General features: G+C 31.9%; 192 protein-coding genes, 2 tRNA genes and 1 riboswitch (2 of these 195 cut by a window edge). Of the genes, 87 read left to right on the top strand and 107 right to left on the bottom strand.

The genetic code is table 11. The features are described 5' to 3' along the window. From N456_RS10095 to cyoE, 14 genes are all read right to left on the bottom strand, one after another. Nucleotides 1–340, bottom strand: the start of a protein-coding gene (locus tag N456_RS10095) for an efflux RND transporter periplasmic adaptor subunit (protein WP_062056504.1). It extends 929 nt beyond the left edge of the window; the window shows 340 of its 1,269 coding nt (coding positions 1–340); it begins with the start codon at nt 338–340; its stop codon lies off the left edge, out of view. Nucleotides 341–424: 84 nt separating this feature from the next. Continuing rightward, entirely contained in the window at nt 425–1,876 is a 1,452-nt protein-coding gene (locus tag N456_RS10100; RefSeq protein ID WP_062057455.1) for a TolC family protein, read from the bottom strand. A 118-nt stretch (nt 1,877–1,994) separates the two neighbouring features. Beyond that, complete coding sequence (locus tag N456_RS10105) at nt 1,995–3,107, bottom strand: efflux RND transporter periplasmic adaptor subunit (RefSeq protein ID WP_062056506.1); 1,113 nt, start codon at nt 3,105–3,107, stop codon at nt 1,995–1,997. Nucleotides 3,108–3,172: 65 nt separating this feature from the next. Then, nucleotides 3,173–4,435 (bottom strand): ABC transporter permease, encoded by a 1,263-nt coding sequence (locus N456_RS10110; RefSeq protein ID WP_062056508.1) that lies wholly within the window; start codon nt 4,433–4,435, stop codon nt 3,173–3,175. 1 nt (nt 4,436) lies between these two features. Beyond that, entirely contained in the window at nt 4,437–5,684 is a 1,248-nt protein-coding gene (locus N456_RS10115) for an ABC transporter permease (protein ID WP_062056510.1), read from the bottom strand. Continuing rightward, nucleotides 5,677–6,381, bottom strand: coding sequence for an ABC transporter ATP-binding protein (locus N456_RS10120; protein ID WP_062056512.1), 705 nt, complete (start codon nt 6,379–6,381; stop codon nt 5,677–5,679). The genes N456_RS10115 and N456_RS10120 overlap by 8 nt, the downstream gene beginning before the upstream one ends. Before the next feature lie 209 nt (nt 6,382–6,590). After that, complete coding sequence (locus N456_RS10125) at nt 6,591–6,815, bottom strand: hypothetical protein (protein WP_062056514.1); 225 nt, start codon at nt 6,813–6,815, stop codon at nt 6,591–6,593. A 42-nt stretch (nt 6,816–6,857) separates the two neighbouring features. After that, entirely contained in the window at nt 6,858–7,403 is a 546-nt protein-coding gene (locus tag N456_RS10130; protein WP_062056516.1) for a DUF420 domain-containing protein, read from the bottom strand. Then, entirely contained in the window at nt 7,393–8,130 is a 738-nt protein-coding gene (locus tag N456_RS10135; RefSeq protein WP_062056518.1) for an SCO family protein, read from the bottom strand. Before N456_RS10135 ends, N456_RS10130 begins: the two co-directional genes overlap by 11 nt. A 36-nt stretch (nt 8,131–8,166) precedes the next feature. After that, nucleotides 8,167–8,820 carry a hypothetical protein gene (locus N456_RS10140; protein ID WP_062056520.1) on the bottom strand — a complete coding sequence of 218 codons (654 nt, stop codon included), beginning with the start codon at nt 8,818–8,820 and terminating at the stop codon, nt 8,167–8,169. 164 nt (nt 8,821–8,984) lie between these two features. Further along, nucleotides 8,985–9,344: a cytochrome C oxidase subunit IV family protein gene (locus N456_RS10145; protein WP_062056522.1), complete on the bottom strand. Its 360-nt coding sequence runs from the start codon at nt 9,342–9,344 to the stop codon at nt 8,985–8,987. Between the two features lie 21 nt (nt 9,345–9,365). Further along, nucleotides 9,366–10,457 carry a cytochrome c oxidase subunit 3 gene (locus N456_RS10150; RefSeq protein ID WP_062056524.1) on the bottom strand — a complete coding sequence of 364 codons (1,092 nt, stop codon included), beginning with the start codon at nt 10,455–10,457 and terminating at the stop codon, nt 9,366–9,368. Nucleotides 10,458–10,596: 139 nt separating this feature from the next. Continuing rightward, nucleotides 10,597–11,178, bottom strand: a complete 582-nt coding sequence (locus N456_RS10155; RefSeq protein WP_062056526.1) for a cytochrome c oxidase subunit 3 — start codon at nt 11,176–11,178, stop codon at nt 10,597–10,599. Continuing rightward, nucleotides 11,169–12,071, bottom strand: coding sequence for a heme o synthase (gene cyoE, locus N456_RS10160; RefSeq protein WP_062057458.1), 903 nt, complete (start codon nt 12,069–12,071; stop codon nt 11,169–11,171). Before cyoE ends, N456_RS10155 begins: the two co-directional genes overlap by 10 nt. Nucleotides 12,072–12,307: 236 nt before the next feature. On the opposite strand from cyoE, the gene N456_RS10165 reads away from it, so the two are divergent. Then, the gene (locus tag N456_RS10165) at nt 12,308–13,189 is read left to right on the top strand and encodes an MBL fold metallo-hydrolase (protein WP_062056528.1); all 882 of its coding nucleotides are present in this window, start codon (nt 12,308–12,310) and stop codon (nt 13,187–13,189) included. 51 nt (nt 13,190–13,240) lie between these two features. Here N456_RS10165 and N456_RS10170 read toward each other — a convergent pair whose 3' ends face one another. The 6 genes from N456_RS10170 to ruvA all read right to left on the bottom strand — a co-directional run bounded on the left by N456_RS10170 (nt 13,241) and on the right by ruvA (nt 23,673). Beyond that, nucleotides 13,241–13,984, bottom strand: a complete 744-nt coding sequence (locus tag N456_RS10170) for an energy transducer TonB (RefSeq protein WP_062056530.1) — start codon at nt 13,982–13,984, stop codon at nt 13,241–13,243. Between the two features lie 108 nt (nt 13,985–14,092). Continuing rightward, nucleotides 14,093–14,818 (bottom strand): energy transducer TonB, encoded by a 726-nt coding sequence (locus N456_RS10175; RefSeq protein ID WP_062056532.1) that lies wholly within the window; start codon nt 14,816–14,818, stop codon nt 14,093–14,095. 135 nt (nt 14,819–14,953) lie between these two features. Continuing rightward, nucleotides 14,954–15,376, bottom strand: coding sequence for a VanZ family protein (locus N456_RS10180; RefSeq protein WP_082422498.1), 423 nt, complete (start codon nt 15,374–15,376; stop codon nt 14,954–14,956). Further along, nucleotides 15,348–15,728, bottom strand: a complete 381-nt coding sequence (gene gcvH / locus N456_RS10185; protein ID WP_062056536.1) for a glycine cleavage system protein GcvH — start codon at nt 15,726–15,728, stop codon at nt 15,348–15,350. Before gcvH ends, N456_RS10180 begins: the two co-directional genes overlap by 29 nt. Nucleotides 15,729–15,868: 140 nt before the next feature. Then, a complete protein-coding gene (gene sov / locus N456_RS10190; RefSeq protein WP_062056538.1) occupies nt 15,869–23,086 on the bottom strand; it encodes a T9SS outer membrane translocon Sov/SprA in 7,218 nt (2,405 codons plus the stop codon). Nucleotides 23,087–23,091: 5 nt separating this feature from the next. Next, nucleotides 23,092–23,673 (bottom strand): Holliday junction branch migration protein RuvA, encoded by a 582-nt coding sequence (gene ruvA / locus N456_RS10195; RefSeq protein WP_062056540.1) that lies wholly within the window; start codon nt 23,671–23,673, stop codon nt 23,092–23,094. Between the two features lie 1,535 nt (nt 23,674–25,208). On the opposite strand from ruvA, the gene N456_RS10200 reads away from it, so the two are divergent. The 9 genes from N456_RS10200 to N456_RS10240 all read left to right on the top strand — a co-directional run bounded on the left by N456_RS10200 (nt 25,209) and on the right by N456_RS10240 (nt 33,560). After that, a complete protein-coding gene (locus N456_RS10200; protein WP_062056542.1) occupies nt 25,209–25,670 on the top strand; it encodes a PAAR domain-containing protein in 462 nt (153 codons plus the stop codon). A gap of 30 nt (nt 25,671–25,700) precedes the next feature. Next, nucleotides 25,701–29,288, top strand: coding sequence for a M23 family metallopeptidase (locus N456_RS10205; protein WP_062056544.1), 3,588 nt, complete (start codon nt 25,701–25,703; stop codon nt 29,286–29,288). 8 nt (nt 29,289–29,296) lie between these two features. Continuing rightward, nucleotides 29,297–29,884, top strand: coding sequence for a hypothetical protein (locus N456_RS10210; RefSeq protein ID WP_148639282.1), 588 nt, complete (start codon nt 29,297–29,299; stop codon nt 29,882–29,884). Nucleotides 29,885–29,982: 98 nt separating this feature from the next. Further along, nucleotides 29,983–30,396 (top strand): C40 family peptidase, encoded by a 414-nt coding sequence (locus N456_RS10215; RefSeq protein ID WP_148639283.1) that lies wholly within the window; start codon nt 29,983–29,985, stop codon nt 30,394–30,396. Further along, entirely contained in the window at nt 30,380–30,862 is a 483-nt protein-coding gene (locus N456_RS10220; protein WP_062056551.1) for a hypothetical protein, read from the top strand. The genes N456_RS10215 and N456_RS10220 overlap by 17 nt, the downstream gene beginning before the upstream one ends. Before the next feature lie 64 nt (nt 30,863–30,926). Further along, nucleotides 30,927–31,580: a M23 family metallopeptidase gene (locus tag N456_RS10225; protein WP_062056553.1), complete on the top strand. Its 654-nt coding sequence runs from the start codon at nt 30,927–30,929 to the stop codon at nt 31,578–31,580. 11 nt (nt 31,581–31,591) lie between these two features. Then, the gene (locus N456_RS10230) at nt 31,592–32,218 is read left to right on the top strand and encodes a hypothetical protein (protein ID WP_148639284.1); all 627 of its coding nucleotides are present in this window, start codon (nt 31,592–31,594) and stop codon (nt 32,216–32,218) included. 66 nt (nt 32,219–32,284) lie between these two features. Continuing rightward, nucleotides 32,285–32,836 (top strand): DUF5675 family protein, encoded by a 552-nt coding sequence (locus tag N456_RS10235; RefSeq protein WP_062056557.1) that lies wholly within the window; start codon nt 32,285–32,287, stop codon nt 32,834–32,836. Next, nucleotides 32,823–33,560 carry a hypothetical protein gene (locus N456_RS10240; protein ID WP_062056559.1) on the top strand — a complete coding sequence of 246 codons (738 nt, stop codon included), beginning with the start codon at nt 32,823–32,825 and terminating at the stop codon, nt 33,558–33,560. The genes N456_RS10235 and N456_RS10240 overlap by 14 nt, the downstream gene beginning before the upstream one ends. Before the next feature lie 308 nt (nt 33,561–33,868). Here N456_RS10240 and N456_RS10245 read toward each other — a convergent pair whose 3' ends face one another. From N456_RS10245 to ruvB, 5 genes are all read right to left on the bottom strand, one after another. Next, complete coding sequence (locus N456_RS10245; protein WP_062056561.1) at nt 33,869–36,178, bottom strand: NADP-dependent malic enzyme; 2,310 nt, start codon at nt 36,176–36,178, stop codon at nt 33,869–33,871. A 429-nt stretch (nt 36,179–36,607) separates the two neighbouring features. Then, complete coding sequence (locus N456_RS10250; RefSeq protein ID WP_062056563.1) at nt 36,608–38,656, bottom strand: PKD domain-containing protein; 2,049 nt, start codon at nt 38,654–38,656, stop codon at nt 36,608–36,610. 376 nt (nt 38,657–39,032) lie between these two features. Beyond that, nucleotides 39,033–39,959, bottom strand: coding sequence for a tRNA epoxyqueuosine(34) reductase QueG (queG, locus tag N456_RS10255; protein WP_062056565.1), 927 nt, complete (start codon nt 39,957–39,959; stop codon nt 39,033–39,035). Nucleotides 39,960–40,112: 153 nt separating this feature from the next. Then, nucleotides 40,113–41,438 carry a cytochrome P450 gene (locus N456_RS10260; protein WP_062056567.1) on the bottom strand — a complete coding sequence of 442 codons (1,326 nt, stop codon included), beginning with the start codon at nt 41,436–41,438 and terminating at the stop codon, nt 40,113–40,115. Nucleotides 41,439–41,487: 49 nt separating this feature from the next. After that, nucleotides 41,488–42,510: a Holliday junction branch migration DNA helicase RuvB gene (gene ruvB / locus N456_RS10265; RefSeq protein ID WP_062056569.1), complete on the bottom strand. Its 1,023-nt coding sequence runs from the start codon at nt 42,508–42,510 to the stop codon at nt 41,488–41,490. Nucleotides 42,511–42,715: 205 nt separating this feature from the next. On the opposite strand from ruvB, the gene N456_RS10270 reads away from it, so the two are divergent. After that, nucleotides 42,716–43,813, top strand: coding sequence for a leucine-rich repeat domain-containing protein (locus N456_RS10270; protein WP_062056571.1), 1,098 nt, complete (start codon nt 42,716–42,718; stop codon nt 43,811–43,813). Nucleotides 43,814–44,021: 208 nt separating this feature from the next. Here N456_RS10270 and N456_RS10275 read toward each other — a convergent pair whose 3' ends face one another. From N456_RS10275 to N456_RS10315, 9 genes are all read right to left on the bottom strand, one after another. After that, nucleotides 44,022–44,816, bottom strand: a complete 795-nt coding sequence (locus N456_RS10275; protein ID WP_062056572.1) for a hypothetical protein — start codon at nt 44,814–44,816, stop codon at nt 44,022–44,024. A gap of 112 nt (nt 44,817–44,928) precedes the next feature. Further along, complete coding sequence (locus tag N456_RS10280) at nt 44,929–46,755, bottom strand: cytochrome c oxidase subunit I (protein WP_062056573.1); 1,827 nt, start codon at nt 46,753–46,755, stop codon at nt 44,929–44,931. 39 nt (nt 46,756–46,794) lie between these two features. Then, a complete protein-coding gene (locus N456_RS10285) occupies nt 46,795–47,871 on the bottom strand; it encodes a cytochrome c oxidase subunit II (RefSeq protein WP_062056574.1) in 1,077 nt (358 codons plus the stop codon). Nucleotides 47,872–47,903: 32 nt separating this feature from the next. Then, entirely contained in the window at nt 47,904–49,244 is a 1,341-nt protein-coding gene (locus N456_RS10290; RefSeq protein ID WP_062056575.1) for a hypothetical protein, read from the bottom strand. Nucleotides 49,245–49,283: 39 nt separating this feature from the next. Continuing rightward, entirely contained in the window at nt 49,284–49,934 is a 651-nt protein-coding gene (locus tag N456_RS10295; protein WP_082422499.1) for a c-type cytochrome, read from the bottom strand. A 5-nt stretch (nt 49,935–49,939) separates the two neighbouring features. Then, complete coding sequence (locus N456_RS10300) at nt 49,940–50,479, bottom strand: DUF3341 domain-containing protein (RefSeq protein ID WP_062056576.1); 540 nt, start codon at nt 50,477–50,479, stop codon at nt 49,940–49,942. A gap of 4 nt (nt 50,480–50,483) precedes the next feature. Next, a complete protein-coding gene (nrfD, locus tag N456_RS10305) occupies nt 50,484–51,947 on the bottom strand; it encodes an NrfD/PsrC family molybdoenzyme membrane anchor subunit (protein ID WP_062056577.1) in 1,464 nt (487 codons plus the stop codon). Nucleotides 51,948–51,984: 37 nt separating this feature from the next. Continuing rightward, nucleotides 51,985–55,098 (bottom strand): TAT-variant-translocated molybdopterin oxidoreductase, encoded by a 3,114-nt coding sequence (locus N456_RS10310; protein ID WP_062056578.1) that lies wholly within the window; start codon nt 55,096–55,098, stop codon nt 51,985–51,987. Nucleotides 55,099–55,162: 64 nt separating this feature from the next. After that, the gene (locus N456_RS10315) at nt 55,163–56,488 is read right to left on the bottom strand and encodes a c-type cytochrome (protein WP_062056580.1); all 1,326 of its coding nucleotides are present in this window, start codon (nt 56,486–56,488) and stop codon (nt 55,163–55,165) included. A 231-nt stretch (nt 56,489–56,719) separates the two neighbouring features. Between N456_RS10315 and N456_RS10320 the strand changes: the two genes are divergently transcribed. After that, nucleotides 56,720–57,178 (top strand): SPOR domain-containing protein, encoded by a 459-nt coding sequence (locus N456_RS10320; protein ID WP_082422500.1) that lies wholly within the window; start codon nt 56,720–56,722, stop codon nt 57,176–57,178. A gap of 997 nt (nt 57,179–58,175) precedes the next feature. On the opposite strand, the gene infB is transcribed toward N456_RS10320, so the two are convergent. From infB to rimP, 3 genes are read right to left on the bottom strand one after another with little or no spacing between them, the layout of a single operon-like run. Beyond that, nucleotides 58,176–61,025, bottom strand: coding sequence for a translation initiation factor IF-2 (infB, locus tag N456_RS10325; protein WP_062056582.1), 2,850 nt, complete (start codon nt 61,023–61,025; stop codon nt 58,176–58,178). 43 nt (nt 61,026–61,068) lie between these two features. Beyond that, complete coding sequence (nusA, locus tag N456_RS10330; protein ID WP_062056584.1) at nt 61,069–62,301, bottom strand: transcription termination factor NusA; 1,233 nt, start codon at nt 62,299–62,301, stop codon at nt 61,069–61,071. A 15-nt stretch (nt 62,302–62,316) separates the two neighbouring features. Next, a complete protein-coding gene (gene rimP, locus N456_RS10335) occupies nt 62,317–62,781 on the bottom strand; it encodes a ribosome assembly cofactor RimP (RefSeq protein WP_062056586.1) in 465 nt (154 codons plus the stop codon). A 234-nt stretch (nt 62,782–63,015) separates the two neighbouring features. On the opposite strand from rimP, the gene N456_RS10340 reads away from it, so the two are divergent. From N456_RS10340 to N456_RS10365, 6 genes are all read left to right on the top strand, one after another. Next, the gene (locus N456_RS10340; protein ID WP_338021418.1) at nt 63,016–63,849 is read left to right on the top strand and encodes a universal stress protein; all 834 of its coding nucleotides are present in this window, start codon (nt 63,016–63,018) and stop codon (nt 63,847–63,849) included. Between the two features lie 939 nt (nt 63,850–64,788). Then, nucleotides 64,789–65,412: a hypothetical protein gene (locus N456_RS10345; RefSeq protein WP_148639285.1), complete on the top strand. Its 624-nt coding sequence runs from the start codon at nt 64,789–64,791 to the stop codon at nt 65,410–65,412. A gap of 68 nt (nt 65,413–65,480) precedes the next feature. Continuing rightward, on the top strand, nt 65,481–67,895 hold the full coding sequence (locus N456_RS10350) for a hypothetical protein (protein WP_062056590.1): 2,415 nt from the start codon (nt 65,481–65,483) through the stop codon (nt 67,893–67,895). 9 nt (nt 67,896–67,904) lie between these two features. After that, complete coding sequence (locus tag N456_RS10355; protein WP_062056592.1) at nt 67,905–69,068, top strand: hypothetical protein; 1,164 nt, start codon at nt 67,905–67,907, stop codon at nt 69,066–69,068. Between the two features lie 43 nt (nt 69,069–69,111). Next, nucleotides 69,112–69,813: an AidA/PixA family protein gene (locus tag N456_RS10360; protein WP_062056594.1), complete on the top strand. Its 702-nt coding sequence runs from the start codon at nt 69,112–69,114 to the stop codon at nt 69,811–69,813. A gap of 130 nt (nt 69,814–69,943) precedes the next feature. Beyond that, entirely contained in the window at nt 69,944–70,195 is a 252-nt protein-coding gene (locus N456_RS10365) for a hypothetical protein (protein ID WP_062056596.1), read from the top strand. 257 nt (nt 70,196–70,452) lie between these two features. On the opposite strand, the gene N456_RS10370 is transcribed toward N456_RS10365, so the two are convergent. Then, nucleotides 70,453–70,525: transfer RNA gene (locus tag N456_RS10370), tRNA-Gln, on the bottom strand. A gap of 200 nt (nt 70,526–70,725) precedes the next feature. Between N456_RS10370 and N456_RS10375 the strand changes: the two genes are divergently transcribed. Together N456_RS10375 and N456_RS10380 are read left to right on the top strand one after the other, a co-directional pair. Beyond that, nucleotides 70,726–74,178 carry a glycosyltransferase family 117 protein gene (locus N456_RS10375; protein WP_062056598.1) on the top strand — a complete coding sequence of 1,151 codons (3,453 nt, stop codon included), beginning with the start codon at nt 70,726–70,728 and terminating at the stop codon, nt 74,176–74,178. Between the two features lie 50 nt (nt 74,179–74,228). Next, nucleotides 74,229–74,888 carry a polysaccharide deacetylase family protein gene (locus N456_RS10380; RefSeq protein WP_062057467.1) on the top strand — a complete coding sequence of 220 codons (660 nt, stop codon included), beginning with the start codon at nt 74,229–74,231 and terminating at the stop codon, nt 74,886–74,888. Here N456_RS10380 and N456_RS10385 read toward each other — a convergent pair. Together N456_RS10385 and N456_RS10390 are read right to left on the bottom strand one after the other, a co-directional pair. Beyond that, nucleotides 74,885–75,181, bottom strand: coding sequence for a thioredoxin family protein (locus N456_RS10385; protein WP_062056600.1), 297 nt, complete (start codon nt 75,179–75,181; stop codon nt 74,885–74,887). The two genes, N456_RS10380 and N456_RS10385, sit on opposite strands and share 4 nt — an antisense overlap. Nucleotides 75,182–75,254: 73 nt before the next feature. Next, nucleotides 75,255–76,493, bottom strand: a complete 1,239-nt coding sequence (locus N456_RS10390; RefSeq protein ID WP_062056602.1) for a metallophosphoesterase — start codon at nt 76,491–76,493, stop codon at nt 75,255–75,257. 424 nt (nt 76,494–76,917) lie between these two features. Between N456_RS10390 and polA the strand changes: the two genes are divergently transcribed. Next, nucleotides 76,918–79,740: a DNA polymerase I gene (gene polA / locus N456_RS10395; protein WP_148639286.1), complete on the top strand. Its 2,823-nt coding sequence runs from the start codon at nt 76,918–76,920 to the stop codon at nt 79,738–79,740. 355 nt (nt 79,741–80,095) lie between these two features. On the opposite strand, the gene N456_RS10400 is transcribed toward polA, so the two are convergent. Together N456_RS10400 and N456_RS10405 are read right to left on the bottom strand one after the other, a co-directional pair. Next, the gene (locus N456_RS10400; RefSeq protein ID WP_062056606.1) at nt 80,096–81,292 is read right to left on the bottom strand and encodes a serine hydrolase domain-containing protein; all 1,197 of its coding nucleotides are present in this window, start codon (nt 81,290–81,292) and stop codon (nt 80,096–80,098) included. Between the two features lie 70 nt (nt 81,293–81,362). Then, entirely contained in the window at nt 81,363–84,056 is a 2,694-nt protein-coding gene (locus N456_RS10405; protein ID WP_062056608.1) for a DUF5916 domain-containing protein, read from the bottom strand. Nucleotides 84,057–84,496: 440 nt separating this feature from the next. Between N456_RS10405 and rplM the strand changes: the two genes are divergently transcribed. The 11 genes from rplM (at nt 84,497) to asnS (ending at nt 97,752) form a co-directional block, all read left to right on the top strand. Then, on the top strand, nt 84,497–84,952 hold the full coding sequence (gene rplM, locus N456_RS10410) for a 50S ribosomal protein L13 (protein WP_062056610.1): 456 nt from the start codon (nt 84,497–84,499) through the stop codon (nt 84,950–84,952). After that, nucleotides 84,952–85,338 carry a 30S ribosomal protein S9 gene (rpsI, locus tag N456_RS10415; protein ID WP_062056612.1) on the top strand — a complete coding sequence of 129 codons (387 nt, stop codon included), beginning with the start codon at nt 84,952–84,954 and terminating at the stop codon, nt 85,336–85,338. Before rplM ends, rpsI begins: the two co-directional genes overlap by 1 nt. 132 nt (nt 85,339–85,470) lie before the next feature. Continuing rightward, nucleotides 85,471–86,280 carry a 30S ribosomal protein S2 gene (gene rpsB / locus N456_RS10420; protein WP_062056614.1) on the top strand — a complete coding sequence of 270 codons (810 nt, stop codon included), beginning with the start codon at nt 85,471–85,473 and terminating at the stop codon, nt 86,278–86,280. A gap of 175 nt (nt 86,281–86,455) precedes the next feature. Continuing rightward, complete coding sequence (tsf, locus tag N456_RS10425; RefSeq protein WP_062056616.1) at nt 86,456–87,424, top strand: translation elongation factor Ts; 969 nt, start codon at nt 86,456–86,458, stop codon at nt 87,422–87,424. A 175-nt stretch (nt 87,425–87,599) separates the two neighbouring features. Next, the gene (locus tag N456_RS10430; protein ID WP_062056618.1) at nt 87,600–87,899 is read left to right on the top strand and encodes a hypothetical protein; all 300 of its coding nucleotides are present in this window, start codon (nt 87,600–87,602) and stop codon (nt 87,897–87,899) included. A 390-nt stretch (nt 87,900–88,289) separates the two neighbouring features. Further along, nucleotides 88,290–88,415, top strand: coding sequence for a hypothetical protein (locus tag N456_RS25150; RefSeq protein ID WP_262482828.1), 126 nt, complete (start codon nt 88,290–88,292; stop codon nt 88,413–88,415). Nucleotides 88,416–89,023: 608 nt separating this feature from the next. Further along, nucleotides 89,024–89,731, top strand: a complete 708-nt coding sequence (gene pyrH, locus N456_RS10435; RefSeq protein WP_062056620.1) for a UMP kinase — start codon at nt 89,024–89,026, stop codon at nt 89,729–89,731. 48 nt (nt 89,732–89,779) lie between these two features. Beyond that, nucleotides 89,780–90,343, top strand: coding sequence for a ribosome recycling factor (frr, locus tag N456_RS10440; RefSeq protein ID WP_062056622.1), 564 nt, complete (start codon nt 89,780–89,782; stop codon nt 90,341–90,343). 88 nt (nt 90,344–90,431) lie between these two features. Further along, nucleotides 90,432–92,882, top strand: coding sequence for a DUF5686 family protein (locus tag N456_RS10445; protein ID WP_062056624.1), 2,451 nt, complete (start codon nt 90,432–90,434; stop codon nt 92,880–92,882). Nucleotides 92,883–92,966: 84 nt separating this feature from the next. Next, entirely contained in the window at nt 92,967–95,372 is a 2,406-nt protein-coding gene (locus tag N456_RS10450) for an efflux RND transporter permease subunit (RefSeq protein ID WP_062056626.1), read from the top strand. A 937-nt stretch (nt 95,373–96,309) separates the two neighbouring features. Beyond that, on the top strand, nt 96,310–97,752 hold the full coding sequence (asnS, locus tag N456_RS10455; RefSeq protein ID WP_062056628.1) for an asparagine--tRNA ligase: 1,443 nt from the start codon (nt 96,310–96,312) through the stop codon (nt 97,750–97,752). A 121-nt stretch (nt 97,753–97,873) separates the two neighbouring features. On the opposite strand, the gene N456_RS10460 is transcribed toward asnS, so the two are convergent. From N456_RS10460 to N456_RS10480, 5 genes are all read right to left on the bottom strand, one after another. Then, nucleotides 97,874–98,644 carry a matrixin family metalloprotease gene (locus N456_RS10460; protein ID WP_148639287.1) on the bottom strand — a complete coding sequence of 257 codons (771 nt, stop codon included), beginning with the start codon at nt 98,642–98,644 and terminating at the stop codon, nt 97,874–97,876. Nucleotides 98,645–99,333: 689 nt separating this feature from the next. Next, nucleotides 99,334–99,843, bottom strand: a complete 510-nt coding sequence (locus tag N456_RS10465; RefSeq protein WP_148639288.1) for a hypothetical protein — start codon at nt 99,841–99,843, stop codon at nt 99,334–99,336. Between the two features lie 72 nt (nt 99,844–99,915). Continuing rightward, nucleotides 99,916–100,371, bottom strand: coding sequence for an ankyrin repeat domain-containing protein (locus N456_RS10470; protein ID WP_062056634.1), 456 nt, complete (start codon nt 100,369–100,371; stop codon nt 99,916–99,918). A 179-nt stretch (nt 100,372–100,550) separates the two neighbouring features. Beyond that, nucleotides 100,551–102,800: a catalase/peroxidase HPI gene (gene katG, locus N456_RS10475; protein WP_062056636.1), complete on the bottom strand. Its 2,250-nt coding sequence runs from the start codon at nt 102,798–102,800 to the stop codon at nt 100,551–100,553. 450 nt (nt 102,801–103,250) lie between these two features. Next, a complete protein-coding gene (locus tag N456_RS10480) occupies nt 103,251–104,009 on the bottom strand; it encodes a helix-turn-helix domain-containing protein (protein ID WP_062056638.1) in 759 nt (252 codons plus the stop codon). Between the two features lie 321 nt (nt 104,010–104,330). On the opposite strand from N456_RS10480, the gene N456_RS10485 reads away from it, so the two are divergent. The 15 genes from N456_RS10485 (at nt 104,331) to N456_RS10555 (ending at nt 122,239) form a co-directional block, all read left to right on the top strand. Beyond that, nucleotides 104,331–104,726, top strand: coding sequence for a type III secretion system chaperone family protein (locus N456_RS10485; RefSeq protein ID WP_062056640.1), 396 nt, complete (start codon nt 104,331–104,333; stop codon nt 104,724–104,726). Between the two features lie 5 nt (nt 104,727–104,731). Next, on the top strand, nt 104,732–105,448 hold the full coding sequence (locus tag N456_RS10490) for a PspA/IM30 family protein (protein ID WP_062056642.1): 717 nt from the start codon (nt 104,732–104,734) through the stop codon (nt 105,446–105,448). 179 nt (nt 105,449–105,627) lie between these two features. After that, complete coding sequence (locus N456_RS10495; protein WP_062056644.1) at nt 105,628–106,344, top strand: hypothetical protein; 717 nt, start codon at nt 105,628–105,630, stop codon at nt 106,342–106,344. Nucleotides 106,345–106,349: 5 nt separating this feature from the next. Further along, complete coding sequence (locus tag N456_RS10500; RefSeq protein WP_062056646.1) at nt 106,350–108,449, top strand: flotillin family protein; 2,100 nt, start codon at nt 106,350–106,352, stop codon at nt 108,447–108,449. A 146-nt stretch (nt 108,450–108,595) separates the two neighbouring features. After that, nucleotides 108,596–108,850 (top strand): hypothetical protein, encoded by a 255-nt coding sequence (locus N456_RS10505; RefSeq protein ID WP_062056648.1) that lies wholly within the window; start codon nt 108,596–108,598, stop codon nt 108,848–108,850. A gap of 80 nt (nt 108,851–108,930) precedes the next feature. Then, the gene (locus tag N456_RS10510) at nt 108,931–113,820 is read left to right on the top strand and encodes a DNA repair ATPase (RefSeq protein ID WP_062056650.1); all 4,890 of its coding nucleotides are present in this window, start codon (nt 108,931–108,933) and stop codon (nt 113,818–113,820) included. A gap of 136 nt (nt 113,821–113,956) precedes the next feature. Then, a complete protein-coding gene (locus N456_RS24410) occupies nt 113,957–114,097 on the top strand; it encodes a hypothetical protein (protein ID WP_158447869.1) in 141 nt (46 codons plus the stop codon). 1,028 nt (nt 114,098–115,125) lie between these two features. Beyond that, nucleotides 115,126–115,485 (top strand): hypothetical protein, encoded by a 360-nt coding sequence (locus N456_RS10515; RefSeq protein ID WP_062056652.1) that lies wholly within the window; start codon nt 115,126–115,128, stop codon nt 115,483–115,485. 59 nt (nt 115,486–115,544) lie between these two features. Then, complete coding sequence (locus N456_RS10520) at nt 115,545–116,027, top strand: winged helix DNA-binding protein (protein ID WP_062056654.1); 483 nt, start codon at nt 115,545–115,547, stop codon at nt 116,025–116,027. Between the two features lie 36 nt (nt 116,028–116,063). Further along, the gene (locus N456_RS10525) at nt 116,064–116,534 is read left to right on the top strand and encodes a GNAT family N-acetyltransferase (protein WP_062056656.1); all 471 of its coding nucleotides are present in this window, start codon (nt 116,064–116,066) and stop codon (nt 116,532–116,534) included. 411 nt (nt 116,535–116,945) lie between these two features. Next, nucleotides 116,946–117,617 carry a hypothetical protein gene (locus N456_RS10530; RefSeq protein WP_062056658.1) on the top strand — a complete coding sequence of 224 codons (672 nt, stop codon included), beginning with the start codon at nt 116,946–116,948 and terminating at the stop codon, nt 117,615–117,617. 699 nt (nt 117,618–118,316) lie between these two features. Next, entirely contained in the window at nt 118,317–119,111 is a 795-nt protein-coding gene (locus N456_RS10540) for a sensor histidine kinase (RefSeq protein ID WP_062056662.1), read from the top strand. A 164-nt stretch (nt 119,112–119,275) separates the two neighbouring features. Then, nucleotides 119,276–119,914 (top strand): response regulator transcription factor, encoded by a 639-nt coding sequence (locus N456_RS10545; RefSeq protein ID WP_062056665.1) that lies wholly within the window; start codon nt 119,276–119,278, stop codon nt 119,912–119,914. Nucleotides 119,915–120,173: 259 nt separating this feature from the next. Next, a complete protein-coding gene (gene rpoN, locus N456_RS10550) occupies nt 120,174–121,634 on the top strand; it encodes an RNA polymerase factor sigma-54 (RefSeq protein ID WP_062056667.1) in 1,461 nt (486 codons plus the stop codon). Then, a complete protein-coding gene (locus N456_RS10555; protein WP_062056670.1) occupies nt 121,634–122,239 on the top strand; it encodes a hypothetical protein in 606 nt (201 codons plus the stop codon). The genes rpoN and N456_RS10555 overlap by 1 nt, the downstream gene beginning before the upstream one ends. Here N456_RS10555 and N456_RS10560 read toward each other — a convergent pair. From N456_RS10560 to N456_RS10605, 10 genes are all read right to left on the bottom strand, one after another. After that, a complete protein-coding gene (locus N456_RS10560) occupies nt 122,234–122,941 on the bottom strand; it encodes a porin family protein (protein WP_062056672.1) in 708 nt (235 codons plus the stop codon). The two genes, N456_RS10555 and N456_RS10560, sit on opposite strands and share 6 nt — an antisense overlap. A gap of 134 nt (nt 122,942–123,075) precedes the next feature. Continuing rightward, nucleotides 123,076–123,558 carry an ExbD/TolR family protein gene (locus N456_RS10565; protein WP_062056674.1) on the bottom strand — a complete coding sequence of 161 codons (483 nt, stop codon included), beginning with the start codon at nt 123,556–123,558 and terminating at the stop codon, nt 123,076–123,078. A 24-nt stretch (nt 123,559–123,582) separates the two neighbouring features. Further along, on the bottom strand, nt 123,583–124,188 hold the full coding sequence (locus N456_RS10570) for an ExbD/TolR family protein (protein WP_062057470.1): 606 nt from the start codon (nt 124,186–124,188) through the stop codon (nt 123,583–123,585). Nucleotides 124,189–124,715: 527 nt separating this feature from the next. After that, the gene (locus tag N456_RS10575) at nt 124,716–125,198 is read right to left on the bottom strand and encodes an ExbD/TolR family protein (RefSeq protein WP_062056676.1); all 483 of its coding nucleotides are present in this window, start codon (nt 125,196–125,198) and stop codon (nt 124,716–124,718) included. Nucleotides 125,199–125,221: 23 nt separating this feature from the next. Further along, complete coding sequence (locus N456_RS10580) at nt 125,222–125,830, bottom strand: ExbD/TolR family protein (RefSeq protein WP_062056678.1); 609 nt, start codon at nt 125,828–125,830, stop codon at nt 125,222–125,224. 2 nt (nt 125,831–125,832) lie between these two features. Next, nucleotides 125,833–126,306 (bottom strand): hypothetical protein, encoded by a 474-nt coding sequence (locus tag N456_RS10585; protein WP_062056680.1) that lies wholly within the window; start codon nt 126,304–126,306, stop codon nt 125,833–125,835. A gap of 123 nt (nt 126,307–126,429) precedes the next feature. After that, complete coding sequence (locus N456_RS10590; RefSeq protein ID WP_062056681.1) at nt 126,430–127,245, bottom strand: MotA/TolQ/ExbB proton channel family protein; 816 nt, start codon at nt 127,243–127,245, stop codon at nt 126,430–126,432. A gap of 82 nt (nt 127,246–127,327) precedes the next feature. Next, nucleotides 127,328–127,415, bottom strand: a tRNA-Ser gene (locus tag N456_RS10595). Between the two features lie 72 nt (nt 127,416–127,487). Then, on the bottom strand, nt 127,488–128,522 hold the full coding sequence (locus N456_RS10600; RefSeq protein WP_062056683.1) for an asparaginase: 1,035 nt from the start codon (nt 128,520–128,522) through the stop codon (nt 127,488–127,490). A 106-nt stretch (nt 128,523–128,628) separates the two neighbouring features. After that, complete coding sequence (locus tag N456_RS10605) at nt 128,629–129,417, bottom strand: TatD family hydrolase (protein ID WP_062056685.1); 789 nt, start codon at nt 129,415–129,417, stop codon at nt 128,629–128,631. Nucleotides 129,418–129,547: 130 nt separating this feature from the next. Here N456_RS10605 and N456_RS10610 point away from each other — a divergent pair, with 130 nt between their 5' ends. Then, entirely contained in the window at nt 129,548–129,985 is a 438-nt protein-coding gene (locus N456_RS10610) for a retropepsin-like aspartic protease (RefSeq protein ID WP_062056687.1), read from the top strand. Nucleotides 129,986–130,026: 41 nt separating this feature from the next. Here the strand turns inward: N456_RS10610 and N456_RS10615 are convergent, their stop codons facing one another. After that, nucleotides 130,027–131,280 (bottom strand): ABC transporter permease, encoded by a 1,254-nt coding sequence (locus tag N456_RS10615; protein WP_062056689.1) that lies wholly within the window; start codon nt 131,278–131,280, stop codon nt 130,027–130,029. A 151-nt stretch (nt 131,281–131,431) separates the two neighbouring features. Between N456_RS10615 and purH the strand changes: the two genes are divergently transcribed. From purH to rodA, 6 genes are all read left to right on the top strand, one after another. Next, complete coding sequence (gene purH, locus N456_RS10620; RefSeq protein WP_062056691.1) at nt 131,432–132,964, top strand: bifunctional phosphoribosylaminoimidazolecarboxamide formyltransferase/IMP cyclohydrolase; 1,533 nt, start codon at nt 131,432–131,434, stop codon at nt 132,962–132,964. A 44-nt stretch (nt 132,965–133,008) separates the two neighbouring features. Next, nucleotides 133,009–134,037: a rod shape-determining protein gene (locus N456_RS10625; protein ID WP_062056693.1), complete on the top strand. Its 1,029-nt coding sequence runs from the start codon at nt 133,009–133,011 to the stop codon at nt 134,035–134,037. A 195-nt stretch (nt 134,038–134,232) separates the two neighbouring features. Continuing rightward, nucleotides 134,233–134,997 (top strand): rod shape-determining protein MreC, encoded by a 765-nt coding sequence (gene mreC, locus N456_RS10630; protein WP_420834726.1) that lies wholly within the window; start codon nt 134,233–134,235, stop codon nt 134,995–134,997. Next, on the top strand, nt 134,990–135,496 hold the full coding sequence (locus tag N456_RS10635) for a hypothetical protein (protein ID WP_062056696.1): 507 nt from the start codon (nt 134,990–134,992) through the stop codon (nt 135,494–135,496). The genes mreC and N456_RS10635 overlap by 8 nt, the downstream gene beginning before the upstream one ends. Then, on the top strand, nt 135,493–137,364 hold the full coding sequence (mrdA, locus tag N456_RS10640) for a penicillin-binding protein 2 (RefSeq protein ID WP_062056698.1): 1,872 nt from the start codon (nt 135,493–135,495) through the stop codon (nt 137,362–137,364). Before N456_RS10635 ends, mrdA begins: the two co-directional genes overlap by 4 nt. After that, complete coding sequence (gene rodA / locus N456_RS10645; protein ID WP_062056700.1) at nt 137,364–138,617, top strand: rod shape-determining protein RodA; 1,254 nt, start codon at nt 137,364–137,366, stop codon at nt 138,615–138,617. The genes mrdA and rodA overlap by 1 nt, the downstream gene beginning before the upstream one ends. Nucleotides 138,618–138,712: 95 nt before the next feature. Here the strand turns inward: rodA and N456_RS10650 are convergent, their stop codons facing one another. After that, nucleotides 138,713–139,519: a DNA/RNA non-specific endonuclease gene (locus tag N456_RS10650; RefSeq protein WP_062056702.1), complete on the bottom strand. Its 807-nt coding sequence runs from the start codon at nt 139,517–139,519 to the stop codon at nt 138,713–138,715. A 309-nt stretch (nt 139,520–139,828) separates the two neighbouring features. On the opposite strand from N456_RS10650, the gene N456_RS10655 reads away from it, so the two are divergent. Next, nucleotides 139,829–141,421, top strand: a complete 1,593-nt coding sequence (locus N456_RS10655) for a vitamin K epoxide reductase family protein (RefSeq protein ID WP_062056704.1) — start codon at nt 139,829–139,831, stop codon at nt 141,419–141,421. A 358-nt stretch (nt 141,422–141,779) separates the two neighbouring features. Here the strand turns inward: N456_RS10655 and N456_RS10660 are convergent, their stop codons facing one another. Then, entirely contained in the window at nt 141,780–142,892 is a 1,113-nt protein-coding gene (locus N456_RS10660; protein WP_062056706.1) for an ABC transporter permease, read from the bottom strand. A 9-nt stretch (nt 142,893–142,901) separates the two neighbouring features. Beyond that, nucleotides 142,902–145,043, bottom strand: coding sequence for a carboxy terminal-processing peptidase (locus tag N456_RS10665; RefSeq protein WP_062056708.1), 2,142 nt, complete (start codon nt 145,041–145,043; stop codon nt 142,902–142,904). 262 nt (nt 145,044–145,305) lie between these two features. On the opposite strand from N456_RS10665, the gene surE reads away from it, so the two are divergent. From surE to lpxB, 3 genes are all read left to right on the top strand, one after another. Further along, complete coding sequence (gene surE / locus N456_RS10670) at nt 145,306–146,088, top strand: 5'/3'-nucleotidase SurE (RefSeq protein WP_062056710.1); 783 nt, start codon at nt 145,306–145,308, stop codon at nt 146,086–146,088. Further along, the gene (locus tag N456_RS10675) at nt 146,081–146,374 is read left to right on the top strand and encodes a hypothetical protein (RefSeq protein ID WP_062056712.1); all 294 of its coding nucleotides are present in this window, start codon (nt 146,081–146,083) and stop codon (nt 146,372–146,374) included. Before surE ends, N456_RS10675 begins: the two co-directional genes overlap by 8 nt. 95 nt (nt 146,375–146,469) lie before the next feature. After that, nucleotides 146,470–147,591, top strand: coding sequence for a lipid-A-disaccharide synthase (lpxB, locus tag N456_RS10680; RefSeq protein WP_062056714.1), 1,122 nt, complete (start codon nt 146,470–146,472; stop codon nt 147,589–147,591). On the opposite strand, the gene N456_RS10685 is transcribed toward lpxB, so the two are convergent. Continuing rightward, nucleotides 147,572–149,806, bottom strand: a complete 2,235-nt coding sequence (locus N456_RS10685; protein WP_082422502.1) for a response regulator — start codon at nt 149,804–149,806, stop codon at nt 147,572–147,574. The genes lpxB and N456_RS10685 overlap by 20 nt on opposite strands. 266 nt (nt 149,807–150,072) lie before the next feature. Here N456_RS10685 and N456_RS10690 point away from each other — a divergent pair, with 266 nt between their 5' ends. Both N456_RS10690 and N456_RS10695 read left to right on the top strand, forming a co-directional pair. After that, entirely contained in the window at nt 150,073–150,588 is a 516-nt protein-coding gene (locus N456_RS10690) for a C40 family peptidase (RefSeq protein WP_062056718.1), read from the top strand. Between the two features lie 345 nt (nt 150,589–150,933). Beyond that, the gene (locus N456_RS10695; protein WP_240315521.1) at nt 150,934–152,886 is read left to right on the top strand and encodes a ComEC/Rec2 family competence protein; all 1,953 of its coding nucleotides are present in this window, start codon (nt 150,934–150,936) and stop codon (nt 152,884–152,886) included. Nucleotide 152,887: 1 nt separating this feature from the next. On the opposite strand, the gene N456_RS10700 is transcribed toward N456_RS10695, so the two are convergent. The 5 genes from N456_RS10700 to N456_RS10720 all read right to left on the bottom strand — a co-directional run bounded on the left by N456_RS10700 (nt 152,888) and on the right by N456_RS10720 (nt 160,428). Then, entirely contained in the window at nt 152,888–154,171 is a 1,284-nt protein-coding gene (locus N456_RS10700; protein WP_062056722.1) for a serine hydrolase domain-containing protein, read from the bottom strand. Between the two features lie 292 nt (nt 154,172–154,463). Then, nucleotides 154,464–155,003, bottom strand: coding sequence for a thioredoxin family protein (locus N456_RS10705; protein ID WP_062056724.1), 540 nt, complete (start codon nt 155,001–155,003; stop codon nt 154,464–154,466). A gap of 97 nt (nt 155,004–155,100) precedes the next feature. Then, entirely contained in the window at nt 155,101–156,672 is a 1,572-nt protein-coding gene (locus N456_RS10710) for a peptide MFS transporter (protein ID WP_062056726.1), read from the bottom strand. A 14-nt stretch (nt 156,673–156,686) separates the two neighbouring features. Further along, a complete protein-coding gene (locus N456_RS10715) occupies nt 156,687–158,240 on the bottom strand; it encodes a peptide MFS transporter (protein WP_062056728.1) in 1,554 nt (517 codons plus the stop codon). Nucleotides 158,241–158,256: 16 nt separating this feature from the next. After that, on the bottom strand, nt 158,257–160,428 hold the full coding sequence (locus N456_RS10720) for a S9 family peptidase (RefSeq protein WP_062056730.1): 2,172 nt from the start codon (nt 160,426–160,428) through the stop codon (nt 158,257–158,259). Nucleotides 160,429–160,802: 374 nt separating this feature from the next. On the opposite strand from N456_RS10720, the gene N456_RS10725 reads away from it, so the two are divergent. The 3 genes from N456_RS10725 (at nt 160,803) to N456_RS10735 (ending at nt 163,608) form a co-directional block, all read left to right on the top strand. Beyond that, on the top strand, nt 160,803–162,119 hold the full coding sequence (locus tag N456_RS10725) for a hydroxymethylglutaryl-CoA reductase, degradative (RefSeq protein WP_062056732.1): 1,317 nt from the start codon (nt 160,803–160,805) through the stop codon (nt 162,117–162,119). A 3-nt stretch (nt 162,120–162,122) separates the two neighbouring features. After that, the gene (locus tag N456_RS10730; protein WP_062056734.1) at nt 162,123–163,049 is read left to right on the top strand and encodes a GYDIA family GHMP kinase; all 927 of its coding nucleotides are present in this window, start codon (nt 162,123–162,125) and stop codon (nt 163,047–163,049) included. Nucleotides 163,050–163,191: 142 nt separating this feature from the next. After that, entirely contained in the window at nt 163,192–163,608 is a 417-nt protein-coding gene (locus N456_RS10735) for a hypothetical protein (RefSeq protein WP_062056736.1), read from the top strand. A 265-nt stretch (nt 163,609–163,873) separates the two neighbouring features. Here N456_RS10735 and odhB read toward each other — a convergent pair whose 3' ends face one another. Together odhB and N456_RS10745 are read right to left on the bottom strand one after the other, a co-directional pair. Further along, complete coding sequence (gene odhB / locus N456_RS10740) at nt 163,874–165,088, bottom strand: 2-oxoglutarate dehydrogenase complex dihydrolipoyllysine-residue succinyltransferase (protein ID WP_062056738.1); 1,215 nt, start codon at nt 165,086–165,088, stop codon at nt 163,874–163,876. Nucleotides 165,089–165,154: 66 nt separating this feature from the next. Next, a complete protein-coding gene (locus N456_RS10745; RefSeq protein WP_062056740.1) occupies nt 165,155–167,929 on the bottom strand; it encodes a 2-oxoglutarate dehydrogenase E1 component in 2,775 nt (924 codons plus the stop codon). A 115-nt stretch (nt 167,930–168,044) separates the two neighbouring features. Here N456_RS10745 and N456_RS10750 point away from each other — a divergent pair, with 115 nt between their 5' ends. Further along, complete coding sequence (locus N456_RS10750) at nt 168,045–168,584, top strand: hypothetical protein (RefSeq protein WP_062056742.1); 540 nt, start codon at nt 168,045–168,047, stop codon at nt 168,582–168,584. Nucleotides 168,585–168,617: 33 nt separating this feature from the next. Here the strand turns inward: N456_RS10750 and N456_RS10755 are convergent, their stop codons facing one another. Genes N456_RS10755 through N456_RS10765 form a run of 3 tightly spaced genes read right to left on the bottom strand, consistent with a single transcriptional unit; the run spans nt 168,618 to nt 170,568 of the window. Beyond that, entirely contained in the window at nt 168,618–169,238 is a 621-nt protein-coding gene (locus tag N456_RS10755; RefSeq protein ID WP_148639290.1) for a hypothetical protein, read from the bottom strand. A 12-nt stretch (nt 169,239–169,250) separates the two neighbouring features. Beyond that, complete coding sequence (locus N456_RS10760) at nt 169,251–169,601, bottom strand: hypothetical protein (RefSeq protein ID WP_148639291.1); 351 nt, start codon at nt 169,599–169,601, stop codon at nt 169,251–169,253. Continuing rightward, nucleotides 169,594–170,568 (bottom strand): polyprenyl synthetase family protein, encoded by a 975-nt coding sequence (locus N456_RS10765; RefSeq protein ID WP_062056750.1) that lies wholly within the window; start codon nt 170,566–170,568, stop codon nt 169,594–169,596. The genes N456_RS10760 and N456_RS10765 overlap by 8 nt, the downstream gene beginning before the upstream one ends. Nucleotides 170,569–170,758: 190 nt before the next feature. Here N456_RS10765 and N456_RS10770 point away from each other — a divergent pair, with 190 nt between their 5' ends. Genes N456_RS10770 through N456_RS10785 form a run of 4 tightly spaced genes read left to right on the top strand, consistent with a single transcriptional unit; the run spans nt 170,759 to nt 177,400 of the window. Then, entirely contained in the window at nt 170,759–171,364 is a 606-nt protein-coding gene (locus N456_RS10770; protein WP_062056752.1) for a TetR/AcrR family transcriptional regulator, read from the top strand. Then, on the top strand, nt 171,361–172,722 hold the full coding sequence (locus tag N456_RS10775) for a TolC family protein (protein ID WP_062056754.1): 1,362 nt from the start codon (nt 171,361–171,363) through the stop codon (nt 172,720–172,722). Before N456_RS10770 ends, N456_RS10775 begins: the two co-directional genes overlap by 4 nt. Before the next feature lie 7 nt (nt 172,723–172,729). Then, nucleotides 172,730–173,896: an efflux RND transporter periplasmic adaptor subunit gene (locus N456_RS10780; RefSeq protein WP_062056756.1), complete on the top strand. Its 1,167-nt coding sequence runs from the start codon at nt 172,730–172,732 to the stop codon at nt 173,894–173,896. Between the two features lie 6 nt (nt 173,897–173,902). Continuing rightward, nucleotides 173,903–177,400, top strand: a complete 3,498-nt coding sequence (locus tag N456_RS10785) for an efflux RND transporter permease subunit (protein WP_062056758.1) — start codon at nt 173,903–173,905, stop codon at nt 177,398–177,400. A 182-nt stretch (nt 177,401–177,582) separates the two neighbouring features. Here N456_RS10785 and tyrS read toward each other — a convergent pair whose 3' ends face one another. Next, nucleotides 177,583–178,878: a tyrosine--tRNA ligase gene (gene tyrS, locus N456_RS10790; protein ID WP_062056760.1), complete on the bottom strand. Its 1,296-nt coding sequence runs from the start codon at nt 178,876–178,878 to the stop codon at nt 177,583–177,585. Nucleotides 178,879–179,263: 385 nt separating this feature from the next. Between tyrS and N456_RS10795 the strand changes: the two genes are divergently transcribed. Next, entirely contained in the window at nt 179,264–180,283 is a 1,020-nt protein-coding gene (locus N456_RS10795; RefSeq protein WP_062056762.1) for an NAD-dependent epimerase/dehydratase family protein, read from the top strand. A gap of 40 nt (nt 180,284–180,323) precedes the next feature. Here N456_RS10795 and N456_RS10800 read toward each other — a convergent pair whose 3' ends face one another. From N456_RS10800 to N456_RS10810, 3 genes are read right to left on the bottom strand one after another with little or no spacing between them, the layout of a single operon-like run. After that, nucleotides 180,324–180,758 (bottom strand): DUF4296 domain-containing protein, encoded by a 435-nt coding sequence (locus tag N456_RS10800; protein WP_062056764.1) that lies wholly within the window; start codon nt 180,756–180,758, stop codon nt 180,324–180,326. Further along, nucleotides 180,755–182,095 (bottom strand): dihydroorotase, encoded by a 1,341-nt coding sequence (locus N456_RS10805; protein WP_062056766.1) that lies wholly within the window; start codon nt 182,093–182,095, stop codon nt 180,755–180,757. Before N456_RS10805 ends, N456_RS10800 begins: the two co-directional genes overlap by 4 nt. 2 nt (nt 182,096–182,097) lie before the next feature. Then, complete coding sequence (locus N456_RS10810) at nt 182,098–182,829, bottom strand: polyprenol monophosphomannose synthase (protein ID WP_062056768.1); 732 nt, start codon at nt 182,827–182,829, stop codon at nt 182,098–182,100. A gap of 94 nt (nt 182,830–182,923) precedes the next feature. On the opposite strand from N456_RS10810, the gene N456_RS10815 reads away from it, so the two are divergent. Then, entirely contained in the window at nt 182,924–183,577 is a 654-nt protein-coding gene (locus tag N456_RS10815) for a DUF4271 domain-containing protein (protein WP_062056771.1), read from the top strand. A gap of 33 nt (nt 183,578–183,610) precedes the next feature. Continuing rightward, a complete protein-coding gene (locus N456_RS10820) occupies nt 183,611–184,357 on the top strand; it encodes a uroporphyrinogen-III synthase (RefSeq protein ID WP_062056773.1) in 747 nt (248 codons plus the stop codon). Nucleotides 184,358–184,457: 100 nt separating this feature from the next. Here the strand turns inward: N456_RS10820 and pckA are convergent, their stop codons facing one another. Both pckA and N456_RS10830 read right to left on the bottom strand, forming a co-directional pair. Beyond that, entirely contained in the window at nt 184,458–186,074 is a 1,617-nt protein-coding gene (gene pckA, locus N456_RS10825) for a phosphoenolpyruvate carboxykinase (ATP) (protein WP_062056775.1), read from the bottom strand. 68 nt (nt 186,075–186,142) lie between these two features. After that, entirely contained in the window at nt 186,143–186,541 is a 399-nt protein-coding gene (locus N456_RS10830; protein ID WP_240315514.1) for a DUF423 domain-containing protein, read from the bottom strand. 139 nt (nt 186,542–186,680) lie between these two features. On the opposite strand from N456_RS10830, the gene N456_RS10835 reads away from it, so the two are divergent. Beyond that, nucleotides 186,681–188,051, top strand: a complete 1,371-nt coding sequence (locus N456_RS10835; protein WP_062056777.1) for a saccharopine dehydrogenase family protein — start codon at nt 186,681–186,683, stop codon at nt 188,049–188,051. A gap of 150 nt (nt 188,052–188,201) precedes the next feature. Beyond that, nucleotides 188,202–188,672, top strand: a complete 471-nt coding sequence (locus tag N456_RS10840; RefSeq protein WP_062056779.1) for an Lrp/AsnC ligand binding domain-containing protein — start codon at nt 188,202–188,204, stop codon at nt 188,670–188,672. A gap of 38 nt (nt 188,673–188,710) precedes the next feature. Here N456_RS10840 and N456_RS10845 read toward each other — a convergent pair whose 3' ends face one another. The 4 genes from N456_RS10845 to N456_RS10860 all read right to left on the bottom strand — a co-directional run bounded on the left by N456_RS10845 (nt 188,711) and on the right by N456_RS10860 (nt 194,824). Further along, nucleotides 188,711–189,406: a zinc metallopeptidase gene (locus N456_RS10845; protein WP_062056782.1), complete on the bottom strand. Its 696-nt coding sequence runs from the start codon at nt 189,404–189,406 to the stop codon at nt 188,711–188,713. Between the two features lie 149 nt (nt 189,407–189,555). After that, the gene (gene ald / locus N456_RS10850; RefSeq protein ID WP_062057480.1) at nt 189,556–190,671 is read right to left on the bottom strand and encodes an alanine dehydrogenase; all 1,116 of its coding nucleotides are present in this window, start codon (nt 190,669–190,671) and stop codon (nt 189,556–189,558) included. Between the two features lie 354 nt (nt 190,672–191,025). Further along, nucleotides 191,026–193,839 carry a leucine--tRNA ligase gene (gene leuS / locus N456_RS10855; protein ID WP_062056784.1) on the bottom strand — a complete coding sequence of 938 codons (2,814 nt, stop codon included), beginning with the start codon at nt 193,837–193,839 and terminating at the stop codon, nt 191,026–191,028. Nucleotides 193,840–193,900: 61 nt separating this feature from the next. Further along, nucleotides 193,901–194,824 (bottom strand): ketopantoate reductase family protein, encoded by a 924-nt coding sequence (locus tag N456_RS10860; protein ID WP_062056786.1) that lies wholly within the window; start codon nt 194,822–194,824, stop codon nt 193,901–193,903. 159 nt (nt 194,825–194,983) lie between these two features. On the opposite strand from N456_RS10860, the gene N456_RS10865 reads away from it, so the two are divergent. After that, on the top strand, nt 194,984–195,862 hold the full coding sequence (locus N456_RS10865; RefSeq protein WP_062056788.1) for a cell division protein FtsX: 879 nt from the start codon (nt 194,984–194,986) through the stop codon (nt 195,860–195,862). 241 nt (nt 195,863–196,103) lie between these two features. Further along, entirely contained in the window at nt 196,104–196,388 is a 285-nt protein-coding gene (locus tag N456_RS10870) for a hypothetical protein (protein ID WP_062056790.1), read from the top strand. A 303-nt stretch (nt 196,389–196,691) separates the two neighbouring features. On the opposite strand, the gene N456_RS10875 is transcribed toward N456_RS10870, so the two are convergent. Then, entirely contained in the window at nt 196,692–198,959 is a 2,268-nt protein-coding gene (locus tag N456_RS10875; protein ID WP_062056792.1) for a CAP domain-containing protein, read from the bottom strand. Between the two features lie 307 nt (nt 198,960–199,266). Between N456_RS10875 and N456_RS10880 the strand changes: the two genes are divergently transcribed. The 5 genes from N456_RS10880 to N456_RS10900 all read left to right on the top strand — a co-directional run bounded on the left by N456_RS10880 (nt 199,267) and on the right by N456_RS10900 (nt 202,398). Beyond that, nucleotides 199,267–199,659 carry a hypothetical protein gene (locus tag N456_RS10880; RefSeq protein WP_082422505.1) on the top strand — a complete coding sequence of 131 codons (393 nt, stop codon included), beginning with the start codon at nt 199,267–199,269 and terminating at the stop codon, nt 199,657–199,659. Between the two features lie 65 nt (nt 199,660–199,724). Next, a complete protein-coding gene (locus N456_RS10885; RefSeq protein ID WP_062056794.1) occupies nt 199,725–199,997 on the top strand; it encodes a DUF3098 domain-containing protein in 273 nt (90 codons plus the stop codon). A 57-nt stretch (nt 199,998–200,054) separates the two neighbouring features. Further along, nucleotides 200,055–200,849, top strand: coding sequence for an undecaprenyl-diphosphate phosphatase (locus tag N456_RS10890; protein ID WP_062056796.1), 795 nt, complete (start codon nt 200,055–200,057; stop codon nt 200,847–200,849). A 106-nt stretch (nt 200,850–200,955) separates the two neighbouring features. After that, nucleotides 200,956–201,663, top strand: coding sequence for a tRNA pseudouridine(55) synthase TruB (gene truB, locus N456_RS10895; protein WP_062056798.1), 708 nt, complete (start codon nt 200,956–200,958; stop codon nt 201,661–201,663). Between the two features lie 33 nt (nt 201,664–201,696). Next, complete coding sequence (locus N456_RS10900; protein WP_148639292.1) at nt 201,697–202,398, top strand: hypothetical protein; 702 nt, start codon at nt 201,697–201,699, stop codon at nt 202,396–202,398. A gap of 55 nt (nt 202,399–202,453) precedes the next feature. On the opposite strand, the gene N456_RS10905 is transcribed toward N456_RS10900, so the two are convergent. Beyond that, on the bottom strand, nt 202,454–203,065 hold the full coding sequence (locus N456_RS10905; RefSeq protein WP_082422506.1) for a thioredoxin family protein: 612 nt from the start codon (nt 203,063–203,065) through the stop codon (nt 202,454–202,456). Between the two features lie 498 nt (nt 203,066–203,563). On the opposite strand from N456_RS10905, the gene N456_RS10910 reads away from it, so the two are divergent. From N456_RS10910 to N456_RS10920, 3 genes are read left to right on the top strand one after another with little or no spacing between them, the layout of a single operon-like run. Beyond that, on the top strand, nt 203,564–204,871 hold the full coding sequence (locus N456_RS10910) for a leucine-rich repeat domain-containing protein (RefSeq protein ID WP_062056802.1): 1,308 nt from the start codon (nt 203,564–203,566) through the stop codon (nt 204,869–204,871). Nucleotides 204,872–204,912: 41 nt separating this feature from the next. After that, complete coding sequence (locus tag N456_RS10915; RefSeq protein WP_062056804.1) at nt 204,913–205,476, top strand: DNA-3-methyladenine glycosylase I; 564 nt, start codon at nt 204,913–204,915, stop codon at nt 205,474–205,476. Nucleotides 205,477–205,533: 57 nt separating this feature from the next. Continuing rightward, on the top strand, nt 205,534–205,938 hold the full coding sequence (locus N456_RS10920) for an ACT domain-containing protein (RefSeq protein WP_062056806.1): 405 nt from the start codon (nt 205,534–205,536) through the stop codon (nt 205,936–205,938). 8 nt (nt 205,939–205,946) lie between these two features. On the opposite strand, the gene upp is transcribed toward N456_RS10920, so the two are convergent. From upp to N456_RS10940, 4 genes are all read right to left on the bottom strand, one after another. Further along, a complete protein-coding gene (upp, locus tag N456_RS10925; RefSeq protein WP_062056808.1) occupies nt 205,947–206,600 on the bottom strand; it encodes a uracil phosphoribosyltransferase in 654 nt (217 codons plus the stop codon). 82 nt (nt 206,601–206,682) lie between these two features. Continuing rightward, nucleotides 206,683–207,321: a leucyl/phenylalanyl-tRNA--protein transferase gene (gene aat, locus N456_RS10930; RefSeq protein WP_062056810.1), complete on the bottom strand. Its 639-nt coding sequence runs from the start codon at nt 207,319–207,321 to the stop codon at nt 206,683–206,685. 212 nt (nt 207,322–207,533) lie between these two features. Beyond that, a complete protein-coding gene (locus N456_RS10935) occupies nt 207,534–207,905 on the bottom strand; it encodes a DUF3127 domain-containing protein (RefSeq protein ID WP_062056812.1) in 372 nt (123 codons plus the stop codon). Between the two features lie 12 nt (nt 207,906–207,917). Then, on the bottom strand, nt 207,918–208,790 hold the full coding sequence (locus tag N456_RS10940; protein ID WP_062056814.1) for a flavin reductase family protein: 873 nt from the start codon (nt 208,788–208,790) through the stop codon (nt 207,918–207,920). A 139-nt stretch (nt 208,791–208,929) separates the two neighbouring features. Here N456_RS10940 and N456_RS10945 point away from each other — a divergent pair, with 139 nt between their 5' ends. Beyond that, nucleotides 208,930–210,117 (top strand): sensor histidine kinase, encoded by a 1,188-nt coding sequence (locus tag N456_RS10945; RefSeq protein ID WP_062056816.1) that lies wholly within the window; start codon nt 208,930–208,932, stop codon nt 210,115–210,117. Nucleotides 210,118–210,347: 230 nt separating this feature from the next. After that, on the top strand, nt 210,348–210,716 hold the full coding sequence (locus N456_RS10950; protein ID WP_062056818.1) for a hypothetical protein: 369 nt from the start codon (nt 210,348–210,350) through the stop codon (nt 210,714–210,716). A gap of 3 nt (nt 210,717–210,719) precedes the next feature. On the opposite strand, the gene N456_RS10955 is transcribed toward N456_RS10950, so the two are convergent. The 3 genes from N456_RS10955 to greA all read right to left on the bottom strand — a co-directional run bounded on the left by N456_RS10955 (nt 210,720) and on the right by greA (nt 212,126). After that, nucleotides 210,720–211,130, bottom strand: a complete 411-nt coding sequence (locus N456_RS10955) for an acyl-CoA thioesterase (protein WP_062056820.1) — start codon at nt 211,128–211,130, stop codon at nt 210,720–210,722. A gap of 3 nt (nt 211,131–211,133) precedes the next feature. Then, nucleotides 211,134–211,523, bottom strand: coding sequence for an HIT family protein (locus N456_RS10960; RefSeq protein ID WP_062056822.1), 390 nt, complete (start codon nt 211,521–211,523; stop codon nt 211,134–211,136). 126 nt (nt 211,524–211,649) lie between these two features. Further along, nucleotides 211,650–212,126, bottom strand: coding sequence for a transcription elongation factor GreA (gene greA / locus N456_RS10965; RefSeq protein ID WP_062056824.1), 477 nt, complete (start codon nt 212,124–212,126; stop codon nt 211,650–211,652). A 119-nt stretch (nt 212,127–212,245) separates the two neighbouring features. On the opposite strand from greA, the gene N456_RS10970 reads away from it, so the two are divergent. After that, nucleotides 212,246–212,677 (top strand): Rieske (2Fe-2S) protein, encoded by a 432-nt coding sequence (locus N456_RS10970; protein WP_062056826.1) that lies wholly within the window; start codon nt 212,246–212,248, stop codon nt 212,675–212,677. 65 nt (nt 212,678–212,742) lie between these two features. On the opposite strand, the gene thiH is transcribed toward N456_RS10970, so the two are convergent. The 9 genes from thiH to N456_RS11015 form a co-directional block, all read right to left on the bottom strand. Then, the gene (gene thiH / locus N456_RS10975) at nt 212,743–213,855 is read right to left on the bottom strand and encodes a 2-iminoacetate synthase ThiH (protein WP_062056829.1); all 1,113 of its coding nucleotides are present in this window, start codon (nt 213,853–213,855) and stop codon (nt 212,743–212,745) included. 20 nt (nt 213,856–213,875) lie between these two features. Continuing rightward, nucleotides 213,876–214,652, bottom strand: a complete 777-nt coding sequence (locus N456_RS10980; RefSeq protein WP_148639293.1) for a thiazole synthase — start codon at nt 214,650–214,652, stop codon at nt 213,876–213,878. 16 nt (nt 214,653–214,668) lie between these two features. Next, nucleotides 214,669–215,298, bottom strand: a complete 630-nt coding sequence (locus N456_RS10985; RefSeq protein ID WP_062056833.1) for a thiamine phosphate synthase — start codon at nt 215,296–215,298, stop codon at nt 214,669–214,671. A 20-nt stretch (nt 215,299–215,318) separates the two neighbouring features. Next, nucleotides 215,319–216,071: a hydroxymethylpyrimidine/phosphomethylpyrimidine kinase gene (locus tag N456_RS10990; RefSeq protein WP_062056835.1), complete on the bottom strand. Its 753-nt coding sequence runs from the start codon at nt 216,069–216,071 to the stop codon at nt 215,319–215,321. A gap of 19 nt (nt 216,072–216,090) precedes the next feature. After that, entirely contained in the window at nt 216,091–216,696 is a 606-nt protein-coding gene (locus N456_RS10995) for a thiamine phosphate synthase (RefSeq protein ID WP_062056837.1), read from the bottom strand. Nucleotides 216,697–216,700: 4 nt separating this feature from the next. Next, entirely contained in the window at nt 216,701–217,132 is a 432-nt protein-coding gene (locus N456_RS11000; RefSeq protein ID WP_062056839.1) for a GNAT family N-acetyltransferase, read from the bottom strand. Between the two features lie 143 nt (nt 217,133–217,275). Then, entirely contained in the window at nt 217,276–219,135 is a 1,860-nt protein-coding gene (gene thiC / locus N456_RS11005) for a phosphomethylpyrimidine synthase ThiC (RefSeq protein WP_062056841.1), read from the bottom strand. 71 nt (nt 219,136–219,206) lie between these two features. After that, the gene (gene thiS / locus N456_RS11010; RefSeq protein WP_240315515.1) at nt 219,207–219,428 is read right to left on the bottom strand and encodes a sulfur carrier protein ThiS; all 222 of its coding nucleotides are present in this window, start codon (nt 219,426–219,428) and stop codon (nt 219,207–219,209) included. A gap of 52 nt (nt 219,429–219,480) precedes the next feature. Next, nucleotides 219,481–219,580, bottom strand: a riboswitch (TPP riboswitch). Between the two features lie 41 nt (nt 219,581–219,621). Further along, nucleotides 219,622–221,841 carry a TonB-dependent receptor gene (locus N456_RS11015; RefSeq protein ID WP_062056843.1) on the bottom strand — a complete coding sequence of 740 codons (2,220 nt, stop codon included), beginning with the start codon at nt 221,839–221,841 and terminating at the stop codon, nt 219,622–219,624. Nucleotides 221,842–222,141: 300 nt separating this feature from the next. On the opposite strand from N456_RS11015, the gene N456_RS11020 reads away from it, so the two are divergent. Next, nucleotides 222,142–224,571 carry an ATP-binding protein gene (locus N456_RS11020; protein WP_062056845.1) on the top strand — a complete coding sequence of 810 codons (2,430 nt, stop codon included), beginning with the start codon at nt 222,142–222,144 and terminating at the stop codon, nt 224,569–224,571. Here N456_RS11020 and N456_RS11025 read toward each other — a convergent pair. The 7 genes from N456_RS11025 to N456_RS11055 form a co-directional block, all read right to left on the bottom strand. Beyond that, nucleotides 224,568–225,932, bottom strand: coding sequence for a sigma-54-dependent transcriptional regulator (locus N456_RS11025; RefSeq protein ID WP_062056847.1), 1,365 nt, complete (start codon nt 225,930–225,932; stop codon nt 224,568–224,570). The two genes, N456_RS11020 and N456_RS11025, sit on opposite strands and share 4 nt — an antisense overlap. Nucleotides 225,933–226,107: 175 nt before the next feature. Then, nucleotides 226,108–226,461 (bottom strand): hypothetical protein, encoded by a 354-nt coding sequence (locus N456_RS11030; RefSeq protein ID WP_062056849.1) that lies wholly within the window; start codon nt 226,459–226,461, stop codon nt 226,108–226,110. Nucleotides 226,462–226,773: 312 nt separating this feature from the next. Continuing rightward, nucleotides 226,774–227,172: an alternative ribosome rescue aminoacyl-tRNA hydrolase ArfB gene (gene arfB, locus N456_RS11035; RefSeq protein WP_062056851.1), complete on the bottom strand. Its 399-nt coding sequence runs from the start codon at nt 227,170–227,172 to the stop codon at nt 226,774–226,776. Continuing rightward, a complete protein-coding gene (locus N456_RS11040; protein ID WP_062056853.1) occupies nt 227,169–228,734 on the bottom strand; it encodes a DUF4301 family protein in 1,566 nt (521 codons plus the stop codon). The genes arfB and N456_RS11040 overlap by 4 nt, the downstream gene beginning before the upstream one ends. 3 nt (nt 228,735–228,737) lie before the next feature. Further along, entirely contained in the window at nt 228,738–229,298 is a 561-nt protein-coding gene (locus N456_RS11045; protein ID WP_062056856.1) for an AAA family ATPase, read from the bottom strand. Next, a complete protein-coding gene (pnuC, locus tag N456_RS11050; protein WP_062056858.1) occupies nt 229,259–229,891 on the bottom strand; it encodes a nicotinamide riboside transporter PnuC in 633 nt (210 codons plus the stop codon). The genes N456_RS11045 and pnuC overlap by 40 nt, the downstream gene beginning before the upstream one ends. Nucleotides 229,892–230,231: 340 nt before the next feature. After that, nucleotides 230,232–230,686, bottom strand: partial view of a 4'-phosphopantetheinyl transferase family protein gene (locus N456_RS11055; RefSeq protein ID WP_062056859.1) — the 3' portion only. The gene runs 187 nt beyond the window's last position; the window shows 455 of its 642 coding nt (coding positions 188–642); its start codon lies beyond the right edge, outside the window; its stop codon occupies nt 230,232–230,234.

Consider the following 230,686-nt stretch of genomic DNA (forward strand, 5'->3'; position numbering starts at 1 on the left):
GGACATTTTCTAATGCTGCCTGCGACCTATTTAATCCAGATTGAATGATATCTGGGTTGATCCGAACCAAAAGATCCCCTTTTTGGACTTGTTGTCCTTCTTTAACAGGCAAGTCGATAATCTCACCAGATACTTCTGAGGAAAGTTTAACTTCTACTTCGGGTTGTATTTTACCTGTTGCAGAAACAGTTTCTTTAATGTCTATTGTTTCAATCCTATTAATCGAAACTTCTTTATAGTTTCCATTCTCACCAAACCAACCTGCTTTTTTACCATATATAAGCACAATTATCAAAATGACAACTATACTTAAACTGAAAACTATCTTTTTCTTACTCATTACTAACTTCTTATATCATTAATTTTGTTGTATAAGAAACAACCTTTTCTATCTAGCTATATACAAAAAATACATACTTTAATATTATAATTTTATATCTGCTACTTTTATTCCAAAATAAAGCTCTAATACTTTCAGTTTAAATATATAATCAAACTTATTTTGTACTTCTTTACTCTGTGCGTTTTCTAATTTAAATTTTGATTGATTAAAATCAAATGCATTTGTTAATCCTACATCATAACGATCTTTTGCATATTCATAGGCTCGTTCTTGGGCTTTTACTGACACTTGTGCTGCTTCATATGCTTCTGCCGCTCCTTTAGCATCTAAATATGCTTGATAGACATTACTTTCTAAATCCAAAGCTGCTTTTTCTAATTGATACTCTCTACGCTTTACATCAATCTTACTTCTTTTAACTGTATTTCTTGTTGAAAATCCATTAAATATAGGAACGTTTAATTGCAACCCATAACTGATTCCATCATTCAGAGATAATTGATCAAAAAACGAACTAGGTTTTCCTTTTACAGGAATAAAATTAGGTGATTGACTAATTACATTCTGTCCAGTCTCTTCTACAACACCTACACGATTAATTGATACTGGATTACTTTCATTTATAATTTGGTTAATTGTCGGAAGTCCTGATTCTCTGGTGTTATAACCAAAAGAACCTGTTAATAATGGGTAATATGCACTTCTAGCAATCTGAAGGTCTTTCTCTGCAATAAGCTTATTTTGTTCTGCAATTTGCACTTCATATCTTGATTCTCTAGCTCTAGCAATTACCTGATCTATAGGTTTATTTAACAATTCAGATCCTGGAACCAAATATTCTTGTTCGGCAACATCAAAGGTTTCATAATCTTTAATTAATAATGTCTGTGCCAGTCTAACCAAAGTAATCTTTACTGCATTTTCTGCATTCACGATTCTAGTTAATTCATCTGCAGAAGTGGCTTCAATCTCCAAAAGATCTCCCTGCGGTAAAACACCTGCGTCTACTAATTCTTTAGTTCTCTTTAACTGTTCTATAGTGATTTCGTGCTGCTTTTCGACAACCTTTAACGATTCTTTATTTAATAATATTTGCAAATAACTATTAGCTACAAGTAAAGCAATGTCATCTTTAGATTTACCAAGACTATATTGATTTAATAGTGCCGTTAATTTAGCTCTTTGATAACTTCTTACATTTTTTAATCCATTAAACAGTGTAACCACCATGTTTATTGAATAATTAGAACTCCGAAATGTTTGTGTACTATTAGCATTAGTAATAGGGTCTGTAACAAGACCAGAATTCCAAAAATTAGATATAGATCCATTTATTGTAGGTAAAAATCTCCCTATTGCATCACTTTTATCAATCTCCGATGATTCTACATCAAGAAGCGACTGTTGGATTGCAATACTATTTTCTAAAGCATATTCTACACACTCTCGCAATGTCCATTTTTTTTCTTGCGCCTGAGCAGAATTTAATATCCCCAGAAATACAATCAATATCATTAAGGTTTTTATTCTCATAAGTTTTAAATTTAAAGTGCCCCTTTGTAACGAGAACTTACCTAAATCTTTTAATACTAATTTCATACTATGTATAGGTATATTTTTGATTGATGTTGTTACAAATTATTTAAAAAAATTAATTACTTGGCTCTGGTTTCTTTATTTGATTCCAAACTTTTATATTGTCTTCTGTAGTAATCCCGCTTTTTACCTCTACATTAATTCCATCACTAACTCCTAGTACGACATCTCTATTTTCGAACTTCTGATCTCCTATTTCTATTTCTACAAATGGTTTTTTTGTTTCGTCATTATATTGGATCAATGCTTCTTTAACAGCCATAACATCATCAACTTTATCTAAAATAATAGATGCATTAGCACTTAATCCTGCTCTAATAAAAGTAGAGTCTTTTTTATTTAAAGTCCCTTTAATTTCGAATTGAATAGCTCCATTTTTTTCTTTTCCTTTTGGCGCAATATAATCAAGAACTGCATCAAATTTTTTATTTTCTATTGCTCCTACGGTAATTTCTAAAGGCAAATTTTCTTTAATTTTCCCTACTTCACTTTCATCAACTTTTCCTTCAAAAATCATTTTTCCTACATCTGCTACACTTGCAATTGTAGTTCCTTCATTAAAATCATTAGATTGTATTACTTGGTTTCCTTCTTTTACAGGGATTTCTAAAACCATTCCTGTTACTGTAGAACGAATAAGTGTATTTGCTACACTTCCTAATCCTCTTGCTGTTCCTGTTTTAATAATTTGATAGTTCTGCTGTGCTGATTCATATGACTGTTTTGCTTGCTTATATACTACATCAATTTTATCAAATTCATTAGCAGAAATTACACCTTTATCAAAAAGCTCTTTTTGTCTTTTATATATTTTCTGTTGATTATTCAATGCAATTTTTGTATTCTCTACTGAATTTTGTGCATTTTGCAAAGAAGATACATTTGGTACTACCCTAATCTTAGCAATAAGATCTCCTGATTTAACATGCTCTCCAGCTTCAATATAAATTTCTTCAATAATTCCTGAAATATTAGGTTTAATAAAAACCTCTTCTTTTGGCACTATACTTCCGGTAGCTACAGCTTTTCTGATTATTGTTTCTATTGTTGCTTGTTCAGTTTCATATGTAACTGGGGATTCTTGATTTTTTTGATATAAATAATACAATGAACCTCCAAATACAACTGCGATAAGAAGTAAAATAATAATAGTTACAGTTTTTTTCATTTTAGTGTATGTTGATTAATAACTATCCACAATATCAAGGATAGAAAAAAGTATGATTGATTTAGTTATTCTGTTCGTAAAGCGTCTATAGGTTTGGTTTTTATTGCTATCTGAGCTGGTATTAACCCTGCTAATAATCCACTTGTAATTAATATCAAGAATGCTATGAATATTACCATAAGGTCTACACTCGGGTCTGCAAACATTGTTTCTTCTCCATCTGGAGTTCCTTCCAAAATTTTATTTATTAAGAAGATGATTCCTGTAGAAACGGCTATCCCTACCATACCAGAAACAATTGTTAAAAAAATAGATTCTAATAACACTTGTCCTCTTACCGCCCAAGGAGAGGCTCCTAATGCTCTTCGGATACCTATTTCTTTGGTTCGCTCTTTCACTACAATAAGCATTATATTGCTAATACCGATGATTCCTGAAAGTAATATCAGTGTCCCCACAAAATAAGCTACGCCTTTAAGAGCTATGAATAATCCACTTATTTTACTAAACTCAGCATATAAATCAAAATTACCTACAGCACGATCATCATCCGGATGTATCATATGGTTTGTCTTTACAACATCTATGATATCTTTTTTTAGATTAGTAATCGGTTGATTATCCTGAGCAGTAATTGCCATCCACCCTACACGATCTCCATAATTAAAAGCTTGAGAAAAAGAAGTGAATGGAACATAAATTTCTTTTTGGACTTCACCATCTCCATTATTAGATTTTTTTGTGTAGGTCCCGATAACAAGAAAGCTTACTCCTTGTATCTTTATATAATCACCAATTGGGTTCTCTCCTTCCTCAAATAATTCTTTTTTTACTTTTTCTCCTATTACCGCTACTTTTCTTTTATCATCGATATCTCCATAATTAATAAACCGTCCCGAAGTAATCGTAATGGGATTTTGCCTAATTATCTCTGGATAGTCTCCATATACACTAAATGCTCCTGTTTTTAATCCTCTAACAACATTATTAGCCTCATTAAATCCTCCTAATTGATTTCGGGGAGATACATAAAGTAATCCAGGTATTTGATCTTTTATTGCAGGTACATCTTTGATTTTAAAATTATACCTTCTACCTTTAGGCAATCCTTTATATGGTTTAGAAGCTGTCTGAGTCCACATAAACATAGTATTGGTAGCAATATTTCCAAATCCTAGTTTTACTCCATTTTCTAATCCTTTTCCTGCTGCCAAAAGGATTACCAATATAAATATACCCCAAAACACTCCAAAAGCAGTTAGCAACGTTCTAAACCAATTAGCGGTTAGTGCTTCAAGTATTTCATTCCATTGATCTCTGTTAAACATCTTATTCGTCTCTTAGTGCAACAATAGGTTTGATTTTTACAGCTCTCCAAGCAGGTACAAAGCCCGCTATAGCACCTGCAAAAATGAGTATAATAACAGTAGCTATAGCTACGTTAAAATCTACTGAAGGGTTTGCTATAAAATCTGTTTGTATCATCGGTCCTGCTAGTTCTAATAACACTAACCCCAAAACCAATCCTGTAAAACCTGCAATTGCAGTAACAAAAATTGCTTCATGTAGGATCATACCAATAATAGACATTGGTTGAGCTCCTAATGCTTTTCGAATACCAATTTCTTTGGTTCGCTCTTTTACAATAATAAGCATGATATTACTAACTCCTACTACTCCTGCAATAATTGTACATATTCCCACCCACCAAAAAAAGGCTTTGATCATAAAAATAAGGCTATAGAATTGTTTTGCTCCTTCTAGGGAATTATTTATTTCTATTGCTGCATTATCTTCGGGCGCTATAATATATTTTGTTTTTATATATGCTGTTGCTTTTTCAGCAAACTCTTCAGATTTACGTACTGCTGTTTTAAAATCTTCTTCAGGCTTTAAAGTATATGATAATCCACTAATTTTTTGACCTTTATTAAATACTTGTTGCGCTATCGGAGATGATATAAAGACTCGATCTTCTTCTCGCTCTCCTGCTCTGTCTGAAAATACCCCAACAACTTTAAAAGAGATATCATTTAATTTTATATATTCTCCTACAGGGTTTATTTTTTTCTTAAAAAGATCTTTTTTTATTTTATTACCTATAACAGCAACTTTTGACCGGACATCAATATCATTTTGATTAATAAATCGTCCTGAAACCATATCTTGATTTTCTATCATTTGAAAATCAGCAAATATACCTTCAACTCCATAGCTACCAGATTCTTCTCCATAAGTAACAACAACTCCCCTTTGACGAGCTCTAGAAGATTTATATTCTAGATATTTCTCGTTCTTTTTATTTATAAAGTCATAATCTTCATTACTTAATTCTATTTCTCTTCCTGGATTTAAGCCTTTATACTCCACAGAAGTTACTCCTGTATATAACCAAATACTATTAGAAGCATCACTTTCAAATTCTTTAGAGATACCGTTTTGCATTCCTTGTCCTACTCCTAATAATAAAACAAGAATAAATATTCCTGAAGCTACAGAAATACCTGTAAGAAAAGTACGGAGTTTATTTTTACTAATAGTCTCAAATATTTCTTGCCAACGTTCTATATTAAACATTTGCTAGTGCTTTTATTTGATTTACAACAATAGTATCGTCAATGATTACTCCATCCTTTAGGTTCACTATTCGTTTGGTCATATCAGCAATATCTGGTTCATGAGTAACAATAAGAATAGTTTTTCCTTCATCATTAATTCCTTGTATTAGATCCATAACTTCATACGAGGTTTTTGTATCTAATGCTCCTGTAGGTTCATCAGCTAATAACACTTTTGGCTCTGAAGCTAAAGCTCTGGCAATAGCCACTCTTTGCTTTTGACCTCCGGACAATTCATTAGGAAGGTGTGTTGCCCAATCTGCTAATCCTACTTTCGAAAGATAGTGCATTGCTTTTTCAAGCCTTTCTTTACGTTTAACACCTTGATAATATAATGGCATTGCAACATTATCAACAGCATTTTTATAGGTAATCAAATTAAATGATTGAAAAATAAATCCTAGAAACTTATTACGGTATTGAGCTGCTATTTTCTCATTTAAATTTTTGATTGGAATTCCATCGAGAAAATAACTTCCGCTATCTGCCTCATCGAGCATTCCTAAAATATTTAATAATGTAGATTTCCCTGACCCTGAGGATCCCATAATAGATACTAACTCTCCTTCTTGAACATTAAAATCTATTCCTTTGAGCACATGAAGTGAGTTACTCCCTGTTTGGTAAGATTTATGCAAGTCTTTTATTTCAATCATAATACTGGATTAAGATTTGTAAGACACATTATTATGCCTCTATAAAATTCAGGCTCACTAATACTATTTTAGTATACTTTCTTTTTTCTAGAATGGATACTTAATAGGCATCTAGCATAGTCCTTCCCATAAGACCTATATTCTGTATTATTGTTACACCCTTTATTGTTATGAAAATGTTAAAAAAAACTGTTCTAAAACTATAATCTTCAAGAAGTTTTTGTCTTTTTTTTATTTCGATAAACAAAATATCCTACAACACCGATCAATACATACGGAATAATCATTAGGTATATTATTCCATTGTTAATTCCTTTTGCTGTCTTCTGTCCTTCCTCACTTTCTAAGACAGCTCTACACATAGCGCATTGTGCTTCCATTGGAATGGTAAACAACAAAAAAAGAACTGCTATATAAAAAAATTTTATTTGCATGAGCGAACTTAATATGCTAAATATATTGTCATTATTATTCGTTTAAATATAATATGGTGATATCATAAAATACACTACAACACCAGTAACTGCTACATAGAGCCAAATAGGGAATGTAATCCTTGCTATTTTCTTATGTCTATCAAATACTTGTGCTAATGCTCTTACATAGGTAACTAAAACAAAAGGAATTACTACAACTGATAAAACTATATGGGTAATTAAAATAAAATAATATATATATCGTATCACTCCTTCTCCACCAAATTTAGTAGAATCACTAGTCATATGATACGCTATATACATAAGTAAAAATAGTACTGAGCATAGAATTGCTATTTTCATTAGTTTCTCATGCAATACTACTTTTTTATTTTTTATTGCCCATACAGCAATCATCAAAATCACCGCAGTTATGCCATTAATAGTTGCATATATTGGAGGCAAAAAGGTAAGAGGTTGAACATCGAATCCTAACTTTCTTAAATTGACACCAAATAATAGTGCTACAGCAAGAGGAATAATAATTGACAATATTATAATCCACTTATTATATTTTCTTTCTACTTCTGATCGATTATTGTTCATTTTTATTTAATAGTTTCTTTATATCTTCTAATAAAATAGTTATCTGTTCTTCTTCTCCGTTTTCATCAATTTTTTCTTCTACCCCAATTGTTCCTCTATAATATATAATAGGGTTCCCTGAGGCATCATATCTAGAACGGATATAACCATCTTGGTCAATTAACGCAAAATATCCATTATGCTCGAATCCTCCAGGAACATTTGGGTTTTCTGCCGCATAAATACTAAATCCTGTATTTGCTAGTGTGTAGATATCTTCTCTATCACCTGTTAAAAAATGCCAATCAGAATTTGTAACATTATACTTCTCTGCATAATTCTTAAGCCTACGCGGGGTATCAAATTTAGGATTGATTGTAAAAGAAGCTATCCCAAAGTCTTCATAGTCTTTTAATTTATTTTGTAAATACACCAAATTCTTAGTCATCTTAGGGCAAATAGTAGGGCAACTAGTAAAGAAAAATTCTACTATATAAATTTTACCTTTATAATCATGATTAGTAATCTGCAAACTATCTTGATCTAGGAATGAAAACTCAGGAACCTTTTTAGGAGTACCATTAAGTTTTATATAACTCAATTTTTCATTAGCTATAGGGTTATCTGCACTCATTCTGTCGTTTTTAACAACTGAGGTATCCTTAATTCTATTTACAATTCTTGGAATAAAAATTATACCAAAAGCTAATATGATAAATGATATACCAACGTACGAGTATTTTTTCATGTGTTTATTCTATTATTTTAATAGTGTTGGTTTCTCTTATTTCTCTTTACGATCTGCTTTATATTTCTTTAATGCCAAACGGTATTCTGCTAAAATCACTTTTACATCATCATCCATTACATTTGATAAATCTGCAACAGAACTTGCATCGTATCCGTACACTACCGATTCATTTTCTTTTAAGCTACCATCTCTACCTCTTAAACTTCCGTTTTTATCAATAATATACACATAATGAGTAGCTAAATTATCATCTAGCTTATGAGGGGTTTTAAGGCTTTTAAACAATTTTTTTATATTTTCTGGTGTACTAAAAATAAATTTCCATCCAGATATGTCTGCTATATTATCTAGTTCATCCAAGAGCTCTTTAGCTGCATTTTCACTACCATAAGGAAGTGCCATTACAAACTGAAAATCTTGAAAACCATGATTTTTTTTATAAATCTTTTGATTTAAGTTAAAAGCATTCCCTTGTTTATTATAAATATCTTTCCCCAAAAAACCAAGTACTGTGATCTTATCAGTAAAATGAATCTCTTCTTTACTCAATGCTTCAAAATATGTAAGATCTCCTATTGAGTTATTAAGAATGGGAAGCTTAGCAAAGTTATGCACTCCTGAAGCAAAAAATAAATAAGCTACCAATGGTAATATAAATAATACTCCTAAAACCAGAATTTTTTTCATTTATTGAATATCTTAATTTCTCTTTCTAATAACTAGAAAGAACTTACTACATTTATCTCAAAAATCATATTAAACAATTATCCTAATTGCTAAATCACAAAAATAAAAAAGACGGTTTAAAAAACCGTCTTTTTACAATGCTTTTAACTACAATACATAAGGAATTAAAAGTCCCAGCTTTTATGCCCTGCTTTAAATACTTCATATATATAATCACCTTCTGTAAGTAGGATAAATATCAAATAACATATTAAGAAAATACCAGTCCATACTACTGATCTCCTTAATCCTTTAGTTTCACCCTCCATGTGCATGAATGACCATGTTATATAATATGCTTTGTAAATCGTTAGAATAATAAAAATCCAGTTTAGTAATTTCATACTAATTACTGTAGTCTCTACTAAAAATGCTGGTTTTATAATCCCTAGTATTACCTCTACTATCGTAACAACAGATAGTAGAATAAACACCTTCCATATTTTTGCTGTATTCGATCCGTGATGTGCTGTATCGTGTGCCATGTGTATAACTGCTATATTTTATTAAACAAGATAAAAGAATGTAAATACGAATACCCACACTAAATCTACAAAGTGCCAGTATAAACCAACTTTTTCTACCATCTCATAATTCTTTCTTTTTTCATAGGTCCCAAGAATCACATTAATAAAAATAATAATATTAATAATCACTCCAGAAAAAACGTGAAATCCATGAAATCCTGTAATAAAGAAAAAGAAATTCGCAAACAATGGTGCTCCATATTCATTATGTGTAAGGTTTGCTCCTTCTACTATCCCTATCGCTGTACCCATTCTTTTTAAAGAAAATTCTCTTTTATATATTGCTTTTTGTCCTTTATCATTAGGATTAACTAATTGTTTCTCTAAGCGAGCTGCTTCTGCTATTTTTCTAGGGTTTCCAGAAGCTTTTAGTTTTTCTATGTCAGGAACAAGTTCTTGTGTTCTTATAAGAACGTCTGAGTGTTTTGTAAAACCTGTTGCTATTTCAGAAATTGTATATGTAGGAAGTGTCTCTTCTTTTGTAAACCAAACACCGTTTTTCCTATCGTGCTGAACTCTATCCTTATGAGCATCAATCACTACAATATCTTTTAAACCTACTCTATGATACGCGACTGTACCGTCTCCCTCTGTAGTAGGGCTTACAAATTGTAATATATTACCACCTTGAGTTTCTACTGCTCCGTATTCTCCTTTTATAAAGTTTTTCCACTCCCATGCTTGTGAGCCTACAAAGATAGCCCCTCCAATTATGGTAAGGAACATATAGAAGATTACTTTTTTCTGTTTCATTTGATGACCTGCATCAACGGCTAACACCATTGTTACAGAGGAGAAAATTAATATAAAAGTCATCAAAGCTACATAATACATCGGAGCATCTACCCCATGTAAAAACGGAAAGTGATTAAAAACCTCATCAGCAATTGGCCAAGAATCAATAAACTTAAATCTTGAAAAACCATATGCAGCAAGAAAACCTGAGAATGTAAGTGCATCCGAAAGGATAAAAAACCACATCATCATCTTACCATAACTTACCTTGAGCGGTTGGTTTCCACCACCCCAGATTTTATCTTCAGTACCTGTTTTAGTAACAGCTGTTTCCATATAAAGAATTTGGTATTGTTAAATTTCCCACAAAAATAATCAATTTTATCATTTCATCTACTCAAATTTATTTTTTAATTATCACAAATGTTATTCTTAAAAACAATCTCTTTTATGGTGTTAAATCAATAATTATAAATCACTGCACAAAATATAAAAACAAAAAGAGATAAACCCATAGAAAATCAACAAAATGCCAGTACATAGCACCTAATTCTAAACCAAGAGTTTTACCTATTTTATATTTTTGTTTAAAATGATTATAAATTACAATTAGGAGCACTATAATCCCTCCTACTATGTGAGCTAAATGTGTTACCACTATTATAAACATAAATGTGCTAACAATATTAGATGTCGGTCCTGTAAAATGATAACCTTGCTTAATCATATCACTAAACCCTTCAAACTGTAAAAACACAAATATGCTTCCCAAAATGAGAGTAGAAAGTAACATTGCCGTAGCCAAGCTTCTATTATTTTTTTCAATTGCTTTTTTTACAAAATGAAATGTAATACTACTAGCTATAATTACTATTATACTATATATAAAAGCATTTGGAAAAACAAGGTCAGTTTCCCAATCTTTTCTACTCTTACTAACGACATAAGCACTTGTAAGTCCTGCAAAAACCATTGCCATACTAATCATAGCAAACCACATCATTGTTTTTTTAGACCTATCAATTTTTTCTTGTAATGTCCCTTGTGTTAAATCCATATTCTAATAAATTTATCTGCCACATAAATAATCTGTAACAATGTAATGTATAAGACACTCATCAGCATTAACTGTTTTGCTGTTTTAGCATCCCTTATCTTGTATAATCGTATCGCAGATCTAATCAAAACTAGCCCTAAACATAGGATTATAACTCCTGAGACTGGAGTAAGATAAAGTTTACCACTAACTCCAAATACTGGTACTAAAGAAGTAACCACAGTCCATATCGTATACACAACAACCTGAATTGCTGTACCTTGATCTCTTTTACCCGTAGGAAGCATAAAAAAACCTCCTTTTTTATAATCATCGTACAAAAACCACCCTATAGCCCAAAAATGAGGAAACTGCCAAAAAAATTGAACCATAAATAATGTTCCTGGCTCTATCCCAAAATTATTGGTGGCAGCTACCCATCCTAACATAAAAGGGATAGCCCCCGGAATAGCACCTACAAAAACAGATAATGGTGTTTTTGTTTTTAAAGGAGTATATAAGCTTACGTAAATAAATATTGAAATTGCTCCAAACATAGCTGTTTGAGGATTAATCGTGTATAAAACTGATATCCCTGCAATTGTAAAAAGTGTTGCTATTGCAAAAGCAGTATTTACTGACATTCTACCTGATGGGATTGGTCTATTCTTAGTTCGATCCATCAGTTTATCTAAATCTCTCTCTATAATTTGATTAAATGCATTTGAAGCACCTACCATAAAATAACCTCCTATAGCAAGAAGTACAAGGACACTCCATGAAATTGTTTCAACACCTAATAAATATCCTGCAACAGATGAAAAAACCACACTTAATGCTAAACGCATCTTTGTGATTTCTTTAAAATCCTGAATAATAGATGTTTTTACAGTATGTATTTGGGTCACGCTCAAATTTTGCACGTTTAATAAACAGCTTTTTTTAAAAGTGGTGCAAAGATATATCTTAAAAGCCTTTTAGACAACTTATAACTATTTATAATTCAACTTTTAACAACTCAAAACAATTTCCTGAAACAATTAAAATAAACTATTTTCAGAACATTTTGATAATCACCTCAATAGCAAAGCGTAATTTTTATTCTACAACAACGACTAAATAGTATAGAAAAATAGACGAATACGCAGTTATGAAGAAATTATTAATGGTTATCGGGATATTATCTATAGTACTTAATACTAATGCTCAAAAAAAAGAAATTAAGATTACTATAGAACAATTATCTCAAAATATCTACATGCTTACTGGACAAGGTGGTAATATTGGTGTTTTTAAAAATGAAAAAGGGATATTTATAATAGATAATCAGTTTGCTAGATTATCTGACAGAATTCTTAGCAAACTAAAAACAATAAGTGATAAAACTGTTACTATGGCTATTAACACACATTATCATGGAGATCATACTGGGGGAAATGAAAACATAGCCACTAAAGGTGCTACTATTTTTGCTCAAAAAAATGTAAGGTCCAGAATGGAGGGCATACAGAAAGAGAAAGGAAAAATAACTCCTTCATCATTACCCGTAATCACATTTAATGAAGGTCTTCAATTATATTTTAAAGATGAAAACATTAGCGCCTTCCATGTACATAACGCCCATACTGATGGAGATGCTATTATCTATTTTACCAAAGGAAATGTCCTACACATGGGAGATACATTTTTTAACAATCGTTATCCATATATAGATTTAAAATCAGGAGGAAGTATTAAAGGATATATAAAAGCAGTAGAAAAGGCATTACTTATTGCTAATGATGATACCAAAATTATTCCTGGTCATGGAAAACTAGCTTCTAAAAATGATCTTGATGAATTCTTAAAAATGCTAACAAAACTCACAAATGCTATTCAAAAAGAAATTAATTCTGGAAAATCCGAGAATGAAATTATCAAAAATACTGGATTAACAGCAGAATATGATGCAAAGGGATTTGGTAATGGTTTTATAAACCCTGAACGTATTCGAAAAACAATTTACACTAGCCTTACTAATTCAGAAAAATAAAAAAACTTGCTGATTTTAATTATATCAGCAAGTTTCCTCATTCAACATCGTTTAATTCTGTATTTTAAAAACAATCGGTAATTGATATTTTACGGTCACAGGATTACCTCTTTGTTTACCTGGTGTCATCTTTGGAAATAGATGTATAACTCTTTCGGCCTCTTTTTGCAGTTTAGGGTGCGCAGCTCTAACTTTAATATTTTTAATCATCCCATCAGTATCAACATCAAACTGAGTATATATTCGTTGTACTCCCGTCAACCCATACTGCTCTCCTAAACCAGTATTGAATTTTCTAGAGACTATCCTTCGGATTTTCTCAGAAAAACAAGTTGCCTTTTCTTTATTTGTTGACAGTTTTTCACACCCAGGAAACACAGGAACATCCTCTACTGCTAAAAAAGGAAGCGTTGTAGGTGTATCACTACCATCATCTGCATCTATAATAGTATTAACATCTATTGGATCTGATACTACTACAGTATTCTTAAACACCTTCTTTATATCCTTTACGACTACATCATCATTAATAATATCAAAATCCTGAGGATCTACTACCGGTTTAGTATACTTTGCAGCTACTTGTTTTGGTTTAGGCTCTTCAAAAATTTTATAAACCCCATCCCATTTTACAGGAGGTTCTTCTACAACAAACTGTGGATCTACAGAATAAGCAATCGGCTCTGAAGTATATACTTCGAACATTAAATAAGAAAATAAAAGACTTGCTATAAGTCCAATCTGAAAATTCACTAACGCACTTTTTCGTACATTAGCATCGTGCTTGTTACTCATAATATTTAGTTTTAACGTTACAATTAATCTAAATCAACAAGCATACCAAAAAAAGAATCCCGTTTACATTACTGTAACGGGATTCTTGATATTATAAGATATTTTTATTTAGTCTTGTACTTGAAAAACTATAGGTAAAGAGTACAATACCCCTACTGCTTTTCCTCTCTGTTTTCCTGGAGTCATTTTAGGTAATAAATTAATTACTCTTTGTGCTTCTTTCTGAAGTCTTGGGTGTGGAGCTCTAGCCTGTACACCTACTATATTACCACCTCTATCGATTTTAAATCTCACATAGATTCTATTAATCCCTGAAAGCCCTAACTCACTACCTATCTCTGTATTAAACTTACGGTTAACAAATTTCTTAACCTTTTCACTCATACATTTTTTCTTAGCTGCATTACCTCCTGCACCTTCGCATCCGGGAAAAACAGGAACATTCTCAATTACGGCAAATGGTACATCAGCAATTTCTTCATCTTCTTCTGCATCTTCGATTTCTTCTACCTCTACAATTTCTTCTTCCTGACTAGTTTCTGTAGACTCAATTATAGTTTCTTCTACTTCTTCTTCATCTTCTACTACATCAATAATCTCTGGAGCAGGTGGTGGTGGAGGTGGTGGTGGTGGAGTATTTAGATTTTGAGTAATTGGTACTTCTTCTTCTTCCAGTTCATCAAGATCAACCTGACCTATATCTATGTTACTTCTATCATAAGTTTTCCACTCTATTCCTTGCCATGTTATAAAAAGAACTAAAATAAGTCCTAATTGAAGGAACAATGCACTTCTTTTAGTTAAATCTGATTTTGGATTTTTCTTTGGTTCCATACGTTATACTAATTAATAGGATTGCTAAAATAGCTAATTTCTTTTATAATTTCCAAGTAAAGATAGAAATGTAAAGCAAAAAGTTAATTTTTTAACTTTTGCCTTAACTATCTTATGACAAGATAATATCATTACTTAGCTGATTATCTGATTATTCTGCTTGATTTTTATTAATTTATTCTTAAGTAATATAATAATAAATAAAGCAAAAACCGTTCCACTTGTATTTGCGATTACATCATACCATTCAGAGCTGCGATAAGTAGTTAAACTATATTGTAATACTTCCATCAAAATACCATATAAAACACATACAACAAAAGCTATATATATACTGGTTTTTAAGCTTTTATTTAGTTTTTCTGAAAAAAACAAAAACAGAAAAAACACAGTCGACAAGACAAAGTATGCTGTAAAATGACCTATTTTATCGCTCCCTTTTACCTTAATCCCAATAGGGTTTATAAATCTTGCTAATGACGCCCAAGTTATCACACTTATCAATACAATAAGTAAGCACAAAAGGAATTTATGCCCCAATAAGTTCTTTATATTCATCTGTAGACATTAGTTCATCTACTTGAGATGCATCAGATATTTTTACTTTTACCATCCAGCCCTCTCCATAAGGGTCACTATTTACAACTTCTGGATCACTCTCTAAAGCTTCATTAAATTCGATAATCTCTCCTGTTAATGGCAAAAACAAATCTGATACTGTTTTTACAGCCTCTACTGTTCCAAAAACCTCGTCTTGTTCTAGTTCTTCTCCAACCGTTTCTACTTCTACATATACAATGTCTCCTAATTCACTTTGAGCGAAATCTGTAATCCCTATAATGGCGATATCACCATCAACTTTGATCCATTCGTGATCTTTTGTATATTTTAAATCTGCAGGAATATTCATTTTGAAAAAAATTTATGAGTTGTTAAACATATTATAGGAGACGAAAATAAATCTATTTTATTTAATTTAAAGAAAACCTAGCAAAAAAATATCAAAAAACAATATTTAATCACCTTAATCATAACATAATTAACATAAATCTAATTTCCAAAGTTATACCTTACCGTAAACCCTCCTCTAATAGTGGTCTGAGGAAATGCTGTAGATATAGAATATTTAGAGAAGGTATGATCATAAAAGAATAGCGCTGTTAGGTTTTTACTCAACGAATAATCTGCTGTAAACTTTAGTCCATAAATATCTTGTCCTGCTGTTATCTGAGTGTTATCTAAGTCTAAATACCTGATTAATGTTTCATTTCTACGTAATGATAGATCCGCTCTTAGATTAAGATCACTTTTGATTACCTTTTTTCTTCCTGTAATTTTAGTAGCAAACGCAAGATCTTTTAATCTATATCCTAATCCAACAATATATTCATTTCCTTGAATTTCTGTAAGTAGATTATTATCAAAACTTAATGACAATGCCCGATCTTTTTTCCACTCTGCAAGGATTTTGATTGAGCTTTTTAATTCCAAATCTAATCGCATTAGCGGGCTAAACTGCTCAGTTAGATTAACATTAGAGTACAACTCTGGGTTTCTAAAATTACTAGCTTCATCTAATTCTCCCCCTCCTTTATATTCTAAATTAGTTCTAAACTGATTAATCGTATAATTGGCTCGATATCCATGTGCAAGAGAAAATCTTTTAAATCGTTTTTTAAACCATTTCAGTCTCATTAAACCGGTATATTTCACATCCCAGTTAGGTAATGGAATATCTCTAAAGGCTCCTTTTTTAACTTTTTCTGCATCTTGACCAGTATATGCTGCTAAAAAAGCAGGTAATAAAACGGCTTGATTTGTTCGTCCATAGCCATCAGGAAAACCATCATTATCTGTATCTACGATTGCTCCACCACTTCTTTGAGCTGCTAATCGCCTAGCGATAACTACTCTATTTTCTCTAAATTTATCAAATGCTTCTGATGAGAATTGATCACTCTTTTTAAATGATGTTTTAATCAGTACTGTTGAAATTGTAAAATTACCAAAAGTGTTACCTATTAACCCTTGATACGGATCATCTTGTCGAATATTCCTGTTATTATCGAGGTTGACTTTATAGTTTTCAGAAAATGTCTTAGAAGAATTTCTGGTAGCACTAATATCGATTTTTAAACCTTTTAACAAACCTATAGAAGCTTGTACATTAAGCTGTTTACCTTCTACTTTTTGGTACTGTTGATTGAATTCTTGATACAGCGTAAGCCATCCATTACGAGCTGCAATATCTCTAATATTAGATTGACTACCAAAAGTAAAACCTACTGTAGGCTTAAGGGTACCTACAAAACCAGGCTCTCTAATATATCCTGGAAGAAAGATCCCGCTATTCTGCTGATAATTTACGTTTACTTTTTTCACTGCTGTCACCAGACCAATAAGTGTATTATATCCTTTATCTCCTGCACTAAGCTTTCTTTTTCTGGTATTGCTATTTTTTGTATTCTGTTTAGGAGGCTCTATAGCTCCTTTTTTCTTATCTTTTGAAGCCTTCTTTTTTGCTTTTTTTCGACTAGACTTTCTTTTTGTTAATCCTACATACTTATAAAGCGTATTCATATCTAATGATCCATTTAATGTATGTACATTAGCATTCTGAACTGTATTTCCTAAATCCGGAATACCTTCTACAGTTTTTAGAGCTTCACTCCCTTTTACCCACTGAAAATCTGCATCATATGAATATGTTGCTCGTATAAATTTTAACACTGGTATTTTCTTAAAAGGAACCTCATAATTAACCTTAAGCTGCTGATTGTGTCTATTAGGATCTCCTATATCAAAAAAACCACTCCATAAATCGATTGAATTATCTACTACATTATTCTCATTAATATAGTTTCTAACAATACGATTGTTTCCTGATGTAAAGTTAAAATTCAATGACTTAGTTAAGTTATAATTTACTCCATACTGCCAGTCATAAAGAAAATTACGTTGATACAAGACTGGCAATTTTAGACTGTTATCATCTAAGGTAATATCTCTAAAAACTTGTTCATTATATTTTCTTGTAATATTAGAGCTTACAGAAACACTAGTAGGAAGAAGATTTAGATTAAAATCCTTAAGCAAATCAAAATATTTGCTTTTTCCTAAAAATTTAATGTTCTTAAGAGGTTCTATTTCTTTAGGCTGAAAACTAAAATCATAGGTTCCTCCTAATCTTACATTTTGATCTAAGGATTTTTCTATCTCAAAATCACGATGATCTGTTTGGTTATAGGTTCCCGAAAACGTAAAATTCTCTACGTCATATGGCATGGGCTTACTATCCCCTGTTCTTTCTTTACGCAATCCTATGACATTAAAACTCTGTCTTTTTGTATAATCTGTTGATTGTCTTTCTATTCGTTCTCTCTCATCAGGGTCTGCTATATTATCTAAGCGTTCCTGAAGTTCTAAATCCTGAGACTCCGGATCAAATTGTGGTGTAATCAATTGCTCTCCTCGACTATAATTAAATGGCACTTGAACCCCCCATTTTTTTGGTAGTAATTGCCCTAAATTAACATTAGTAGTTAAATCATATTGTCTAAGGTCTTCTCTGCTTCGTTCATTAGGTCCTTGTTCAATTCCTCCAAATCCGATAGTACTAATCTTTCCTGAAGCGCTAATATTAGCAAAATCTGCGATATTTGCATCTAAACTACCTACAGCAGCCCATCCACCTTTATTTTTAAGATCACTTAAACGCATCTCATTATACCAGACTACTCCAGATTGATCACTTCCACTTTCATTTTTAATCCCTACCATCATTACTCTTATGTTTCCAAAACTAGGATTCCCTTTGATCCCTAACCTTAAATCCCCCAAACGATTACTAGGAGCTGGTGTAGTTGTTGGGTTTTCTCCATTAGAGTCAAAAAACACCAATTTATTCGCATCAAGTTCTCCTCTTCCCATAACAGTAGACTTAATCTTTTGTAGCAAGCTTAGATTTAGATTTAGTCTATTTTCACTAGGCCACACTCCATTTTGCGATTTATCATTGATATCAGAAGTTTTTAAAGGCAATTCTATCTGATAAAAATTATTGGTAAAATCATTACCCATTCTAATAATAGCCTTTAAATTTCCATCTCCAACTGGGGTTTTTCCTTCGACAGATTGTGCATGTAAAAACATTTCGAGATTTTCGTATTGACGCATATCAACATTAAAGTTCTTATATACCCCTCTGGCATCTCCAGATCTTAAATCGCTTACCGTAAGCGCTAGTGACCGTTCATCTTCTCTAATAATATTATTATTATTATTTAATTGTTCTCTTACAACTCCTGGAGGAGTTACATAATTTGTAGTTTCTTCTTTACTTACAGAGGTTACAACAACGTCACTATCCCCAAATACATTAATCCCATTAGTAGGATCATTAGACTGATTACCTTCTACCACATACCTTCTATAGTCTCCTCGTACTAAATCCATACTACCAAATCGCAGCAATACGGGTTGCTCAAAATCGGTAAGATACATTCTCATAAATCGTATAGATCTAAAATCACTAATATTTATAGCCTGATCTGGTTTATAAATAGGGATTTTAAACCGTACCCATCTCGTCTCTATTTTTTGCCCAGACACATCTACTATTACATCTCTTACATCCGATATATAACCAGTACCTCTATCATTACCTATCCCCATGCCTTTAAAAACAGGAATTTTATATTCAAAATAACTATTAATAGTATTCATCGTATTATCCCTGTTTACATCTTCTGCTGTAGGAAAAGTAGTATTACCGCGATCATCATTAGATAAACCAGTAGGTGAATTGCCTTCTGTACCATTATACTTATCGTATCGCTCTAAAATACCACCACTTGCCTGAAGAAAGTATCTATAATTATCTCCTGAAGGGTCATCTAATGATTGAAATGTTCCATATTCGGTTTTTTGCTTTTCGTCTTGATCTCCTAAACCATCAAATCCTGTATCTTGATTTGTTCTATCTTGCCCTTCTGAATCAAATGCATATATGAGTGATTGATTTATAGGAACTCTAGCATACTCTGTATTTACGACATTCCCATCCTGACCTAGTTTAGGCAATCCATTCTCATATTGTTTCCTACCATCTTTAAGCACGTCTTCACTAATATTACCTAGATTGAACGCTATAGTTCCTCCTGGATTATTAATATCATCGTGCTCGAAAGGATCCATTAGCCAAAACTCTATAAACTCTACATTAGATTGCTCAAAGTTAGTAGAGGTTAGCTGTCTTGTTATTCCTGCAAAATTCTTTTTAGGGTCAGGTTTTGCCAATGAGCTTCCTGGTCCATATGCTGGATTAAAATTATAAGGTCCTCTCGTATTAGGGTCATAATTTAAATCTAACGTAAATAATGCTAATGTCTGGCCAGATGCGATATCCGTATCAGGAAAAACTTCGTTTATAAAGACTCTTCTTGTAGCATTAGTAGCTAACTCTTGTTCTGATATACCACTAGGTCTTGCTCTACTATAAAAAATTGGATCGATCGAATACCATGATAGTTTTGCTCTTTGATATCCTGATTTTATACCTGCAACTACATCAGTAGGAGGGCTGTCTGGACCTCCATATCCAATTGGCACACTAGATAGTTCCCAAGAGAGAGGTGATTTTACATCAATTCTGGTTTGTGCTCCTTCAAAATCATCTATATAGGTCGTTACCTTACCATCAAAATCTGCTCCTTTTGGTGCACCAGCAATAAGTTGGGCTGCTTCTGCTCTAATCGAAACATTGGATGGCACATCTGTATCAATATTTGGCAACTTATTTACCATTCTTGTTAAAAATGGAACTTCTGTAGAATAGGCTACATTAAATCCTAATATGGTATTATTAATAGGCTCATAGCTATAATTTGATTTTTGGGTGATTGGCTTTTCACTCAAATTTAAGAACGTTCCTCCTATTATAAAATCATCACTAAACTTATGCTCTATATTTAATCCTGTAAAAGTTCTTGTTTGCTGACCAAAAACTGCATTACTTTCTGTAGACACTTGGATAGGGGTATTAGAGGCTAATAATGCTTCATCTAGGATAACGACCTTACCTATCTGATAGTTTACTGAATAGTCTACCCCTTCTTGCAATACTCTTCCTCCTGCGGTAACTGATACAGAGCCCTGAGGTACATTAAATGCGCCTAAAGAAATTCCATCCTGACCAGATGACTTGTACCTTCCTTTTAATTGAAAATAATTCTTATTCGCTGACCTTTGCTCTGCTACAACTTTAGTTTGTTTATATAAATCTCTAAATACGTATTTCTTTTGATTATCATTATACTGTGCAAGATTAGCAGAAGGGTCATTATAATCTTCTGGATTTACAATATTATCATTATCTAGTTTATTAAATAGATATTGCCCAAATGGTTCTAGCGTAGTAAATATAATACGACCATTTTGTGGATCTATGGTAACCCCAGGCACATAATCAAAAAAACCATCTCCTCCTTGTACAGGATCATTATTAGGGTTCAATCTATCTAAATTAAACACTTTAAGAAGTGTTGTTTGTTCTACATCTTTTGGCAATGGAACTGATGATCCTTCTGCTGCAGTAATATAATTAACAGGAGAAGGGTTAGCGTATAATATATTTAATCTAAAATCATTTTGCTCTAATCTAAATGCTCCTGTACTGTAGATATTTTTCATCATTAAATCCCATATCGGAAGATTCACATTCGTTATAGGACTTTTAAGCATTTTCAATAATAAACTTCTACTCGAGCCTACTTCTACCGTAGTATCAGTACTATTGTTTCCTACAGTAGCATCAACTCCGTCATTTGCAAATTCTCCTACTTGAAAAACTTGCTCTCCTATAGTATATTGAAATGCAATAGCCAAAACCTCATCATTATTAAGCCTTTGGTTTAAAGAAATATACCCTAATTGCGAGTTTAAAGTATACTCTGAGGCATTTAGTTTTCTTGCATTTTCTAAAATAGCATAATCAAACCCTTCATTAAAGGTAGGTATCCCACTAAATCCTTGCTGAACTGTAGATATTTGCCGAACTGCCTCTGTAATAGCTCCTCCAGACCCAATAGCTGCTGGATCAAGGTCATTATTTGAATTACTAGGTAAAGCACCTGCACCTGTATTAAATAAATTTCCAGGAATTGTCGAATTTCCACTATCTGGAGCTTCTCCAATATCCTGAAGCGCTACAATATTACGTGCATTAGTTAATGTTTGTGCACTTGTAGCTCTATTGGTCACCCACACTTCTACTCTTGTAATCTGAACTCCTTTATTATTTATAAAAGGATAGTTTGCTAAAGATCTATCATAGGTATCTCTAAAATAATGTGATAAAAAGAAATGTCGATTCTCATCATAATTTAATGCAAACACCTCAAACTCTTCAACAGTACTTCCTCCTTCTACATTAACAGATTTTGTTTCAGAACGTTGCTGAGAATAGACTCCTGTAATAGTCGTTCGCCCGAACTGTAGTCCCATTTTTACTCCAAAAAGGCTTTGCGCTCCTTGTATCAAGGAACTATTTAATGGCATACTTACATTACCTACTTCTATACTTTGTATAATATCATCTTCTGTAGGGGTATATTCTAATTTAAATTGATTCTGAAAATCAAATGTCGATTGATTATCATAGTTAGCTGTAATTTTTAATCTGGTTCCTATTTTACCGATTAAACTTAAACTTATTCTTTGATCAAAATCAAGCGCACGATTACTTCGGTTACGAGGTGAAAAAGCAGGGTTATCTTGTTTTGTATACAACAATCCTAAGTCCATTTCTACAGATCCTTTAGGAATGATTTCTACCTCGCTACCTCCAAAGACTGATTCGAAAAACTTAGAGTTAACATAAAATATAGGAAGTAGATTCTTCCGCTTTTCTTCACTACCTTGTTTTTTACCACTAAAAGCTTCTATTTTTTCTTTAAAATAAGCTCTCCTTTGCTCTTCTTGTACCAAAGCTTCATATTCTGAAGGTGTTAAAAACAATGGGTACCGTACATTAAAATCCCCAAGCATTTCTCGATAGATATATCGATTCGTGATCGGGTCATATTCATATTTGGTTACAATACTATTAGGATCTGGCAACGATAGCTCTCCTAAAGAAAATGTGGTACTCGTAGAGTCCCGAACAGTCTGATTATCCTGTCCATATAACACCCCACTATAAATATAAAGTGTTATCAAACATACTAGTATTTTTAAAAAATCAAAGTGTGAATAGTTAGAAGAGCTCAATGTTTTTATAAATTTTTTAGTGCCTGTTTAATAATATTTTCAACTGTCTCTTTGGGGGTCTCTTTTAAAACTCTATCAATAACTTTCTCTGCAAGCTTTCTGTTAAATCCTAGAGTTTCTAATGCAGATAACGCTTCTTCTTTATTAGTATTGTTTTGTGACACTGAAACTTCATCGATATTATAGACTTTAAGTATTTTATCTTTTAAATCTAAGATAACACGCTGAGCTGTTTTTGCTCCTATTCCTTTAATAGACTGAATCGTAGGCACATCTCCAGAAGCTATTGCTTCCTTAATTTGATTAGGCTCTAATGATGATAACATCGTTCTTGCAATATTTGCTCCTATTCCCGAAACTGAAATCAAAAGTCTAAAAATTTCTCGTTCTGTTTTTTCTACAAAACCAAACAGAGTATGAGAATCTTCTTTAATCTGTAGATGTGTATACAATTGTAACTCTTCTCCTTCTGGAATCAAAGAAAAAGTATGTAACGAAATATGTAAAAAATACCCTACTCCATTACAATCTATAACTACGTCTGTTGGATTTTTTTCTACAAGCCTCCCTTTGATATGTGTGATCATATGCCGAATTAATGTTAAGCAACCAAATGTAGTAAAATTATACTATATAACTAACAGATAAAATTATAGGCTTTACTACAATTTCCCCATAAAACAAGATGTTTTACTTCTCTTTTTATCTCAAAATTCTTGGTATACCATCTAATTCTGGTTAGATAATATCAAAAAAAAGAGGTCCCCACAATATCATTAAGTTAAGTATATATTTTTGATTAATCGACAACCTCGGAGGAAACTTACGAGGTATGCTTCCGAAAAAAATAGTTTGATGTCAGGGCAAGTATCGGGGAATTAATCCCTCAATGAAGGAGTAAACACTGGTAAAAAATAAAACACTACTTTACTTCCATTGTGGATTCCGACCTATGCCGAAATGACAAGCACAGCATATTATTTTTTAGTCATTTTGTATTTCTGGCATATGCCAAAATCCATTAGTAACAGACTTTTATATCAATACCTTATATCTACACTCTAATGATAAGGGAGGTACCCCATCTCGATACCGGCTCCGAGCCAGTCAGAAGTAGTTAGAGCTGATAAATTGCCGCTTCGAAGTGATCAATTATCAAATCGAGCTGATCAGTTGACCCTTTTTTTTGATAAGTTAATGCCTCGAGCTCATCTCCTCACCCTTTTTTTTGATCCTATAAGGGCTGCTGACCCTAAAGAAGGTGGTTCGAAGTACCTTTGTATCACTTCGAACTACCTCAGCAACCCTTCGAACTATCTCAGTGACCCTTCGAAGTACCTCAGTGACCCTTCGAACTATCTCAGCAACCCTTCGAACTACCTCAGTGACCCTTCGAACCCTTCTTAGCAACCTTCGAACCCTCATAAACACTGGGTAGTATAGAAACTGTTCAGTAAAGTGTGTCACCAAGTATAAACATTTAACTTTGTGATATTATGGAAGAAAAAAAGAATGTTAGTGTTCATTAAAATATAATTTAGATCATTTTTGTTGTATTATTTTATACCGGGTAGTGTTCAGATAGTTCTCGATACAATTTTAATCCTGTTATTAATAATAATCAATGAACTGATATTATGCGAAACATCTATCTGTAAATCATATCAAAGAATAAACCACTATAGATTTAAAATCCATTCTTATAACGAGTATTATGGATTCTGCATCAGGTGCGGAAAGACAAACCTGTAAAGATGTGTATCGCAACTAAAGTAACTGTAATAAAATTGAAGGATTTTAACCTTTAACTAAATACGTAGCTTTTAATATCATGAAAAAGAAACAAAATTTTAAAAAAAAAGGGTCTTTTTCCTCTCATTAATATGTTGTTCCCTTGCTTATATAGCATTACTTTTGGGAATAATATATCGAATACACTAAATATACTAGTATACCAACAAAAAAACACATTCGATAAAAACTCATTAAACCGATACAATATGTCATTACAAACCACTACTACTGTTTACCTATCAGTAGCTAAAGTAGCCCCCTACCTTAGTAACCTCACTACCACACCACAGCACATCACTACACAAGTAACTGCAAAAATCAACTAACTATGCCAGGACCAGCAACCACAGTAGGCAGTATGCACCTATGTCCCATGTGTACAGGTACCGTACCCCATGTAGGAGGCCCCGTAATAGGCCCAGGAGTACCCACCGTATTAATCGGCAATAAACCCGCCGCCATTATAGGAGATCTATGTACCTGCGTAGGACCACCAGATACTATTGTTACAGGAGTATCCTCTGTACTAATCGGTGGTAAACCTGCCAGTACCCTAGGCGATACCACAGCACACGGCGGTAGTATTACAGAAGGCAACCCTACCGTACTAATCGGTACAGGATGTAGCCAACCAAGAGCAGTGATGCCCATTGCAGAAATACCGTTCCCCACCATCTCTATTGTTAATAGAATACTCGGCAATACCAGAGAAGCACAAGCCAATCAACAAGAGTTACGAGAACAGGCAAAAAAACATGGCTACTTACCAGATATTGATTTTAGCCTATAAAAAGATGAATTGATAAAAAATAGCACTACTATGCGATTCGAATATCCATTAAAAATTAAAGTTGATAAAAACAAAGACGACTCCCCAGAAGATATCAAAGCAGCAAAAGCCGTCTCTTATTATGGTCATAATAATAATTTTGGATTCTATCCCATAGGCAGGCTAAACAGCTGGCATGGAGGGATACATATAGAAAAAGACGCTCCTATAACCGCTATAGCAGGAGGACATGTTATAGCCTATAGAATGCCAGAACAATACCGTACAGAAAATCAAAATACTGCTAATAAATATTCTAATGGTTTTATGCTCATACAGCATACCTACACCAGTAAGAAGGGGCAAAACCTTAGATTTTACTCCCTATACAATCACCTAGCTCCACAAAAAGACTTAGAAGACAAACACTCAGCACATATCCCCGATTTCTTAGCGCGGTATGAAGCTGTTATAAAAACAAAAGGAGAAGCCTATGGTATTATCGCTAGATCAGGCACTGAACTAGAACCCTTACCTAATACTAAAGGAATAAAGAAACCCAAAACAAAACCTCAAAAAGGAAAAAATATACTCTTTATACCCTTCGGAGCTATTGTAACATTAGATGAATTGACCACTAATGATATTACACTAAAGAAATATGTAATTAATGACATATACTCTAATAAAACTAGCCAACAACATCATGGAACAGAACAACAACGAATAAACGAAGAAATAAAAGACGACCAAAAAAAACGGGCGATATTAGAATCGCACTGGAGTTATAACGAAGCCTTTTTGTATAAAAATAAAAGACAATATAAACGATATAAATATACCGACCCAATTACCAAGGTTACCCATACCAATATCTATATCCATAAGGTAGCACTAACCAGTATAGGCAATAAGCAATCAAAGGTTGGAGCCATCGATACCGAGGGAATGCTACGATCATCAGTAGACAAAGGAGTATGCCTATTCGATAAACCTAATGGAACTTTTAAAAAAGTACTAACCGACCAAACCACCATTAGCGTTATCCCTTCCAAGACTAAAGGATGGTATCAGATCCAAGGGCAAGAGCTATTTTTTCAGACCACGGCATATTATACACTAATAAAATCAAAAAAAAAGGTAAGCAATGCCATACAAGTAAAACGCTTACTACAGCCCGATAAAGTCGCTACAGACAATACCACCGTAACCAATGTTGCTATCCCTATTAAAGCAGGACAAACCATAGGGTACTCTGGCAACTATGGTTTCGAAAAAAACAACACCTACAGAGCCGTACATGTAGAGGTATTTACCGATGATACTGAGGTCTCTAATTTTTTTGATAATCTTAAAAAAGATGATGACCGCTCTCAGTATTTTGTAAAACCAAACCAAACTCTAAAAGTAGCTAAACCAGAATCTAGTCTAAAAAAAGGAACTAAAGTAAAAGTATACCAGCGTAAGGGGGCATATGTGCAGATAGGATTTGAGAATTTTGATGCTGTAATACCGCATAAAGATATTCTATGGATCAAAGACAGGGATGACGACAAATTAAACCAAAAAAAATACAGTGACAAAAACGGATACTCCATACTAGATCAAACCGCATTAAACAAACATATAAACAATGCATACCAAGAAGGTAAAGCTATATTAAAATATGCAGGGCATGCTACCTTACAAAAAAAGAATGATGCCAGAAAAATAAAGTTTATTCATAAACACGCTACCAAAAAATACTGGGTAGATGCACAAGCCCTACCACCACCATCTACAGGAGTAATCACCCCTGTATCTACGCTACAGGCACAACCCATAAAGCCCACCACAGCTACAATCAATACAGATGCCACAGCTACAGCCGTAACAGAAACCACTACAGCGCCATCATTAGTGACCACTACACCAGAAAAAATCTGGCTGGCACTAACACAAGATATTACACAGATATACGAGCAAGAACCCAATGCAGCCATTAAGAATTTTAAAACCCCTACCCAATTACGGGTCTCTAAAAAAATATCCCAAACCGATGATAAAAAATGGTGGAAAGTACGCGTAACTGGTAAGGATCAGAACGGAAAGCAAATTACTGGACAAGGATGGATACAATACTCCCCAGAGGCTTTTATAACCAAAAATCCATATAAGTGGAGCGATTTTGGGTGGCAATTAGAAAAAGATACCGGTGGTAACAAATATTTTTATAAATTTGAAAAAAACAATGCGCACCCATTTATAACCAAAATATGGGATATGATAGACCAACCTACTAAGACCACTAATGCACAGGGCAAAAAAACTAAAGACAATGTACTCTCCCTACGAGAGCTACAACGCGCTATGCAAGATGAGGGCAAAGTAGACATCCTATCTAAGCTGATCTGTAAGCATCGTAATGAGTGGGATTATAACCAATACTATACCGAGCTAGAAAACGAAGCTATAGAAATCTATCAAAAAGGAATCGACCAAGAAGATTATCCCGATGAAAAACAACACCTTATACAAGCCAGAGACCAGCGATTAGCAACTATAAAGGATAAGATAGAGCATCTCTGTTTTTGGCAGAAGATCACACCAGGAGCAATTACCACAACCACTACACCACAGCCTACCACTACTAATACCGGAGTATCTGCTGGGGCAAAAGCAAAATTTGGACATATCACACCAGCTGTACCTGTTAGCTCAGATACAGAAACTTTTAAAAGACAATTCCCTAAGGATAATAGTATGGTATGGCATTTTCATCCAATTGCTTTTGTAGAACATATGAAACTTATCTCTGCGCCGAAGTATGACCCTGATCATGGGGATTTTCATGACCCTCTTGTTAATCCACAAGTGAGAGGATGGTATGGTAGTACAGGACACAACCCTAATTCTGATATTGCCTATTGGAATCCCTATGGTTCTATGAAATCTCATGGTGATGTAGGCCATTTATTGAGTGAAGAAGTTAAAGTATATGGTAAAAATCAAAGGGGTGGTAATACACATAATGGACTAGATATGTATGCCCCTGTAGGAACTCCTATTTATGCATGCGTGGATGGAACTATTGAGATGCATCAAATAACAAAAGGCTCTTCTGGGTTTAAAATAAAATTAGTAGGTCAATATAAAGAAGAACGTATTCGATTTAATTATATCCATTTGATGCAGTTTGAGGAAACACGCTTTAGATTTTATAATAAAAAGAACAGGAAAGTAGTAGCGAATCATGGGTGGTTAAATTACAATGATTTTTTAACTCCTAAAGAATGGAAAGACCCAGATACCATTATAAAAGACCCAAAAACAGGTAAACAAGAGACTTTTACAATACATTATAGCAATGGTATCTTAAAAATTGATCAAAATGAGATTGATGTAGATGTGGCTTTGAATATTAAAAATTTAATTGACAAGAAAGACACTAAAGTCGAAAAAGGTCAAATTATAGGGTATACGGGGTCTACAGGGAATTCGTATCAAGGTAAACGAGCCAATCATTTACATTTTAATACCTATATCAAAGGGGAGGGAGTACAACCCTATGAACAGTTTAAAGAATATTTTACTTTAGATATAGAAGGTAATGAGACTAGTAAAAAACAAGATGGTGTAACCTCGAGTAGTAAATGGTAATTAGAAACATGAAACAGTATATTTTATATATAGTATTTGGATTTTCTTTATTAAGTTGTAAAACTGATAAAAAAACAACATCGGATAGTTTAGCAAGCACTGCAGTTATTGATTCTGTTAAAGTGCCATCACAAGAAAAACCTAAAAGTTTAAAAGAAAAACTTATAGGAAAAAAATATAATCAGCTATCAAATATTAAAGAATTAGAAAAATATAGTACAGGTTGGTTTTTATTGAGAGAAAGGAATAGTGATAGTGGAATTTACATTATTAAGTGTAATGAAAAAAATGGCAACTTAAAGGTTGTAATATCTAAAGGTTTTGATGAAAGTTCAGAACAAAATATAATATTAGATTTAATTGAAATAGAAGAATTTACTAAATCTATGTCGCAAGAAGAAATAAATAACCTTGATATATTTTCTGATATTTTAATTGTCAATGAAAGAGTATCGAATTTAATTGCTTTAGCGGTTTACGAAGAAGCAGAAGTGATTAATAAAGTGTATAAAATTTGGCGTGTTAACCTTAAAACAGGCAAGTTTGAAGAAGTTAAAGATATATCGGGTATTACAGTTGTTAATGAGGATTATTAAAAGCTACAGGAAAAACCTCATGGTGCGCAAGTTTTGCCAGTTGGTGTTTGGGATAATCTGAATTAGATAATCCTAAGTCTTGGTCATCTCAATATTTTTTGAATCATAAAACATTAAAAAAGTGCGATGTTACTTTTGGCGCAATAGCTGTGTTTACTGATTGTTACGAAGATGGAACTGTTATAGTAAAAAAAGGGAATACTTATGGGCATGTTACTTTTATTTATGGACATATAGAAGATGATTATTATGCTTGCTTAGGAGGAAATCAAGGAGATACTATTAAGTATTCTAGATATTATACAGATAAAGTTTGTAGTACATTTCTTCAATATCAAGCAAAAGAAGGAAAAAAAGTATGGGTAGAACAGAAATTTCAAGGATTCTTTTTACCAATCAATTATCCTGTCGGTAACAGTAAAGAATTAGAAACAGTCAATATGACTGAATTAAATAATAAACTGGCAGGCAAAGCCGTAAAATCTGATACAAAAAATGAAAGTACTACATAGACTTATAGTTTTATTATTAATTACAACAGTTGCATGTAAACAAGCAACTAAGACGGATATTGTAGCTGAAGAAGCAAATCAATCTGTAGTTGATAATCAGCCAGAAAAACAAGTCGAACTATTACAAGAAACTGTTCAAAAAGAAAAAGAACAGACCATCGAGGAGTTTTTAAAACAATTACAGACGGCAGTAAAAAATAATGATGTCGCTAAAATAGAACAGAGCTTAAAATTTCCTTTTGAGTTTAATAGCGGAGGAGAATCTATTTTCTATAATAACTACCAAGAACTTAAAGAAGGTACTCGTAAGTTTTTTCGTATTTTGAAAGCCAAATCCATTGAGAAAGAAGGGGAAATGTTCATAATTACGTATCAAGATCCAGAGGATATTGAATATTTTGTTGCTTTCATTGCAGTTAAAGACGGCGATAGTTTTAAGTTAACGACTTTTATGCAGCCACATTAAAAGATAAAGTTTTAAGAAATCATAGAGCCACAGCATTGATGTTGTGGTTTTTTGAAATTTTGCAATGCAAAATTTCAAAAATCAGAGAGATGGTAATACACACAATGGATTAGATATGTATGCCCCAGTAGGAACACCTATATATGCATCTATTGATGGTACTATTACTATGCATCAAATAACAAAAGGCTCTTCTGGGTTTAAAATAAAATTAGTAGGTCAATATAAAGAAGAACGTATTCGATTTAATTATATACATCTAATGCAGTTTGAGGAAACACGCTTTAGATTTTATAATAAAAAGAACAGGAAAGTAGTAGCGGATCATGGGTGGTTAAATTACAATGATTTCTTAACGCCTAAACAATGGAAAGACCCCGATACTATTATAAAAGATCCTAAGACGGGCAAACAAGAGACTTTTACTATACATTATAGTGATGGAATCTTAAAAATTGACCAAAATGAGATTGATGTTCAATTGGCTATGAGTATAGATAGAAATGATGAAGTAGAAAAAGGTCAAATCATAGGATATACAGGTTCTACAGGAAATTCATACCAAGGTAAACGAGCCAATCATTTACATTTCAACACTTATATCAAAGGGGAGGGAGTACAACCCTATGAACAGTTTAAAGAATATTTTGGTTTGGATATAGAAGGTACAGAAACAAGTAAAAAACAGGATGGAGTAACCTCGAGTAGTAAATGGTAATTAATAAAATTATGAAAAATTATATATTATACGTAGTATTAGGCTTTACTCTATTAAGCTGCAAAACTGATAAAAAGTCAACATCAAGTGATCTAGCAAATACTGTAGTGATTGATTCTATTAAAGCAGAATCAATAGAAGAGCAAGAAAAACCTAAAAGCTTAAAAGAAAAGCTTATTGGTAAAATTTACAGAAAAGCTTATGAAATTCCAGAATTTGAGAAGTATAGTAGTGGTGGTTTTTTAATCGGTAGCACTTTTAATAATGAACACATTGTAAATGGTAAAGAATATACTGTAAAAATAATTAATGGGATTAATGATGAATTATTGTATTTAGTTCTTAATGAAGTACATACTGTTAATAATGATGGCAAAGCTCGTTTTAAGATTATAGATTTAATTGAATTAGGTGAGTTTACTCAAAATTTAACTCAAGAGCAAATGGATAAGCTTGATATATTTTCTGATGTTTTGTTAAATAACGAGCGAGCTCCCGAACTAATTGCTTTAGCAGAATACGAAGAAGCAGAAGTATTAACAAAGGTTCACAAGGTTTGGCGTGCCAATCGTAAGACTGGTAAATTTGAAGAAGTTAAAGATATATCTGGTATTACTGTTGTTAATGAGGATTTTTAAAAACCAGCTCTACCTGTTAGCTCAGATACAGAAACTTTTAAAAGACAATTCCCTAAGGATAATAGTATGGTATGGCATTTTCATCCAATTGCATTTGTAGAACATATGAAACTGATTACTGGAGACCCTTACACTATACGCATAACAAGGAAATGGGAAGTTTGGACAGGTCAAAATAAGTATAGTTCTACTTTTGGCACTTTTACTCTTGGAGATATTGAAGGATATATTGGTGAACCTTATGGCGAAGAGACTACAGAAAGAGGCAAAGATAAGCGTATTCCAATAGGTACTTATAATCTAACTTGGCATACTTCGCCAAAATTCCCTAAAAACAAATATGTCTCAGATGGAAAACCTGAATTGAAAAATGGTTTCCCAAAATTATATAATGAAAAAGTTCCTAAAAGCAGAGGAATTCTTATTCATATGGGAACGGATGGTGGTTGGTCAGAAGGGTGTATTTTACCAGGAGAAGACTTAAAGAAAAAAAGCGATGGTACTATAGAAAAAATGAGTAAAGAAGGCTCTTATAAACGTTTTTATCAGATAATAGATCATCTAGAATCAATAGGTATAGAAAAAATTAAAATGATAATAACCGATGAAATTGATTAAAAACACATTAGCTACAATTTGCTTTTTATTTACCATTATTTCTTTTTCTCAAAAAAAATGTAGTTTAAAAGATTTAACTGATGATTTTATCTTATATAATACATCATATTTTAAGATTCAAAACTCAGATAATGATCTAATAAATTTAACTGATATTTTATTAGATAAGAAGTTCGAATTTATAGGGTTTATAGGTAATAACAAAAAAAGGTTAAATATTATTTTTAATTCAATTATAAGAGACTCAAATGATCCTACATGCTATATTATAAAAGGACAAAGTACTGTAAAATCAACCAATCTAAGGCTTTTCAAAGGCGATATAAATGTTGTGTCTAATTATTACTTTTCAAAATTAGATGAAGATCCTATGACATCAAAAGAATCAGAGCAAATAATCAAACAGGGCTTTTCAATTGCTGAGTTTAAATTAGATGAAGATAGCAAATTTACTGCTACTGGTGTTTTTAAAGGTTATGCTTTGATTAGATGGTTTGTAGATAAAGGAAATAATATTTTTTATGATAGAACCCAAGATGATTATGATTCATACTCTAATAATCAATTTTTAGGCACTTGGACAAGTTATAAAACAGGCAAATCATCTCCTGTGGCTTGGGGGCAATATCGTATACCTTGTTCTGGGGATTTAGATATAGGAGCAGCAGAGTTCTCCCCCAATGAGAAATATTATAAATATGGTTGGGCAGATTATAAACCGTAGCGGTATGAGTAAGTGATAAAGATATAAAGTAAGGCCACAGCAGTTTTGTTGTGGTTTTTTGAAATTTTACAATGTAAAATTTCAAAAAACAGATGTTTAAGAATAATACCTATAGAAACAAAGTATTCTATATATGAATACCGACCTATTAGCACATAAAGAATATATGACTTAAATCAGGATAGTATGATATCAAGTTTACACCAAGAATATTAAAAAGAAAAAATCACAACTTTTTTACAGTCATGATTTTTTGATTTTAGTATGTATAAAGCTTTTAAAATCTATTATAGATTAAAAGGTTTTTTTTATATTTCTTTAGTAATTAATTCTATATGTAGTTCTCTTTTTTCTTTTTCCTGAGCGTCAATTACTGCAACTGCTGCCATATTTATAATCTCTTCTACACTTGCTCCTAACTGAAGGATATGAACTGGCTTATCCATTCCCATCATAATTGGTCCTATAGATTCTGCATTATTTACTTCACTTAACAGTTTATAATTACTATTTGCTGAATCTAGATTAGGGAACACCAATGTATTCACTTTTTTACCATTAAGTTTAGAGAATGGAAATTTACTTTCTCGCATTTTTCTATTTAAAGCAAAGTTAGTTTGTAATCCTCCATCAACAACTAGATTGGGATAATATCTATGTAAATATGCCACTGCTTCTTTTACTTTAGTTGCTGCTGGATGTTTTGAAGAACCAAAATTAGCATAGGAAACCATTGCTATAACTGGTTTAACACCAAACATTTCTACTGTCTTAGCAGTCATCTGTGCTATCTTAGCTAATTCTTTAGAAGAGGGATTAATATTTATAGAGGTATCACTTATAAATAAAGGCCCTTTATCTGTCATCATTACATTCATGGTAGCAATCCTAGTCGCTCCTTTTGCTAATCCAATAAGATCTAACATTGGTTTTACTACAGTAGGATAACTTCTGGAATATCCAGAAAGCAATGCATCTGCATCTCCTCCATTAACCATCATCGCTGCAAAATAATTACGCTCTCGCATTAATTTTTCTGCATCATAGAGTGTAATCCCTTTGCGCTTATTGGCATCCCAATATTTTTTAGCATATCCATTTTTACGTTCACATTCTTCATCTGCCTTAGGATCAATAATATCAACACCTGTTGCATCAAAATCAATCTCTTGCATCAGTTCTAAAATAACATCTTTACGCCCTAGTAATATTGGAAAAGCAATTCCTTCTTCTTTTACTGTCTGTGCTGCTTTCAATACATCTAGATGATCTGCCTCAGCAAATACAACTCTCTTTGGGTTGGTTCTTGCTCTATCCAATAATAATCGTACTAACTTATTATCGTTCCCCATACGTTCCAACAGTTCATCTTCATATTTATCCCAATCCGTAATTGGAGCGGTAGCCACACCACTTTCTATCGCAGCTTTTGCTACTGCAGGAGGTACTTTAGCTATTAATCTTGGGTCAAAAGGCTTAGGTATTATATACTCTTTACCAAAATTAAGGCGTGTTTCGCCATAAGCGATATTTACCTGCTCTGGGACAGGTTCTTTAGCCAGTTCTGCTAATGCTTTTACAGCAGCCATTTTCATTTCTTCATTAATTGCTGTTGCTCTTACATCCAGAGCTCCTCTAAAAATAAAAGGAAATCCTAAGACATTATTTACCTGATTAGGATGATCGCTTCTTCCTGTGGCCATAATAATATCCTTTCGAGTTTTTATTGCAAGATCGTATTCTATTTCTGGATCTGGATTAGCCATGGCAAAAACAATAGGGTTATCAGACATCGATATCAACATATCTGGAGTTACTAAATTTGCCATTGATAAACCAACAAATACATCTGCATCTTTCATTGCATCTGTTAAATCATTTAGATCTCGATCTGTAGCAAATTCTGATTTTTCGGGGGTAAGATTACCTCTATCCTTACGAATCACTCCTTTACTATCAGTCATGACAATATTTTCTGCCTTAGCACCAAAAGCTTTATATAGTCGTGTACACGATACTGCCGCAGCGCCTGCTCCACTAACTACTATCTTTACGTCTTCGATTTTTTTATCTGCTATTTCTAATGCATTTAATAATGCTGCAGCAGAAATTATAGCAGTACCATGTTGATCATCATGCATTACTGGAATATCCAGTTCTTCTTTTAGTCGTCTTTCGATCTCAAAAGCTTCTGGAGCTTTAATATCTTCTAAATTTATTCCTCCAAATGTTGGTGCTATATTTTTTACCGTCTCTATAAAGGCATCAATATTTTTAGTATCAACCTCGATATCAAATACGTCAATATCAGCAAAAATTTTAAAAAGCAATCCTTTACCTTCCATAACGGGTTTGGAAGCTTCAGGACCGATATCTCCTAATCCTAATACTGCGGTTCCATTAGATATTACTGCAACTAGATTTCCTTTTGCAGTATACTTATATACATCTGATTTTTTCTTCTCTATTTCTAAACAAGGTTCTGCTACACCAGGAGAATATGCCAATGATAAATCTCTTTGGGTTGCATACTTTTTTGTGGGAACAACTTTAATTTTTCCTGGGGTAGGCTTTGCGTGATACACTAAAGCTTCTCTTCTTTTACTTTCGATACTCATATTGAATCAAGATACGTTATGAAATACAAAGGTACAAGTATGTATGAGATGCAAAAATTAAATGAAAATAATATTAAAAAAAGTAGGTTTTAGAACCTACTTTTTTAACACACCCTTCTAAACAAATTAAATTAACCCTAAATTGAGTATAAATTCTACTCCCCTCCTTATTAAACATATTCTCTATTGATTCACCCAATAACTACAAAAAATCCTCATAGGTTTTAAAACCTATGAGGATTATAACATTCCCTCATTAATACCTATGGTATTTAATTCATTATAAGTTATTAGTATAAAATTACTACAGATATACTGCCGTTCCTCTACAAATCACTTCTTTAAGCATTTATTTATGTATGCGAACAGAAGAATCTAAATATGATTATAATAACGCAGCATACTTTTTTTTAATTAAGTTATATCTATTTAATTTTCAAAAAATACTGTCCCTAATGTGTTATTAGTAAAAGTATTACTAGTTTCTATATCTGCATTAGTTTCTGCATTTTTTTCTACAAGAATACCATATCCTACTCCATTTTTTACTATTGTATTTGTAATCTTAACTTTATCAAATGCATTAACTCCAATATTTGCTTTTTTACTAAAGTTACTTATTAAATCACTCCCAGCATAAGATACCTCTACATAGTCTACTTCATTACGTACATTATTTGTCATAAATGCAATTCCTCGCCAAGGCAATGTTGTATCAAATGCTGTAAATATAATTCTACCTGCTGCAGAACCTCCTTTTATAGAAAGAAAACCTGAATTACTTACAGCAATCTCTACATCTGATTTTATTAAAAATTTTGCCTTTGGTGCAATAATAGCGCCTGATTGAAAATCTAAATCACCCGATAACATGTATGGTGTAGCATCATCAAAGGCATTCCAAGTGATATCTGTATCAAAATCGATATCATCTCCTAAAATTTCTACATAATCATTACCATTACTTGTTCCAAACTGTGATTTAGCATCTAATTTATGCATAGAATCTGCAGAAACAATAAGTGGAGTACTTGCATTGTTTTCAAAAATATTATTAGAGAACCCTTGTAATTCTACATTCTCTTCTATTAACATTCCATTACTTACACTATTTACTATTTTAGAATTGGTAAAACTTAATTTACTAAAAGAAGAAACTCCTAATGCTGATTTTTCATCCAAAACAGAAAATTTATCAAGACCTGCATATGCTATCTCTACATAGTCTAATGCGTTTCTAACACTTTTTGACAATATAATCCCTATACCTCGCCATGGTTTAGATTGATCCTTTGCTGTAAAACGTATTAGATTATCTGCCGCTCCCTTTGCTATCAATATTCCTAAATCATCTACTGTCAATGATTTATCTGCATCAAACATAAGAACCGCTCCAGGCATAATATTTAATTCTGAATCTACCTTAATATTATCTGTCACATAATATGGTGTCTTATCATTAAATGATTGCCAAGTAGTAGGCTCATCTAATTGAACAGAGCCATCATGAATCTCTATACTATTATCTCCATTAGAAAGGCTAAATTGTGATGCCGCATCTAATTTTCCTACTTCACTTGCAGGTAATACCAATGGCCTCTCAGTATTATTTTCGAAACGATTATTAGCAAACGCAATTAACTCTACATTGTTTTCTACAAACATTCCAATAGCACTACTATGTGTTACTGATGAGTTTGTAAAACTAAGTTTACTAAAGCTAGACAGCCCTAACCCTGCTTTTCTATCTACAATAGAAACTATATCACTCCCTGCATATGAAACATCGACATAGTCCATTACGTTTCTAACATCATCAGACAATACAAAACCAATACCCCTCCATGGTTTAGACTGATCCTTAGCTGTAAAGACAATATGCTTATCTTGTGTTCCTTTTGCAATCAGTACTCCTTTATCTCCTATTTCTAATAACACATCCGCAGCAAAATGAATTTCTACTCCTGGTTCTATAGTCATTACCGCTCTTAGATCTACATTACTATTAACACAATAATCTGCTACTCCTGGTGTATCGACTAGGTTCTTAAGAACTATATCTTCCTCTATAACTCCTTCTAGTTCCACTACTCCCGATTCTGTTACTTTTATTTTTACCGTGTCTATGCTTTTTGATACTGCATTAGAAATAGTAAGTTGTACTACGTATTCTCCTACCACATCAGGGGTAAAAGATGGTGATACTGTAGTTGCATTGGTTAATGTCGAGGTACTCGATGTTGGAACAGTGGAAAACTCCCATAGATATTTAAATGTCTGTCCACTACTATCTTTTGATCCAGTACCATCTAACTGCACTTTTTTAATTTGCTGAACAATCTGATCTGGTCCTGCATTTGCTGTTAATGTATTTCCTTCTGAATTACTATCATCGCTACTACATCCTGTCAGTACGAACACTCCCAATAATACTATTACGGAGAGTAATTGTGATAATTTATTACACGTTTTTTTCATTTATACTTACTTATTGTTTTATAAAAAATAAATTTTATTTGTGACACATTACATAATCAACAAATATCATGTCAATCCTAGAAGTAAATAGTTCGGTGTGGACTATATACAACATAATATGGACAAACAGCGTTTTTTTGAGGAGGTATGATTTTCTATATGAAACAACTCCATAAAATTGAATTATTCATCAATTTGAAAATGTCATTAAACAAAATCATTTGTAGAATATGATTTCAAGTAAAAAACTATGTATACCCCTTATATTCCGTGGTAAAAATAACCGATTATAGGGTATAAAATATAGGATATTAGAATTTGCCTATATAATATGAGAAAAACCTTCTGTTTTTTGTGAATTCAATAATATTACCGATTAATCTTCCAAGAATTTAATATTTCGTTTCAATCCAGAAAACTTAGTTCGCTTTACTGCTGATTTCTGAAAAACTCTCGAAAATACTTCTTGAGTAATCTCTTGCCATTCTTTTTTTGACATCGTCAATAATTCTGGCTTAGGATTAAATAAAGGTTCATTATGAGGTTTTGAAAAACGGTTCCAAGGGCATACATCTTGGCATACATCACAACCAAACATCCAATCATCAAATTGCCCACTATATGAATTAGGGATCTCTGCTTTAAGTTCTATTGTAAAATAGGATATACATTTACTCCCATCTACCACATAAGGTTCTACAATAGCTTGTGTAGGACATGCATCAATACATGCCGTACAGGTACCACAGTGATCTGTAACTGGCATATCATATGCTAAATCGAGATCTATAATCAATTCTGCTATAAAGTAAAAGGAACCTACCTGTTGGGTTAACAAATTACTGTTTTTACCAATCCATCCTAATCCGCTTTTTGCTGCCCATGCTTTATCTAGTACGGGTGCCGAATCTACAAAAGCTCGCCCGTGCACTTCTCCGATTTCTTCTTGGATACTTTGCAAAAGCTCTTTTAGCTTATCTTTTATCACAAAATGATAATCAGTCCCATATGCGTATTTAGAAATCTTGGGAGCATCAGGATCTTTCTGGTTTTCAGAAGGGAAATAATTTAGAAGTAATGATATTACACTTTTTGAATCATCAACCAGTTTAGTCGGGTCAAGACGTTTATCAAAATGATTCTCCATGTACTGCATCTCTCCATGCATATTATTATTCAGCCATTTCTCTAAGCGTGGAGCTTCTTCTTCTAGAAATTCTGCCTTAGAGATACCACATGACAGAAATCCAAGGCGTTTTGCTTCGGATTTAATAAATTGGGAATATTTAGTTTTTAAGTTCAACTATAGCTATTCTTTAGCATCAACCTAATTATTAAGCTTATTATTCATAATCTAAATTCCTTATTTGATAATTAATAAAAATCAGTAGTATCAATACTATCTCCCTTCTAGTATATCATATTGCTTTTGCTCTTACAAAAATACAGAAAGCACTTATCTTAAGTTAAATCTTAGTATTGCATTTTTTGGTTTTAGTGTAATCAAAGGTTCTACTTCGATCTCATCTACATCTGTACTTATTTTATATTTTTTTATTAGAGTACTTATAGCAATAATCATTTCATACATTGCAAAATTATTACCGATACACATTCTTGGTCCTGCCCCGAATGGAAAATAACAATTAGAGTATCCTTTTTTGTCAACCTCTGAAGCAAATCGATCTGGATCAAATTTTTCTGGATCACTCCAAAAATCTTTATGCCTATGGATTTCATAAAATGAAATCAACATAGTGGTTCCTTTTTTTAGATTAAGGGTATCATAATTATCATCTTCAATAGCTACGCGATCAGAGAAATATGCAGGCGGATATAATCGCATCGATTCTTCAATACATTGCTTAGTATACTTATGTTTTGTAATTTCTTCTATTAGGGATCCTCCTACTACCTGTTGTGAAACTTCTTCATACACTTTTTGCTGAATTTGGGGATGACGAGCTAATAATAATATTGTAAAAGTTAATGCATTAGAGGTGGTTTCATGCCCCGCAACAAATAGAATCAAAATTTCGTCAATGAGTTGCTTATTATCCATTGCACTACCATCTTCATATCTTGCTGCTAATAACATATCTAATAAATCGTTATAGATTTTATCAGATTTTTTTCTTTCTTCTATAAGTGTATTCAGAATATCTTGAGCTTCCTGAGTTAGTTTTAGTGTACTTTTAATTTTTCCACTAAGATAAAACCACCATCGTTTATAAGGTTGACGTATTTCTTTAATTAGAGATCTCTGAACAGCTTCTGTTATATACTGCAAACGAGAAATAGCTTCAGTACTATCTGTATAACTAAATAATGATTTTGCGACTACCTTAAATGCTAAATCACTCATTAAAGGAAAAACATCAATTGTTTTATCAGAGGTTATCTTTAAGAACTCTTCATCAATTACCTCTTTTATGGTTTCTATAAGTACTTCTAATTTTTTTTTATGGAATGCCGGCTGGATTAACCTTCTTTGTTGTAACCATTTCTCTCCACTAGATGTTAACAATCCTTCTCCTATATATTTTGCCAAATCTTTGGTCTGTAACGAAGATTTTGTATACTTCTTATGCTGTTTTTGTAACATATGCTTAGCAAAACTAGCATCACGAGTAAAAATAACTGATCCCTTAAATCCTAATTGAACCTTAAAAATATCACCTAACTTCTCAAAATTCTTATGATGAAAAGGAAGTGGGTTTTTAAGAATTTGATTTCCGTTTTTTAATATTGTAAAAAAAGAAACTGTAGGAATACTACTCATTTATTGTACCATTTATATAATTAAAAAATAGTCTAGTTTTAGTAAGAGATCAAAACAATCCCCCTTGGATTCCTCCTTTTATTCTTCCTAGATGTTTATAGGCTGCTTCTGTTACTTCTCTACCACGTGGTGTACGCATAATGAATCCTTGCTGGATCAAAAAAGGTTCATACACCTCCTCTATAGTCTCTGGGCTTTCACTAACTGCCGTTGCTATTGTAGTTAAACCTACTGGTCCTCCTTTAAACTTATCAATCATCGTTAGTAGGATCTTATTATCCATCTCATCTAAACCATGTGCATCTACATTAAGTGCTTTTAATGCATATCTTGATATCTCTATATCAATTTTACCATTTCCTTTAATTTGTGCAAAATCTCGTACACGACGCAGTAAAGCATTAGCTATTCTTGGTGTTCCTCTACTTCTACCTGCTATCTCTATTGCAGCTTCCATAGAAATAGGAACATTAAGTATATGAGCGCTACGCTGTACTATAGTAGACAATAATTCTGTAGTATAATATTGTAATCGAGATTGAATCCCGAAACGAGCTCTCATTGGAGCTGTTAATAATCCCGAACGTGTTGTCGCTCCAACTAAAGTAAATGGATTTAGATTAATCTGAACAGTACGTGCATTAGGACCACTCTCGATCATAATATCAATCTTATAATCTTCCATTGCAGAATACAAATATTCTTCTACTATAGGACTTAATCTATGAATTTCGTCTATAAATAGTACATCCCTATCATCTAGATTAGTTAATAGCCCTGCTAAATCCCCAGGCTTATCTAATACAGGACCAGAGGTAACTTTTATTCCTACCCCTAATTCATTTGCTAAAATGTGAGCTAAAGTAGTTTTACCTAAACCAGGAGGACCATGAAATAATGTATGATCAAGAGCTTCATCTCTTAAGTTTGCTGCTTGCACAAAAATCTTTAGGTTTTCAAGAACTTGATCCTGACCAGCAAAATCTTCAAAAGCAAGAGGCCGTAATGCTTTTTCAATATCAAGATCTTCATTAGAGAAATTTTCGTTTGTTGGATTAAGATTTTCGTTCATGTGCTGAATTGAATAAAAAAATAGTATAATAGAGTATTCTTTAATCATCACAAAGATAATAGAAAAAGCTGAGCCTTTATCCAGATAGCAACCGTATATAATATCCCTTATTCATAAAAGACAAACACTTTTGTATATCCTTGTATATAGTGTAAAATACGTCCCTAAATATTTTTACTTTTATACAAACTAAAAAAATAAGGCAATGTCAAAAAAAGTACTCTTAAGCATACTCTTTATATATCTCATTAATACCATATCAGCTCAGGAAAAGATTACTAGATTACAAAAGGCTATACAAAATGCTAATAACCTCCAATCACTTAATCTTGGAAAAAGTAACATCACAAAACTATCAGATTCTATAGGAATGCTCACAAATATTGAATCTCTGTATTTACATAAAAACCAATTATCCCAAATACCTGAATCTATTGGAAATTTAACCAAATTAGTATCATTGAACCTTGAAGAAAACCAACTAACTGAGCTTCCTATATCTATTGGAAATTTGATAACATTAAAAGATCTAAGTATACGTAAAAATAAAATCAAAAAACTACCAAAATCTTTTTCACTGCTAGTAAATTTAGAAAGTCTTAATTTAAATGAAAATGAATTGATTGATTTACCTAAATCCATAGACAAACTCGCTAACTTAAATTCATTAGCATTATCAAAAAATCAGTTGTCTAAATTACCTAACTCTATTGATAAGCTCATTAATTTGAAAACACTCGATTTACACACTAATATATTGACAGAATTACCAAAATCTATTGGTCAATTGTATTCTCTAGAGCATCTTAATTTAACTAAAAACAAGTTATCTAAATTACCTGAATCTATAGACCAGCTTAAGAATATAAAGCGGTTTTTTATAGGAAAAAATAACTTAACTGAACTACCTAACTCTATAAGCAAACTTAATACAATAGAATGGTTAGAAGTAAATCACAATAACCTAACTAAACTACCTGAATCTATAGGAAAGCTTAATCGCTTAAAAAAAGTAACTTTTGAAGGAAATCAATTAACAAAATTACCCGAATCAATAGGGAAACTAACTAGTTTAGAATACTTATATCTACAAAAAAATCAACTAACTCATTTACCTCAATCAATTGGAGAACTAAACAATTTAATCGTGCTTTCTCTAGAAGCAAATCAATTGACTACATTACCCGAATCTATCAAAAACCTAACTAATTTAAAAGGAATCATTATAAAAGGAAATCCAATATCTACATCAGAAATTGAAAAAATAAAATATGTATTACCCAATTGTCAAGTAATATATTAAGACTAAATATTAAAAAAATAAAATCCGTGTATCGTTTAATATATGTGTCGGAGCAAGGCAAGCAAGCCTGAACCAATCGATCTATTTGCGCATTTTTATTTCTTGTTTAATTTATAAAAATTTAGCGCCATTGCAAAAAGGAAATTATCTTTCGATCTAGCGTTAAATTGATCTGATTTCATATATAATGTTAGCGTTTCGGCTTTATTCATAATGAAATGTTCTTCACTTTGGTTTTAAAATTCCGTTCAATATTTTCTTTCATTTTCTCAAACTTACCAAGGTCAAATTCTATACGGAGTGGATAATCATTTTTTAAATCTAGAAGCTCTTTTTTACTAAGTAAACAGAAATCCTTATTAGATTCACGAATCTTAATTTCGACACTATTTAAGTGAGCATTATATATTTTTGTCAAAATAGAATCTAAAAACATTTTATTTGTTCCTTTTCCCCAATAGATTAAATAATTTACTTGATCAAAGGATTTTGGACCCATTTTATTTTCGCCAATTCCTAAAAGGTATTTTTCTATATCTAATTGTAACGAGTTAACATTTCTTAATTGATCTTCTACAAATAACTGATTTTTATTATTAATTTCAATATGATAATAATGTCTTAATCTCATGGGAATTGGACACTTACCGCAATATGGAGTGTCAAAATCAGTCATGATTTTCAAGAATCCATTTTCGTTTTCAATATTAAAAGGTATTTTAAATTCAACTTGTGAACAGAGTTCACACAAATCCTCATTATAATATAGATTTGAGATATCATTTCTAGCTAAATAATAGGGAGTTTTAATATCTAAGTTTAAGATGGGAATTGTGTCTGTTGATGAAATAAAATAAAATTTATTGTTACACTTTAAAGGGTTAATTGTATCTGCTTTTGTTATAGAATCAGATCTATTAATAAAACTATTCTTGTTCAAGTGTCCTATAAAAAGTATTAATGATAAAATGATTATTAATAAAAGAGGTATTGTATATTTCATTTTTTCCGCTGAACGCTAACATCAAAATAAAAAACACTCAGAGAGTATAACTCCTTGAGTGTTTTTTATTTTATATTTTATTTAATATTCGGCTAAAGCGAATTATTTATTATTAATGATGCATCTCTTCTTCTCCATCTTGAAGAGGAATAATTTGAGGAGCAAAATCCTGTCCTGCAATTACATATTCTCCATCTTCATTAGTCTTACTATAATCATAAGGCCATCTGTGTACTTCTGGTATTTCTCCTGGCCAGTTACCATGTATATGTTCTACTGGTGTAGTCCACTCCATAGTATTTGACCTCCATGGGTTCTGAACTGCTTTTTTACCAAAGAAAATAGAGGCGATAAAATTATACAAGAATACCAATTGTGCTGCAGCCGCGATAAAAGCAAAAATTGTAATCAATACATTCGTATCTGCTAAATCATCAAAATACGGGAAGTTAGAATTTGTATAATAACGTCTTGGCAATCCTGCCATTCCTACAAAGTGCATCGGAAAGAATACTCCATAAGCTCCAATAGCAGTAACCCAAAAGTGTACATATCCTAAACTTTTATTCATCATCTTACCATACATCTTAGGGAACCAGTGATATACTCCTGCAAATAGACCATATAGAGCAGATATACCCATAACTAAGTGGAAATGTGCCACTACAAAATAAGTATCATGAACATTAATATCTAATGTACTATCACCAAGAATAATTCCTGTAAGTCCTCCTGTAATAAATGTAGAAACTAACCCTATAGAGAATAACATTGCAGGATTAAATTGCAGGTTACCTTTCCATAAAGTAGTTATATAGTTAAATGATTTTACAGCAGATGGTATTGCAATTAATAATGTTGTAAAGGTAAATACTGATCCTAAGAAAGGATTCATTCCTGATATAAACATATGATGACCCCATACTATTGTTGATAAGAAAGCAATAGCTAAAATTGATGCAACCATCGCTCTATATCCAAATATAGGTTTACGAGCATTTGTAGCAATAATCTCTGATGTAATTCCTAAAGCAGGTAGTAATACAATATATACTTCTGGATGTCCTAAGAACCAAAATAAGTGTTCAAAAAGCACTGGAGAACCTCCTTGATTATGCAATACCTCTCCTTGAATATAAATATCGCTTAAGTAGAAAGATGTACCAAAACTTCTATCCATAATCAATAATAGTGCTGCTGATAATAATACTGGGAACGAAACAATACCAATAATAGCAGTTACAAAGAACGCCCATATAGTTAAAGGAAGACGAGTCATCGACATTCCCTTAGTTCTCAAGTTTATTACTGTAACAACATAATTTAAAGACCCTAATAATGAAGATGCTATAAATATCGCCATAGACACCAACCATAATGTCATCCCCATTCCTGAGCCTCCTATTGCTTGTGGTAATGCACTTAATGGAGGGTAAATTGTCCAACCTGCTGATGCAGGTCCTGCTTCTGCAAATAACGATAATACCATGATTACACTACTCAAAAAGAATAGCCAGTATGATACCATGTTTAAAAACCCTGAAGCCATATCACGTGCTCCAATCTGTAATGGAATAAGGAGGTTACTAAACGTTCCACTTAGACCAGCAGTTAGTACAAAAAATACCATGATAGTACCATGTATTGTAACCAATGCCAAGTATATACTCGGATCCATTATCCCGTCCTTACCAAACTTACCTAATAATACTTCGTATATAGTAAATTCATGATCAGGCCAAGCCAATTGCATTCTAAATAATAGAGACATTGCAATACCAATAATACCCATAATCAAACCAGTAATCAAGTACTGTTTAGAGATCATTTTATGATCCTGACTAAAAATATATTTGGTAATAAATGTTTCTTTATGATGATGTCCGTGATCATGAGCATGGTCTTCTTCGTGATCGTGTACGTTTGCTATTGCTGACATATCCTTATGCTGTTTAATATGATATATTAATATTTTTTCTTAGTTGCTCGCTTGTGCTGATATTTGCTCTCCAAAAGTCTTTTGATCTTTTATCCAAGCTTGATAATCTTCTTCAGATTCTACTATAATCTTCATTTGCATATTATAATGAGATGTCCCACATATTTTATTACATAATAAATAATAGTCAAATGTATATTCTTCTAAAGCCTCTTCTCCAGCAGCCACTAATTTTTTAGTTTTCTCTTTTCTAATCTTGTTAATTGTAGCTACTTTTTCGATCATAGCATCGCTATTTCTCATTTCTTCTGAAGTAAGTATTGGTGTATATGCAAACTCCGTAATCATCCCAGGAACCACGTTCATCTGAGCTCTAAAAAATGGCATATATGCAGAATGTAATACATCCTGAGATCTCATCTTAAAAATAACTTTTCTATTTACTGGCAAATGTAGTTCTGTAGTTATCTTGTCATCCTTTCCATAACTATCAGAAACATCAACACCTAATGTATTTACTCCTTCTATATAACGCACATTAGCTTTTCCTAGCACATTATCTTCTCCTGAATATCTTGCTCTCCAGTCAAATTGATATGCATACAATTCAACTATTAATGGATCTCCTTCTTCTTCATCAATATTCATGATATCAGTCCAAGTAAATAATCCGTATATAATTAATCCTGCAAGTACAATAACAGGGATAATTGTCCAGATAAATTCTAATTTATCATTATCTGCAAAAAACAATGCTTTATTCTCTTTCTTTCCTCTGTATTTATATGCAAAGAAGTGTAATAATCCTTGTGTTATGAATTGTACAATAAAAATCAATACCATTGATATCATCATCAACATATCATAATCTATACCATGCTCAGAAGCTGATTGTGGAAGGAAAAAAGTATGATATTGTACAAAACAATATATGGTCAATAGGTATAAGAATATCACAAACGCAAGCATCAACTTACCGTGTAAATTATTATCCTTATCATTAGCGACTTGAGAATTGTCATCATTATTTAATTGAGACAATTTCAATATTTTTGACATTTGCCACAATGTGATTCCAAAAAGCGCTATAACTACTATGGTTAAGAATACAGTCATTTTATCTATCTTCTTTTTTTACAATTCAATTTTTAATAATGGAAATGTTTACTTTCCTCTATATATGGATTTCCTTTAGGTAATAAAGGGGCTTTGGTTAATGCTTTAAATACTACGAATAAAAAGAGTCCTAAAAACAATAACACTGCACTAATTTCGCTAATACCTATAAACCACGATTCTCCGACAGTTGCAGGCATTACCATATTAAACACATCTATATAGTGACCACAAAGGATAACTATACCTGCCATAACAACAAACCAGTTTACTCGTTTAAAATCACTGTTTATTAATACCAATATTGGGAAAATAAAATTCATCACCAACATTCCGAAAAATGGAAGTTTATAATCTTCTATACGTGTGATAAAATAAGTTACTTCTTCAGGTATGTTAGAATACCAGATCAACATAAACTGAGAGAACCAAAGGTATGTCCAGAAAATACTAATCCCAAACATAAACTTAGCTAAATCATGAATATGACTATTATTTACAAATTCTAAATAACCTTTAGATTTTAGGTAAATAGTCATTAATGCAATTGTAGTAATACCAGAAACAAATAAACTTGCAAATACATACCATCCAAACAATGTACTAAACCAGTGTGGATCAAAACTCATAATCCAATCCCAAGATGCCATTGATTCTGTATAGATAAAGAATACTAAGAATCCTGCAGAAATTTTAAAACTCTTCTTATACCATTTATCCCCCGTTGAGTCTTCATCTTGTTTTCTAGAGTATTTTACTGCAAAATGACGATATAGCAACCATCCCCCTAAAAATAATGCGGCTCTAACAATAAACCAAGTACCGTTTAACCAACTTGCTTTACCTTGTAGAAGTGCATCATGTGCTACAACTTCTGGATCTGCCCAAACAAATAAATGATTTATATGAAATCCTGATAATGCTAAAATTACAAAAAGGATAATTCCCCCAGGAACAAGATAAGCTGTTATCGCTTCCATTACTCTAAATAATACTGGAGACCATCCTGACTGTGATGCAAATTGTATTGCATAAAATGCTAATACTCCTAATGCGATCATAAAAAAGAAAAATGCTGCAACATATAAAGAAGCCCAAGGTTTATTTTGTAATTGATGCAAAACATGTTCATAGTGTGCATCACCTCCATGAGCATCTTCATTACCGTGAGCATCTTCATTACCATGTGACTTTCCATGATCTGCGGCTTGTGCTTCGCTATGACCTCCTCCGTGAGCATCGTGCGCTGCCATCATTTCTTTTACCTCTTCTATAGACCCTGGTCTTTGTGCAAATCCAATAATAAGTCCCACAAGACCAACAACCATAAGGATGATAGAAAATAATTTTAACCTATTTGATAGCGTATACATATCTTTATAATATCGTTATTCTTAACTTTTACTAGTGCACTAGTGTGCGTTATCGTGTTTTACTTCTTCTTCGTGATGTACTTCTTCTACTGCTGGTTTTACAACAGCTATATCAGTATCAACTCGTGGTGCTTTACCCTCAAGATCAGCTTTCAACTTTTGTACATACTGAACAATCTGCCAACGCTCGTGTTCATTAGTCTGAGCTGCATAAGATCCCATAGAGTTAATTCCGTAATACATTACATGATATATACTACCTTCTGTAATAGCTCTTCCTATATCATCATAACTTGGTACTCCTAAAATCTTTTCTCTTTTTACAAGTGTCCCTTTTCCATTTCCTTTTTCACCATGACATATAGCACAGTAAATATCGTACAACTCTTTCCCTTCTTCTTCATTTTCTTTGGTATATCTAATAGGATTTTTTAAAGTATCCTTAGCTTTTTGATAACCCGCACTAGAATTTTCAAAATCATATGGCATCCATCCTCTAGGTATAGAACCTTTGGCTGGTAACATCGCTTCCTGTCCTCCAGGAAAAACGCTGTATTCTCCATAAGGTTCATAGCCTACTGATTCATACATATTAGGCATATATTGATAATTTGGTTTTGTATCTTTTTGACAAGAAACAACACTAATTATAACTGCTGCCAACGCTAATATTTTTATAGTATTCTTCATTATTACTAATGGTTATCTTCTTCCTTATCTATTACTTTAATTTCTACTGCTCCTGTATCACTTAAAAAGCTAGTAAGCTCGTTTACATCGTGATTTCCTGCACTAATTTCCATTAAAAAATGGTCATCTGTAGTTCTTACATCAGGATTCTCTGCTTTTTTGAATGGCCATAATTTACTTCTCATATAAAAAGTAATTACCATTAAATGCGCTGCAAAAAATACAGTAAGTTCAAACATGATTGGTACAAAGGACGGCATATTTTCAATATAGCTAAAACTAGGTTTTCCTCCTATATCTTGTGGCCAGTCTTCAATCATTATGAAATTCATCATTAAAATTGCTACTGTTAATCCAACACAACCATATAAAAAAGATGTAATCGCAAGACGTGTATGAGGTAGTCCCATCGCTTTATCTAACCCATGAACCGGAAAAGGAGTAAACACATCTTCTATGTGATAATGCTTTTCGCGAGTTTTTTTTACGGCATCCATCAGAATGTCGTCATCTATATATAGTGCATGTATAACTTTTGATGCCATACTATTAGTTATTTTTAAATTGTTCTGCTTGATTATCCTCTCTAGTTATTTTAGCCTGAACTTTAGGAAGCTCATCTCTATGATCTATTCCTGCTTCTCTTAGTTTTTTATACTTTTCTCCAGAAGATTTCAAAATTGATTTTACTTCTGCCTGAGCAATTACAGGGAAACTTCTTGCATATAATAAGAATAGTACAAAAAAGAATCCTATAGTTCCTATGAATATACCTATATCAACAAAAGTTGGTGAAAACATCGTCCATGATGATGGTAAGTAATCTCTATGAAGTGAAGTTACAATAATCACAAAACGTTCAAACCACATTCCTATATTTACTACTATAGATATAAAGAAAGAGAACATGATACTTCTTCTTAATTTAGGGAACCACATAAACTGTGGTGAAAACACATTACATGTCATCATAGCCCAATATGCCCACCAATAGGGTCCTGTCGCTCTATTAAGGAATGCATATTGTTCATACTCTACTCCTGAGTACCATGCTACAAATAACTCTGTAATATAAGCAACTCCTACAATAGAACCTGTAATCATAATTACAATATTCATCAACTCTATATGTAGAATAGTAATATAATTTTCTAATTTAGATACTTTTCTCATAATAATAAGAAGCGTATTTACCATTGCAAATCCAGAAAACACAGCTCCTGCTACGAAATAAGGAGGAAATATTGTGGTATGCCATCCTGGAATTACTGAAGTAGCAAAATCAAATGATACAATTGTATGTACAGAAAGTACAAGTGGTGTCGCTAATCCTGCAAGTACTAGAGATACTTCTTCAAAACGTTGCCAATCTTTTGCTCTACCACTCCATCCAAAAGAAAGTAGGCTATATATTTTTTTATTAAAAGGTGTTATTGCGCGATCTCTAATCATTGCAAAATCTGGCAATAAACCTGTCCACCAAAAAACTAGTGATACTGAAAGGTATGTAGATATTGCGAATACATCCCAAAGTAATGGCGAATTAAAGTTCACCCATAATGATCCAAACTGATTAGGGATTGGTAATACCCAATATGCCAACCATGGACGTCCCATGTGTATGATAGGAAATAACCCCGCTTGAACAACGGCAAAAATTGTCATTGCTTCTGCAGATCGGTTAATTGCCATTCTCCATTTCTGACGAAATAACAATAATACTGCAGAAATAAGTGTTCCCGCATGACCTATACCTACCCACCAAACAAAGTTGGTGATATCCCAGGCCCATCCTACTGTTTTATTTAATCCCCAGGTTCCTATTCCTGTAGATACTGTGTATATAATACACCCTATTCCCCACAGGAAAGCAATAAGTGAAATAGAAAAGACAATCCACCAAGATTTATTTGCTTTTCCTTCTACCGCTGCTACAACATCCAGAGTTACATCATGGTATGATTTATCACCGGTTACTAAAGGTTTTCTTATAGGTGCTTCGTAATGAGACATAATCCTTTATAATTGAATTGATTCTTTATTTAATTAATTAAGCTTCTGTAGTGTTTCTTACCTTAGTCTGATATACAACATTTGGCTTTGTTCCCACATGTTCTAACAAATGATAAGCTCTATCATCTTTAATCAGTTCTGCTATTTTACTTCCCTCTTCATTAACATCTCCAAAACGCATTGCTCCAGATGAACAAGCTGCAGAACAAGCACAAGAATCATTAAATTCACCTGCTTCAACTAGTCTTCCTTCGCGCTTAGCTTTAAGTATAATAGCTTGTGTTGATTGAATACAGAAAGAACATTTTTCCATAACCCCTCTCGAACGTACAGTAACATCTGGATTAAGTACCATTCTTCCTAAATCGTTATTCATATGATAATCAAACTCATCATTGTTATTATACAAGAACCAGTTAAATCTACGTACTTTATATGGACAATTGTTTGCACAGTATCTTGTACCTACACAACGATTATATGCCATGTGATTTTGTCCTTGTCTACCATGTGATGTTGCCGCAACTGGACAAACAGTTTCGCAAGGAGCATGATTACAGTGCTGACACATTACTGGTTGGAATACTACCTGAGGATTATCTGATGGGTTTTCCATCTCACCAAACTCTGATAAAGAACTTCCTAGTCCAGATATGTTGTCCTTCTTTTCATTATCTCCTTCAAAACTATCTTGTGATGAATAGTATCTATCTATACGTAACCAATGCATATCACGAGATCTACGCACTTCTGATTTACCGACCACAGGAACATTATTCTCTGCATGACATGCAATCACACAAGCTCCACATCCTGTACAAGCATTTAAATCGATTGATAGGTTAAAATGATGTCCTACTGAACGATCAAATTCACTCCATAAATCAACTTCTGGAGAAGTAACTTCATATTCAATATGATTTTTACTTACTTCTGGAATTGAGTTCCATTCATGCTTATCTTTTGTATTGAATATCTCTAGAGTTGTTTCTTTTACAATATCTCCACGCCCCATTAATGTATTATGCAACTGCACACAAGCAAACTCATGCACTCCTTCTGCAGCTGTAATTGAAACATTCTGCACTGCATTAAGGTTTTGATATAAAGGATAGGCATTTACTCCTACAATCATATCTTCTTTAAGCCCTTTAGATTTCCCATATCCTAAAGCTAATCCAACAGAACCTTTAGCTTGCCCTGGTTGGATAATTACTGGAGCAATAATTTCTACTCCTCCTACAGTTACTTTAGCATAACTACCATCTAAAGCTCCATTTGCTACATTTTCATTAGTTAAACCTAATTGCTCTGCATCTGCCTTAGAAACTGTTAAATAATTATCCCAAGATGCTCTAGTAATAGGGTCTGGCATTTCTTGTAACCAAGGGTTATTAGCTTGTTGCCCATCACCCAAAGCTGTTTTAGTATATAATGTTAATTCTAATCCATTCGATTTTGCTTCAGATAATCTTCTTGCTGCAGCACTTACAGAAACAGGAGTTGGAGCAATAGTTTCTACATCTCCTTCTGGAGTTTCAAGAGCTTCTACCAATTCTTCATTTGGGAGCATTGGTTTTACTAATACTCCATCATGTAATGCCTGATTCCAAGAAGTACTTCCTAAAATACCTGCCCATGTACTTTTGATATAATCATGATAGGTAGACGAATTACCACTCCATTTTAAAAGTGTATCCTGAAATTGCCTTGTATCAAATAATGGTCTTATAGTAGGTTGCATTAAACTATAAGTCCCTTTTTTTAACTCAATATCTCCCCATGATTCTAAGTAATGAGGAGTTGTTGCAACATAACTACACAGTTCTGCTGTTGCATCATTATGCATCGAAAATGCTACAGATAATTCTACTTTTTCAAGACCGCTTTTAAACTCATTTGCATTTGGTAATGAATACATTGGGTTAACACCAGCGATCAATAAACCACCTACATTTCCAGCATTCATATCTTTTACCAATTGTGCAACTGCTTTAGCATCTCCCTTACGTATTGTACGAGGAGTATTTTTATTAAACGCTTTACTATGTATTGCTTTATTGATTTCTAATACTACTAGTTGAGCATCTACATCTTGGATTCCTGAAACCACTAATGCATTACTTCCTGCTTTTTTAATCTGCGCAGCTGCCTTAATGACTTCTTCTTCTAATTTAGCATCTAAAGTTCCTTTAGAACCAGCTCCCGTTACGTATGTATATAATGCCGCAAGTACTTGTTTTTGTTGTGATGGAGTAGCCTGAACTCTTTTGTCAGCATTAGCTCCAGATAAAGACATATTTGCTTCAAACTGTATATGCTTAGACATTTTTCCATTTTCAGGAATACGTCTTTTAGCGTAACCACTATCATATCCTCCTCCTTGCCAATCTCCCAAAAAGTCTGCCGCAATACTTACTATAGTACTTGCTTTAGAAAAGTCATAATCCGCCAATGCTCTCTCACCATACATCATTTGATAAGCATCTAATGCTTCACTATCAGAAACAGCATCATATACTACGTGTTTAACGTTTTGATATTTAGCTTTAAATTCTGAAATTAATTTTGAAGTAGATGGGCTAGCATAAGTCTGCGTTAATAAAACAATTTGCTTATTACCGAGACTATTTAACTTCGCTCCTACTTCTTTATCTAATGCACCCCAACTAATATCCTCAGCACCTTTTTTAGGCATCTGAAGACGTGTATTATCATACAGTGACAATACTGAAGCATGTACTCTTGCGTTAGCACTCCCATTAGAAGTAGCAAGATTATTATTTTCTACTTTGATAGGCCTACCTTCTCTTGTTTTAATCAAGATACTTGCAAAATCATATCCATCTGCAATTGTAGTCGCATAATAGTTAGCTACACCAGGGACAATTCTTTCTGGCTGAACTACATATGGTATTGATTTTTTAACAGGACCCTCACATGCTGCTAATGTGGCAGCTGCTGTACTAAAACCTACATATTTAAGAAAATCTCGACGTGATGTCGAAGAGTTTTCTAATGATGATTTATCACCTAAAAATTCATCCGTAGGAATTTCCTGAACGAATTCATTTTGTTGTAGCGTCTCAACAACAGAGCTATTCTCGTTTAGCTCTTCAACACTTTTCCAGTATTTCTTGTTTGATGACATATATAATTGATATTAGCTTCTTACTATTCTTTTTCCGGTTAAAGAAAACAATTGTTTTATTATTTTAATAATGACATTTACCACATTCTAAACCACCCATCTGAGCAGCCGTCAATTGGTCAACACCGTACTTCTTAGAAAGTTCTTTATGAATCTTCTCGTAATATTTATTATCAGCAACTTTTACATTAGTCTCTCTATGACAATTGATACACCATCCCATAGTAAGTGGAGCGTGTTGATACATAATCTCCATTTCTTCTACAGGTCCATGACATTTCTGACATTCTACCCCTGCAACAGTTACATGCTGAGAGTGATTAAAGTATGCAAAATCAGGTAAATTATGAATACGAACCCACTTCACAGGCTCACCTTTTCCTGTGTATGCCTGAGCTTCAGGATCCCAGCCTGCTGCTTTATATAGCCTTTGGATTTCACCATCATAAAACTCTTTAGAATACTCTGACGTAGCTGTAGTTTCGGCAACTTCACTTATAGACTTATGACAGTTCATACAAACATTAAGAGATGGTATTCCTGATGTCTTACTAACTCTTGCAGAAGAGTGACAGTATTTACATTCTATTTTATTATCTCCAGCATGAATTTTATGTGAGTAATGTATTGGTTGAACAGGTTGATATCCTTGATCAACTCCTACTTGCATAAAATAACCATACACAAAATAACCACTAACTAGCAATAACAAAATAGCTGTTACTAAGACTAAAAATTGATTTTGAATAAATGCTTTCCAAATTGGAGTCTTTGTTTCTGATTCTGGTAACTCCACATTATTTGCTTCTGCAAAATTTCTAAGGGTTTTATTTACCAAAAATAATACAACTAACAACATTAAGAATACTAATGCTAGTATCCCTAACACTACATTTATAGACACTAACGAACCATCATTAGAAGCAGTCGTACTAGATTCATAATCAGGAACACTAGGTGGTGGATCCGCTTTAGGCACCATAACATATGCTAGAATATCATCTATATCAACATTTGACAACTGCGGAAAAGCATTCATAGCAGTTTTATTATACTCTTCATAAATAGCTATCGCTTGTGCATCGCCTGAAGCAATCATTGCTGCACTATTCTTTACCCAAGAATATATCCATTCTCTTTCGTACTTATCAGCTACTCCAAAAAGGGCAGGACCTGTCATTTTCTTATACCGTTTATGACATGCTGCACAAAGAGATTTAAACAACTCCTCTCCTTTGGCTACATCTCCTCCGGATGAAGCTTCGGTTACAGCGGCATTATCAACAGCAGATTGATCCTGTCCAAAAACAGGATTAAAAAAAGTAAATAAAAAAACAGTTCCTAGAATTAGGATTTTAGAGGCTGAATTTCGGTGTTTCACCTGTTTCATATTATCAAGTAGAATTATCGTCTTATTTTTGGTATGGTTTTTTCATTAACATCTTTAAGAGATATAAAAAAAACCGGCACTTTTAATTCGATGACAAAAGTACTATAATAAGTCGATTTTAGAAATGTTAGAGAACCGTTAACTATTAATTTATAATAATTCTAAATAATATTTTTTTGCCGTTTTGAGTTATTAAACTATACCTTTGCTTCAAATCAATTTGTAATGAGAATGTTAAACTACATAAAATACATTATCCTACCTAGCCTTTGTCTTATCACTACCAATTACTTAGCTGCACAAGACAGTTCAAACAACATTACTAAGACCCCAAATCAGGCCGATTTTGTTCCTATAAACATAACTTCAACACCTGAAGCATCTGTTACCATCAATCAAGATCCTAAAATAAAAATGCTTCTTGATATAAAATCTAAGATGGAAAAAGACGGAGAATTCAGTGATCGTTATAAAATCCAACTATATTATGGAAATCTAAACAAAGCAAATGAAATCGTAAGAGCTGCAAAAGAAGCTTTTCCTAAATGGGACTCGTCAATTCAATGGGAAACTCCTAATTATAAAGTATGGGTAGGGAATTACCAAACCAGACTTGAAGCTGACAGAGCTTTAAAAGAAATCTACACAAAGTTTCCAAATGCTTTTATTTTTAAACCTGAAAAAAAATAAGCAATTTAAAAACCACAATAAACATTATATCGTACAGCTCTTAAAAATAGTCTTTTTTAAGAGCTTTTTTGTTTCCTTTTTTATATAATATACTCTAGACTGAAAGGCGTTTTTTCGTTCTTTAAGTTCTTTATCAAATACCTATCCCAAAACGATAGCATTAACTTCTACTCCAAAAACAAACATATTCACTATCTAAACTTATTACAATACCCCAATTCTCTCATCCTCAATAAATCTAAACAGTGATTAACCATTAAGCGTCCAATATCTTAAATCAAATTCAGCCACCACCCTCTTCTTAAAACCTATTTAAAGTAAAATCAACATAAAAAATCACTTCAACATAACCTCCAAATTTCTATTCTTACTCATATCCTATAAAGAGTTTTTTTCCATTTACTTATCATCGCCTTATATACTAAACAACATATATTACCTCCAAAAACAAGTTACAATAAGAACAGTATTATATCAAGAACACCGCATGAGAGAAAAAAAGAAATACCGTAACTATAATTAGACTTTTATAACCAAGAAACATACTTGAAACACATAGTCTAATTATCAATCTAGTCAAAAATTATGTAAAATTAGATTTAACTACATCGTCTATTTAATGATGAGAGATCAGAACAATTGATATCGAAAAACATATTTACAGTATTTTTTTTTACTTTTTGAAAGAAATTGATATTTAAAGTTTAGATCAATTTATTTCTAAAAAAAGAAAACTTGCACTTAATCTTATTAGGTATCAAAGTATAACTTCTACAAAATTAAGTGAGTCAGAAAAAGAATCGTAATCTTCTTATTTTCCGAAACAAGAAACACTTCTATTCATTAGAACTTTTAAACAATTTCACCTATTAACTATTATATCTAGAATAACATTTCACAAAAGACATCACATATAATAGTATTGAAAAAATAATTAAATCAAAAAACCTGATAACTAAAGTTATCAGGTTTTTAATACATGCTTTTTTTTTAAAGATTACAGCTTTTTCTTTACCGCTACTTCTTGATACGCTTCAACTACATCTCCTATTCTAATATCATTATAATTCTTAACTTGAAGACCACAGTCATATCCTTTTGCTACTTCTTTCACATCATCCTTAAACCTTTTCAACGAAGCAAATTCTCCTGTATATATTACAACTCCATCTCGAATTAAACGCACCCCTGAGTTACGATAGATTTTACCTGTTAACACCATACATCCTGCGATTGTACCTACTTTAGAAATCTTAAATGTTTCTCTAATTTCAGCAGTACCTGTAATTTCTTCTTTCATTACTGGCGAAAGCATTCCTTCCATTGCATCCTTAAGATCGTTGATTGCATCATAGATAATCGAATATGTTCTGATATCAATTTCTTCTTTGTCTGCAACTTGCCTAGCATTACCTGCTGGTCTTACATTAAACCCTATGATAATGGCATCTGATGCCGATGCAAGTAACACATCACTTTCAGTAATAGCTCCAACAGCTTTATGAATAATATTTACATGAATCTCTTCTGTAGATAATTTTTGGAATGAATCTGTTAATGCTTCAACAGAACCGTCCACATCTCCTTTTAGGATAATATTAAGTTCTTTAAAGTCTCCTAGAGCAATTCTACGTCCAATTTCATCTAATGTAATATGTCGTTGCGTACGAACAGATTGTTCTCTATGTAATTGTGATCGTTTTGAAGCGATATCTTTTGCCTCTCGCTCATCTTCTAAAACACTAAATTTATCTCCTGCTTGTGGAGCTCCATCAAGTCCTAAGATAGATACTGGTGCAGAAGGTCCTGCCTCTTTTACATTATTGCCTCTTTCATCCTGCATCGCCTTTACTTTTCCACTATTCCTACCTGCAAGAACATAATCTCCTACACGTAACGTACCTGTCTGAACAAGTATTGTTGACACATATCCACGTCCTTTATCCAAGAATGCTTCAACCACGGTACCTGAAGCTAATCGATTTGGATTTGCTTTCAACTCTAACAACTCAGCTTCAAGAAGCACTTTTTCTAACAACTCTTTAACCCCTAATCCAGTTTTAGCAGATATATCATGAGATTGAATTTTACCTCCCCAATCTTCTACTAATAAATTCATCGAAGCTAATTTTTCTTTTATCTTTTCTGGATTTGCCTCTTGTCTATCTACTTTATTAATTGCAAATATTATAGGAACTCCTGCTGCTTGCGCATGACTAATTGCTTCTTTAGTTTGCGGCATTACATCATCATCTGCTGCAATTACAATAATTGCTAAATCCGTTACTTGTGCTCCACGAGCACGCATTGCTGTAAACGCTTCGTGACCCGGCGTATCCAAGAATGCTATTTTTTGTCCATCTTCTAACTGCACTCCATAGGCTCCAATATGCTGTGTTATTCCACCACTTTCACCTGCTATTACATTTTCTTGCCTTATATAATCTAACAATGATGTTTTACCATGATCTACATGTCCCATCACTGTTACAATCGGAGCACGATTAACTAAATCCTCAGGAGCATCTATAATTTCTTCTATAGACTCTTCTATGTCTGCTGTCACAAAATCAACTTCATAACCAAATTCATCTGCTACAATAGAAAGCGTTTCTGCATCTAATCGCTGATTCATGGTTACCATAATCCCAAGAGACATACATGCCGAAATCACCTCTGTAGTAGATATGCTCATCATCGTAGCTACCTCAGAAACGGTAACAAATTCTGTTACCTTAAGCACTTTACTTTCTTGTTCTTGCTGCGCTACATCATCTTCAACTTTTTGACGGTGCTGATCTCTTTTATCTCTACGGTATTTAGCTGCTTTTGATTTATTAGATTTACCTTGTAATTTTTCAAGTGTTTCTCGTACTTGTTTTTGTACTTCTTCTTCACTTGGCTCCTCTTTTACAACAGCTGGTTTTTTCCCTTTTACAGGTCCTCTTCCTCGGTTTCCTCCACCTCGGTTTCCTCCACCTCGATTTCCTCCTCCAGATTGACCTCCTGGTCTACCTCCTCCAGATCCTTGGTTTCCACCTTCTTTATTAATTCTTCGTCGACGTTTTTTTGCTGCATCTCCTGCTCCAGAAGGTTTCTTTTCTTCTTTCTTTTTAACAGGCTTTTTAAACTGAGTTAAATCAATTTTTTGCCCAGTAAAATTAGGACCATCTAATTTTTTATATTGAGTCTTTACTTTCTCTGGTTCTTTAGAAACCTCTTCCGATGGCGTTACCGGTAGCGTTTCAGGCTTTTTCTCACTCACAACAGGCGCAATAGGTTTAGCAGATGGCACTACAGGTTTTTCTTCTTTCACCACTTCTTTTGGTGCCTGTCTAGTTATTTTAATACCTCTTTTTGGAGGCCTATTTGAAACTATTTCAGGTTTTGATGAAGTTTTCACCTCTTCTTTTATCTCTTCCTTTTTTATTTCTTCTTTTTTAGGAGCCTCAATTACTTTTTCTTCGGGTTTTGTAACATCTTTCGGTTTATCTCCTTTCAACTCAATTTTACCGACTTGCTTAGGACCAGTCAATTGAGCCTTTGCTTTTACGATTTCTCGAGCTTCTGCACGTTTTCTCTTTTCTTCCTGCTCATGTTCGATCTGCACTCGCAATGCTTCTTTCTCTTTCTTCTTCTCTTCTCCAACTTCTTCTGAAGCTACCTTTTTACTCTTATCCGTTTGAAATTCATCAAACAAGAGTTTATAAATCTCTGAAGAAATTTTTGTAGTAGGACGCGCATCTATCTCATGACCTTTTGAATTCAAAAAGTCAACAGCCCGATCTAGCGAGATATTGAATTCGCGTAATACTTTATTTAATCTCATTGTTCCTGCTTCAGCCATAAACGCCTTTTATTTAATGCTCAAATATAATTAATTGTGACTATTAATCTTCAAATTCGGATTTTAAAATCCGAATCACTTCACTAACTGTCTCTTCTTCAAGATCAGTTCGCTTTACTAAATCATTAATATCTTGTTCTAAAATACTTTTAGCAGTATCTAAACCTATCTTAGAAAACTCTTCGATGATCCATGAATCAATTTCATCAGAAAACTCCGTAAGCTCTACATCTTCCTCTACTCCTTCTCTAAATACATCGATTTCAAAACCGGTTAATTGACCTGCTAATCTAATATTATGTCCTCCCCGCCCAATAGCTTTAGAAACCTCTTCTGGTCTCAACATTACTTCTGCACGCTTAGTTTCTTCATTAATCTTTATAGAGGTTACTTTTGCAGGGCTTAATGCTCTTGTAATAAACAACTGCAAGTTATTCGTATAATTAATAACATCTATATTTTCATTCCCTAACTCTCTTACTATACCATGTATACGGGATCCTTTCATCCCTACACAAGCTCCTACAGGATCAATCCTATCATCATATGAATCTACAGCTACTTTAGCTTTTTCTCCAGGAATTCTAACTACTTTTTTAACAGAAATTAATCCATCAAATACTTCTGGAATTTCTGATTCAAATAATTTCTCTAAGAACAGAGGTGATGTTCTAGACATTACAATAGATGGCTTATTACCTTTAAGCTCTACAGATTCTATTACTCCACGTACATTTTCTCCTTTCCTAAAAAAATCAGAAGGTATTTGCCTATCTTTAGGCAATATAATTTCATTACCTTCATCATCTAACATTATGATCGCTCTATGACGAATATGATGTACTTCTGCAGTATATATTTCTCCTTCTAATTCTTTAAACTGCTTATATATATTTGTATTGTCATGTTCATGAATCTTAGAAATTAAATTCTGGCGAAGTGCCAATATAGAACGTCTTCCCAAATGTATAAGCTTTACTTCTTCTGATGCATCTTCTCCTACCTCAAAATCAGGTTCTATTTTTCGAGCTTCTGTTAATGATATCTCTTGATTACTATCTTCAACCTCTCCATCTGCTACTACAATACGATTTCTCCAAATTTCTAAATCTCCTTTATCAGGATTTATAATGATATCGAAATTGTCATCACTCCCAAATTTCTTCTTTAGAGCATTTCTAAACACATCTTCTAAGATCGACATTAATGTAACACGATCTATAAACTTATCATCCTTAAACTCCGAAAATGATTCTATTAATGCGATATTTTCCATATCAGTATATTATAATTAAAATGTTATTATAACTTTTGCTTCTACAATATTTTCATAAGCTACACTAGCTTCTTTAGTAACAGTTATTTTACCTTTCCCTATTGGCTTAGGCTCTCTAGCTTTCCAAATTAAGGTAATTGCATCTTCGGTTGCAGAAACTAATTCTCCTTCTAATGTATTCTCTGTTGTTTTCACTTTAAGCTTCCTACCAATATTCTTCTTATATTGACGAATATGTGTTAACCCTTCAGAGACCCCTGCAGACATTACTTGTAAAGAAAAATCTTCTTCTTCTCTATCCAAATTATGCTCGATTGCTCTACTTACAGCAATACAATCTTCAACCTTCACTCCATCATCTCCATCTATAATAATTTCAATACTATTATTGGGATGAATTTTACTTTCAATTAGAAATAAAGACGAATTTTCTTGAAGCGCCTTTTCTAATAAATCTTGAACTTTGTCTTTTAATGACATAAATAGATAAAAAGAGGGGACTTTTTTTGTCCCCTCGCTCTGGTTTTTTAATTTCAACGGTGCAAAGATAGTAATAATATCTTAGATACAAAATATCGCTGAGAATGAATTTATTCGTAAATTTAAGATATGCTATTTCAATAACCTTTCATCCAAGTGATTTCAGCACTACCTTGTTATTGATTAAAGGCATTAAACCTGCAATGAATAACATAATTTTCAAAACAAAAAGCCATGATTAAAAATATACTCGTTCCAACAGATTTTTCCAAACAAGCAGAAAGTGCATTAAAAGTAGCTGCGCAAATTGCTAAAAAAAATGATGCAAAAATTTACTTACTACACATCTTAGAGTTACCCATGCATCTTGCTGACTTAATGTCTTCAGGAGCTTCTGGTCCCGCTCCCGAAGCTGTTTTTTTTATGCAACAAGCCCATAAGAAGTTTGAAGAAGTCCTAAATGTTGATTATCTAAAAGATATTGAAGTTATTGAAACCGTAAATTTTGAAGACGTAACACATGGCATTATTAACTCATGTGACCAAAATGATGTAGACATTATCATTATGGGATCACATGGTTCTTATGGCTTCGAAGAATTATTTATAGGTTCTAATGCTGAAAAAATAGTACGTACCTCAAAAAAACCTGTACTGGTAATCAAACAAGACTGTGATATTTATAATATTAGCGACTTTGTATATGCTACAAATTTTGACAATGAGGATAAACCTTCGCTATTAGCAGCTTACGAGTTCTCTAAATCAATACAAGCCAAACTTCATCTTGTATGGATAAACACCGCTAATGGCTTCAAAACAACTCATGAAACTGAAGAAAAGATGAATGCAATGATAGCCGATTTAGCCATAGATGACTATACTTTAAATATATACAATGACATCAATATAGAAAAAGGAATATTAAATTTTGCAGAGTCTATTAACGCAGGTATGATTGGTATTAGTACCCATGGCAGAAAAGGGATATCCCACTTTATAAATGGAAGTCTTGGAGAAGATGTTGTAAATCATGCTAAAAGACCTGTATTAACGTTTAAGATATAAAGAAACACCTAATTATCTCCCAGTATAATTACTTCTATGAAAAGTTAGTTACTAAAACCTTAACTTAACCAGATTACAATCTATTCTTAATTGACTTAAAGTGGTTATCTTCATTGCATGTGCAGTAAATAACTAGGTGCATTTATACTGAATTATAATCGTATTTACTGATAAAGAAGAGATTTTCCATAACACTTCTAAAAATACCTATTATCATAATGGCCAATTTAGAAGAAGTAAAGCAACTAAACACAATTCTTAAAAATACTCGATTAAAACTAGAGATCTAGAAAAGTTGTTTACATTATTCTTGGAGATAATGTAAACAACTTATCAATTCATTATTTCAACAAGCATATGAATTCCATTGAGAAAATGTCTGATCTATTATAGTATGGCACAAAAAAGCTGTTGTTATTAATTACAGAATCTTGTAGGATCAACAATTAACTATAAAGGTAAAAACCCTCTTTATTACAGCAAATATACTCACCGCTTTTTGTTTAAATTCTATAAATCACAAACTTCGACTTAGCAAATTTCCGTAAATAAGATACGCACTTTCCGTACTGCAATAAACACCATCTTTCTTCTCATCTATAAAAAAGTTATCTATTCGATTATATCATTTTCCTTTTGTACCTAAAATCTTTGTCTTTATACCTAAATATTAAACTCTTAGAGTATTTCCCCCGCATTCAGCCTATTATTTCCCCAACTTTGAATTGTTCAATGATATACAACTACACTATTAGGTAACACTATCTGTTTTATTAAAATAAGTAATCCCTATCTAGAAAATACCCCAGTATCATCAGACACTTATCTTATAATCAAAAGCAAAATATTTGATTAAGTAGAGACTCTTAAATTTTCTTTTTAAAAGGAGGAACCTGAAAATCCTTGAATAGAGTAGGGATAAAAACAACAAAAATAATTATGGCAACTAATGCAGCACTGGGCATAACACTTCAGATCGGAAGTAAAGATATTACTATCGATTCCAAAACTGTTCCAAAAACTATGGAAGAGTTAAAAAAGACAACTTTTAAACTTCCAGAGGGAAACACTGTAAGTTTTACGATTACCGAAATTGTCACTTGGTTTAATACTACTTTCGGTTCTCAAATACCAACCTCATTTCCATTAATAACTGATACTAACGTAGAGATCAACACTTTTGAGATCAATTTTGCAACTAGCTTATTACGTCTTGGATTTAAAGTAAGTATTACAGGAGGATTAAACATCCCAGGTACTCAGGTAGGATTTAAATCATTTTCTATAATTCTCACAAAAGAAGGCGCAATTGTAGGAACACCAACGATTACTGGTCCAAATAGTGGAAAGGCAGGAGCCGAGATCACCTTTACCGGTACTAATATGACAGGTGTGACAGCAGGAAAAATAGGAGGTGTTGCTTTGGAAAAAGTTGAAGTCGTCTCAGATACTAGTGTAAAGGCAACTATCCCAACCGGAACTGCTTCAGGATCTACCTCTGTTACATTTACCAATGCTTTAGGTACTGGTTTAGAATTTAATTTTACAGTTGATGCTGCTTAGTTTTAAAATCAAGTTACTTCAACTTCTATATTTAATTTAAATCGAATACCGATAAATACTTTATTAAGATGAATACGTATGCTGAATTGCAAGCAGACTTCCAATTAGGAAGTCTGCCCTTTCAGGGCAAAGGTCTTTTACAGAGTAGTGGTACATTGATAAGTGCCAATTATTCTGGCCCTGCATTTACATTAACAAAGCTAATACAAGAGGTATTAGGCAATCATTATCAGTTTAGCCTACCTCCCAGTTTTCCGACTATTAGGTTTGAGAGTATCACTATAGCCTTTTTCATAAAAGGTAAGACAACAACTAAAAAAAAGGAATACAGCGAATTTATTGGTAAATCGACTATTACTTGGCCTAAACCTTTTGGTATATCAACTGGGCTAAATCTTACTAAGCTTGGTTTATACTGTAAAACTGAACAGGGAGAGCACTCGAATAATGCTGAAGTGGTTACAACAGCTAAACTTTTGTTTGGAGGTACTGAATTGGATGCTGGAGTATTCTTTGTTAATGGAAAGGTTGTCATTATTAGAGTTAAGGAGTTAGATACAATTACTGTAAGTAAAGTTTTCAACCACTTTTTTGGTAACACCATCCAATGGCCTACTGATTTTATTGATATGACTTTTACAAATTCATCCGTTTATTACAGTAATTCTGATCAACAAACCTATATAGCGAATAGAATTAATCATCCTTTTTTACCATCACTTTCTCAGGTGAACAAAGGACTCAATATAGCAAGTTCCGTAAAATTATTTTTAGGTGGGCAACACCTACCTACTATAGATGTTGTGATTAATATAGTGCATGGCAAAGGAGTTACCATTAAAGGTACGTTCAAAACTGCTATAGATTTCATTTTTTTAAAACTCACCGGTACCAACTTCCAAAACGGCCCATTATTTTCGGTTATAAGCTATGAAAATAAGAGTTTCGGCTTACAATGCGGTTTTGAATTATTAGGTAAGCAATTTGGCACGTCTAAACTTACAATTACTCGTGGAATACCTCAGGGGCAAAGTAAGCCAACAACGATGCTAAGTGCTACCCTTACTTACACAGGTAAATTAGGTCCTTTTAACAATCCATCACTAAGTTTTAGTTATAATAAACAAAATGGTTTTAAAATTGATAATTGGTCCCAAATTAAAGAAGCTGATATTGCTATTAAATGGCTAAAGAGATTAAAAGAAATTTCCAAATCTAGGGGATGTGAAGCTTTGGTAAAGGATATCATCTCAAATGGAGTTCAGGTTCGTTCTATTTTTTTCATCAGCCCACAACTAACTACAAAATTACCAGATAACTACAATGGTACGATTACCGGCTCATCTGGACAAGGGGTTCATTCAGGGAATGCTTGTTTCTATATTGTATTGAGAGGGTTATATAAAATATCAGCTTTAAGTAAAGAAGTTTGTGCTGTCAACTTACCTACTTTAGTATTAGCTTTTACCACTCCTAAAGAATTTAATTTTAACAATATCGCTAGTGCTGTAGTAAACAATATTGAAACAAATTCGGAATCAATACTTGATCAATTGTGGCAAAACAAAGCTGCTTTAGCAAAATTCACCGCTATATTTATTGGAAAAAAAGCCTTGGAAAAGGCTGCTGCAAAAGGAGTTTGTAAATTTCTTAAAAAGGCTGCGGAAGAACTAATTAATAAACTAGGAAGTGCTGGGTTAGCTGCACTAGGAGAGGGAGCAGAAGCTGCCTTGGGAGCTATATCTGGTGCTATCGGAGCTATTGGAGGAGCTTGTAGCAGTCATCATCATAGTAGTGGTGGCAAAGGTGGTGGAACGGGAATAAGTTTTGGTCCACTAAAAAAACCTCTGAATCTTCAAAAATCTTATGCCATTAAAAACTCTAAACCAACAGTATCAATAAGCTGGAGTGGAGTATCTCACGCAGACAACTATTTTGTACAAATTATAGGGAAAAACACTAATTCTTCATTTTCTAAATACATCAATGTTTCGGCTACCGCTACACTCAAAACCTCTTTTTCTCTTGATAGCCCTATAGAAAGTAGTTATCTTCTTTCTGTAATTGCTAATCCAAATCTTGCATTACCATATTTCTCCAGTCCACCAGCTACAATTCTTATCAGTCAGCTTGGAACTCCTTTAAATTTAGTATTACAGAAAAGTGTAAATCAACAAGACCTCGATGGATCATTCCAAGAAGTAGTTGGAGCCACGGGATATAAAGTGAATATTTTAGGCAAACAAACAAATAAAAAGATCGTAACACCCCCAATACATACTATTAAAGGGACTGGAAGATTGTATTCACTCAAAATACCTATAAACAGTCTATCTCGAGGAGAGAATACAGGCTTTTATATAAAAGTTACTGCTTTAAGTGGTCCAGATTTTTTACCAGGATCAGCTGCAATTAGTAATTCTATAAACCTACTCGAACCTATAGGGCAGGTAAAAGTAGGAGAAACATTTTTAATTGGATAATATATTGATATGAGCACTAAAAACCGACAATCTCTCATCAGCACATTTAGTACTGGTCATATTGCCACACAAGCTAATTTTACAGCATTTATCGATAGCACTCTTAATTTTAGTAGTGATAACATACATGTTGACTCCAATCAAAATCTAGGATTGGGAATTAACACACTAAATAGTCGTTTTACAATCGCAGGTAAAGCAGGAACTAGCTGTACAGGAACTATTTCTTTAACCAAAGATTCTTCTCAAATAACTTGCACAGGAACCAAACTTACTACTGAACTTACGAAGAATGATTTTATTGAAATAGAAGGTAATAGCCAGGTTTTTCGAGTAACAGCTATCCCTCCGAATGATACAACACTCTCGCTTTCCCCTCTCCCAGAGCAAACGGTTTCTGGGAACTTTAAAATTGTCTACCCACTGATCGAACTTATTAATTCAGCTGGTAACACTGTACTTACTGTAACACCTAATGGTTTTATGGGGATAGGTACTGCTTCACCATCAGCTCCTCTTGATGTAAATGGTACCATAAACGCAGTAGCTTTCAATGGTAATGGAGCAACCATTACCAATTTAAACCCAGCTAATATTTCTGGAAAAATACCAAAAGACAAACTCCCTTCTGAAATCGGTGAGAAACCTCTTCTTTTTACCACCAACACTCCGGTGACTGAATATGGAAATTCTATTTTGATCAAATGGAAAGCTTCAGATAAAAATCGATTAGTAATAACCTACCTAAAAGATGAAAAGATTAACATATTAGATAGCTCAAAAAGTGAAATCACCTCTCCATCAGGTAACTTAACAATTACTCCTACGCAAAATATGACGATTACACTAACTGCTTATAATTTAAACAATGAAATAATTGATCAGCAACAGATTAATCTTTTAGTAAGCAAACAAAAAGCTGTAAATAAAACTATAGCTAAAGCGAATGCAAATAATGTCCTTATTCAGAATATTCTGATAAAGGTAGCAACAACCTACAACCTTGAAACACGAAATCGCGAGAATGTAACCATTCTAGCCCGGGGTTTACAATCTCTTAGCACGATTACTCCTGGTGAAATTTTCAAAGAATTACCTCGATTTTACAACAGTATTGGAGAAACTTGGAACCCTGCACTCAATCAAGATTGGATCATTAAAGCAATAACATAAATATTAGTAACATATAATTAATAACAAACCTAAAATTAACATTATGAATACAACGTATCAAAGTATTAGTTCTATTGTCACTCAAAATATCTCTCTGACGGACTTATTACAACAATGTAATACCATAAACAACTACAACCCAATTACTGATTTTCAACCTTGGGCGGATTGTTTAAATAATATTCAAAAAGGACAGAATTATAAATACAACGCTCTCCAGTTCACTGAAGCCATCACAAAAGTTTGGACAGGGAACCTAATGAATAGAGACACCTTATTCAAGGGAATTCAAAACATAAAGACAGCACAAGGAAATCAAGCTTTTGACAATAAGTCGATTTATAAGTCGATTAACACTCAATATCCAATAACCGTAACTTTTATTGTGGACACAAAAAAGCTAATCAGTTCAAAACAAAGTTGGGCTAACAAATATCTTACTGCTACCGACAACAATGGAGATCCTAATCAAGGAAGTAATGAAATAACAGTTAATGCTAATGTTGGGAATACACTTCGCTGGGTAGGCAAAAGTAAGAATGGTACAGACACAGTACAATTAACAGCTTTTGTGTTTAGAGGGGAGACGAATCTATTCGGAGAAAATCTACCTTCAAAACAAAGTGATGGAAGCTATATGGGTAAACTTGTCACAACTGGAACTGAAGTATATTCTTTCAGTTTTACAATAAATAATGTCCCGACTACTTATAACTGGGATCCATATATTAATTGTTCGGAATAATAAATTTAAAGGCAGTAGAATTCATAAAAAGTAAGAAACTCTAATAAACAACTACTATTTTTTTTACAACACAAAGGCGGAAACCGAAAAGCCTGATATTAAACAGAGTAGGTTATTTCAATATAGTATTATGTCAAAAATTAATTTTAACAACTCTATCCCCTCACCCGTTAGCGTTCGATATACCGCTACAGATGGAACTCAACCTCTACAAAACGTAGGTGCTCGTTCCTCTATAAAAAGTCTTAAAGATCTACAACCTAATACCCAAGTAAATGTAACGTTAGGAGAGTATTCCAAACAGATTACTTATGAAACAGGTTGTCGTGAATTAGATATTGCAAGAGGTATACATGACCCACTCGAACTTAATTGGCAGTAAACAAAAGCTATAGTACTATTTTTTGAGTACTAAAAAGAGAATTTTCAAATTCTCTTTTTGATGGAGTAGAAAAATAAACACAAAAATGAATGAAAAGTTTGAAAACCATCAAAATGTTATTACTTTTTTTGATCGTTTTAAATTAACATTCCATGATTTTTTTCATTTGTCAACAACCATCTTCATTCAGAAAAAGTAACAAATATCGCTTTTTAAAAAGCGAACCCCTGAATGTCTAGACATTCAGGGGTTTTATGTTGGTCTACTAGGGCTCGAACCTAGACTCTTCTGTACCAAAAACAGACGTGTTGCCAGTTACACCATAGACCAATACATCATTGCGGGTGCAAATTTAAAACTTTCTTTTGATTCTCCAAATATTTTTTTAAAAAAATAAAATATTTTTATTCCAGAAAGGTATTCCTTTTTCAATTAAAATATAAACTTCTGTTAAGCGTTTCCTAAAAAAATGAAAGTTAAAGTATTTTTATTACTAAATTCGCCACACGTTATATAACTGAATTAATCTTATGAGCACATTCAACTTCACTAAGTGGAATAAAATATTAGGATGGAGTGTTTTTATTATTGCATTATGCGTTTATGCAATGACAGTAGAACCTACAGCCAGTTTTTGGGATGCAGGAGAATACATTGCTACTTCTTCAAAACTACAAGTTGGTCATCCGCCTGGAGCACCGCTGTTTCAAATGATAGGAGCTTTTGCCTCTGCTTTTGCATCAGATCCAACCCAAATTGCATTAATGGTTAATATGACCTCTGCGTTTGCTAGTGCGTTTACCATTCTTTTTATGTTTTGGTCTATTACCATACTTGTCAAAAAAGTGGTTACAAAAAATGAAGAACTAACAACAGGAACAGCAATAGCAATTTTAGGGAGTGGATTAGTTGGTTCCCTAGCATTTACATTTACAGATAGTTTCTGGTTTAATGCTGTCGAGGCCGAAGTGTATGCAATGGCTACATGTATTTTATCTGTTCTTTTTTATCTAGGACTACTTTGGGAAAGAGACATGCATACTCCAAGAGGTAATAAATGGCTTATTTTAATTTCTTTTATTGTAGGACTGTCTTTTGGTGTTCACTTCATGGGGTTATTATCTATTCCAGCAATAGGCTTATTGTATTATTTTAAAAATTACAAAGAAATTACAGTAAAAAACTTCATTATTGCTAATATTGTAGTTGTCTTAATTTTACTTTTCATATTTAAACTCCTATTACCATCGACATTAAAATTCTTTGGAATTTCTGAAGTGTTTTTTGTTAATACCATAGGTCTCCCCTTTAACTCAGGAACTGTAATCGCAGGGCTAATAATAGCTGCTGCTTTTTATTTTGGTATAAAGTATACTCGAAAAGATACCTTTATTAAGTTAGCAAAAATCATTCTTTACATTGCTCCTATAATAATTATAATAATACTTGTTTCTATCAGCTTTAGTTCGGCAATAGGAATTATATCATGTATAGCAGGATTATACCTTTGGTCCAGTAAAAATGATATAATAATTAACCGTATTCACTTAAACACATTATTACTTTGTGTATTATTTATCCTTATAGGGTTTTCTAGTTGGGTTATGCTACCAATCAGAGCTAATGCTGGGACTGTAATTAACGAAAATAATCCTAATAATGCCAGAGAGCTTTTAGCATATTATAACTTAGAGCAATACCCAGAAACTCATCTTTTTTATGGACCTCAATTTACAGAAATCTATGCTGGTCTCGATGAAAGAGAGCCTTATGAAGACGGCAAACCTAAATATGAAAAAGATCTTAAATCAGGAAAATACATTATAGTTAATGATTGGAAAAATGCAAAACAAAATCTTGATAATACACATAAAGCTTTTTTACCAAGAATGTGGAGTACAGAACATATTGCAAACTATATGGAATATACAGGTCCAATTAAATTTACTATAAAACCTGAATATCAAAGCGAAGAAGAATTACTTGATGCCGTTACCCAATTTAGAAGAGACTATGCAAATGGGAAATTAGATAATGATGATTATAACAAATTCCTACAATCGTTTGGCGCTTATATTAATGTAAAAAAACCTTCATTTCTGGATAATGTAGTATACTTATTTGATTACCAAATGGGATATATGTATTGGCGTTATTTTATGTGGAACTTTGTTGGGCGACAAGATGACAACCAAGGTAAGCTTACAAATCTACAAGGAAACTGGATTAGTGGCATTAAATTTATTGATGAAATGCGCCTTGGATCTCAAGACAACTTACCTAGTGATGTTCTCAAAAACAAAGCACGTAATACGTACTATTTTTTACCATTATTATTGGGATTAATTGGTTTTGTATTTATGTTACAACGAGATAAGAAAAAATTCTGGGTACTCTTCATCTTTTTCTTATTTACAGGCTTAGCATTAAAAATTTACCTAAATGAGAGACCTTTTGAGCCAAGAGAACGAGATTATGCATTAGTAGGTTCTTTTTATGTATTTGCTATCTGGATAGGGTTCGGGGTATATGCATTGTTTGATTTACTTAAGGGATATTTAAAGCCAAAAATACTTGCTCCCGTTATTACAACTGCCTGTTTATTAGCAGTACCTGTTTTATTAGCATCTCAGAACTGGGATGATCATGACCGATCAAATCGATATACAGCACAATCCATGGCAAAAATGTATCTGCAATCTTGTCAAAAAGATGCTATACTATTTACCATAGGTGATAATGACACCTTTGCATTATGGTATGCACAAGAGATAGAAGGCTATCGTACTGACGTTCGAACGGTAAACACTAGCCTTTTTGCTACAGATTGGTATATCGACCAGATGAAACGCGCGGCATACGAAGGAAAACCAATTCCATCACAATTAACCCATGACTTCTATAGATTTGGAAACAATGACGCTATCTACTTCAAGCAAATTACAAAAGATACTGTGCCTATCAAAACATGGATGGATTGGATCGAAAATGACAATCCAAAAACTAAAGGAGATTTACAAAGTGGCAAAAAAGTAAACACATTTCCATCTAAACACATTAGAATACCTGTAGATAAAGAAGTAGTACTTAGAAATGGTATTGTTGCTCCAGAAGATGCTGATCTTATTGTTCCTTATATCGATATTCATCTAAAAGGAGAATTGTTATTCAAAAATCGACTTTTGATGCTAGATATTATTGCTAATAACAATTGGGAAAGACCTATCTATTTTACAGGTGGAAGCTATGGTGATGATGACTTTTTATGGATGAAAGATTATTTACAATTAGATGGAGTTACCTTTAAATTAGTTCCTATCAGAACAAAAGTTAACCCACGTAATCCTTTTGAAATGGGAAGAATTAATACCAATCTAATGTACAAGAATGTAACTAGTTGGGATTGGGGCAACAGTGAGGATCCGAATATATATCACGATCCTGAAACTAGAAAAAATGCAATTACATATCGAAGTAATCTAGCAAGACTTGTCGAAGCTTTAATTAAAGAAGATAAAAAAGATAAAGCCATAGAGATTTTGGACCTAGCAATGACTAAAATGCCAATCGAGTATTATGAGTATTACACATTAGTAGAGCCATATATTAATGGATACTATAAAGTAGGAGAAAAACAAAAAGCACGAGATCTTTGGACAAAACTTGCTAAAAAATATCAAGAGCAACTTACGTATTTTGGCAGCCTAGAACTGAAGGATCAATATAACTATGCTGAGGAAATTGTAACTAATGTAGAGCGCTATCGTAGTGTAGTTGATCTATTATTAATTAACAAAGACCGAGAAATGGTAGAAGAAAAAGCGGATGAGTTTAATAGATACCTAAAACTATTTACTCGATTGTATTCTGAAGAGGAACAGTATAATGATGATGAAGCTATACGCAAACAAGAAGATGATTTAATTAAGGAGTTAGGAGGCAAAGAAGAACCATTAGATTCCTTAGATAGCATTCCTAATTAATGATCAAAAGTGAGTCCTCTACCAGACTCACTTTTTTTTTATCTTTATATATGCCTAAAATTATTCCTAATAAAACACCTATAGCTGTTAAGAGAGTGTTCTCTACATATATCTGGGACTTTTATGTTAAAAATGAAAAGAAACTGTACTTAACCTTTGATGATGGCCCAATACCTGAGGTTACTGAATTTATTTTAGAAAAACTAGATCAATACAATGCTAAAGCCACATTTTTTTGTATCGGTGATAATATCAAAAAGCATCCTGCTATTTTTCATAAAATTTTATCAGACGGGCATACTATAGGAAACCACACAAAAAACCATATCAAGGCATGGAAAAACAGCCTAGAGGTATATTTAAAAAATGTTATAGATTGCCAAAATTTAATGCTAGAACATACTACTCCTTCTAATCCTAATATACAACAAATATTCAGACCTCCTTATGGTCAAATTAGCAAGAGTAAATTCAAGGCATTACAAAAGTTAGGATATAAAATTATACTTTGGGATGTATTATCAAAAGATTGGATACACAGTATATCTCCTGAGAAGTGCCTACAGAATGTAATTAAAAACGCGCAACAAGGTAGTATTATCGTTTTTCACGATAGCAAAAAAGCCTCTAAAAATCTCTCAGTAGTCTTACCCGAAGTTTTAGATTTTTTTACTAAAAAAGGATTCACTTTTGAAGCGATTAAGTTTTAAACAAACTCTTTCATAAGACCAATTAATGTATTAGCATCTTGTTCTCCACTTTGCCTCCATACCATTTCTCCTTCTTTATAAATCATTAACGTAGGGAGTCCTTTAATTCGTAAAGCTGTAGCTAATTCTTCATTTTTATCTACATCAATCTTCACAACTTTTCCTTTATCTCCAAGTGCTGCTGCCACATCTCTTAATACAGGATGCATTGCAAGAGAAGGCTCATTCCATTCTGTGAAAAAATCCAGCAAAACAGGTACTTCAATACTTATGATATCTCCAAACTTTGACATGTTCAAAAACTTTTATGTTTAGGTCGTTTATAATTGACCATTATACAATTGTAAATATAACACTTTCTACGAATTAAGAAGGTTTAACACCTTTCCTCAATTCGATTACCGTAATTTCTGGCCATATCCCTACTCTTCCTGGAAAAGCATGAAATCCAAATCCTCTGTTTACATTAAGATAGCGTCCCATTTCATCATAGATACCTGCCCACTGTTTATACACATATTGTACAGGACTCCATTGAAAAACCCCTGGAATTTCGATCCCAAATTGAAACCCATGTGTATGACCACTTAATGTGAGATGATAATGATTAGAATGCTTCTTTACCTCATGCTCCCAATGAGAAGGGTCATGACTCAATAAAATCTTAAAATCTTCTTTATCTACTTTTTCAGAAGCTTTTGCTAAATCTCCTGCTTTTTTAAAATTATGTCCCCAATTCTCAACTCCTATTATCGCAATACGCTCTCCCTCCTTTTCTATAAACGCACTATCATTAAGTAACAGATTAAAATCAATTTTAGTATGGATATTTTTTATGGCTTCAAAATTTGCTTCTTTTTCTTCATCACTATCCCAAGTAACATACTCCCCATAATCATGATTCCCTAAAACAGAATACTTTCCGTACTTAGGAGTCCTAATTCGTTTAAAAGTATCTATCCAGTCATTCATTTCCTCTGCCACAGTATTTACGATATCTCCTGTAAAAAGTAGTATATCTGTCTCTTGTTCATTAATTAAATCTACTGCATATTCTATTTTTGATACATCATCAAAACTCCCTGAATGAATATCAGAAATCTGAGTAATTCGAAAATTATCAAATACTTTGGGGAGATTCTCAAAGTATAATACATGTTGTATGACTTTAAAATTATATTTACCTCTAAAAATACCATGTAATAAACCTGCAAATGGTATAGCCGCAATCCCAAGTGCTAACTGACTTATAAACTTTCTACGATCAGGCATAGATCGGGTTTCAGTTTCTTTAGAAAAGATTCCTGTCAGATAATTATATCCGACTATGCAACACCTAATAATATCTTCTCCAAACAAAAATAATATCATAACTAGTTTTGGCACTAAAGTAAGTAATAGCATTGCACTCGCTCGTAAGGTATACTTTGTAGGGCCAACACTACGATCATAATTTGCAAAAACATAAATTGCATATCCTAAAATGCATAATGATACTACAAAATACCCTATTTGTATCCATTGATTTTTAGTAACAGTCCTAATTGCTTGATAGGCATAAACTTCAATAATTAGATACAAAATTATAGGAATTATCCAACGCATAATATATTTTCAAATTTAATTACCTAAACAAAACTATACCTCCTTTTTAATTCATAATCATTTTTTAAGTAAATATTAACGATAAATAAATTTTAGCCTTTAAAACAGGCAAAATCAAAGGTATAATCGCTATAAATCTTAACATTTTCTTTTAGAAGTCTAATTTTTATTTGTAACTTCGTTTTGTATTTCCTTTTGAAGGGTTAATATTAATTAAAAAAATCAAACACTATATATAAAAAATTACTACCGTATTTATAGCAGTTGATACATTGTTATCAATTTTATTTTGGGGCGAAATGCCGTCAGTTTTTGACGGCATTTCTTTTTTTATTTTTATTGAACTTATCATATTTATTATAATTTTTAAAGCCTATTTAATTAATCTTCTTTTTATATTGCATTTCTAAAAAAATCAATTCCTATTATGTCACAAAAACGTCTCTTCCTTCTGGATGCTTTCGCTCTAATTTTTCGAGGATATTACGCACTTATCAAAAATCCAAGAATAAATTCTAAAGGTCAAGACACCTCTGCTATACTAGGTTTTGTAAACTCTTTATTTGATGTCATAAAAAGAGAAAAACCCGATCACCTGGCTGTTGCTTTTGATAAACAAGGAAGTAAAGATAGACTAGAAATTTTCCCAGAATACAAAGCCAATCGCGACGAAACCCCAGAGGCAATTAAAATTGCAGTGCCTATAATACAAGAAATCTTAAAAGCTATGCATATCCCAATCATAGAACTTGCGGGTGTAGAAGCTGATGATTTAATAGGAACTATTGCAAAACAAGCTGAAAAAGAAGGATATCAAACCTATATGGTAACACCAGATAAGGATTATGCACAACTGGTGTCTGAAAATATTTTTATGTATCGCCCTGCCAGAATGGGGAATGGTATCGAAATCTGGGGAATACCCGAAGTGCAAAAAAGATTCGAAGTAGAAAGACCTGAGCAAGTCATTGATTATCTAGGGATGATGGGAGATGCTGTAGATAACATCCCTGGACTCCCAGGAGTTGGTGATAAAACAGCTAAAAAATTCATTGCAGAATATGGCTCCATGGAAGGATTATTAGCAAATACCGATAAACTGAAAGGTAAAATGAAAGAAAAAGTAGAGGCAAATGCAGAATTAGGTCTTCTTTCTAAAAAATTGGCTACTATCATTATAGATTGTGACGTAAACTTTAATGCAGAGAACTACGAACTTACAGAACCTGACACAAAAAAAGTACATGAAATTTTTGAAGAGTTAGAATTCAGAAGACTTACAGATCAATTTGTTAAGATTTTTTCTAATGAAGAAACACCTAATACCCAAAATAGTTCATCCCAAAAAAAGAAAACACCACAGGCAGGAGCAGGACAGTTTTCATTATTTGAAGGAAATGAAAATACATCCGAAACAACTAATTTTTCTAGTAAGAAAACAATAGTTAATACCGAGCACTTCTACCAAAGTATCGCTCCAGGAATGGCTATGAAATTATTTTTGCAAAACGTACTAAAACAAAAAAATGTATGTTTTGATACCGAAACCACCGGACTTAACCCTCTTACTGCCGAATTAGTAGGAATTGCGTTCTCTTGGGAAGCCGGAAAAGGGTTCTACACACCTTTCCCCGAAGATCGTAACGAGGCACAAGAGCTAATAGAGCAACTACGACCTTTCTTTGAAAATGAACACATTACAAAAATTGGTCAAAATTTAAAATATGACATCAAAGTATTAGCAAAATACAATATAGAAGTAAAAGGAGCATTATTTGATACCATGCTAGCGCACTATCTTATCAATCCTGATATGAGGCACAATATGGATGTGCTTGCAGAAACATATCTTAACTATACTCCTGTATCGATTACAGAATTAATTGGAAAAAAAGGAAAAAATCAATTATCTTTTAGACAAGTACCTCTTGATAAGCAAACCGAATATGCTGTAGAAGATGCAGATATTACCTTTCAACTAAGAGAACATTTCGCTCCTGAACTCGTAGAAGCTAAAACAGTTTCTCTATTTGAAGATATCGAAACTCCATTACTCAGAGTTCTAGCAGATATGGAAATTGAAGGTATTAATTTGGATAAAGAATTCTTACAATCTCTTTCTAAAGAACTTGACAATGATATCAAAATATTAGAAAACAAAATATATACCGAAGCAGGTGAAGAGTTCAATATTGCCTCCCCAAAACAACTAGGGGTTATTTTATTTGAAAAAATGAAACTGGTAGACAAACCAAAAAAAACAAAGACTGGTCAATATTCAACAGCAGAAGATGTATTATCTTATTTAGCCAAAGATCATGAGATCATTCAAAACATACTAGAATTTCGTGGTTTATCAAAACTAAAAAGCACCTATATCGATGCACTACCAACACAAGTTAATGAAACATCTGGTCATGTACATACTGATTATATGCAAACTGTGGCAGCTACTGGTCGATTAAGTTCTAACAATCCTAATTTACAGAATATCCCTATTCGTACAGAAAGAGGTCGACAGGTAAGAAAAGCATTTATTCCTAGAAGTAACGAATATACATTACTTGCAGCAGATTATTCGCAGATAGAATTACGAATTATTGCAGCACTAAGTAAAGAAGAGACTATGATCGAAGCTTTTAAAAATGGAGAAGATATTCATGCTTCTACTGCAGCAAAGGTATTTAATGTTTCTCTAGAAGAAGTTACCAGAGAACAGCGTAGCAATGCAAAAACGGTAAATTTTGGAATCATCTATGGTGTTTCTGCCTTTGGGTTAAGCAATCAGACAAACCTTTCTCGTAGTGAAGCTAAAGAATTAATAGACACCTACTACAAAACCTACCCTAAGCTACGTAATTATATGAGCGAGCAAGTTGATTTTGCTAGAGATAATGGATATGTCCAAACAGTTTTAGGAAGACGTAGATACCTTAAAAATATTAATTCTGCTAATGCCATTGTAAGAGGTGCTGCAGAACGAAATGCAGTTAATGCTCCTATCCAAGGGAGCGCTGCTGATATTATCAAAATCGCAATGATTAACATTCATAAAAAACTAAAAGAAGGGAATTACAAAACAAAAATGCTACTTCAAGTACATGATGAATTGGTATTTGATGTTTATAAACCTGAATTAGAAACCATTAAGACTTTAATAAAGACCGAAATGGAAAATGCATATATCCTAGAAGTACCATTAGACGTTGATATGGGATTAGGTAATAATTGGCTAGAAGCGCATTAAACCGGCATAAAGTAATTATTTTCGGTAGTGTCCAACATACTACAGCAGGTATTAATTTAACAGTTAACAATCCTGAAAAATCTACACGAAGCTTTAATTTTTCAATTAACATCAATAATTATGCTATTGTTTCTGACAACCATAAATATTTTACATTCTCAAGCTACTTATCAAATACTTCTAACAGAGCAACTAATTACAATTTTAACCACGAAACGAATAATCTTACATTTTCATTCTCTTTTAATGTAACAGGATATAATAATTTACGTAATAACAATAAGATACTTTTTAGTTTACACAGTAATCAACAACCTTGGAGCAAGCTCATGAGGGATTTAAACAACTAAGCTCATTAGTTGTTTTTAAATGCATCCATATAAAAATCATAATAATTTAAAAAAGTTGGAATTACAGGACCATTAAATGAATTAGGACTATTAAACAATACACAGATCCCGATACCATTATCAGGATCAATTAATAACTGTGTCTTATACTGATTAACATTACCTCCATGATACACAACTCTTCTACCTCGATAATCCAAAACTCGCCACCCCATAGCATAGTATGAATCAGTAACACCATCCCATAGGTTAACATAGGTATCTTTAGTGCTCGTACAAACAACAGGATTAAAAATATCCTTAAGACTATTTTTAGAAATAATATCAGGACGATACCCTAGTAATACCTTTAAATACTCTCCCATATCAGAAATAGATGCATTAACTCCTCCTGCTGCTGCTACATTATAATAGTTTTTGTGGAGTTTATCTAATCTATATTTCTTTGAATAATGATTATATGAGTGCGGTAATGCTACATTAGTATTATTTTTTATTGCAGAAAAAGTACTAGATGCACTCTCCATTCCTGCTGGATCAAACACTCTTTCTTTAAGAAGGGTTTCAAAAGGTTGTTCTGTACGCTTCTCCATAATTTTCTCTACCACCGAAAACATTGCATTTTGATACTCATAATCCGTTCCTTCTCTGGCAACAACTCCTTTTTGTTTAAAATTGCTAATAATATATTCTAAAGACAGTCCCTTATGTATCAAATTTGTGTATGTATACTTATAAAGTCCTGTCGTATGAGATAATAAGTGTCGTACCGTAAGTCTATCTGCTTGCTCTCTATTTTTTAAATCAAATTTTTTTAATGCCTTTTTAATTTTTTGCTCCCATTGCAACTCATCATGATCTATCAGGTTTCCTGCAAGAACTGCTGTCACCCCTTTAGACAAACTAGCAATCCTAAAAACAGTATGTACATCAATAGAATCCCGTGTATGGATTTCTTTTACTCCAAAACCTTTTTTATACACAACAGTAGAATCTTTTACAATTACAATAGCCGCTCCTGGGCATTCTGAAATATTAAAATTAGTAGTAAAAAACTTATCATAATGCTCTAAAAAAAACGACAAAGAATCTTTCTTTGACACTTTAGCCTCTTCTTTAACTATGCTTACCTTTTCTTTAGGTTTTGATGTCTGACATGCTACTACAAAAATTGCTATAGCTATTATATAAAAACACTTCATATTACGATACTCTATATTCTCGCAAAATACGTTTAAAATTATGTATTGTGTAAAAACTTTTTCAGAAACTTTATAATACAAACCTATAGGTTGCCTTAATCAGAAAAGTATTTTCTGGATGCCTATTCAGAATTTGATTATTCAAACTTCTAAACAAACGATCTGATGGGGCCCCATCTCCAGTAATCCCTTGTGACCAAACTAAAAATATTTCAGAACCAGGGATATATTCCCATCGTAATACCAAATTAGATCGAAACTGAACAAAAGCAAAATCAGGATCATCAAATGTATAATCTGTTACACCATCCCTATTCTCATCAACCGCATACTCATCATCCACAAAAGAAATTTGATCCTGTTCGTACAATGTTACTCGTTCATCAAGATTTTTAGCAATAGCATTATTTACATAATTAAAGTCTGTATACCTCCCTCTGGAGATAAAAGGTTGCCCATAATATTCAATCGTCAGATTAGGATTAACACTGTAGTTTAACCGTACACTGGCGCTTAAAGTCTGTTGATCTATTTTAGCCGTTATATACCTAGCAGTACCATTAAAATCTTTTTCTGTAACATATTGTGTTCTATTTGGGTTTTCTTCAAACTCTGGATTTAAGGACACACTAAAAGCATTAAATGGCTGATATTGCAATCGTAGTACATATCTATTAAAAGAAAAATTGTTCTGCTGGGCCCTAGAACCATCATATCCAACAGTAAAATTAAATTTCTTCCTTTTATCTGAACCAAAAAACAAGAAAGTGAAATTTTCATCAGAAAATCGCCATCTTGGTCCTCCTCTCAAAAATGTATTTATAAAAATGCGAGGCTTATGCCCTAAACCTATTTCTGTCCACCAATTATTTTTATAATTTATATATCCCTTTAATCGATATTGAATTCGATTATAATTACCATCAAAATCAAAAGTTGAAAACTGATTAAACTGAATATTAGCTCTTCTGTATAAATTAGTAGGTTTTAGAAAAAGATATCGCACATTAGCAAATTGTCTAATCTCATCTGCCTGACGTAAAAAACCTACATCATTTAACTCTAATTCTGGCGAACGCCAAAAAACTCCGGTATTGTATCTCCAATTTCCTCCTCCAGACTTTCCACCCATCAATTTCCCTCCTGTTCCGGTTAATGAAGTTCGATTAACATCTAAACTTACATGACTAGCATCTACTCTCTGAAACAAATGAGTAAGTCCTTCTTGTGTTTCTTTAATTGCTTCTTTAGACCCCTCTACATGACTAGCGATAATATTTCCTTCCACAAAATACTTCCTATCATTCCAATTATGCCTAAAATCTAATCCTCCCGTATATGCTGATTTTCTAAGAAGATTTAGATTATTTTCCCTTGTTCCTTTTATTTCTGAAGTTTCATCTGTATTAGGATCATCTTCATCTATGGCAAACACATCGCCTAAATTTCTATTCGTAACCGTAAAGATTCCTCCAATAAATGAATTGCGTTTATTAAAATCTTTCTGAATTCTACTCACAAAATAATTCGTCATAGGCTCCACAATAGCCTCTCTCCTATTACCTAACTTATCCTCTATTTCTGCTATTTCTCTAGAGGTAACACTTTCTAAAACTCCAATAGACCATCCATTTTTAGTTTTTCCACTAAATTTTGCCGCTCCTAGGATAGTCGTATTAGATGGTTTATTAATAAATTCATCATCTAACTCAGAAATTGTCCCTTGTGGAGCTCTACCTATTCTTCGGGAATAAAAAATATTATCCTGTCCATTAGCAAATCTATAATCAAATATATTTTTGTTTTCTACAAAAAACGGTCTCTGTTCTCTAAAAAAAACTTGAAAACCATCTAATACTATCGTCGCAGGATCCGCTTCCACCTGTCCAAAATCAGGGTTAACCGTTAAATCCAACGTTAAATCATTAGTAACACCTATTTTTGCATCTACCCCTCCATTAAGTTTAAAATCATCTCCTTTTCTAAAAGGGTTTCCTTTTTCCTCTGAGTATGTATCTAATTGTGTTACCAAAAATGGTTGAATTTCTAATTGTTTTTGTGGTTCGATATTAATCAATCCGTGTAATTCTCCAAACTCACTAATAAATCCAGACGCATCTCTAGGTATACGCTGCCATACAGACCGTTCGTCTTTACGAAAAAACATTCTACTCATCTGAAGTCCCCATATTTGCTCCTCTCTTTTCCCAAATTTCAATTGACTAAGTGGTATTTTAATTTCTGCTGTCCACCCTTCATCATCAATAGCACTTGCCGCATACCATATCGGATTCCAACTACTATCCCAGTTGCCTCCATTTTGTGAAACAAACTCGTCTCCCTTAACACCTGCTGCAGTAATTGTAAAAGAAAATCCTGTTCTTTTATCATGATATGTATCTAAAATCATTGTAATTCGATCTCCGGCAAAACCATCTCTCCTTGACAATCTATTTTCAATCTTATCAGGCTCTGTATCATAGCATCGATAAGCTACATATAAGTTTTTTTGATCATATCCGATCTTAAATTTAGTTTTTTGACTTGGTGGAGTATTCTCATCAGGTTGACTTTCAATAAAACTCCCACTCCATTCCACCACGTCCCAACTAGGCTCATTAATCACTCCATCGATAATAGGTACATTATCCTTATCAAAAAGTTTTGTATTATAAATTCTTTTTTTTAGCACACTAATAGAATCTTGCGCTATAATCACAATAGGAAACAGAAAAAATACCAAAAAACCGGTATAATATCTCATAATATGTATGTTGAATGATTGATACACCTAAAATGATAGAAATTATTACAGTTTGTCACATATTATATGTTTTTTAGTAAAAAATTAACAAAAAAAACAATATTAGCAGGCAGTTAACACTGTATTTTTTTTTAAAATCACATAAACTATACATTAATATTATTAAATAAATTAAAATAGTGGTTATGCTCATTAATCAACTTTACTTTCATTATTAGTAAAAAAAATGTCTTAATCCTACAATTTGTTCGTAATTCTAAGAGAGGCATCATATAAATAGGCAAGTATGTTTCTCATAAACTTTAACATATCTGAAAACCAATGAGTCATACTTTAAAAATAATATCAATTACCTGTTTGCTATATAAATATATAATTGTACATTTGCACCCCTATTTTATATAGGAAAAGGAATGTTTAATTAGTAAAAAATAATTAGTGTGGACACATTAAGTTACAAAACAGTATCTGCTAATAAGGCTACCGTTACAAAAGAATGGTTGCATGTAGATGCTGAAGGACAGACTTTAGGACGTCTTTCTTCTGTAGTTGCGATACTACTTAGAGGAAAGCGTAAACCTAACTTTACCCCACACGTTGATTGCGGAGATAATGTTATCATTACCAATGCTGAAAAAATCAACTTAACAGGAAAAAAGTGGACTGATAAATCATATATCCGTCACACAGGCTATCCTGGAGGGCAAAGAAGTCTTACTGCTCAGGAATTGTATGACAAAAATCCAGAGCGTTTAATCGAAAAATCGGTAAAAGGAATGTTACCTAAAAACAAATTAGGAGCAGCTTTATTCCGTAATTTAAAGGTATATGCAGGAGCAGAACATAATCAAGAAGCTCAGCAACCTAAAACTGTTAACTTAAACGAATTTAAGTAATGGAAGTTATTCACAAAATTGGTCGTAGAAAAACGGCTGTAGCTAGAATCTATCTTAAAGATGGTTCTGGAAAAATTACGGTTAACAAAAAAGATCTTGCTGACTATTTCCCAACTGCTACTTTACAGTACAAAGTAAACCAACCTTTAACTTTAACAAGTAATGAGGATAAATACGATGTAAATGTAAATGTTTATGGTGGAGGAATTACTGGTCAAGCAGAAGCTGTTCGTTTAGCAATATCAAGAGCGGTATGCGAATTAGACGAAGAAAACAGAACAATCCTTAAACCAGAAGGTTTGTTAACCAGAGATCCAAGAATGGTAGAGCGTAAGAAATTCGGTCAGAAGAAAGCTCGTAAGAAATTCCAGTTCTCTAAACGTTAATTTATTAAAACAGTATTTGTTGTTACCTCAGTTTTTAGAGGGGTTAGTTTAGCATCTAAATGCCCAAGGTCATACATAAAGTAGCCACTTGAGCATTGCTATAAATCCAACAGAACGTAAACTATTACAAAAATGGCAAACAATATCGAAGTAAAAGAATTACTTGATGCAGGTGTACACTTTGGTCACCTAACAAGAAGATGGGATCCAAATATGGCTCCGTACATCTATATGGAGCGTAATGGTATTCACATCATTAACTTATATAAAACTGCTGCAAAAATTGATGAAGCTAGTGAAGCTTTAAAGAAAATCGCAGCATCAGGAAGAAAAATCCTTTTTGTAGCTACAAAAAAACAAGCCAAAGAAATCGTTGCCGAAAAAGCAGCTAAAGCTAATCAACCATACATCACAGAAAGATGGCCTGGTGGTATGTTAACTAACTTTGTTACTATTCGTAAAGCTGTAAAGAAAATGGCTGCAATTGATAGAATGAAGAAAGATGGTACTTTTAACACATTATCTAAGAAAGAACGTTTACAAGTAGACCGTTTAAGAGCTAAATTAGAAAAGAATTTAGGTTCTATCTCTGATATGACTCGTCTACCTGGAGCATTATTTGTTGTAGATATCACTCGCGAGCACATCGCAGTAAAAGAAGCTCAGAAATTAAACATTCCTATTTTTGCAATGGTTGATACAAACTCTGACCCACGTCAGGTACAGTATGTAATTCCTGCAAATGATGATGCTTCTAAATCTATTGACAAAGTAATGACCTATGTTAGTGACGCTGTTATAGAAGGGCTAAACGAAAGAAAAGCCACAAAAGAGGCTCCTAAAAAAGAGGCTCCCGCAAAAACAGAAGCTCTTGCTGCGAAGACAGAAGCCAAAGCAGAAGCTCCAGTAGTAACAGAGGCTGCAAAGCAAGAAGAAGAATAAACTGATTGATAATCACAATCTTTTAAAATTCGAAGTTAAGTATTGATCAATTAAGAGAAAACTTAACTTTAATATAAAATTGACAAGTCGTTTGGTTCTTTACTTTTGCAGTACTAACTAAGCGACTTATTTTTTATAAAAACAATATACATTTACACATTAAATATTTAAAGATATGGCAAAGATTACAGCAGCCGAAGTAAGTAAATTGCGTAAGGCTACAGGTGCCGGAATGATGGACTGCAAAAAAGCACTTGTTGAAGCCGAAGGAGACTTTGACAAAGCAATCAAAATCCTTAGAGAAAAAGGACAAAAAATAGCTGATAAAAGAGCAGACAGAGAATCTTCTGAAGGTGCTGTTATTGCAAAAGTTAATAACGCCAAAAACAAAGGGATAATTGTTTCTCTTAATTGTGAAACTGACTTTGTTGGAAAAAATGATTCTTTCGTTTCTTTAGCAAAAGAATTAGCTGAAATAGCAATTAACGTTTCTTCTAAAGAAGATTTATTAACAGCTGATTTTAATGGTATGACTGTTCAGGAAAAACTTACTGAACAAACCGGTGTTATTGGAGAAAAAATAGAGATTGGTGATTTTAAAGTACTAGAAGCTCCTTTTGTTGGATCTTATATTCATGGAAATAAAATTGGCGCTCTAACTGGATTATCAACCCCTATAGACAATGCAGAAACTCTTGCAAAAGATATCTCTATGCAAGTAGCTTCTATGGGAGCAACCACACTTTCTTATAAAGATTTTGATGCAGAATTTGTTGCTTCAGAAACACAAGCAAGAATTGCTGCAATCGAAAAAGAAAACATAGAACTAGAAAGATTAGGGAAAACATTAAAAAATATCCCTCAATTCATCTCTAGATCTCAGTTATCTGAAGAAATACTTGCGCAGACAGAAGAAAACCTAAAAGCAGAACTTAAAGCTGAAGGGAAGCCTGAAAAAATCTGGGACAAAATTCTTCCTGGAAAGTTAGAGCGATTTATTTCTGATAATACAACTCTAGATCAAGAACAATGTCTTCTTGACCAAAACTTTATCAAAGACGAGAAGAAAAGTGTTGCCGAATACGTAAAGTCACTTGGCGACGTTGCTATTCTTAACTTCGAAAGAGTTTCTTTAGGACAATAAAATATATTTTTAGCACACTTCAGTATGTGTTAAATAAAACAAAGAACCATTTAAATATATTTAGATGGTTCTTTTTAGTTCATATAAAATAGAGATATATAAAAAACTATAGCAATAAAAACTTTTTATAGGTAACATTTAAACATTTCATTATATAAATCAGTTAACCATAACAATGAAAAGAATAACATCATTAATTACTTTACTGATATGCTTTAATACAACCAATGCTCAATCACCAATTAATGGAGTCTTAAGTCATACTAATTCATACCTTACTATAAACCCTTATAACAGTAATTATGACGATGGCTCATTTACTCAAATATTTTATGATGAAAACAATAGGTTGATACATTTTTGGAATTCAAATAATGAAAAAACCTTTACTGGTTTAAAAGTTGAGAATCTTTTTTCAATTGGAAAAATAGCTATCAGACATACAACACCCATAGAATCATTATACATTTTATAGGAACCTTAGGTTTCCATGGCACAATATCCCTAATAATATACCTAACGGCCACTTACCTCACTCTTAGTAATTAATTGTTAGTCTTACTATACAAAATAATCACTTTTATTAATCTTATCTAAAACACAAACAGCAATGTATTTAGATAAAGACAGATCATTAAATTTAAGAAATGTTTTAAAATTTAAAGGAACTAAACCCGATAACACATCTAAAGACTACTGGAGGATCTAGCAGAACAGCCGATCATGGACTGCAATTCCATTGAAATGAAAAAATTAAAGTCAATTAAAAAAAAATCAATTTACATTTGATGGATTAATAAAATCAAAAGAAATAAAACTAGCCCCAAGTGTTTAGTCTGACTTTGTTTTTAATGACAATTACAACTTGCCAACTCTTCGAGAAGTAGAGAACCATATTAAAGATAAGAGGCATTTAAAAGATATTCTTAATACCGAAGAGGTAAAAGAAAGTGGAATTTACCTTAGAGAAATGGATCCTAAATTACTTTAAAAAATAGAAGAATTAACACTCTACACTATTCAACAACAAAAAGAAATAGAAGAGTTAAAATCAGTAAATAAAAAGTTTCTCAAACTACAATCTAAGTTAAAAATCCTGGAATCTAAAAAATAAAGAACTCGTAAAACTCATAGGTATATCACACTAGCATTCGAGATGCAATAACCTACACTACAACAATAAATCAAAAAAAAGACTACTCTCTAAGAGAGTAGTCTTTTATATTCACCTTCATTTTAAAATATTTTCTCTATATCCCCACCATGTTTTATAAATATTATAAATTCATTTAAGAGCTTACCCCATAATATAAACCGACTCCCCAATCAGTTTATATAAATACTTAAAGTTTTTATATATTAAAAAACACACGAGTTCTATTTTAAAAATACTTCTTCTCCCATATTTTTCTTGTTTTCCTTGGGACAAACTTATAACATAATTCAACACCAATCAATAGTTCCATCAGGGGAAAACAACCCTTTTTTTTACCAAAATCTAAAAATTTCGGTATCTAACTCAAAAAAACAAGCTTTATAATCTAAAGTATTTCTTAAATTAAGAATATCATTATATTTGCACCACAGTTAAATCTCACAATGAAATATAAAAGAATATTACTTAAACTATCAGGCGAAGCTTTAATGGGTGATCGTCAATATGGAATTGACCCTAAAAGATTAGCAGAGTACGCACATGAGATTAAGCAAATTGCTGAAAAAGATGTAGAAATAGCCATTGTAATTGGAGGAGGTAATATTTTTAGAGGTGTTGCCGGAGCTAGCAAAGGGATGGATCGAGTACAGGCTGACCATATGGGAATGCTCGCTACAGTGATTAATGGATTAGCGCTACAAAGTGCCTTAGAAGATGCTGAAATACCAACTCGATTACAATCTGCGGTAAAAATAAACGAAGTTGCAGAACCTTTTATACGTCGAAGAGCAATACGCCATCTTGAAAAAGGAAGAGTTGTAATTTTTGGAGGAGGTACAGGAAATCCTTATTTCACTACAGATTCTGCAGCGGTACTTAGAGCTATAGAAATCAATGCTGATGTTATATTAAAAGGTACTAGAGTAGATGGAATCTATACTTCTGATCCAGAAAAAAATGCAGATGCTACAAAATTTGATTTCATATCATTTGATGATGTATTACGTAAAGGATTAAAAGTAATGGATACAACCGCATTTACATTAAGTCAAGAAAATGAATTACCAATAGTTGTTTTTGATATGAATAAATCCGGAAACCTACTGAAAGTAGTTTCTGGTGAAGCCATTGGTACTCAAGTAAACCTTTAATCATATTGGCTTATTTTTTGATTAGTCAAAAGAAAAAGAATTAAAATAATGAACGAGGAAGTAAATTTTATTATCGATTCGACAAAAGAGTCAATGCAAGCTGCAATTGCTCATTTAGAAAAAAAATTATTAAATATTAGAGCAGGTAAAGCATCTCCAGCAATGCTAGGAGGTGTAATGGTTAGTTATTATGGATCCCCTACTCCATTAAATCAAGTGGGCAATGTAAGTACTCCTGATGCAAGAACCATTACTATCCAGCCTTTTGAAAAATCTCTAATTCCTGAGATTGAAAAAGGTATTCAGATCGCAAATCTAGGTTTCAATCCTATGAACAACGGAGAAAGCGTTATCATCAGCGTCCCTCCACTTACAGAAGAACGTCGTAGAGATCTTGCAAAACAAGCTAAATCTGAAGCAGAAGACTCTAAAGTAGGTGTACGTAACGATCGTAAAAATGCAAATAGCGAGATTAAAAAATTAGAAAAAGACGGATTGTCAGAAGATTTAGCAAAAAATACTGAGGTAGATATTCAAGAATTAACAAATGCATATATCAAAAAAATTGATGAAATGCTTACTATAAAAGAAAAAGAAATTATGACGGTTTAATAGTACCCGGCATACGTTAATTATACTAAAGCGTTTCTGATAAAGAAACGCTTTTTTGTATCTTCGTTTTTTGAACCTATCCGGTATAATGCAAAACATTTTTTTCTGTCTATTAGTTTTTACACACACTCTCTTAATTTCTCAAATTAATATCAGTGGTATTGTTATTGATAAAAACTCTAATCTTCCTTTACCTTTTGCTACAGTAAAATCTAACAATTCTTCATATGCTTTAACCTCTATCAAGGGAGAGTTTGTTATGCATACTAACATTTACCCAGTTAATTTAACGATAAGCTATCTGGGATATCACACAGAAACCATTCTAATTACATCTAAGGATTCAAAAAAAATTAAGGTTCAGCTTCGTATTAAAGAAGAAAATCTAGATCTCATAAAATTGAATACACGCGAAAATATTGCTGTTAAAATTATTAAGGAAGCAATACGGCAAAAAAATAAAAACAATCCTAATAAATCTTTAACAGGTTTTAGTTACAAAAGTTACAACAAACTAAAAATTACAGAGGATAATCAGGCAAAACTAAATACTCTTGACACTACTAATACCGAAATGGAGCACTTGTTCAACAAAACACACTCTTTTTTATCTGAAAAAATTAGTCTACACAAGTTTAAAAAAAATATTGAAGAAAAAGAAACGGTTTTAGCGACTAGAATGACAGGTTTCAAAGAACCTGTATATAGTGTATTAGGCATAAAAATACAATCTGGATCCCCTTATAATCAAGATTATACTATTTTTAATAATAAATATATAGGTCCTTTATCAGATAATGCGATTAGAAACTATTATTATAAAATATTGGATACGATACAAGGCAAACGACCTGCTTTTGTTGTTCTTTTTCAACCTCGTAAATCTAAAAATTTTGCAAGCTTAGAAGGGATGTTATATTTAGACACAAAAACATTAGCCGTCCAAAAAGCCGTTATCGAATTACGAGGAGAACTCAATGTGATAGCAACTCATGATTTTAAATATTTTCCTAAAAAAGAGATTTGGTTTCCTATAAAACAAGAAATTGCAATAAGACCTGGTACAGGAAGACAAAAAGTAAGTCTTTTTGGTGGACAAATTTCAGTAGGAAGACTAGATAACAATAAGAAGAAGAAAAAAAAGCTAACGAAAACTAATGATTTTCTAATTTCTACTTCTGACTTATTTGATATCAAATTAGAAATCCCACAAAGCATCAAACAAAAACAAGCTACTATTCAAATTGATCCTCAAGCAAATAACAGATCTAATTCATACTGGAACAAATACAGAACTAGTACTATTACCAAAAAAGATTCGAAATCATTTAAAGTAGTAGATAGTATCGTAAAAGCACAAAAAATAGAACGGAAAATTGATGTAATACAAAGTTTTAATATAGGATACTACCCCGCTAATTTTTTCAATTTTGACCTCACTTATCCTATAAAATATAATAACTATGAAGCATTGCGATTAGGATTAGGTGGAACAACAAATACTAAACTCTCCAATAGGTTTAGATTAGGAGGATATGTAGCTTATGGGTTTAGAGATTCAAAATTTAAATATGGTTTAAATGGAGGAGTACTGTTAAACAGAAAATCAAATTCATGGTTAAACTTCAATTATACTAAAGATATTAAAGAGGTTGGAAGTTTTTTTTACCTCACAGATAGAAGGGTTTATTCTTTATTTGAACCACGTCTGGTTAATATCAATTTTTATTACAAGCATAAAACATGGGCCGCCAGTTTACAACAACAAATATTTCCCAAATTAATATCTGAAACTCAGTTTTCAATAAGTAATATCGCTCAAACCGATAGTTATAGATACCTAAACAGAGGTAATTTATTATCGACATACAAAACAGCAGAAGCTACAATAGCATTACGATGGAGCCCATTTAGTAAATTCTTAAAAACACCTACTTATTATAAAGAAATCAATGAAGGGTATCCAAAGATAACGGCTCAGTATACTCAAGGTTTTAAAGGGATATTTAACAGCAACTTTTCTTATCAAAAAATAGGGTTAAAGGTAGCATACATTATCAATCGAATTAATCAATCCAAAACAAGTGTCTTATTTGAGGCTGATATAGCCAATGGTAATGTCCCTCTTACCCACCTATATCACGCCTATCCTAATGCTCCTACAAAAGAAACAATACTTCAGCGATTCTCTGTCGCTGGCAGAAGAACTTTTGAAACTATGTTTTTTGGTGAGTTTTTTAGTAACCAACTTGCAACTCTTCAAATTAAACATAGTATAAAACCTATAAAAATAACCAATTGGTTTAAACCAGAGCTTGTTTTTATAAGTCGCTATGCTATTGGAGACATTAGCAATCTAGAGAATCATAAAGGAGTTGATTTTACATCGTTACAACAAGGGTATCAAGAATCCGGTCTTGAAATCAATAAGCTATTTGCGGGTTTCGGTCTCAGTTTTGCATACCGCTATGGTGCATATCACTTACCTGTATTCCAAGATAATATTTCGCTGAAGTTCACTTTTTATTTAAAACTGTAGGTATTTGATAATAAATCATTTTCTTTATCAAAATTCATAAATAATATTCTTCCAATTCTTACATTTGCAACAGGAAAATAAAGAATGGCAAAATTATTCAGTTTCGGGTTTTGGAATGCACTGGCTGGAATCATACTCCGTAATAGAGCAGTAATATTTCTAACAATAATAGGGATCACAATCTTTTTAGGTTTTCAATGGAAGAATATGAGGTTTTCTCATTCCGAAGCAAACCTACTCCCTGATGATCATATAGTAAACATAAAGTATCAAGAATTTCTAGAGAAATTTGGAGAAGAAGGCAATTTAATTGTAATGGCAATTAAAGATAGCACACTTTTTACTCCTGAGAAACTAAAAGCTTGGAACAATTTTAATAATTCTTTTAAAGCATATAAAGAAATAGATCTTGTAATCTCTATTGGTGATCTCAAAACTTTAAAAAAAGAAGATAATCCTGCTCGATTTGAATTAGTTCCTTTCATAAAAGACACTAGTTACACAGAAAAACAAGTTTACAGATACAAAAAAGAGTTATTTAATGAACTCCCTTTCTATGAAGGGTTAGTTTATAGTAAGAAATCTAATACGATACAAAGTGCTCTGTATTTAAAAAAGGATATTGTAAATACCAAAATCAGGAAAAGGTTCATTATTGATATCCTACAACCTGCTGTTTTAGCATTTGAAAAACAGCATAATATAGATATTAAAGTATCTGGGATGCCCTATATAAGAACTCTGAATTCTCAAAGTATTATGGATGAAATCCAGATTTTTATCCTTGCAGCATTACTTGTTACTTCAATAATTTTCTTTTTCTTTTTTAGATCATTCAGAGCTACTTTTATTTCTATGACCGCAGTAATCATCGGAGTAATGTGGGCTTTCGGAATTTTAGGGTTTTTAGAATATGAAATTACTGTACTTACAGCAATTATACCTCCATTAGTTATTGTAATAGGAATCCCAAATTGTATTTTTTTAATCAACAAATATCAACAAGAAATAAAAAAACATGGTAATAAAGCAAAGTCCTTACAACGTGTAATTACCAAAGTTGGTAATGCTACATTAATGACTAATGTTACTACTGCTTCTGGATTTGCCACTTTTGCCCTAACTGAAAGTAAATTGCTTAAAGAATTTGGTATTGTAGCTTCAATAAATATAATAGCCTTATTTATACTTTGCTTATTAGTCATTACAATAATTTATAGCTATATGCCCCAACCAAAAGAGAGGCACTTGAAACATCTTGGAAAAGAATGGATAGAGAAGTTAATGGATTGGATGGAGAATATGGTAAAAACACGACGAGTAACAATCTACTTTTCCTCAATCATTATACTAATTGTTAGTATAATAGGAATTTATACCATAAAAGTTTCTGGAAGCCTTTTAGAAGATATGCCTAAAGCTACTGGGTTCTATAAAGATATTGAGTTTTTTGAAGAAGAATTTGATGGTATTATGCCATTAGAAATAGTAATAGATACTAAAAGAAAACAAGGAGTTTTAAAATTACCTACGCTAAAACGCATGGAAAAACTTCAAGAAATTCTAGAAGAAACTCCAGAACTCTCTAAACCTATTTCTATTGTTAATTTAGTTAAATATTCTAAACAGGCTTTCTATAACGGAAATCCAAAATACTACCAAATTCCGACCAGTCAAGAACGCAATTTCATTTTGCCTTATGCAAAAAGTTTTGAATCTGATGCTAATATAATGAAGAGTTATATAGACTCTACTGGTCAATATGCTAGGATAACTACATTTATGAAAGATGTAGGAACTGAAGAAATGGAACGTATAGAAGCTAATTTAGCTCCTCAATTAGAAAAAATCTTCCCAAAAGACAGATATGACATATCTTTTACAGGAAAAGCTCTTATTTTTCAAAAAGGAACAAAATATCTTGTATGGAACCTAACTCTCTCTTTAGGGCTCGCCGTAATCTTAATCGCGCTCTTTATGGCCTGGATGTTTAGATCATGGAAAATGATTGTAATATCACTAATCCCTAATCTATTACCATTACTTATGACCGCTGGATTAATGGGATATCTCGGAGTTCCTATTAAACCATCCACGATACTAGTCTTTAGCATTGCATTTGGTATCTCTGTAGATGATACCATACATTTCTTAGCAAAGTATCGACAAGAATTAAAATCAAATCATTGGAGAATTAGAAAATCTGTTCTCGCATCATTAAGAGAAACAGGAGTAAGTATGTTTTATACTTCAACTGTTTTATTTTTTGGTTTTTCTGTATTCATGATATCTAGCTTTGGAGGTACTAAAGCACTAGGAGGCTTAGTTTCAACAACGCTACTATTTGCTATGCTAGCAAACCTTCTTTTACTTCCATCGCTATTACTTTCATTAGAACGAAGTATCGCCAATAAAAAGACACTTAAAGAGCCTACACTAAAAATCATTCCTAATGATGAAGAGTTAGAAGGATCTAAAGATGAAGAGTAATAAAAAACTAGTCATTTTTAAATTCGAATTGTATAATTCAAAGCTATAATTAATAATAAGAATTGAGTTCTTCTTCTAAGTAGTTTATCCATCCATCGAACTAGATATTAACTTTGATGGATATAGAATTAATCAACATATCATTTGATTTATGATTCAAGTTATTATAATAAAAAGAAAGCCCCATTAGAAACTAACGGGACTTTTGTAGGATAGATACCCCAAAATCTATCTAACATAACTAAACTTAACTTAACTTAACGTAATATACCTTGATGTAAACACAATCATTGTATTTGCATATGCAAGATACATTCCCTTTTTATATTATAAAATGCTTAGAGGGGGGGGAAAATCCCCTATTAGGGCAAAAAAGTAAGATTTAACACAAAAATAAGAAGAAAAAACCTACAAAATTAATACTAAAAAACTGAAAATAAATAATTTACAAATTAAAAAAATATAATAAATTAATTGAAAAAAATTAAAAAAACACTGTTTTTAAGACTAAAACAGTGCTTAATCTCATTTTTTCATAGAATTGCTATTCTAAAAAACGTCAAATTTTGATATCCTAACTAAACACATTTTTAAATAATCAATACCCTTATGTCAAATTCATGAGATATGGTTTTTAAAAGACGCTATGATTTTTGAGACAAATCATAAGACAGTAAAAATGATGATAAAATAAATTTTAATAACTATCTCTTTTTTTTGAATTCATAAGAGTGCACTTCAATCAGATTAAAAAATTATCTTTGCTACCTCAAAATTCGTAATTCCTTTTTGAATTATACATTTTAAATTTAGAAATGGAATATGAAATTGATATATAATAGTATTTATAAACTAGAATATATAATGAAATGAACATAGTAAAGTAACTATTATGTAAGTTTCATTTAGATACCATTAAAAAATTAAATTTAAACAGATGAAGCATACTAAAGTAATAGAAGTACTACAAAGTGATAAGCTATTACAACCTGTAATTATTAAAGGTTGGGTTCGCTCTTTTAGAAACGATCGTTTTATTGCGATTAATGACGGATCGACTATTAACAATATTCAGTGTGTTTTAGAAGACAATACAATTACTAAGGAAGTTCAGGATAGAATAAACATTGGAGCTGCTATCACAGTAATTGGCACCCTTGTAGAGAGTCAAGGAAAAGGGCAACGTGTAGAAATCCAAATATCAAATGTAGAGATTGAAGGAGATGCTGATCCCGAAGAACTAAAATTAACTATCTTATCTCCAAAACGACATAGTTTAGAGAAATTACGAGAACAAGCTCATCTTAGAGTACGTACCAATACCTTTGGAGCAATTATGAGAGTACGTTCTAAATTGTCTTTTGCAATACATGAATATTTCCAGAAAAATGATTTTTATTATGTACATACTCCCATTATCACCAAGAGTGATGCAGAGGGTGCTGGTGAAGCGTTTAAAGTAACTAATTTAGATCTTAATAATGTTCCTAAAGATGAGAATGGCAAAGTAGCTTATAAAGAAGATTTTTTTGGAGGAGAAACAAATTTAACTGTTTCTGGTCAATTAGAAGGAGAAACATATGCTATGGGATTAGGTCAGATATATACTTTTGGCCCTACTTTTAGAGCAGAAAACTCAAATACATCTCGTCATCTTGCAGAATTCTGGATGGTTGAACCAGAAATAGCATTTTGCGACTTAGATGGTAACATGGATCTGGCTGAAGATTTTATAAAATACGTAATCAACTATGCATTAGAAAATTGTCAAAATGATCTTGAATTTTTAGAAAATCGTCTAGTACAAGAAGACAAACAAAAGCCAAAAGAGGAACGTGCTGAAATGCTATTACGTGATAAATTAAAATTTATATTAGAAAATAATTTTAAACGAGTAAGCTACACTGAAGCTATTGAAATTTTAAAGAATTCTAAACCAAACAAGAAGAAAAAATTTAAATTCCCAATAGAAGGATGGGGTGCAGATTTGCAAAGTGAACACGAAAGATTTCTTGTAGAAAAGCATTTTAAATGTCCTGTAATTTTATTTGATTATCCTGCTGATATCAAGTCATTTTATATGCGTCTTAACGAAGATGGCAAAACGGTAAGGGCTATGGATATTTTATTCCCTGGAATAGGAGAAATTGTAGGTGGATCTCAGCGAGAAGAACGTCTGGATGTCTTAAAAGAAAAAATGGCAGCTCTTGATATCCCTGAAGAAGATTTATGGTGGTATTTAGACACTCGTCGATTTGGCACATGCACCCATAGTGGTTTTGGACTAGGGTTTGAGCGTTTGGTGCTTTTTGTAACCGGTATGGGAAATATTAGAGATGTAATTCCTTATCCAAGGACGCCACTCAATGCAGAGTTTTAAAACTTATCAAAAAGCATAATAAAGATGGTATGTTTAGGTATTTCTAAATATACCATCTTTATTATCTACAATAAACTGATAATTAATCATAAAAATCTATACCTTAAGAGATATTTACATTTTAATTATTAGATGAATCTCTTAAATTAATTTCATCTATTTTTCTTTTTATTATTTCTTCTTGATTTTTATTAAAGTATACTCTCATTTTTTTGTCTTTTGTGTTCATAATATTTCTGGGTTCATGAGTATGAAATAAACCTAAAGCATGCCCTATTTCATGAGGGCTAGTAGAGGTAAACATATTTTCATCAGTAAGTAATACTCTTTGATTTCTTCCTATCCCTGCAATACCTGTCATATTACACCTTTTAATAATATAGATGTTTATTTTATTTTTTTCATAAGAACCTTGAGATTGCTTAAAAAATGTAGTCGACTCAGACCCCTCATTATCCCTAAGATCATAAAGATCTTCATTAACCAAACTCTTGGATGTTTCTAATTCTAACCCTATATTAAGTCTATGAAAATAATAACCATTTAAATAGTCTATAAATTTTGCTTCATCTAGATCATAAGAAGATTTACTTAAAGTTTCATCAGATTCTACATATATAATAGCAACTTTAACACTCCTAGCAGGATTTTCTATGAATATTGGTTCTATTCTTAAAGAATCAACTCGATCATCTATGCTACATGATAAGAAAAGAACCATTGGCAATACGACTAATTTGCAGAGCTTAATTAATATGCTACTAGACAAAAAACGATGTAGATAACATAAATAATTGATTAAATTTTTATTACTATAATTTTTAAATACATTTTGGTTTTGATTAATTCTATACATCATAAGGTGTACGGATGTTTTGGAAATATTTGTCATTTCAATTAAGATTTGGGAATATTTCTGGGGTAGTAGAAATATTAGGTATTTTTAAAAAAGAAATCAGATTATTACTTTTTTAAACCATGTTAAACATTCTTCTAAGACTATTGAAGATAATTTTACATTTTGACAAATTACATTTACTCCAAAACCTGATTAATAACTAATAATCAGATTATTATAAAGTTAATATAGATTATTGATATTTAAATACTGTAAAACCATAGTATTTTTACGCAGTTATTAAAAAGTGCCGTGTTTCATCAAAAGTATAGTTCATGTAAAGAAAACTTTAACATTTTTAAACATAAAAAAGAAAGAAAATAACTACAAATGTTAATGAAAATTATTTGTTTTTAGTGGGGTTTTTCCCCTATAGAGAAGTTTTTAGTCGAAAAAAAATTAGTGATTTTTAAGGAAAAAAGTCAAAAAAAGCTTTGATTATGTTTTTCACACACACATAAGTTATTGAAAATGAATATCTAATTTTACTATTTTATTTATGCTTCCTATATAATTACTCATAGATAAGATATAACTTTCATTCAATTCAATAAGAAATTATACTAAAAAAACAAATGAACTTTGTATACTCTATAAATCCGCGTTAAACTAAAATATAAATAAAGGAAAGAAGAAATATCTGATCATAAAATCATTACTATTTTATAGTTTTATAATTGATACTAATTAGAATGTATTTTTAATAAAATTTCAGCAATTAAATTCATTATAATATTTTTTTCAGAGCCTAATTTCTGGAATCTTTTTTTTGTTTTTTCTATCTTTTTATAATGTGGGACTTCACCCGTTTCATTAAGTGTTTTTAGAGTTTCTTCAAAAAAGCTATCTAAAATAGGAATTACATATCTACTCGATTTATTTTTTTCTTTGAGATATATAAATTTTTTAGCGTACGCTAAAAAGATCTGAGGATATTGAGAAAAAGCAATTAATGTTTCACAAAAATTTCGACACACCTCTTCTCTATTCAGATTATTTACAAATTTCAGTTTTTCATGATCTATTCGAGCTAAAGTGTATAATAAAACACCTTCTCTAATAAATATGCTATAATCATTCTTAGAATAATAATATACCTCTATCCCCATATTAGTATTTACAATTAAGACTTCTTTTCCAATAGTTCTTTTTAAAAATGTTTCAAAAGCAGTAACCATTGATGAGGATATCAACAATCTTTTTTTTATACTAGCAGACCTAATATTTACAGATTTTATACTTTTACTATTATCCACGGAATGTATTTAAAATAATTCTGATACTTCCAGACCTTGATTTCTAGCATGCATCTCTGCCGTATACCCTCTATTATCCTTTGCTAAGACATCAGCTCCTTTTTCTATAAGTAATCTAATAATTTCTTTTTGACCAAAGGTAGCTGCATAAATTAACGCAGTACCCTCATTAAAATTTCTTTGATTTATATCTGCCCCAGATTCTATAAGTAATTTTGCTATATCATAATATCCTTTAAAACATACTCCCATTAAAGCAGTATTTCCTGAACTATCTTTTTCATCTATATTAGGAGCGTAATTAAGGAGTATCTTAGTAACATCCTCATAACCATAATAAGAAGCTAACAACAAAGGAGTAGAACCTCTAGAATCTTTTGAGTTAACAAGTTCAGGGTTTTGATTTAAAATTGACTCTATTGTATTTATTTCTTCGGAACGAATAGCATTAAAAATATCTTTCATAGAATAATATATTAATTATGATCTAAATTTCTTTTCAAAATATCAAAAAACTCAAATATATTAAAGGACTATTAAAGTTTTATTTTTTTAGCATCTAGTTATTTGATAAAACAGGTGATTGAATATCAAACAATCACCTGTTCTATTATCTTGATCTTCTTAAAATTCTTAATATTATATTATCTCTGATCAAATCGATCAAGGTTCATGACTTTACACCAAGCCATGATAAAATGGTCTATAAATCTCTTTTGAGAATCTTTACTGGCATATACCTCTGCCAGAGCACGTAACTCGGAATTAGAACCGAATATAAGATCGGCACGAGTACCCATCCATTTTATTTCTCCTGTAGCACGGTCACGCCCTTCAAATATCTCTTGTTCATCCGAAGTTGCTTTCCAAGTAGTACCTAAATCAAGTAAATTAACAAAGAAATCATTAGTAAGCGCTTCTGGATGCTCTGTAAAAACGCCATACTGTGACTGATCAAAATTAGTATCTAATACTCTAAGACCTCCTAAAAGAACTGTCATTTCTGGTGCAGTTAATCTCAATAATTGAGCTTTGTCTATCAACATTTCTTCAGCAGATACAAGAGTATTGGTTTTCTTATAATTACGAAATCCGTCAGCAACTGGCTCCAGAGCAGAAAAAGATGCTATATCAGTTTGCTCTTGTAATGCATCTGTTCTTCCAGGAGAAAAAGGTACTATAATCTTATTCCCTGCATTCTTTACCGCTTGTTCTATACCTGCAGCGCCACCTAGAACGATTAAATCCGCCAGTGATACCATCTTATCTCCAGATTGTAAATTATTAAACTCTTGTTGGATATCTTGTAAAGTTTCTAATACCTTGGTAAGTTGATTTGGATTATTCACTTCCCAATTCTTTTGTGGTGTAAGGCGGATACGTGCTCCATTTGCACCACCACGTTTATCAGAACCACGAAATGTAGAGGCTGATGCCCATGCCGTAGATACTAATTGAGAGACAGATAATCCAGAAGAGAGCAGTTTATTTTTTAAAGTATCAATATCTTTATCATCAATTAATGTATATGTAATTTTTGGGATCGGGTCTTGCCAAATTAATTCTTCTTTAGGCACTTCTGGACCAAGATATCTAACAATAGGTCCCATATCCCGATGTGTTAACTTATACCATGCACGAGCAAATACATCTGCAAATTCATCTGGGTTTTCATAAAACCGTCTTGAGATTTTCTCATAAGCAGAGTCCATCCGTAAAGCAAGATCTGTAGTAAGCATAATTGGCGCATGACGTTTAGAGGAGTCATGTGCATCTGGTACACTATCAGCACCAGCACCGTGCTTCGGTATCCATTGATGTGCACCAGCAGGGCTCTTAGTTAGCTCCCATTCATAGCCAAATAAATTCCAGAAAAAGTTATTACTCCATTTGGTAGGAGTACTAGTCCATGCTCCTTCTAGTCCACTAGTAATGGTATCTCCTGCATTACCGCTTCCAAAATTATTCTTCCATCCTAAACTTTGTTCTTCGATACCTGCTGCTGCCGGCTCTCTTTCTACGTATTGATCGGGATCAGCAGCACCATGGGTTTTACCAAACGTATGCCCTCCTGCAATCAGAGCAACTGTTTCTTCATCGTTCATAGCCATACGTTCAAATGTTTCTCGAATATCACGAGCAGCAGCAATCGGATCAGGGTTTCCATTTGGACCTTCTGGGTTTACATAGATCAACCCCATCTGAACCGCTCCCAGAGGATTTTCTAAATCTCGATCACCTGTATAACGCTTATCTCCTAACCATTCAGTTTCAGCTCCCCAATAAATATCCTCTTCTGGCTCCCAAACATCTTCGCGTCCTCCACCAAAACCAAAAGTTTTGAACCCCATAGACTCTAATGCACAATTACCGGCAAGAATCATCAAATCTGCCCAAGAAATTTTCTTCCCATATTTCTGTTTAATTGGCCACAATAACAAACGTGCTTTATCTAAATTTGCATTGTCCGGCCAACTATTCAACGGAGCAAAACGTTGGGTACCCGAACCTGCTCCTCCACGACCGTCAGTAATTCGGTAAGTACCTGCACTATGCCATGCCATACGAATAAAAAACGGTCCATAATGACCATAATCAGCAGGCCACCAATCCTGAGAATTAGTCATTAGTTCAAAAAGATCTTTCTTTATTGCTTCATAATCCAATGCTTTAAATTCTTCTGCATAATTAAATTCTTCTTCCATCGGATTAGAAAGTAAAGAATGTTGACGAAGAATATTCAATCTTAACTGATTCGGCCACCAATCACGATTAGTAGTTCCCGTACCTGCACTTTGTTTTAGTGTACCATTCATAAAAGGGCACTTACTTTCTCCATTGACATTATAATTTCTATCATGAGAATCTGAATTTATAGGACTTTTATTTTCCATTGCTGTAGATTAAATTAGATGATTATTTGTTCTTACACTCTATTCAAATTTACAATAAAATAATACTATTGATTAATAAATATCAATATATAAAATCTATTTAGTTATTTGTCCTTTTTATGAAAGTAATCAAATAGATCTATTAAACTTATAGTAGAAAATATAATAAATTTAATTAACCAAAAATATCTTAAAACACCTAAGTTACTAATTATCAAATTAATAAAATAAAAATGACAATAATAATAGTAGCATCATTGTATAATCAGTAACAATGATAAGTTAGGGCAAGAAAGGTTTTTAACCTCTAGACTTTAATAATAGTAGGTGAAATAAAAATATTTAAATTTTTATTATGTTACAGATGATGAATAATTTTTTACATTAAAAATAAAATAGAAAATTGAAATGAGGCTAAGCAATTACTAGGATTCTAATAATGAATATGATCTATCTAAGCTTTTCTTTCATCCGTAACAATTCTTTCTCTATCGATAACAGTTTATCTTCCACATCACTCCCAAACTCTGGTATTCTCTTAAAAAAGACATACCGCACCCTCCATATTTCTTTAATCTCGGCTAATGGGTACACTGAATCCTCTATATTTTTATGATCTGCCCTTAGAACTACATTATTATTTGTTACATATAATCTTCTAAAAATTAACTTATCTCCTACAACGACAAAAACAAGAGTTCCATTATTTAATTTCTTAATCACTGTTTTAGGAACTTTTTCTCCTATTACAATATCCTTAGGATAAAATCCTTTATCATGTGAAGTCATTTCTAAGTTACTAACCGTATATCCTCTAAATTCTTTAGTTGGATTTACTGGCAATTGCAAAATAGGTAATTCCTTAATAAAGTCTTCTTTAGTATGCAATGTAATATAATCACTAGAAGTTGTATCAGTTATACAAGGAATTTCTACAAACTGTTCTCGTTTTAAATCCTTAGTATATGTTGTAAAATCTCCTTTAAATTTTAAAAGTTGGTTTACAGTGAGTTCACTAGTTAGCAAGTCATCTATAGCTATGCTAAAATGATTAGCTATTTTAATTAATGTTTCTATCTTCGGTTCACTTCTTCCTTCTTCATAAGCTCCTAAAGTACCGCGCTTAAGATCAAAAAGTTCTGCAAATGCTTGTTGGCTTAAACTTTTTACCCCTCTAATTTTTTTAATATTTTTTCCAAAAAAAGACATTTTTGCTAATTTTATTTGCAGTTATGAGAATTTATTGTACATTTACACTAACAATATTAGCTAATATATTTTTAAAATGCTAATTACAGTAGGATTATTTAAGAAATCATTTTATTTCATTTATACAAAGAAGAGATTCCTATTGTTTTTAGCAGTCAAATAAACCATTAACATTAAAATCATCATACCCATGATAGGCTTTGCATATTATCTTGCTAATTTAGTTGTATATATCTCCGAAAAGTTATGTGACTTTTTGTAATATTGATGTATAGTCATAGACTTTGAAAAAATTACTAATCAACAATAAAAAAACACCATATGCAAGATCATTTTCAATTGATAAAAGATTATTTGCTTCAACTTAATTATAACATCCTTCATGAAAACCAGGAGCAAGGAATTATAATGATTAGCAAAGAAAATGAAGGAATTAAAAACATGATTCTAGGAGTAGCACCTCCCATTTTAATAATGGAACAACATATTTTCAACATTAAAAACAAAAGCGAAGTAATCTATCGTAATTTACTTCAAAAAAACCGAGACATTGTTCACGGAGCATTCGTATTAGATGAATCTGGAGAAAAAGTAATCTTCAGAGACACACTTCAGGTAGAAAATCTGGACCTTAATGAACTAGAAGGATCACTAAATTCTCTAGGATTATTATTAAGTGAATATTCAGATCAAATTATAAATTTTTCAAAAAACTAAAAATTATGAACTTTTTTAAACGATTATTCAAAGTAGGAGAAGCTGAAGCGCACTCTGCTATAGATAAAATGGAAAACCCTATCAAAATGACAGAACAGGGAATCCGAGACATGAAATCTGATCTAACAAAAAGCCTTGAAGCACTTGCACAAGTAAAAGCTATGGCTATTCGATCCAAAAATGAAACAGAGGAATACATTTCTAAAGCTCAAGACTATCAGCAAAAAGCAATGCTGATCCTTAAAAAAGCCCAAAAAGGCGACTTAGATGAAGCTGAAGGAAACAGATTAGCTAAAGAAGCTTTAATTAAAAAAGACGAAGCTCAGCAACATGTTACCCGTAGCAAAGAAGAATCTGATAAATTTAATACATCAGTATCTCAATTAGAGAAAAATATACAAGAAATCAAACAGAATATTAGTAAATGGGAAAACGAACTCAAAACTCTAAAAGCAAGAGTAAAAGTTTCTACTGCTACTAAAAATGTTAACAAACAAATGGCTGCAATAGATAGTTCTAGCACTGTTTCTATGTTAGAGCGTATGAAAGATAAAGTAAACCAAGAAGAAGCACTAGCTGAGGCATATGGTGATATTGCTAACACTTCTAAATCTATTGATGATGAGTTGGATAAAGCCTTAGATGACACAAATTCTGATGCTGATGATGAGTTAGCTAAATTAAAAGAACAATTAGGTATGGAGGATAAGAAAGAATCTTAAATACTCTGCACTAAAATAAAGCCTGTAAAATATTGCGCTGATTTACAGGCTTATATAACAAAATACTAAAAAAAGAGTAATATATGGGTAATAAATATGTGACTCATGACATTCATATATAACTAAGATTATAGCAGTTTTAGAATAGTAACTAACGAATCGTAATATCACACCAACCATTGAGAGAATTATATGACATAGCAACCTCTATAGTTAATCTACCATTAACGATCCTTTTTGGGTTATTAATCCTGTATTGGATTTTAACTACTCTTACAGGGTTAGATTTAGATTTTTTTGATGCAGATATTGATATAGACACAGACATCGACACTGATATTGATGTAGATACTGATTTTGATGCCAGAGGAAACCTAGACATCCAAGATATCTCTAATACCGAAGTAAATAAAGCAGACGTTATACGTCGTCGTGGTAAATTAAACTTTTTTCAAATATTCCTAATTTATTTCAATTTTGTAGGGCTACCATTTATGTTTACTTTTTCGTTTTTTGTACTATTTTGGTGGGCAATCACAATGGCAGGAACATCAATAACAAACAGTTATACTACTGATCTTGGATTTATATTTTTCTTTGGAGGTATTATTCCTGCATTACTCTTAACAAAAATATGCACCACTCCTTTTAAAAAATTCTTTCTCAATTTTAATAATAAAGGAGAAAGTCCATTAGAATTTCTAGGAAGAGAAGGCATATTAAAAAGTCCTTTATCCGGAGAAAAAATCACCACTCTAGAAATAAAAATCCAATCAGATCCTATTAAAGTAATGGTAACTGCTAAAAATGGAATAGAAATCCCTGCCAATACACCTGTAGAAATTATAAATCAAGTAAAAAACAAGCAACTATATATCGTCCAACCATTAAATTAATATTTATGAGCAACATCGCTAGTATAGCTATCATCGTAGTCGTAGCTTTAGTACTTCTCATTGTACTATATTTTATAATTATAGCCATATTCTATAGAAAGATCCCACAAGGAGAATCTCTTGTACGTACAGGATTTGGAGGAACCGCTGTCGCCTTTGATAAAGGGCTATATGTTATCCCTGTATTACACAAAGTAGAAATAATGGATATCTCTATCAAAAAAATCGAGATAGAACGTACAGGAGTTAATGGACTAATCTGTAAGGACAATATCCGTGCAGATATCAAAGTAGCATTTTTTGTACGAGTAAATAAATCTGTAGAAGACATTATAAATGTTGCTCAAACTATTGGTTGTAATCGTGCTTCAGAGATCGATACTTTACGTAGTCTTTTTGATGCTAAATTCTCCGAAGCCTTAAAAACTGTAGGTAAAAAATTCGAATTTGTAGAATTATATGAAGCTCGCAGGGAGTTTAGAGATGAAATTATAGATATCATCGGAACAGATTTAAATGGATATATACTCGATGACTGTGCCATAGATGATTTAGAGCAAACTTCATTAGGCGTTCTAAAACCTGATAATATTTTAGACTCAGAAGGGATCAAAAAAATTACCGAGTTAACAGCAGCTCAGAATATAAAATCTAATCTTATCAAACGTGATGAAGAAAAAGTAATTCGTAAGCAAGATGTAGAGGCACGAGAAGCTATTCTAGAATTAGATAAACAGCTAGCAGAAAAAGAAGAACAACAAAAACGCGAAATTGCTAATATCAAATCCAGAGAAGAAGCAGAGACTCTAAAAGTAGCTGAAGAAGAACGCTTAAAATCTGAAACTGCTAGAATTGCTACAGAAGAAAAAGTAAAAGTGGCTGAAGAAAATATGGAACGTCAGATTATTGTAGCTTCAAAAAATAAGCAACGTACCGATGCTGTAGAAACCGAACGTGTAGAAAAAGACAGAATGTTAGAAGCCACAGAGCGTGAACGTATCGTTACTCTAGCACAAATAGAAAAAGAGAAAGTTGTAGAAGTAGAAAAGAAAAATATCCAAGATGTAATACGAGATCGTGTAATGCTAGAAAAAGGAGTAGTAGAAGAGCGAGAAAACATGAAAGATATTGAAGCTTTTAAAACTGCAGATCGTGAGAAACAAGTAAAAATCACTGTTGCAGAAGCCAATGCACAAGAAGCTCTTATCTCTACAATAAAAGCTGCAGAAGCACAAAAAGAAGCTGCCAAACAAAAAGCCGAAGAAATTAATATTGAAGCTCAGGCACAAAAAGAAGCCAGTGAAAAAGAAGCAGAAGCTCGTAAAACTTTAGCCGAGGCAACTGCCAAGGAAGAAGCCACACTAGGAATGTCTGAAGCTCAGGTAATGCATGCTAAAGCAGATGCTAATGAACGCCAAGGTCTTGTAGAAGCTAATATTGTAGAAAAGAAAGCTCAGGCAGAAGCAGCAGGAATCTTAGCAAAAGCAGAAGCATTAAAAGAAGAAGGAGTTGCAGAAGCACTTGTTATTAAAGAAAAAGCACTAGCTCAAGCCATAGGAGACAAAGAGATTGCATTAGCAGAAGCTGCTGGTATCGAAGAAAAAGCAGAGGCTATGAAAAAACTAAATGGTGTTGGTAAAGAGCATGAAGAGTTTAAACTAAAACTTGATAAAGAATTACAAGTTGATTTAGCCCATGTAAATATCCAGAAAGAAATCGCAGATGCACAAGCATTAGTCATTAGCGATGCTCTAAAAGCTGCCAATATTGATATTGTAGGAGGAGAAACCATGTTCTTCGATCAAATTATTGGTCAGATAACTAAAGCTAAAGGAATTGATCGACTAGTAAAACATTCTGACAACATACAAGATGTAAAAGATGCTATCTTAGGCAGTGAAGATGTAAAAGGCAACCTTTTGGGAAAAATAAAAGATTTTGCCACTCAATACGGCATCTCTTCTGAAGATATCAAAAACCTTACTATTGCAAACCTTTTGATACAACTAAAACAAAAATCTACAGATCAATCAGAGAATGATTTGTTTAGTAATTTGTTTAACCTAGCTAAAGGATTAGGACTATCAGATCAACGATTAAAATAATAAAAAAACATAAACTCATAAAAAGTAGATAGCTCTCTTTATATTATTTATGAACCAGATCAAAAACACATTTTTAAACCTATAAAAGTCTTCCTATCCTAGAGAAATTTAGGATAGGAATTATTAACTTTTAATACTGTTTAAATATGGGTACAGCAGCGATGATTGCTTCGATCAAGTATAATGACCGAAGAAATAAACGAAAAAGCTTTGAAATATCGACAAACTCTGATCCAAAAAGTGCAAGCATCAAAGTAAAACCTGTATCAGAAAAATTATTGCAAAAAATCAGAGATAAGCTAAAAAAACAAAGAAAAACACTTTTTAGAAAAAGAATGATTGCTACTGTATTAATTGTGATTTTGATAGCTTGGAGTATTTTTTTATCAATATCACTTTAATGATCCAAAAACAGACACTATTGTCAGGCTGAGCTTATCGAATTCCTTATAAAAACTAAAAGAAAAATTTTAGTAAAACGATGCAAGAAGAAAACAACAACCAACATACACAACTAGATGAAGGAACTTATGAAATCATCCAAAAACGTTTGCAAAAACAAAAAGGAGAACTTCAAAATCGCCTTACTCAACTTAATAATGGGCGAAAAGAAGTTTTTGGTAGTGTAGAGACTAAACTTATAGCCAATAATCGCATCAATACAGAAAATAACTGTATTGCCCGAGATATTGTGACTATTGGTAATATTTGTCTTTTTGGATATAATGTACATTTTGGATTGCGTACAGAGATTACCTTAGCAGATGTATTTAGCATCTATACCTATAAAAATGACCATTTCACAATACAACCTTTAGATCTAATAGAAGATCCCATATTTATAAACGATTTCACAAATCTTTATAAATATTATCGAAATACCATATTTTCTAAATTTGCTATTGTAGGCAATTATTTGCACATGGTGTTCCAACTTAGTGATAGTATCACTGATATCAAAACCTTTAAATGGTTAATCAATGAAGGTAAGCTTACCTATGTAGATAATCGTAGTGAACATGAATTTAAATTCCCAAAACAACATGAATTTAATTGGGTAGAAGTTACTAGAGATATGCATCGCTATGGTACTCATCCCCATATTTCCATATTAGACAAAGTATTTGTAGAAACTGTTGGAGGTGATCTTACTATAAAAATTGAAGACAATACAGATGATGGAAAAGGAATTTATAGCGAGACCGTTATCCATGCTGATCAAACATTAGATGACGGGCAGTATCGATATGCAGATTTAGGAAATCTCATTGCACTAGAGATCAAACCTTTTCAAGAAGACCCTCAGTATTTTGTATACAATCATAAAATACAGGAAGTAAAAAAAATCAAAAGCATAGAAAACTCCTGCGTACTATTGCCTGATGACCAAGGTATTATTTACCCTAATGGGTATTATCTTCAATCCGGAGAGTTTAAACTATTCGACAATGGTATTTCTAATGTAAAATTTCAGAAAAAAATTAGTTCTCCAAATGGAGAAGATTTTTTCTATATTTTCTATGAAAGTACAAAAGGATTATATGTGCTGATGGCATACAATATAATCCAACAAGAGGTAAAAACTCCTATTATTTGTAATGGTTTTACAATTCTAGAACATGGTGAATTATGCTATTTTAAAACTGAAGATGAGCAAACCAAACATCATGTTATTCAGATATGGCAAACTCCATTTATACAAGGCACTACCCTACCATCAGAACATACTGACACACTCTTATACAAGATCGGAAATAAAGATATTGTAAAAGCTATGGCTGAGTGTAATGGTCTGATCAATTTACTAAACAAAGAAGATAACTATGATGGTCTATATGATGACTTATCTAAGTTTTCTAATGATATTATCGATAGTTATTACTGGATTAGAGAAGAAGAAACCTTTAGACTGGATATCCCTCTTACCGAAATCAACAATGCAGCTAATGCTGCTATTGATGAATTCGAAAAAGTAGTGCAATTACGAAAAACTGCTACAAATACAACCAAAGATACTAAAGATAAAGCTGAAACCATTTTTGGAAAAATTAAAAGTAGTTCCTTTAAATCTATTGATGATTTCATACAAGTACTTGCACAGCTCCGCACCCTACGTGGAGAGGTAATCGGACTAAATGATATCCGATACATAGACTCTATTTTTATTACTGATTTAGAGACAACTATTGTCGAACATACCGAAAAAATATCACAACGCTGTGTCCATTTCTTGTTAGATGATAAAGCCTTATTACCATATCATGATCGAGTACATGAAAAACAAAACGAACTCGATACAATTAAAAAGGTAATTGAAGCTAAAAAACTAGAAACTACAGTCAATCAAATTGCTACAGATCTAGAAATGTTGATTGATATTGTCTCTAACCTAAAGATTGAGGACACTTCTCACTCTACCAAAATCATAGATAATATTTCTTTGATTTTTACAACTATAAACCAGCTTAAAGCAGGAATAAAAAATAAAATAATATCATTAGGTAGTAGCGAAGCTAGTGCCGAATTTGCTGCTCAATTAAAGTTGGTAGATCAGAGTATTATTAATTATCTAGATATTGCCAATACTCCAGAAAAAACAGATGAATTACTAAATAAAGTCTCAGTACAACTAGAAGACTTAGAAGGAAGGTTTGCTGATTTCGAAATATTCATTACTCAGATTATTGAGAAACGAGAAGAAGTATACAATGCTTTTGAGGCTCGAAAAAATAGTTTAATTGAAGCTCGAAATAAAAAAGCTGTAGCACTAGAGACTGCAGCTAATAGGATTCTTAAGGGAGTTACTAAAAAAGCATTAAGTTTTGATACCGCAACAGATATCAATGGATATTTTGCATCAGATCTTATGATCAATAAACTACGAGATATTGTTGTACAGCTACAAGATCTTGATGATCCAGGGAAAGCAGAAACTATAGAAACATCGCTAAAAGTTGCCAAAGAAGATGCGACCAGAAAACTAAAAGACAAACAAGATTTATACGAGGATGGAGAAAACATCATCAAACTTGGCAAACATAAATTTGGGGTTAACAAACAACCTCTAGATCTTACTATTGTATATAAAAATAATGTATTAGCCTATCATCTTACTGGAACTGATTTCTATCAAGACATTACCAATGAAACCCTTTTATTATCAAAAAAATATTGGAATCAAGAACTGATTTCTGAGAACAACGAAATATATCGAGCCGCATATTTAGCATACAAGATTTTCAAAAGTCAGCATAGTTTTCAATCAGCTCTAGTGACCATGAACGAGGATCAATTATTAGAATTAGTCCGTACAGAGAGTAGTAAAAATTATGCCGAAGGATATATAAAAGGTGTTCATGATATTGATGCCTCTAAAATCCTTAAAGTTTTAGTAACCAAAGACCATGACTTAGGTCTATTACGCTTTACTCCTAATACTAGAGCATTCGCGCAATATTTTTGGTATAGCATCTCTAATGAACAACAAAGCTATTGGAATGATACTATCAAAGCTTCTGGGGCAGTATTAAAAGTATTTCCTAATAGCACAGAATACCGAAGAGTCCTCTCTAGTTTAGAAAAAAAGATCGTTACTTTCGCTAGCACAACACAGCTTTTTTCTCCTATTACCAGTAATGACATTGCCAATTATCTATTTGCAGAATTACAGAATGATCATATATTTTCTACAAGTCAAACCGCCAATGAATTATACGAATCTTTTAGCACTCAACTAAAAAAGAAAGATGTTTTTAGTAAACTAAAAAGCACATTGCAATTAGATATAACCTCTAATACTTCGGTAAGCTGGAGTGATAAAATCAATCTAGCATTACAATGGGTAATCTCCTATCTAAAAGCTGAACACCCATCATTAACAGCATATGCGCATGAAATTGTATGTAGTATAATATTTAAAAATGAATCTGTTGCAGAAGTAATCCATGTAAGTCCATCACAAATCATTAAAGAATTAAAAGGAAGTCACCCCTCTATTATCGAGGGTAATTTTGAGTTCAATTACCATGATTTTATTTCAAAACTAAATCAATTTTCTACCGTAGAAGTTCCTGCTTTCGAAGCCTATCGCGAAGCAAAACACTCCGTAACCGAAACGTTAAAACAAGACTTAAAACTAACAGAATTTACTCCCAGAGTACTTTCATCATTTGTTAGAAATAAACTAATCGATCAGGTATACTTACCAATTTTTGGAGATAACCTATCTAAACAACTAGGAAGTGTAGGTGATACCAAACGTACCGATAGAATGGGAATGCTATTACTAATCTCCCCCCCTGGTTATGGTAAAACTACTTTGATGGAGTATCTGGCAAATCGATTAGGATTGGTATTTATGAAAATCAATGGTCCTGCTATTGGTCATGATATTACCTCTGTAGATCCAATGGCTGCAACAAATGCAGCTGCCAGAGAAGAATTAAAAAAATTAAACTTAGCATTCGAGATGGGAAACAATGTTATGTTATACCTCGATGATATCCAACACTGTAATCCTGAGTTTTTACAAAAATTCATCTCTCTAGCTGATGGTACTCGAAAAATAGAAGGAGTATACAATGGTACCCCCAGAACCTATGATCTACGTAGTAAAAAATTCTGTGTGATTATGGCAGGAAATCCATATACTGAGAGCGGAGACAAGTTTCAGATCCCTGATATGCTTGCCAATCGTGCAGATATTTATAACCTTGGAGACATTATAGGAGATACCGCTGACTTATTTCAACTAAGTCTAATAGAAAACTCTATGACTTCTAACCCTATATTACATCAATTAAGCAGTAAATATTTTGATGACATTTATCACCTAATTAAAATTGTAGAAACAGGTAATCAAGACGGTATAGAATTGAAAGGAAATCATACTAAACAAGAGATACAAGACTACATCTCTGTATTAGAAAAAGTTATTACCATACGAGACACCGTACTAAAAGTAAACGAAACCTATATTAAATCCGCAGCTATGGAAGACGCATATCGTATCGAACCATCATTTAAATTACAAGGATCCTATAGAGATATGAGTAAGTTAGTAGCCAAAGTAGTTCCGATCATGAATACAAAAGAATTAAAAACACTACTGCTATCACATTATGAAAACGAGTCGCAGACATTAACGAGTGCTGCAGAAGCCAACTTGTTAAAATATAAAGAGATGACAAATACCATCTCTAATGAAGAAGCCATACGTTGGAAAACAATCAAAGAATCCTTTATCAAAAATAATAAGCTCAAAGGTTTTGGAGATAAAAATGAAATGGCTCAAGTATTAGCACAGATGATGCAGTTTAGTGATCACTTAGCTGGTATACAAGAAGTACTACAAAAAGGGTTAGAAAAATAATATCTTAATAGTTCTTACTATAGTCGTATAAAACAAAATCTATTCGATAAACAGTAGCTGTTTATGTAAATAAATTATAATGAATTAATTAAAAACACTAATATTACATATCATTATAATTCTTTTGGAGGTATTGATGATCAAGATAATTATTAATATCATATCACCAGCACATTCTATTGAGTCTTGGATACAACTCCTTACTGACCAAAAACCTAAGGTTAGTGAATTTGTTGGACAAAAAGGTAACGGTAAAACTATACATCTTACTTTATGACACCAGTATTTTAAAGACCGTACGATCTATTTTTTTGATAGAAGTGGTCAAAAAATAAAAAAGATGACAATCCTATTATCTTCATAGATAGTATCCAAAAAATTCCGTTATTAATACAGACTACAGCTTTGGTCACGAACAAATACATCATACGTAATCACTACACATAAAAGTATGGCTAGTGAATATCGCATTACCCGACGTCACTCTATTTCTTATAAATTTGAAGGCATCACTACTCTTAAATTAAAAAAATTATATATAATAGGATTACACTAGCTTCTGGTTATAATATTAAAAAAACAATAGTCTCCGATGCTATTTTATAGCAATTGATAGCTCGTTTTGGGGATAATTACAGAAGCATTCTAAATCATTTATACGATAGTTTTAAAAAAAGACACTAGGAATATTCTTGAGCATCTCTTGCGGATATTAAATATAAGTTAAATACATTATCAAGTACAATTGCTCCTAGCAATGTATTAAAAGGAAAAATCATAACATGCCCTAAAGAGAATATAGGTTTTGACAACTTCAATTGTCAATTAAGGAATTTAGTAACAGAAAAATTAAATATCAATAAACAAGTCATTAAAACCATTTCTTTAGAAAGCAATTGCAATTGGAGTAAAGGAAGAATTTATGAATTTGATATAATTTTTGAAATCCCTTAGACACCTATTTCTTTTACTGGGCAATATCTAGAAATAATATGGCTTCTTACAATAGAAATAAATCCTGATGAGGAAACCTATGTCTAGAATTCGCTTAGAGCTTTTACAAGGATATAAAATTCAGTAAATTATTCAAAACTCTAAAAGGCAAATTAACCTCAGACTTCTTACCAGAGGTAAAACCTCAATCTATACAATACACCTTAAGCAATCAAGTTATTGATGTTCCTAATCCATCAAAAGGGCTGTCAGTTTTTGGACTAATACTCTTTGCTATAGTGGGCATTTGTCATTTTATAGGCTAGTTTGGCATACTATCCTATTTGGGATATGATATAATCTAGTTTAAGAATGTTAGGCAATGTCATTCTGCAAATCACTAGTCCTAATCAAGATACCTTTAATCTGGAAATTCAGATTGAAAAAAATCATAATCGTATAGAATATATACAAATATTCCATACAATCAATGAAAAGGTTATTGACAAAAGAGGAACAGATAGCAATATAATTTATACCTCAGAAAAAACGAAATTTAAGACTATAGAATTTAACACCATTAAAACTTCTCTAGAATATCCTACTACTTTTCATCCGAGTAATTTTGAACTTAAAAATGCCCAAATATTTTGGAAAGCTCATGTAGCTATTGAATTTGATAATAATACTAATTATGAAATCAAAGAAAAATTTATAGTTAAGAATTCTTAAATAGTTATTAGAATAAAATAAAAAGTATTATTTTTACATAAGTACTTATATAAATACTTATGAAAGATAAATTGCAACAGTATGGAGAACTCGGATTAGGATCAAGGTTAAAAAGACTTAGCGATGTAATGATGAGAGAAGTTCAGATTGTATATAACACTTTAGGTATTGATTTTGACCCGTATCTATTTCCAATTTTTAAGGTAATTATCGATTTAGAATCAGCTACAACAACAGATATTCAAGAGGCGCTACAATACACCCAACCAGCAATTACCCAAGCAGTAAAAAAGTTAATACATAAAAAGCTAGTAATACATAAAATTGATAAAATTGATAAGCGAAAAAAACTTTTCAGACTTTCCCCAAAAGGAAAAGAAATCCATCAACAAATGCTTCCTCTATGGAATGTAATCGATGAGCAAGTAAAATGGCTAACAGAAGGTAGTGCTTCAAACCTAACACGCCATCTCACTTACATAGAAAATCAATTAAAAGAAAAATCGCTAAGCAAACGAATACTAGAAAAGTATAACTTATAAATCTTTAAAATTCATATCACAAAATTTAGTTATAAAATGAAAGCTTCTATTATATCCTTCGAACCCAAATACGCCAAAGACTTTGCTAATCTTAATATAGAATGGCTAGAAAAATATTTTGTAGTAGAACCACACGATGTAGATATACTAGAACGATGTGAAGAAATGATTATCAATAAAGGAGGTTACATCTTTTTTGCTAAAATAAATGAAGAAATTGTAGGTACTTTTGCTTTAATCAAAATTAAAGATGGTGTTTATGAGTTAGGAAAAATGGGAGTATCCCCAAGGTTTCAAGGTAAGAAAATAGGGCAGCAACTCATCCAGTTTTGTATTGAATTTGCCACCTCCAAAAAATGGGAAAAATTACTTTTATATTCTAATCATATTTTAGAAAATGCGATTTATATCTATACTAAATATGGTTTTAAAGAAATTCCTATAGAAGATACCCCTCTATACAAGCGTAGTACTATTAAAATGGAACTTGTATTACCAAAAAAATAAATACTCTTTTTTTTAAGATAATTCATTTCAAAATAAAAGGTATTCGCTATATAAATCATTTTTTTTAATATAGCAAAAGAGTCTAACCCCTTTTTACAGAAGGGGGGAAAACCCCTTTTTTGTAAAATAAAAAATCGCCTCCCAGCACTTAAAAATACCGCAAACTTCCTTATTTTCAACAGTTTTCAATACATCCGTTTTAATAAAAACACTATACTTTTTTTATAACTACAGAATAATAGTATTTTTAATCGATTAAAAATCTGTAAATTAAACTCATAGAATCAACTAATTAGCTTTTTGGCATAAATCAAAATTTCACAAATCTTTTTTAATGTATGTTAAACACTTTAATATTAAATAATTCGATGACAATCGAAAATCTTAACAAACATCTTAATAAACCATAAAATGAGTAGAAAAACTAACCTTATCGGCTACCCAATTGTAATCATTTTGACTGCAATAATTACGTTCTTAGTCGGGACTTGTAACGATCCCATCAAACCCCCAATAGATGACGTTCCTAAAGAAATTATTTCTTTTAATGATGCTGTAGAACTATATCAAAGTTATACCAAAAATCGAGCTTGTATAATCGAAATTTTTGAAAGTAAAAGAGATAGCACACTAGCCAGTCTTTGTCCATCTGATAGAAAACCTAAAAAGATTCAACCAACACGATCACTTTTCTTAACAAAAGAGTTCTTAAATGAATATACCTCATATATCGATAAGATAACTTCTGAAAGAAAAATCAAAATCTCTGGATATCGTTTATATCTTGCTAATTACCCAGATAAAGAAAAATTTGAAGACGGAAAACCAATACCAGACCCTAGACGAAATACCATTTTTATTGCACCAACAATTGCTAGAGGTAATTCTCACTTAGGATTTACAATTTTTGATAATGATGATGGAACATTTAAAAAAGTAATCCTCGAAGAAGAATTTAAAAAAGGGATGTTCGGCACTAATCAAGTACCTGAAAAAGCAAATACTGCAAGTTTCTTTTCATTTATGATGACAAATGGCGGACAAACAAGCACAATTGGCAATGAACTAGGGAGTTATCCATGAAAAATCAATGCATTTTCAACTTAATAGCAACAAATAGAACAGTTTGTCTTAAAATTTAAGAAACTAAATAAATAGAATGAGTTTTTTGATTGCCTTAAAGTATATTGGAGTATTAGTAGAGTTAATTGCTGGTATCATAGGAATACTTTATTTTTATAAGTATAAGTATACTTTATTAAAGTATTTTATATTCATTCATTGGTATATGATTATAAATGAATTTTTTGGGTTGTTTCTTTCAGATTTTGTTGATTTAGATAATGATATTATTTACAATATATATTGTACAATTAATTTTTCATTTTTTTTCATATTATATCGAAATTGCATAAAGAATAGTAAAAAGAAAAAAATAATACTCTTTTTTCTTGTAACGTACTTAATTTCAATACTAATAAATAGTTTTTTTGAAAATTATCTATATGAACTTCAAACTATTCCATACATAATTGCAGCAAGTTTTTTAATAATCACAATATTCTTTTATTTCACTGAGATTTTAAATTCAGAAAAAGTATTATTCGTTAACAAAAACTTATTATTCTGGATAAGTGTAGGTTTGCTATTATATTATATTGGAAATATTCCATTTAGAATTCTAAGAAATTATTATATCAGTTTTACAGATTTAACAGTATCATTTCTCGTTGCTTTTACTTTAACAATAATAATGAATACTTGTTTTATTATAGGTTTTATATGGGACAACAACAAACAGCAATATTAATAGCAAGTATAGTTCTTGTCGTAATAATTGTTCTAATGATTACACTTTTTTTTATCTTTCAAAAAAGAAAGAATAGCCTATTGTTGCACCAGAAAGAAGCAGAAAAAAAATTTGAAACAGCAATTGCAGAGACCCAGATTGAGATTAGAGAAGAGACTTTACGTAACATCAGCTGGGAATTGCATGATAATATTGGCCAGCTACTCACGTTGGCCAAAATACAAGTAAGTATCGCTAGGGATGATCCTAGCAAACTAAAAGAAGTTACCGAAACTATAACCAAAAGTCTAACAGAACTACGATCATTATCAAAACTGATTAACCCAGATGTAATTAAAAGTCTTAGCCTAACAGAAGCGATAACATTAGAGATAGAACGGTTTAATCGTATGCAATTTATTGAAGCTTCAATTACAAGCAATAAAGAAATAACACCATTAGATGATAAAGTAGAAATTATAATTTTTAGAATATTACAAGAGTTTTTTAGTAATACCATTAAACACTCTAAGGCATCATCCCTAGAAGTTACTGTTCATTATGATGAGGATAAATTAGTGATCCATGCTAAGGATGATGGTATCGGTTTTGATCATATAGAATCTCCTAAAAAACGAGGAATCGGTCTAAGTAATATGCAAAATAGAGGTAAATTAATCAATGCAACTATACAATTGGTATCTAAAAAAGGAACAGGAACAGCAATAACACTAACCTATCCTTATAAAAAAGAAAGTTCACCCCTATTAGAATATGAAGTTGATTAACTTTGTATAAAAGCTAGTTACAAAAACAACACACAATCAGTTATAGGATTATGCAGAAGGAAATATTTTGACAACATACTTATAAAAACTAACTACTACTCTAAAGTATATTAATCAAAATAAAGAGTTCCGAATGCTCTGATTATAATATAAAAAGTAAACAGATGAAATATTCCATAGTAATCGTAGAAGATCATATTTTACTATCCCAAGCATTGTCAGGGTTAGTAAATGGGTTTCCTAAATTCAAAGTTTTATATATCTGCAAAAATGGAAAAGAGCTAATCACCAGATTAAAAGATCCAAAAAATATTCCTGATATCGTACTTATGGATATTAATATGCCTATCATGAATGGAATTGAGACTACAGCAGTTCTAAAAAAGGAATACCCAGATATTAAGGTATTAGCATTATCTGTAGAAGAGGATGAAAATACTATTATAAAAATGCTAACAGCAGGCGCTAAAGGCTATTTATTAAAAGATACTGAAAAAAGCATCCTAGAAAAAGCCCTCCTACAAGTACAAGAAACCGGTTATTATCACACAAGAGATGTAGCTAATTTATTAGTGAAGTCCCTCAATCCTAAAGTAGAGAAAAAAATATTACTTAAAGACCGCGAAATAGAATTCATTAAACATGCCTGCACCGAAAAAACATACAAGGAGATCGCTAATGAAATGTGTCTAAGTCCAAAAACAATTGAAGGATACAGAGATTCTATTTTTGAAAAACTAAATTTAAAAAATAGAACAGGTCTGGTTATCTATGCTATTAAGAGTAAGCTATTTGTTCCTTAATCAGTAAAAATTGTATGATCATATTCTAAACAAAGATGATCATATGATGTATTTCTTTACTAATTTTTTAAATCATAAAATTATCTTTATTATATATTATAATTACTTTTGGCTCGTTTATTGATTAAAGCAAAAAACAGAATCATTATAATTTATGGTTTAATAGCATTTTTTTTAAACAAACTAACCATCTTATAGTACTATAAAAATAGCCTTTATTGTTTATTTTTGTATTATAGAAGAATATCGATAATTTTTTATGCTAAAACAACAACTAAATTTTAAGCTTTCTCAGAAACTTTCTCCGCAACAGATCCAGTTGATGAAGTTGATACAATTGCCTACTCAAGCATTTGAACAACGTTTAAAACAGGAAATGGAAGAAAACCCTGCTCTTGATAGTGGTAAAGATAAAGCGGATGAATATGAGGATACGTTTAGCAATGAAAATACTGCAGATGAAGATTATGGTACTGAAAAAATAGAGGCGGATATTAATGTTGATGAATATCTTAGTGATGATGAGATTCCTTCATATCGATTAAGTGCTAATAATTATAGTGTCGATGATGAAGAAAAAAATGTCCCTTATGCCTCTGGAACATCATTCCATCAACATTTAATTAATCAGTTAAACACGTATCGATTTGATGAGGAAGAAAGGGAAATAGCAGAATTTCTTGTAGGAAGTGTCGATGAGAGTGGTTACATAAGAAGATCTCTATCAGATATCTTAGATGATCTGGCTTTTACTCAAAACATATATACCACAGAAGAAAAAATAGAAAATGTTTTAACCGTTGTACAACAGTTAGATCCTGCTGGTATTGGAGCTCGTAGCTTACAAGAATGCCTTTGGATTCAATTAGATCGAAAAGAAATAACTATCCCCATAAAATTAGCTTCACAAATATTAAAAAGAGCATTTGACCATTTTAGTAAAAAACATTACGACAAACTTTTACTAAAATTTGAAGTTACCGAAGAACAATTAAAAGAAGCGATTGATGAGATTGAACACCTTAATCCTAAACCGGGTGGGGCTTATGCTGGTAATAATCGCTTGATAGAACATGTAGTACCTGATTTTACGATTAGAATTGTAGATGGAGAACTAGAACTAACATTAAATGGTCGTAATGCTCCAGAACTTCATGTTTCGAGAGAGTATAACAATATGCTTCAAGGATATAAAGCAAGTAAAGAAAAATCAAAATCACAAAAAGATGCAGTCTTATTTATCAAACAAAAATTAGATGCTGCAAAATGGTTTATCGAAGCCATAAAACAAAGGCAACAAACACTTTTTATTACCATGAGTGCCATAATGCATTATCAAACAAATTATTTCCTTAGTGGAGATGAACGAAATCTTAAACCAATGATTTTAAAAGATATTGCAGATGAAATTGGAATGGATGTAAGTACAGTATCCAGAGTAGCAAACAGTAAATATGTCGACACTCCTTATGGGACAAAGCTTATTAAAGATTTCTTTTCTGAATCGATGACCAATGATCAAGGTGAAGAAGTTTCTACTAGAGAAATAAAAAAGATACTTGAAATAACTATAGGTGAAGAAGATAAGAAAAAACCTCTTACAGATGAAAAACTTGCTAAAATCTTAAAAGAAAAAGGATATCCTATAGCTAGAAGAACCGTAGCTAAATATAGAGAACAATTAGACATTCCTGTCGCAAGGCTAAGAAAGAAAATTTAATGGATTTTTTCCTAAGAAGTATCTCATACATTATACATCCTCTATTGATGCCTCTTACTGGTAGTCTAATTTATTTTTATACCGCTCCTAGATTTATTCCTTATGAAATTATGACTGGTAAACTATTTGGATTAATTATCCTTACTGTTTTAATACCTATTGTTTTATTTTTTCTTTTAAAAAGTATTGGCGTTATCGATTCGATACATCTAGAAAATGTAAAACAAAGAAAAATTCCTTTGCTGTTACAATCTATCTTACTAATTATAGTCATTAAAATGGTAATTGATGTATCCCATTATCCAGAACTATACTTTTTCTTTTTAGGAATTCTGTTTTCATCATTAAGTGCTATTTTCATAGCTATGTTTGCTATCAAAGCTAGCTTACATATGATTGCTATTAGTAGTCTAACCATGTTTATTATTACACTAAGTATTCATTTCAGCCTCAATTTAACCCTATTAATCTCAATATTGATGGTTTTAAATGGCTTAGTTGCTACCTCACGACTACATTGTAAAGCACATAGTGGTTTAGAACTTATTTTAGGGTTTTTAATCGGAGTTATTCCTCAACTCACTTTAGCTAACCTTTGGTTATAAAATATAAAACATTAAACCTATCTTAGCAGTATTCATTCCTACAGCTTCTCCATCTATTATAGCATCATTATTAAATAAAGGATTTAAGCTATAATAAAAATAAAAATTAAACGTATTCCAACCAAAAGCAAACGTTGCTCCTACCCTCCATCTGTTTAACTCTCCTATTTTTGTCACTCTTTCTTTATTCCCTGGTTGCTTAAGATTAGCATTAAAAGAATGTAAGTACCCCATTTTAATACCAGTATAGATCCTATAAAATTTATGAGTTTTTGGAACAGATGTACGCCATCTTAGCTCAAAAGGAGCTTCTATTAGATGGGTTGTAAATCTATTAACATCATAATCAATACCTCCTAAACTACTAAAAATAGTTTGTCCTGTATCTTGGTTTTTCTTTATAAACAGGTTTTGATTATACACATTCAACGAATACCCTACACCAATACCAATAGCGAAATTACGTCTTTTATTAATCGGCATATCTCTTATAAAGCCTAAATGCATTCCTCCAGAAAACCCAGATTGATTTATGTTTTTCGGTGTATTATGTAATAAATTAAATGTCACACCTATATAGAATTGATCTTCTCGATACAGAGAATCTACAGCTATTTCGTGATCAGAATCTGTTTTGGTTTCTTGCCCAAAAGAATGGAAAACAAACAAACAACAAATAATAGATGTACATAAATTTTTCATATAGGTTACTAAAATAAATCTATTTTCTTTAGAAATACAATAAAGTTTATAAAAACAAATTGAAAATATAAATAAACCCTACCTTATAGTGTAGTAGGGTTTATAACTTAAATTTCTATATCTAAAGTTATATACTACTTTAGATTATCTGTAGCACTACCTGTCCTGGTAGTGTAGTTAATCTTTAATGCTTGAATATCTCTTAATTCTTTTTTAATATCTCCTACAAGACCCATATTAGTACTACCATCAACTTTTAAAGCTGTTGTAAGAAATGGAATTAATTCTTCTCTTTTAGAAGCTCTCTCTGCTAAAACGAATGCTTTTATTTCACTCACATCAGCAAATTTATCATTAAGCTGTATTCTTGCCTGATTACCTGCGCTTGCTCTATATCTAGAGCTAGGCTTGCCTGCATAGATATACATTACCAAATCTTTTTTATCAAGTTTTTCTATTTGATCTGCAACTGGTAATTTATTTTCAATCATCAAAGTATTTTGACGCATAACCGTTGCTACCATAAAGAAAAATAATAGCATAAATACAATATCTGGTAATGACGCTGTAGAAATAGCAGGTAATTCTCCTCCTTTTTTCTTTTTGAATTTAGACATAAGAATTTTGTTTTATATTATTTTTTATTTTTTTGGTTCTGCTTCTGATAGCTTTTCAGGAAATAAGAATTGTATCTTTTTGATATTTTCTTTTAAAATTTTCTTATTCCCAGAATAGTTTACATCTTTTAAGTCTTTTTCCATCTGTACGAAAGTTTTACCAAAAAGACGTTGTGCTTCTCTGTTACGCAATGTAGTATATGCAGCTACTAATTCATTCTGAACAGCAATATATGTCGCATAATTAGTTTCTCTATGATTATGCAAAGATATTACTGCTTTATTAGGATTATCTGATGAAGATGTTCTCCGAGAACCCTTACAATAACTACATGCTAAGTCTCCAGATCCTCCACCATTATCTAAGAAATTAATAGCTGCCTCTTTAAGCGCATTAATCCTCATTGTAGCTCCTTCTACTAAGAGCTCGCCATGCTGATTTAACTCCACCCTAAAAAGATTTTTCTCTTTAATAGTACCCTCGGTAGGCTTATCAATAAGGGGTGGTAATTTTCTGGTTATCCCATAATCTGTTTCTATCGTAGTAGAAATCAAAAAAAAGATGAGTAATAAAAATGCAATGTCCGCCATGGATCCTGCGTTAACACTTGGTGCTGATTTTTTCATCATAATAAACATATTTAGTTAATAATTACTTACAGAATTAAAAACTATGATCATATGTGATGAGAACTATGAAGAAAAAATGGTAAAAAACAGAATCACTTTATCTAAATATTCAATATCACTTTGGAAGGTTAGATATTGGTATTATACCAATCTAAACTAAGAATGGTGTTATAAAATGATAGATCACAGTTATCAATAAAACAGGCACAATTGTTATGCCATTTTAAAAAATAGGGAATATAGAATCTGTTTTATCTTAAATAGTGAGTTTTTCCGGAACAAGTTCATGAAACATTTTTAAAGAATATATTTTTAGACTTTAATCCATTATCTACGAAACAGGTTCCTTAAACAAAATACTTGTTTAGCTTTTATGTTAGAAAAAAAATGGTAATCAATCAGTTTCAAACATGAGTTTTTCCTTTGCAAGGAAATTGTATAATAAAAATGATATTACAAAAAAACCTGCTCTAGAGCAGGTTTTTTTTGTAATAGAGAGTAATCTCTGTATATTGTAAAATTATATACTACTTTAGATTATCTGTAGCACTACCTGTTCTGGTAGTGTAGTTAATCTTTAATGCTTGAATATCTCTTAATTCTTTTTTAATATCTCCTACAAGACCCATATTAGTGTTTCCATCAACTTTTAAAGCTGTTGTAAGAAATGGAATTAATTCTTCTCTTTTAGAAGCTCTCTCTGCTAAAACGAATGCTTTTATTTCACTCACATCAGCAAATTTATCATTAAGCTGTATTCTTGCCTGATCACCTGCGTTTGCTCTATATCTAGAACTAGGTTTACCTGCATAGATATACATTACCAAATCTTTTTTATCAAGTTTTTCTATTTGATCTGCAACTGGTAATTTATTTTCAATCATCAAAGTATTTTGACGCATAACCGTTGCTACCATAAAGAAAAATAATAACATAAATACAATATCCGGTAATGACGCTGTAGAAATAGCAGGTAATTCTCCTCCTTTTTTCTTTTTGAATTTAGACATAAGAATTTTGTTTTATATTACTTTTATTTTTTTGGTTCTGCTTCTGAAAGCTTTTCAGGAAACAAGAATTGTATCTTTTTGATATTTTCTTTTAAAGTTTCCTTATTCCCAGAATAGTTCACATCTTTTAAGTCTTTTTCCATCTGTACGAAAGTTTTACCAAAAAGACGTTGTGCTTCTCTGTTACGCAATGTAGTATATGCAGCTACTAATTCATTCTGAACAGCAATATATGTCGCATAATTAGTTTCTCTATTATTACGCAAAGATATTACTGCCTTATTAGGATTATCTGATGAAGAAGGATCTCTAGAACCTTGACAGTACTTACAAGATTCTTCTCCTTTTCCGCCACCATTATCTAAAAATTTAATAGCGGCTTCTCTAAGATCTTTTAGTTCCATAGGAACTTCTTCTACTAACAGATCATTATTCTTATTCAATTCTACAACAAAAATATTTTTTTGTTTAAGAACTGGTGGATCTACAATATCCTCTTGTGGTGGAGGAAGTTTCCGGCTAATACCACTATCTGTTTCAATAGTAGTAGTCACCAAGAAAAATATAAGAAGCAAGAATGCAATATCTGCCATAGATCCTGCATTTACCTCTGGTGCTGCTCTTCTTGCCATAATTATTTACCTATTAATTTTTTAATACCTGAAAGAAACATCAATCCAACTGCAACTGCAGCAAGAAAGTAAAAAGCATATAAGCCTGTTCCTACCCACTTAGAGCCACTAGCAGAAAGTGTATCTCCATCTTTTAAAGGAGTCTCTACTCCATCTGCCATAGCATAACCAATTCCAACAATAATAAGAAAAGCAACAATTCCTATAGCCGTATTTTTAAGGCTTTTTGGATTTTTTGCAATTGTTGAAAATACAGCTATTAAAGTAACTACAATAGTGATAATAAAAATCGCTAATGTAAGATTGTACAAAGGAGATACTAATGGTGCTGCTAATCCTAGATCTAGTTCTCTAGCTTCAGAAAGACCATTTTCATCCATTAAAGTGCCGATCGAATTGCTCATAAGATACCAAAGGATTACTCCTAAGACTCCTATTCCCATCACAGCATATGATAATATTTTAGAAATTTTCATGTGTCTATATTTTTAATTTTGAATACTTACATAAATAGCATTCTGATTAAATAAACAAGAATATTAATTGTCTGATTTTAATAAGACAAAAGAAAGGTTTTTAAAAAAACCTCATAATTATTCTTATTGTTTATTCTTGTAAGAATTCTTGTAAGCTACCAACATATCGATTAAAGTAATCGAAGCATCTTCCATATCATTTACAATTCTGTCGATTTTAGCAACAATATAGTTATAAAATACTTGAAGAATAATCGCTACAATAAGACCAAATACAGTCGTAAGAAGTGCTACTTTAATACCTCCAGCTACAAGAGAAGGTTGCATATCACCAGCTGCTTCAATTTTATCAAACGCCTGAATCATCCCGATTACCGTTCCCATAAATCCAAGCATTGGAGCAAGTGCGATAAATAATGATACCCATGATACGTTTTTCTCTAGTTGTCCCATTTGAACACCACCGTATGCCACAACTGCTTTTTCTGCTGCATCAATACTTTCGTCCGCTCTATCAAGACCTTGATAATAAATTGATGCAACAGGTCCTTTTGTATTTCTACATACCTCTTTTGCCGCTTCAACTCCTCCACTATTTAGCGCATCTTCTACATTTTGCTGTAATTTTTTTGTATTTGTTGTAGATAGAGTTAAAAAGATAATTCTTTCAATTGCTATCGCCAGACCTAGTATCAAACATAAAAGTACGATACCCATAAATCCTGGACCTCCTTCTATAAAACGTTTTTTAAGGTTTTGATGGAAGGGTAAATCTTCGGCAGCATTAGATGCTACATCTTCTTGTATTGCTGTTGTAGTTATAGGAGCAATTAATAATTGCATATTTGCCGTTAATAACTGGGCAGGTGCAGTAGAAGCTTGTAAGTTTCCAAAAGTCATTACTGCTGCGATTGCCAGAATAGAAAATAATCTTTTCATTGCGCTGATTCTTAATTTTAATTAGTTAAAGGGTTAAAGATATAAAAATTATACAAAATCTATTAAAAAATTGATAATAATGCAGAGAGGAAGGGATTCGAACCCTCGATACGCTTTTGACGTATACACACTTTCCAGGCGTGCGCCTTCGACCACTCGGCCACCTCTCTCTTTATTTTTTTCCTTAAAAAATAAGGATGAGCAAATAACAAAAAAAATGTTAAAGAGTGAAATTTGAGGCGTTAATTTTCTAACATTTCACCTCGAAGAGAAGTTTCATAGATGGTTTTAAGCACTTTAAGTGGTAAATTTTCACCTAATAAATACATTAATTTTGCTACAGCAGCCTCTGTAGTAATGTCTTTTCCTGAAATAACACCTGCTTTTTTGAGTGCAATACTAGTATCATACTTCCCCATTTCGACACTTCCGCCTATACATTGAGTAACATTAACTACGGGAACACCTCTTTTTATCGCATTGGAAAGCATCGTTACAAACCATTTTTGAGTGGTTGTATTACCTGCTCCATAAGTTTCTAAAATAATTCCTTTTATAGTTTTTAACTCAAAAATACTTTTCAAAATATTTTCATTAATCCCCGGAAACATTTTAATTATAATAATATTATTATCAAAGTGTGTGTGATATACCATCTTTTTACGCCTATTTACAGTTCGTAAAAAAGAAGAATTAATTTTTAAATGTACTCCTGATTCTACTAATGCAGGATAATTAAGGGACTCAAATGCTTCAAAATGCTCTGCATTAATTTTAGTTGTTCTATTTGCTCGAAGTAATTTATACTCAAAATATAATCCTACTTCTGCAACTACAGGTTTACCTTTTTTTTGTAATGCCGAAATCTGAACCGCAGTAATCAAATTTTCTTTAGCATCGGTACGCAAATCTCCTATTGGCAACTGAGATCCAGTAAAAATAATAGGTTTAGAAAGGTTTTCAAACATAAAACTAATCGCAGATGCAGTATACGACATTGTATCACTACCATGCAAAACAACAAATCCATCATATGTTGTGTAATTGTCATTAATAATATCTCCCAATTCTTTCCATTGATCCACATTCATATCTGATGAATCAATTGGTTTTTCAAAACTAATGGTGTCTATATTACAATCTAATTGTTTAAGTTCTGGAATGTTTAGCAACAACTCATCAAAATCAAAAGAAACTAATGCCCCTGTCTCGAAATCCTTAATCATTCCGATAGTTCCTCCTGTATAAATAAGTAATATATCTGGTGAAGTATTCATATATAAAAATGAATGAAATTTATTTTTATTTTAATCTATCCTTTAGAAAGCCTACTACAAAATCATCTTTCTGAAATATATTTCAATTACTTTCTAATCACATTGTCTAAATCCCAAATATCCTTTTAGAATTCTTAGTTGTAATAATAGCTATTTCTTCTTCTGATTTTTGATATATATTAGAAAGTTTTTGTAAAACATTAACCAAATAAGAACTTTCATTACGTTTTCCTCGATATGGAGTAGGTGCTAAATATGGTGCATCCGTTTCTAAAACAATATTATCTAATGAGATCTTATCCAAAAACTTATCTATTTTACCATTTTTAAAAGTCACTACACCCCCAATTCCCAGTTTCATATTATACCCTATTGCGCGATGTGCATCTTCTATAGTACCTGAGAAGCAATGAAAAATCCCAAATAACTTCTCATCTTTTTCTAACTCTAATACTTCAAAAACTTCTTCAAAAGCTTCCCGACAGTGTATCACTATAGGTAACCTATATTTTTTCGCCAATTGTATTTGACTTCTAAAAGCTTCTTGTTGTTCTTTTAAGAACGTTTTATCCCAATATAAATCTATCCCTATTTCTCCTACTGCATAAAATTTTTTTTCTACACCTTCTTTAAAACGTTTTTTTAGTTCATCCTCTACATGTATAAGCTCCTCTTTATAATTCGCTTTTACATGTGTAGGATGTAACCCCATCATCAAAAAAACATGCTCAGGGTATTTCTCTTCTACAGCATACATTGCTTTAGTATAATTAGAATCTATTGCAGGAACAAAAAAACGTATTACTCCTTTTTCTATAGCGCGCTGCATCATTTCATCTTGATCCTCATCAAACGCTTCACTATAAATATGGGTATGGGTATCGGTTAGTATCATGCCGCAAAAGTATTAAAAAATTCTACTTACAATTTCTGTATTTCCGAAATTCTCTTTCTCATAAAAAACAGTATTATTTTATTCTTCTTAATTACATTACTTTTACACAAGTTTTTTTTTAAAATAAATCATGAGTACACTTCAAAAATTTTTAACTAAAAAAGAATATCTTAGAATTAAATTAGTTTTTACAAAAACAAATCATTTTGAGGTTAAAGCTACTCTAAATGGTATTAAAGGAAACTTTATTCTAGATACAGGTGCCTCTAATTCTTGCGTAGGATTTGAAGCTGTAGAAAAATTTAATCTTTTTACCGAAGATAGTGATGTAAAAGCTGCTGGAGCTGGAGCTACTGATATGCTTACCAAGGTTTCACAAAAAAATTCTATACAAATAGGAAAGTGGTCTAAGAAAAAAATCTCTCTAGTTTTATTTGATCTAAACCATGTAAATACAGCATTAATAACGCACCATGCTGAGCCTGTAGACGGAATAATTGGTGCCGATATCCTAAAAAAGGGTAAAGCTGTTATTGATTATGAAAAAAAGCACTTATATCTAAAATAGAAGTATCGTCTTCATTGTTCATTCTTACAAAAAGAAAAAGATTACATACCTGTTCTTATTGCTTCAACTGGATCCAGTTTTGATGCTGATATTGCAGGTAAGATTCCTGCAATCAAACCTATTATAGTAGAAGAAAACATTCCCCAAAACATATTAGATCCAGAAAGCACAAATTTAAAGCTTTCTGTAAACTGCGATACTGATATTGAAATTATCCAAACTAAAAAAAGTCCTATTACTCCTCCAAAAATAGCAAGAATAATTGCTTCAAATAAAAACTGAAATAGTATAAATCTTTTTTTAGCTCCAAGAGCTTTTTGTATACCTATCAAATTAGTCCGCTCTTTAACACTTACAAACATGATATTAGCAATCCCAAATCCTCCTACTAATAAGGAGAACATACCTATAACACCTCCTATAGTAGACATTGTACCTGTAATATTATCTATCAAGTCAGAGAAACCTTGTAATTGATTTACAAAAAAATTATCTATCTCATCAGGCTTTAACCCACGATAAACTCTTATTTTTTGTTTTAGTATTGCTACAAATTCTGGAACATCGATACCAGATTCTGGTTTAATAATAATCCCCGGAAAAGTAGACTTATTGTTATCGCCATAAACTCTTCTAACCAAGTTAACAGGTAAGATAACTACGGTATCTTTACTATTTCCAAAAAGACCTGACCCTTCCTTCTTAAGCACTCCTATTACGGTAAGTTTTCTTCCGTATAAACGTATTTTTTTTCCTATAGGATCACTGCTCCCAAATAAGCTCTTTGCAATTTCATCTCCCACAACAATTACAGGAGCTCCAGCAATAGATTCTTGTTCATTATAAAACCTTCCTTTTACTACTTGTAATTCTTCTATATCATAATAATCATTAGTAACTGCTGCTATTTCCACATTACTGATACTATTATCTTCGTATTTTATAGTTTCAGAAGCTACATTCAGGACAAAACTGGCTGCCTTAAGGTTAGGCATTGATCTATTGATATATTGATATTCTTCAAAAGTAACATCAGGAAACTGCTCTTTTTTCCATTTCGGTATATCTGTAGGACCAAAAGAAAATCGCATAAGATAAATCGTACTGTTATCTAATGAGCTAATACTCCCTTTAATCTCTTGTTTTAAGGAATCTACTGCAGCAAGAACTCCTATAATAGAAAAAATTCCAATAGTTACTCCTAGCAACGAAAGAAAAGTACGCAACTTATTGTTGACAAGGGCATTGACAGCAAAATTAAGACTCTCCTTAAGTACTCTAAGATAGATTAGCATTCTTTATTTTTTGACCCAAATTTTAATTTATTTAAAGATAGGACGCTTTACTTATGATTTTGTTACAATTTATTGAAAACAATTACACATAATTGATTGTCTAATTGAGTACTAAATTGCTACTTTTGCGTTTTAATAACTAAATTTTCTCATGAGCAACACAAAAACTGCTAAATCCGCATTAATTTCTGTATTCAATAAAGATGGATTAGCCCCTATCATAAAAAAACTAGAAGAACTTAATATAACTATTTACTCTACTGGTGGAACTGAAAAATTTATTAAGGATCTAGGCGTTGATGTTACTCCTGTTGAAGATGTAACTTCTTATCCTTCAATATTAGGTGGAAGAGTTAAAACATTACATCCTAAAGTTTTTGGAGGAATCCTGAACCGTCAAAATAATGATAGTGATATTGCGGAGCTTAAGCAATATGAAATCCCACAAATTGATATCGTAATTGTAGATCTCTATCCGTTTGAAAAAACAGTAGCTTCTGGAGCTCCTGAGCAAGATATTATTGAAAAAATAGATATTGGCGGAATTTCTTTAATTAGAGCTGCTGCCAAAAATTTTGCAGATGTAACCTGTATTGCTTCTGTTGATGATTATTCCGAATTTTTAACTATCCTTTCTGAAGGAAATGGAAGTATCTCTCTTGAGGATCGTAAGCATTTTGCTGCCAAAGCTTTTAATGTATCTTCTCACTATGACACTTCAATCTTTAATTATTTCAATAGTGATAATGCTATACCATCTCTTAAATTAAGTGAAACCAAAGGAACAGTACTACGCTACGGAGAAAATCCACATCAAAAAGGATTTTTCTTTGGAGATTTTGATGCTATGTTTGATAAATTACATGGAAAAGAATTATCATACAATAATCTTCTTGATGTAGATGCGGCAGTAAATTTAATGAATGAATTTAAAGAAGAAGACCCTACATTTGCTATTTTAAAACATAATAATGCCTGTGGTTTAGCGCAGAGAGCAACCGTTCTTCAATCCTATGTTGATGCATTAGCGGGTGATCCTGTATCAGCTTTTGGAGGGGTACTAATTAGTAATTCTGAAATTGATGTAGCTACTGCTAATGAAATTCATAAATTATTCTGTGAAGTTGTTATTGCTCCTTCTTTTAGTAATGAAGCTATCGAAATCTTAAAAGGGAAAAAGAATAGAATTATTTTAATTCAAAAGAACATTGACTTACCCAAAACTCAGGTTCGTTCATGCTTAAACGGAACTTTAGTGCAAGATAAAGATCTTAAAACTGACATATCTAGTGATTTAAAAACTGCTACAAAAACTGCTCCAACCCCAGAGCAAATAGAAGATCTTTTATTCGCTTCAAAAATATGTAAGCACACTAAATCTAACACTATCGTTTTTACTAAAGAAAAACAGTTATTAGCAAGTGGAACAGGACAAACCTCTAGAGTGGATGCATTAAAACAATCTATAGAAAAAGCACAAGCTTTTAATTTTGATCTTGATGGTGCGGTTATGGCTAGTGATGCCTTTTTCCCATTCCCTGATTGTGTTGAACTAGCAGATAATGCAGGGATAAAAGCTGTTATTCAACCGGGTGGTTCTATAAAGGATCAACTGAGTATAGATTACTGTGATCAAAACGGAATTACAATGGTTATGACAGGAACACGCCATTTTAAACATTAATTTTATTACTTTTACTAAACTTTAACCCCTTTTTTGAAACTTTTATGGGATTTTTTGACTTCTTTACCGAAGAGATCGCAATAGATTTAGGTACCGCTAACACATTGGTGATTCATAATGACAAAGTAGTAGTGGATAGTCCCTCTATTGTAGCCAGAGATATTATGACTGGTAAAATTATTGCAGCAGGGAAAGAGGCTGCTATGATGCAAGGAAAAACCCATGAGAATATAAAGACTATTCGTCCTCTTAAAGATGGGGTTATCGCAGATTTTGATGCTAGTGAAAAAATGATAAGCATGTTTATCAAAGATATTCCAGCATTAAAGAAAAAACTCTTTGCTCCTGCCCTACGTATGGTCATATGTATTCCTTCAGGAATTACCGAAGTAGAAATGCGAGCTGTAAAAGAAAGTGCAGAACGAGTAAATGGAAAAGAAGTGTATCTTATCCATGAACCTATGGCTGCTGCCATTGGTATTGGAGTAGATATCATGCAGCCTAAAGGAAATATGATTGTAGATATCGGAGGAGGAACGACAGAAATTGCTGTTATTGCTCTAGGAGGAATTGTTTGTGACAAATCGGTAAAAATTGCAGGAGATGTATTTACCAATGACATTATATATTACATGCGTACACAACACAACTTATATGTTGGGGAACGTACTGCCGAAAAAATAAAAATACAGATAGGTGCTGCCACAGAAGATCTAGAGTTACCACCAGAGGAAATGAATGTCCAAGGTCGTGACTTACTTACAGGAAAGCCAAAACAAGTGCAAATTTCTTATAGAGAAATGGCTAAAGCACTTGATAAATCTATTTTACGTATTGAAGATGCTGTAATGGAAACCCTGTCACAAACCCCTCCAGAACTTGCTGCGGATATATATAATACAGGTATATATCTTGCTGGTGGAGGTTCTATGCTACGCGGATTAGACAAACGATTATCACAAAAAACTGATTTACCCGTTTATATTGCAGAAGATCCATTAAGAGCAGTAGTAAGAGGTACAGGAATTACACTAAAGAATTTAAGCAGATACAAGAGTGTGCTAATTAAATAATGTAAAAAAAACATTACTATAACATACCTAAATTTCTGATTTTACGTTATTCTCCTTTGGTACTTTTTAAATAAAGTAGTAATTAGACTGTATATATAACGTTTAACTAAAGAAATTATCATATTATAAATCATCATGCAGCAGATTATTAATTTTTTAATTAAGAATAAACATTTTCTGCTATTTCTTCTATTAATGTTTTTGTCTATTGTTTTAACAATACAATCTCATTCATATCATAGAGGCAAATTTGTAAGTTCGGCTAATTTTTTCAGTGGAGGTCTGTATAGTTGGCAACATTCTATCACTGACTATTTTGGTTTAAAAGAAGAAAATAAGCGGTTGTTAGAAGAAAATGAATTGCTTCACAACCAACTAGTTGCTTTAGGAAGAGATTCTATTGCTAAAAAACATCTAGATACCATATCCTTTAACACTCCTTACACATTCACTAAAGCAAGGATTATCAAAAACGATTATAGCAAAATCGATAATTATATCTTGATTAACAAAGGTAAAAAAGACAGTATCTTACCCGATATGGGAGTTATAACTGATAAAGGAATTATAGGAATTGTAGAAAACACCTCTACAAACTACAGTAGAGTTATTTCTATCCTAAATACTAATTCTCGTATAAATGCAGGATTAAAAAAGTCCAATCAATATGGGTCTTTGGTTTGGAATGGAAAAGATCCAAATATCGTTCAGTTAGAAACTATACCTCGCCAAGCAATCATTAGAGAAGGTGATACTATTATAACTCATGGTCGTTCAACTATTTTCCCTAAAGGAATTGGAATAGGAACTATTGCAAGTTACACCTTAAATCAAAATAAAAGCTACTATCTAATAGACGTTAAATTGTTTAATGATATGACTAATATAGGTTTTGTCTATGCAATAAAGAATCAGGATGCTGATGAAATTAAAAGTTTAGAAAAACTAAATTATGACTAGGGATACACTACTACATATCATAAGGTTTATAGTTTTGGTTTTAATCCAAGTACTTATTTTAAATCACATTAACTTTTTAGGATCTTTAAACCCTTATATATACATAATTTTTATTCTCTTAGCTCCTATTAACATCAATAAAGGTCTTTTTCTTATTATCAGTTTTTTGTTAGGATTAATTATAGATATTTTTGGAGATTCAGGAGGGATACATGCTGCTGCCTGTACTATTATAGCGTTTTTTCGTCCAATTGCATTACGATCAGTGTTTGGACTTAGTTATGAGTTTCAAACTGTAAAACTAAGTAATGTCAGATTTGGAGAACGATTCGCTTATGTAATCTTAATGGTTTTAACACATCATCTTGTACTTTTTTCACTAGAATTTTTTAACTTCTCACACACACTATTAATCATTAAAAAAACGTTATTTTCTAGTGCATTTACAATAATGATTACCATGCTGGTTTTAGTATTGTTTAGAAAGAATGAATCATGAGAAAATTATTACTGTACCTAATAATTATTACTACCGGTATCGTCTTTATTACAAGATTGTTTTACTTACAGATTTACAATACATCTTTTGCTTCTTTATCAGAAGACAATGCGATTAAAGTAATTTATGACTACCCCCAAAGAGGTGCTATATATGATAGAAATGGAAAGTTATTAGTTACCAATCAGCCTTCTTATGATGTTATGGTTATTCCTAGAGAATTAAAACCTTTTGACACCTTAGAGTTTTGTTCTATTCTTAAAATTAGTAAAGACAGGCTTGTAAAAAGCTTAAAAAAAGCCAGAGTATATTCTCCTAGAGTTCCTTCGATTATAATTCCACAATTAACTAAAGATGAATATGCTTATCTACAGGAAAAAATGCGAAAATTTGAAGGTTTTTATATTCAAAAACGTTCATTAAGGGACTATCAAACTGTTAATGCTGCAAACGTATTAGGGTATATTGGCGAGGTAAACGAAAGATTAATAAAAGAGGATCCTTATTACCTCTCTGGGGATCTTATTGGTATTGACGGTGTAGAAAAACAATATGAAAATGAGCTTAGAGGTATCAAAGGAGTAAAACGAATTCAAAAAGATCGATTTAATAGAGATATAGGTCCATATAAAAATAGGAAATTTGACACCCTTCCTGTAAATGGAAAAGATCTTACCTTAACTCTGGATTCAAAACTACAGGCATATGGACAAAAACTTATGCAGAATAAACGAGGGGGCATTGTAGCTCTAGAACCCTCTACAGGAGAAATATTGGCTTTGGTAACAGCTCCAACATACAAACCAGAATTATTAGTAGGAAGAAAACGATCTCCGAATTTTACCAAATTAGTTTATGACACTATTGCAATACCTCTTTTTGATAGAGGTTTAAAAGCCGAATATCCTCCGGGATCGCCATTTAAAACGGTTAATGCGTTGATAGCATTACAGGAAGGAGTAATTGATACCAAGGAAAGTGTTTCTTGCAGAATGGGGTATTATTATGGAAAAAATGGAAGAAAACTCGGTTGTCATTCTCACAGAAGTCCATTAAATATGATTCCGGGTATAGCAAACTCTTGTAATGCATATTTTGCGACAGTATACAGAAGAATTATTGAAAAGTATGATACCCCGCAAGAAGGGATGGAAAATTGGAGAAAACATGTTGAAAGTTTTGGCTTAGGGAATTATTTGGGTTATGATCTGCCAACGGGAAAAAGAGGAAAAGTGCCAACCGCAAAATATTACAATAAGATTTATCAATATCCAACTTATAAATGGTATGCATCTGCTACATTGTCTAATGCTATCGGGCAAGGAGAGGTACTTTCTACTCCTATACAGTTAGCAAATATGACTGTTGCAATTGCAAACAGAGGACATTATTTTACTCCGCATATTATAAAAGCAATAGATGGCAAGCCTATAGAAAATGAAAATTATACTATTCCTAAGGTTACAACAATTAACAAAGAGCATTTTGAACCAGTGATAGAAGGAATGTATCAGGTATATACCCAAGGTACTGCACGATCCTTGCAAGTTGAAGGTATTGAGATATGTGGAAAAACAGGTACAGCAGAAAACTTTACCAAAATTGATGGTAAAAAAACCCAGCTTACCGATCATTCTGTTTTTGTAGCATTTGCTCCAAAAGATAACCCCAAAATAGCAATAGCTGTATTTGTCGAAAACGGATATTGGGGTGCTCGTTATGCGGGAAAAATTGCTTCACTAATGATAGAACAACATATAAACGGAGTCGTCTCTAGAACAGATTTAGAAGATTGGATTCTCACACACAGTCTCGAAGAAGAATATGCCAAACCCTACAGTGGCGAACCATTTAAAATTAATCAATAATGGCAAGATCTAGCATAGTTGCAATAGATTGGATCACAATTTTATTATTCTTATTACTCGTTAGTTTTGGGTGGGTAAACATCTACTCTGCTTCTTCTGAGAATGAAGCTTTCTCATTAGCTGATTTTTCACATGCATATGTTAGACAAGCCTATTGGATTTTATTCAGCATAGTATTAATTATTATCACTCAAGCTATAGAAGCAAAATTTTATGAACGCTTTGCAGGGTTGATTTATGTAATATCATTATTATCATTATTAGGCCTTTTTGTATTTGGAAAAAATATAAATGGTGCTACGTCCTGGTATCAAATTGGGCCTGCCGGGTTACAACCTTCAGAGTTTGCCAAAGCATGTACCGCATTAGCCCTGGCTAAGTTCTTAAGCGATATGCAAACCAATATAAAACTTCTTGGTTATCAGGTTAGAGCTTTTTTAATTATTGCAATTCCTGCCATATTTATTATACCTCAACCAGACCCAGGGAGTGCATTGGTCTATGCTGCCTTTTTCTTTCCATTATACAGAGAAGGTTTAGCTGCGATATATTTAATTGTAGGGGCTTCTGCAGCAGGATTATTTATACTTACTTTACTTTTTAATCCTCTATGGGTAGTTCTTGGTATTGCTATGGTTATGCTACTTATATTAATTAAAAATAGAAAGCAAAAACCTAAATACTCAAGATATTTTTTAATTATCATCGTTATAACCACTTTTTGTTTTTCTGTAAATTATATTTTTAATAATGTATTTGAGCAAAGACATAGGGATCGATTTAACATTGTGTTAGGTAAAGAAGTAGACTCTAAAGGTATAGGATATAACACCAATCAAAGTGAGATCGCCATAGGTAGTGGTGGTTGGATTGGAAAAGGGTGGAAAGAAGGAACACAAACCAAAGGAGGGTTTGTACCAGAACAACATACTGATTACATATTTAGTACTGTAGGAGAAGAATGGGGCTTTCTAGGTAGTACCGCAATCATTCTTCTTTTTATTGGGTTATTAATTCGGCTTATTCATTTGGCAGAACGACAAAAATCACAATTCAGTAGAGTATATGGCTATAGCGTTGTTGGAATTTTATTCATACATTTTGCTATTAATATCGGTATGGTCACCGGATTAATGCCTACAATCGGGATTCCTTTACCATTTTTTAGCTATGGAGGATCAGGGTTATGGGGATTTACTATTTTACTATTTATCTTTGTTAAACTAGATTCTAATCGTGTAAATGAGTGGTAAATCAACAATCTTGGAGCAAACTCACGAGGTATGCTTCCGAAAAAAACATTTTGATGTCGAGGCAAGCCTTGTGGAATGACCCCCTCAATGAGGGGTTAAAACTTCCAATCCTTTATAGTTATAGAAGATTCTATTTGATTTTCTATAGCATCATCTAATGTCGGAAAAAAGTCAATTCCAGTTAATTTTTCTACTTCATCAACAGAAACCACAAATTCTTTTAATGATTTTCTACTATCCTTATGAGGCATTAGGAATGCTATAATTTTAGGCTTACCAGAAGAATTATTAAATATAATTTTATAAAAATATTCTGGCACAGATACCTGTTCATAACCTATTGTAGAAAGGCCATCCGATAATACACCACCAGTTACTACATATACACCATCATATAATTTTGCCCAAGATCTTGTTTTCTGCTCCAAATAATTCCATATTTTACTATTAAATTCATGATTCTGAGGTGTTATATTAGAAGTAAGAAATGTCTCGTTAAATGCTTCTTTTGTATATCTCCTGTCCCCTGCTGGGCATAAATGTCCTTTATCATATCCTGATTTTTTATAATTACGCCAATCTGAGGATAATGATTTTACCTTTTTATCTTCTTCAAAATATGGACGTTTAAATTGATTTGTAGACAAATGCTCCTTTTTTAATTGATAAGCTACCCATTCTGCTTGTTCATGTTTTTCAGAATATGATAATGAGTAATTGTCATGTACAATTATAGCTCCGGTAGTAGAAGTAGGTAAATAAAAGAAATTTACCTCACTTGTATCTCCACCAGTCTTATCATCAGAATAATTCTTATTGTTTTCAAGATATCCTTCAAAATAATAAAAACCTATGCTAATTATAATAATTAGTATTGGGTATATGTATTTTCTTATGTTCATTTTTTATAGTACACTATAGATATTAAATGAGTGCGAAAATATCAAAATAATAGCACACAAAAGCTTATTATAGTGTACAAGATTTATATACTATACAATAATCTAAACCAAAAAGGATTTAAATTATGGTAAAAACATCTATTTTATGAGTTTATAACGTTACATTATCTTTTCTAAAATCTTTATTTTAGAGAAAGTATTTTTTTAAAACATAAAAAAATAATTACGATTATACTTGTTCACCCTAATTCTCTCTTTTTTTAAAAGAAATATCGAGTAGTCGTAGAAAAACCTTAACAGAAATACACAATGAGTAATGTTATCGAAAAAATCGTTGAAAGTGTTCTAATTCAAAATAGAATTAGCAACTATAATAAAAAAGATTTAGAACTACAATTACAAATACACCCTAATTACCCAAGTTTTCAGTCAATTACAGACACTTTGGATTATTTTAGCATTGATAATATTGCTGTAGAAGTTCCTATCGATGCTTTAGAACAACTTCCTAAAAGTTTTGTTTCCTTAATTTCAACAGAGAATGGTGAAGAAATTGTCTCAATACTTAAGAACAACCATAACATCGAAATTAAACATACAAGTTTAAAGAAAAAGAAATTTACATTTAAAGAGTTTAAGGAGATTTGGACACCTAAAGTAATCGCTGTTGAGTATAGCTCGAGACAGCAATTAATCTCTAGTAAATCAATTTTAAAAAAACTACTATTAATCGGACTCTGCGCAAGCTTACTTGTATCTTTTTTCATACAAACATGGGACATAAATCAAGTCTTTTTCTTATTACTATCTGTATCTGGGCTTATTTTTAGTCTTTTTGCGATTAGAGAAAGTTTAGGGATAAAATCTCAAGTCATACATCAGTTTTGTACATCGATAGGTAATACAGCCTGTGGAGATGTAATTAATAATAATAGTGGTAAGCTGTTTAAGAATTTCTCCTTAGCAGATGCCGGAATTGTCTTCTTTGGCATGATGACATTATATCAATTATTTTATGGGTTCAATACGGTACTCTTAATTCCATCATTAATGGGAATCCCTTTTATTCTATACTCAATATACTCCCAAGCATTTATAATAAAAAAATGGTGTGCTATATGTATTGCTATCGGTTCAATATCACTAGGACTTGCTTTTATAGCTATACTTAATATCCCTTTTGACATAAATTTTCAGGCAATTGTAAGTTTTATAATGATGGCTTCATTAGTTACACTAGGTTATATATATATTAAAGAAAAGGTAACGGAAAATATCAGTTTTAAAAACGAAAATTTAAAGTTAAATCATTTTAAGAGAGATGGTCAGATTTACAATCATTTACTAAGTATTTCTGAAAAGATTAAAGATACTACTACTATCAAAAATGAAATTATACTAGGTAACCCTAATGCTAGTCTAAAAATTATAAGCCTTACCAATCCAATGTGCGGGTATTGTAAAGATGCTTTTGAAGCATATACGCGTGTATTAAAAACAATGGGAGATCAAGTTCAAATTCTGATTAGACTTAATGTAAAAACTGATGACCTTGATGATAAAGCAACACAAATAGCTTTAATTTTACTAGAAATATATCAAAATAAGGGAGCTAATGATTTTATAATCGCATATAATAAATGGTTTTCCGATCGAACTCATAGCAAATGGATTAAAGAATATGGTACCCCTAAAAACAATCAAGAACATATTGACATTTTGAAAAAACAAGTAGATTGGGCTGACAAGAACAGTCTTTACTACACCCCTGCTTCTCTTATTAATGATACGTTATATCCTAAGAAATATAGCTATTCAGAATTTTTTCACTTTATGGGTATAACTATAGAAAATCATACTGAAGAAGTTCTTAATTCAAAAGAGGAACTTACTGAAATTTAATTTTTAAATATACCTAATTTAAAGCCGCCAAATATGTTAACAAGAATCCTGAACTTAAAAGATGTCAAAGAATTGAACAAGGACCAACAAAGTAGTATTAAAGGAAGTTATATACCTACATTAGATGAATTTTGATGCGGGCGTAGGTCTCAACAATGGTGGATCGCCCAATATCCATTTTTAGCTGATACTGATTGTAACGACATTAGATGTAATGTTCGCTAATGGTGGGAATTGGTAATACCTCTCTCATCTCTTTAAAAAATTATGCTTTTTTCAAGAAACTTAAAAGATTAACCTAGTAGAACTAAGAAATAATTTTCTTAGTTCTACTTTTGTTTATACACTGATTGACACATTATCTTTTTACATCCAATGCATCTCGTAAGGCATTACCGATTAGCATAAATGCCATTACTAGACTCATAATACCTACTCCAGGAATGATTGCTAAATAGGCTTTTCCTAAAATAATATATGAATAATGATCTTTAATCATAGCTCCCCAGCTTGGCGTTGGTGGTTGTGCCCCTATTCCTAAAAAACTAAGTCCGCTTTCTATAAGAATTGCTCCTGCAAAATTTGCTGCTGCAATTACAATTACAGGCGCCAAACTATTAGGTAGTATATGTTTTATAATAATTCTATAATCTGTAAAACCCATCGCTTTGGCTGCTGTAACATATTGCATTTGTTTTACACCTAATACCTGTCCTCTAACCACTCTAGCTACTTCTACCCACATCGTAAGTCCTACTGCTATAAAAACTTGCCAGAATCCTTTTCCTAAAGCTAATGTAATCGCAATAACTAATAATAAAGTAGGTATTGACCATGCTACATTAATCAACCACATAATCATCATATCTATTTTACCTCCGAAATAACCAGCAACAGCTCCAAGTGATATTCCTAAAATCAATGAAATTAACACCGCAACAAAACCGATAGAAAATGAAATCCTAATACCTATTAACATCCTACTTAACAAATCTCTCCCATACTTATCTGTACCTAATAGGAATGTACGATTTTTAATATAAGTATGTACGATTTCTTTTGGTGTTAGGTTCTTAGAAAAACGTTTTAAACTTATTTCTTTTGATAGTTCGATAACTTCACCTTCACTATATGGTGCGACTTTTAGAATTGTATTTTCTATAGTATAGTCTTCAATAGGAATTTCTGTATCTGTATTTTTTTTCCCAAAAAATATGGCGCTCAAAAAAGATTGATTTGATATTTCTTGGGAAGGAATCGTAAGCATCTTAACATTAAAACCTGGCGGTTTAGAATGAATTGATAAATGCATCTGATTCGCATTTTTAGAATCATCCGGAGCAAAAACATATGCGAAAATAGCTATTATTGCGCAAAATACTATAAAGTAAAAACTGAAAACGCCCCAGAAATTCTTTTTGAATTTCTGAAGCGCTAGTCTACTTAAAGAGTTTGACTTTGTTATTGTCATTAAGACTTATTAGTTCTTTATTATCGTAAGTGGGTTTTTAGATCGTCGAATATTATTGATTTTTAAATCTTCTAATACACTAATTGCTTCTTCTACATAGACATCTTTACTAAGACTTTTATGCCATCTCTTTCTCTTTTCTGCCAAAATTGTATCTTTTTCCATCAATTCATTTTCATAAGGCAATGACTGAAATGTTAAACTATTTTTATAATCATTAATTCCCTTAAAGCGTTCTGCTTGTTTTTCATTAAGCTCTATATTCGCTTTATAATTAGTATAGTTTAAAGAATAATTATTTACATCTCTTTTTTCTCTAACCCATTTCGCATTTTCTTCTATTAACTTTAGCTGATCATTTTTTGACATTCGCTCTTTACTATTATTTATAGTTTGTTCAAAATCAATATATCCGTTCCAAAGTTCATATTCTGCAGCTGCAATTTTATCCCATGGCAATGGGTTTTCTTGGTCTTTTTCTCCAATATCAATATAACTATAACGATCCGGAACTACAACATCACTTTTTACTCCTTCTAATTGTGTAGAGCCTCCATTAACTCGATAAAACTTTTGGGTAGTAAGCTTTAATGCTCCAAGGTCTCCAAAATCATTACTACGCATCCATCTATTAAGATCCATCACATTTTGTACTGTTCCTTTTCCATAAGTTTGCTTACTTCCTATAATTATAGCTCTTTTATAATCTTGCATTGCTGCGGCTAAAATTTCTGAAGCTGAAGCTGATAATTCATTAACCAAAATCACCAATGGACCATCCCAAAGTATATTTCTATCTTTATCACTTAATACTTCAGGAGATTCTCCTTTTGTTCTAACTTGTACTATTGGTCCTTTTTCAATAAATAATCCCGCAATATCAACTACAGTTTGCAATGACCCTCCTCCATTATCTCTCAAGTCTATTACTAACCCATCCATATCTTGTTCTTTAAGACGGATAATTTCTTGCTTTACATCTTTAGCCGCATTACGTTGATTATAGTCTTGCATATTAAAATAAAACTTTGGCAAATTAACTACACCGAATGTTTTATCATTTTTTTTAACGATAGATGATTTTGCGTATGTCTCTTCAAGTTCTACAACATCTCTTACAATTTCTATAACTTCGATAGTACCATCTACTTTTTTTATTGTTAATGACACTTTAGTTCCTTTTGGTCCTTTAATCAACGATACAGCGTCATCAAGGCGCATTCCTACAATACTTACAGGTTCTTCTTCTTTTTCTTGCTTTACCTTCATAATGAGATCACCTACTTCAACCTCGTTTCCTCTCCATGCAGGACCTCCAGAAATAATCTCTATTATTTTTACATTATCATTCTTCTTTTGTAACCTTGCTCCTATTCCTTCTAATTTCCCTGACATTTGGATATCAAATCGATCCTTATCTTGCGGTGCAAAATAATATGTATGGGGGTCAAATTCTTCTACAATAGAATTGATATATATAGAAAACCAATCTTTTCGTTCTAAATCGTCTGCAAATTCGAAATATTCTTTGAGTGAAGTTTTAGTAATATCACGTGCTTCTTCTTCTAATACTATAGAAGTTTTACGATTGTAGTTACTATTTTCTGTTATTGAATCTATTTGTTCTTCGATTTTATCATAATAACTAGATAATGCATTAAATTTAAGTTGCAACCTCCAGCGATTTTTCATTTCTTCTTTATTTTTTACATAAGATAAATTATCATAATCCGTATTAATACTCTCATTTTTCTCAAAATTAAAAGGTGTTTCTAAGATTTCCTTATGTAGTATTCTAGCTTGCGCCATTCGTTGTTGCAAACGACTATAGGTTATATTAAAAAAGGTAATTTCTTTATTTCTAATCTCATCATCTATCAACTTCTCATATTCCTTAAATTCTTCTATATCACTTTTATAAAAGTAACGTTTTAGAGGATCTAAAGCATCAATATAATCAGAGAAGACTTCCTGAGAAAAATCATCATCAATTTGCTTTGCATCATAATGTCCTTTACCTAGTACATAACTTATTAAATCTATTAGTAATTTATCTTTATTCGGATCATTTTCAACCTTATTAGTAGTAAAACTGCAAGAAGCTGCCGAAACAATCACGGTAAGCATCAAAATCAAAAAACTCTTTTTCATACGCTCATTATAATTTAGGTATTCAAGGCAAAATACATTAAAAATCGTGCCAATAACAGGTAATATTACTAAATTTTTCTTAAATGAACTAATATTATCTTTTACTCTACCAGATGTTTAAAATTTCATCTTCGTGTTTTCATTTATTTTTTAATGGTAATATATTATGATTATCTTAATCATTTTGGTTGATATTGCTTTTTTAGTTATGCTTTTTTCGTACAAAAAAAGTGTATTTTTACAATCATAAAAACTCTTGATTATGTCTAAAAAAAAACCTTTGATTTTAGTCACTAATGATGATGGCATTACTGCGCCAGGTATACGCGCATTAATTGATGTTATGAATGAAATTGGAGAGGTTATTGTAGTTGCTCCTGATAGTCCACAAAGTGGAATGGGACATGCAATAACGATTAATAACACCCTTTATTGTGATCCTATTACTATTAACAAAAATGCTCCACAAAAAGAGTATAGTTGTTCTGGTACTCCTGTAGATTGTGTAAAAATGGCATCTCATGAAATTCTTGACAGAAAGCCTGACTTGTGTGTTAGTGGTATAAATCATGGATCTAACTCTGCTATTAATGTTATCTACTCAGGTACTATGAGTGCTGCTGTTGAAGCGGGCATAGAAGGGATTCCTGCAATAGGATTTTCATTACTTGACTATAGTATGGATGCTAATTTTAGTCCTTCTAAAAAACATATCAAAACCATTGTAAAGAATGTACTAAAAAATGGATTGCCAAAAGGGGTTGTTCTTAATGTTAATATCCCTAAATTAGCTAAAGAAGATATAAAAGGTATAAAAATTTGTAGACAAGCCAATGCTCATTGGGTAGAAGAGTTTCATAAAAGAACAAATCCTATGGGAAGGGATTATTATTGGCTTTCTGGCGAATTTATTAATGAAGATAGTGGAGAGGATACTGATGAGTGGGCATTACATAATGGCTATATTTCTGTAGTTCCTACTCAGTTTGATCTAACCGCTCATCATTTTATACAAGAACTTAACAACTGGTCACTAAATGATTAAAAAAGAGATTATTATTGGGGTTCTAGTTGGTCTACTTATAAATAGTGTAGGATTTACTCTATGTGTGTTCTTATTTTCTACAATAAGTGATCAGAACTTAACATTTACAGAAACCATTCTGGCTTCGATACAAAATGATTCTTTAGGAAGTATAATTGCTCTAGGAGCAATCCCAAATCTAGTCGTTTTCTTTCTTTTTTTAAGAAAAAACAGTATTTATAAAGCTCGTGGCGTACTTCTTGCTACGCTTATTGCAGCTATTAGTATCGCTATTAGCAAATTCTAGAAATTGTGTTAAAAACGATACTATTACGATAAGTTTTAATCATCTATCATTAACTTTACACTCTTAATGATCTTTGGGAAACAACACAATAACACATGAAATACTACCTTATTGCAGGAGAAGCATCTGGTGATTTACACGGAGCTAATCTAATGAAATCGATACGTAAAGAAGATCCCGAAGCAGAATTTAGATTCTGGGGAGGTGATCTTATGCAGGCTGTTGGTGGTTCAATGGCTAAGCATTATAGAGATTTAGCATTTATGGGGTTTGTAGAAGTTATATTAAACTTGCTTACTATTTTAAAAAATCTAAAATTCTGTAAACAAGACATTCTAAGTTTTCAGCCAGATGTTATTGTTTTTATAGATTACCCAGGATTTAACCTTCGTATTGCCGAATGGGCAAAAAAGAAAAATTTTAGAACACATTATTATATTTCTCCTCAAATATGGGCATGGAAAGAGGGCAGGATAAAGACTATTAAAAAATGTGTTGATACAATGTATGTAATCCTTCCTTTTGAAAAACCTTTTTATGAAGACAAACATGAGTTTCCTGTTGAGTTTGTTGGGCATCCATTAATCGATGCTATTGCAGATCACAAACAAATTATGCCCGAAACTTTTAAAGCAAAACATAATCTGGATGATCGTCCTATTATTGCGATACTCCCTGGCAGTAGAAAGCAAGAGATCCGTAAAATGCTAGAGGTGATGTTATCTGTAGTAGATGATTTTTCTGAGTATCAGTTTGTTATTGCTGGAGCGCCTAGCCAAGATGCTTCATTTTACACTCCTTTTATTAAAAAACAAGGGGTTCACCTTATTATGAATCAAACCTATGATTTATTAAGCTTAAGTAATGCTGCTTTAGTAACTTCTGGTACTGCTACATTAGAAACAGCATTATTTAAAATCCCACAAGTGGTATGTTATAAAGGAAATTCTATTTCTTATCAAATTGCTAAACGAGTAATTAACTTAGAGTATATTTCTTTGGTAAATCTAATTATGGATAAACCTATCGTAACAGAGCTGATACAAAACGATTTTAACCCTAAACGATTAAAAGAAGAACTTTCTATAATTATTGATGATTATAAAAGAGCTGTGATGTTTTTAGAATACTATGATCTAGAAAAAAAACTTGGCGGAAAAGGTGCTAATGATAAAACCGCCAAACTAATTGTAACATCTATAGAAAAGTCGATTTAGTAGTGCTTTTATCACAATACTTCATAATAGTTTGATATAATAATTCTGGATCCACTGGTTTATTAAGAATAGTATAAATCCCTACTTCAGTAAATTTTTCTTTATTTAGTTTTTCGGATATTGCTGTTAACGCAACTACTGGCATTTTTTCATCAAATATCTTGATGTGTTTTGTCGCTTCAAATCCATCCATTTTTGGCATCATAATATCCATTAATATCATAGAATACTTGTTTTTTTTAACCATATCTACGGCTTCTTCTCCATCATTAGCAGAATCACAGCAAAATCCGTAATTAGAAATAATTTTTTCTGTAATTAATTGATTTACTTTATTATCTTCTACCAATAATATATGTATTCCTGTCGATAATTCATCTGTAATATTATCATCACAATCAGTATCTTCTATAGCTTTAGAAACATCAAAATCTATAATAAATACAACTGAAGTTCCTTCTGTTGGCTTTGACTCCAAGACAATATCACTACCTTGTAATTTTAACATTTTTTTCACTATAGACAATCCTAATCCAGTACCTCCATATTTTCTATTAATCTTAACTGATCCTTGATGAAAAGTCTCAAAAGCTTTATGGATCTGTTTTTCGGTCATCCCTATACCTGTATCTCGGATTGAAAACTCCACTTGTACCTTATGATTTACTTTAGAAATCAATAAAATAGTTATATAAATATCTCCATTTCTAGTAAATTTTAAAGCATTATCAAATATGTTAAGAAAAATCTGAGAAACTTTGACTGCATCGCCTTTTATAATATCAGGAATATTGACATCAATATTTCTATGAATTTTATTATCATTGCTATTATTAACCATTAGCGAAGAATCAATAAGATTATTTAGTAACGATTTTAAATCAAATTCTTCATTTTTTAATTCTAGCATCCCTTTTTCAAGATCATTTAAATGGATTACATCAGTAATTAAGTTCAATAAATAATCACTAGATACATTAATTAATTTAATCTGATTTATCTGACGTTTTGTTAACTCTTCTTTTTGTAATAAAAAAGTTGTTCCTTTTATTGTGTTTAAAGGGGTAAGAAGCTCATGAGTTACTGAATCTAAAAATTCTGACTTAACTCTTAAAGCATTATCTACTTTTCTATTGGCTTCCATTAATTCTTCATAACTTCTCTTTAGTAATTTATTTATTTTTGTTTTATATCTAGATATATTATACTGAACAATACTTAATATCACTAAACCTAAAATAATCAGAATACCCAATAAAATAATATAGCTTTTATTACTTAGCTGCTGTTCTTTTAATTCATTTTCTATTATTATTCTCTTATTTTCTTCTTCTTGTAAATTTAGTTGACTTGATAAAATAAGAGCAGCAGTTACTTTTTTAGTTCTTTGAGCATGATATGTAAAAAAGCTATTAGATGATTTTTTATAAAAAAGTGAAGCATTTTTATAATCACCTATTTCCTCATAATAGAATCCTTTTCCAGAAAATAACCTTCCTTTATAATGTGGATCATTATCATATGTAGGTGCTTCTATTTCTAAAGTATCAAAATATTTCTTAGCTATCTCATACTCATTTAAGTAAGTATAATCCTGCGCTAAAAATAAATACAGATTCTTACGCCTATTCTGTTTAACTTTTGCTTTTCTTATTGCATTTAGAGATTTTTTCCCATATATAATAGAGAGCTTATGTTTCTCTCTTCTTAGATATTCTATACTAAGGTTATAATTAACGTCTATAGCATCTTCAACTCTTCCATATTTATTTAATAGTTGCTCTGCTTTAATCATTGCAGCAAGCCCTTCTTCTCTTTTTTCTTGTGAATGTTTATATACTCCAAAGTCTTCATAATATAATCCTAACTGTCTATTATCATCTAATTTATTAATAATAGCTAGATTCATTGCCAGGTATTTCTCTATGTTTATGGTATCTTCATTATTAAAAAAAAAACTAATCTTCTCTCTATTAATAAGAATTGTAAGATAAGGGTCACCTATAGCTTCTCCTAAATTCTCAGCTAGTTCTAACAAATGAATACCTTTTTCAGTACCTTCTTTTGTCAATTTTGAAAACTCTTCTGAAGATGTCTTCAAAATTCTTATTATACTATCGGGGGTTATTTCTCTATCTGAGACCTGTGCTGATAAAGTAAACAGGTTAAGATGTAGCAATAAACACATAACATATCGGGGTAACTTCAATTTCATCTGAAGAATATTAAGTATTTAAACATTAAGATATTAAATTATTATTGAATTATGATTTGTAATTACATAAATAATTTAAAATTATCTTAAATTACATTTCGCAGTTACACATAAATCTGTAATTATCTTAAATTTAAACTATTTACATATATTTTTAACAAAAAAACAAAGAATAATTTAATATTAAAGATTAGTGTCGTTTGTAAATTCTTTTTTTTTTGAAAGTATTATGTAAAAACACGTACTTTGTTACAAACCAAAATTGAATGAAAACAATTGTACTATTTCTTCTATTTTCAATAACATTGCTATCCTGTGGGAGTACATCAAAAAATAAAACGGTCATATCTTCAAAAACCAAAACTACCTACAAGATCAGAGCAAACAAAAACCTTAATTACAAAAAAGTTAAGAGTATAGTGAATTATGCAAAAACATTCAGTGGTACTCGTTACAAATACGGTGGTACTACAAAAAAAGGTATGGATTGTTCTGGATTAGTCTACACTTCATTTAAAAAAGAAAATATTATCCTTCCTAGGACTTCAAAAACCATGGCTACTCAGGGAAAAGCTATATCTCTAAAAAAAGTTATCATTGGTGATTTACTTTTTTTCAAAACTAATAAAAGGAAAAATGTTATTTCTCATGTAGGGTTAGTAGTCCAGACTAAAGGAGCCATTAAATTTATACATGCTTCTACATCTAAAGGAGTTGTTATTTCTAGTCTTAATGAAAAATATTGGAATAAGTGCTTCACTAGTGCCAGAAGAATCTTATAGTTGTTTTTCTAAACGTTAGTTAAGGATTTCTAACTAATCAAATACTATCAGATGAGTCTCAAAACAAAATACCAAGTTTGTTTTAAAGTTCTTTTTTCATACAATCTGCATCAATATGTTAAAAAAAAATAATTTGAGTTTCAAAAAATGAAACTGAGATCGATTATTCTTGCATTCTAATTATTGATGATTTGTAAACTTATAGCATAACTGTTATAAGTTTACAAATCATTTTTCTAAGCATGTATTGTGAAACTCTTTAACTCTCCTTTTATTATCATCACTAGCACCACTCTAATTGGTATATCTATAGGGAGTAAGATTAATATTGATATATCATTTATAGTGGCTCTCCTTTTTGGTATTTTTTGTGTATTAAGTTTTTTTTGGTATTACTCAAAAAAAATATTTTATATCACATATTCGTTTGCTATGATAATGATTGCCTTTTTTTTGGTTTTTGGAATAGCATTAGTTCAGATACATAATCCAAAAAACTACTCCAATCACTATAGTACTCACATGCATCAAAAAACCTATACAGAAAGTGACATAGGTATCCGGTTTTATATTAAAGAACGATTAAAGCCTAGTTCCTACTACACTAATTATATTGTTTCAATCAAATTTATAGACACTACAGCTGCAAAAGGAAATCTACTACTTCAAATCCCTAGAGATAGTACTCTTACCGTTTTAGACATTGGTAATACATATACCACTTTTACAACCTTAAAAACTATTCCTAAACCATTAAATCCTGATCAATTTAATTATGCTAAATATTTAAATAATCAATACATCTTCGACAAGATTACACTACAACCTCATCAACTTATTAATAACCATAAAATAGAACATTCAATATCATATCTAGCTGATCAAATTAGAAAACATATTAGATCAAAATTATTAAGTTATAATTTTACATCTAAGGAATTATCAATTATTAATGCACTACTCTTAGGACAACGACAAAATATTAGTCAAGAAACATTTAATGAGTATCGAGATGCGGGAGCCATTCATATTCTAGCAGTATCAGGTCTTCATGTTGGTATTTTATTATTGATTTTAAATTTAATATTAAAACCTCTAGATAACTTTAGAAAGAAAGGAGTAATAATTAAGTTAATTCTAACAATTACAGCATTATGGAGTTTTGCTGTAATTGCAGGTTTATCTCCATCAGTATTGAGAGCCGCGACTATGTTTTCTTTTCTTGCTATAGGCATGCAAATACGATCTAAAGTAAGTATCTATAATTCATTATTTATTTCTATTTTTATATTAACGTGTTTTAGCCCTTTATTACTTTTTTCAGTTGGTTTTCAACTAAGCTATTTAGCTGTTTTTTCTATAGTTTGGATACAGCCCTTATTAGTTAGAATCTATCGCCCTAGATTTTATATTTCTAGAAAACTATGGGAAACTTTTACAGTAACCATTGCAGCTCAACTTGGGTTATTACCTCTTACACTATTTTACTTTCATCAGTTTCCTATTTTATTTTTTGTTTCTAATCTTATGATCATTCCTTTTTTAGGAGGAATCTTAGGGTTAGGCATAGTAACTATTCTACTAGCTGCTATCGATATGCTCCCTAAAATCATAGCAACTGTATTCGGCCTGTCCATCAACACTATGAATCTTATAGTTAGTTGGGTGGCTCAGCAAGAAGCATTTGTTATTAAAAACATTTCTTTTTCATCAAATCTCCTCATAACATTATATCTGGTTATTGTTGTTTCTATTATAGTATTTCATAACTATAATAGAAGTAAACTTTATTGGTTAGTAGCACCTACACTCTTGCTATCCTTAGTTTTTATATATGAAGAACATATATCTCAGCATTCAGAAGAATTTATTATATTTCATAACTACCATAATACAACCTTAGGAGTCCTACAGAATAAACAACTTCAAGTCTATAGTAAGGATAGTATTAGTACAAAAACTCAGAATTTTTTATTCGGTAATTATCTTATTGAGAATAGAGCTACTCTTGATACTACTATACAATTAAGAAACATCTATCAATATAAAAAACAAACCATTTTAGTGATTGATAGCTCTTCAATCTATAGTCTCAAAAAATTTTATCCAGATATTATTCTCTTATCAAATTCTCCAAAAATTCATTTAGATAGAGTCATTGATAGTTTACATCCAAAGCAGATTGTAGCAGATGCCAGTAATTATAAACGCCATATGGATCAATGGGAGATAAGTTGTGAAAAACGTGAAGTCCCTTTTCATCGAATAGATAAAAAGGGAGCTTTCATTATAAAATAGACTATAATACGATTAAAGATTCTTTTGAATACTCTTCTTCTATAGTAGCTGTTATTTCTTTTATTATTTTATAGATTTCGGGGATACAGTTTTTAGCTAAACTATTTTGGCTATTAAAAAGCACGCAAATTCCTAAATCTTCTTCGGGATAAATTGCGATCTCACTTCTATAATTATTAACCGTTCCTCCATGATGAATCATCGTACTTGGTTGTTTAGTTTCTTTATTAATAAATGTATGAATACGCCATCCTAATCCATATGAAGATTTTGAAAACCCTGGCCATCTTTGATAATATTTACTTCTCCCTCCAACCTGAATTTTAGGGCTAAAAACAGTGTTCATTGTATTAGGCATCATAACCTCTGGATTATTTCCTAACAAAAATCTTACCCACTTACTCATGTCTGTAATGCTTGCATTAATCCCTCCCGCGGCAATAGCATTATTATAATACTTTTTATTAATCCGTATTGGTTTCCACCCATATCGAAAACGCTTATGAGGTTGTGCAACATTATCAGACTCATCCAAGGCTTCATAGCTAGCAGAAGCTGAGGTCATTTCTAATGGTTTAAAAATCTTATCCTGAATCACCTCTACCAAGGGTTTTCCTGTGATTTCTTCTATAATCTTACCGCTGAGTGCAAAAACTGCATTCTGATAACTATATATACGACCAGGTTGCCCAATCGGAAAAACATTTTTAAAACGACTGGCAATTGATGTTATAGGCAATCCTGCTTCTACAAGATTTGTAAAACTATGATATGGCAGTCCTGTAGTATGAGATAAGATATGGGACAACGTTACTTTTTCTGTTTGATTTCTACTAGACATCTGAAAATCGGGAATATAATCTACAATTTTATCTTCCCAACTTAATAAACCTTCTTCTACATGGATTCCTGCTAGTATCCCTGCGAAACCCTTAGAAACAGAGCCTATTCTAAATATTGTATTTTCATTAACAGTATCTTTTAGTGTACTATTTCTACTACCATAACCACTCTTATAAATCACAGAATCGCATTTTACAATAGTTACAGCTGCTCCTACAATTTTATTCTCATGTAGTGCTTTATTAAAATACGCTGTAATAGAGTCGACAAGTCGTTCTTTATACAATAATGAATTATTTTCCTCTGGAATTAGAACCTCTGGAGATATTACAATATGATCTTGTGATTTTTGGGGTAATTTAGGTTGTTCTGCAACTGTAAAAGACAAAAGCAACGCAACAAAAAACATAGATGGGGCGGCTATGAGTGTTATTTTTTTCATAAATAGGTTTATTGCTCAAAAAAACTAAATATAATCGATAAAAGCAAGTAAAAATCCGATTAAATGCATTTTATATATATTTTAAATGCTAGATTTAGATATACTTTTAAGACTATAGAAAAAATAACGTACCAAACTTTGATTAATTGTTGATTTATTATAGAAATGCTATAAAAGCTAATAATACTTCTGATTTCTTATCACGATACATATCAACTATTCAATAAAAAACCCTTTTTGTTAATTAACAAAAAGGGTTTTTTATTTTACAACTAAGTAAAAACTATCAAGGTTAATCTTTAAAAGTTCCTACAAAAGTTTTTTCATATTTCTGCCAAGCTTCATTATTGGTTAGCTTTTTATAATCATTATTATGGATCATTTTTAGATATATCTCTAATTGTTGTGGCGTTTTGTATCCAGTTACAGGGGCAATTAAATTTGCTTGTTCATCAAAAAATACTATGCTAGGATATCCTGTTACTTTTAATGCATTTGCAAAAAAATGCTGGCTATTTCTTCCTTTTCTATCTGGATTATAATTCGGATTAGTGTAGGTAAAGTTATTATACTTTATCTCCTCAACTCCTTCTGCATCAAATTTTACAGCATAATAATTATCATTCACATAAGACACTACATCTTTATTATGAAACGTTCTTTTATCTAAAAGTTTACAAGGACCACACCAATTGGTATATACATCCATAAAGATCTTCTTAGGTTCTTTTTTTTGTGCTTTCAAAGCATCATTCATAGAAATCCATTTAATTTCTTGAGAATAAGTAATAGTATATAATAACACAAATATTAGAAGAAGTAGATTTTTCATGGGCTTATTTTTTATTTAACTAGTCGAAAATACAAACTATTCCTTATTTTAAAACTCCACTTATCCTAAAAAAATAAGTGGAGTTGTTGTTTTTTTATTATCTCACTCCGTGCATTAATTTTTTCAATACAGGATTAAGCAATATCATTAATAACCCTGCCGCTGCAGGTACCACAGTAAATATCAAAAAGAACGTAGTCAATGAATATTCTGAAGTAATACTATCAATCATTCCTCCTAACTGACCTGCAGACCAATTACCTATAAAAATTGCTAAATACCATACTCCAAACATCAACCCTATTAGTTTAGCAGGAACGAGCTTACTAACATAAGACAATCCTACTGGAGATAAAAACAACTCTCCTAATGTATGTAACAAATATGCCATAATCAGCCATCCCATACTTACTGCTGCTGTTTCTGCTCCTTGCGGAATTGACATTGCACCAAATGCTAATAACGCAAAACCAAGACCTAAAAGTATAAGACCTAGCCCAAATTTTACTGCTGCTGATGGATTATACTTACTTTCCCATAATTTAGAAAACAATGGAGCAAATGAAATAATAAATAAAGAATTTAAAATTCCAAACCATGAGGCAGGCACCTCTGTTGCATCAGCATTAAACTCTCTATAAAGTTTCCAAATTACTATTGCCCAAATAATCAAAAAACTAAATCCTAAAATGATATTGGATAACGATATTTTTTTAAACGTTTGGACAAAGAGTTTATATAATACCCAAGTAATGATAAGCAATGGGATGATCGTAATTAATGTATCTACTATTTTAAAGATACTAGCCGCATTTCCTACCAATATTCGATTCGTATATTTATTAGCAAAAATAGTCATCGACCCTCCTGCTTGTTCAAAAGCTGCCCAAAAGAATATAGTAAAGAATGCTAAAACTCCTACTACAATATATCTATGTTTTTGTACTTTTGAACTTTCTTTCACCTCTTCTATTGCATCCTCTACAGTATCTTCTATTACATCGTCTATATCATCCAATTCGAGTTTTTCTGAAGGAGATAGTCCTACTTTTTCCAAAATACTTCTACCAAACCAGAATTGAAGCATTCCTAAAAACATAAATATACCTGCCAAACCAAATCCAAAACTCCAACTTACTTTTTCTCCGATATATCCACATAACATTATACCTAAGAAAGCTCCTGCGTTAACTCCCATATAGTAGATTGTATACGCTCCATCTTTCTTCTCTGCATTTTTATCATACAACCCACTTACTATAGATGTTAAATTTGGTTTAAACAATCCATTTCCCAAAATCAAAAAAGCCAGTCCTACATATAAAAAAGTTGGTGTTTCTAATGCCATAGAGGCATGTCCCAATGTCATTAATAAAGCTCCTAATGCAACTGCTTTTCTATATCCTAAAAATTTATCTGCTATAAACCCTCCAACAATTGGGGTAAGATATACTAATCCTGTATACCATCCATATAACTTTAGAGCGTCTTCATTACTCCATGCCCAACCTCCATTAACTATTTCGCTTGTTAAAAATAAAACAAACAGCGCTCGCATACCGTAGTATGAAAAACGCTCCCACATCTCTGTAAAGAATAATACAAACAAAGAAGGTTTATGACCTAATAAACTAAACTCTTGTGAATCAATTTTAAATTTGGTTTCCATTTATCCTAACGTTATTAATTATCTGCTAATTCAAAACCTTCAGCTTCTTCGTTTTTTAAAACTCTTTCACTTTCTTCAACTCCGTGTGTCAATCTTTTCAATGGCTTTAGAATTGCAATAAATATCAACCCAAAAATTACTGTAAAGCCTACTATTCCCGAAAAAATAGTAAGTTCTCCATATTCACTTGCAGACTCACCAACAATTCCGGCTACTTTGTTTCCTAGTCCTGTCGCAGCAAAATATACTCCCATCATCAGTGATGCATATTTAACTGGTGCTAACTTTGTAATAAATGACAGTGCCACTGGAGAAATACACAATTCTCCTATGGTATGAAATAAATAAGCTAAAACTAACCAAATCATACTTGAAGATCCTGATTTTTCAAACTCCATTGCAGCAAACACCATAAATAAAAACCCAAATCCCATAATTATAATCCCAAGAGCCATTTTAAACAAAGAAGACGCTTCTTTTCCTTTTAACTTTCTTTTTGCCCAAATACTCGCTATTAATGTTGCGAACAAAATAATAAAACCAGCATTTAAACTTTGAAACATTACTGTAGGAATTTCCCAACCAAATAAATTTCTATCTGTATTCGTCTCTGTATATAAATTCATTAACCCTCCTGCTTGCTCAAAAGCACCCCAGAAAATAATTACCATAATAAAAGACAATAATAGTACTAAAAAACGGTCTTTAAACACCTGAGAATCTAGCTCTTTATAAATCATCATTAACAATGCTGTGATCGCTGTTAAGAAAACAAATAATAACCCAAATCCCCACTCTAGAGCATACCAACCATAAATTGAAGCTAATAATAAACATCCTGTAAATATCAATTGCTTAGGAGAACTAAATAGTTTTGCATATAATTTCCCATACGAAACTTCGTTTTCATCATCTTTCGTTGGCACAAAATTCCCAACTTCTTTTAGATATTTTTGTCCATATAAATAATTTAACAATCCTAGAACCATTACTATTCCTGCTAATCCAAATCCTGCATGCCATCCCCATTTTGCGACTACGATTCCTACTATCATTGTAGCTAATAAAGATCCTAAATTAATCCCTATATAAAAGATACTAAATCCTTTATCTCTTCTAATATCACCTTCCTTATAAAGGCCTCCGACCATAGTTGAAATATTTGGTTTTAATAACCCAACTCCTAATATAACTAAACCTAAACCTGTATAAAATGCCCAAATATCTGTTAAAACTAACACTGCATGACCTAAACATAATATTATAGCTCCTAATAAGACCGATTTTTTTTGCCCTAAAAGTTTATCTGCAATCATCCCCCCAGGAATTGATGCTACATATACTAGCATTGTATACCAGCCATAGAGCGCTAAAGCTTCTTTACTTGTCCAACCTAAGCCTGCACCTCTTGGATCTCCTATTGTTTCGGTTGTCATGTATAAAACTAATAATGCTCTCATACCATAGTATGAAAAGCGTTCCCACATTTCTGTAAAAAATAAAATGTATAACCCCATCGGATGACCAAAAAGTTCTTTCTGAGGAGTTGCTTTAACTGTATCTGCCATTATGTTTATTTATTAATTATAAGTTGTTTTTTATGAAGTTAGTCATTTTATTATATAGATGTAATCTAGTGTTACCACCATAAATTCCATGGTTTTTATCTGGATAGATTGCCCAATCAAAATCTTTATTAGCCTGTATTAATGCCTCAACTAATTGCATTGTATTTTGGACATGTACATTATCATCTGCACTACCGTGTACTAATAAGAATTTTCCTTTTAATCCTTTTACAAAATTAATTGGTGAGTTATCATCATATCCTTTTGCATTCTCCTGTGGGGTTTTTAGATATCGCTCCGTATAAATGGTATCATAAAACCTCCAACTAGTTACAGGAGCAACAGCAATTGCCATTTTAAAAGTATTTGGTGCTTTAAATAGACAATTACTAGACATAAAGCCACCATAACTCCATCCCCAAATTCCTATTCTGGATGCATCGATATAATCTAATGCTCCAAAGTGTTTTGCCCCAGCAATCTGATCCTGAACCTCTAAGTTCCCTAAGTCATTCTGTGTAGCTTTCTTAAACTTAGCTCCTTTTAATCCTGTTCCTTTACCATCTACACAAGCAACTATATATCCCTTCTGTGCTAACATCATATACCAATAGTCATTGGAGCTATTCCAAGAATTTTTTACAGATTGAGATCCTGGTCCAGAATACTGATACATTAACAATGGATATTTTTTAGCAGGATCAAAATCCTTTGGCTTAATCATCCATGTATTTAATTCTTCTCCATTAATAGTTATTGTAGAAAACTCTTTAGGTCGCAAGTCATATTTTGTAAGTTTTTCTATCAGCTTTTTATTATTTTTAATCTCGCGTACTACTGCTCCTGTTTTTCCATTATTAAGACTATACTCATACGGTGTAGTCGCATTAGAAAAGTAATTGATATATAAACTATAATCTGCACTAAATTCTGCATCATTAGTCCCTTCTTTTTTACTCAATCGTTTTTTGTTCTTACCATCTAGAGTAACAGAGTAAACATCTCTATTGATACTTCCATTTTCTACACTCTGATAATATATTTTTTTATTTTTAGAGTCATAACCATAATAATCTGTTACTTCCCAAGCACCAGAAGTTACTTGATTAATTAACTCTCCTGTAGAGCTATAATGATAAACATGGTTATATCCATCTTTTTCGCTAGTCCATATAAAACTATTATCTTCTAAGAAAGTAAGGTTATCTGTGATATCAATATAAGCTGCATCAGTTTCATTAAGCACTACTTTTGATACTTTGGTTTTAGCATCTACAAAAATTAAATCCAAATTATTTTGATGCCTATTCAATACCTGTATACTCAAAACATTTGGATTTGCTGTCCATTCGATTCTAGGGATATAAAAATCTTTATAATCTCCTAATTTTATTTCATCAGAAGTCATTTTACTTATATCAGCAACAAATAGAGAAACTTTTGCATTCTTCTCCCCTGCTTTAGGATATTTAAAAACATCTTGTTTAGGATATAGACTCTTATGGTATACATCCATGGAAAACTCAGGAACTTCTCTTTCATCAAATCGTAAAAATGCAATTTTATTACTATCCGCACTCCAATCAAAAGCTCTTACAAAAGCGAATTCTTCTTCATATACCCAATCTGTAATACCATTGATAATTTCATTTTTCTTACCATCATCCGTTAATTGCACTTCTTTTCCTGTTACAAAATCCAACATATAGATATTATTATCCAGAACATATGCTATTTTATTACCATCAGGAGATAGTAATGGAGATTGGATTTTTTGATCACTAACTTTAAAAATACTTTTAGATGGAACATCATAAATATGATAAATTCCTTTTGAAGAATGACGATATATCTGCTCTAACTCGCTAGAAAGTAAAATTCTTTTTTCATCCTTACTAAAAGAGTAATCCTGAAATGAAGATAATCCCCCAAGCGCAGTAGTACTCACCAATGTTCTTGCTTTTTCTCCTGTTTCATAAGTATACACCTCTATATTGGTAGCTCCAGAAGCTTGATCCATTTCCATAACGGCATATTCTTTTCCGTTATTCATAGAATGCAAAGACTGCAATCCTTCTGTTCTAAATGCTCCTCCCCAAATCTCATCTAGAGTAAATGTTTTGTTTTGTGCTGTTACTGCAAAAGCAATAAAAAATGTAATCGTAAAAAATAATTTTGTGATTTTCATATGCTTTTTTTAAAAATCGTTAACGCAAGAATGCTAAAAAATCCGTGAAAAATACAACAATTGCGCTTAAATACCATAAAATATTGACCATATACACTAATAAACTTAACATATCATCAACAAAACAATAAATTTTGATTAGCATTAAACTATAAAAAAGGAATATAAGTAAAGATCGAGAACTAGAAGTCAGAGGAAGGTGGCAGAAACCAGAAACCGGAAAATTGTAGCTTGAATAATGATATTATCATACATTAATAAGTCTAATTGAATAAAAAACTAACTACCAGATACATCAAAAATCATTTGATTATACGTAATACGTATAACAAAACAGAATAGTATATTTGAAGCCACTAAACACAATAAATACGATGACACCTATAGTTTCTGGGTTTTCTAAACTCTCTAAAGCTAACAAGATCAAATGGCTGGCAGAGCATCATTTTAATAATGATCAAAATGTAATTGATACTTTGGCAATGTATTGGAATTCTGATAATGGACTTCAGAAGCTTCATGATGAGTTTACTGAGAATACGATTTCTAACTACTACCTCCCTTTTTCGGTAGCACCAAATTTTCTTATTAACAATAAGCCGTACACGCTACCAATGACTATCGAGGAAAGTTCAGTGGTTGCTGCAGCAAGTAAAGCAGCTAAGTTTTGGCAAACACGAGGAGGGTTTACAGCAAAAGTACTATCAACTAGCAAAGTTGGGCAAGTACATTTTATGTTTATGGGTAGCTCCGTTATCTTAGAGAAATTCTTTACTGAAACTCAATCCAAAATACTATCATCAGTATCTCATATTACCAAAAATATGGAGAAACGTGGTGGAGGTGTAACTGCAATAACGCTTATAGATAAAACTACAGAGATTGACAACTACTATCAATTGCATTGTACTTTTGAGACAGTAGATGCTATGGGAGCTAATTTCATAAATTCTTGCTTAGAGCAGTTTGCAAAAACACTAGTATCCGAAGCAGAAAAGTACAATGAATTTTCTGACACAGAAAAAGAGATAGAGATCATCATGAGTATTCTTTCTAATTATGTTCCACAATGCTTGGTGAATGCGTCTGTATCTTGTGATATAACAGATCTTCCCAGTACCCCAACGTTATCATCACAACAATATGCTGAAAAATTTATAAGAGCGGTACGTATTGCAGAAATTGAGCCCTACCGAGCGGTAACACATAATAAAGGTATCATGAACGGCATTGATGCTATAGTATTAGCTACCGGAAATGATTTTAGAGCAATCGAAGCAGGAGCACATGCCTATGCTTCTAAGAATGGTAAATACTCTAGCCTTACTCATGCAGAGATTAAAGATGGAGTCTTTAAATTTTCTATAGAATTACCTTTAGCATTAGGAACCGTAGGTGGATTAACATCATTACATCCATTAGTAAAACTAGCTTTACAGCTTTTAGAAAACCCAAATTCCAAAAAATTAATGGAGATTACAGCTGTAGCAGGGTTGGCACAAAATTTTGCTGCGATAAACTCATTAATCACTACAGGGATCCAACAAGGACATATGAAAATGCACCTTATGAATATCCTAAATCAATTTAAAGCCACCGAAACTGAAAAACAACAACTCATACATCACTTCAAAAACAATACGGTTACGCATAGCGAAGTTGTAGCACAAATCAAAAAGTTAAGAGTCTAAACTATGCAAAAGTATTTTTACAGTCATGGTAAACTATTACTTACTGCAGAATATCTCGTCTTAGATGGAGTAACTGCTCTGGCACTACCTACCCAAAAAGGACAATCGCTACTCGTTACAGAAAATGAAACTAATGCTATTCTCTGGAGAAGTTTTGATGATCAAGATAATTGCTGGTTTACAACACACCTCATACCAAGCGGAAATACCTTTATACAAGCTATAAAGAATCCCGAACCAGATATCATCACCACCACATTAATTAATATTCTTACTGCTGCAAAAGCATTAAACCCTAACTTCCTTTCTATAGAAAAAGGATATTATATAGAGAGTAAATTAGAATTTAATCGGCAATGGGGACTCGGGTCTTCCTCTACTCTAATCAATAATATTGCACAGTGGGCAAAAGTAGATGCATTTACACTATTAGAAAATAGTTTTGGAGGTAGTGGATATGATATTGCGTGCGCACAACGCGACACTCCTATTCTATATCAACGTAACCAAAACATCCCTAAAATAACAGTAGCTGATTTTAACCCAATATTTAAAAATCATCTATTTTTTATTTACTTAAATCAAAAACAAGATAGCAAAGCATCAATTAAGCATTACCAATCTTTATCTCTTAAGGATTTTGACAAAGCTGCAACAATCATATCAGAAATCACATCTGCACTGGTACATTGCTCTTCACTCAATGAGTTTCAAAAATTAATAGATTTACATGAGAATACCATATCCAACATCATTAAAACCCCTACTATAAAATCAATTCTATTCCCAGAGTACTCTGGCAGTATCAAAAGTCTAGGAGGATGGGGTGGAGATTTTGTTTTAGCCACAGGCAGTATTTCTGACATTGATTATTTTACATCCAAAGGATATTCAATTAGTATCCCTTATAAAGAAATGATATTAGAATAACATTCTTCAAAAACAAGAACTATAGGCATAAAAATAATCCAATTAAAAAATAGGGTAATCCATTATTTATATGTTATTATATATACCGCTATACATTTCATAAATCATTTTTCATATTAAACACCCCAAACCTCATATCATCATGAATCTAAAAATTTTATTTTTCGTATCATTTTACATATTTAGTAATTCTGCTTCTTCTCAATCTATTATAAATGTTCCAAATTCAAATCAAACTTTAGCATATCAACCAAATTCTTTTTCGCTTTACAAACCTCAAAACCTGTATTTTAAATACACCAAGGGTACAAATCCTAATTACTTGCTTCATCATAATTTTAACACTACTCTTTACATTAGTACAACAAACCAATCTGTTAATAATAGTATTTTGTATCAAAATGCAAAGTCTCTATCAAAAATTCAGAATAAATCTTACATGCCTATATATCGAGAAGGAACATGGGACAATCCTCTTAACGTAACATCTCTTAAAGATGTTATCCTTACTGATTTTGTATATTCTGCGATCGAGATTTGGAATTTATTTAAACTATAGCTAAATAAAAATCATCTCTTTTCCTTAGATCAATCTCTATATTGAATAGCATTTTTAATACTATTACAACACTCAGTATTACTTGTTAATTTATTGTTCTTTTAGCCCAGATACACTCATCTGGACATAATATTAATGATCAGCAATCCATTTATCCTTAATCAAATTGTCTATCCTATATTTCAGATAACATAAAAAAAACAAAAAGCCTTCGTTTTTTAAGTTTAAACGGAGGCTTCTTTTTAAGGTTATAAAAATAAAATTATTACAATTCTAATGCTCTAGTTATATTAGAATTCATAAGTAATTCTTCTGGGTTTTCTAATGCTTCTTTTACTGCTACAAGAAAGCCTACTGATTCTTTACCATCAATAATTCTATGATCATAAGATAGTGCTACATACATAATTGGTGCTATTACAATCTGTCCATCTCTTACGATTGGTCGCTCTACAATATTATGCATCCCCAAGATTGCACTCTGTGGCGGGTTAATAATTGGTGTAGATAGCATACTACCAAAAACTCCTCCATTAGTAATCGTAAAGGTCCCTCCTGTCATCTCATCTACTGTAATCTGTCCATCACGAGCTCTAATTGCCAGTCTTTTTACTTCTGATTCTACTCCTCTGAAACTTAAATTTTCTGCATTACGAATTACAGGTACCATTAATCCTTTTGGTCCAGAAACAGCAATACTAATATCTTGAAAATCATAAGAAATCATTTCCTTACCATCTATCATTGAATTTACAGCTGGAAACAACTGCAATGCACGTACACATGCAAGAGTAAAGAAAGACATAAAACCTAAACTTACTCCATGCTTACCTTTAAATGTTTCTTTATACTTACTTCTAAGATCAAAAATAGGTTGCATATCTACCTCATTAAAGGTAGTAAGCATTGCTGTTTCATTTTTTACAGAAACTAACCGTTCTGCAACCTTACGACGCAACATTGATAATTTTTTACGAGATTCTCCTCTAGCACCAAGCCCTGGAGTTCCCATTGATGGTTTTGCATCTAATGCATCAGCTTTAGTAACACGACCATCTCTACCTGTACCTTTTACCTGTGCTGCATCAATTCCTTTTTCTGCCAATACTTTTTTAGCAGCGGGTGAAGCTGTTCCTGTAGCATACGTTTCTGCCTTAACTGGTGTTGTTGGAGTTTCTGCTTTTTTCTCTTCTACTTTTGGTGTTTCTGTAACTGGTGCTACAGTATCTCCATCAGGTTTAGCAGCATCAGTATCAATATGACATACTACCTGACCTACTGCTACTGCATCACCTTCTTCTGCCATAAGTGTAATAACACCACTAGCTTCTGCTGGTAATTCTAAAGTTGCTTTGTCACTGTCTACTTCTGCAATTGCCTGATCTTTTTCAACATAATCACCAGTCTCAACAAGCCATTGAGCTATTTCTACTTCTGTAATAGATTCTCCCGGTGATGGGACTTTCATTTCTAAAGCCATAATTCTGAATTTATCCTTTATATAATTTCTCTTGGAAACTTCTAACTATACTTATTTTATAATCTTTTATCTTCTTTGATTGTTTTTTGTCTTATCAAACACATAATCAATCACTTGCTGATGTCTTCTTTTTGATCTAGTTGCACTACCTGCTGCAGGAGCACCGTATGGTCTTCTACTTGCAAATCTAAATGTTTTTGCGGCATCATAATTCATTAACATATGGCTTAATGCTCCCATATTACGGGGCTCTTCTTGTGCCCATATAACCTCATCTGCCTTATATTTATCAATAACTTTATCCATTTCAGAAGCTGGTAAAGGAAATAGTTGTTCTATCCTTACCAGAGCTACATCTTTCCGTCCTAGTTTTTCCTTTTCTTTCAATAAATCGTAATAAAATTTACCGGTACAAAAAACCAATGATTTTACATCTTTGGTTTTTGCATCTGGGTCATCTAATACTGTTTGGAAACTTCCATTAGCAAATTCATCTACAGAAGAAACTACTTTCTTATCCCTTAATAAACTCTTCGGAGTAAACACAACTAATGGCTTACGATAATTAGCTTTCATTTGTCTACGTAACAAATGAAACATGTTAGCTGGTGTTGTTACATCTGCTACAAACATATTATCCTTAGCACACAATTGTAAATATCGCTCCATACGAGCCGAAGAATGTTCTGCTCCTTGTCCTTCATAGCCATGTGGTAATAACATCACTAAACCATTTTGGAGTTTCCACTTATCTTCTGCTGAAGAAATATATTGATCCAACATAATCTGTGCTCCATTACCAAAATCTCCAAATTGCGCTTCCCAAATAGTTAATGTTTTAGGGCTAGCCATAGCATACCCATAATCAAACCCTACTACTCCATATTCTGATAGTAATGAATTATAGATATAAAAATCTCCCTGATCTCCTTTTAGGTTATTTAATAACACTACTTCTTCTTCACTATCTTCTACCTTGATAACAGCATGTCTGTGTGAGAATGTTCCTCGCTCTACATCTTGTCCACTCATTCTTACGTCGTATCCTTCTTTTAACAAAGAACCATACGCTAGTAATTCTCCCATCGCCCAATCTAGCTGATCTTTTTCAAAAAAGCCTTTATGACGCTCATTTACAATCTTCTCTATTTTACGAAGGAAGTTTTTATCTGCAGGAAGTTTTGTTATAACTTCTGCTATTTCTGTTAATTTATCTTTAGGATAGGTTGTATCAACTACATCCATCATCTCATCTTCTTGCACTCTTTCAAACCCTGCCCATTCATCTTGCATAAATGGAGTAATAATAGTTTTTTCTTGCTTACGAGAGTCTTGTAACTCTTCTTCTAGAGATGCTTTATATTCTTTTTCGAGCTGAGTAACATAATTCTTATCTATAATACCTTCTGATATCAGTTTTTCTGCATAAATATCCCTCGGGTTATTATGTTTAGCAATAGCTTTATATAGTTTAGGCTGTGTAAAACGAGGCTCATCCCCCTCATTATGACCATATTTACGATACCCTAATAAGTCTATAAATACATCACGCCCAAAATTCATTCTAAATTCTAATGCAAAATTAGCCGCATGAACTACTGCTTCTGCATCATCTGCATTTACGTGCAATACTGGTGATAGGGTAACTTTCCCTATATCTGTACAATATGTTGATGATCGTGCATCTAGATAATTTGTAGTAAAACCAATCTGATTATTTACAATTATATGTATGGTCCCTCCTGTTTTATAGCCATCTAACTGAGCCATTTGAATAATTTCATACACTAGACCTTGCCCTGCTACAGCGGCATCCCCATGAACTACAATTGGTAACACCTGCGAGATATCATTTTTATAATGTGTATCTTGCTTTGCTCTTGCAATTCCTTCTACTACTGCCCCTACAGTTTCTAGATGTGATGGGTTAGGTGCTATATTCATATTAATAGCTTTCCCAGAATCTGATTCTCGTTTAGAAGTCCATCCTAAGTGATACTTTACATCTCCGTCAAATACTGCTTCTTCATAATCTTTACCGTCAAATTCGCTAAAAATGTCTTTAGGGCTCTTTCCAAAAATATTGGTAAGGGTACTTAAACGACCACGATGTGCCATCCCCATTACAAACTCTTTAACACCTAGATTTGATGCTTTCTCTACTAATGCATCAAGTGCTGGTATAAGAGATTCTCCTCCTTCTAAAGAAAAACGTTTCTGTCCGACATATTTGGTATGTAAAAAGCTCTCGAAAGAAACTGCTTGATTTAGTTTTTTAAGGATATGTTTTTTTTGGTCAACAGAGAACTTAGTTCTATTGCTATTAAAGTTAACTCGAGCCTGTATCCATTCTCGTTCTTCGGGGTTACGAATATACATATATTCGATACCGACAGAATCACAATAGATTTGCTCTAAATGAACAACAATATTGCTCAAGGTATTAGGACCTATACCAATAATTTCTCCTGCGTTAAAAACAGTATTAAGATCTCTCTGACTTAATCCAAAATTTTCTAATGCTAGTGTAGGATTATATTTTCTTCGTTCTCTTACAGGGTTCGTTTTAGTAAACAAATGTCCTCGAGTTCTATATCCGTCTATCAAACGAACTACCTGAAATTCTTTTTGAACATTTTGAGGAACTGTAATCGTTTCTTCAGATGTCTGATCTACATGTAAGAATTCTCCTGATTCATCGGCGTTTTCTAACCCAAAATCAAATCCTTGAAAAAATGCACGCCAACTAGGCTCTACACTATCGGGATTTTGCAAATATTGATCATACAAATCTGCAAAAAATGCGGTATTAGCCGCATTCAAAAATGAATATTTATCCATATGTAAGTATTCAACTGTCTTTTTAATGATAAAACGTCACAAAAATACAACAATTACTGTATAATAAGTATTGAATTATTTATATTTATATCATAATTCTTTTATAAAATCAATAATGATATCATATCCTTATCAAAATATCATAGTCTCAATATTAATTCTCTTCTTATTTTTTTCTATACAAAAAGGATACTCTCAGAATGATGATTTTTGGTCTAATGTACATTTTGGAGGTGACATAGGTATTGGGTTCTCTAATGACACATTTAATGCTGTTGTCGCCCCTGCTGCTATATATGAGTTTAATGAGTGGTTTAGTGCTGGACTGGGATTACGTTTTGGATATAGTAGTTTCGAAAACGATAGACTCAACCAAAAAAGAAAAGATATCAATTATGGAGCAAGTATTATTACATTACTTAATCCTTTACCTAAATTACAAATTTCTGCAGAGTTTGAAGAAATGGGCGTGAATAGAGAAATCAAAACTGCAAATCAAAAAATTACTGATAATTATTGGTATCCAGCACTATTTATTGGAGCCGGATATAGAGTAGGTTTTATTAGCGTAGGTCTTAAATATGATGTACTATATGATGATAAAAAAAGTATTTATGGAAGCCCCTATGCTCCCTTTATAAGGATGTTTTTTTAAAAAAACATCCTTATAAAGGGAGGGAGGTTATATTTACCACATATGAAAAATGCAACTTGGTTTATTTCTATACCTAATAAGTTTCTTTTCGGCTTTACGAAGTAATCTATATTTATAGTTTATATCCTCTACATTATCTTTTAAACAGGCATTTTTTTCAAAATCCATGGAATTAAAAAAGTCAGAATCCCATTCTGAATGTTTTTGCATGTTTCTTCTTTCATAACATGATGCAATAAGATCATCCTCAAAAAGTGTTCGGAATTCTACAACTTCTAATACTTTTTCCATTGACGAAGATTTTTCTTGTGCGTTTTCATAATAAAAAGTATTGAAACGAATAATTTCAGAAATCAAAGTTTGCATCCTCAACGTATCATTTTCTATAAAATAATATTCCAAACTAACATCTGCATGCTGCTTATACAAATGTTTTATAAGCTTTAATTTTTTGTTCTTGTAGTAAAAATTAATATTTCCGGAGAAATATTCAGAGCACTTGTATTTTTTAAATACTTGCGTAATCAAAGTATCTTTTTTATTGATCGCTTCTAAAAACGCCTCATACATGATGTTAGTTGCATTCTGAGACAGCTCTTGTCCATACATAAAAGTTAAGAAAAAAAAGAAAAAAACACTACCATATATCTTCATTTGTTTATACTTCTATTGTTTATTTCTATACCAAACTTTTTGCCATTCCCTCTTTAGAATCAAATAGGCAGCATATTCTGCAATATCAATACTATCTTCAGAATTCAGACTTTTTATCTTATCTTCTGAGACATCAACAGCATATAATAAATTAAGATATTCATTAAATGCATTTTGTAATTTTTCAATAAGTAAACGTGTTATTTCAGAAAATAAACTTTGAGGCTTCTTACTTTCAATGATATAATCAATTCCTGCACGATTCAAATCCTTTTGTATTTGAATCAAAAATTGAGGATATAGATCAGAGTTAGTGAACTCATCAATCAATTGCTGCTTAATTACAAGAGTATATTCAGACACTTCTATTCATTAGTTGTTCACCAAACATTCTTAATCTCTTTTTTTTATCATCTCCTATAGGAAGGTTTTCTAAAACTATAAATGCTTTATTTGTATAGTTTTCAATTTCTAAACGTGTTTGCTCTTTTGCTCCTGTAGTTTCAAAAAGATGTGTTACTGTATTTATCTTTTCAGATGGATCATCTGGGTTAAGAGAAAATAAGCCTATTAATTGTTTTTGTTCATCTTCATTTGCAAATTCCAAAGCTTTTAGATATAAAATAGTTTTTTTATTCTCTATAATATCTCCTCCTACTTGCTTTCCAAAAGTTTTAGGGTCACCAAAAGCATCTAAATAATCATCCTGAAGCTGAAATGCTAATCCTAATAATCTTCCAAAATCATAAATTAAAGACCTACATTTTTCTGGAGCACTAGCTACAATTGCTCCCATTTTCATAGCTGCACCGACCAAAACTGCCGTTTTATATTCTATCATTTTAATATACTCAGAAATAACCACATCATCTCTTGTTTCAAAATCAATATCATACTGCTGACCTTCACATACCTCCATTGCTGTCTTAGTAAACAACTTTGCTAATTCCTTAAAGACACTATCTTCATAATTTTCAAACAATTGATATGCATTAATCAACATCGCATCTCCTGAGAGAATTCCTGTGTTTACATCCCATTTCTCATGGACAGTCTCTTTACCTCGTCTAAGAGGAGCCGCATCCATAATATCATCATGTATTAATGAAAAATTATGAAAAATCTCTATCGCTAATGCAGCGTCCAAAGCTTTCTTATATGATCCATCAAAAATTTCACAAGCCATTAAGGTTAGTATAGGACGAAGTCGTTTCCCTCCTAAATTAAGAATATAAGACATCGGTTCATAAAGATTTTTTGGCTCTTTAGTTACAACCTTTTTAGATAAATATTCTACAAAATATCCTTGATAATCAGAAATTGTATGCACTGTATATTTTTTGTGCTAAAGTAATCCAAAGTTTTTAAAAAACTAAAACTAATCATTCCCTAGCACAAAACATTTTCTTAACAATCAACAGTAAAATGATGTTCTATGTTAAAAAAGTGTGAAACTTAGGAAACTTTTATTGTTTATTTAGTTTCCGTATGTACTTTTGAGAAAAGATTATTATTTATAAATGAAAGACAAAATAATAACAAAAGCCAGTGATATGTTTTTGAATCTTGGTTTTAAAAGTGTTACAATGGATGATCTTGCCTCAGAAATGGGGATTTCAAAAAAAACCATTTACACTCATTTTCAAAATAAAACTAAGCTTGTAGAAGCCACTGCGGATCATCTGTTTTATCAAATAAATGATGGGATAAATGCAATTTTAAGAGAGCAACTTGATCCTATTGAAGAATTATATGCAATCAAAACTTTTGTAATGCATCATCTCAAAAATGAAAAAGCAGCTCCGCAATATCAACTCCAAAAGTATTATCCAAAAATTCACGAAATTCTAAAAGCGAAACAGTTTGATGTATTTCAAGATTGTGTTATTGACAATCTGAATCGAGGGATCGAAAAAGGTGTTTTTAGAAAAAACATAGATATCGAATTTATTTCAAGAATATATTTTATAGGTACTATTAGCATAAAGGATAAAGAAATGTTTCCTGTTGAGATGTTTCCTGTTCCTAAACTTATGGATAATTATCTAGAGTATCATATTCTTGGTATTACCACAGAAAAAGGACGTACAATTTTAAATAACCTTATAAAAGAGCATCAAGTATGAGAAATAACCTTTGGTTAATTTGTCTAGGTTGGCTGTTTACAACCACAGTATTAGCCCAACAACAACCAACAAATTCTTCATATTCGTTTACACTAGATGAAGCAATAGAATTTGCATTAGAAAATAGTTATCAATCCATTAATGCCAGACGCGATGTAGCAAAAGCTTTAAAAAGAAAATGGGAAGCTACTGCAAACGGACTTCCACAAATTAATGCATTAATTGATTATCAAAACCAATTAAAACAACCCGTAAGTTTGATTCCTGGAGAAGTAGCTGGTAAGGAGCCAGGAACTTTTGTTCCTGTTGTTTTTGGAACGAAACAAAAAGCTTCTGCAACAGCTACATTAAGTCAATTGATTTTTGACGGATCATACCTTGTTGGAATTGAAGCTGCTAAGAGTTTTTTACAATATAACAATGATATAGAAGAAAAGACAAATCTAGAAGTTCGTAAAGGTATCATCAATGCCTATGGTAGTGTCCTTGTTGCTCAAGAAAGTGTAAAGATTCTTCAAAATAATATAGAAGCACTAGAAAAAAATCACCTAGAAACGAAAAAGATTTTTGAGAATGGATTAGCAGAAGAAGAAGATGTAGAACAGCTTCAGATTACTTTATTACAAATCACTAATCAACTTAGTAATGCAGAGCGTTTAGAAAAAATTGCATTACAAATGTTTAACCTAACCATAGGAATAGATGTTAATTCTACTATAGTACTTTCTGATGATTTAGATAGTCTGGCTATGAAAAATATGGATCAATCAATTACATCAAAGCCTTTTATTATAGAGAATAATATCGATTATAGATTAGCTCACTTGTATACCGAGCAAACCAGATTAGAATTAAAGCTAGAAAAAAGCAGGGCCTTACCTTCTCTATCAGCTTTTGTAAATTATGGCACCTCAGCTTTTAATAATGATTTTGTATTTTTGGATAGTGACACTAAGTGGTTTCAATCCTCAATTTTAGGAGCGAGTTTAAATATTCCTATTTTCAGCTCTTTAAAAAGAAGTGCTCGCACACAACAAGCTAAAATAGCTAATAAACAGTCTCAAACTGATTTTTTAAGAACTCAGCAAGAAATACAGCTTAAATATAATAATGCAATAAGTGATTATAAGTTTTCAATAGGCAACTATGATACCGCAAAACAAAATCTTACGCTTGCAGAACGAATTGAGAAAAAAAATCAAATTAAATACTCAGAAGGTCTTACCTCCAGTTTTGAATTAAGACAAGCACAATTACAATTATACTCTTCTCAGAATGAAGTGTTAAATGCTATGCTCACTATTATCAATAAAAAAGCAGAACTAGAAACGATTTTAAACATACCAAACAATAAGTAACCATATTATGAAAAAGATACTTACCATATTATCTATATCACTTCTTATCATTTCATGTGGACAAAATAATACGAAGTCTATCGACAAAATTATAGAAGACGGTAATTTGCAAGCATTGCGTGCTAAAAGAACCGAGATAGTAGCTGAACAACAAACTGTTTCTAATCAGTTAAAACAATTGGATGAAGCAATAGCTTCTTTAGATTCTATAAAAAAACTTCCTTTAGTAACTACAATTATAGTAAAAGACACCTTGTTTAACCATTATCTAGAATTGCAAGGAAATGTAGAGACTAAGAAAAACATAGTCTTATATCCAGAGATGGGTGGTATTCTTACCAGAATCTATGTAAAACAAGGACAAAAAGTATCTAAAGGTCAACTACTTGCCAGAATTGATGATGGTGGACTTAGCCAACAACTATCACAAGTAGAAGTACAAGCACAATTAGCCAAAACTACTTTTGATCGCCAAAAAAGACTTTGGGAACAAAAAATCGGTTCCGAAATTCAGTATTTAGAAGCTAAAACAAATTTTGAAGCTCAGAAAAATGTAGTAAATCAAATCAAACGTCAATTGGCAAAAACTACAATAAATGCTCCTTTTTCTGGTATTATTGATGATGTGATAACAGAACAGGGGAGTGTAGTATCTCCTGGTCAAAGCCCCGTAATACGTATCGTTAACCTAAATGATATGTATATCGAAACCGAAGTACCAGAACGCTATATACCAAGTGTTACTATGGGTAAAAATGTAGAAGTATATTTCCCTGTTCTTGGAACAACAATAAATACTAAAATTCGTCAGGTTGGAAATTATATCAACCCTAACAATCGCTCCTTTATGGTAGAAGTTGGTATTCCTTCAAAAGGAGGTACTGTAAAACCTAATCTTACTGCTAAAGTAAAAATAAACGATTACACTAATGAGAAAGCGATATTAATCCCACAAAGTATTATTTCTGAAAATGCAGAAGGCGATCAATATACATATGTTACCACTGGTAAAAATGGACAGAATATAGCAGAAGCTAAAAGAGTAATCATAAAAACAGGAAAAACACAAGGAGATCTAATAGAGATTACAGAAGGTATCAATAATGGTGATGCTATTATTAGTGAAGGTGCTAGAAGTGTAAAAGATGGTCAGAAAGTTAAAATTTTAAACTAACAACCTATGGAAGTTAACAAGAAAAAGGTAGATAAGGAGTTTAAATTATCGTCTTGGGCGATAGACAATCCAACTACCATATATGTAATGATTGGTATATTTCTGGTGTTAGGACTTTCTGCATATTTTTCTATGCCTAGAGAAAATTTCCCAGAAATCAATGAAACCAAAATCTATATCAGTGTTCCTTATCCAGGAAATACTGCAGAAGATATTGAACGCTTAATTGTAGATCCATTAGAAGATCAACTAAAAAATGTAAGTAATGTCGTAGAGATCCTCTCGACTTCGCAAGAAGATTATGCTATTATAACAGTAGAATTTGATGAGGAACTCTCTGTACCGGCAGCCAAACAAAAGGTAAAAGATGAAGTAGATTCTGAAAAAGCTAATGAGGATTGGCCTACTTTTAATGGAGCCAAAGTAGAACCTAATGTTTTTGATCTGAGTATTTCTGAGGAAACTCCAATTATGAACATTAATATATCAGGTGACTATCCAGTAGAAAAACTAAAAGAATTTGCTGAATATCTAGAAGATGAAATAGGAGATCTTGATGAAATTAAAAAAGCAGATATCCGTGGTGCTCAGGAAAAAGAGGTGGAAGTTGCTGTGGATATCTACAAAATGATGGCCGCTAAAGTAAGTTTTGATGATATAATCAATACGATACGTAATGGAAATATGACTATGTCTGCAGGAAATATGATTGCAAGCGGGCAACGACGTACGATAAGAATTCTAGGAGAAATCGAGCGTCCTTCACAACTTGATCAATTTGTTGTAAAATCCTTGAACGGAGCTGTATATCTTAGAGATATTGCCGAAGTTACCTTTAAAGAAGAAGACAAAACTACTTATGCAAGAGAATATGGACATAGTGTAGTGATGTTAGATGTAAAGAAGCGTTCTGGAAAAAATATGATCGAAGCTGCCGAAAAAATAAATGGAATTCTAGAAGATGCTAAAGAAAATGTATTCCCTCAAGATTTAAAAGTAACTGTTGCTAACGATCAGTCCGAAAAAACAAATAACCAAGTAAGTGATTTAGTAAATAATATCATTTTTGGGATTATTCTAGTAGTAGGCGTTTTGATGTTCTTTTTAGGATTTAGAAATGCACTATTCGTAGGGTTTGCAATCCCAATGTCTATGTTTATGTCTTTTATGATCCTATCGGCATTAGGATACACAATGAATACTATGATTCTTTTTGCATTAATCATGGGATTAGGAATGCTAGTAGACAATGGTATTGTAGTGGTAGAAAATGTATATCGCTTAATGGAAGAAGAAGGGATGTCTAGAATAGAAGCTGCCAAAAAAGGTATTGGAGAGATTGCTTTTCCTATAATCATCTCTACTTTAACTACTGTCGCAGCCTTTGTTCCATTAGGAATGTGGCCAGGGGTAATGGGACAATTTATGATCTATTTTCCGATTACATTATCTGTTGTATTAGGATCATCTCTATTTGTTGCCATATTTATTAACTCTATGTTAGTGTCACAATTTATGGAAGTTGGTGAAAAGAAACTGACTCGTAAGCAATTAATACGATTAAGCATAATCTTAGGAGGTATTGGTACATTTATCTTGGTTGTTGGAGGAGCAGTAAGAGGTTTAGGAAGTCTTATGATCTTTACTGCTGCTATGTTCTGGTTATATAGATACGTACTAAAAGGAGCCGCAAATTTCTTTCAAAAAAGAATTTTAGCTTGGTTAGAAAATCAATACCAACGCTTTTTAACATCAGCATTAAAAGGTTGGAGAGCTTACATTTATAGTTTTGGAACATTTATTTTACTAATTGTTGTATTTGTAATGTTCATTGGTTCAATGATGAGTCAACGAACCAAAGTAGAATTTTTCCCAGATAACAAACCGAATCAAATCGTAGTGTATGTTGAATATTCACAAGGGACAGATATAGAAAAAACAAATGCAATTACCAAAGAAATCGAGCAACGTGTTTACGCTGTTATTAATGAATCAGAATATCTAGAGGGTAGTAATCATAATTTTCTTGTAGAATCTGCCGTTTCTCAGGTAGGAGAAGGAGCTGGGAATCCTCAGACTGATGGTGGTAGTAATGCCGAAATGCCTCATAAAGCAAAGATTACAGCTACAATGAGAGAATATAAATACCGAAAAGGAAAAGATTCTGAAATATTACGTCAGAAAGTACAAGAATCTTTAAAAGGCATTTATCCTGGTGTAGCAATTTCTGTTGAAAAAGATCCTGTGGGGCCTCCTGTTGGATACCCTATTAATATTGAAATTGAAGGCCCTGATTATGATGAGTTGATCACTATTGCTGAACAAATGCGTAACTTTATTAATGAAAAAAATATTCCAGGCATAGAGGAGTTAAAAATTGATGTTAATAAAGGAAAACCTGCTATGCAAGTGGTAGTCGATAGGCAGAAATCTGGAGAATTAGGAGTAGCTGCTGGTCAGGTAGGAAATCAATTGCGTAGGTCAATTTTTGGTGAAAAAGCGGGAGTGTATAAAAAAAATGGAGAAGATTATGATATTTATATCCGTTTTAATGAAGATAACCGATATAACACTAGTGCCCTTTTTAATCAAAATATCACTTTTAGAGATCAAGCTACTGGACAATTAAAAGAAGTACCTGTGTCTGCAGTAGCATCACAAAAAAACACTTCTTCATTTAGTGCAATTAAACATAAAGCAACTAAGAGAGTGGTAACGGTGTATTCTGGGCTTCAACCTGGTTATACAGATGCTGGGGCAATTGTGTCCCAAATTCAGACAGAAATGGCTGGCTTCATAACATTACCTAGAGATGTTAAAATCGACTACACAGGTCAGATAGAAGAACAAGGTAAGCAAATGAAGTTTTTAATGGGTGCCTTTTTCTCTGGATTAGGATTGATTATGCTAATTCTAATTTTTCAGTTTAGTTCTATTTCTAAACCTACTATTATTATGATTGCTATTTTCTTGAGTTTTATAGGAGTTTTTGGAGGTATATTAATTACAGGGTCTTCGTTTGTCATTATGATGACGATGATGGGGATCATCTCCTTAGCAGGAATTGTAGTAAACAATGGAGTGGTTTTACTGGATTATACCCAACTGTTAATCGATAGAAAAAAAGTAGAACTTAATGTCAATGAAAAAGAACTTTTACCTAATGAAGAGATTATGAAAATTATTATTAAAGGTGGTAAAGCTCGTTTAAGACCTGTATTATTAACTGCGATTACTACAGTATTAGGGCTGATACCATTAGCAATAGGCTTTAATATAGATTTCTTTTCATTATTTTCTAAATTTGATCCAAAAATTTATTTAGGAGGAGATAATGTGATTTTCTGGGGTCCATTAGCTTGGACCGTTATATATGGATTAATTATAGCAACATTTTTAACTTTAATTATTGTACCGTGTTTATTCTATATTGTACACCGTATAAAGGTTCGATTTAGCAAAAAGAAAGTGACAGATATATCGTCTGTAAAATTAGCTCAATAACTTTATACAGATATTAACACTAAAAACGCCATGCTATTATTGATAGCATGGCGTTTTTATATTTTAAAACATTTAAATCAACAACCTTGGAGCAAGCTCACGAGGTATGCTTCCTAAAAAAATATTTTGATATCGAGGCAGACCTCAGGGAATTAACCCCTCAATGAGGGATTAAAGAATAATCAAACAACTCTAATCACAAAATAATTTTTCTTACCTCGTTGTAATAAAACGAATTGTTCATTAATCAGATCGTTTTCTGATATCGAATATTCATCAGTTACTTTTTCCCTGTTTACTGATATAGAATTTTCTTTTAATGCTCGTCTAGCTTCTCCATTAGATTTTAAAAAACCTGTTTGCTCTGCCAAAGCTCCAACAATACCCAAGCCATTAGACATCAATTCTTTTGACACCTCTGCTTGGGGTACCCCATCAAAAACATCTAAGAAAGTAGCTTCATCTAACTCCTTTAAGTCAGCAGATGTAGATTTACCAAATAAAATTGCAGAAGCTTTTATAGCATTATCTAAATCTTCTTTAGAATGTACTATAACTGTAACCTCATCGGCTAATTTTTTCTGTAAAATTCGCTGATGTGGAGCTTCTGTATGTTCTGCTACGAGTGCTTGTATCTCTTTTTCTGTTAAAAAGGTAAAAATCTTAATACACTTCTCTGCATCTTCATCACTAGTATTTAACCAATATTGGTAGAATTTATATGGAGATGTTCTCTTAGCATCTAACCATACGTTACCACCTTCGGATTTACCAAACTTAGACCCATCTGATTTGGTTATCAACGGGCAGGTTAAGGCATACCCTTTACCTCCAGAAACTCTTCTGATTAGTTCTGTACCTGTAGTGATATTACCCCATTGATCGCTTCCTCCCATTTGCAATGTACAGGTATGCGCTCTGTATAGATGTAAAAAATCATACCCTTGTACTAATTGATAAGTAAATTCTGTAAATGACATTCCTTCTGAGGATTCTGAAGATATCCGATTCTTAACCGAATCTTTAGCCATCATATAATTAACTGTAATATGTTTCCCTACATCTCTAATAAACTCTAGAAACGAAAACTCTTTCATCCAATCATAGTTATTAACTAATACCGCTGCATTAGGAGCATCACTTTCAAAATCTAAAAATCTACTCAATTGCTTTTTTATAGATTCTTGATTATGACGTAGTGTTTTCTCATCTAACAGATTACGTTCTGCTGATTTACCTGACGGATCTCCAATCATACCTGTAGCACCCCCTACTAAAGCAAAAGGCTTATGCCCTGTTCTTTGATAGTGTGCTAATAACATAATAGGAACCAAGTTACCAATATGTAACGAATCTGCAGTAGGATCAAACCCTACATAAGCTGATCTCATTTGCTCCATTAGATATTCTTCTGTACCAGGCATTGCATCATGCAACATTCCTCTCCAACGTAACTCTTCTATAAAATTTTTAGTCATTATACTATAATTCTGTTAAGGGTAACAAAGATAAAAATATGATGACTATTTTGCTATGAATATCATAGAAATCCTAAGGATCGAATCATTTTAGTTTTTAAACATTATTTTAAGATTTTAGCAAAATTATTGGAGTAGCTTTATTAGGAATACTACTTATCTCTGCGTTTTGGTATAGAAAGAAAAAGAACAGCACCTAATATTACTTAAATCCAAAAGAAGCACCTCTACATTATTTTTTATAATGGTAAACTTTATATAAACGGAGAAGATATGATTAATCTATTTCAATAAATGTAGTACTAACTTTGACCTCTATTTTATATTCTCTAAAATTTACAAAACGTATTTTAATTGTTTACTTTAGTATCGCAGAATACACATTATGATATTAGTTACAGGAGCAACAGGTCTAGTAGGAGGTCATTTATTAGTTAAGCTTGTAAAAGAGAACTACTCGATACGAGCATTATACCGAACTGAAACCAAAAAAGAGCAGACTAGAAAAGTGTTTTTATATTATTTCCCTAATGAAGAAGGAGAGGAATTATTTAACACTATAGACTGGGTAAACTGTACAATTAATGATATCCCTGCTCTTACCGAAGTTTTTGAAGGAATTACACATGTATATCACTGTGCTGCAAAAATTAGTTTTAATCCATCCGATTATAAAGAGCTACGAAAAACGAATATAGAAGGCACTGCTAATATTGTAAACCTTTGTTTACTTAATAATATAGAGAAATTTTGCTATGTAAGTTCTATTGCTACATTGGGAGAAAGCTCTTTTAACTCCCCTGTTGATGAATCTACAGAATGGAATCCCGAAACCCCTAATTCTGTATATGCTATTACTAAGTACGGTGCAGAAATAGAGGTTTGGAGAGGTATTCATGAGGGGCTTAATGCTGTAATTGTAAATCCAGGTATCATTATTGGACCTGGATACTTTGATAGCGGTAGTGGATATCTCTTTAAAAGAATCCATGAAGGAATGAACTATTTCACTACAGGGATCACAGGATATGTCGCTATAAAAGATGTGATCACTATTATGCATCAACTTATGAACGGTCCTTATAACAACCAACGATACATTCTTATTGGAGAAAATATAAGTTATAAAAATGTGTTTTGCAAGATTGCTACAGCACTAAACAAGCCTATCCCCAAAAAGAAAGTCTCTCCTCTGCTAATGAAAGTTGCTTATTATATACAACATATAGGACACACGTTCTTTAGAACTAAACAATCTATTTTTAAATCATCTATCCGAGGTGCTTTTTTAATAACATATTATGATAACAACAAAATAAAGAAAGAACTTACCTATAGTTTTATACCCATTGAAAAAAGTATCAAAGAAACTGCTCATTATTTTTTAGCCAAAAGTCAGAAGTAGCAAGCATTTATAGATAATTTAATGTATTCAAAACTCAATTTTATTTCTGGAACATTTTTTCTTTTTTAATTGTTAAGGTATCTTTTATTTTTTTAATAGAGTCCTCAGCTTTCCTAATAGAATCTTCTTGTTTTTTAAGTTTTTCATACTTTACTTCTTCTGCATTAAGATTAGCTTTTACATTTTTAAAAATAGCTACATATTGCTCTATATGATTAGAGTACCAAATATGGTTTTCTGCAAAAACGACACTATCAACCCCATGTTTTCTAAGAATAAAAGCTTCTGGACTAATATTATTCTCTTCAAGAATATTTCTATTGGAGTTTTTTGCTGCTTTTATAAATGCAATATCAGTCAAAATCTCTACCATATGATCTTCCTCTAATAAATTCTTTGGCATAGAGGCTTTATCAATACTCTGGCAAGAAAAAATTAGTAGAAAAACCACAAAATATAATCCTCTTCTAATCATCTGTCAAAAGTTAATCGTTGTCCATTTTTTACATCGTAGAATTTAAAATTCTTATACACTAAGCTTCCATTAACAAAAGTATGAGTAATTCTTGACCTAAAAGTAGTTCCCTGAAAAGGAGACCAACCGCATTTATAAGCAATATTATCTTTATTAACACTCCATGGTGCATTTATATCTACCAATACTGCATCTGCATAATACCCTTCTTTTATATACCCTCTCTTCTCGATTTGAAATAATATTGCTGGGTTATGACACATTTTTTCAACTATTTTTTCCAGAGTTATTTTTCCTTGATGATAAAACTCCAACATTGCGGGTAATGCATGTTGTACTAATGGTCCTCCAGAAGGAGCTTTGGCATACACATTCTTCTTTTCTTCTATCGTATGTGGTGCATGATCTGTAGCAATCACATCTAATCTATCATCTAATAATGCCTTAAACAGTGCTTTTCTATCTTTTGCTGTTTTTACCGCAGGATTCCATTTTATTAACGTTCCTTTTTCGGCATAATCTTCATCAGAAAACCACAGGTGATGGATACACACTTCTGCTGTTATTTTCTTTTCTTTAAGTGGAATTTTATTTGTAAAAAGCGCTAATTCTTTAGCTGTCGAAAGATGAAAAACATGCAATCTAGCTCCTGTTTTTTTTGCTAGCTCTACTGCTCTTGATGAAGATAAATAACACGCTTCTTCACTTCTTATTATAGGATGAAGAGCTATAGGAATATCATCTCCATATTCTGCCTTATGTTTTTCTGTAGCTTCTTTAATAGTTTGTTCATCTTCGCAATGAACCGCAATTAATAAATCTGTAGAAGAAAAAATTTTCTCCAAAACCTCTGGATTATCCACAAGCATGTTTCCTGTAGAAGACCCTAGAAACAGTTTAAGCGCTGCTACTTTTTTAGGATCTACTTTAAGAATTTCTTCTAGATTATCGTTTGTTCCTCCAAACATAAAAGAATAATTCGCATAACTTGTTTTTGCTGCAATTTCGAATTTTTCTTCTAGTTTTTCTATTGTTGTTGTCTGAGGCACTGTATTTGGCATCTCTATAAAAGAAGTAATTCCTCCAGCTATAGCTGCTCTAGATTCTGTTTCTATAGTAGCTTTATGTGTTAACCCTGGTTCTCTAAAATGTACCTGATCATCTATAACTCCTGGTAGTAGATACTTCCCTTCAGCATCAAAGATGTGGACATCTGATGATTTTGCACTTATCTGCGGTGCAATTTCTTTAAAAATACCATCCTCTATATATATATCTCCATTAAAAATCTTTCCTTCATTAATAATGTTAGCATTTTTAATAAGCACTCTATCCATGATCATATTTCGTAACGATTAAATAAGCTTTTAAATTTCATTTTTATAACCCCAAAAACAGCTTCAGAAATAATTCCTTTACTCATTTTTGAAGCCCCCCGAGTTCTGTCTGTAAAAATTACGGGAATTTCTTTTATTTTAAATTTCAATAAATAGGCTTTATATTTCATTTCTATCTGAAAAGCATACCCTACAAATTGAATTTTCTTTAGATTAATTCTTTCTAATACCTCTCTTCTATAACAGATAAATCCTGCTGTTGTGTCATGAATATCCATTCCTGTTATAAAACGTACATATCTCGATGCCCCCCAAGACAATAAGACTCTACTCATTGGCCAATTTACTACATTGACTCCTGTAACATACCTCGACCCTATTGCAACATGAGAATCTCCTTTTGCACATGCATTATACAATCGTATCAAATCATTAGGATTATGAGAGAAATCTGCATCCATCTCAAAAACATATTCGTAGGAACGTTCTAATGCCCATTCAAAACCAGTAATATATGCTGTACCCAAACCCGATTTACGTTCTCGTTCAATCAAAAAAAGTGTAGTTGAATATTCTAACTGCAACTCTTTTATTTTATCAATGGTTCCATCAGGGGAATTATCATCTACAATAAGAATATGAAAATCGCGTTGAAGCGAAAACACATTCTTAATAATACGTTCTACATTTTCAATTTCGTTATAGGTAGGGATTATAACTAAAGCATCCACCATCTAGACTATTTTAAGGGCAAATATAACTAAATAATTACTAGTTTTTTTTTTGTTTTTATCAGTTAATTGATTGTAATTTTAACCCCAACAAGATATGGAATTCATTTTACGAGAAATAACATCTACAAATTGGCTTACTGCTATCATTATTGTGTGCCTAATATTACTTGTCATTGCTAAAAAAGTAAATGCATTACGCTTTACGGATTTTATAATGCTTTTTAGCAATAGTAAGTATATTTTATCTCACCAAAAGTCGAATAAATTATCTTCTTTATTTAACTCTATCTTACTTTTATTTCAGATAATTTCGATATCATTATTTTTATACCTCTGCTTTGATGTTTTTAAATGGCAAGTTACATCAGACGAATTAACATTATATTTTAAAATTTCGATTATATATACTGTTATTATCATTTGTAAATTACTTATAGAAAAAATTATAGCAACTATATTTTCTATAGATTCGGTAATTGATGACTATTTATTTCATAAAGTTTCTTACCGTAATTTTATGGGAGTACTACTATTGCCTATTAATATTATATGTATATACACATTACAACCTTCCAGAATTTTGTTTATTGTACTGATTATTTTACTAATTCTGGTAAATATAATTACACTCTTTTCTTTTTATAAAAAAAATGAAAATATTATTTTAAACCAGTTGTTTTATTTTATTTTGTATCTTTGCACACTTGAAATCGCACCCTATTTTATACTATATAAGCTTATTGGTTAATTAGTAGGATCTTTACAAAAAGAAAGAAAATATATGAAAGTGAAAACAATTTTGGTTTCACAGCCGGAGCCTAAAGTGGAAAATTCACCTTATTTTGATTTAGAAGAAAAGGAAAAAGTAAAAATAGACTTTATCCCCTTCATTCATGTAGAAGGAGTTGACGCAAAGGAAGTAAGATTACAAAAAGTAGATTTATCAAACTACACGGCTATTATTCTTACTAGTCGTAATTCTGTTGATCATTTCTTCAGAATAGCAGATGAGATGCGCTACAAAGTACCTGACTCACTTAAATATTTTTGTCAAAGTGAGGCAGTAGCATATTATTTACAAAAATATGTTGTGTATCGAAAAAGAAAAATATATGTTGGAAAACGTACTTTTCAGGAATTATCTCCTTTAATCAAAAAATATAAGAATGAAAAATTCTTATTACCATCATCTGACAAATTAAAGCCAGAAATCCCTGAAACATTAGATAGCCTAAAAGTAGAATGGAAGCAAGCGGTTTTTTACAAAACAGTAGTGAGCGACCTTTCTGATTTAAGAGATGTTTTTTATGACATCTTAGTCTTTTTTAGTCCGTCCGGAATACAATCTCTTTTTGAGAATTTTCCTGATTTTAAACAAAACAATACTAGGATTGCTGTTTTTGGAAACTCAACTGTTAAAGCTGCTAAAGAGCATGATTTAACCGTAAACATACAAGCCCCTACTCCAGAAACTCCATCAATGACGATGGCACTTCAAAAATACATTAAAGAGGCTAATAAAAAGTAATTTCCTTTATTTTATAAACAACTAAAGGAAGTAACACTAAAAAAAGCTCTGAAACTACGTTTCAGAGCTTTTTACATATTATACTATAGTCTCCTATTTACTAAAAAGAATATCGCTGAGGTCCTCCTCTTCTAATTTCTTCATTAGCATAAGCTTCGAATTTTTTAAAATTCTCTCTAAAAGCATTTGTTAGTTTAAATGCAGTCTTGTAATATGCTTCATCATCATTCCAAGTCGCCCTAGGACTTAAAACACTTGTAGGAACACCAGGACATTCTCTAGGTTGTGCTACTCCAAACACAGAATGTATATGGTATTTGTCATAAGAATACGATCCTAAGTGTCCATCTAATACCGCATTAATCATGGCACGAGTATATTCTAATTTCATTCTAGTTCCTACTCCATAAGATCCACCAGACCACCCAGTATTAACCAACCAAACATTCACTCCAGTATCATTCATTTTTTTAATTAGCATCTCAGCATATTTAGCAGGATGTAATGGCATAAAAGGAGCTCCAAAACAAGCAGAAAAAGAAGGTGTAGGCTCTACAACACCAGCTTCTGTTCCTGCAACTTTAGCAGTATATCCGGATATAAAATGGTATGCAGCTTGGCTTGGTGTTAACTTAGAAATTGGAGGGATCACACCAAAAGCATCAGCTGTTAAAAAGAATATATTCTTTGGATTTTTTCCCACTGAGGGCTCTTGAATATTTTCTATATGATGAATAGGGTAACTAACTCTAGTATTTTGAGTAATCGATGTATCTGCAAAATCAACCTCGGCATTATCACCAATTATCACATTTTCTAAAATTGCTCCTTTTTTGATAGCCCCATATATTTCTGGTTCTTTTTCTGACGAAAGATCTATTACTTTTGCATAGCACCCTCCTTCAAAATTAAATATTGTATTTTCTTTGGTCCATCCATGTTCATCATCCCCTATTAACTTACGGTTAGGATCTGTTGATAGTGTTGTTTTTCCTGTACCCGAAAGCCCAAAAAATATAGCCGTATCTCCGTCTTTTCCTACATTGGCAGAACAATGCATAGGAAGTGAATCTTTATAAACAGGCAAAATAAAATTTAATGCCGAAAAAATACCTTTTTTGATCTCTCCTGTATAACCGGTTCCTCCAATAAGTGCTATTTTTTTAGAAAAATTTAAAATCGCAAAATTATGCTGACGTGTCCCATCAACAGAAGCATCTGCCATAAAACCTGGTGCATTGATAATTGTCCATTCTGGGTCAAAATCTTTCAACTCTTCATTTGTTGGCCTTAAAAACATATTGTAGGCAAACATATTAGACCAAGGATATTCATTAATCACTCGTATATTCAGTCTGTATTCTGGATCTGCACATGCGTAACTATCTCTTACAAATATCTCTTTCCCAGAAAGATACTTCGTCACTTTATCATACAATGCATCAAATGCATCTTGTTCAAAAGGAATGTTAATGTTTCCCCACCAAACTTTGTCTTTGGTGATATCATCTTTAACAATAAAACGATCCATTGGAGAGCGACCTGTAAATTCCCCAGTATTAATTGCCAGAGCGCCTGATTTTGTAATTTTTCCTTGTTTTTTTTGCACTATTTCTTCCTGAAGATCTTCAGGAGATAATTGGTAGCGCATTGTAGCATTTTCAATACCGTAGTGCTTTAACGAAAACGTTTTCGTAATTGGGTACAGTCGTTCCATAAAAATTATGTTGTGTTTGTTATGTACATGCAAAACTATAAATAATAATTACACTAACCGACAAAAAATCACTTAATCTTTAGTAATGAAATTAAAAAGAAAATCCATCCCAATATTAATAGAAAACCTCCTAAAGGAGTAACAAAACCAATACTTGACAAAGAAACTCCTATAATTTCGTCTATTACTAAAAGATATATTGATCCTGAAAAAAGGGTTATTCCCCCTATAAAAAAATAAAAAATACGTTTTTTTATAACATCTTGCAAAACAGACATATTCCCCAAAATAACACAAATAATAGCATGATACATTTGATATCTCACTCCGGTAGTAAAAGAAGCAATGCTTCTAGAATCTACAAATTTTTGTAATCCATGAGCTCCAAATGCTCCTAAAAGCACTGCTAGCAAACCCAGAACAGCACCTGTAATCAAAATTGTTTTATTTATAGATGTTTTATCCATAATTGACTATAATAACTATTAAACTTTATAATTTAGACATATATTTAAGAAAAATATAATGAATCTCTAATAATTGAGCACTTGTTTTTTAGGGTATTCACTACATTCGTATCAAAGTTATTAAAATATCCACACAGATATGCGAAAGATCTTAGTTATTGGCGCAGGTAAATCTACTGCTGTTTTAATTAAATATTTTCAAGATAAATCTATCTCAGAGAATTTACATATTACTATTGGTGACATTTCTATTAAAAATGCTACCAGTCTAGCCGGAAACCATCCGAATACAAAAGCAGTTCTTTTAGATGTTTTTAATCAAAATTCTAGAGAAAAAGCCATTCAGGATGCAGACATTGTAGTATCAATGCTCCCTGCACGATTTCATATCGAAGTAGCCAAAGATTGTTTGAAGTATGGAAAATCGATGGTTACTGCATCTTATGTTAGTCCAGAAATGCAAGAACTAGATAATAAGGTTCGTGAAAAAGGACTTGTTTTTATGAATGAAATCGGTGTAGATCCTGGTATTGACCATATGAGTGCAATGCAAGTTATAGATCGTATACGAAACCAAGGAGGGAAAATAATTTTATTTGAATCCTTTACTGGTGGCTTAATAGCTCCTGAAAGTGACACTAATCTATGGAATTATAAGTTTACTTGGAACCCCCGCAATGTTGTTATTGCAGGGCAAGGTGGAGCGGCAGAATTTTTACAGGAAGGTACTTATAAATACATTCCTTATCATAAGCTATTTAGAAGAACAGAGTTTCTTGAAGTAGAAAATCATGGTCGTTTTGAAGCCTATGCAAATCGAAACTCTTTAAAATATCAAAGTATTTATGGATTAGAAGACATCCTAACCTTATATCGAGGAACAATCAGAAGGGTAGGTTTTTCTAGAGCGTGGAACACTTTTGTGCAGCTAGGTATGACTGCGGATGATTATACTATAGCAAATTCAGAACATATGAGTTATCGTGATTTTACAAATTCTTTTCTTGCTTATTCACCTTCTGATTCTGTAGAACTTAAACTTCGCCATTATCTAAAGATTGATCAGGATGATATCATGTGGGATAAGCTTTTAGAGCTTGATCTTTTTAACCCTGATAAAAAAATTGGGATCCCTAATGCCACACCTGCGCAAATTCTTCAGAAAATATTAATGGATAAATGGTCTCTAGACAAAGGAGATAAAGATATGATTGTAATGTATCATAAGTTTGGGTATGAGCTTAATGGTCAATACAAGCAAATAGATGCAACAATGGTTAGTATCGGAAAAGATCAGACATATACGGCTATGGCTAGAACCGTAGGACTACCTGTAGCAATCGCAGCTTTGCGCATCTTAAACAAGCAAATTACATTAACAGGAGTTCAAATCCCTATCCAAGAAGAAGTCTATAATCCCATATTAAAAGAACTCGAAGAATATGGGATCGTTTTTAATGAAAAAGAGTGCGACTATCTGGGGTATAATCCTGATGGTGTAAAAGGATAAAATATCATCGCTACCACAACATCAAAGGATTATACATCTATTACAAAAACTTCTATGCTATTATTTACATTTTAAATCAAAAAACAATATTATTATTTCAATAGTAAACCATTAATTGTATTTTTAGTTCACAATTGTAACTCTACTCTTATGAAAAGCACAACTAATAATCTAAAAATTGATGGTATTGATAAAGATATTTTACGGAATCTGATAGAAGATGCCAGAAGACCTATTCTAGAGATCGCCAGAAAAATAGGAATCTCAGGAGCTGCTATTCACCAAAGGCTTCGCAAGCTTGAGGCTTCTGGGCTTATCGTTGGATCAAAATTTATTATTGATCCAAAAGTATTAGGGTATAAAACAATGGCATTTGTAGGTGTGTATTTAGATAAAGCTGTTAGCAATCCTAGAGCTGTAAATCAATTACGGGATATCCCTGAAGTTATCGAATGTCATTACACTACGGGGAATTGGTCTATTTTCATCAAAATATTATGTAAAGATAATGAGCATCTAATGAATGTATTAAATAAAAACATTCAGGTTATAGAGGGTGTTTCTAGAACAGAGACCTTTATTTCATTAGATCAGCAAATAGATCGACAGATTAAAATATAACGTTTCTTCTGGTTTTATCCTACCGTAACGTTAAAGGGTCATCGATTTCTTCTCCCCATAAAAATAGAAATAAAATATAGTAGTGTTGCCAAGGAACCTAAAGCTGCGACCACATAAGTACGTGCAGCCCATTTTAGTGCATCTTTTGCACCTGCATGTTCTTGAGCAGTAACCATATTATTATTTTCTAACCATGCCAATGCTCTATTACTAGCATCATATTCTACAGGCAATGTTATGAATGCAAACAGTGTTGTTATTGCAAATAAAATGATCCCTACCAAAAAAACCATTCTTCCAAAAACCATCCCCGATGCAGAAAGAACAAGTCCCCCCATAATCACATAATTAGAGAATTTACCTGCTATTCCTACAACTGGTACAATCTTAGATCGCATTGTTAACCAGTTATATGCGGTGGCATGTTGTACTGCATGACCACACTCATGAGCAGCAACCGCGGCGGCGGCGGCATTACGTTGGTTATAAACTCCTTCACTTAGATTTACTGTTTTATTTGCTGGGTTATAATGATCTGTAAGCATCCCTGGGGTAGAAACAACTTTTACATCACGTATTCCTTTATCTGCTAACATTTTAGTCGCAATCTCTGCGCCACTCATTCCGTTTTGTAAAGTAATTTTTGAATATTTTTTAAATTTACTTTTGAGCTTATTACTTACATATGAACTCACCAAAAAAATGACTCCTGCAATAATATAATATCCCATCATAACTATATACTTTTTTATTTTATTAAACCTACTTTATATACTCATTATAGTATATCGATGCATTAAAGTTACTATTTTAAAACACAAAAACCTCGCCATAATAGCAAGGTTTTTGATCAAATAAACTTGAGTTAGCCAATAAATCGAGTTTAATTCAAATATTCATTTACATCTTTTAAAGGAAGATCAAACGCTTCTGATATTGCAGGATATACAACATCTCCATTAATTACATTTAATCCTTTTTGAAGTGATAGGTTTTCTGCACAAGCCTTTTTCCAACCTTTATTTGCTAATTGCACAGCATATGGCAGCGTAACATTAGTTAACGCTAAGGTTGATGTGTATGGCACTGCTCCTGGCATATTTGCCACAGAATAATGTACGATATCATCAATAATATAGACAGGATCTTGATGTGTTGTTGGTTTTGTAGTTTCAAAACAACCTCCCTGATCTACTGCTACATCTACTATAACAGTTCCTGGGCGCATATCTTTAAGCATATCTCTAGTGATTAATTTTGGTGCTTTTGCACCTGGTATTAACACTCCTCCGATAATTAAATCAGCATCTTTTATATGTTTTCTGATATTATACTCATTAGAGTATTCAGTCTTTACATTAGCTGCCATTACATCATCTAAATATCGCAATCTTTTCATACTAATATCCAGAATTGTTACATCAGCTCCCATTCCTGCAGCCATTTTTGCAGCTTGGGTTCCTACTACACCACCTCCCAATACTACTACTTTTGCTGGTGGAACTCCAGGGACGCCACCTAGAAGAACTCCTCTTCCTTTTAATGGTTTTTCCAAAAATTTAGCTCCTTGTTGAATCGACATACGCCCTGCAACTTCACTCATGGGAGTTAATAGGGGTAAGCTACGATCTGGATCTTCAACAGTTTCATAAGAAACACAAACAGATTCACTTGCAATCATAGCATTCGTTAATGCTTCTCCTGATGCAAAATGAAAATATGTAAATACCAACTGATCTTTTTTGATCAACGTATATTCTGGCTCAATAGGCTCTTTTACTTTGATAATCATTTCTGCAGTACTATATACTTCTTCTATTGTAGGTAAAATTTTAGCACCTGCATTAATATATTCTTCATCTCCAAAACCACTTTGAAGACCTGCACTCTGTTGTATAAAAACAGTATGCCCATTGCTAACGAGTTCCATTGTTCCGGCAGGGGTTACTCCTACTCTATTCTCGTTATTTTTGATCTCTTTAGGAACACCTATTATCATATTCTTATTTTTTGGGTCGAAAATAATTTTTTTTATGAAAAAAAACAATAAATACGCCATTAAAATATTCAATTGATAATTGAACTGTTATAAAAAAATAGAATCAGAAAAATATTTGTTAATTTTTATAGTGAAATAGGCGAATATCGTAGGAATTTTCTTGAAAATTTCTCAGCACTCCGACATTGTTTCTCTGCACTCCAAAAAATAAAGCATTCTTTTAGAATGCTTTATTTTTTTTCTATTGAAATCTCTCTTTTATATTATATCGAGATTACAAGTTTTTTCCATCTAAATACCACTGGGTATGGTTTAATTTATAAAAAATTACATTCTTTACAGCTACTAATTTATCTACCCTACTATGTTCACAATTTTACCGGGTACTACAATTATTTTTTTCGGCTCTCTACCATTAAGCTGTTGTTGTGTTTTTTCGTGTGCCATAACTGTTTTTTCTATTTCTTCTTTACTTAACTCTAAAGATAGCTCTAGCGTAAAACGTGTTTTACCATTAAAAGAAATAGGGTATTGCTTGGCACTTTCTACTAAGTGTTTTTCTTCGAATACAGGAAAACTTACTGTAGAAACAGATTCCTTATGTCCTAGTTTATTCCATAATTCTTCTGCGATATGTGGCGCATATGGTGAAATTAATACTACTAATAATTCTAAAATTTCTCTAGAGCTACACTTCTGAGCTGTTAACTCATTTACTGCAATCATAAACGTACTTACTGAAGTGTTAAACGAGAAATTCTCGATATCTTCTTCTACTTTTTTTATGGTTTTATGTAGTGTTTTTAAATTTTCTTTGGTAGGTTTTATATCGGATACACTAAAGTTTTCTCCATCATGGTATAGTTTCCATAATTTTTTAAGAAAAGAATGCACGCCTGTGATCCCTGCAGTATTCCAAGGTTTGGCTTGCTCTAATGGACCAAGAAACATTTCGTATAGTCGTAAACTGTCTGCTCCATATTGCTCACATATACCATCTGGATTTACTACATTATACCATCGTTTTGACATTTTTTCTACTTCTCGCCCAACAATATACTTACCTTCTTCTAGTTCGAATTCGGCTGTATTAAATTGTGGCTGCCAGCTTTTTAAAGCTTCTGTATCTAATTCATCCGAGTTATTAATTAAACTTACGTCTACACGAAGTTCTTCTGTTTCATACTGATCTTTTAATGCTTTAGAAACATATCTATTAGATCCACTAATTCTATACACTATAGCACTAGTTCCTAAAATCATCCCTTGGTTGATGAGTTTTTTAAACGGTTCTTCTACGGATAAGTATTTTCTATCTTTTAAGAATTTTGTCCAGAAACGAGAGTATAATAAATGCCCTGTTGCATGTTCATTTCCTCCTATATATAGATCTACATTTTGCCAATATTGCAATGCTTCTTTAGAAGCAAATTCTGTATCATTATCAGCATCCATATATCTAAATAGATACCAAGAGCTTCCTGCCCACCCTGGCATGGTATTTAGTTCTAAAGGAAAGATTGTCTTATGATCAATTTTATCATTAGATACTACTTTATTTTCTTCGGTGTCCCACGCCCACATATCGGCACGCCCTAATGGTGGTTCTCCTGTTTCGGTTGGTAAATATTTTTCTACTTCGGGTAGTGTTATTGGTAAATGTGCTATATCAATCATCTGTGGCATCCCGTCTACATAATATACTGGGAATGGTTCTCCCCAATATCGCTGACGACTAAATACTGCATCTCGTAATCTGTAATTGGTTTTACCTTGTCCTTGATTAATTTTTTCTAACTCATAAATAGCGGTTTTGGTCGCTTTTTTATACTTTAATCCGTTTAAGAAATCAGAATTAGCAATTATGGTTTTTTCTTTATCTGCAAAGGCTTCTTCTGAGATATCTACTCCTTCAAAAATGTTGATAATGGGAATATCAAAGTGTTTTGCAAAGTCATAATCTCTCTGGTCTCCACATGGTACTGCCATTACTGCTCCGGTACCATATCCTGCTAATACATAATCTCCAATCCAGATTGGCACAGGTTCTTTGGTAAATGGGTGCTCTGCATAGGCTCCTGTGAATACTCCGCTTATGGTTTTTACATCAGCCATACGTTCTCGTTCACTACGTTTTGCGGTAGCTTCGATATATTCTTCTATGGCTGATTTCTGAGCTGAAGTAGTTATTTTTTGCACCAATTCGTGCTCGGGAGCTAATGTCATAAAGGTAACTCCAAAAATAGTATCTGGTCGTGTGGTAAAGACTTCGATTACCTCATCATGATCTTGGACATTAAAGGTTACGCTAGCTCCTACTGATTTTCCGATCCAGTTGCGCTGTGATTCTTTTAGAGAATCTGTCCAATCTATGGTTTGTAACCCTTGCAGTAATCGCTCTGCATAGGCAGAGATTCGCATACTCCACTGTGTCATTTTTTTGCGAATTACAGGGTATCCTCCACGCTCAGAAACTCCGTTTACAATTTCATCATTTGCTAATACTGTTCCTAATTGCGGGCACCAGTTTACTTCGGTTTCTGCAAGATAGGTTAATCTGTATTTAAGCAATATTGCTTCTTTTTCTTTAGTAGTAAAATTATTCCATTCTTCTGCTGTGAATGGTACTATATCTTCATCAGAAACAGCGTTTACTGTTGTGTTTCCTTCTAACGCAAAAATAGTTTCTAAATCAGTGATTGCTTTTGCTGTATCTTCGTTTTTATCGTACCATGAATTAAATAATTCGATAAAAATCCATTGTGTCCATTTATAAAACTTAGGGTCACTAGTTTTGACTTCTCTACTCCAATCAAAAGAGAATCCTATTGTATCTAATTGCTCTCGATATCGAGCGATATTTTCTTTGGTAGTGATGGCTGGGTGTTGCCCTGTTTGTATGGCATATTGTTCTGCTGGCAAGCCAAAAGAATCATATCCTTGCGGATGTAATACATTAAATCCTTTATGACGTTTGTATCTTGCATAGATATCGCTAGCTATATATCCTAGCGGATGCCCAACATGTAATCCTGCACCTGATGGGTACGGAAACATATCTAATACATAATATTTAGGTTTTTCGCTGGTGTTTTCAGCTTTAAAAGTGCCTTTTTCTGCCCAATATTTTTGCCATTTGGCTTCAATAGAATTAAAATCGTAGCTCATCATTCTGAAATTAAGACCGCAAATTTACTAAAACCATAAAGCTTATGGAAACCTTAATGGTTTATTTTCTTGCCTTCTCTTCCATTGGTAATAAACAGCTATAAATAAATTTATTTGTTGGTGTTGCAATCCCTAATTTCTTTCCTTCTGTAACAATAAAGCCATTAAAATTCTCTAGTTCTGATGGTCTTCCTTCTATGATATCGCGCTGGGTGGAGGCGGTAGAATCATAGGGTTGTTTTCCTATAAAAGCTATGATTTGTTCTACTATATCTTTTGGAAACAAAACTCCTTTGGCAATCCCTACGTTATAAATTTCGGTTGCAGTTTCTTTTAAGATATGATGGGTTTCTTTGTTCTCATACATTTCGCCTATAGTAGCTCTGGTTAATGCTCCTAACCCACTTACTGTAGCAATAAACATGAATTTGCTCCAGATGGCGACTTCTATATTTGCTGAGATGGTATTTTTAAATCCTGCAGTATCGAACAGTTGTTGTATTCTATTCAACCGCTTGGTTGTACTACCATCTAATTCTCCAAAAATGATTTCGGGTGGATGTCCAAAGTGTAAAATGATACCTGGGGCTTCTATTTTGCTATAAATTTTACATAATCCTCCTACTACATGTCTTGGGTCTACTACGGCACGGACTTTTTCTGCATTATCAGCACCGTTTTGTAATGGTATAACGATAGTATCTTCTTTTAAAATGGGTTTTATTAATGCTGCGACTTCAGGAACTTGCCACGATTTTGTACAGATTAGTACTAGATCTGCTTTTTCTACTACATCAATAGTATCTGTTACCATAAACGGGTGGGTTACAAAATCTCCATCAATACTTTTTACCTGTAATCCGTTTTGTCGAATAGCTTTGAGGTGTTTTCCTCTGGCAACAAGAGTTACTTTCTGACCTGAATGAGCTATTTTTCCTCCAAAATATCCTCCTACTCCCCCTACTCCTATAATGACTGTGTGCATCGTATATATACGTTAAATTGTTTCGTTTTTAGATACTAAAACAACGATTCATTTACATTATAATGGTTCTACACCCCAAAATAATTGACTCTAAGAATCCGTTATTTGTACACCAAAGTTAGTTAAGTTTATTATTTTTACCATAAAATCAGATTATCTATGAGTTCATCCTTTGAAAAATATCAAAAACGACGACTAATTTCTTCTTATTTTTCTGTAGTAATTAGTATCTCATTGGTATTATTTTTACTGGGACTATTAGGATTACTAGTATTAAACACTAAAAAAGTTGCGGATCATTTTAAAGAAAAAATTGCTCTTACAATCTACCTAAAAGACACTGCCAAAGAGATCGAAATTAAACAATTGGAAAAAACTTTGGCACTGGCAGAATATACTAAATCCACTACTTTTATTTCTAAGGATGAAGCTGCTGAAGAGCATAGCAAAGATATAGGTGAAAATTTTATGGATTTTCTCGGATATAACCCTCTTCAGAATTCTATTGATGTGTATTTAAAAGCTGATTTTGTCGATCAGGTAAAAATTGAAGAAATCAATGCATCTATTATTAAAAAAGATTTTGTTGATGAAGTTATCTATGATAAACCATTGATTTCATTACTTAATGATAATATCAAACGTATCAGTTTCTGGGTATTACTAATTAGTGGCGTTTTTACTTTTATCGCAGTATTATTGATCAATAGCTCCATTCGTTTATCGGTATATTCTAAACGATTTATTATTAAAACCATGCAAATGGTTGGCGCTACAAAAAAGTTTATACGTAAACCTTTTGTATGGAAAAGTGTTAAACTAGGAATAGTTGGCGCTATTGTAGCCTTGGTTGGCGTTGGAATAGTACTGTATTATCTTAATGAGACTTTTCCTGAACTTGCCTTACTGGATGATAAGGTTTTATTGGTTATTCTTTTTGCAGGTGTTTTTGGGATTGGAGTATTCATTACATGGATTAGTACTTTTTTTGCTACACAACGGTTCTTAAACCTGAGAACTGACGAATTATATTATTAGTTTATTTTATGGGATCGAGTGGAATGTTGATCCAGAAATTATAAAACTCTTTGGAATATTTCCTCTTAAATATTATAGGCTTCTTTTTGTTTCGGGTATTATACTAGCATATGGAGTTGCTAAACGTGTTTATTTATCTGAAAACGTTCCTTTAGAAAGATTAGAAAAGCTGTCTACTTTCCTGGCGGTATGCTTCTACCCAACAGGCACGGGAACTCTGGAGATTACCACTATGGTTTTAATGGTAAAGAAATGGACAAGAGTATATAATCCTAGGTTAGGGAAGTTTTTAAGTACGGATTCTTTGTTTAAATCTTTTCCATGGTATACTCCTTATCAATTTGCAGGAAATAAACCTATTATTGCGAGTGATCTTGATGGTTTAGAAGAAAAAATAGAACTATTTTATAGTACAACAGCAATGAATACGAGATTATTACTATATAAAGATAATCTTGGTAATCCATACGGTTTAGGCGATGGGTTATTAAGTCTTAACATTTATAGAAAATGGGACAATTATTGAGTATTCCCTTTATTATTACAGGAATACTTTTAGTGATATGTAGTAAAAACATAAGTGAATATCATAAAAACAAATCAAGCTCTTAAAAAAATTAAGAGCCTGATTTAATCAACAACCTCGGAGCAAGCTCACTAAGTATGGTTCCGAAAAAAATATTTTGATATCGAGGCAAGCCTACGTGGGTTTTATGAAATACGCAGCAGCATAATAGATAAACAAAATATCCGTATAAAGTTTGTTTTAATCATAGAATACGGGGAAATAATCCCTCAATGAGGGATTAAATTAATATATATTTACGATTTACATTCTTACCAATCGTTTAGTAATCGTTTTATTATTCATTATAAAATTAACCAAGTATACTCCTGATAATAAATCATCCATTTCTATACTAGCGTTTTTTATTGTTCCTTGTTGCATTATTCTACCTGCCATATTATATACTTTATATACCGTAGAATCAGTATTACCCACTATATTAACTTGATTTTGATCACCTGATAATAAAGTAGGGTACATATCTAGTTGTTGCTCTGCTGACCTATTTACTGACATAGCATTATCATATGAGAAAGAAGAATTTGAAGATCTTCCAAATACCTGAACCCAAAGATTTGCTACTCGTGCCAATCCTATTTCTGTATAATCACTATCTAATATATTACCTCTGTGTATTTCACTATTCATCCAGGTATCATGTACTTCTTGAGCACTACGCTGTCCATGTGCTATATTTTCTCCATAGCTGTTCCAATCATATCCCTGAGCATCAATTCTTTCTGCTGCATTTGACCCATTAGATCCTGTATGTGAGAAAAAGTTATTATCATTCATATCATTTGCATGAAACTCTGCTGCTGCAGTTAATTTAGTATTTATCTTTAGCGGTTGTTTGCCACCTGCTGTTCTTGCTTGATTTACTAACGCGAATAACTCTAGCATCTCGTCAGAAATACCATTATCATTACCTTTTAAGGTACTTATGTTTATTGTATTAGAAAATTCAGAAAGATCCCCTTTAACATTCTTTGCTCTTACAGAAAGATTATATATTGTTTCTGGTGTTAGTTCATTCAGTGTCGTAATTTTAATTCCATTTACACTTTTGATTATTTCACTACCATTATATATTTCGAAAGTAGTAAAATCTGTAAGGTCTCCCTGTACCTCCCAAGAAAGAATCATCGTATTACTTTTAACATCAGATGCGACCAGATTTAATGGAATTGGTGGTGGCAATGTTTTTCCAATAGTAAATTCTTTAGATTCTGATGATGTAAACGTCGCTCCAGATACAAGAGCGATTCCGTTTAATGTTACTTTATAAGATCCCTCTCCATAGGTACAACAAATTCCATCACCATAAGAATCATTAATAGTAAATGTATACACTCCTTCTTCCAAGCATGTAGTTTTAGATATATCAGAAGTATTGTCTTGATATCCACTACCTGATAGTACGACCTGCTCATTTTTATTTTTTATTTCCCAGCTAGTCTCTGAAGCATAGTTATCAAAAGTAATAGCTACTACAATTTCAGTACAGTCTGGTGCCATATTCGTTGTAAAATTAGCTTTGGTACTAATTTCTGAAACATTTCCTGCTTTATCATAAGCAGTAACGTAAACTTCGTAAGCTGTTTCTGGAGTTAAGTTTTTTAAAGAAGCTGTTGTTGTTGCAACGGTTACATTTTCAATTCCATTTACATATACTTTATACCCTGCTACTCCAACATTATCTGTAGAAACATCCCACTTTATATTTGCTTCTGCATGGCTTACGTTTGTAATAGTAAGATTTGCAGGAGCAGAAGGAGCAACTACATCTTTTGGTATGTCTGTATTATAATTCCATGTTGCACAAGGATCAAAAACATTATATACTACAATGGTAACATAATCCCAACGATTAGAAAAAGGCCCTTTATAATTTCTGACCTCTGCTTTTCCTATACCGATAAGTCCTTCTTCATTCTGTATCCCTCCATTATCTTTAAAGTCAGAGCGTAAACAAGCATGACGATGCCCCCATGCTGAGCTTTTATCATTATATATCCACCCGTAGATTGCTTTAACGACAGAAAATTTAGGAAATCCACTACTACTTGCGGCCACATTTAAATTTTCTACTACCTGTGATCCATCATTACAGGCAGCTATAGTAGGGTTTGTATCTAATCTTTCCCATGGGCTTTTTCCATCTTCTGAATGTCCAAAAACGTCATTATCTCCTAGATATTTAGCATAGTTACCTGCTATCTCAGAGGCTTCTTCAGAGATCCCAGAAAATTTTGTAACTCCTCTAGCTATACGTTCTTCATTTATTATCCATAGTGCTTTTTCATTATCTGACATAATATCCCATTTCGAAGATAAAGGCAGAGTAATCATTGGTAATGATATCCCTAGTTGAAGGCTTTCTTGCTCTCTTCCATAATTAAATGCTTTTTGAATATCTTGGATAGTAGTTTCTCCGGAATTCCATGGAATGTTTGATGTTGGATTATCCGGGTATTGTGCATGAACAAATGATGTCCATATAAATACAAGTAAAATGATTTTTTTCATAATTTTGGGGTTTTTATTTAATCTTTTAGTTTATAAGATTTTAAGGATATAAAACTCAAAAAATAGAGTCCTATTGTTATAAAACGAATTATAATGATTATAGTTGTAGTGAAAAAAAAGATTAAAATCAATTATCTTTCTGATTTTCAGTAACAATAAGAAGGTATAACGCTGTTTAGAGAAATACAAAGTTTACAATAACATAATATCTAATTTCAAATATGCATTTTGATGTTTTTAATTTTTAACTCTAAAAATCTAGAACACATATACATCAGTAACTAAACATATAATAACATTTTTCAAAATGGGTAAAGCAGGTAAAATATGGTTTTCGATTGTTTTTGTACTTTTCATTGTATTTATAGTTATAGTGATACAGACATTCCGCCCTGTACGTAATGTACAGCCTGATGATGTTATGAAGGTTGATGGTATGGTAACAGACATTAAGGAAGGATCAGGGTTTGATATTATCATTACTCTAGAAAATGACAAACACTACTACTATATTAACCGAGGGTTACAACATAACTTAATTATAGATCAATTACGCTCTAATATTCTTAATAAAAAAGTTACTTTGTCTGTCATAAAAAGATGGACTATATTTACTCGCGATAAAAATATGGGGCATATATCCCGATTGATGATTGATAATGAAGTACTATTTAATGAAATAAACGAATCTAAGGATTAAAAAAGTAAATATCGTTTATAGTATTTCTTTTAAAAACTAGTTCCGAATACACATAATTGATACTAATGAATACAACAGAGCAACCTAAAAAAAATAGTCCTTCCCGTCCTGATTTTGTTTTTGGAAAGAAAAATTACATTGTCATGGCTATTGGATTAGCTGTAATCGGCCTTGGTTTTATCCTTATGGCTGGAGGAGGAAGTGATGATCCTAATGTTTTTAATCCTGCTATCTATAATTTTAGAAGAATTCGATTGGCACCAACTATTGTTTTAATTGGTTTTGGTATTGAGGTATATGCTATTTTACTGAATCCTGATAAGAAGAAAAAATCGTAATTCTACATTTTATTTTATGGTAATTATATATTTACATCAAATTTAAGAAAATCCTATATGGAAATTATTGATGCAATCATTTTAGGTATAATACAAGGACTTACCGAATTCTTACCAGTTTCTTCCAGCGGTCATCTAGAGTTAGGTAAAGCTATTCTAGGAGACAATAGTGTTCCCGAAGAATCTTTACTTTTTACAGTAGTACTTCATTTTGCAACAGCTCTGAGTACTATAGTTATTTTTAGAAAAGATATCCTAGAGATGATAAAAGGATTATTTACATTTAAAAAGAATGAAGAGACTCTTTTTTCGATAAAAATTGTCATTTCTATGATTCCTGCGGTTATCGTAGGTTTATTTTTTGAAGAACAGCTAGAACAACTTTTTGGTGGTAATATTATGCTTGTTGGCTTTATGCTACTCGTTACTGCACTATTATTATGGCTTGCCGATAAAGCTAAAAACACTCCAAAACCTGTGAGTAACTCTAATGCACTTGTGATTGGTATTGCTCAGGCAATCGCTATGCTCCCCGGAATTTCTAGAAGTGGTGCTACGATTTCTACCTCAGTACTATTAGGAAATGACAAAACTAAAGCAGCTCGGTTTTCTTTTTTAATGGTTATTCCTTTAATTCTCGGAAAAATAGCTAAAGATATACTCGGTGGAGATCTTACTTTTTCTTCAGAAAACAGTATATCATTAGCATTTGGTTTTATTGCAGCATTTGTTTCAGGACTCTTTGCATGCACATGGATGATTTCTATAGTAAAAAAGAGTAAACTAACTTATTTTGCTGTATATTGTGTTATTATTGGTTTAATAGCTATTGGTTTTGCTTTTACTCACTAAGCGAGATTTTAATGCTCCGAAGTTTGTCTCAAAATCAAAAATATTTTTCAACCGAATGCCTTACGGGTTTATTCCAAGGCAATTTACTAAATAGCCCTATCTATAAATGCTAACCGAGCAAGATTATAAAAATGGTCAGATTCTTTTGATCGACAAGCCATTACAATGGACTTCTTTTCAAGTGGTAAATAAATTGCGTTGGCTTATTCGACAACAATTTAATATCAAAAAAATAAAAGTAGGACATGCAGGAACGCTTGATCCCCTTGCATCTGGATTATTGATTATTTGCACAGGAAAATTCACTAAACGTATTGAAGAATTTCAGGGGCAAGCAAAAGAATATACAGGAACAATTACACTCGGTGCAACCACACCTTCTTATGATCTGGAAACTGAAATCGATCAGAAATTCCCTATTGATCATATTACTGAAGAGATGATCTTAAATACTACGTCTCATTTTACTGGAGAAATAGACCAGTACCCTCCTATTTTTTCTGCTTTAAAAAAAGAAGGAAAACGATTATATGAATATGCAAGAGAGGGTGAAACAATAAAAATTGATTCTCGTAAAATAACAATACACGAATTTGAAATTACTAAAATTGAACTCCCAAAAATAGATTTTAGAGTAGTCTGCAGTAAAGGCACCTATATTCGATCACTAGCACATGATTTTGGAAAAGCCTTAAAAAGTGGAGCTCATTTAACTATTTTAAGAAGAACCAAAATAGGCTCATTTAATGTTAAAAATGCAACTACTATTGAGTCTTTTGAAAATGAGTTGCAATCAAAAATCAAGTCTGTATGAAATAATATAGACTAAAACCAGTTATAAATACCTATGGAATTTATCGATAAACATAAAGCCCTGATTATCACATCAATGTTGATGGGAATTGTTGTTCTAAGTCTTTATAATATCAATATGATGCATAAGCAAAAGAAGCAGTCTGAAATATTGATGGAAATCCCCGAAGAATTTCTCCTAAAAGAAGAAGAACAAGCTGAAGAAGATCCTATAGCTCAAAAAGAACGAAATCTAATTGCCTCCAAAAGAACGCACTCTGCTTATAATGAAGATTTTGAAGATCCTGATGAATTTGAAGAACGTATAAAATCATTAACAGAAACTGAAAGCGAAACTTCTGCTGAAGAAAGCGAGGAAGAAAAAGTTATCGAAGGAGAAGCGCTTATTGACAAAAAAAAAGAGACAGAAAGTGAAAAAAAATCAAAACCCGAAATAGAAAATAAAGAAGCAAATAATAAAAATACCTCTCTATCTTTTAGTCTAAAAGATAGAACATCAATTGACCTTCCTAATCCTGTATATACCTGTAACGGAAGTGGAAAAGTAATTGTAAAAATCGAAGTTAATCAAAACGGGTATGTAATCAATACTAAAGTAGATAAAAAAAATTCTACCACCAGAAACGAATGCCTATTTGACAATGCTTTAGACTATGCAAGACATGCACTATTTTCTCGTTCTGATATAGAGAAACAAGAAGGATCTATTACCTATTATTTTAACTATGGAGACTAAATAGTCTCTATAATTTTGTGTAGACAAAATTATAGAGACCTGTATTATATATATTTTACAATAAGCTTAATAAGTCTGCGGCTATATTTTTCCCTTTATCCTTATTATACCAAACTTGTAAATCTTGTTTAAACTCAGCATCTAGTCCTCCATGTTTACTTTTATATTCATTTACCATTTGAGTAGCTATAGATGGTCTAGGTCCCCAAGAGTGTATTACTTCTTTGTTTTCGATATTATATACTATTAATTTAGGTATTGCTTTTCCTCCATTAGTCAAAAAATTATCCATCAATTCACTATGATCACTTCTTAGTGCAATTCTTAAATCTATTCCTGTATTTAATTCCGCTAGTTTATTAATCATGGGTAATGATTGAGCAGCATCTCCACACCAACCCTCTGCTAATACGATCCATACTACTTTTGTATTAGCATTCACAAAAGATTCTTTAATCGATTCTTCTATTTTTAATGTCTTATCCAATCGTTTCATCCTACGATCATTAAGATTACTATATTCTGTTAATGATTCTGACTGTTCATCTCCTGTAGATTTTCCTTCTATCAATAATTCACTAACCAAATTTCTATATTCATCATATGTATACGAATTAGCAATTCCTTGTTCAATTAATTGAGATACTGTCATCGTAGTAGACTCCATAAGTTTATTAGTTTAAAAAATTAAAATCATATTTTCTTAATAGCTTAACTTTACTGTTATTAAAATGTACAAACTACAATCAATTAACAACTAATAAAGCTAACACTATTTTATACTAATCTTAAGATCTGTAAGTTAATCTTAGTTTAAAAAATTTAGATCACATGTAATATGACGAAAGCTATTGTTAAAGCTTACAAAATTAATACTACTACATCCTGATATCTCACTGTAAATAGTAAAGCTAATTCACTATTTACAGTGTACTATACCTGTTATTTAATATCAATCTTTGTAGTTATAATTATATCAAACTCTATAAGCATACTATCTACTAAAATAAATAGGATATCCTTCGTATAAATTTTATATTTAGTAAGTAGTACAAATGATATTTCTATCAAAGGGTTTGAATAAAAGGCATGATTTATGAATCGTATTATTTTACCTAAGTACTTAAAATAATAATAATCTAGTATTTAACCTAAACCTATGTGTATGAAAAGAATAATTACTATAGTTATTATATTTATAAGATGTATCCTTTTAAATGCTCAGGAGAATAAAATATATACTTCCCTACAAAAAGCTCTAGATAACAAAGAACGAGTATATAAGTTAAACCTAAGTAACACTAACTTAACTATACTCCCTAAAGATATAATGCAATTAGAAAAACTACAATATCTAAATCTCGAAAAAAATAAAATCAGCGAATTACCTGTGTCTTTTGGAAATCTGAAAAATTTAAAAACTCTTAATCTAAAAAAGAATAAACTTAGTACACTACCAGATTCTTTTTCTGAACTACAAAACATAGAGATTCTTTTGTTATCAGAAAACCAGATTCATACACTACCAGAGTCTATTGGAAATCTAAAAAAACTAGGTTGGTTATTACTAAAAAGCAATGAAATTAAGATACTTCCTGAATCTTTTGGAAACCTCACTAATCTAAAAAAATTAGATCTAAGACAGAATCAACTTAGCAACTTATCTGATAATTTTGGAAACTTAGTTAACTTACAAGAGCTACTTATAGAAAAGAATCAACTCTCTAGTTTACCAAAAACATTTGGAAATTTAAGAAATATAGAAGCTCTTGACTTATCAAATAATCAAATAGATAAATTACCTATATCTTTTGGAAATCTAAAAAAATTAGAATGGCTAATTTGTAAAAAAAACAAACTACAGCAAATTCCTGAAACTATTGGAGAACTCTCTAATCTAAAACTCCTATATCTAAATTCTAATAAAATAAATGAACTTCCAAAAAGCTTAGAAAATCTTATAAACCTCAGAAGTCTAAATATATCTGATAATAAATTATCTAATGCTGAAAAAGAAAGCAGTAAAAAAATGTTACCAAACTGTGACATCAATTTTGAAAATAGCTATTACTCCTTGCAAAAAGCATTACGCAATAAAAAAATCACTGACATCTTATATCTTTCTGATAATGAATTAACCGAACTCCCTGAATCTATAGGGGATTTAAAAAATCTGCAACAATTATATTTAGTTAGCAATCGACTTCATCAATTACCAAAATCTTTTGAAAAATTAAAAAAGTTAAAAACACTTTCTTTATCCTATAATCATATTATAAAACTCCCTAAAACTATCAATAAGTTAAAAAGCTTACAACAACTCTACATTGATAACAATAAGCTTTCCTCTTTACCAGAATCTATTGGGGATTTAAAAAAACTAAAAAAATTGCACTTATCAGGAAATAATTTTCCTGATACAGAAAAAGAAAGAATCAAAAAACTACTTCCTAATTGTTTAATCTCCTTTTAAAAATAAACAGTATTTTTAAACTTATAAAATAAAAATTTAATATGCAAAAACATAGGTGTGGATGGTGTGTTGGTGATACATTATATGAAGCGTATCATGATAATGAATGGGGAGTTCCTGTACATGATGATCAACTTCTATTTGAATTTTTAATTCTAGAAACCTTTCAGGCAGGATTGAGCTGGATTACTATTTTACGAAAACGAGAAAATTTCAGAATCGCTTTTGATCATTTTGACTACAAAATCATTGCTAATTATACCGAATCAAAAAAAGCAGAATTATTACAAAACGCAGGGATTATTCGTAATAAACTTAAAGTAAATTCAGCAATAAACAATGCCCAAAAATTTATAACAATACAAGAAGAGTTTGGTAGTTTCGATACCTATATTTGGGGATTTGTAAATAACCAACCTATTCAAAACAATTGGAAGAGTTATAAAGATTCTCCTGCTACAACAGAAATATCAGACAAGCTTAGTAAAGATTTAAAAAAACGAGGGTTTAAGTTCGTAGGATCAACAGTTATGTATGCTTTTATGCAAGCTACAGGTATGGTTAATGATCATGAGGTAAATTGTTTTAGATATAATGAAGTTTGATCTCTCATATTCAAAAACTATTTATTCTGCATTACATATCATCCAAAAACATCAATAATGGGAGGAGAAACTAATCTAACAATCTTAATTAAAAATATGTCTCCTGTACTACAGACTGGTGAATTTGTTTTTTGTACAGTAAAAAATGTAGATTACATCCCTAGAGAAGATATTATTAGCGAATTTAAAGAACCAGAAGGAATAACTATTATACTTAATCGTAAAAAAGCAGAATTCTTTAATCTTCCTTATAAATATATTGCTTCTTGGATAACCTTAGAAATTCATTCTTCTTTGGATGCAATAGGTCTTACAGCTATCTTTTCAACAGAATTAGCAAAACATAAGATTAGTTGCAATGTAATTGCTGGTTATTATCATGATCATATTTTTGTCGATAAAAAAGATGAAAATAAAGCAATTAGCGTTCTACAAAAATTATCTAAAAACTATAAGGAATAATAAAGATCTTATAATTTCACCCCATAAGATAAATCTCCTGCATCTCCTAAACCAGGAATAATATAACCTCTATTATTTAATTTTTGATCAACTGCAGCAATCCATAGATGAGTATTTTCTGGAAATACATTGTTTACATGAGATACTCCTTCTTCTGATCCTATTACAGAAACAATATGTATTTGTTTTGGCTTTCCATACTCCTGTAATGCTGCAAAAGTATTTTCTAAAGTTTTTCCTGTAGCCAACATAGGATCGGCTAAAATTAATGTTTTATCTTGTATTGAAGGAGAAGCCAAATACTCTACAACAACTTTAAAGTCATCCTCTCCATTTTCATGTACTCTATATGCCGAGATAAATGCGTTTTCTACAGTATCAAGATAATTCAGTATTCCCTGATGCAAAGGTAATCCTGCTCTAAGGATTGAACATAACACAATTCTATTTACTGGGATATGCATCTCTTTTATTCCTAAAGGTGTTTGAATAGTTTTTGTATCAGAAGCTAAGGTTTTACTCAGTTCATAGCTTAGGATCTCACCGATACGTTCTATGTTTTTTCTAAAACGCATTCGGTCTTTCTGAATATCAACACTTCTAAGCTCTAAAACAAATTGATTTAAAATTGAATTTTCTAATCCTAAATTATGAATAATCATCAGTTTAGTATTTTTATAGTAGCACTAATTTACATGAGTTTCATCTAAAATATATTAAAAAAATAATCTTTTTTAATTCTTATTATCTTAAGTAGTTCAAAAATGCTTCTCTAGGAATTTCTCTTGCTCCTAAACTAGCTAAATGATCAGTATACACTTGGCAATCAATTATCTGAACCCCTTTATCTTGTAACCAATTAACTAAAGTAATAAAACCATATTTAGAAGCATTACTTACTTTAGAAAACATACTTTCACCACAGAACACATTTTTATCTTTTAGTAAAACTCCATATAATCCCCCTACCAAAACCGATTGATCCCATACCTCTACAGAAATTGCATGCCCTAACTCGTATAACTTAATATAGGCTTTTTGCATATCCCCTGTAATCCAAGTTCCATCCTGATCTTCTCTGTTTATTGTAGCACAATTCTTAATTACATTTTCAAAATCTTTATTAAAAGTTACCTCAAACCTATTTTTTCGAATAAGTTGACGCATACTTTTACTTATCTTTAATTCTAATGGAAATAATACCATTCTCGGATCTGGACTAAACCATAAGATAGGTTGATCCTCGTCATACCAAGGAAAAATTCCATTATTATATGCCTTCAATAATCTATCTACAGAAAGATCACCTCCTAAGGCTAATAAACCACTACTATCGGCATAAGAAACTGGTGGAAACTCTATTATATCTGTTAATATATACACTTATAAAGGTTTATCTTACGTTGTATCATCTATATATGACATAAATCGATTACTAATAGCACTAAAAATCTTAGCGTATAATATTAAAAAGTCCGATATTTTATTGATATCGGACTTTTTAGCAAGCTTAGTCAATTCTTTATTAAAAACTAAGCACTGCATTGTTCACCTCTATAATATTTTTCAATTAAGAGGCTGGTTATTTTAGTGTCTTAAAATGGTAGGTCATCATGCTCCTCTTCTGTAAAATCTTTTGCCGGTTCGAATGCGTCTGCAGGTGGAGGAGTAGAAGCATTTTGAGCCACAGGTTGTAAACTCTCTATCCTCCATCCTTGTATAGAATTAAAATATTTAGTTTCTCCTTGTGGATTTACCCACTCACGCCCTCTTAAATTGATACTTATTTTCACATCATTCCCTACATGAAAAGAGTTCAATAAATCACATTTATCCTGAACAAACTCGACCATGATATGTTGTGGGTACTGCTCTTCTGTAGTAACTACAACCTCTCTTTTCCTAAACCCATTGTTACCAAAGGTTTGTGTATCACCTATCATCTTTACTTTACCTTGTACTTCCATCTTATTGTATTATTATTTTGCTGCTAAAATGTTCCATGCAGTATCTATATCATCTTGATCTAGATATTGCTTTGCAAATTTATGAATTTCTATTAGGTTAACCTGTTGAATTTTATTCTTAATATCATCATGGTTATCAACAAACGCTATAGCCTCTGTTTTTTGAGGTATTCCCTCTACATTTCCTAATTTACCTAAATCATTTCCTGTAAAAATAGTGCTTTGTCTTATTTCTTCTGGTAAAGCATCTACTCCAATTCCTATTGTACTCAATGGTTTAGGAACTTCAAACATTCCCATATTCGCTCTACTATACCAATTCCCTCCCATACGTGCTACCTGATCTATCTTATGCTGGTCTATTTTACCATCCTTATCCAGTACATTTTCATTAACATGCATAAGTAATACTTCACAGATAATAAGATTACCTGCTCCTCCCTCATTACCCATAGGAATTACTTCGTTCACTCTACACTCAAACTGTACTGGGGACTCCCCTACACGATACGCCTTAACCTTCTCTGAAGGAACCATTGTAAGCCCTGATTTCACAAATTCATTAACTCCTTCGGCATATTCTGTACTTGATAACGACATTTGCTGAACAATATCATAATTAACAATATTAATGACCACCTCTTTAGTAGCTTTTGCATTTTCTAATGTATGCTTTATCGTATTATTTCGTACTCTTCTGGCTGGAGAGAAAATAAGAATCGGTGGATTGGCACTAAACACATTAAAAAAACTAAACGGAGATAAATTAGGAACACCATTTGAATCAATTGTACTCGCAAAAGCTATCGGTCTTGGACCAATTGCACCAAGCATTAAACCATGTAATTTTCCTATAGCAACCTGTGATGGATCGATTGTCATCATAATTCATTTTATTAGTAAGCAAAGATAACCAAAGTTTAATTTTTTAGAGTTATTATATAAACAGGTTTTAGTATTCTATTTTAAGAACAATAAAATTGTATTAAAACGTTTATATTTAGGATTTAGTTAACAGAGCTATATGAATTTTTCTGATGAGCGTAATTTTTCCAGCTATTTTATCATTATAGCTGTTTTAGTAATAACTGGCCTTGTTTTATGGAACACATCCCTGTTCATACAACGTCTTAAGGATGATGAACGGACCAAAATTCAGATATGGGCACAATCACAAAAAGCATTAAATAGTGAACAATCTGATGATTACCTAGAACTTTCTATTATCATAGGAGCTACTAATAAATCTATCCCTATTATTATTACAGATTCAAAAGGAGATTTTGTTAGGGATTCTTTAAAAAAACCAGATCCTAGTTATTTTCAAAATTTATCTCAAAGTGTGGTTAATAATGAAAATAAACTCAGATCATATTTAAAAAAAATCAAATCCGAAAACGAACCTATCGAAATCGACTTAAAGGGTAGTGTACAATATATCTATTACGGGAATTCTGATATTTTAAATAAATTAAAGTATTATCCAATGACCATAGCGATAATTATATTTTTACTGATTGGGGTGATTTATTTCTTTTTTACAACCTCTAAAGCTAGTCAGCAAAATAAATTATGGGCAGGTATGGCTAAAGAAACTGCACATCAAATTGGAACTCCTTTGTCTTCTTTAGTAGGATGGAATGAGATTCTTAAAACTGAAAATGTAAACCCTGAGTATATATTAGAAATAGATAAAGATATAGAACGTCTAAAAGTGATTACGGAACGTTTTTCTAAAATTGGATCTATTCCTAATCTCGAAAAAGTTGATATTGTCGAAGAGACTCGAAATGCTTATACATATCTTCAATCCAGAAGTTCTAAATTAATTAATTTTTCACTCAATTTACCCGAGACACCTATTCATGTCTCATTAAACCCCCAGTTATATAGTTGGACAATTGAAAACCTTGTAAAAAATGCAATTGATGCAATGAGAGGAAAAGGGGACCTTGAAGTTGATCTTACAGATGATTCAAAACGAGTATTTATAGGAATTACAGATACAGGAAAAGGTATTCCTAAAGGTAAATTCACCAAAATTTTTGAACCCGGTTATACTTCCAAAAGTAGAGGGTGGGGGCTCGGACTTTCATTATCAAAAAGAATTATAGAAGAATATCATTTAGGAAAAATCAAAGTACTTAGATCAGATCTAGGAAAAGGCACTACTTTTCAGATCATACTTCGTAAATCCGAAACTATAGAATAAATTCTGTTTTATAGCTCTCTATAAATATTATCTATTCTTTGATTTTATCATAAAAAAATAGAATCGCAATTCGTATAAATGTCTATACAAAATATAACATTTTTTTTATCCCTTCGTTATAAGATTATCAATTAAACATTAAAAATATCACATCTACACTTTAGATCACATGTTTAATCTCAAAGAAGTTAAATCGAAGAACTCTTAATCGAAAATCAAATCTAAACAAAGTGAAAAGCGAGTATATTATATTAAAAGAAGCAGCTCTTACAAATAATTGTCCTGAATGTTATTCTACAGATGGGATGGTGCTCTCTTTTAAACAGCAAAGATTAAAATCAAAATTTTTGATTAAAACAAAAGGAACTATCATTGAAAGTATCAACTGTAGTAAATGTGAAAATCAAATTTTTCCTGGACAGTGGACTACAGATATTGAAAGAGTATATGACTATCACAAAAAAACAATTACTTGTAATACTTCTGGATCATTATATTTTACTGCACTATTTTATATTCTATTATTAATCGTATTGGTGATAGCTACTGGAGCATACATTTATTTTTATCAACCTGCTCTTTTTAATTTAACCCCTTAGTTTTTAATATTGTTTCATAATATCTCGTAAGGCATCTGTTATCAAAAACGTTTTATTTACATTAAAATCAAAACAAACTGCTACGTCGTGCCCTTCTGCACATAGTATACCATCATCATTATATAACTCATGATATAATCCAAAACTAGAATTTTTAATAAATTCTAGTTTTGTTCTTACTTCTACATTTCCTGGAAAAAACAAAGGATTTTTAAAGTCACATTTGGTAGATACTAGCATAGGCCCTTTTTTGGTTTCGGCATACAGCTTTGCCAAACCTGTTACTTCCCAAAATTGAACACGTGCACTCTGCATATACTTCATAAAGTTTACATTATTTACGTGCTGATACGTATCCATCTCACTCCAATCAATCCGAAGTTTTAGGGATAATTTAAAATCCGATGCTTGCATACATTATAAATTCGATTGAATTTCTTTTGCCAGTACTTTAAAAGCTGAATCTGACATAGAGATTTTATGCTGAAAAGTCATTTCTTTCATTTCATTTAGTGGTATCAAATGTACGTGTACATGAGGAACTTCTAAGCCTACAACGGCAATTCCTACACGTTTACAAGCTACTGTTTTTTCTATAGCTTTGGCTACTTTACGAGAGAAGCTCATTAGATCAAGATACTTATCTTCAGCTAGATCAAAAATTTTATCTTCTTCAATTTTAGGAATACACAGTGTATGTCCTTTTGAGTTTGGATTAATATCCAAAAAGGCATAATAATTCTCATCTTCGGTAACTTTGTACGATGGAATTTCGCCATTAATAATTTTAGTAAACAGGGTAGACATTACTTAAATTTTAGTTAGATTACGGTTTTCGAAATATAGTTTATTTATCTGTAAGTCAAAACCATAAAAAAACCTTTTTTTTAAAAAATAAAAAAAGGTGATAGTATCTACTAAAAATAGCTATTATTATTCTCTTGTAATTTCTACAACATCAAACTTCATAACACCGTTAGGAACCTGAATTTCTGCTACTTCTCCCGCACTCTTTCCTAAAAGCCCTTTTCCGATAGGAGAATCTACAGATATCTTTCCTGTTTTAAGATCTGCTTCACTTTGTGCTACCAGTTTATAAGTCATTTCAGCTCCATTCGTTTGATTTTTAATTTTTACTGTAGAATGAATCAATGCCTTAGACGTGTCTAATTGAGACTCATCAATTAATCGTGCATTAGCAAGAGTTGCTTCTAATTTAGAAATCCTCATTTCTAATAATCCCTGTGCTTCTTTTGCGGCATCATATTCTGCATTTTCACTTAAATCTCCTTTATCACGTGCCTCCGCTATTGCTTGAGAAGCCTTTGGACGTTCTATATCCTTAAGCTGACCTAATTCGTCTCTTAAATTTTTTAACCCTTCGGCAGTATAATAAGATACTTTGCTCATAACTTCATCGTTTATATAAATACAAAAAATCCCATAGCAATGGGATCTGTTATTCAAAGATAATAAAAATTTTACTGTTGATTGCAAATTTCCGTAATTTGCCAAACAATATCCATATCATGAAAAAAACGCTGTTTTTAATAAGTATATTTTTAGTTATATCCTGTAGTAATGATGATCGAAATGATAACAATCAATTCTTACCGCCTTCTAATATTAATTATCAGATAAATCTTAATTTGCCAGAATATAATCCTCTTAAATTTGATGGAAATCATTTTGTAGACAAATCAGAAAACGGAAGTATAAAGGGTATTATCATTTATCATATTACTGGTGATCAATATAGTGCTTTTGAGCTCAGTGATCCTAACCACACTCCTAGTTCTTGTTCTGCACAATCTATAGAAGGAATTACCGCTACTTGTAATTGTAAAGATGGAAACAGCTATAATATTATTACTGGGCAACAAACTTCTGGCGATGGAAGGTTTGGATTAAGGCGTTACAAGATACGAAGAGATGGAAACAATTTATTTATTACTAATTAAAAAACTTACTAAACAAGATATACACCAAAAATTTGGCTATATATTTTTTAGTAAGACATCATAACTTACTGCCAGTTATATGCCCAATCTTTCCAGACCACTTCTAATCCTTTGCTTTTTAGCATTGCTACAATTTCTTCTGTAGATCGTTCATCCGAAATTTCGAATTGCTCTAAGGACTGAGGTTCTACTGCATATCCACCTGGATTAGTCTTAGACTCTGCACTTATAGAGGTAATTCCTAAGTTTACAATATGTTCTCTAAAAAGCTCACTCTCTCTTGTAGACATGGATAGTTCTACATCTTCATCCAATAATCGAAATGCACATATTAATTGTACCAAATCAGCATCTGTCATTTCCACTTTTGGTTCTAACCCTCCACTATGCGGTCTTAATCTAGGAAATGAGATCGAGTATTTTGTTTTCCAATATACTTTTTGGAGGTAATTTAGATGAAGTGCTGTAAAAAAACTATCAACTCTCCAATCTTCTAATCCAAAAAGAGCTCCTAATCCTATTTTATGAATCCCTGCCCTACCTAATCTATCAGGGGTTTCTAATCGGTAATCAAAATTAGATTTTCGCCCTTTAGGGTGATGCTTTTTATATTCTTCTTTATGATATGTTTCTTGATAGACTAATACTGCATACAAACCACTATCAATTAATAACTCATAGTCTGACTGATCCATTGGTTGTACCTCTATGGTTATATTTGCAAATTTTGACTGTATTAATCGTATTGCATTATTGATGTAATCTACCCCTACCGTTCTATTAGCTTCTCCTGTTACCAAAAGAATATGATCATACCCTTTTGATTTCAAAAATGCTACTTCTTTTAGAACCTCTTCATCTGTTAATGTCCTTCTTGGAATTGCATTAGTCATACTAAACCCACAGTAGGTGCAAATATTCTGGCATTCATTACTTAGGTACATTGGAGCATACATCTGTATTGTATTTCCAAATCGTTTTTTAGTACTATTACTACTTATTTGTGCCATCTGTTCTAAATATGGCTTTGCTGCAGGAGAAATTAATGCTTTAAAATCTTCTAGGCTTCTTTTAGAATTAGCAAGAGCATGGAGAACATCTGTTTCTGTCTTAGTCATAATACCCGAAAGTATTTCATCCCATTGGTATTGTTCAAATATATGCTTAAAAGATTTCATTATTAAATTAGTATCAGATATCAGGTTCTTGTTAAAAATGAGGTTAGCGGACTACTAGCTTCGGCATGCTGTTTTATAGGTGCCAATTTTGCGTTATATGCCATACGACCAGCTTGTACTGCCATTTTAAAAGCTTCTGCCATTACTATTGGTTGCTTGGATACTGCAATAGCGGTATTTATCAATACTGCATCTGCTCCAATCTCCATAGCAGATGATGCATGCGATGGACTTCCAATACCTGCATCTACTATAACGGGGACTGTACTTTGATCTATTATAATCTCTAAAAACTCTAAGGTTTTTAATCCTTTATTACTTCCTATTGGAGCACCTAAAGGCATTACGCACTGTGCGCCTACTTCTTCTAATCGTTTACATAAAACAGGGTCTGCATGGATATATGGCATTACTACAAACCCTTGTTTTACTAGTTCTTCTGCTGCTTTTAGAGTTTCTATAGGATCTGGCAGTAGGTATTTTGGATCTGGATGAATCTCTAATTTTATCCAATTAGTTTCTAATGCTTCTCTTGCTAATTGCGCTGCAAAAACAGCTTCTTTAGCATCTCTAACTCCAGAGGTATTTGGCAGTAAATTTATTCTAGAATGTTCTAAGTGATGTAATATATCATCATTTTCATTATTCACATCTACACGTTTTAATGCTACAGTAACTAGCTCACTTTCTGAAGCTAGCAATGCATCTTTCATTAATTGAGAAGAGCTAAATTTTCCTGTTCCGGTAAATAGGCGTGATGAGAACTCCTTGTCTGCAATTTTTAATGTATCCATTATTCTTAGCTATTAGCACTTATATCATTAGTGTTTTTATATTCTGTATCTGTTCTGCAAGGTTTTCTTTATGAGTTAACATTCCTGAGACTGCAATCCCTGATATACCTGTTCTCATAAGTGCAGTAATATCTTCTACTACAATTCCTCCTATAGCTACTAAAGGGATCTCTAGGTCTTTACTCTGTAATCCTGACATTATTTTTTTATATCCTTCGACTCCCAATACTGGGCTTAATTTCTTTTTGGTTGCGGTATATCGATAGGGTCCTAGTCCAATATAATCTACTCCATCTTCGATATGTTGGATGCAATTTTCTATCGTATTTGCAGTACCTCCGATAATAAAGTTGTCTCCCAGAAATTGCCTAGCTTCTTTAGGGTTTACATCTTCTAACCCCAGATGCACACCATCTGCCATAGCTGCTTTTGCTACATCTATAGTATCATTGACAATCATAATCGCCTCATACTGATCACATATAGTACGACATTGCATTGCTGTATGTAAGTATGTAGCCATATCTACATCTTTAAGACGTAGTTGTATCCATTTTCCTCCTGCTTTACAAACCTCTTCTATATTATGAAGGTGTTCTTGTGGCGTTTTTCCTTGGGACACATATTGTAAGTGTATTTCTCCTATCATCGTTTCTTATTCTTTAACTTCTAAATCCCATGATATCCTAATAAACTAGTATTAGAACTTAGTACTTTCTCAGTATATCTTTTTCCTCTATAACACGCTTTTAGCAAAGAAAAACCTAATGCTAAATATGTTGTAATAGCAGAGGATAATATACAACCACTACCGTGTTTTTCTGATATGTTATGATTTTTAGGATTTAACACATATTGTTTTCCTAATTGAGTGAACAGCTCGTCTTTACCTATATCTTTTTTTCTATGTCCTCCTTTTAGAAAAAGATGGGCTTTCTCACTGATATGTTTAATTGTTTCATTAATGGTTTTATCAACATATAGGCTCTCTATTTCTTGATAATTTGGTGTTAATAGATAGATTTTTTTAAGTATTTGATCAAATTCATTTTCACCACTATCATCATGAAATTCAAAATCTGAGCTAGATCGTAGTACTGGATCCAAAACAATTTTAATTTTATTATTCTTTTCTAATAAAAAATCGATAATCTCATTAAGTACTCCCCAATTTTGAACGATTCCTATTTTTACATAATCTATAGAAAATCGATCAAACAATACTTCTATTTGATTTTTAATCACACCAATATCAACCCAATGACAGGACTTAAACTCTAGATCATTTTGGATCGTATTAGCGGTACAAACCGCCAAACCATATCCATTTAATGCTTCTATCGTTTTGATATCTGCTGTAAGCCCAGCTCCACTTGATGGATCAAAGCCTGCAATAGTAAGTATATTTGGGTGTTGTTTCATTACTAACTATCAATTTTAATCAACTAATTATAGTCGTATATGCGTCATAAATTGTTTTAAAGCTTTGTAATGAATTCTCGGTATTCCATACTCCTCCTAATACGCCTACTCCTTTATACCCTAAATCATGTATCGCTTGTAAGGTGTGCTCATTAACACCTCCCATTCCTACTACAAATTCATTCATATCGTTTACATCAAATCCTTTTCCTTGATATCCTTCTTTAGAAATAGAACTAAAAACAGGGCTTAATAAAACGTACTCAAAATCCATGCTACTATAAGCAATAATATCTTCTTTAGAGTGAAAAGAACTGGTTACTGAGAATCCTTTATTTTTATAAATTAATATAGTCGCCTTTAAAGCAGATGGATCAAAATCCAGTCGAGTTTGTTCTTGTAAATGTATCCCTCGTAGTTTATATTCCATTGTTAATTCAGGGAACTGATGGATCATAACCCGATTATGGTACTGCTGATCAATTTGATCCAATACTCCTCGATATCCATCAATAGTAAAGGTGGGCTTACGTAAATGTAGTATTTCTAAACCTGCACCGAACAAATCATTAATCTGCTTTGCTTCATTAGGTAATGGTTTCTCTGATGTAATTACTAGTACCATTTTTTTATTTAGTCAATTTTTTTGAAAAATAAATTCGTCGATGCCCTTTTGGAAAATCTTTAATCTCTCCAATTACTACATATCCATTTTTTAGATAAAACTCTTCTGCCTGAAAATCAAATGTGTCTAGCATTGAAATCGTAGCTCCTTTTTCTTTGGCTAGTTCTTCCACATGTTTTAAAATTTGGCTTCCAATTCCTTTCTTTCGATATTCTTTTTTAACCCATAGGACTTTTATCTCTAATCCACTCCAGTAACCTATTCCTGATAATACTCCAGCTACTTCTTCTCCTTTTTGATTTTTAGCAACATATTCTAATGGTGTCCAAACATCAGAAAGCGCTGGCACTTTATCTAGATTATATTGATTAATTCCATCAACAATTTTTTTAATATTCTCTTTTTTACAGGGTTCGATTATCAATTGATCGTCCATCTTTAAAACATTATAAATCTTATAATCTAGCCTTGATCGCAGTGACGTCTTTTTTGTAGTCCTTTTTATTTTTTATCTAAGGACTACAAAAAAGGTATCAGGTAGCAGTACAACAGGAATAAGTTCTTAAAAAATCAACTCCTTTACAGATATACTTCGCTTCCTTTTTCTTTAAATTCTTCTGCTTTTTCCTGCATTCCTGTTTCAAATACTTTCTGATCGTCAATTTCTTTTTTTGCAGCATATTCTCGCACTTCTTGTGATATTTTCATAGAACAGAATTTTGGGCCACACATACTACAGAAATGAGCGATTTTTGCTCCTTCTGCTGGTAATGTTTCATCATGATATTCTCTTGCTCTTTCTGGGTCTAATGCTAGATTAAACTGATCTTCCCAGCGAAATTCAAATCGTGCTTTACTTAGGGCATCATCTCGATGTTGTGCTCCTGGGTGTCCTTTTGCCAAATCAGCTGCATGTGCTGCTAGTTTGTATGTAATTACTCCTACACGTACATCTTCTTTATTAGGTAATCCTAGATGCTCTTTTGGAGTTACATAACATAGCATTGCTGTACCGTACCAGCCTATCATAGCTGCTCCAATACCAGAAGTGATATGATCATAGCCTGGTGCAATATCAGTTGTTAAAGGTCCTAATGTGTAAAAAGGAGCTTCTCCACAGGCTTCTAATTGCTTATCCATGTTGGCTTTAATCATATGCATTGGCACATGACCGGGTCCTTCTATAAAAGTTTGTACATCGTGTTTCCATGCGATTTTAGTAAGTTCTCCTAAGGTTTCCAGTTCTGCAAACTGTGCTTCATCATTAGCATCTGCAATACAACCAGGACGTAACCCATCTCCTAATGAGAATGCGACATCATAAGCTTTCATGATTTCACAGATTTCCTCGAAATGAGTATATAAGAAACTTTCCTTATGATGTGCTAAACACCATTTTGCCATAATAGATCCTCCTCTAGAGACAATCCCCGTAATACGTTTTGCGGTCATTGGCACATATGCTAATCGTACTCCTGCATGAATCGTAAAATAATCTACTCCTTGTTCTGCTTGCTCTATTAATGTATCTTTAAAAATCTCCCATGTAAGGTCTTCTGCTTTACCATTCACCTTTTCTAATGCTTGGTATATAGGTACTGTCCCTATAGGTACGGGAGAGTTACGAATAATCCATTCTCTAGTCTCATGGATATTCTGTCCTGTAGAAAGATCCATAATATTATCTGCTCCCCAACGACATGCCCACACTGCTTTTTCTACTTCTTCTTCGATACTTGAGGTTGTTGCAGAGTTTCCAATATTAGCATTAATTTTCACTAAAAAATTTCTTCCCAAAATCATGGGTTCTGCTTCTGGATGATTGATATTAGAAGGTATTACTGCTCTACCTCTAGCTACTTCTTCTCTTACAAATTCTGGAGTAATTACATCAGGAATACTTGCTCCAAAATCTTGACCTGGGTGCTGATCTGATAAGCGTTTTACATCTTGTAATTTTTGATTTTCTCGTATTGCCACATATTCCATCTCGGGAGTAATAATTCCTTGTTTGGCATAATACATTTGTGAAACGTTTTTTCCTTTTTTAGCCCTTTTTGGTTTACGTAAATGATTAAATCGCAAATGGTCTAAGCTAGAATCTTGTAATCTTTTATTACAATATTCTGAAGAAAAACTATCTAACTCTTCGACATCTCCACGGTCTAAAACCCATTGTTCTCGTATTGGCTCAATACCATCATGTACGTTTATATCTTTTGATGGATCTGTATATGGTCCACTAGTGTCATATACTGTTACGGGTTGATTAGATGTTTTTTTACCTGTAAAACTATCAGACGTATCCTCTAATGCAATCTCACGCATCGCCACATTAATCTGCGGATGAATAGTTCCTGGGACATAGATTTTTTTAGAACTAGGAAATGGTTTTGTAGAAATTACATTTCCCTGTGGTGCAGTATCTTTTTTCTTCATAAATATTGATTTAGAGGTTGTGGAAATTCGCTGTTATATCTTAGATTTATTTTTTTTATTCTTATCAACTTTTATCCCCCTTGTGTTGCTCGGATAATAGTTACTTGATCTTTTTTTTGTAAAAATCTTGTTGTCCAATCTTCTTTAGAAACAACTTCATTATTAATAGCAATAGCAACTCCATTGGTTACAATATTTAGATGTTCCAATAGTTCTGATATCGAACTGTTTTCTACAATTGACTGTGGTTGATTATTAACGTTTATGGTCATCATCTTTTTTATTAAATCCATAAACTTTAGGTAATATTTACCTATTTGAAGAAGAAAAACTACATCCTTTTAAGATGTACTATTTACTTTTCCCTTCGTCGGTACTAACCGTATCAGGTTCAAAGGGTATTTCTCAGATCTAACTAGAGTTAAGATCACCCCTAAAGTTTATGCTATAAAAGTACTAAAATTATATTAATCTCTCTTTTTTAGTTTAAAATTTTAATGTTGCTCCTAGCAAGAAGTTAATTCCTGCCTGAGGATAAAACCCTGCTCCCTCTATAGTGGTTATTATTCCTGGATTAGAAAAATCATCATCAAATGTAAAAAAGTAGCCATTAGACACATATTTCTTATCAAGAATATTATTAACTAATCCTGTAAATACTATAGATTTAAAAACAGAAATATCTTTGATCTCATACACTATATTAATATCGTTTATAAAAAAACTATCTAACTTAGAGACTTTACTGTCTATATTACCCATATATTGCTCTCCTACGTATTTAGACAGTACTCCTAATTGAAGATTTTTTATAGGTTGATAAATAAACATATTACCTGCTACTAAATTAGGGGAATATGATATATCTGTATCTCCCAGATTTACTAAACTACCGTCTCTAGAGGTAATAAAATCTATGTTTTTATTAGTACTAATAGCTATATTAGGTTTTACTATAAATTTATCTCCCAAAGTTATATCTGCATCTATTTCTATCCCTAAACGGTAGCTCTTTCCACTTGTTGCTCGTACTGGTGCTCCTACATCATCCAATGCTCCTGTTAATACTAATTGATCTCTATATCCCATATAGTATATATTGGTATTCACTTTTACCATATTTTTAGTATACCTCCATCCTAATTCTATATCATTTAATCTCTCTGCAGTATCAATTCCGTTTTCAAAATCATCTCTTCGAGGTTCTCTATTTGCTACTGCAAAGGAAGCATATGTACTATTAGAATTATTAATCTTAAAAGTTACTCCCAGTTTTGGGTTAAAAAAATCATAGGTTTTGTCAACTGCTATAGCTTTTCTTTTAGAAGTAAGACCTGATGTTTCATACGTTACAAAACGACCTTGTAGATCTAAAAATGCACTCCACTGATTATTGATTTTATATGTGGTTTTTCCAAACATGGTAAACTCATTTTTCTTTCCATCACTAGAATAATACCGATCTCCTTGCTGAAAACCTATTGGGTTTTCTGTCCAGAGAATTTCTCCAAAATGATCTCCATTATATACACTATAAAACCCTCCAAAATCAACATCTAGATTATCTTTTTTATAATTCACACTAGCATTGATTACATAAAAATCATTATCTAACCATCTTCTACGAATGTAATCTGTTTCTGTAATCCTTTCTCCGTTGACACTAACTGGATCTACTCCTAAAAAACCTAGTGTAGCCTGATTGGAAAACAGATTGTTTGTATAATGATATGAATCTACATACTGCTCAAAATATCCTCTTCCGTATGTATAATTTAAACCTAGATTGGTTGACCAATTATTATTATACTTCTGGTTCCAATGCAATTGATAATGGTCTTGCTTATAATTATCTTCTTCTCTATCATAAAATTTTTGAAAACTCCCTTCATCATCATATTGAAATCCTATTGAATTAAATCTTCTATTAGATTCTAATGTAGCTTTATCAATACCGTTCCATGATTGGTAAGTAATCTCATGCCCTCCAAAAGTAATTGCTTTAATCAAGGTCTTGTTGTTTATATAAGATCCTTGTAAAAAATATGATTTTAGGTCTGATGAAGCACGATCTATATATCCATCAGAAGCTATCGCTGATAAACGCCCTGCTATTTCTATATGATCATTAAGTAATCCTGTACTAAATTTTAAAGTATGCTTTCTAGTTCCAAAAGATCCAACTGTATTGGATATTTCTGCATTAGCAGTCTTAGAAACTGCATCTGTCAATAAATTTAAACTGGCTCCAAATGCTCCTGACCCATTAGTAGAGGTTCCTACACCTCTTTGTAATTGAAGGTTTTCTATTGAAGAGGCGAAATCAGGAAGATTGACCCAAAATGTACCTTGACTTTCTGAGTCATTAAACGGTATTCCATTTAAGGTAACATTTACTCTAGATGCATCACTACCTCGTACTCTAATATAGGTATACCCAACTCCTGTTCCTGCATCAGTAGTGGTTACTACTCCTGGTAAATAGTTTAATAAAATAGGAATATCTTGTCCTAAATTGCGCGTTGCAAGCTCTGCTTTAGAGAGATTAGAATGGGTAATTGGAGAATCTGCTTCTACTCTAACAGATTTTACCAAAACTTCATCTAATTTTTCAAGTTTAGTTGATATTGAATCTACTTGTTTTTCTTGAGCTACTAGAGTAGTACTCAACATTAAAAGTGTAAGAAAAAATACTATATTTTTCATTCGTAAAAATTCATCACGAATAAAAGGGGTTATTATTCTGTATTAAAAATAATTATTGGTTACTGTACTTTTAAAAGTATATTGCTATCATTATACAAATGTTCTTTTAACATCTTCAAAATATAGCATTCCCTTGGCAGCATTATCTGCCCAGGTTCATTGGGTATGATCTCAGCTTAGTCTTACGATTTTAGCACCCCTTTTGAGATTTTGGCGCAAAAGTACTTTGTTTTATTGATTTATTGTACATTTATTTAGTATAAAACAATGTCTTACAATTTTTGAAGTTATAAAAATGTCATGAAGAATACAAAAAGATCGGTTACTTATAAAATTATTGCTGGCTATCTTCTTGCTGGTTTACTAGCTGTAATCACTTTTTGGGTAATCTATCAGCAACTAAATAATTATACTCAAATCACCGAAATAAAAAATGAAAATAATGAGAAACTATTTCTTATAGGTGAAGCTATAACTGGGTTGTATGAGGCTGAAAGTTTAAATCGAAACATCATTCAAACCTCTGATATTACAAAATTTGATATCTATAAAAATAAAATAGATACTATATTACAGACAATTAACAAGGTTTCTGAAATATCTGATGATACACTACAAACACATAAGATTGATAGTATAAAGTATCTTATTGATAGTAAGAATAAAAACCTTGAAGAGCTGATTACTGTTTATGAACAACGAAAACAAAAAGGCTTATATGAAACTGCTATTGATGAACTAAAAAAAGTAAACAAAAGTTTTGATGGATATTCTAATTACAATATTAGATTTAAAAAATATGACCCTCGTACTAGAAGAGCTTTAATAAATATCCTAGAATATACTAAAAAGGATAATGCAAAACGACTCACAAATCAGACTGTTGATTCATTAGCAACTTCTGTAAAACAAGTACTTGTTGAACTTGAACAAAAAGACAAAAAATATAAACAAGAGGTATCAGTAAAAGAAAATGAATTACTTAAAAACGATCAAATTATTACAAAACAATTACGAGACCTCCTTGCTGCTATAGATCGTAATGAAAGAAAGCAATATTTTGCTCGACTAGAAGCTTCTAATCAGGTTTTAAACAACACTTCTAATATTATTATCGTAATTGCTGGAATAAGCTTATTGATTGCTATTCTATTTTTGTTTTTAATCACTAAGGACGTATCTAAAAGTCAAAAATACAGAATTGAACTCGAAGCTGAGAAAACATATACAGAGTCTCTCTTAAAAACAAGAGAATCATTAATCAATACAGTTACCCATGATCTTCGCTCTCCACTAAATACAGTTATAGGATATTCTGATTTATTAGAAAGGACAGGACTTGATAATAAGCAAAAACATTACCTAAAACATCTTAAAAAATCATCTGATTATATTCTTCATTTAGTAAACGACCTTCTAGATTTATCAAAACTTGAAGCTGGAAAAATGGTCATCGAAAAACTACCTTTTTCACCAAAAGAATTAATAGAAAACACAATATCTAGCGTTATTCCTGTATCTGACAACAAAAATCTTACTATCAAAATCATAACAGATGATCAATTAAAAAAACAATATCTAGGAGATCCTTTTAGAATAAAACAAGTGCTAACAAATTTGATTAACAATGCTTATAAGTTTACTGATGAAGGCTCGATAACTATTGATAGTAAAATCAGTATAAATAATGCATCCAAAGAACAACTAGTAGTATCTGTAAAAGATACCGGAATCGGGATTACTAAAGAACAACAACATTATATTTTTGAAGAATTTTCTCAAGGAGATGACAATACAGAAAAAAGATATGGAGGGTTTGGCTTAGGACTTGCAATTACAAAAAAAATAATTAAACTTCTAAATGGGCAAATTAAATTAGAAAGTAAACTTGGTGTCGGAAGTGAATTTATTTTCTATATCCCCCTTAAACGCTCTAGTTTATTAGTTCCTGAAGAAGATCCTGAAATCACTAAAATACAGAACTTCACAAACAAAAAAGTTTTAATTGTTGATGATGACCCTAGTCAACTTACATTAACGAGTGAGGTAGTTACGTTAACTGGATTAACTTATGATATTTGCAAGAATGGTATTGAAGCGGTCTCTTTATTACAAGCAAATCAATACGACCTTGTTCTTACTGATATTCAAATGCCTAAAATGAATGGTTTTGAGCTGCTAGAAATTATAAAAACCAATCCTGATCAATCTAATTTGCCTATTATTGCCTTATCTGGACGAACAGATACTTCTTTTTTAGAATATCAAAATGCAGGTTTTACTGCCAGTTTACAAAAACCATATGCTCCTCAGGAATTAATTAATCTAATTGCAGAAGTTTTTAACGTTACAATTGCGAATCATCCTCATAATACACCTCCTAATTCGCTTGTAAATGAGCACTACTCACTTAGTGATTTAATGCTTTTTGCACAAGGCGATACTGACTCTCTTTATGCCATACTAAACACATTTCATCAAAGTACTATCGATAATATTAATGAATTAAAAGTTTCAATTAAAAAAAGAAATATAGATCATATTAAAACGATTGCGCATAAGATGATCCCAATGTTTAAACAAATTAAAGCAAAAGAAGTAGTATCCATTTTAGAAAAACTAGAACATCCTAGCAAATATCACCTTGATACAGATTCAATATTAAACCTAACCACTAATGGTATTGAAAAAATTGAAAGCTTAATAGATAAGTTAAAAGCAAAACACTAAAGACTAATATCGTATTGTTTTAATTTATTATATAGTGTTTTTCGATCTATTGAAAGCATTCTTGCAGCTTTAGCTTTATTTCCATTTGATTTTTCTAATGCATCAAGGATTAGTTCTTGTTCGTTTTGATTTTTGAACAATCCATAGGTTTGTTTTGCGTTATGCGATGCATATGCAATATCATTAGGAAGCACATCTAATGTAATCATATCTCCTCGAGAAAGTAAAACAGAACGTTTAACTATATTTTTTAATTCCCTTAAATTACCAGGCCAGTTATATTTTTTAAATGCTTCTAATACCTCGTCTGCAAATCCAACTACTTGCCGCTCTAACTCAATATTTGATTCTTCTAAAAAGTGATTAGCAAAAAGCATTAAATCTTCAATTCTATCTCTAAATGGAGGTACTTTTATAGAAAATTCATTTAATCTATGATATAAATCTTCTCTAAACTCTCCTTCTTTTACCGCATGACTAAGATCTTCATTAGTTGCTACTATCACTCTGATATCAACTTCTATTTCCTTATTACTACCTACTGGTTTAATTTTTCGCTCCTGAAGAGCTCTCAACAGTTGAACTTGTAATTCATAACTTAGGTTCCCTATTTCATCCAAAAACAATGTACCTCCATTTGCAGCTTCAAAATGTCCCATTTTATCATTTACAGCTCCTGTAAAAGATCCTTTTATATGACCAAAAAACTCACTAGAAGCTATTTCTTTAGGTATTGCTCCACAATCTACAGCTATAAAAGGTTTATCTGATCGTTTACTTGCTTTATGAATACTGCTTGCCACATATTCTTTTCCGGTACCACTATCTCCTATTACCAAAACAGACATACGAGTAGGAGCTACTAAAGCGACATACTCATTTAATTTTTTAGAGGCATCACTAACACCTCTCACAAAAGAGTTGTTAGCATTTTGTGGCATTTTAGATTTAGAGGATACGCTCTTGTTTTTAAATTCTTTAGTAGTATCAGAAAAAGTATTAGTATTATGTATAGCTTTCTCTATGGTCTGTGATATAGTATCTGGATTAAAAGGCTTAGAAACGTAATCAAAAGCACCTTGTTTAATAGCATTAACTGCCATATTTATCTCTGCATACCCTGTCATTATAATAACTTGGGTACTAGAATTATATTTTAATATTTCATCTAATAGCGTAATCCCATCGGTATCAGGAAGTCTTACATCTGTAAGTACAACATCAAATGTGTGTGTTTTAATTTTTGGAATCGCCTCATTACCAGAAAATGCTGTAAAAACCTCATATTCTTTTTTCTGCAAAAAAGTCTTAAGCATTGTACAAAAAGCTACATCATCTTCAACAATTAATATCTTAGGCATATTTTATAATTTATTACCGTAAAAAAAAGTTAATATATAAAAATACGATTTTAAAACCCTTAATTTTAATAAAAACATAAAAAAAGAGACTCTTGGGATTGAGTCTCTTTTTTAGCACTAAACAACTTTATATCGTCCTTAAGTTATCAAACGATATCTTTTTCTACCCCTAGATTTAAGATTTATTGTCGTTAGGCTTTATCCATTTGCCATTAGTACTTGCAAATACAACTTTTGTTTCACCTTCTTTACTCTGCAAAACAATTTTATACGTATTATCTTTAGACAAATATGCTTTTATAATTCTTAATGTATTAAAATCTCTAGCTGCTGCTTCTTGAATTGATAGAGGCAACTCTACAATATTAATCTCTGTATATTCTTGTTGTTCATATTCATAATTTCGAAATTCAAAATCGTCGTTAAATTCAAAATCGTTATTAAGAACAGCTAATTCGTCTTGAGCTATAACACCCTGTGCCGAAAAAATACTTACTACAATCGCTATTATCATTTGTAACTTTTTCATTGGGTTACTGAATTACTTCTACACTTAGTTATATAGTAATAACTGTTCCAAAGGTAATCTCCAAAACAAACAAAACTCAATCACCTAACAATCAACCCATTAAGATATAAGCAATTAATTGAAAAATAACACAAAACATGTGGAATCCACACAAAAGTGTAGAAATATTACTCATTTAAGAAAAGAATTAGATTTAACTCATCTTTATTCAAAATAACTATTCAGAGAATTAAAACTATTTTATTAGGATTATGAAGTGAAAAAATAAACGACTCATCATATTTTAAAATCCATTGGAGATACGATTTCTTGTTATATAGGTTTTCTACGATTTACTTTTTTTAAACTTTGTTTATGTTTGTTATCCAAACGTTTTTTAATTGCTCCTTTAGAAGGTTTAGTAAGTTTTCTTCTCTTTGGAATATGAAGATTAATTTTTAGGATATCCAGTAATCTTTTTATTACCAATTCTTTATTTCTATGTTGACTTCTGCTATCTCCACATTGTAATATTAAAACCTTTGATTTAGTTAATCTCGAGGACAATTTTTTATACAACCTTAATTTCTCATCATTAGTAAATCCTGCTGATGCCTCAATATCTAGAGTTAGTTCTATTTTTGAAGAAACCTTATTCACATGCTGTCCTCCTGCACCAGAACTTCGAATCGCTTTATATTTTAATTCATTTATAATTATCGAAGTATTCACGAAAAGAGTGTTACTTGATGAGCAGATTTTAATAAGTCATTTACAGTTTTAACAGGATTAAATGTAGTTAAAGGTACTTCTACAAATACACTAATCCAATTTGCCATTGCACCATTCCATAACCCGGGTAATTCTAGTGCTTTTAATACCTTTCCATTCATTGTTTTCTTTGTAATGAACCCTGTTTCGGGATCAACAAATTCTAATAGGTTGAATTTTTCTCCTTTATAATCTCGTACTCCACATACTAAGTCTACTGGATTAAAATGAGTTGCACTTTTAAGAATTTCATCTTGTCTATAATTTGTTTTATCTATCTGCGGTGTTTCGATAATCTGTAATACCGATCTGCCATTTTCTCGTTTTACCCAAAATGGTCCTCCTCCAGGTTCTCCTTCATTAATAACCATACCACACACACGAATAGGACGATCTAAGGATTTTCGTAAAAACTGAAGCTTATATTTATCTGCAAATTTATCAAAATCTAAAGGTAATGTCACATTTAACTGCTGAACCAAAAACTTCTTGATATCTTTTAATTCTGCTTCAGATGGTTTTTCTTTATCAATTGCATTTAATATTCTAAATACCTCATCCTGAATTTCAATCAATTTACCTGCTAGTACTTTTTTATATCCAGAAACTTCATCTTGATATTTTCGTACTACTACATTGTCTATATTCTTAATATAAATAATATCTCCATCTAGATCGTCTAGGTTTTCGATCAATGCTCCATGTCCTCCAGGTCTGAACAATAAAGAGCCATCTTCGTTTCTAAATGGTTCATTATCTTCTGTTACAGCAATAGTATCTGTTTCTGGTTTTTGAAATGAATAGGTAATACTAAAATTAGTATTTGTTTTTTCTTCTACTTTTTTCTTAATTCTTTCAAATTCATCTTTAAATGCGTTAAGATGCTCCCTAGAAATTGTAAAGTGTAATTTAGAATCTCCTTTATCATTAGTATTATAACCTGCAGCTTCATAAAGATGTTCTTCAAAAGCAGTTGCAATACTATCTATATAATTATGAAAAGGAAGTAATCCTTTAGGAAAAACTCCGTAATTAAGTCCTTTTTCTTTTAACATCATTTCCACAAAAATATATAGCTGTTTCCCCTCGGATAATGAACGAAATCTAGGGTACGATTTTTTTACTTTTTCTATAACAATATCAAAAAAAGGAAATTTTTCTAGTCCTATTAAAAATAATCGTATTGCATTTGCTTTTTCGTGGTTTGTATAAGAATTAAGGCTTTCTTTCTCAAAATCATAATTATCAAGAAACCGAAATAAGTCTTTAAACATACGTGTAGCAGCACCAGATGCCGGAACAAATTTTATCGTTTCTAAGTTTTGCACTCTAGAGTTATACAGTTTAATTAACTCTGATTGGTAATGTTCTGTAAATTTAAGAATCCCATTATCAAGGGTTGCAGCACTTCTTAATGATACAAATGGGATTTCATTTTTAAAAGTTTCTATTTGAGAAAGTACTTTATCAACTGTTAATCCTTTTGTTTTGATTAACTTAATATCTTTATCCGTTATATTCATTCTTTATTCTATTAACTGTCTAATATATGTTATAGCTGTTTTAAAACGAGTGGTTTTATCTCCTTTTATCACAATATATGGAAGTTCATATATATCAAGACATTCTTTAAATTTTAAAAACATTGCTTCTCGTTCTTCGGGTTTATCTCTGAGGTCATCAGCAACCCAAGGGATGTCAATATAAGTCAAAAGGTACAAATCATAAACATTTTCTAATGAAATTTTATTTAAGATTTCAGGAACATTCCCATCATAATATGTTTCTGAATACACCTTAAGTTCTAAAAGGTTAGTATCACAGAATAATAGCTTATTTGTTTTTTTGACTGCCTCATTCTCTAGTCTCATTTGCCCCTCTGCAATAGGTATCATATCATCATATACACATACTTCTTTAGTCTGATCCCATTTTTTTTGAAGATACTCTCGCATATATTCAGAAACCCATTGGGCATTATAATGCGCTGACAGCTGTTTAGACAATGTGGTTTTACCTGTACATTCTGGACCAAATAATACTATTTTTATGCAGTTTGAAGGCTGTTGTCTAAGTTTTTCTTCCATGTAATATACCCTAAAATTGCAATAATAGTAAATAATAAATATTGAAAACTCGTAAAAGTAAATCCTTTATAAAAATATAAAGGTACTGAGATAATATCTCCTAAAAACCAAAATATCCAATTCTCAATTTTTCTTTTGGCCATTAACCACATTCCTACAAAGAATATTGCAGTAGTTAAGGTATCTATATATGCTGTCCAATCATTCCATTTATCAAAAACAACATATACTCCAAATACAAAAACCAAGGTCATAATGAAGATTACTATTGCTATATTTTTTTCATCAGAAGTTGTTCGGGAAATAGGTGTAACCTGTGTTTCATCTATTTTTCTAGTCCAAATATACCATCCATAGATACTCATTATAAAATAATATCCATTAATCATCATATCACCTAACAATGACCATTGAAACAATAAGTATACATAAATTGAGGTACTGATAATACCTGTTGGATATACCCATATTGTATTTGATCTTGCAAATAACACACTTACCAATCCAAAAACTACTGCTACAATTTCAAGAGTAATATGTAAATTGGAGTATTCTGAGTACTGTCCAAAGAAAAAATCAAAAATCAGATTCATAATTGCTTTTATCACTTTTTATCATTTTCATATACATCATAACATGATCTATATCTCTAAAAGCTATTTTAATTTCTTTAATTAAAAATCAGATCAGTGTAACCTTTTTACAAAACTAATGTTATACATTTCATAATCCTCCTGAAATGGAATAAGTGTTCACTCTACTGATACTTACACATTATAGTATGTTATCGAAAAATACAACTATATATATTCTTCGATAGTTTAGTGCTTCTAGTTCAAAATTAACTAGAATTATCTATTTATTTCATTGAAACTCTTAAAATAATTTACCTGATACTTTTTTTTAAATAGAATTATAAGTCTATTTAAAAAACTATACATCAGTCCCTGGTAATGCATAAACACATGTAAAACCTTCAAACTCTATAAAGTTTATATCGTAGTGACTCATTATATTCTCATAATTAACTGCTCCATAAACAAATGGATAATCCAATGTAAAAGGCGATATATAGATGTGTTGTTCAAAACTTAATCCAGCGGTAGCATACAGTTTATATAATGATTCTTTGGCCCCCCATATTATCGTTAAAACACGAGTTTTTTCAAAATCTTGTTGTGCTACATAGTCTTTTTCAAATTCATTAACGAATTTATGTGCTATCTTATGAATTTTTTCTCGTTGCTTCTCAATATCAATACCTACTGGGTGATCACTAATAATAACCCCTGCATACTCATAAGAATGAGTAATCGAAATTTGTTTTTCATCTTTAAGATGTGGCTTTCCTAATTCATCATAATATAAATCATGATCAGTATACCCCA

Source organism: Aquimarina longa SW024, from assembly GCF_001401755.1.
Classification (GTDB): Bacteria; Bacteroidota; Bacteroidia; order Flavobacteriales; family Flavobacteriaceae; genus Aquimarina; species Aquimarina longa.

Bases quoted from the DNA above. Each gene is read 5' to 3' on its own strand.
- N456_RS10100 (WP_062057455.1), bottom strand. From the start codon at position 1,876: ATGAGAATAAAAACCTTAATGATATTGATTGTATTTCTGGGGATATTA.
- N456_RS10105 (WP_062056506.1), bottom strand. From the start codon at position 3,107: ATGAAAAAAACTGTAACTATTATTATTTTACTTCTTATCGCAGTTGTA.
- N456_RS10110 (WP_062056508.1), bottom strand. From the start codon at position 4,435: ATGTTTAACAGAGATCAATGGAATGAAATACTTGAAGCACTAACCGCT.
- N456_RS10115 (WP_062056510.1), bottom strand. From the start codon at position 5,684: ATGTTTAATATAGAACGTTGGCAAGAAATATTTGAGACTATTAGTAAA.
- N456_RS10120 (WP_062056512.1), bottom strand. From the start codon at position 6,381: ATGATTGAAATAAAAGACTTGCATAAATCTTACCAAACAGGGAGTAAC.
- N456_RS10125 (WP_062056514.1), bottom strand. From the start codon at position 6,815: ATGCAAATAAAATTTTTTTATATAGCAGTTCTTTTTTTGTTGTTTACC.
- N456_RS10130 (WP_062056516.1), bottom strand. From the start codon at position 7,403: ATGAACAATAATCGATCAGAAGTAGAAAGAAAATATAATAAGTGGATT.
- N456_RS10135 (WP_062056518.1), bottom strand. From the start codon at position 8,130: ATGAAAAAATACTCGTACGTTGGTATATCATTTATCATATTAGCTTTT.
- N456_RS10140 (WP_062056520.1), bottom strand. From the start codon at position 8,820: ATGAAAAAAATTCTGGTTTTAGGAGTATTATTTATATTACCATTGGTA.
- N456_RS10145 (WP_062056522.1), bottom strand. From the start codon at position 9,344: ATGGCACACGATACAGCACATCACGGATCGAATACAGCAAAAATATGG.
- N456_RS10150 (WP_062056524.1), bottom strand. From the start codon at position 10,457: ATGGAAACAGCTGTTACTAAAACAGGTACTGAAGATAAAATCTGGGGT.
- N456_RS10155 (WP_062056526.1), bottom strand. From the start codon at position 11,178: ATGGATTTAACACAAGGGACATTACAAGAAAAAATTGATAGGTCTAAA.
- N456_RS10165 (WP_062056528.1), top strand. From the start codon at position 12,308: ATGAAGAAATTATTAATGGTTATCGGGATATTATCTATAGTACTTAAT.
- N456_RS10170 (WP_062056530.1), bottom strand. From the start codon at position 13,984: ATGAGTAACAAGCACGATGCTAATGTACGAAAAAGTGCGTTAGTGAAT.
- N456_RS10175 (WP_062056532.1), bottom strand. From the start codon at position 14,818: ATGGAACCAAAGAAAAATCCAAAATCAGATTTAACTAAAAGAAGTGCA.
- N456_RS10180 (WP_082422498.1), bottom strand. From the start codon at position 15,376: ATGAATATAAAGAACTTATTGGGGCATAAATTCCTTTTGTGCTTACTT.
- gcvH (WP_062056536.1), bottom strand. From the start codon at position 15,728: ATGAATATTCCTGCAGATTTAAAATATACAAAAGATCACGAATGGATC.
- ruvA (WP_062056540.1), bottom strand. From the start codon at position 23,673: ATGATCACACATATCAAAGGGAGGCTTGTAGAAAAAAATCCAACAGAC.
- N456_RS10200 (WP_062056542.1), top strand. From the start codon at position 25,209: ATGCCAGGACCAGCAACCACAGTAGGCAGTATGCACCTATGTCCCATG.
- N456_RS10205 (WP_062056544.1), top strand. From the start codon at position 25,701: ATGCGATTCGAATATCCATTAAAAATTAAAGTTGATAAAAACAAAGAC.
- N456_RS10210 (WP_148639282.1), top strand. From the start codon at position 29,297: ATGAAACAGTATATTTTATATATAGTATTTGGATTTTCTTTATTAAGT.
- N456_RS10220 (WP_062056551.1), top strand. From the start codon at position 30,380: ATGAAAGTACTACATAGACTTATAGTTTTATTATTAATTACAACAGTT.
- N456_RS10225 (WP_062056553.1), top strand. From the start codon at position 30,927: ATGCAAAATTTCAAAAATCAGAGAGATGGTAATACACACAATGGATTA.
- N456_RS10230 (WP_148639284.1), top strand. From the start codon at position 31,592: ATGAAAAATTATATATTATACGTAGTATTAGGCTTTACTCTATTAAGC.
- N456_RS10235 (WP_062056557.1), top strand. From the start codon at position 32,285: ATGGTATGGCATTTTCATCCAATTGCATTTGTAGAACATATGAAACTG.
- N456_RS10240 (WP_062056559.1), top strand. From the start codon at position 32,823: ATGAAATTGATTAAAAACACATTAGCTACAATTTGCTTTTTATTTACC.
- N456_RS10245 (WP_062056561.1), bottom strand. From the start codon at position 36,178: ATGAGTATCGAAAGTAAAAGAAGAGAAGCTTTAGTGTATCACGCAAAG.
- N456_RS10250 (WP_062056563.1), bottom strand. From the start codon at position 38,656: ATGAAAAAAACGTGTAATAAATTATCACAATTACTCTCCGTAATAGTA.
- N456_RS10260 (WP_062056567.1), bottom strand. From the start codon at position 41,438: ATGAGTAGTATTCCTACAGTTTCTTTTTTTACAATATTAAAAAACGGA.
- ruvB (WP_062056569.1), bottom strand. From the start codon at position 42,510: ATGAACGAAAATCTTAATCCAACAAACGAAAATTTCTCTAATGAAGAT.
- N456_RS10270 (WP_062056571.1), top strand. From the start codon at position 42,716: ATGTCAAAAAAAGTACTCTTAAGCATACTCTTTATATATCTCATTAAT.
- N456_RS10275 (WP_062056572.1), bottom strand. From the start codon at position 44,816: ATGAAATATACAATACCTCTTTTATTAATAATCATTTTATCATTAATA.
- N456_RS10280 (WP_062056573.1), bottom strand. From the start codon at position 46,755: ATGTCAGCAATAGCAAACGTACACGATCACGAAGAAGACCATGCTCAT.
- N456_RS10285 (WP_062056574.1), bottom strand. From the start codon at position 47,871: ATGACTGTATTCTTAACCATAGTAGTTATAGCGCTTTTTGGAATCACA.
- N456_RS10290 (WP_062056575.1), bottom strand. From the start codon at position 49,244: ATGTATACGCTATCAAATAGGTTAAAATTATTTTCTATCATCCTTATG.
- N456_RS10295 (WP_082422499.1), bottom strand. From the start codon at position 49,934: ATGAAGAATACTATAAAAATATTAGCGTTGGCAGCAGTTATAATTAGT.
- N456_RS10300 (WP_062056576.1), bottom strand. From the start codon at position 50,479: ATGGCATCAAAAGTTATACATGCACTATATATAGATGACGACATTCTG.
- nrfD (WP_062056577.1), bottom strand. From the start codon at position 51,947: ATGTCTCATTACGAAGCACCTATAAGAAAACCTTTAGTAACCGGTGAT.
- N456_RS10310 (WP_062056578.1), bottom strand. From the start codon at position 55,098: ATGTCATCAAACAAGAAATACTGGAAAAGTGTTGAAGAGCTAAACGAG.
- N456_RS10315 (WP_062056580.1), bottom strand. From the start codon at position 56,488: ATGAAACAGGTGAAACACCGAAATTCAGCCTCTAAAATCCTAATTCTA.
- N456_RS10320 (WP_082422500.1), top strand. From the start codon at position 56,720: ATGTTAAACTACATAAAATACATTATCCTACCTAGCCTTTGTCTTATC.
- infB (WP_062056582.1), bottom strand. From the start codon at position 61,025: ATGGCTGAAGCAGGAACAATGAGATTAAATAAAGTATTACGCGAATTC.
- nusA (WP_062056584.1), bottom strand. From the start codon at position 62,301: ATGGAAAATATCGCATTAATAGAATCATTTTCGGAGTTTAAGGATGAT.
- rimP (WP_062056586.1), bottom strand. From the start codon at position 62,781: ATGTCATTAAAAGACAAAGTTCAAGATTTATTAGAAAAGGCGCTTCAA.
- N456_RS10340 (WP_338021418.1), top strand. From the start codon at position 63,016: ATGATTAAAAATATACTCGTTCCAACAGATTTTTCCAAACAAGCAGAA.
- N456_RS10345 (WP_148639285.1), top strand. From the start codon at position 64,789: ATGGCAACTAATGCAGCACTGGGCATAACACTTCAGATCGGAAGTAAA.
- N456_RS10350 (WP_062056590.1), top strand. From the start codon at position 65,481: ATGAATACGTATGCTGAATTGCAAGCAGACTTCCAATTAGGAAGTCTG.
- N456_RS10355 (WP_062056592.1), top strand. From the start codon at position 67,905: ATGAGCACTAAAAACCGACAATCTCTCATCAGCACATTTAGTACTGGT.
- N456_RS10360 (WP_062056594.1), top strand. From the start codon at position 69,112: ATGAATACAACGTATCAAAGTATTAGTTCTATTGTCACTCAAAATATC.
- N456_RS10365 (WP_062056596.1), top strand. From the start codon at position 69,944: ATGTCAAAAATTAATTTTAACAACTCTATCCCCTCACCCGTTAGCGTT.
- N456_RS10375 (WP_062056598.1), top strand. From the start codon at position 70,726: ATGAGCACATTCAACTTCACTAAGTGGAATAAAATATTAGGATGGAGT.
- N456_RS10380 (WP_062057467.1), top strand. From the start codon at position 74,229: ATGCCTAAAATTATTCCTAATAAAACACCTATAGCTGTTAAGAGAGTG.
- N456_RS10385 (WP_062056600.1), bottom strand. From the start codon at position 75,181: ATGTCAAAGTTTGGAGATATCATAAGTATTGAAGTACCTGTTTTGCTG.
- N456_RS10390 (WP_062056602.1), bottom strand. From the start codon at position 76,493: ATGCGTTGGATAATTCCTATAATTTTGTATCTAATTATTGAAGTTTAT.
- N456_RS10400 (WP_062056606.1), bottom strand. From the start codon at position 81,292: ATGAAGTGTTTTTATATAATAGCTATAGCAATTTTTGTAGTAGCATGT.
- N456_RS10405 (WP_062056608.1), bottom strand. From the start codon at position 84,056: ATGAGATATTATACCGGTTTTTTGGTATTTTTTCTGTTTCCTATTGTG.
- rpsI (WP_062056612.1), top strand. From the start codon at position 84,952: ATGGAAGTTATTCACAAAATTGGTCGTAGAAAAACGGCTGTAGCTAGA.
- rpsB (WP_062056614.1), top strand. From the start codon at position 85,471: ATGGCAAACAATATCGAAGTAAAAGAATTACTTGATGCAGGTGTACAC.
- tsf (WP_062056616.1), top strand. From the start codon at position 86,456: ATGGCAAAGATTACAGCAGCCGAAGTAAGTAAATTGCGTAAGGCTACA.
- N456_RS10430 (WP_062056618.1), top strand. From the start codon at position 87,600: ATGAAAAGAATAACATCATTAATTACTTTACTGATATGCTTTAATACA.
- pyrH (WP_062056620.1), top strand. From the start codon at position 89,024: ATGAAATATAAAAGAATATTACTTAAACTATCAGGCGAAGCTTTAATG.
- frr (WP_062056622.1), top strand. From the start codon at position 89,780: ATGAACGAGGAAGTAAATTTTATTATCGATTCGACAAAAGAGTCAATG.
- N456_RS10445 (WP_062056624.1), top strand. From the start codon at position 90,432: ATGCAAAACATTTTTTTCTGTCTATTAGTTTTTACACACACTCTCTTA.
- N456_RS10450 (WP_062056626.1), top strand. From the start codon at position 92,967: ATGGCAAAATTATTCAGTTTCGGGTTTTGGAATGCACTGGCTGGAATC.
- asnS (WP_062056628.1), top strand. From the start codon at position 96,310: ATGAAGCATACTAAAGTAATAGAAGTACTACAAAGTGATAAGCTATTA.
- N456_RS10460 (WP_148639287.1), bottom strand. From the start codon at position 98,644: ATGACAAATATTTCCAAAACATCCGTACACCTTATGATGTATAGAATT.
- N456_RS10470 (WP_062056634.1), bottom strand. From the start codon at position 100,371: ATGAAAGATATTTTTAATGCTATTCGTTCCGAAGAAATAAATACAATA.
- katG (WP_062056636.1), bottom strand. From the start codon at position 102,800: ATGGAAAATAAAAGTCCTATAAATTCAGATTCTCATGATAGAAATTAT.
- N456_RS10480 (WP_062056638.1), bottom strand. From the start codon at position 104,009: ATGTCTTTTTTTGGAAAAAATATTAAAAAAATTAGAGGGGTAAAAAGT.
- N456_RS10485 (WP_062056640.1), top strand. From the start codon at position 104,331: ATGCAAGATCATTTTCAATTGATAAAAGATTATTTGCTTCAACTTAAT.
- N456_RS10490 (WP_062056642.1), top strand. From the start codon at position 104,732: ATGAACTTTTTTAAACGATTATTCAAAGTAGGAGAAGCTGAAGCGCAC.
- N456_RS10500 (WP_062056646.1), top strand. From the start codon at position 106,350: ATGAGCAACATCGCTAGTATAGCTATCATCGTAGTCGTAGCTTTAGTA.
- N456_RS10505 (WP_062056648.1), top strand. From the start codon at position 108,596: ATGGGTACAGCAGCGATGATTGCTTCGATCAAGTATAATGACCGAAGA.
- N456_RS10510 (WP_062056650.1), top strand. From the start codon at position 108,931: ATGCAAGAAGAAAACAACAACCAACATACACAACTAGATGAAGGAACT.
- N456_RS24410 (WP_158447869.1), top strand. From the start codon at position 113,957: ATGATCAAGATAATTATTAATATCATATCACCAGCACATTCTATTGAG.
- N456_RS10515 (WP_062056652.1), top strand. From the start codon at position 115,126: ATGTTAGGCAATGTCATTCTGCAAATCACTAGTCCTAATCAAGATACC.
- N456_RS10520 (WP_062056654.1), top strand. From the start codon at position 115,545: ATGAAAGATAAATTGCAACAGTATGGAGAACTCGGATTAGGATCAAGG.
- N456_RS10525 (WP_062056656.1), top strand. From the start codon at position 116,064: ATGAAAGCTTCTATTATATCCTTCGAACCCAAATACGCCAAAGACTTT.
- N456_RS10530 (WP_062056658.1), top strand. From the start codon at position 116,946: ATGAGTAGAAAAACTAACCTTATCGGCTACCCAATTGTAATCATTTTG.
- N456_RS10540 (WP_062056662.1), top strand. From the start codon at position 118,317: ATGGGACAACAACAAACAGCAATATTAATAGCAAGTATAGTTCTTGTC.
- N456_RS10545 (WP_062056665.1), top strand. From the start codon at position 119,276: ATGAAATATTCCATAGTAATCGTAGAAGATCATATTTTACTATCCCAA.
- rpoN (WP_062056667.1), top strand. From the start codon at position 120,174: ATGCTAAAACAACAACTAAATTTTAAGCTTTCTCAGAAACTTTCTCCG.
- N456_RS10555 (WP_062056670.1), top strand. From the start codon at position 121,634: ATGGATTTTTTCCTAAGAAGTATCTCATACATTATACATCCTCTATTG.
- N456_RS10560 (WP_062056672.1), bottom strand. From the start codon at position 122,941: ATGAAAAATTTATGTACATCTATTATTTGTTGTTTGTTTGTTTTCCAT.
- N456_RS10565 (WP_062056674.1), bottom strand. From the start codon at position 123,558: ATGTCTAAATTCAAAAAGAAAAAAGGAGGAGAATTACCTGCTATTTCT.
- N456_RS10570 (WP_062057470.1), bottom strand. From the start codon at position 124,188: ATGATGAAAAAATCAGCACCAAGTGTTAACGCAGGATCCATGGCGGAC.
- N456_RS10575 (WP_062056676.1), bottom strand. From the start codon at position 125,198: ATGTCTAAATTCAAAAAGAAAAAAGGAGGAGAATTACCTGCTATTTCT.
- N456_RS10580 (WP_062056678.1), bottom strand. From the start codon at position 125,830: ATGGCAAGAAGAGCAGCACCAGAGGTAAATGCAGGATCTATGGCAGAT.
- N456_RS10585 (WP_062056680.1), bottom strand. From the start codon at position 126,306: ATGAAAATTTCTAAAATATTATCATATGCTGTGATGGGAATAGGAGTC.
- N456_RS10590 (WP_062056681.1), bottom strand. From the start codon at position 127,245: ATGAAAAGATTATTTTCTATTCTGGCAATCGCAGCAGTAATGACTTTT.
- N456_RS10600 (WP_062056683.1), bottom strand. From the start codon at position 128,522: ATGAATACTTCACCAGATATATTACTTATTTATACAGGAGGAACTATC.
- N456_RS10605 (WP_062056685.1), bottom strand. From the start codon at position 129,417: ATGATACTAACCGATACCCATACCCATATTTATAGTGAAGCGTTTGAT.
- N456_RS10610 (WP_062056687.1), top strand. From the start codon at position 129,548: ATGAGTACACTTCAAAAATTTTTAACTAAAAAAGAATATCTTAGAATT.
- N456_RS10615 (WP_062056689.1), bottom strand. From the start codon at position 131,280: ATGCTAATCTATCTTAGAGTACTTAAGGAGAGTCTTAATTTTGCTGTC.
- purH (WP_062056691.1), top strand. From the start codon at position 131,432: ATGAGCAACACAAAAACTGCTAAATCCGCATTAATTTCTGTATTCAAT.
- N456_RS10625 (WP_062056693.1), top strand. From the start codon at position 133,009: ATGGGATTTTTTGACTTCTTTACCGAAGAGATCGCAATAGATTTAGGT.
- mreC (WP_420834726.1), top strand. From the start codon at position 134,233: ATGTTTTTGTCTATTGTTTTAACAATACAATCTCATTCATATCATAGA.
- N456_RS10635 (WP_062056696.1), top strand. From the start codon at position 134,990: ATGACTAGGGATACACTACTACATATCATAAGGTTTATAGTTTTGGTT.
- mrdA (WP_062056698.1), top strand. From the start codon at position 135,493: ATGAGAAAATTATTACTGTACCTAATAATTATTACTACCGGTATCGTC.
- rodA (WP_062056700.1), top strand. From the start codon at position 137,364: ATGGCAAGATCTAGCATAGTTGCAATAGATTGGATCACAATTTTATTA.
- N456_RS10650 (WP_062056702.1), bottom strand. From the start codon at position 139,519: ATGAACATAAGAAAATACATATACCCAATACTAATTATTATAATTAGC.
- N456_RS10655 (WP_062056704.1), top strand. From the start codon at position 139,829: ATGAGTAATGTTATCGAAAAAATCGTTGAAAGTGTTCTAATTCAAAAT.
- N456_RS10660 (WP_062056706.1), bottom strand. From the start codon at position 142,892: ATGACAATAACAAAGTCAAACTCTTTAAGTAGACTAGCGCTTCAGAAA.
- N456_RS10665 (WP_062056708.1), bottom strand. From the start codon at position 145,043: ATGAAAAAGAGTTTTTTGATTTTGATGCTTACCGTGATTGTTTCGGCA.
- surE (WP_062056710.1), top strand. From the start codon at position 145,306: ATGTCTAAAAAAAAACCTTTGATTTTAGTCACTAATGATGATGGCATT.
- N456_RS10675 (WP_062056712.1), top strand. From the start codon at position 146,081: ATGATTAAAAAAGAGATTATTATTGGGGTTCTAGTTGGTCTACTTATA.
- lpxB (WP_062056714.1), top strand. From the start codon at position 146,470: ATGAAATACTACCTTATTGCAGGAGAAGCATCTGGTGATTTACACGGA.
- N456_RS10685 (WP_082422502.1), bottom strand. From the start codon at position 149,806: ATGAAATTGAAGTTACCCCGATATGTTATGTGTTTATTGCTACATCTT.
- N456_RS10690 (WP_062056718.1), top strand. From the start codon at position 150,073: ATGAAAACAATTGTACTATTTCTTCTATTTTCAATAACATTGCTATCC.
- N456_RS10700 (WP_062056722.1), bottom strand. From the start codon at position 154,171: ATGAAAAAAATAACACTCATAGCCGCCCCATCTATGTTTTTTGTTGCG.
- N456_RS10705 (WP_062056724.1), bottom strand. From the start codon at position 155,003: ATGAAAAATCTACTTCTTCTAATATTTGTGTTATTATATACTATTACT.
- N456_RS10710 (WP_062056726.1), bottom strand. From the start codon at position 156,672: ATGGAAACCAAATTTAAAATTGATTCACAAGAGTTTAGTTTATTAGGT.
- N456_RS10715 (WP_062056728.1), bottom strand. From the start codon at position 158,240: ATGGCAGATACAGTTAAAGCAACTCCTCAGAAAGAACTTTTTGGTCAT.
- N456_RS10720 (WP_062056730.1), bottom strand. From the start codon at position 160,428: ATGAAAATCACAAAATTATTTTTTACGATTACATTTTTTATTGCTTTT.
- N456_RS10725 (WP_062056732.1), top strand. From the start codon at position 160,803: ATGACACCTATAGTTTCTGGGTTTTCTAAACTCTCTAAAGCTAACAAG.
- N456_RS10730 (WP_062056734.1), top strand. From the start codon at position 162,123: ATGCAAAAGTATTTTTACAGTCATGGTAAACTATTACTTACTGCAGAA.
- N456_RS10735 (WP_062056736.1), top strand. From the start codon at position 163,192: ATGAATCTAAAAATTTTATTTTTCGTATCATTTTACATATTTAGTAAT.
- odhB (WP_062056738.1), bottom strand. From the start codon at position 165,088: ATGGCTTTAGAAATGAAAGTCCCATCACCGGGAGAATCTATTACAGAA.
- N456_RS10745 (WP_062056740.1), bottom strand. From the start codon at position 167,929: ATGGATAAATATTCATTTTTGAATGCGGCTAATACCGCATTTTTTGCA.
- N456_RS10750 (WP_062056742.1), top strand. From the start codon at position 168,045: ATGATATCATATCCTTATCAAAATATCATAGTCTCAATATTAATTCTC.
- N456_RS10755 (WP_148639290.1), bottom strand. From the start codon at position 169,238: ATGAAGATATATGGTAGTGTTTTTTTCTTTTTTTTCTTAACTTTTATG.
- N456_RS10770 (WP_062056752.1), top strand. From the start codon at position 170,759: ATGAAAGACAAAATAATAACAAAAGCCAGTGATATGTTTTTGAATCTT.
- N456_RS10775 (WP_062056754.1), top strand. From the start codon at position 171,361: ATGAGAAATAACCTTTGGTTAATTTGTCTAGGTTGGCTGTTTACAACC.
- N456_RS10780 (WP_062056756.1), top strand. From the start codon at position 172,730: ATGAAAAAGATACTTACCATATTATCTATATCACTTCTTATCATTTCA.
- N456_RS10785 (WP_062056758.1), top strand. From the start codon at position 173,903: ATGGAAGTTAACAAGAAAAAGGTAGATAAGGAGTTTAAATTATCGTCT.
- tyrS (WP_062056760.1), bottom strand. From the start codon at position 178,878: ATGACTAAAAATTTTATAGAAGAGTTACGTTGGAGAGGAATGTTGCAT.
- N456_RS10795 (WP_062056762.1), top strand. From the start codon at position 179,264: ATGATATTAGTTACAGGAGCAACAGGTCTAGTAGGAGGTCATTTATTA.
- N456_RS10800 (WP_062056764.1), bottom strand. From the start codon at position 180,758: ATGATTAGAAGAGGATTATATTTTGTGGTTTTTCTACTAATTTTTTCT.
- N456_RS10805 (WP_062056766.1), bottom strand. From the start codon at position 182,095: ATGGATAGAGTGCTTATTAAAAATGCTAACATTATTAATGAAGGAAAG.
- N456_RS10810 (WP_062056768.1), bottom strand. From the start codon at position 182,829: ATGGTGGATGCTTTAGTTATAATCCCTACCTATAACGAAATTGAAAAT.
- N456_RS10815 (WP_062056771.1), top strand. From the start codon at position 182,924: ATGGAATTCATTTTACGAGAAATAACATCTACAAATTGGCTTACTGCT.
- N456_RS10820 (WP_062056773.1), top strand. From the start codon at position 183,611: ATGAAAGTGAAAACAATTTTGGTTTCACAGCCGGAGCCTAAAGTGGAA.
- pckA (WP_062056775.1), bottom strand. From the start codon at position 186,074: ATGGAACGACTGTACCCAATTACGAAAACGTTTTCGTTAAAGCACTAC.
- N456_RS10830 (WP_240315514.1), bottom strand. From the start codon at position 186,541: ATGGATAAAACATCTATAAATAAAACAATTTTGATTACAGGTGCTGTT.
- N456_RS10835 (WP_062056777.1), top strand. From the start codon at position 186,681: ATGCGAAAGATCTTAGTTATTGGCGCAGGTAAATCTACTGCTGTTTTA.
- N456_RS10840 (WP_062056779.1), top strand. From the start codon at position 188,202: ATGAAAAGCACAACTAATAATCTAAAAATTGATGGTATTGATAAAGAT.
- N456_RS10845 (WP_062056782.1), bottom strand. From the start codon at position 189,406: ATGATGGGATATTATATTATTGCAGGAGTCATTTTTTTGGTGAGTTCA.
- ald (WP_062057480.1), bottom strand. From the start codon at position 190,671: ATGATAATAGGTGTTCCTAAAGAGATCAAAAATAACGAGAATAGAGTA.
- leuS (WP_062056784.1), bottom strand. From the start codon at position 193,839: ATGAGCTACGATTTTAATTCTATTGAAGCCAAATGGCAAAAATATTGG.
- N456_RS10860 (WP_062056786.1), bottom strand. From the start codon at position 194,824: ATGCACACAGTCATTATAGGAGTAGGGGGAGTAGGAGGATATTTTGGA.
- N456_RS10865 (WP_062056788.1), top strand. From the start codon at position 194,984: ATGAGTTCATCCTTTGAAAAATATCAAAAACGACGACTAATTTCTTCT.
- N456_RS10870 (WP_062056790.1), top strand. From the start codon at position 196,104: ATGGTAAAGAAATGGACAAGAGTATATAATCCTAGGTTAGGGAAGTTT.
- N456_RS10875 (WP_062056792.1), bottom strand. From the start codon at position 198,959: ATGAAAAAAATCATTTTACTTGTATTTATATGGACATCATTTGTTCAT.
- N456_RS10880 (WP_082422505.1), top strand. From the start codon at position 199,267: ATGGGTAAAGCAGGTAAAATATGGTTTTCGATTGTTTTTGTACTTTTC.
- N456_RS10885 (WP_062056794.1), top strand. From the start codon at position 199,725: ATGAATACAACAGAGCAACCTAAAAAAAATAGTCCTTCCCGTCCTGAT.
- N456_RS10890 (WP_062056796.1), top strand. From the start codon at position 200,055: ATGGAAATTATTGATGCAATCATTTTAGGTATAATACAAGGACTTACC.
- truB (WP_062056798.1), top strand. From the start codon at position 200,956: ATGCTAACCGAGCAAGATTATAAAAATGGTCAGATTCTTTTGATCGAC.
- N456_RS10900 (WP_148639292.1), top strand. From the start codon at position 201,697: ATGGAATTTATCGATAAACATAAAGCCCTGATTATCACATCAATGTTG.
- N456_RS10905 (WP_082422506.1), bottom strand. From the start codon at position 203,065: ATGGAGTCTACTACGATGACAGTATCTCAATTAATTGAACAAGGAATT.
- N456_RS10910 (WP_062056802.1), top strand. From the start codon at position 203,564: ATGAAAAGAATAATTACTATAGTTATTATATTTATAAGATGTATCCTT.
- N456_RS10915 (WP_062056804.1), top strand. From the start codon at position 204,913: ATGCAAAAACATAGGTGTGGATGGTGTGTTGGTGATACATTATATGAA.
- N456_RS10920 (WP_062056806.1), top strand. From the start codon at position 205,534: ATGGGAGGAGAAACTAATCTAACAATCTTAATTAAAAATATGTCTCCT.
- upp (WP_062056808.1), bottom strand. From the start codon at position 206,600: ATGATTATTCATAATTTAGGATTAGAAAATTCAATTTTAAATCAATTT.
- N456_RS10935 (WP_062056812.1), bottom strand. From the start codon at position 207,905: ATGGAAGTACAAGGTAAAGTAAAGATGATAGGTGATACACAAACCTTT.
- N456_RS10940 (WP_062056814.1), bottom strand. From the start codon at position 208,790: ATGATGACAATCGATCCATCACAGGTTGCTATAGGAAAATTACATGGT.
- N456_RS10945 (WP_062056816.1), top strand. From the start codon at position 208,930: ATGAATTTTTCTGATGAGCGTAATTTTTCCAGCTATTTTATCATTATA.
- N456_RS10955 (WP_062056820.1), bottom strand. From the start codon at position 211,130: ATGCAAGCATCGGATTTTAAATTATCCCTAAAACTTCGGATTGATTGG.
- N456_RS10960 (WP_062056822.1), bottom strand. From the start codon at position 211,523: ATGTCTACCCTGTTTACTAAAATTATTAATGGCGAAATTCCATCGTAC.
- greA (WP_062056824.1), bottom strand. From the start codon at position 212,126: ATGAGCAAAGTATCTTATTATACTGCCGAAGGGTTAAAAAATTTAAGA.
- N456_RS10970 (WP_062056826.1), top strand. From the start codon at position 212,246: ATGAAAAAAACGCTGTTTTTAATAAGTATATTTTTAGTTATATCCTGT.
- thiH (WP_062056829.1), bottom strand. From the start codon at position 213,855: ATGAAATCTTTTAAGCATATATTTGAACAATACCAATGGGATGAAATA.
- N456_RS10985 (WP_062056833.1), bottom strand. From the start codon at position 215,298: ATGATAGGAGAAATACACTTACAATATGTGTCCCAAGGAAAAACGCCA.
- N456_RS10990 (WP_062056835.1), bottom strand. From the start codon at position 216,071: ATGAAACAACACCCAAATATACTTACTATTGCAGGCTTTGATCCATCA.
- N456_RS10995 (WP_062056837.1), bottom strand. From the start codon at position 216,696: ATGGTACTAGTAATTACATCAGAGAAACCATTACCTAATGAAGCAAAG.
- N456_RS11000 (WP_062056839.1), bottom strand. From the start codon at position 217,132: ATGGACGATCAATTGATAATCGAACCCTGTAAAAAAGAGAATATTAAA.
- thiC (WP_062056841.1), bottom strand. From the start codon at position 219,135: ATGAAGAAAAAAGATACTGCACCACAGGGAAATGTAATTTCTACAAAA.
- thiS (WP_240315515.1), bottom strand. From the start codon at position 219,428: ATGGATTTAATAAAAAAGATGATGACCATAAACGTTAATAATCAACCA.
- N456_RS11015 (WP_062056843.1), bottom strand. From the start codon at position 221,841: ATGAAAAATATAGTATTTTTTCTTACACTTTTAATGTTGAGTACTACT.
- N456_RS11020 (WP_062056845.1), top strand. From the start codon at position 222,142: ATGAAGAATACAAAAAGATCGGTTACTTATAAAATTATTGCTGGCTAT.
- N456_RS11025 (WP_062056847.1), bottom strand. From the start codon at position 225,932: ATGCCTAAGATATTAATTGTTGAAGATGATGTAGCTTTTTGTACAATG.
- N456_RS11030 (WP_062056849.1), bottom strand. From the start codon at position 226,461: ATGAAAAAGTTACAAATGATAATAGCGATTGTAGTAAGTATTTTTTCG.
- N456_RS11040 (WP_062056853.1), bottom strand. From the start codon at position 228,734: ATGAATATAACGGATAAAGATATTAAGTTAATCAAAACAAAAGGATTA.
- N456_RS11045 (WP_062056856.1), bottom strand. From the start codon at position 229,298: ATGGAAGAAAAACTTAGACAACAGCCTTCAAACTGCATAAAAATAGTA.
- pnuC (WP_062056858.1), bottom strand. From the start codon at position 229,891: ATGAATCTGATTTTTGATTTTTTCTTTGGACAGTACTCAGAATACTCC.